The sequence below is a fragment of the Ruegeria sp. AG6 genome (assembly GCF_056541565.1).
Genome location: NZ_JBQFYQ010000005.1, coordinates 1 through 219,437, shown reverse-complemented (window position 1 = coordinate 219,437; position 219,437 = coordinate 1). Strand labels below are relative to the sequence as shown.

Here is a 219,437-nt window from a genome sequence, read left to right as displayed (position 1 = left end):
GTTTGCGGGGCGCGGCGGGCTCCCACCCCTTTGCGTTCTGTTCCGTGCGGCGCCGGGCCCAACCGGAGGAGATGTTTCGCAAGAAATATCGACGACGGGCGGGAGCACCCCACCGTCAGTCGCCCAATTTGGCGTGGATTTCATCCAGATCGATTTCACCGATCGGCATCTTGTTCGCCGGGTTTTCGAAGTCGTATTTGAACAGCTCGAAATCCTGCTTGTAGATCTCGTAGACCAGATGCATTGACAGATCGTCAAAGTAGTCCTCGACCGGATGCGCACGTTTTGGCCCGTGCCCTTCGGATTCATTGAACCGTGGAATCTCGGACAATTTGACCGGGTGCTTCAGCTCGACATTGTCCAGAACATCCTGCATCCCGTCATTGAACGCTTCTGTCCAGAATATCCGGTCATAGTGACCGCCGTTCACGATGAAAGTAGACACGTGGCCTGACATCGCAGACCAGTGAATGTCCGGGTCCATCGGGCGCCGCCACCGGATCGTATCACGCGCAAACAGCAGAAACCGGCGGAAGCTGGCGATCTGGTCAAACTCTCCCTTGCCGTCGTCGCCGCCCACTTCGATCCCGTAGTTATAGATCAGCGTCGGCACCAGATTGCCGCGGTATCTCTTGCCGTTGCGCTGAATGCCGCAGATCTTGTCAAAGAATGAGCTTAGGATGCGGGTGTAGGGATTGCGCACGCAAGTGAAAGAATAGGACGCGTGATTGCGCACATTGTTCGAGATCAGCTTCTGGCTCTGATCAAATGCCCATTTGTGCATGCCGTCCTTGGCATCATGGATATCACCGTCGAAGAACTGACCATGATCCGAGAAATACATGATCTGACCAATGGTCGAGCAAGCACATTTGGGCACCACGCGGTACACCATGCTTTCGCTCTCGGTCATCCAGGTACCGGGAAACCCCATCTGCTGTGCCTCCTGCGCTGGCCAGGTCTCGATGCGATACGCCAGCTTTTGGTAACAAAGAACCAAAATTATTCTGTTTATTCAATCGCTCATCCTCAGTATCACGGGTGAAATCAGGCAGAAACGGATGTTGCGTAATCTCAATGGCAAAAGTCGCCTATATATTGCTGTGTCACAAGGACCCTGAAGCCATCATTGCACAGGCCGAACAACTGACCGCTGTCGGCGATTGCATGGCCATCCATTTTGACGCCAGCGCCAGCGCCATAGCCTATGAGCGCATTCGTTCCGCACTGGATCAGAACCCCAATGTGACCTTTGCAAAAAAACGCGTCAGATGCGGCTGGGGAGAATGGTCGCTGGTCCGGGCCACGCTGAACGCCCTGGAAGCCGCCGTGGAAAATTTCCCCCGCGCCACACATTTCTACATGCTGTCGGGTGACTGCATGGCGATCAAAACCGCTGAATACACGCACCGTTACCTCGACGATAACGACAAGGATTTCATCGAAAGCCACGATTTCTTTGAAAGCAACTGGATCAAGACCGGCATGAAGGAAGACCGGCTGATCTATCGCCACTACTTCAACGAGCGCACGCAGTCCAAGCTGTTCTATGCCGCCTATGAATTGCAAAAGCGCCTCGGTCTGACGCGGGACATCCCCCAGGACATTCAGATGATGATCGGCAGCCAATGGTGGTGCCTGCGTCGCAGAACCGTCGAAATGATACTGGATTTCCTGCATCAGCGCCGGGATGTGATCCGTTTTTTTTCGACCACGTGGATTCCTGATGAAACCTTTTTTCAGACGCTGGTGCGTCACCTGATCCCAAAAAACGAGATTGAAAACCGAACGCCGACATTCTTGATGTTCTCGGACTATGGAATGCCGGTCACGTTCTACAATGACCACTATGACATGTTGCTGGGCCAGGATTATCTGTTCGCACGCAAGATCAGCGCCGAGGCGCATGAGTTGAAGGCCCGGCTCGGCTCGCTCTATGCCAGTGAGGGCGTCGATTTCCCGATCTCGAACGAGGGGCGCAATCTGTACGCGTTTCTCACTGGTCGCGGGCGTATCGGCCGCCGGTTCGGACAACGCTTCTGGGAAGCCGGGAGCGTACTCGGCCCGGAACGGGAACTGTTCGTGATCGTCTGCAAGAAATGGCATGTTGCCAAACGTCTTGTCGATCAGATCGCATCTGAAACGGATATTCCTTGCGTTGAATACCTGTTCAACGAAGAAAATACGTTGCTGCCGGATCTGGGCGGGATCGACTCCACACTGACCAAGCGCTCTCGTCACCGGCGTGCCGTTCTGCGCCTGTTGTTCGACAGTTTCGGGTCGGATCAGCTGGTGCTGTGCCTTGACCCGGCCAATCTTGACGCGCTCGAGGATTTCTGCGGCGGCCAGGCCAAAACCCACGTGCTTGAGATCGAATGCGAATACTCGGACGACTATCTGATCGGCCACGCGCGTCGGGTCGGGCTGGCCGGAGACAACAGCCCAACGGAAACCGTTGCTTCCTTGCTGCCGACCCTTCGCAACGATCTGGGCTATGAATCCGAACGGATCCGCGCTGCCCGGCTGGACAATTACCTGCGCCTGCGGGAAACGGCCACGCGCGCCGACAATGAAGCGGTTATTGCCAAGTTTCTTGGGGTTGGTGAAGACAAAGCCCAAGCCGTCATGCAGTTGGATTACCTTTTCCTCGACTGATCCCCAAAGCCCTTCACAGATTGTCTGCCCGAAGGCTGGCACCCGTGACCCGCGCAATCCAAATCGCGGATGGCAAGTGTTCCGCCATGCAAGGCAGCCGCTGCCGCTGCAACTGCACTCGTGATTTTTATTCAATTATCGGATACTGTGCAGCCAATTGGGCCATTTTGTTCATACTTTTTCCATCAGAAACACGGCCCTTGCCAGAAACAAACACTGAAAACAGGCAGGTCTTTTATTCTGAATGACCGTTGTCCGAGCTTCGAAGAACCAGAGGCGCTGGCGGACCGAAGATTGAAATATTGCAACGCAACTCCGGGGGGACACAGTTGTGACCATAGATCAAATTTCCAAATCCAGACCTTACACCCCAAGCGACGCAGACTGGAAGATGATATATGATGTCCTTCCGGGTAAGGCTCAGATCGCCGACCCAGCCGTCATCAACCCACAATTCGAATGTATCGAGGTGACCGGAAACGCGGTTCTGCCAGCGAACGGCATGTATATCGTGCTGCGTGGCGTGGTTCAGCTGCGCCAGAACGGAAATCCATTGGCCAGCGCGGATGTCGGTGATTACTTCTATGAAGAACACCTTCAGATCTCGGATATCCCTGTCAGCCTAGAAGCGCTTGCGCTGGATGGAACCCGGTTGGCGTATCTGTCCAGCCAGAACTGGCTTCAGATACCAGAGAGCGTCCGGCAACCCTGTTTTGCAACGATGTTTGGTGATCTGGTCAGCGTTCAGTTGCAGAATTTTCAGCAGCCGATCAATTGTTGCAGTGTCACGGCGGCCGCTCTCAGCATGTCGGCGCTGGGGTTCAGCTGCGAAGTAAATGACATCTTCCGCGAATGCGCATTGCCCTCGTCCTTTGTCGTGAACGACGGAATCTCGCTGGGCGAGCTTTTTGACGTCGCCTGCACCTACATTCACACGCAGGGGCTGCGCGAGAGGGTTCAGGTTCAGGCCTATTTCATGGACGCAGACACAACCAGTGTGCCGCTACTGCTTGAGGCGATCGACGAATCGAACCGGCTGGGCGGTGACAACGACATTCTGGTCGCTAATTTCCAGGTCGGTCTTGCCCATGGCAACAAGACTATGCCCGGCGGCCATTTTGCCGTCATCGCCAAGTGCAATCCAAGCACGGGGCTGGTGCATATGATGGATGTGCACCCTGAGAAATACGGCAAGCTTTGGGTGACAACCGTCGAACGGTTGTGGCAAGCCATGTCGGATCGTGACGGAACCTCGATGCGGTCCCGCGGCCTTTTGCGGTTTTCAGCACGGGCCGCGGTCAAGACGCACCTGAAGACCTTCAAGCAGCGGTGCAATTACGTCGACAGCACACGTTATCTGGCGAAAGATCCCAAGAAACGCCGCAACCTGTTCCGCCGGGCAACGCCCAACATGAACTCGATCGGCGTTTTGGTGGAAAGCCTCGCCATTCACGGCGACTACAGGGTGGACGAGGACGAGTTGCTGCGGGCGGCCCAGGTGTCGTTCACGGATACTGTCCGCCGGGTCGCCACCGCCAAAGACATGCACGACATGGTCGAAAAGTATATCAGACAATCCGAGAACCTGCATCTGAGCAGTTCGTTCCAGAGCTTTGAGACCCGCGACGACAAATCAATCCAAACCCCCGAAGACTGGTTCAAGGCGCAGTTGAAAAGCCTGACCCCCGACAGCAACCGTCACCTGATGATCAACATCGACTTCAATCGCGTCACCGGGATCGAGGCGATCCGCCCGCCGGACAACGTGTTCCGGGAAACTGCGTTGCTCGAAGAGTTCTGGTGCCTGTGCATAGACTATGACGAGGATGAAGACGTTGTGACCATAGTCGATATGAGTCCGGCAACCTCGCAGGTCTGGCAAGCGCCGCGGGGCAACATTTTCCGCGGTCTGCGGGATCTCGAAGACCCTGCATTGCTGGTGATCGAAGAGGTCGAACCGCCCGAAAACCCAAGCGATGTTGCCAGCATCATTAAGCACAATACGATGGTTCTGTTCTACGAGGACGAGGACCCGTGGTCCTATATGCTGCGCAGCATTCTTTCGAATATCGGGGCAACGACCGTCAAGCAGATCGACGTGGGCGGGCGCGATCCCAATATGATCAGGATGCGGCGGCAACTGGTGACGCTGGGCGAAAGACCGGACGTGCCGTATTTGTTTTTCAAAGGAAAATGCATCAGCAAAAGTGAAAAGCTGGAAGACATCGTAGACATGATCCAGGCCGGTGAATTGCAAGCCAGAATGCGCAGGGAAGGGCTGCCGGTATCCGAACTGAATGAAACCCCAAGCCTTGAGAAGAATCCGTTCGGCTATCCCAAGGGGGTGATGAATCAAGTAAACGCCGGAAAGCGAAACGTATTGCTCTGCGCCTGCGGGTCATCGGCGGCGGACAAGATCCCCGAGCTTGTCGAACGCATTGTCGACGCGGGGCATAACGTGAAACTGATCCCGTCTGTTTCGGCCGAGAAATTCTTTCGGGATTTCGGCGCCGAACGGATCGACGCCAAGATCACCCACAATGACTATTACCGCGACGATGACGAGTGGAATTTCCGCTATTTGAATTTCGACATGCCGGTGCGCGCCTCGCATCTGGCACTGTGTGACTGGGCAGATTGCGTCATAGTGGCCCCCATCACCTGCAACACGATGGGCAAGGTTGCCAATGGCATCGCCGACAATCTTTTGACCTCGGTCTTCGTGGCATGGCAATACCAGAAGAAACCCGTGATCCTCTGCCCCGCGTGCAATACGAATATGTGGAACAATATCACCACGCAGAACAACGTCGACAAGCTTAAGACGCTTGGGGTCGATTTCGTCGGACCGCGCGAAGGTCGCCTGTCGAACGGCCGGATGGGCATCGGCATGATGGCAACGCCGGACCAGATCATGGAAGCTTTGGCGGATGCGTTCGAGGAATTGGACGACCAGAAGTATCGCGTCTGCAAATGGGCGCGCGAGGCCGCTGCCGCCGATGACATCAACGAATGGAAGCGCGTGTTCCGCGCCATCGACGAAGGGGTTGTCGGGGTCAACATCGTGGACGAGGCCCATGGAGATTCACTGTTGCACTATGCAGCAGGCGGTGAAGGCGAACTGGGCGAAAGCGGCCATGATCTGGGCAAGCCGGATTATGAGGCCGCCCAGAACCTGATCGACAGGGGTATCGACGTCAACATTGTCAACGATCACGGGTTCACCGCATTGCATGTGGCGGTGATGAACAAGGCACCGAAGATGGTGGAAATCCTGCTGCGGGCCGAAGACATGGATGCGACCTCGTGCATCGAATTCGTTCAAAGCATGCAGATCGAACCGGAAATCCGTTCCATGCTGGACGCCTGGGCGCAAGATCACAACCTGAGGATGGCAGACCCCGAACAGGGGCGTGACGAAAGCTTCGTGGCGGTGAACGAACCCTCTTACCTGTATTTCACCTATGGATCACTGAAGCAGGGGTTCCCCAATCATGACGCACACAGCGCGGTTTTGAGTGAATTCGTGGGAACGGCGCGCACCCGGCAACCAATGCCCCTGATCATCCCGAAGGAACCATTCTGCGACAATCCCAACTGTGGGTATCTGCATCGCATGGCAACCCTTGTGGATCAGCAGGGGATGGGCAAGCAAGTGGGTGGAGAGGTCTACCGTGTCACCGAATCCGGCCTCGGCGAACTGGACAGGCTGGAAGGGTATTACGGCCCCGGCTCACCCGAGAATGTCTATGTGCGCAAGAAAATCAACGTCGTCATCGAGGGTGCGATGAAACCCGCATATGCCTATGTGATCGCTGATCCGGAAAAATACCTGAAAAGCTGGCGCGAGGGTACATCCGAAGTGGTGAGCGATTACACGCTGGACATGGCGCAGGGAGAACCCAAACCCGGGTTTGAACCCGTGGCCTAACAATCCCGCGTGCTGATCGGTGGCGGTTCCGAGCTGTCCTTGATGCCGAGGTTATAGGCCGTGATCGCCACCATACACAGCAGCACGAAGGGCCAGAAACTGGCCTTTGGGATCAGGTTGTCCCGATAATGGATGATCCGCAGCGACGGCACCGCCTCTGAGGCGAACAGGTACGTATTGATCGAAACCGCCAACAGCATAAAATACATAAGGAAAAAGAATGACTCCATATAGATCACGGGCGATCCGGCGAATCCTTCGCGCAGTTGCACATGGGCCAGCAGGATCACGAAGAACAGAACCGAACAGGTGCCGATCACGCTGGACGTGCTGAAGTCATGCCGCTCGACCAACCCCTCGCGGCGCGTGACGGTCATGACTGCACCGAACAGCAGCATCACCACGACCAGCAACGGGATCATGTGAACGATGAACGCGTTTGCAAAATTGCGTTTGATGACGAAGTTGTAATGCAACTCGGGCGTGTTGGTCTGGTAAGCGTTCTGCCGGATGCCCAGCGTCGTATCCAGTTTCGACAGCTTGTAGTCGAAATAGGTGTTTTCTCGCTCCCACGTGCCCATCACGATCCGGTTGTCGATCCCGAAAATGTCATCCGATCCGGTCGCCGGATAAGCCTCGAAGTCAGGAACCAGCGCGATATTGACCTCGAAAGAAGCGGGCGAGAACCGCACCCAAACCGTTTTGTGATCGAAGGGATAACTGGTGTAGTCGAAGCTCTGGCGCAGGGTTTGTTCAAAATACCAACCAATCAAGACGCCGTCGGGTTGTGACAAGCGGTATGCCTCTTCAACAAGGCCGCTTGCGGTATCGACCGCTTCGGGCAGAAGAAATCCAACCTCACCTTCGGCGGGAAGGATCGCATCATGTTCCTTTGCCTTGTAGTGCTGCCAGATATAGCCGGTAAGCCGCACGTCGCTGGCGCCCAGAAAGCTGAACGACTTTATGAAAATCCCCGTTCTCAAACGATAGTCCGGCGCCACGTCCATTCTGCACAGATACGCATCTACCGAAGCCTGATCGGGCAGCTGCGTCAGGTCTTCCTCGAAATGGTTCAGTTCGATCCAAAGCTTGAGCAACAAGGCGGCCAACCCAAAGGTCAGCAGGCCAGAGATAAGCCAAACCTTTTTTTCGACGCTCATTCAGCCTCCTGCCTTGCCGCCTAACTGGTCAGAAAATCCGCGCGGCCCAGCAAGGATTGGGTAATGCCCATCGCGGCAAAATGCTCGGTCATACCGGCAAAACCGCTATGCTCTGACGGTGGAATATTCTGCCTTCCGCTCTCGGCCAACAGCCGTGTTTGACGAATGGACAGGTCCACCATCGGCAACGGCTCGTTCCTAGTGAACGCGGCAAGGCCATCCGCATACTCCATTGCGGCATCCCAATCACCACGCGCCAGCATGACGGCGCTGGCATCGGGGAAGAAGTGCAGATGGCTGTGGCCAACACATCCCTCGGCGATGATCTCGGAACCCAGTTTCAAAAGGCGCGTTTGCTCATCCGGGTCCGTTTCGGCCATCGCCAGGGCTGACAGGGCCTTGGGTCCAACAAAGTTCCGGCCATGTTCAAGCGCGATTTCGACTGCTCGCAGACCGGTTTCACGTGCGCGCCCGACCTGGCCGGCATAAACCTGCGTTCTGGCCAAATGTTCCAACGCCTGCGCTTCAAGGCGTTTTGCGCCCACGCGCTCTGCGATTTCGGCCGAAACGCCAAAGGCTTCCAGCGCACGGTCGAGACTGCCCAGAAAGGTCTCGGCCACGCCAAGGCATGTTTGCGCAACACATTCCGGAACGAAAGCGAAATACGTCTGCGAGATTTCAATCGCCTCATTGGCATCTGCTCGGCCCTGCCCGACATCCCCAGTATAGCTGCGCGCCACGCTGAGATTGTGCAGATTGGCTGCAAGGTCCCGAACCAGCCCTTTTTCGCGTGCCCGTTCAGCGGCTTGGGTATAGAACCCCGCCGCCGTCTTCATCGAGGCTTTCATGAAATTGGCGTCGCCAAACCCACTCAGCGCCCCAACCTCAAGGCGCGGGGATTCCAGCTTGCGGGCAAGCGAGAGCGCCCGCTCGTTGGCCTTCAGCGCTTCTTTGTTCCGGCCCAGCGGGAAATAGACGTTGCCGCGCACATAGCTTATCTGGGCCTCATCTTCCTCGGACCCGCAGCGCTGTGCCGCTGCCTCGGCCGTGTCGAGCGCTTCTAGTGCGTCCTGATACAGGCTTGCTTGCCGCGCCGCCTGCGCAAGCCCGATATGGGCCCGGGCGATTTGTTCGTCTGTTTCAGCCAAACCGGCGGCGTCTTTGAACTCGTCCAAAGCTTCGTTTGACAACCCCTGCAACCGATGGGTTTCGCCCCGCGCGCACAGCAGGTCAAATCGGACACCCGCCGGGGACGGCAATTCCAAAGCACGCTCGATCAGCGGGCTGGCATCGTCGAATCGGAAGGCTTGTATCAATTTGTCGGCTGCTTCCAGATAGGCTTGCGCCGCGTTATTGGCCCCGGCCCGGTCCAGATGCTGGGCGCGCAAGGTTGCATCCTTGTCTTCGAACCACTGAGCCGCCTGCCGGTGCAGGCGGGCGCGTTCGGATTTGACCAGTGTTGCATAGGACCCGTCCCGGATCAGCGCGTGGGTAAACATGAAATCGGGCCCTGCCTCTCGGATCAACGCCGAGCGGATAAGGTTGCTGGTATCCAGATGCCCTTCACCCAGAATGAAATTCAGAACTTCGGGCGAGAACCGTTGACCCAGAACCGATGCAGCCTGAATGGCGGTTCGGCTGGCGCGATCCAGTGCGTCCAATCGCGACTGAACGATACCCTGAATACTGCCCGGCACAGTTTCCTGTTTGAGCACATCCGTGTTTCGCAACAGCTGCTCCAGAAACAACGGATTTCCACCGGCGCGCTGGACGCAGGTTTCCAGCAAGTCGCGATCGATGGCCCGGAACTCTTCGACCAGTTGCCTGACGTGCTCTTCTCCCATCGGTGCCAGTTCCAGTTTTGACACCAGCGCGCCATCCGTGGCCATCTGCCAGTTCCTGTCGATCGGATCGCCCTCGGCCCGGCTGGTCATCATCAACACACAGGGCGTGTTCCGCGTCACCGCGGCGATATGAGAACACGCCGCCAGGATGTCGGGCGTCGCCCAGTGGATGTCTTCAATCTGAATAAGCAGGGGCGATTCCCGACTGCTGGCGGAAAGCAGCTCCTCCAGCACCTGACGCCGCCCCCGCAGACGGGTCTTGTTGTCCATCACCGCATAGACCTCGGCCAGGCCCGGATCCTGCTCGAGTTCAAGCAAAGCATTGAGGTGCGCAGCGTTGGAAGGGCTGACCCAGCCCTTGGTAATGGCCTCTTTTGCAACGGCCGCCCCGGTTTCCGCCCCGTCCGACGCCTCAAGCCCCAGAATGCTGCGTGCAACGGTCTGAATGGCTGAATGACCTTCGCGCGCGCCGAAATCCATCACAACGCCGTTGTGGATCGTGTAGGACAGGCTGGTCGCCAATTCCGCCACTTGCTCGGACAGATGGGTTTTTCCAATTCCGGGTTCGCCCAGAACGATGTGCACTTCACCTTTTCCATGGCGTTGGCATCGGTCGAATGTGGCCGAGAAAATCGACATCTCACGCTCGCGCCCGATGAATTTGTGCCGTCTCGTCCGAATGTTCCTGGCCAGCCGGTCCAGACGCCAGACCTCAACCGGCTCGTTCAACCCCTTGATCGCCTTGACCCCGATGGAGTCGCCCACGAACAACGGGCCCAGCGCGCGTTGAATGTCATGTGAGACCAGAGTCTCGCCGCCCCCTGAGATATCTGTCAGCCGAGACGCCAGATTCACCCCATCCCCTGTCACCGTATATTCCGTATGCGACTCGCTGCCTGTCGTACTGGCGATGACCTGACCCGAAGAGATACCGATATGACAGGACAGCGGCGGTGATAACGTCGGAAGAACCGCATGAATTTCAGCTGCCGCCCGTGCTGCCCTTTCCGTGTCATTGGTATGTGAGATCGGCGCTCCGAAAACGGCCATGACCGCATCACCGATATGCTTGTCGATGCGGCCGCCGTATTTTTCGACCACATTGTCCACTTTGCTGAAGAACTGGTTGAGCAGCGCGTGCAGGTCCTCGGCATCCAGCTTGCTGGACATTTTCGTGAACCCGGTCAGGTCCGCAAACATCACCGTGACCTGCCGCCGCGCAGGTTCGTGCGGCGCTGCGGGTTCAGGCTCTGCGGCGATCTGCGCGGAATCAAGTTGCTCGATGGCACGCAAAAGCCGCCGACGATCGCCGACAGCGGTCACACCGATTTCGATCAGATCCTCGGCCGTCAAATCAGGCAGAATGGAAAAGTCGATCTTATTATCAATGAAGGCCTGCGCGTACTCGTTTAATCCATTTGCGCTCAACCAGCCCCTCAGATCTTGAGACATATCGCCCCTCTGAAGTCCCCCACTTCAAGCGAGAACCTAGCATGGCATCGGGCGTGAGTCTGCAAAAACCAAATTAATTTGTGATTTTGAGCAGGGTTAATCCCCTTTTGATGCATTCACAGGCTTGAATTTCCAAACCCACTCGACAGGACAAATGAACGACAGGCCTCCGAGATTTCTCGGAATCGCGACCTTTCCCGCACATAAAGATACACCTCGCGCCTGTCCGGCAAATCCGAAATCGGACGAAAGGCGACTGCGTCCGGGATGAACTGCGCGACGGTCTGCGGCAGGACCGTGATCCACTGGCCTGCCCTGACAGTCGTGATCAGGGAATGCGTGTTGTGGATGGTAACCTCGGCCCTGTCCAGAATTTCTCGGAAAGGCGCGGACTCGATAAAGTCACACAGGGCGTTTCGCACGAAAGGCTGAGCCACCAGATCGCAAATGGCTGGCGGTTCCGCCCGTGTCATCAGCGGATGATCGGACGCTGCAACCAAGCCGAAACGGTCCTGAAACAGCGGCTCTGCACTGACCCCGTTCAGCGGAAAATGGCCGGATGCTATGCCGATATCAGACGTATCCCCGGCGACCGCATCCAGAACCTGCTGCGAATCTCCGTCTCGCAGCTCGATCTTCAGGCCGGGAAAACGAGACGTCATATGGCCCAGCAGGGCAGGAAAGACCAGCGCCCCCACGGACGGCACGGATACGATCCGGATCAACCCGTGCTCGGCCTGTGCCGCCAGTTCAATATTCTGAACAGCTTGATCGAAATCCCGCACCTGTTTGAGCGCAAGGTCGAGAACTTGCTGACCGAGCGGAGTAAGGTGGTTTTTCCGTTCGCCTTCAAACAGTTTCTTGCTAAGATGCTCTTCGAATTGTTTCAACATCATTGAGACCGCGGATTGCGTGCGGCCCAAACGGCTGGCTGCCTCGGCAAGATTTCCGGTTTGGGCCACGGTGCAAAAGCACCGCAGCATCTCTATTTTCACGGCCATGCTTCAATCTTTCTGAAGTTTTCTAAAGTTATTTGAGTTTGACTGATGTCGTCAGCAAGTTCCATTCTTTCGCAAACTGAAATTTGCGAATTTGGGGCCTGACGTGACCAAACTGAATCTGATTGCCGGCGAATGGCTGGCTGGCGAAAGCGAAATCGAAAACCGCAACCCATCGGATCTGAGCGATCTGGTCGGCATGTTCACACAAGCCAGCGCCGACCAGCTTGAGGCGACCCTGGATCAGGCGCGCGTCGCGCAGGCCGAATGGGCCGCCTACGGGCTCGAGCGCAAACAGGCCGTCCTGAACGCCATCGGCAACGAGTTGATGGCCCGCGCCGAAGAGCTGGGTACTTTGCTGAGCCGTGAAGAAGGCAAGCCGCTGGCCGAGGGCAAGGGCGAGGTTTACCGCGCCGGTCAGTTCTTCACTTACTATGCGGCCGAATGCCTGCGACAGATCGGTGAGAACGCCGATTCCGTGCGCCCCGATATCGAGGTGGACGTGCGCCGCGAAGCTGTTGGCGTGGTTGCCATCATCAGCCCGTGGAACTTCCCCACTGCAACCGCCTCGTGGAAGATTGCCCCGGCGCTGTGCTATGGCAACGCGGTTGTGTGGAAGCCCGCCAACATCACCCCTGCCTCGGCCGTGGCCCTGACCGAAATCATCGAACGGCAGGACATCCCGAAAGGTCTGTTCAGCCTGGTGATGGGCTCGGGCCGTTCCATCGGTCAGCGGCTGGTGGAAAGCTCCAAGGTCAATGCGATTTCCTTCACCGGGTCTGTGCCCGTGGGCAAAGGCATCGCCGCCGCCGCGATCCAGAACCTGACCAAGGTGCAGATGGAAATGGGGTCCAAAAACGCGCTGGCCGTGATGGACGACGCCGATCTGGATCTGGCGGTAACTCTGGCGCTGGGCGGGGCATTCGGCGGCACCGGTCAGAAGTGCACCGCTTCGTCGCGTCTGGTGGTTCACGCGGGCATCCATGATGCCTTTGTCGAGAAACTGGTTGCCGGTGCGCAGGCAATGAAAGTGGGTCACGCGCTGGAAGCGGGCGTGCAGATGGGCCCCGTCGTCAGCCAGCAGCAGTTGAATGAAAACCTCGCCTATGTCGAACTGGGCAAATCCGAAGGGGCCGAGCTGGCCTGTGGCGGTCAGCGCCTGGAGATGCCCCATGACGGGTTCTACATGTCGCCGGGCGTGTTCCTGAACACCACCAACGACATGCGCATCAACCGCGAAGAAATGTTTGCGCCCCTGACCAGCGTCATCAAGGTCGGCAGCTATGACGAGGCGCTAAGCGTTGTGAACGACACCAATTTCGGCCTGACCTCGGGCATCGTGACCAAATCGCTGGCCCGCGCCACCCATTTCCGCCGCAACGCGCGCACCGGCGTGGTGACGGTGAACCTGCCCACCGCGGGCACCGATTACCACGTGCCTTTCGGTGGCCGCGGCGACAGCTCGTACGGACCCCGCGAACAGGGAAAGGCGGCGGCTGAATTCTACACGACCGTCAAAACCGCCTATATCAGCGCAGGCCCCGTCTGATGCGGATCGATGGCCTGCAATATGCCAACTGGTCGGAAAAGATCTTTCGCCAGTTGCGCGAAGGGGGCGTGGATGCGATCCACGTCACCATCGCGTATCATGAGAATTTCCGCGAAACGGTACTGAATTTCGAGAAATGGAACCGCTGGTTCGAGCAATACCCGGATCTGATCATGAAAGGCCGGTGGGCCAGCGATATCGACACGGCCCGTAATACGGACCGAACCGCCGTGTTTTTCGGGTTTCAGAACCCGTCGCCCATTGAAGACGATATCGGGCTGGTCGAAATCCTGCACGATCTGGGCGCGCGGTTCATGCAACTGACCTACAACAACCAATCCCTGCTGGCGACAGGTTGCTACGAGGCCGAAGACACCGGCATCACCCGCATGGGCAAGCAGGTCATCAAAGAGATGAACCGCGTGGGCCTTGTGGTCGACATGAGCCATTCGGCAGACCGTTCCACGATCGAGGCGGCTGAAATCTCGGACCGGCCCATCGCGATTACACACGCCAATCCGCACGAATGGTCCCCGGCCCTGCGCAACAAGCGGGATGACGTCATCCGTGCGGTAACGGAAAAAGGTGGGATGCTGGGCTTTTCGGTCTACCCTCACCACCTGAAAGACAAGTCCGATTGCACGCTGGAAAGCTTTTGCGAAATGATCGCACGCACTGCTGACAAACACGGGGCCGAACATCTGGGGATTGGCACTGACTTGTGTCAGGATCAGCCCGACAGCGTCGTGGAATGGATGCGTGTGGGGCGTTGGACAAAAGAGATCGACTATGGCGAAGGCTCGGCCTCGGCTCCGGGATTCCCACCGATGCCGGGTTGGTTTCAGGACAACCGAGACTTTGGCAACATCGAAGAAGGGTTACGCGCGACCGGCCTGAACGATGACGAAGTGGCCGGGATCATGGGCGGGAACTGGTATCGGTTCTTTGCCGAGAACTTCGTCCCACAAAGGTAACCAAATGGAACCATACGCGCAGACAGAGATCGCCAGACGTGACCCATCCACGGTCATGCGGCTGTCACGTTTGGGATCGTTGCACCAATGTCGGCTCAGCTTTATGCGGCAGCTGACGCGTCGCATGGCCGAGGAAAACTGGAGCTTTTCGCGCCCCGCGTTCGAAATTGACAACAAGGGTGTGGGCCATGCGGTCTATACTGCGCAAGGCCCCGATCGGGCTTATTCGCTGGTCGCTTTTGCCCATGACCTGCCACCCGATCAACGATCGGACCGGGTGATTGCCGAGGCCTGGGATGCCACCTTTACCTTGTTTGACGGCATTCCAACGTCAGAGGATATCGACCGTCTGTCGCAGAATGTTCCGTTGCAAGAAGCCGGACGCGTCAGCGAAGCCGAATTGTCCCTGTCGCGGGCGAACCGATCCGTGCGGCTTTGGGCTCATGTGGTGGATCAGCTTGCTGCGGGGCGGCAACCCGACCTCGAACAGATCTACAAGGTCGGCTATCTGATGCGAACCACGGCCGTTTATGGTTCGGGCAAATTCGGCGCGGCGGACCGCGAAAAGACAGCCGGCCGGGCCGAAGTCAGCGGTCCGTTCCAGATCGAGATGCTGTCGGTCTATCTGACCCGCGCCTTTGTGCGCGATCTGGTGCAGCACATGGCGCAGGTCAAAGGCCGAGACCAGACCGCAGAGCTTGATCCGGACATCGCGCGCTGGCTGGGTATCGGGAATTCGACCGGCCTGGGTATGGCGCCGTTCATCGTCAATCACCCGGTGCTGTTCAACAACTGGATCATGGTGCGCGAGGAGGCGATCTCGCGCGTTCGGTCCATTGATGCGGCTTCGGAAGATGAAGCACGTGTCTTTTGCGATGTCTTTGCACGCTGCAAACAGTCAATCGCCTGGTGGCGATCTGAACACCCGGTGCAGATGGAAAAGCTGGCGGCGCTGAATTCGGATCTGCAAGAAATCGAGAAATACCTGGCCAAGGATGATCTGACACAGGATCACCCCTGGAACCGACTGATCCTTTGGTCCGAAGCCGCGCTGACCGAAGAAGGTCAGGAGCTGCTGGCCTCTTTGATCCTTGAACCTTATGGCGCGCTTGTTGACGGGCTTGCGAGCTGCATGGCAGACACCGACGCCTCTGCACAGGTGATTGATGGGACCATGCCGGTATCAGCGGTGCGCACTTTGATCCGGAACAGTTTTGACTGGGCTTTGAACCTTGATTGGGCCGCCGCCGAAAACTGCGCGCGGGCCTGGTACGTATCCGAAGAAAAGCTGGAACCCCGGCTGGGCGAGCGGTTCGAGGAGCCGATCTCGGATTATGAACAACCTCTTGCACCGGCGCGGGATGCAACCTTGGCTTTCGAGGCGTTGCAGAACTGGCCTGATGATGCTCCGATAGCAGAGTTTCTGTTGCGCCATCCGGAACACCGCCACAGCGTGCGCCGCGCGCAAATCAGCCGTATCGCTCCCTACGGTGAAATTCGAGACAACACGATCAGCGCGCAGGTGATGCCCATTGATATGCTGCGCGCCAAACTGTCCTTCTTTGGGGCGACGCATTTCGACCCGCGTTCGGATCGGTGGGTGCGTATCTGCATGTATGCGGGCGCGCCCTACCCGGAAGAGCTGAACACCGCGAACGCCGATCTTTGGGTTTATCCGGAGGTTGTGCAATGACCTTCTCGTTGAACGAAGTGGAAGCCACCGCCAAACGCGCAACCCGTGGGGCTGGATATGCCTGGGGTGTGGCGGAGGAGGCCGCGAAAGCAACCCGATGGCTGTGCGTCCAGGGGTTTGACGGGCCTGCGATCCTGTCCCAGTTGCTTGAGCTAGAATTTGCGCCGCACCTGGAACATCACATCCCAGAGGCCCGGGACGGCGTGTGGACCGGCGCCCGGGATCTGTGCCCCCTTATGACCGGATCGGCATTATCAGATTTCCCGGACGCCCTGTCGCAAGGCAAAGTTCTGATTTCCAATGTTGCCGCACCTCTTCTGTTGCTGCCCTTTGTCGCCACCATGGCAAAAAAGCGGAAATCGACTGTGGAAATCACATTGGACGGGGTTTCCGCGACCACTGATGGTGTTCATCTCAGCTGTGAAGATTTCGGAATGGACAGGGCAAACCGCGTCGGGATAACCGAAGCCGGCAACATCAGACCCACCCGCTCCTTGCACAGCCGCGCTGACCCGGATCCGGGGGCGTGGCAATTCCTCAACACTGTGGCGCATCGCACCTATGCCCCCGCAACAGAAGAATCCCGGCTGCTTGGCGCTGGTGCAGGCTTGTCAGACAACGATTGAAGGACCACCCGATGACCGAAACCAGAACCCTCTCGCTTGCCGAAATCGAAGAGCTGTCATTCAATGCGCTGGTTGCCGCCGGCACAAGCGAAGAAAACGCACGCCCTCTGGCTGTTGCCACAGCCGCGACCGAGGCGGACGGCGTGGCCAGCCATGGGCTGGCGTATATCCCGATCTATTGCGAGCATGTTCAATGCGGCAAGGTGGACGGTCACGCAAAACCGGCCCTTGAAACCCCGCGTCCGGGCCTCATCCGCGTCGATGCCAAAACCGGGTTTGCACATTCGGCCATTGATCTGGGTTTCGAGGCGCTGATCCCTGCGGCACGGGAACAGGGCATCGCCGCATTGGCGATTACAAACAGCTACAATTGCGGTGTGCTGGGCTATCACACGTATCGGCTGGCCCAGGCAGGGCTGGTCGGATTGGGGTTCACCAATGCGCCAGCATCCATCGCACCCTCGGGCGGATCGAAACCTGTTGTTGGGACCAATCCGTTCTCGATCGCTGCACCGGGTACGGATGGTCAACCCGCGCTGCTGATAGATCAAAGCGCCAGCACCATCGCCAAAAGCGAAGTGATGAAGCATGCAAGAGAAGGCAAGGCCATTCCTGTCGGATGGGCGCTGGACGCTGACGGCAACCCGACAACCGACCCTGACGTTGGTTTGAAAGGCAGCATGGCCCCCTCGGGCGGCTACAAGGGCGTGGGTGTTGCTTTGCTGACCGAAGTCATGGCCGCTGCCCTTACCGGATCGACACTTGGGTTGAACGCATCGCCTTTTTCCGGAACGGCCGGTGGCCCCCCGAAGACAGGGCAGTTCTTCATTGCGATTGATCCCGTGGCGTCCTCTGCAGGTTTGTTTTCAAATGCCATGGCAACTCTGGTTGAGTCGATCAGAGCTCAGGACGGCGCGCATCTGCCCGGTGATGGCCGCCGCAAGAGCCGGCTTTCGTCAAGCGAAGCGGGTGTCGCAGTGAACTCCGCAACCCTGTCAAAGATTGAAGCGATTTTGGGCTCCGGCTAGGCGACGGCCTCACCTTCCATTCGGTGCAGTGACCAATTGGCGGCAATCCCCAAAATTGCGCTGGACAATTCAGTCAAAGGATTTGCCTGTCTCTGATTTACAGGCGCGTTGATAGGCAACGGGATATGCGCCTGTATCCCGGGCCGCAAAAAGCGCAAGTCGCGTGTGAAATCCGATATGCGGCGATCCGTGCCGCGCGAAAACGTTCGGCAGACAAAAAGACTGGCAGCGCGTTGAAACCCGACAAGACCGATGTCTCACGGTCTTTCTATCGGCTGTCGTGACGTGTTGGCGTTGAAACACAACTGGGCCAGACCCAAATCGCCGCTCGCTGCACGACCCAAGAACCTGTGATTCTCGCTGCCATTCGCTGCGCATGCTGCCAAGGACAGCCAAAGCAGCGATTTAGCGGAGTATCCGGCACTTGGCGGTCGTTGCGCAAAAAAGTTGCAAAACGGTCCGTTTGATTGCCTGCAGCAAGCCACATTGCGGCTCTACTGCAGGCTCTGCCTCTCAACTTTCCAGGAAATCGGATATGACTGTAGCGGCCTGTTTCAGTCTCGGAGCAAAAAGGGGCGCACTCCAAAACCCGGTCAGTATTGAATGCTCATTGACAGGCTTTGCGACGAGAGTTCCTTCTCAACGACCCTGGTCTCGTCGATCACGCAAGTAGCAGTTTTTTCACCAGATACATCCAGTCTCACATAGTAAGTTCATGGCCATCCCATTTTGTTGTTTAAGTCGCTGCAATCATTGCAGCGTCCCAGCCGATGACCGCATCTCAATTGCTCAAAACGCTACATCTGTCCGATGAGCTCTGGCTTCAGACCCCAGGTTCAACAGTCAAGGTTATTCTGCCGCGATCGCCTTCTCTTGCCGTCTCTCGACGTCTTCGATCAGCAGCGTGCGGGTTGGGAACGGAATATTGATATCGGCTTCGTCCAGCGCCTCTTTGACTTTGCGCTTCATGTCCGCCTGGTATTGGAAGTAGTCCGAAGACTTGCACCACACGCGGACAAGAAAATCGACGCTGCTGCTGCCAAGATTGTTCACCTGGATGAACGGTTCGGGATCAGCCAGCGAACGGGCGTCCGACATGATCGTCTCGCGAATGACGCGCTCGGCCTCCGCCAAGTTGACGCCGTATCCAACGCCGAACGTCCACTCGGCACGACGGGTCTCGTAGACGGAATAGTTCTTGATGGTGTTTCCCCACACCTCGGCGTTGGGAACGATAACCTTGACGTTCCCCATATCCGCAATTTCGGTGTAGTTCAGGGTGATATCTTTTACGGTTCCGAGCACGCCATTCACGTCAACGAAATCGCCGATCTTGAGCGGTCGGAACAGGATGATCATCACGCCGGCTGCAACGTTGGACAATGTGCCTTGCAGGGCAAGACCAATGGCCAATCCCGCGGCACCGATCAGCGCGATGATCGACGTCGTCTGCACCCCAAACGTGTTCAGAATGAACAGCCCCGTAAACGCCAGGATCGTATAGCGCGCCAGATTGCCAAGAAAGTTGAAAAGCGTGTCGTCCAGACGTTCCGAGTTTTCACCGACGCCCCGGATCTTCCGGCCGACATATCTTGAAATCACAATCCCAAGAACCAATAGAATCAGCGCCGCGATCGCGTTCGCGACGAGGCCAAGAAGGGCCTCGAGCGTCAGCAGGTCGCTCAGCGATTTCCCGTCATACAGCTCGGTATTCAGAACTTGTGACAGTTTGGCCCAAACGGTGTTCGTCACGGTCTCTGCGGTCTGTGCAATCTCGTTTTCCATGATGTTCCTCGTGTTTCATCGCCTGAGTTTTTTTCTTGCAGCGCGGTCCTGCCGCGTCAGACCTCGATCACGGCGCTAGAGGCAAAGAACATGGCCTGGCTGACGGCCGATTTGACCTGTTCTTCGGTGTAGGGTTTGGAAATCAAAAAGGCCGGTTCGGGCCCTTTGCCCGTCAGTAGGCGCTCGGGGAAGGCGGTGATGAAAATGACGGGGCAATCGCCGTGCTGGGCAATGATGCGGTTCACGGCATCGATTCCGCTGGACTTGTCCGCCAGTTGAATGTCCGACAGGATCAGGTCGAACGGCTCGCGCTCGGCCAAGTCAATGGCGGCCGTCTCGGTGCGTGCGACCCCTGTGACCCGGTGGCCTAGGTCGGTCACCATCGTTTCAAGATCCATCGCGATGATTGCTTCGTCTTCGATGATCAAAATGCGCCCAGAAGTGTGGCGGGCCATTTCCTCGTAGGCGATATCGATCAGCTTCTGAGCCTCGGCGGGTTCTATCTGCATGATTGCGGCGATATCGCTGACCGAGAACTCTTCGACCGTGCGCAGCAGCAAGGCCTCGCGCGTATTGGGCGTCAGGCGTGCCAACTGGGCGTGAGCGCGCGATTGAATGTCAGAACTGCCGCCATCGGCGTCAACGGGCATTCCCGACGTTGACCAAATACCGTGAAAAACACGAAACAGCGCGACCCGCGGCGCGAGATCGGCATCGAACTGGGCGGGATCTGCAAGGATCGCTTCAAGCGATGCAGCGGCGTAGGCGTCGCCACTGTCCTGTGAGCCGGTGAGGGCACGGGCATAACGGCGCAGAAACGGCAAGAGCGGGCCAATTTTATCTGCGACGGAAACTCCGGTCAGCTCGGTCATCTATGTTTTCCTCATTTTTTTCTCTAAACTCGGGAACCAAACGCATACTGGGGCGTTATGGTTCCAGCAAAAGTAAAAATTTTTGATGATGCCATGACAAAACCACAGCCAAGCCGAAGCCATCGGCAAGAAATAGAGCAAAGGATCGACGAGAACCTCAAGCGGGCTTTCGATGAGGTAGCCAACGAACCGGTTCCGGATCGATTCGTCGATCTTCTTGAAAAACTTCGCAATCAGACCAGTGTTCCCAAAAGCGGTGACACGGGAGGCTCGGATGGTTGATCCGCGAGAAGAGCTTGTCGAACATATTGGTGCGATGCGTGCCTTTGCGATCAGCCTGTGCCGAAACGGCGCCACTGCCGATGACATCGTGCAGGACGCATTGATCAAGGCATGGAGCAATATCGACTCGTTCCAGGAAGGCACCAACATGCGGGCGTGGTTGTTCACCATCGTCCGGAACACCTATTTTTCGTTGCACCGCAAGCGCAAGCGCGAAGTCGAGGATGTGGATGGCGCCATGGCCGAGAGCCTGTCGCAAAAGCCCGACCATGACGGACGGCTGGCGTTGAAGGATTTTGCGGTTGCATTTGACCAACTGACGGATGAACAGCGGGAAGCGTTGGTGCTGGTCGGTGCACAAGGGTTTTCCTATGAGGAAGCTGCCGAGATGTGTGGCGTCGCCCTTGGAACGATCAAAAGCCGGGTGAACCGGGCCCGCGCGCAACTGGCCGAACTGATGGGTTTGGAAGATGACGAACCCATCGAATTGACTGATGCGGTGACGGCGGCGATCGTTCAGACGCAACCGGCGGCCTGACGATCGATGGGTGCGAAACCGCGCAGCCTGACCGTCTATCTTGCCGCGCTGGTCACCCTGGCGCTTTTGCCTTTGGGGCTGATTGCGGTATTGCAGACACGCGCTGTGATTACCGAGGCCGACGAAAGATCTCGGGCCTCGGTTTTGGCGCGCACGATCGAAGCTGCCACCCGCGAACGGGAGCTTCTGCAGAAAGCTGTTGGTGCCAGTTCGGGACTTACAGCCGCGCTTGGGGAGGGAAGCCTGGACAATGCCGCTTGTTCGGACCTCATGCGCCGGTTCGTTGAACGCCAGCCCGAGTTCGTATTTGCCGGATTCATCCAGCCAAATGGGATTATGGCCTGCTCGACCGTCGAGAAGGACATCGATTTGTCGGACGCGCCCGGTTTCGGGCAGATCTCGGAAAATCCGCAGCTTACTTTTTCTGTCAGTCGTGCCGGGGCGGCGACAGGGCAATCAGTGATCATCGTAACCCAGCCGGTCATGAACAGGACCGAGCTTATGGGGTTCGTTTCCATCTCGATACCTCATGCGCTGGCGCGCACGCCCATGGATGTTGGCAACATTGGTAGTGACGTGGTCATCGCCCTGTTCGACGCGACCGGAGAAGTGCTGTCATCAAATGTGGGCTTGGATGAGGTCAAACCATTCCTACCGCCCGCGAAAGAAAACCTGTTGGTTCTGTCCAGTTCCGGCAAAACATTTTCGGCTAAAACGGCCGACGGAGAGGATCGGGTTTTTGCAGTTGCCAGCATCATTCCGGGCGAAGTCGCCGTGATTGGCAGTTGGCCACGCGAGGCGGCGCTGGCCTCTGTCGGTGCAGGCAGCACTGCCCTGACCATTGCTTTTCCGATCCTGATGTGGGTGACCGGTCTGGGAGTTGCCTTGTGGGGCCTGCATCGATTGGTGATCCGGCATCTCGACAGCTTGCGTTCGGCCGTGCGTCGTTTCGCGTTGGGCGAGCGCGACCCGATTGAAAGCCTCGCAGGCGCCCCGCAGGAGTTTCAGCAAATACAGACTGCATTCAACCGCATGGTCTTGTTGATCCGCGAGGCTGAGGCGCAGCACGAACGCGACCTTGTCGAAAAAACGCTCTTGTTGCGCGAGGTACACCATCGCGTCAAAAACAATCTTCAACTGATCGCTTCGATCATGAACATGCATTTGCGCAAGGCCGAAACCACCGAGGCCCGGCGCTTGCTGGAACAGTTGCAGCGTCGGGTTCGCGGCCTGGCCATGGTGCACCAGAGCTTGAACCAGAACTCGCAGATGACGACGATCAACACCGAGGCACTGATCGGACATTTGGTCGCCGAACTGACGCATCGACCGCCAATTCTGGGTCAGGTGGTCGAGGTTGACTGCCGGATCGCGCCTGTCGAACTGGGGCAGGATCAGGCAGTCACGCTGTCGATGCTGGTGGCCGAGGCACTGACGAACGCGGTCAAATACGTAGGCGTTCCGCAGAACGGACCGCCGACAATTTCGGTGGAATTGACCCGACCCGAGGAGAACACCCTGCACCTGAAAATCTCCAACACGCGCGGGCAGACAGACGACGGTGCGGATATGTTCCATAGCGGCGGGATCGGTCAGCGGCTGATGCAGGCCTTCCTCCGCCAATTGGACGGTTCCGAAGACATAACCGAGACGTCATCGCATTATGTGTATGAGGTGACGTTCGAAATCTCCGAAGTAGAAGCGGATAGCGAACCACAGTCCATTGCGGATGAGAGAGGCGGTAATGCCCGTGCCGCAGCAGAATGACTTTGAGGTCCTGATCACGGCCGAGCAAGCCTGGCCCGCCTTGGAAAAAGCGGTTCTTGAGGCCCGGCACCAGATCAAGGCAAGTTTTCGGATATTCGATTTCATGACACGGCTGCGCAGCGACGAGGCGCGCCAGATTGGGGAAACCTGGTTTGACCTGATCGAGCATGTCATTCGCAAGGGTGTAACGTTTCATTTGGTCATCAGCGACTTCGATCCGATCTTCGCGACCGAGTTGCACGAGCTGAGCTGGCGCACGAAACGGCAGGCGGTTGCGCTGGCGGAAATCCTGGGTCCAGAAATCGCCTCGCACTTGACCGTTCGCGTGTCCATGCACCCGGCGCAGGCTGGCGCATTGCCGTGGGCCGCGCTGTTGCCGGCGGTTCTTCGGAAAAAGGCGCAGCGGATTCAGAAGCTGTCCCGCGAACGACGCGAACGGCAGGCAGTACGGCTGGGGTCGGACACGTTACCCCGGCTTCACACCGTGTCGCACCATCAGAAAGTCGCCGTGATCGACAATGAGATCTGCTACCTCGGCGGATTGGACTTGAACGAAAGGCGCTTTGACACACCGGATCACGATCGTCTGGCCAAAAACACCTGGTCAGACGTTCAGTTGCTTGTCCGCGGACCCGAGGCCGCCGAGGCCGCGCGCCATATCGACCGGTTCGAACATGAAATCGCAACCGGACAACCGGACCCTCAGGCAACCCACCTGCGCCGCACCCTGTCCAGCCCGCGCCGGTTTGCGTTCTGGCGGCTGTCGCCAAAGACCATCGCGCATGAGATCGAGGATGAGCACATAGCCGCCTTTCAAGCCGCGCGGCAACTTCTGCACATCGAGACCCAGTATTTCAGATCGACTCGATTGGCCGAGGCTCTGGCTGAGGCGGGCCTTAACAAGCAGGACCTGAAACTGGTGCTTGTTCTGCCAGCTTTACCCGAGGAAGTGGCCTTTGGCGGGCATGACGGACTGGACGCGCAATTCGGGTTGGACCTTCAAGCCAAATGCCTGGAGATCATCCAGCAGGGGTTCCAAGACCGTGTATCGCTTTCGACCCCGGTCCAGCCGATTTCCGCAAGCGGGGCCGATGACCGCGCCGAGGTTCTGAGCGGGTCTCCGATAATTCACGTTCACAACAAAGTTCTGGTGGTGGATGACAATCATGCCTTGGTCGGGTCCGCCAACCTGAACGGACGGTCTTTGCGGTGGGACACAGAAGTCGCCCTTCGGGTCACCGACCGGCAGCGGGTGGCGGTTCTGCGACAAGCCTTGGTGGACCATTGGTGGTTCTCGGATGATCTGAGCAAACAGATCGAGCCCGATGCCATGTTCGCGTGGTGGGGGCGAGAGGTTCAGGCCAACGGTGTGCGGCGCCCCGAAGCGCGCAGCGGCTTCCTCGTCCCGCATGACGCCGACGTTGCGCGCGACATGCGGCAACCGCTGCCCGGGGTAACTGAAAACATCGTCTAGCTGGTTGTGATCGGGCTCATGACCTTGGGGTTCATCAACACGCCGAACCACAGCAAGATCGGCAGCGCGACGATGGCGCCGACCGGCCCCCAAAGCCAAAGCCCAAAGATGATGGCGATGAACACGACCAGCGGATTCACCTGCAGACGTTGGCCAACGAAGGCGGGTGTTACGAATTGTGCTTCAGAAAGATTGATCGCCAGGAAAACCAGGGGAGGCAACAGGGCCGCGGCTCCACCGAACTGGGTTAAACCGGCGATCAGAAGGCCGGTCAGGATCATCAGCGGGCCGAGATACAGCACAAAATTCAGAAGGCCGGCGGCCACCCCCCAGATTACGGCGTCATTGATGCCGATCAGCCCCAAGGCCACAGCCGTAACAGTCCCAAGGCCGATATTGACCAACGTCACGGCAGCGAAATAGCGATAGACCGCGCGGTCAGCCAGATACAGCCGCTCTTTCAGGGGACCGGCTGCGGCATAGAGCTCGGGCCGGGTCAAAACGAAAAAGAACAGCGTGCCGATGAAAATCAGGATCTTTGATCCGAAATTGGGCGCCAGCCACAAGGCATCCATCACTGACGGAAGGGCGGACTCCGTTTCCGCTGCCCCATCGGCGCCGACGGTTTCCTCGATCTCGCGTCCAAGCGTTTCGATGCCCCGAATGAACTCGGACATCGCGGCGACCCAAGAGCGCAACTCGCGTTTGATGGCGGGCAACTGTTCGACCAGCGTGGACAGCAACGGTTCAAGCAGAAGGAACCCCGCGACGATGACGGTGCTGGTCACGAACAGCAGTGCCGAGGCGGATATCACACGCGGGCAACCGACCTTCTCAAGCTTGTCGGCAAGCGGGGCGACCACGACCCCCAAAACCAAAGCGAATGTGATCGGAGCGACGATGGACCGGGTCAGGTACAAAGCGGTGATGCTGGCGATCCCGGTCAGGATCGCCAGCATTGCACGCAAGGCCGATGGAGAGCTGAAAGCAGTTGGCATGGGCGCGCTTCACTGACTGCGCAAAGCGCCAGAGGCCCGATCTGCCGCGTCATCCAGCCGTACATTGGCCGCGGCATGCAGCTTGTCCAGTTCTTCGTTCAAAACCTTTTGGGCGTGACGCATCAGCTGATCGCGCCGATGGCCCAGCAGCTCGTCCTCTTTGCGAGTGTTGGGCAGCAGAGCGCCAGCCAGAATACCTACGCCCAGCGCCAATGCGCCGGCCGCCAGCGGCTGATCATGGACGAAGGTCTGCGAGGCCTTCGCCGCCTTCCGCGCACGCTTCTCGACCGCTTGCTGCGCACCGATTGCGGCCTTGCGCGCTTCGATCACACGGGCACGGGCTTGGGGTGAGAGCTTGTCCAGACCACGTTCCAAGGCGGCGGACAACACGCTGGCAGATTGGCTGTTTTCAGTCATTCCTGTCATCTCCTGTTTCATGCGGCTGTCAGCGTCGGCGACACGCCGGTCAAACCCGTCGAAGGCCTGCTGCGGAGGTACGGCCTGGGGCGGGGATTGAGTTCTTTTTGCGCCAGACCCGGGACCCGCAACCAAAAGGGCTGCTCCTGCACCGAGCAGAGCAAAGGCGGCCGGATTTTTTTGAGCCGCGGACCAGAGTTGCGCACCGATCTGCCCGCCAAAGGCTTCGAGCGTCGATTTCGCCTCGTCTGCCAGGCGTGGCGGTGCCAGCGTATCCGACAGAGCATTCAGCGAGCGTGCAAGAGCGCTGCGTTCGTATGCGATCTGCGTTTCAAGAGGTGTCAGGTCAGACATGGGTCGACTCCTTCATCGCTTCGATGTCGCGCTGCAGGTTTTTCATGGTTTGCTCGGGGACCAGCGCGGTGGCGGACAGGCGGGACCGGCCAAAAAACGCCAGGCACGCAGCAACCAGAACGAAACCCGCGCCAACGAGCAACGAGGCCATACCCACCGACAGTCCATTGGCGGCGACATACGCGACCAGGGCTGTGGCCATGAGGTTCAGCGCGATCATCAACAGGATCAGAGCAATGCCAATGCAGGCCAGCCCTAAGCCCGCTCGCGTCAGGTTTCGGGACAACTCCTCCTTGGCAAGCTTTACCTCAGCCTGAAGCAAACCCGACAGATGTTTGAGCGCGTTTGCCACAAGCCCCGGTGCAGATCGCAGATCGTTGGGGTTATGCATCGCGGCCACCATTCATCCGCGCCAGCGCGCTGGTGTGGCCCGACGTATCGACCGAGGTCCCATGCAGCAGCGACGGATCAATATCCCAAGGATCTGCCCCAAAAGATGCGGACTGGGCCGCGCCCGTATTGCGCGCGCTCAGGAAACGGGCTGCAGCAAACCCGGCCAAGGCAGCCGATCCGACGAACAACAGCGGGTTTTCGCGGGCGAAATCAGACACCTTTCGGCTCATACTGGACAAGTCGGCAGAGCGGACTTGCCCAGCCACAGCTTCCATGTTGTCCGCAATCCTCGACAAGACCTGATGCTGCACCGATTGGTCGGGAAATGCATCGGCAGCGGCGTCGGCTGCATGAGCGGCGCTCTCAACCTCCTGCGCTGCGCTGTCCTTCAGTGATTCGGCCCGGGCCGAGGCCTCGGCGGTCACGGTGTCCTTGACCTTGCCGGCCAGATCCTGGGCATGGGCTTTCGCTTTCTCCGTGGTCTCGGTTCGACGTGGCATGGTTCGATCTCCTGTGTTGAGGTCTCGGTCCCCCAACGCATGGAAGGCGAGATTGTTCCCAAGACCAGTTCGAACACCACTGAAGACACAGTTCGGTATCTGCCCGAACCCCCATTTTTCGGGCCAACGCAGAAATATCGCCGGTGCCCGGAACCAGTTCGAGTTTGGTGCGTTTCACTGGCAGCGACGAAGCAATCGAAAGGAATTTACGATGAACTGGGACCAAATTCTTGGACGCTGGACCGAATTCAAAGGCAAGCTGATCGAGCGTTTCGGCGATTTGACCGATGATGAGATCGAGCAAGCCCGCGGCGATCGCGAGCAACTGGAAGGCATCATCCAAAAGAAATACGGAGATTCGAAAGAAGACGTTCGGGAAATCGTGGATCGCCTGATCAAGGACATGTAGCCCAAAGGTGGATGCCCATATTGTGTGGGGTGGCGTCAAATCGGTGGCGCCCCACGCACTCCCAAGATAGACCCCAAAGGTAATCACCACCGCTATGAAACTGTCTGACCTCATCAATAAGCCCGTTGTCCCAGCTGGGACCGACCACGCGATTGGTCGCGTTTCCGATATCGCTATTAGCGCTGGGCAGACCGAGTTGGAGTACGTCTTGGTCAATTTGAGCGTGGCCGGAGGGAATGACCCGGTGGCTTTCACCGCCGATACGCTCGAACTTGGTGCAAGCGTGATAGAGTGCGCGTTTTCCCATCAGCAATTGCATCACCTTCGCCAGCGCAAAGAAGACGAAGATCCCCTTGCAGTGGACATCAAAGGCCTGCCGCCCCTGGTCGTAGGGCCGTTCGGCAACGCGATTGCGCCGGTTGTGATGGGGGCGGTCCTGAATGACGCTCTCCGCCAACGCCCGCAACCCACGCCACCTGGTAGCAACTTCCGATGGTTTACGAAGTTGCGGGGCAACCCCGTGTTTGACGCTACTGGTGAGTTGGGCAAATTAAAGGATATTGAGTTCGACCCTGACACCAAGGTTCTGCGGTTTCTCTTGATCGACGGGCGACCAGATATCCTGAGTTTTCCGTTCGCTGAGTTACGCAATATTCCCGACGACGAACACTACATGGTTCTGTCCACATCTTCCGATCCGCTGCACCCGGTCTGAAGGTCTGACCACGGCTTGTCAAACCGCGCAGTTGCGCGGTTTTTTTCTTTTTAAAACAAATATTTTTGCACTTTTCTGGGAACAAGTCGCGGCGTCATTCGTTTGTTCAACAAGACCGCGGGAAATGCGGTCAGAACAGACCAAAGGAGTGAGCTATGAAACGTTTTCTGACCACAACTTCGATCGTTCTGGTGATGTCGGCATCGGCCTATGCAGAAAGCTCGAATGTCGAAGAAGTCGGCAAGAACCTGGAAGAGGCAGCCGAGGCAGCCGGTGATGCGCTGTCCAATACCGCGCAGGACATCAAGAACGCCGCCCGGAACACGGCGGAAGACGTCGACCAGGCAGCCGAAGCAACTGGTGAGTACATCAGCGAAAAAGCCGGACAGATGGCCGATGCAGTTGATCCAACCTCCATCGACATCACGGGCTATGTCCCCGTTGCCCAAGGCACCATCCCGGCCAAAGATCTGACCGGCATGCGCGTCTATGACGTCTCGCAAGAGTGGATCGGTGAGATCGAAGAGGTTGTCGTCGACATGGACGGATCGGTTGATGGGGCCGTGATTGGCGTCGGCGGGTTCCTCGGCTTGGGGGAAAAGGATGTTCTGATCGATTTCTCGCGCGTGTCGCTGATGCGTGAAATCGATGGTGACACCACCTATGCCTTCGTTCATGCCGACAAGGAGATGCTGAAGGATATGCCGGCCTACGAAGGGTCGTAAACCGGCTCTTCAGTCGCAAAACTCGTGATCAAGCCGCCGGCCGATTTTTCGGTCGGCGGTTTTTCAATTCCTGTCCATCCGCCACGTTTAGATCAGCGGGCGCGGAACGGCTTCGGTGATTTCGACCAAGCCAAGCTCGGCCAGACCCTCAAGGTCGTTAATCTGCAGCACATTGTTGGACCACTCGGCCAAGCCGAGATCCTTCAGTCGGCGCAGGGTCTTGTTCGTGTGAACCAGAGACAAGCCCAACGCATCCGCAAGATCCTGCTGCCGGTAGGGCAGCGGACACCGCAAGCCTTTTGCCAATCCGACGGCCTGCGACCGTGTGTAAAACCGGTGCAGGCTCCACGCGATCTTCTCGATCGCGCCGCGCTGGCCAACGGTTGTCAGGGCGTCGCCCAGAAAATGCTCTTCGACGGCGGCCAGGAATGTCAGGTCAAAGGCGCGATCAGGCTGGTTCTGATATAATTCGAACAGCCGCGAGCGATTGAACACGCACAGCCGCATCGCGGTTGTCGCTTCGACGGAGTGCCGCATCTCGCCCATGACCCCAGCCTGCAGCCCGACGAGATCGCCTGGAAGCACAAAGCCTATGACCTGCCTGCGACCATTTTCCAGCGTTTTATAACGAACGCCCATCCCGCTCAGAACCGTGAACAGATGCGCGGATTTCGCACCCTCGATGAACAGTTGCGTTCCGGGTTCGGCCTGCATCTCGCCGGTTTTGAACCTCTGCATGAATCGCAGGTCGTCTTCCGAGAACGGCAGGAAGACGTCCATCTGCCTCAGCGGACAGTCCGCACATGCGATTAGAGAATTTTTTCGTTGCTGTGTCATAGTTTATTGCGGCGCTGTGGGATTGCCCTAGGGTGGCATCGAACAGATTTCAGGATGGTATTTATGGAAGCCTCTTCCCGCAGCGTAGCAGATGTTTTGATTGTTACGGAAAACTTTATCGAAGCAGCGGACATCAGTGACGCCATCCCCGGAGTTCCAACCGATCGCATTGTCCATATCCGCGAGCTGCACGCGGGCAGGCATTTCTGGCAGGAGCCCAAATTCGCCCCGGCCTTGAGCGTTCTGAGCTATCGCAGAAGTGAGACGTCATTTGACGCCGTCGCGCGGCTGTTGGCCGAGCGCGGCAGTGCGCTGTTGCTGTTGGACCCGTCCCCCGAGGTGCAAGCGCAATTTGAATGTGCGGCACTGATACGGCCTTTTACTGCCGCAGATCTTGCCCGCAAGATCGCAGCCATTGATTTTAGTGGGAACGGCTTGAAGATCGGTTCTGATCCTGGGTGAGACGGCGAAGGGTGCATTGTGCCCCCCAGATCCTTGAACCAAAAAAAGCGCGGCCGATGCCGCGCTTTTTTGTACCGACAATCTCCGCGCTGATCAGATCGCGCTGCGCGCTGCCTTCGGGCCAAAGATCAGCCAGCAGATGAAGCCGACGACCGGAAGCAACAGAACGAAAAGGACCCACAGGATTTTTGCACCGGTCGTCGCAGACGAGCCGATGATCGAGATAATGGCCCAGATCGACAAAACCAGGACGATCAGACCGCCAATGCCATACACTTCCACCATACCGAAGTTCCTTTCGAGTTACTTGTCGTTGTTCCTACAAGGACACAACGCGATAGGTGGCCAAAAGTTCCCGACAAAGATCTGGGTGTGATCCCAGCTCTCGCACGAGGCTTGAGGATTTTTGCGCCTAATGGAACAAAAACGACCGGCAGAACGTTGGGTTTGAAGGTCGATACAAGGGGTCAAAATGTCCAATACACACAACGCGCCGCGAAAAGATCTTGTCGAGAAAGAGAGCGAGCGCGAAGCGGTCGAAGAAGCGTCCGGCCTGTCTCCGCGCCTGATTTTCGAGACCATCCGCCAAAACGGCGAGGAGGAACTGGACCGCCCGACCAAAGCGTTGTTCTGGTCCGGGATTGCCGCTGGAGTGCTGATCAGCTTTTCGGTGCTGGGTGAAGCGATTTTGCGGGCACATCTGCCCGAAACCAGCGGGCGCTTCCTGGTCGAGAACCTGGGCTATTCCCTCGGCTTTGTCCTGGTCATTTTGGGGCGGATGCAATTGTTCACAGAGAACACGATAACGACCGTCGTTCCAGCCATGATAAATCCGTCCGTCGCGTGCTTCACCAAAACCGCCAGGCTGTGGGCAATCGTTCTGGGTTCCAATGTGCTGGGGGCGTTTGCGATATCTGCCTTCCTGATCCATACGCCGGCGTTGTCGCCCCAACTCGTCGCGGTCATCAACGACCTGAGCCACCACGCCACCGGCATGGGCGCCTGGGTTGGCTTTCTGCGCGGAATACCGGCGGGGATCCTGATTGCGGCGATCGTTTGGATGCTGCCTTCGGCACAGAACAACGAGGTGCTGGTCATCGTAATCTTCACTTGGATGATTGCGGCCGGTGACTTTACCCACGTCGTTGCCGGATCGGTGGAAATGGCGGTTCTGATGCTTCAGGGGCAGTTGCCACCAGGCGCAGCCGTTTTCAGCTTTTTCCTGCCCGTTCTGGCCGGCAACATCATCGGAGGAACCGCTGTCTTCACGATGCTGGCCTACGCCCAGATCAAACCCGAAATAGAAGAAGACCCAAAGCGCGGCTGAGGCGCTTTGGGCCTTTGGGATGGCGGGTTGGTTGGCGTGGCAGTGACGAATAGCGCTGTCAGCGATTCCTGATGAAGAACCAGATCAGTAGACCGGCCAAACCCAAGCCGAGCATGGCCGGCAATACGTACTCGATGCCCATATCGGTCGCGAAGTATCGCGTGTTCTAACCGCGGTCCGCCTTGCGAAACGCGAGGCCCAGCAGGACACCCACGCCCAACGCTCCGACCATAGCCAGACCCGGGTTCTCGCGCACGAATGCGGCACTTTTCTCGGATGTCAGTGTCAGCTGCTTTTGCGCCTCGTCGCGCGCCGTCTTCAACGTGTCACGCGTTGCGGTTACGCCATCTTCCAACGCTGATTTGGCCTCCTTGGCCACTTCTTCGATCCGCGCCGCCATCTCCACATGCGGAGTGTCCTGAGGGGCCTTTTTCGCCGTTTTCTGTGTCATGTCAGATCTCCTTTCATCGACCCAACGCGGGCGCTCGTCAAAGGTTCCACCAAAATGACCCGGAACCAATCTGGGGTTCCAAGCGTTAACCCGTCAGTAGCCACAGAAATGAAAGGAAATCCCATGTTGTCCTGGGCGCTGATCTTTTTCGCACTTGCTATCGTTGCTGGCATCTTCGGGTTTGGCGGCATCGCGTCGGCCTCGGCCGGTATTGCGCAGATCCTTTTCGTGATCTTTCTGGTCCTGTTCATCGGTTCGCTGATCTTGCGGCTGATCCGTGGGTGAGCCCCCGCGCATCCCCATTCCCTGAAACAGTACCCCGAGGTTCAAAGCCCTATGAAAGATGCCGTCCATACCCAAACCGCCGCCGAATTGCTGGTTGCCTGCCTGGAAGCCAACGGCGTGGCCTGTGCATTCGGTGTTCCGGGTGAGGAAACAACCGATCTGATCGCCGCAATCGACAAGTCGAGCATCGACTTCGTCCTGTGCCGGCACGAGCAATCGGCGGCGTTCATGGCATCGGTTCACGGGCGTTTGACGGGGAACCCGGCGGTATGCCTCTCGACACTTGGACCTGGGGCGACCAACCTTGTCACCGGTGTGGCTGACGCCACGCTTGACCATGTGCCGCTTATCGCCCTCACGGGACAGGGTGCGCGGTCCAGGCTGGGCCGCGAAAGCCATCAGATCATCGATCTCGAAGCACTCTTCGCGCCAGTCACCAAGTTGAGCCGAACGCTGATGGTCGCGGATGAAATTCCCCAAGTCGTTGCCGAGGCCGTGCGGTTGAGCAAGCTCGACAAGCCCGGTGCCGTCCATCTTTCCCTGCCCGAGGATCTGGCCGAGGTCCCGATTCTGGCCGAACCTTTCGTGGCGCCGCCGACAGCCGAGGTGCGGCCGGCGGCCGATGCGGTCATCCGTGCAGCGCGCCTGCTGGCCGAGGCGAAAAAGCCCTTGATTCTTGCAGGACACGGGGTGATCCGATCCGGCACGGCAAGCGACGTGCGGGCACTTTCAGAAAGCCTTTCCGCCCCGGTCGTCACGACATTCATGGCCAAAGGAGTTTTGCCGCCGGGGCACCCGCTCTCGCTGCATTCGGTCGGTCAACCGGGCAAAGAATTGGTGTCTGAAGCCTTCGACCTGTGCGATCTGATCATTGCCATCGGGTTTGACCCGGTTGAATATCCAACCTCGAACATCTCGATGGGCGGTAAGAAGCCGGTTCTCGAGATCTCGGACGTGGCCTCGGCGGTTGATGTGGACTGGCCGGTAAAGGCCGCTCTGACTGGGGATCTTCCGCACTGCATTGACGTTCTGGCGAAGGCCACCGCCGAACGCCCCGCGCAAAGCTGGTTCAAAAGTCTCCAGCGGAGGATTGACGCCTCGCTGGAAGGTGGAGCAACAGCTTCCGATGCCGCCTGTGTCGCGCCGTCGGACATTTGTCAGGCGATTTCCGAAACGCTTCGCGAAGGCGACGTTCTGTTGTCTGGTGTGGGCTTGCACAAACTTTGGGTCGCCAGCAAGGTTCAAGCGCGCCGGGCAGGGCAAATCATCATTCCGAACGGCCTGGCCGGTATGGGCCTTGCGCTGCCCGGAGCGATCGAGGCTGCCCGCCTGTTGGACGAGGGTCGGGTAATCGCCGTTTGCGGTGATGGGGACTTCCTGATGAACGTTCAGGAGATGGAGACGGCGGCCCGGTTGTGCGTGCCCGTGACTGTTCTGGTCTGGGAAGACAACGGCTATGGTCTGATCGACGAAAAACAACCAGGTGCGCGCGAGTTTTCCTTCGGCAACCCCGATTGGGAGTCACTGGCCCGATCCTTTGGCTGGGTCTATCACGACATCGAAAGCCACAGCAAACTTGCTCCTGCGCTGCAGGCGGCTGCCGACGTCGCCGTTCCGACTTTGCTGCGGGTGTCGGTCGACTATTCGGCTGATGGCGGAATGCCCACTGTCACCTGATTTTTTTCGTCGAAAGTGGAACAACGCCAGGCTTTGGGCGTTTCTTCCCCAGTAGAAAAAAGGAGTTGTCATGACCGACGCATTGAACGTTGTCCCGAACGAAAACCCCGTTTCCACTGGCGTGCGCGACACCGCGCCCTTGGCCAAGGGTCTGGCTGATGTTCTGGCCGACACCTACCGGCTGACCTTCAAGACACATGCGTATCACTGGAACGTGGAAGGCCCGCTGTTCTATTCGATCCACAAGCTGACCGAAGAACAGTACGAAAACATGTTCGCCGCTGCTGATGAGATCGCGGAACGCATCCGCGCGCTGGGTCATCTGGCACCCTCGCGCATGTCCGACATCCTGGATTTCTCGGTCATCAAGGACCGCGAAGGGGACCTGACCGCCGCCGACATGATCGAAGATCTGGCTGCTGATCACGAGCGGGTGGCGCACCGCCTGCACGCCTTGACCGAGCTTGCAGGCAGCCGCAAAGACGTCGTGACTGAAGATCTGGCGACCGAACGTTCGGCATTTCACGAGCAGGCAGCTTGGATGCTGCGGGCGATCTCCAAATCAAGCTGACGCGGTGTCCGGGCGCGTTTGGCATTTCGAGATCCAACTGCGCGCGCTTAAGGTCTTGTGCAGGCTTGCCGAAAAATAGGCTAGCCTGCACATTCTGATCTGGTGACCAGTCCAAAGGGTGGCAATGTCTGATAAAAACACGAAAAGCCAAAACTTGGCCGAAGAGCGGACCGACTGGGCCGAAGACCGCACCATTTTGGCCAATGAGCGCACGTTTGCGGGTTGGATGAGAACCGGGATGGCATGCGTGGCCATCGCCCTTGGCCTCAAGGCCGTATTTTCCGCCGTCGAGCCCGAGTGGTTGGCGAAAGCCGCAGCCACTCTTTTTGGGTTGATCTCGCTGCTGATCTATTGGGGAGCGTGGATGAACGCCCGCCGCGTGTATTCCCGATTGGAAGCGCACAGCGCCCAACCGGCATCTCGCTTCCACTTGCAATTGGTTGTTGGAAGCCTGTCCCTCGGATCAATCGCATGTTGCCTTGTGTTGTGGCTTGTCTAAGTAAGGCACCTGGCGTGCCCCCGTCGGGTGGTCCGGTCTGATTGTTAGTTCATCGTCGGCCTCTGGTCCACCGGCACGATGCATTCTGACGCGGGCGGACGGTAGCCCAGTGCACTGTGTCCTGACGGTATTGTAGTGGACACGCCATTGCTCGATCAGGAATCTGGCTTCCTTTAGGCTATAGAATAGCTCGCCGTTGAGCAGTTCATCGCGGAACCGTGCGATGAAGCTTTCGCAGAAGCCGTTTTCCCAAGGTGACCCCGGCTCGATGTAGGCCGTTTTGGCGCCGACGGCCGCGATCCAGTCCTGCACCTTCTGCGCAATGAACTCGGGGCCGTTGTCGGACCTGATGTATTCCGGCGGTCCCCGCAGAATGAAAAGGTCCGTCAGCGCATCCAGCACGTCGGTCGAGTTGAGCTTGCGATCAACGCGGATCATCAGCGCCTCACTGGTGTATTCGTCGATGATGTTCAGGGTACGGTAGGCCCGCCCATCGGCGGTTCGATCTTGGACGTAATCATAGGACCAGACGTGGTTGGGCCGCTCTGACCGAAGCCGAACGCACGACCCGTCTGCTGCCCGGCAGGGCATTGCGCAGCAATGTCCCGAGAGGGTTCAGCCAGAGTCCCCGCCGCGCGGCTTCGTTTATGGCGAAGTCCCTTAACTGCCCCGTGGTCAGGTCCGGCAGGTCCAGCACAACGCAGCGGCTCTGAAACGGTTCTGGCAGGCCCTGCCGGCTGTTCGCCGTCATCACCCAGTTGACCCAGGACATGTCCATCTTGACCTGGAAGAACGGGCATTCCCAGGTCGCCGCCGTCATCCGCTCCCGCAGCGGCAGCAGGGCGTCAGTCAGCGTGTGCCGCGTGCCTTTGTTGGAGTGGACCTCGTCGGCCTTTTCGATCTCGTCGATGATGACCAGCGGCCCGCCATGCCGGTTGTTCAGGACCGTGTTGACCAGTTTGCCCGCATGGGCGCTGCCCCAGCCGCGCTGGGATCCGGTGAGCGCGAAGGACGCCGGCTTGCCCGTTGCATCAATATTGGTCGCAGGGACCTCCAGATGGTGGGCCAGTCGCCGGGGCCCAGAAGCTCTTGCCGATACCAGGCGGGCCGTTCAGGATCAGCGGGGCGAAGCGGACACCCGGCAGGCCCTCGCGTGTCGAGGCCCGCAACCCGTGCCAGACGGCTTCGGTGGCGGGCGCCATCCAGGGCATCTCAGCATGCAAGGCGGTCGCGATCTCGTCCGCCTCTTGTTCGGTGGTGATGCGGGTGACCGGCAGTCCGCCACGAATGGGCGTCAGCTTCGCGCGGTTCTCCTCGCTGAGGCGAGACAGACCAGACAGGGCGCCCAGCCGTTGCACGTAGCAGTGCGCGCGACGCCGGATCTTCCGCCGCTCGGCCTCATTCAGATAGTCGAAGAACTGGTCCATCTTGTCGCGGGCGCCTTCATCGTCACCGGTCTGCGCCGCCTGGCGTTGCCTGCGGAGGCCGCGCAGGAATGTTTTCAGGCGCCGTTCGACCTCGTGCAGCGTCGGCAGGTCGTCTTCGAAACGCAGCGCATGAAATGGATTCGTGGTGGTGGCACGGGGCATCGCAGAATCCTTTCGAGGCGCGACGGGGCTTGCCGCCCGTTGTCCACACCGCCGGGGCGGGCGGGGCTGATGGGTGTGAAAGGTTCCGGAACCTGTGAAACGATTAGGGAACAACTAACGTGCAGCGTGTCAACGCATCCTGGTTGGTTGCGCCATCGAACCCGGCCGGAATGAACGAACCGATCCACGACACACAAGTTGTTGAAAGAACTGCGCTAAAAGGAAGGTAGATTCGAGGGCAATTCAAAAAAACCGTTTTTTGTCGTAAAAACGGACTTTGGATGTCGAACGTCAATCTGGGAAAACTGGCGACCCCGGCAGGATTCGAACCTGCAACCTGCCCCTTAGGAGGGATGCGTTCATAGCGCTATTCCTTTTGTGATTTCTTACTGTTGGGTGTTTGTACAGTGTCATCCTGTACATGGTTTGTACGAAAACGGGCCCTGATGTCGGCCTCATCGGTCTCTGCGTGAGCATAGATGCGCATGGGCAAATTAGGGTCTGACCAGCGGCCAGCCTTGGCTGCGGTTACCGGGTCTACACCTTGGCGCACGACTAGCTCAGTGAAGAAACCGTGCCGCCCAGCGGGGTGGGCTGAAAGGTAAGGGATGCCCGCGCGCTTGCAGATTGTCTTCCAGCGCGTGTTGTAGCCTGTCGAGCTGCCATAACCGAAGACGCGGGGTTTCATCAGTTTACCGGTCTTACGGTTCTTTGGCCGCTTCGGTGGCAACGCGAGAAGCTCGTCCATCATCTGAGGTGAGACGGTGATCCAACTTTCGGGATGGCCCTTCTGCGCTTTCACGCGGACTTTATTCTCAAGCGGCCGCAGATCATCAGGCTCCAATGACACGGCCTGATCAATCCGCGCGGCCGTCTCGAACATGAAACGGACCAGCGCGGCATTGTACGGATCGGCGGCACGGCAAAAGGCCTCTATCCATTCCTTGTCGGCTGGCGTGCGCTCAACACGACTTAGCTTCCCTCGCCGCTTGTCCTGAGCGATCCGCTCGAACTTGTCGTACGGCTTCACGCGGATCAGCGGCGTCCCCTCCAGTTCGTGCGCATTGTTGATGACCGCACTCGCGGGCGTCACGATTTCGCGCCACCAGGTATCGGTCGACGCTTTCGGTTTCAGCTTCGGCCCACTGGGCGGGCGTTTTCCCAAGCCCCAGGATCTGAGAGCTGTCTGAATAGTTAGTCTCTGCCATTTCAGTCGTCCTTGTCCGCTAAAGTTGAATCAGCGACACGCATGGAATCGCTTGTTCTGCACCTTCTGACGTGGTCAGATGTGATTAACTGCAAATGTTCGTCATTTTGTGCAAAGTTCGCGAATTTCGACGAAGTAGTCAATTGGAAAATTCAGATGCCGCAGAAACATGCTGATCTTTTTGCTGCAATGGGTGCCCGTCTCACCATTGCTCGCAATGAAATCGGCTTCTCACAAGCGGCCATGGCGGAAGCTATCGGTGTCTCACCGCGCGCGTATCACAGCTACGAAAAAGGCCAGCGCGGAATGCCCGTAGAAGCCTTGGTCGCGATGGGTGAGCGGTTCGAGGTGGACGTACCCTGGCTACTTCTGGGCACCAAATCCATTCGGGCAGGGCATGATTTCGAAGCCCTCAAACACATCGAAAGCTCGCTAGATAAGCACCTCACCGACGAGGGCATAAAAGTCAAAAGTGAGAAGCGCGGGGCCATCGTCGCGCGTTGGTATCAATCGCATATCGAAGGCCGTGAAGTGACGGATGATGACGTGCACACATGGATCGAGCTGGTAAGGGAGTAATCTGGTGAACAAGGCAAGCAAACGCTGGAACATGTTGCGGCATTCGGTCTTGGAGCGCACTCGCCGTGAGGTAATCGAACCCTTTGGGCCGCTTTACCTGATCTTCCTGGGAACCAGCGTCTTCTACCTGATTGGCTTGGGTCGACCATCATTGGCACAACAGACCGCCGAATACTCGGTTTTGGCTGCCATCTTGATTTTTGCCATCGCCGCAGCTGGCTTGGCACTTCCATTTTTGACAGGCGCGGTGCTGACCCTACGCGCGGCCGATCGAAAACTGGAACGCCTCCAACGCGGGTGATCCGATGGCCTTCGGTATCTTCATCCATCGCAGCGACTCGATCTACGACGACATTCCCTCGGAGCGGTATCAGTTTCCCAAGCAATACCTTTCACGTGCCCAACAGTGCGAAGGGGATTGGATCGTCTACCTGGAGCCAAGCAAAGTCAAAGAGACCAAAGGGTACTTTGCTGTCGCAAAGGTCCAGGAGATCATTCCGGATCCTCGGAAACCGGACATGTTCTTGGCGGTGATCGAGCCAGGAACGTATCTTGATTTCGGCGACCCTGTTTCATTCCGAGACGAAAACTCAATCGTCGAACTAGGGTTGTTGAACGATCAGGGTAAGATATCTGGACGCGCGCAAGCCGCAGTAAGAACCCTTTCAGCTGCAGACTTTGCCCGAATAGTCGAACGTGGTCTTGGACGAGATGAGGACATCCTGCCTCGCGTGGGCGACACGATGCAGTTGCCAGGGTTTCAGGACGCGCAAACACCTTTCCAGCACATGCCTGCACGGGAACGCGTCAACCAGCTGACTAATCGCGCGGTTCGCGATCGAAATTTCAGAAAGAACGTCCTGCGCGCCTACGGCGAGCGTTGCGCCATCACCGGCCTACGCCTGATCAATGGCGGTGGTCGCGCTGAGGTGGAAGCCGCTCATATCAGACCTGTAGAGCATGACGGACCCGACATCGTCAGCAATGGGCTCGCCCTGTCCGGAACTGCGCATTGGATGTTTGATCGCGGTCTCGTTGGGTTGGCAGACGACCTGACTATTCTGGTTTCACGTCAGAGCAACGACATCGAAGCCGTGACATCGATGATCAACTCGTCCGGCAAGACCTTGGTGCCTGACCGCCTCGCCAACCGGCCAAGGACCGAGTTTGTAACCTGGCACAGAGAGAACTGTTTCAAGCATTAACGATACTCAGTGCGGACCTTGGTGCAAAACGCAGCTAACGGCCGGAAAGAGCCCAAAGTGGGCAAAATGCTGCGCTGAATCTGTGCCCCGGTCTAAGCTCTTGAAAAACTGTCTGTCGATAGTTCAAGTTCATCAACAAAGCCACGCTGATTTAATACAACGGGACCCTAAATGCGGCTAATTAGGATTTTATTGATTGTGGTAGCGTTGATCGCAATCGCCATAGTAGGGTTAAGGTTTGCGTTTCCTCTTCCTGAAGAAAACTTTTCTGAGTTGACACATAGACAAGGTGCCGATTGGGCCGGACCCTTGGGAGCAACTATTCAAAATGCTCTGGATAGGAATCCAGGGCTCGACGGGGTGCGGCCTTTGGGAAATGGACGCGCCGCTTTTGCGGCTAGGGCCATACTTGCGAGGGAAGCGACATCTTCAATCGATGCTCAGTACTACATTTGGCAGGATGACGTTACGGGCCTGATGCTTCTAGACGAGCTTAGGGCAGCAGCCGAGCGAGGCGTACGAGTCAGGTTGCTGGTCGACGATAACGGCATCTCCGGATTGGATAATTTGCTTGCCGAACTGGACGCTCTGCCCAGTGCGAGTGTGCGCATTTTCAATCCGTTTACGCTGAGAAACCCCAAGCTTTTGTCTTACGTATTTGATTTCAGTCGCCTGAACAGACGAATGCACAACAAGTCTATGACAGTAGACGGCGTGGCTACAATTGTCGGCGGACGAAACATCGGTGACATTTATTTCGATTATGGAACTGGAACGCACTACCTGGATGTAGATGCGATAGCCATTGGGCCAATTGTTGAAGAGGTTTCTCAATCATTCGACGCGTACTGGAACAGTGCTTCATCCTATGACGCGGACCTTTTTTTGGAGCCTCCGCTAAAACAAAGCCTTCAAGCCATGGCCGACGCAGCGCGTCAGACTGCTGCTGGCGCCGGCTATCAAAAGGCGATCCAGGAAAACGAACTGGCCGACCGAATAGCCGCACATGATCTGAAATTCGAATGGAGCGAAGTCACCCTTTTTGTAGACGACCCGGCGAAAGGTTTGGGGGAAGTCAAAAGTGGAGACCTGATCGTCGAACAACTGATCGAATTCGCCAATACATCACAAATCTCACTAGACCTTGTATCGGCGTATTTTATTCCCGGCGAAAGAGGCGCTGATGTTCTGCGATCGTTGGCTGAGTCCGGAGTAAAGGTGCGCGTTTTAACCAACTCTTTAGATGCTACGGATGTGATGCCGGTTCATGCGGCGTATATGCGATACAGGGATGATCTTCTGAACAGCGGTGTAGAGCTTTTGGAGCTGCGAGCCTTGCGACAGGAACATCGCGATCGAAGTCTACCAGAGATTCTGGCCGGATCAGCATCTGGGTTGCACGCAAAAGTTTTTGGGTCTGATAGAGAACGGGTTTTTATTGGCTCATATAATCTGGATCCCAGATCCGCACGTCTCAACACTGAAATGGGCCTCATGATAGAAAGTCCAACAATTGCTGCTTCGCTCGCTGAGCAATTGAACAAACCCGAGTTTTCGTATCGCGTCGAGCTTGACGACAACGGCGAGATAATCTGGCTGCAAGTAGAACAAGACGGAACAGTTACCGTTCACACCAACGACCCGGAAACAAACGGCTTCCAGCGCGCATTGACAGTGGTCGTAAGGTGGCTGCCAGTCGAGTGGATGCTCTAACTGCTCGACTTCTAACAGTCAGGTTTTTCTCAGTCGTTCAAATTTTGATATTCGAGCTGAGGGTGTCCGCTGAGAGCCCAAAAGGAGCCCATTAAAACGATTGAGCAAACCGAGACATTACAGAGGGACGAATGAGAATATCCGCCCCTCTCACCGAGGCACTCGCTAAAAAATCTTCGTTTCCAACAGTTTAAAACCAGCTACTGCAGTGCTTTGCTGATGAAGTCCTCAACCACGTTGGACATGTCGAAGGACTCACCCCCTTGAACCGGAGGGTGGTCCGCAAGAGATCCCAAGTGCATGCCCATAAGAGTGCCCATTGGTTGGATCAGCCAGGACACTTTCTGCATGAGATGCCCGTAAGAATCGACTGAATCGAAGCTCTCGAAAGGGTCCATTCGGATATTGAAGACCAAAGGAGCACCGGTGCGGGCCGCAACGGGATCGTAGTAGTTTTCCTTGGTGGCAAAATGGAACTTCCAAGGTCCCATGCGAACCGCCATGAGGCGTGCTTCGTAGTAGTGGAAGATATGAGAACGGTTGGAATGCTCCTGCTCACCCTTCCAATAGCCGAGGTTGTCAACACCGTCGATGAACTGTTGCTCCTGCTCCATAGCTTGTGCGGCGATGTCCTCGATGCCGGCAGCGCTCGCCAGTGATGTAAACATATCCTGATGTCCCTGGATGCCGTTCAGTACCTTTCCTGCTTCCAGAGTGCTTGGCCAACGGATCATTGATGGCACCCGGACTCCACCTTCATAAGTGGTCATTTTTTCACCGCGGAAAGGAGTGGTCGCACCGTGAGGCCATGAAGAATGCTCTGGCCCGTTGTCTGTCGAGTACCAAACGATTGTGTTCTCAGTCAGCCCCTGTTCGTCTAGCCAGTCAAGCACGATGCCAATGTCATGGTCGTGCTGAAGCATGCCGCTGCCGTGCAAGTCCGCTTCTGATGTGTATTTTTCGGCTGCGTAGCGCCATTCGTCATTTAAGCGAGTATAAAGATGCATGCGGCTGGTATTGAGCCAGACAAAGAAAGGTTCGCCGGCCTCTTTGGAAGCGGACATGAAGTCCAGCGCCAAAGGGATCACTTCACCTTCGTCGAAGTTTTTCATCCGGTCTTGGGTTAGCGGCCCCGTGTCCTCAATGGTCTGCGTTCCTACCTTGCCAAATCGCGGATGCTCAGTCGGATCGTCGGTCTCCGAGGCGAAGCTGTGGATTACTCCGCGTGTGCCATACTGTTCTTCATAGGCTTCCAACGAGCCCGCAAACTCCTCTCCAAACCGCTGGTAATCGCGTTGTTCAGCCTCTTCCTGCGTGTTCAGGTGATAGAGATTGCCGAAAAATTCGTCGAAACCATGCATTGTCGGCAAGTGTTCGTTGCGATCACCGAGGTGGTTTTTGCCGAAGTGGCCGGTGCGATAGCCTGCCTGGTTCATGTAGTCTGCAAGTGACGGGGATTCCTGCTGCAAACCTAATGGAGAGCCGGGTTGACCCACGGTCGTCATGCCGGACCGAATTGGATATTGCCCAGTGATGAAAGCGGCACGCCCTGCCGTACAACTTGGCTGGGCATAGTGGTCCGTGAAACGAATGCCTTCGTTTGCGATCCTGTCAATATTGGGCGTGGTGTATCCCATGGTGCCCATACCGTACGAAGACAAGTTCTGCCATCCGATATCGTCACCCCAGATCACCAAAATATTGGGACGTTCATTTTCTTGCGCGATTGCGGTATTGCCAATTGCCGTCAAAGCAAACAAGCAAATCAGTTTTCCGAAATTCATTGGAGTCCCCCTTATTTTGAAAACAAGCTAGGTCACTGATGATAAGGTTCTTGAAAATTTCAATTGCCCCACACGGTGCAATTCTTTTTAATTTTGCGAATGTTACACAGCATATTGCTTGAACGCGGATGGCTTGCTCTACAACCTGAGAGCTTTCAGCAAGCTGTTGTGGCGGCAGGCCAGATTCTGCATTTTGAAGGTGGAGAAACTATATTTTCCGTCGGTGATCCACCCGGCGGTGCTTACGCAATACTCCGAGGCGCCGCCGCCATCGAAATCGCGCCAGCCAGAGACGGGCCGCATTTCGTACACGTTAGTGCACCCGGAGCATGGTTAGGGGAAATATTTTTCTTCACGGGAGAAGAACGGCGGATCACATTCAGAACTGTCGCAGCGGCTGATCTGTTTTTCCTACCGCTCGACGCCATGGAGCGTCTCTCTAAACACGACAGTGAAGCTATGCGCCGATTTGCGCAGATCACCGCTCAGAACGTCGACACAACATTCCGCAAAATCGAGATACTCCTTGATCCCGACCCCATGCGACGCATCGCTGGGACGTTGTTACAATGTCGCGGCGAAATGAAACGAGGCCCCATCTTCTTGTCGCAAGCGGACCTTGGCCGCATGGCTAACGTGTCGCGAAACACTGTTGTCCGTACTTTAAAGGAGTTTTCGCAGCGCGGCTGGCTGCGTCCTGGATACGCCCGAATTGAAATTCTTGAACCAAGCAAGCTGGATCGATTCAATCGGAAAACCTAGGCTCTCATACTATCGTCAGCGCAGTGCTTCGAAAGGCTGTTTTGTCCGCTCAGCGGACCTTCGCCGCACGCCACATCAAGGTCTGCAACGCGGACAAAGCGGTCTGTGGTTCTCCAATCAAATCGGCCGACCTTGGGTTTACAGTACACGGTTGTGGAGAGTGAGAAGGATTAGTTGTCTTCACTTCCGGAAGTATAGTGTCTCAATTGGCACCCTTATTGCATGCTGAGCAGGACGTTATGGCTCACGAGCGTCCAGATACCCTCCGGTTAAGCCCTTTTGAGTGTCAGATGGTATCGTCCCAAAATTAGGTTGTTGGTTGTTCGGGTGCATCACCCAGAGCCAGCAGCAAAAGAATAGCCAAAAGGGGTGATCCAACCAGACCGATCAGGAACCAGATCAAACCAGACCGGTTGCGCCGCCCTGCCATCGTGATCGGCAGGATATAAAGCCAGATCACGACAACCAGCAAGATGAGCATAAAAATCAACTGGATAACTGGTGCGTCCATGAAATTTTGCCTTTCGTATCTTGACGCCATTTTTAAAACGGCTGATTTTTTAAAACGGCTGATCCGGTTAGATAGACAATGGCCCGAAAGCGTTTTCGGGTATTAATTTAGCCCAACATGGGTCCCGGGCGTCCCAACCCTCTCCCTTTGGGTTCCTTGGCTATCAGACAGTGCCGTCCAAATGTTTGGTGTTTTCCGGGTCACAAGGTAGCAAGGTCGGCAAAACGGATAAAGTGGGTGTTTAAGGAACCTTTTAAAGTGCCTTTTCAATGAACTTTGAAAAAAGCTCACCCTGCGAATTGATCCTAAGTTTCGCGTAAATGTTGCGTCTGTGGATGCGGACTGTGCCTGGAGAGATGCCGAGAATTGTGCCGACAGCTTCTGCCGAATGGCCCTTCAACGTGAACTCAACGACTTCGCGTTCTCGTGGTGTCAGAACGCCATCGCCAAATGCCTGGAAAGCAAGATCGACGCGACGACTAACGCCATTCGCTGCGGCGCCGCGGGCCAGTGTTGGAAAGTCACTCCAATGTTTGCAACAGGCTGCCCGAACGAGCGGCCATAGAGCGTGCAAATGACGAATTTCCTTGGCTGAAAAAGGCTTCACTGATCGCATGAGCGAGACCACAACCATCCCAGTGCTCGGGATATCGATAAAGTAGCCAATCTCCTCTGCTAACCCAGTCCTTTTGTAATAGCTGCGATAGTATTCGCCCTGATAGAACCTGTCCGGTGCGATATCGCGCATGCGGTACAGACCCGGTGTTATCGGTTTTGTCGCGGCCAAAAAAAATGGATCAAGTACGTAGGGCCCTGCTTGGTAATCCTCAACAAAAATACGCCGTTTGCTTTTGGGAAAATCGTCGTGAAGGTCTATAGGCGCTTCGGTTCCGACATGGCCAAACACCACCGTAAAATCGAATGGTGCGACCTGCCGCAAGCCATCTGCCAAAGCACATGGAAATTCTGGGGTTCCGATCTTCTCCACGACCCTGCCGGCCTCTTCCATCCAATCGTACACGCGCCGCTCCAGATTTTCGAAAAGCACCTCTATACCCCAATTGTGGTATATACAGTTATTCCGAGTTATTGTTACTTTTTCCTTGTTTGAGTGGTATGCCAACAAGTGCCAAAAAATCAAGCAAAAGGAAAACGGCAGTATATGAGCTTTGACATGAGCGTCACCATGCAGACGATTGCGGAACTCCGAGGAGTGACCAAGACCTTCGGGAATGTGGTCGCCGCCAAAGACCTGAATCTTTCCATTGGGAAAGGAGAGTTCCTGTCGTTCTTAGGCCCATCTGGTTGCGGCAAAACCACTGCGCTTAGAATGTTGGCAGGTTTCGAGAAGCCAACCGAAGGTCAGGTGTTGCTCGATGGAGAAGTCGTCAACGACTTGGATGCGCACCATCGCCCAGTCAACATGGTGTTTCAGCACTATGCTCTTTTTCCTCACCTAAGCGTGTTCGACAACATCGCGTACGGCCTGCGCCAACAACGACCACGCGTAGACAAACAAACAATCGCGACAAAGGTTGAGCAAGCGCTGGAAACTGTCCGTCTTGGTGGGTTTGGCCCACGTCGCATCTGGGAGATGTCTGGTGGTCAGCAGCAACGCGTCGCTTTGGCGCGTGCGATCGTAAACGAGCCCAAGCTTTTGCTGCTTGATGAACCAATGGCTGCTCTGGATCGAAAGCTTCGAAAAGAAATGCAGTTTGAACTGCAGAACCTGCAACGACAACTGGGAATAACTTTTGTCCTCGTCACGCACGACCAAGAAGAAGCGCTTTCAATGTCCGACCGAATTTGTGTGATGGAAGGCGGCAGTATTGTGCAGGTTGGCAGCCCACGCGAACTCTATGACATGCCCCGCAGCCGCTACGTGGCTGGATTTGTAGGCACCTCAAATTTCTTTGATGCAACTGTGACTGACTCAGCAGCCGACCAAATCACTGTGCGTTTAGCGAGTGGCCAAAAGGTGCGCGGAACTCCGGAGATTCCAATAGATGCAGGGCAGGAAGTGTGCGTTAGTATCCGTCCTGAACAGATCACGCTGACCCGCGCGCTACCCACAGCTGAAATCGCTCTGCCAGTTACCATTCAAAATCGGATCTTCCTTGGGGAGCACACAGAATACCTTGCGCGCAACGAAGCACTGGGTGATTTCCACGTACTTGTGCCAAGGCAAGCGGAATTGAACGAGGGGACGTTCAATGCAGGAGAGCAGGCCTTTGTTTCATGGGGCGAAGGCGCACTGCTGATCCTGGAAAAATAACAAATCCCGCAATCCAACAACAGAGAGGTTCACAATGACCAAGGATAATGGGACTATTTCCAAGCAAAAGTTCATGGAAGAGCTTCGCCGGTACCAAAAGGGTTCGGTTACACGGCGACATTTCTTAGGCGTGACAGGTCTTGGGATGGCAATGGCCGTTCTGGGCACGGCCATTCCTGGGTTGCGTCCACGCCCGGCATTTGCTGCCGGGGACATTGGCGACCGAGTGATCCTCGCCACATGGCCGAACTACCATGACGAGATGAACTTCGAAGCCTTCACGGAAGCCACTGGCGCCCATGTTCAGGTCAATGTTTTTGGCTCGAACGAAGAGATGTTGGCAAAACTACAGGCTGGAGGGTCTGGCTGGGACGTTTTCGTTCCAACCAACTACACGATCACTACGTATGTGGGTGAAGATCTGATCATCCCGCTCGATACGTCCAAACTGCCAAACTACGACGCAGGTTCATTCGAACAGCGCTTTTCCGATGCCGGTTCTGTCGATGGCCAGCTTTACGCGGTGCCAAAAAACTGGGGCACGACTGGCTTTGCAGTGAACACCAGCAAGCTTGACGGCGCTCCGACTCCAACCACATGGAAAGAGTTCTGGGACCTTACTATGGAAGGTTACTCAGGCCGGACAATGGTGCATGATTACCAACTCACCACCATCGGTAATGCCCTGAAATACTTCGGCTACTCCTTCAACTCGGTCGATGAGAAGGAACTGGCGGATGCCGAGAAATTGTTGCTGGATGCCAAACCGCATCTGTTTGCAATCTCGTCGGATTATCAGCCACCGATGCGTAACGGTGACGCCTGGATGACGATGTGCTGGACAGGTGACGGCAAGCAGATGAATGTCGACATGCCTGAAATCGCCTACGTTCTGGGAACTGAGGGCGGTGAGCTCTGGTCCGACTACTACGCTATTCCTAAGGGCGCACCCCATATGGATGCCGCTTATGCCTTGATCGACTTCCTGCTGAACCCGGAAGTTAATGCGAAAGAAGTCCTCGCTCACGGCTATCCATCGGCTGATGCTCGCACCAATGCGTTGCTGCCGAAGGAACTACTGGAAGATCCGATCCTTTATCCGGCAGCTGACCTTCTGAATGCACTCGAGTTCGGCGCGGCGGCTACACTAACCGATCCAAACCGTGCCGAGTTGCTCGCCCGCTTCAAGTCGGCCTAAGCGGCAAGGCCGCCAATATCGGAAAAGACGAGGACAAAATGACCGAACGAGGCAGAAAAGCACTGTTGCTGGCTCCAGCAGGAATATGGCTTTTGGTAATGCTAGCCCTTCCTCTGCTGGTCGTCTTCGTCTTTTCCTTTGGCGAACGGGGTGCCGCCGGAGGCTACGTTCCAGCGTTCACGTTGGAACAATATGCCAACCTTCCTGCGCGATGGACGGCGTTTAAGAACACTTTGATCCTTGCACCTCTGGGGACTATCGCTGCGTTGGTAATTGCCTACCCGCTCGCCTACTTTCTTGCGGTGCGTTGTTCACCAAAGTGGAGAACTTCGCTGTTGATCCTAGTGATCGTGCCGTTCTGGACATCGATCCTGATCCGGTCATACGCTTGGATTTTCATCCTTGGGGGGCGTGGCTTGCCCGCTTTACTGGAGTCGATCGGCATCGATGATATCCGCCTGATAAATACGCCGTTCGCTGTGCTTGTCGGGATTGTCTATGGGTATCTACCTCTGATGGTTTTCCCGATTTTTGTAAGCTTAGACAAACTGGATAAACGCCTTCTGGAAGCATCGGCTGATCTCGGCTCTACCCCATGGCGTACGTTCCGTCAGGTGACACTTCCTTTGTCGGTACCTGGTATCGCAACTGGCTGCATGCTGGTCTTCATCTTGCTGATGGGCGAGTTTCTGATCCCAGCGATCTTGGGCGGCGGAAAGGTCTTTTTCGTCGGAAATGCGCTGGTGGACCTGTTCCTGCAGTCTCGGAACTGGGCGTACGGATCGGCGGTCGCAATGACTCTGGTTGTCGTAATGCTTGTCACTGTCTCAATTTACATGAAATTCATCTCGCGCCTGGGTGGCCAGCGCGAAGATGTCTCGCTGATGTGAGGGTCCGATGCGCTTATACGCGATTTGCGTCTACCTTTTTCTCTATATTCCAATCGGCATCATCGCGCTTTTCAGCTTTAATGCCGGACGACACGCAAGCCAGTTCATGGGGTTCTCGACCCAATGGTATGGTAAAGCGCTGAACAACCCATTTGTAATGGACGCGCTCGAGACCAGTCTGCTTGCGGCATTCATAACTGCTTGCCTCGCATCCACTCTCGGAACCATGGCGGCCATCGCTTTACAAGGGGTTAAGGGATGGCTCCGAACTTTGTTTGATGCGATGATTTATATTGCAATAATGATACCCGGTATCGTCATCGGCATCGCGACACTCATTGCCCTGGTCACCGTATTCGGCTGGCTAAACCCGCTTCTTGCAAGCCTATGGCCCGATGGAGCAAATCCCCCGCAACTTTCCATGGGGATGCCCACGCTTGTCGCCGCACACACCATGTTCACAATGGCGCTGGTCATAATCATCGTACGTGCAAGGCTATCGGGTATGGACCGCGCGCTCATGGAAGCTTCGGCTGACCTCTTTGCGACGCCCTGGGGCACCTTTCGACAGGTGACCCTGCCGTTGATAGCACCGGCAATTTTGGCAGGCTTCCTGCTCAGCTTCACTTTCTCATTTGATGATTTCATCATCGCGTTCTTCGTAGCTGGCTCAGAAACAACCCTGCCAATCTACATATTCTCATCCATCCGGCGCGGCGTAACACCCGAGATCAATGCCATCGGCACTATGGTTATGGGCGCGTCGCTCTTGTTGCTCGTAGCAGCGCAGCTGCTTTTGCGCCGAGGCGCCTCAAAATCGAATAATTAAATAAAGGAGCCAAGTGACATGCGGCTTGCAGGTAAGGTCGCGCTCGTGACGGGCGCGGGATCAGGAATTGGTCGGGCGGGTTCAATGGCAATGGCACAAGAGGGTGCGCATGTTGTGGTAACCGATCGCGATGCAACCCTTGCTGAAGCCACTGTGGCCGCGATCGTAGCGCAGGGAAATCAAGCATCTGCCATACAGCTTGATGTGACCGATGACGATGCCCTTACCAGAACCATAGACGAAGCAGTTAAAAACTTCGGTCGGCTTGACGTGTTGCACTCTCACGCTGGGTTGCAGATCGAAGGAACGCTGGAAGAAGTGGAGCCAGATGGAATGGATGCTTCTTGGGCATTGAATGTCCGCGCTCACTTCATTGCCGCGCGTGCAGCCGTCGCCCATATGAAATCACAAGGTGGAGGCAGCGTGATCGTCACGGCCTCCAATTCTGGGGTTCAATATGACCGGGGTATGATCGCCTATGCGACTACAAAGCACGCTGCTGTTGCGATGGTCCGGCAGATGGCAGCCGACTACGCTGTCCATGCAATCCGTTTCAATGCCCTATGTCCAGGATTTGTAGACACCCCTTTCAATGCAGGCTTCGAAAAGCAGATGGGAGGCCGTGCCAAACTGGAAAGCTACATCGAGCAGGCGATCCCCATGAGTCGATGGGCGACAGTTGAAGAGATTGGCCATGGGATCGTCTATTTAGCTTCAGATGAATCCGCTTTTATGACGGGGCAAGCCCTGGTTATCGATGGCGGTGAATGCATTTAGTGATGGGTTAGACCGCTCAAGAGAATGTCTATCGCCGCAATTCATTTTGGCGAGCACATTTAAGTCCGCTTTGGGCTCCCTTTCGAGCTCTTCGCTGCATTCTACATGAAGTTCCGGTTTATCCGCATACGCACCCAGCAAAGAAATCGCAGACGTGTGGTGAATTGCTGCAGAACGAATCTAAGATTCCCACTGCAGACCCTCGAACCACGCCAACATTTGCAGTTAGATCAAAGCGAATGTCCGGCGCTGCGGTGGCTATCTCTCGCGTCTAACTCTCTTTCAGCCGCTTCTCGGCGTCTTTCGCTAGTTTCCAGCTGGTTTCTAATCTCGCCTGAAGCGTGTCGTAATTCTGCTCCTCGCGCAGCAAGGCGGCCAATGTGGTGACGGACGTGAGATGTGATTTCATCAATAGCGCCACGCAATGCGCCAAGCCATTCACCTTGCTTTCGATCCTGCTGGTCGAGCGCTTCTCCAAGGCGTGCAATTCCTTGGCTGAGCTCTCGCAGGCCGCCACCAACCGTTCGACGGATGCGAGTAATTCGCGCTCCAATGCTGTCAGGGGCTGCGTCATTTAAGGCTCCTTTATCTCGATGCAGATGATCGGCGTCTGCGCCAGTGTGCAGGTCTTCAATTCGGTCTGGTCGGGGTCCAGCGTCACCCATGTCTGCCCGGACTGTTCGATCCGTGTCAGGCCAAGTTCCGTCATCTCTGAATGCGCCATCAAACCCGTCCAAAACCAACTCGCCATCAACACTGTCGTGATCCAGGCTGAGACCATGCCCACGATCACCCACGGCGAGATCGTCAACCAGCGCCTGATCGTCTCGCTCCGCCTCTCCAACTCGCTCTTGCTGTCGCTGAGAAAGAACCTGATATCGGTCTCGATTGTATGCAGCGCGCTGGTCGCAATGCTGCTGAAATCGTTCCTGAAGATCTCCAACTGAGATGCCATCAAGGCGGCGTGGTCGCTCCGGACCGTCTCCAGGTCCGCGTTCAATTTCTCGGCGAGGCGGTTCGGCTTGCCAGTCGTCATGGAAAATCTCTCCTTTCAAACGCCAGCGCTCGCCGGTGTCGGGGTCTTTGGCGGTGATGTAATTCTTGCTCGCACGGGGGATCTCGAAACCCGCCTCTGATAGCGCGTCGATCATGCTGGCGCGGTCGGTGTTGCTGCCGACGCTGATCTGATCGAGGATCCATTCGTGCAGCGCTTCGCGACCTTGCGCGCGCGTCGGCGCTTCAATCGTCGCCCTCACTTCGCGGGCGCGATCTGGCTCCAAAGGGTCTGCCCAACCGTGGGTCTTGTTCATCAGATCGCGCAGGCTGGAAAAGGCGCTCTCATGTCCAGGCGGTGCGATGTTCAGCGCCTTGCCCGTGCTGAGCTCAAGGCGTGGCGCGCAGAAGTGTAGCTCGACATTGCCCTCATGCGAGTGGCGCACCCAGAGACAATTGTATTGATCCCTGTCCAGCCCAGCAAAGGCCAGAGCTTCAAATAGCTCAATGGCCTCTTGCTGGGCGTCGGGATTGGGATCATCGCTATCGGCAAAGCTGATGACGCCTGCCGTGTAGCTCCACTTGTTGGGGCTTACGTCGATCAGGTAGCGGGTCTGATCGGGGTTGCCGTGCGGCACCTCGGGCAGCGGGTCGCGGATCTTGGTTTGCGGCTGGCCGGTGTCGTCGCGGATCAGATTGCGGTTCTCGTCATAGGCCAGAACTTCACGCGCTGTCAGGTAGTCTACGGGAGCTGCACCGCCACCAGTGCCGGTGGAGAAGAACGAGATGATCATTCGCCGCCGCCTGTGTGCGCCGCCACGATCTGCGCCATCTGCCGCTCGATGACCACCAGTTGTGTCGCGACCTTGAGCGCATCGATCTGGCTCGCGCGGCCGGATTTAACCGAGCCGTTGATCCAGCGGGAGAGCTGATTGAGGTTGCCGCCGACGCGGGCAATCGCAAAGGTCAGCTTAGGATCAACACGGGGGGCGGGCTTGCGCCGACGTGCCTCGATCAGCCCCAAGGCCTCGCGCATCAACGTGGCATTGAGCAGGCCAGCGGCGTGCGCCTTGGCCACAAGCGCTGCCTTTTCCGACGGGGTGCATCGAAAGATCACACTCTCGGAAAGGCCCTCTTTGACGCCGCTTGCGCGCGTCTGGTTGGGGTTTGAAGGGGGGCTTGCCGCCCCTCACAAGTCCCGCCGATGTAATCGGTGGGTAACCTTGCTCTCTGCTCTTTGTAGGGATCAGTTGCGTTCATGATCGGAGCCCCGCCGCCTCGATTTCAGCAGGGCTGACCAAGTTTGCGGCCAGCAACGCGATCACTTGGCCGGGTGTGATGTGGCGACACAGCGGATGGCGATCCGTGACCCAATCGGCCAAGCCCTTCAGCAATTCCACCTCTTTGGCCTTGCCCGCTTCTCGTGCCTCCTCAACGTCATGAAGGTATTTCAGCCAACGGCCAGAGGTGAACCAGTTGTCGGAGAAGCACACCTTCGAGCGGGTGAATCCTTCGCTTTCGGTCGCATAGGACCGCACGGCGTCCTCGAGGTCTTTTGCATCCACTCCGTCGGCCAGCGCCTGGCGGATTTGCGAGAGGCAAACCGCTTTCCCGCGAATGCGATCCTCCGGATAGGCGGACAAAATCTTCTCAGAAACTTCATCCTCCACCGCCGCCTTCGCGTGCGAAGGGATTGGTTTTTGATATGGTTTATATCTGTTCTTATAGGATTTGCCCTCTGGGGCAGATGGCTTGCCCTCAAGGGCAAATGCATCATTTTCCCGTTCGGTCGGATCGATTTGCCCATTTGGGCAAATGGAGTTGCCCAGGGCATACCAACAGGTCCGGTCATAGCGATCATCGCTGAAATTGCCCTTGATGATCAGCTCTGCGCTGACCAACTTTTCGAGCGCTGTTCGGATCTGCTTTTCGCTCAGATAGGGGAACAACTCACCAAAGGCCGAGATCGAATTGTAAGTCCAATACCGCCCGTCTCGAAGATTGCGGCGATTGGCTTGGTTCTTCTCGATCCAGAAGGTGATGTTTTGGAAAATCACCGCTGCATTGAGACCCACACGCCCGGCGATTTCGGGATCAAAGCTATGGCGGCTCATGATTGGCCCCCGAAATACGCACAAACGTGCGAATTTTGTACAGGTTTTGTACGAGAAATCGATCGTTTCAGCCGATTTCGCCGCGAAAGCGCACGGGACTTTTTGCACGCTTCTGCACAAAGCGCTGTAAATAAGACATATTTTTCAGGTGGTTTTGGCGACCCCGGCAGGATTCGAACCTGCAACCTGCCCCTTAGGAGGGGGCTGCTCTATCCAGTTGAGCCACGGGGCCGCGCCCTGCCTTCTGTAACCGGGATTTTCCGGGTTGTCATCGCCTTTGCACAATTGTTGTACACACCGACCTGTTCACGCTAGCATCGGACAAAACAACAACGCAGGTGCCTCCCGTGAACAGTGAAACCAAACGCCCGCTTACCCTTCGTGATGTGTCCGAGGCTTCCGGTGTCTCAGAGATGACGGTGAGCCGGGTTCTGCGTAACCGGGGGGATGTGTCCGACGCCACCCGCACCCGCGTTCTGGCCGCCGCCAAAGAGCTGGGATATGTCCCCAACAAGATCGCGGGCGCCCTGGCATCCAGCCGGGTCAACCTGGTCGCGGTGATCATCCCCTCACTTTCGAACATGGTATTTCCCGAGGTGATGACCGGCATCAATCAGGTGCTCGAAGATACCGAACTGCAACCCGTGGTTGGCGTGACGGATTATCTGCCCGAAAAAGAGGAAAAAGTGCTGTACGAGATGCTCTCGTGGAGACCCTCGGGCGTGATCATTGCAGGGCTGGAACACACCGACGCGGCGCGCGCCATGCTGGATTCGGCTGGCATTCCGGTGGTCGAGATCATGGATACCGACGGCAAACCTGTCGACGCGATGGTCGGCATCTCGCATCGCCGCGCCGGGCGCGAAATGGCGCAGGCGATTCTGAAGGCCGGGTATCAGCATATCGGCTTCATGGGCACCAAGATGCCGCTGGATCACCGCGCCCGAAAACGCTTTGAAGGGTTTACGGAAGTGCTGGGCAAACACGGGATCGAGATCGAAGATCGCGAGTTCTATTCCGGTGGCTCTGCCCTGGCCAAAGGGCGCGAGATGACACAGGCCATGCTTGATCGGTCACCCGATCTGGATTTCCTGTATTATTCCAACGACATGATCGGAGCTGGTGGTCTGTTGTACCTGCTGGAGCAAGGCGTGGATATCCCGGGGCAGATCGGTCTGGCGGGGTTCAACAACGTGGAACTTTTGCAGGGTCTTCCGCGCAAATTGGCGACGATGGATGCCTGTCGTCTGGACATAGGACGTCAGGCCGCGCAGATCATCGCTGAACGCCTGAAGGACCCGGAGGCCGAAATCGAGACACGGGTCACGCTGACCCCCAAGATCAGCTATGGCGACACTCTGAAACGACGATGAATGCGCCCCTGAAGCGGCTCGACAACCGGACGGCCCGCGCCGTTTTCCTGGATCGCCATGCTTTGGCCGAACAGCCTGCGGGCGCGGCCAAGGGCGCCGGGCTTCTTGACCTTGTCCAGCGGTTGGGGTTCGTGCAGCTCGACAGCATCAACACCGTTGCCCGCGCTCATGACATGATCCTGTTTTCCCGACGGCCTGCGTATCGCAGCGCCAACCTGAAAAGGCTCTATGAAAGGGAAAAAGCGCTGTTCGAACACTGGACACATGATGCGGCCGTAATCCCCATGTCGTTCTATCCGCACTGGCATCTGCGCTTTCAGCGTGATGCGGATCTGTTGAAGGCACGCTGGAAGAACTGGCGGCGGGATGGGTTCGAGCAACAGTTCGAGACTGTCTTGCAACACATCCGCGACCACGGGCCCGTGTGTTCGTCAGACGTTGGCAAGGATGAAAAGAAAGGCTCGGGCGGTTGGTGGGACTGGCACCCGTCAAAAACCGCATTGGAGTTTCTGTGGCGTTCCGGGGCCCTGACCGTTGTGGGCCGCGACGGGTTTCAGAAACGGTATGATCTGACTGAACGTGTGATCGAAACCCGCCTGTGCCCCGGGAACATGGCCTGTGATGCGACGGCGACCGTGGATTGGCTGTGCAACGCAGCGCTGGACCGGTTGGGCTTTGCCACGTCCGGCGAGCTGGCCGCGTTCTGGGGCACGGTTACCACCGCCGAAGCCAAAGACTGGTGTGCCACGGCGTTGGCTCAAGGCAATATCGAAGAGATCGAGGTCACTTGCGCCGATGGACGCCTGCGCAAAACTTTTGCCCGCTCTGAATTGATGGATCGGGCAACCGACTTGCCGCAACCGCCCGGTCGGATCCGAGTGCTCAGCCCGTTTGACCCCATGCTTCGGGACAGAAACCGGGCCGAGCGGCTGTTTGGCTTTCACTATCGCATCGAAATTTTCGTGCCCGAAGACAGGCGCACATATGGGTATTACGTCTTCCCCTTGCTTGAAGGCGATCGATTGATCGGCCGGATCGACATGAAGGCGCATCGCGATCGCGACCTGATGCATGTCAAAGCGCTCTGGCCCGAACGCGGAGTGCGCTGGTCTGACGCCCGCACCCGCCGCCTGAACGCTGAGCTGGACAGGGTGCGTAGGCTGGCAGGCGTCACGCATGTAGAGTTCGCAATTGACTGGCTGAAAGACCCTAAATAGGGTCTATTCGACGTCAGACAGCGTGAGCTGAATCGGCTCCAGCCCATCGATTTCACCAGTCAGAACATCTCCTGCTACAACCGGGCCCACGCCAGCGGGCGTGCCGGTCAGGATCAGATCGCCGGGGCGCAGATGGTAAAAACCGGACAAGTGCACAACGATTTCGTCTATCTTCCAAATCAGCTCTTCCAGTGTCGCGTTCTGGCGCAGTTCGCCGTTTACACTGAGGCGGATGTGTTTGTTTTCGTCCGGTGACCAGGCAGCGGCGGGCGTCAGCGGTGCGAATACCGCTCCGTTTTCGACGTCTTTGCCCAGATCCCAGGGTCGCTGCTTGTTTCGCTCGCGGATTTGCAGGTCGCGGCGGGTCATATCAAGCGCACAGCCATAGGCGTAGACAGCATCCCATGCCTGCGCACGGGTGGTCCGAAACACAGGCTTTCCAATCGCCAATGCCAATTCCATCTCATGATGGTAATTCTCGGTCCCGGCTGGATACGGGACGGTCGAACCAGTCAGAATCGCGTTTGGCGCAGATTTGGTGAAATAGAAAGGTGCTTCGCGATCCACTTCATTCCCCATCTCGGCAGCATGGGCCGCGTAGTTTCGACCGACGCAGAAAATGCGCCCAACAGGATACCCTGCGGTCTCGCCAACAATGGGGATGGTGATTGGATCGGGAAGGGAAAACACACTGTTCGACATGTTGGTTCCTGAATATTGCTTTGCCGTCATCTTACGCCTGCCAGAACAGTCAGCAAGCCGGGAAAGCGCGCTGGATTTCGCCGCTATCCAAGAGTTGTTTCAGCGCGAACCTGCTCAATTCTGACCTGAAAGAAAACCGCCGTATCAAAACAAGTGCATATCCGTCTTTATGGACGCATCAAGGTACAAACAAATCGGGTTAACACTTGGCTCAGACGAAAGTCGGGCTAGGTACTGAGGAAGACTGGTTTGACGCATCCAACTTATGAGATGCGAAGACAGCAACACCGCGCCCTTGGCACCATAAGCGACCAAAGTGACGCGAGGAAACCACTTGCGGACCCACGTAACGATCGGCAATTGCCTAAGTCTGTTTCGGAGAGCATAGGTGCATGGCCCTTCCCCCAAGGGCCGAAAGACCCTAGTCAGAGCCACATTTCCGGCTCTTCAATACTCCGATGCGCAGGCCGGACCGTCAGGCAAGGCGTGACGCAACCGGCCTCAGGCCAGGCCTAACCCAAATCCAAGTCTGGCCACCCCGTCGGAGATCGCCCCTAAAATCTCCGGCGGGGTCCTTGCAGATGACACCCATGTTCTGCGACCGGCATCAGGTATCCAGGTCGTTCAACTCGTTCAGAAGGTCCAGCAACAGTTCGTGTTTTTCCGGCCCCAAGCGGGACCGAATGCGTTCCGCCTGCGCCATGCTGGCGGGCTGATTGGCGTGAATGATCTGAACGCCACGCTCGCCGATCTCGACAATCTGGCGACGCCGGTCCGCTGGATGGCATCGTCGGGAGATCAGGCCGCGATGCTCCAACTTCTGCAATATCCGTGTCAGGCTTGGCAACAATAGACAGGCGCGTTCGGCAATATGCGTGGGCTCCTGCGGGCCTTCTTCATTCAAAACCCGCAACACGCGCCACTGCTGTTCGGTGACACCGGCGTCGGCCAGCATTGCTCGGATGGGTCCCATAACCTTTTCCCGCGCCCGCAAAAGCGCAATAGGCAAAGATCGCGACGTCAGTGGGAGGTCGTCGGTCATGCCAAAATTATCGCCGAAATCCGTGCTTTACGCAAGGGAACCCTCAGTTTTCGGTTTGAAGCACAAGAACCGCCGGAATGTCGCCACCCTTGCGTGACACGCCCTTCCCGCCGTGAATCCGATGACACATAATTGCATTAAAACTGGACAATTTCGTGCCACGGAAGAAGATGAGGAAACGGCCACTTTCGCGACCACGTCGCGCCGAAGGTTTTGCAACAAAAGGAAACAATATGGCTGCGCAGCAGAACGCGTTCAAACAGGCTCTGAAAAAGGGAAAAACGCAGATCGGGTGCTGGATGAGCTTTGCGGAGCCCGTAGCGGCCGAGATGATGGGAACCGCGGGTTTTGATTGGCTGGTAATCGATGGAGAGCATGCCCCTAACGATATCCGGTCGATCCGGGACCAGCTTGTGGCGCTTGCGGCAAGCGCATCTCATGCCGTTGTGAGGGTCCCCGTGGGTGAGACCTGGCTGATCAAGATGGTTCTGGATGCGGGTGCTCAAACCATTCTGGTTCCGATCGTGGAAAGCGCCGCGCAGGCGCAAGAGCTGGTTCGGGCCTGCCGCTATCCCCCTGCCGGTGTCCGCGGCGTGGGCGCGATGGCATCGCGGGCGACGATGTACGGATCGGTCGGAGATTATATTCAGACCGCAGATCAGGAGATTTGCCTGTTGTTGCAGGTTGAAACCCGCGCCGGAATGGCTGCTCTGGACGACATTCTGGAGGTTGAAGGCGTGGATGGCGTATTCATTGGCCCTGCCGATCTGTCGACCGATATGGGCCATCAGGGCAACAGTGCGGCGCCCGAGGTGCGAGAGGTTATCGGCGATGCACTGACCCGGATCAAGGCCGCAGGCAAAGCGCCGGGCATTCTGGCCACAAATGACGAGGCCCGGCAGGCATATCTGGATATGGGCGCACAGTTCTTGGCGGTTGGCATTGATGTGATGCTGCTGACGCAAACGGCACGTGATCTCGCCGCACGATGGAAAGCCGACTGAACGTTCAACGGACCATGGCCGCTGCGGCCTGGGCGTATCCGCCCGAGGCACCATCGACGAAATGCACATGATCGTCCCGCGTAGCCGACGGGACGAAACAGGTCATCATCGCCTCGTCCTGCACGTGCAGACCGTATCGGATTTTGCCGCGCCCGCGCGCTTCTTTCAGCAAGTGTTCGATCTGTCGCAAAGTGGCCGGGTCACAATCCAACGTCATCTTCAGGCCGTCATCAAACTTGCGGAAATCGGCATTGCTGCTGACCATATTCCTGTAATGTTCGGGTTCGAACTGTCCCAGCTTTTTACCGGTCTTGAAGAGTATCGCAATCAGCAGGTTCTGAATCAGAAGAACGAGCTTGTGCAAAAACAAATTTCTCCCGTTGCGCGAAACATGCGCGTCAATGTCGAGGCCGGGGGGCGGCCACGTCATGGGTGGGCCATTTTCCGGCACCGGATGACCTGCGCGCTCCAGCTCTTCTGACGCGGACAGAACCGATTGCGCAAGGTCGGCAAAATCGCGTTCAGTTGCTGACGCGGTGGGTTCAACAACCAGTGACACGATCTGACCATGCCGTGCCGGGCTGTTGGACCATCTGCATGACAAGCCAGTCAGGTTCGGCTGCGCACCCGGTTCGGCAGGCGCGATCATATGACGACCCGCCTTCATCTCTGCCTCGGCCCAGGCCAATCCTCCGCCAGAAAACATGGCATAATCCACGCCGGAGGACGGAGCAAAACGGGCGACACGCAAGTCCCTGCCCGCTTTTCGGATATCCGCCACCGATACCAGCGCCGCACGCAACGGCATGGAAAACTCCTCTTCCGCCCAGCGCCGCAAAGCTGAAAGAGTATCCCGCGCTGCTTCAACTTCGCTGGGGGGGACCGCAAACGCCGCCCCGTCGCCGCCAAAGACATAGGGAAACAACTTGCCGTCCATCGCGTTTATCATCGCCGAGATTACGGCAGCCCCAACGGTGTTGACGGTTTTGTATCGCCCCCGCGCGATCTCGCCGGTTGAATCGACGATGTCGGCAACCCCCAGAAACCAGTCGTCGGGCACCGGCGAAAACTGCGCCGGGTCTGCCAGGCGGGTGAAATCCCGCAACAGGGGCAGGTTTTCATAAAATGCAGAATGGAGGTCTTTCATTTTCCCCCTCGAAATCAGACTTCTGACAATGATAGCCGGAATGCGGCCCAAGTCCTGCTACTGAAACATAGTACACATGCTTGTGCGTTGCATCATTGCGTGCCAAGCATTCCCTTCGGATGAGCGGAAAAGAGGCGGGATATGCAGGCGGGTTTGGTGGTTTTGTGCCTGGGCTATGTGCTCAGCCAGTTTTTCCGTGCATTTCTGGCTGTGCTCAGCCTGGATCTTGAACGCGATATCGGCGCTACACCCGAAGATCTGGCCTTTGCGTCGGGCCTTTGGTTTCTGGTGTTCGCTGCAATGCAAATCCCGGTCGGCTGGGCGCTGGACAAGGTTGGGCCCAGGCTGACCGCAGCCGCGCTTCTTCTGGTTGGCGGTGCAGGAGGATCCGCAATTTTTGCGGTCGCGACCTCACCGTTGCATGTCAGCGTTGCCATGGGCCTGATCGGGGTTGGGTGCTCTCCGGTTCTGATGGCTTCCTATTTCATCTTTGCCCGCGAATACCCGCCTGCGAAATTCGCGACACTGGCTGCCGTCATGCTGGGTGTTGGCTCGGTGGGCAATCTCGTGGCCTCCTATCCGACTGCGCTGGCTGTCGAATGGATGGGATGGCGCGCCACCATGGTTGGGCTGGCCGTGATATCTGCTGCGATCGCTTTGGGTATTTGGCTGAGCCTGCGCGATCCAGCGAAGGTTGATACGGAACACAAAGGTTCACTTCTGGACCTGCTGAAAGAGCCTGCACTGTGGCTGATCATGCCCTTGATGCTGGTGGCCTATGCGCCCTCTGCCGCGCTGCGCGGGCTATGGGCCGGGCCGTATCTGAACGATGTCTTCGGGCTCAGCACCACCCAGATCGGCACTGCGACACTGGTCATGGGGTCTGCGATGATCGCCGGTACCTTTGTCTACGGACCGCTGGATCGTGTCTTCCGCACTCGGAAATGGGTTATCTTCACGGGCAACGCGCTGGGTGTCGTGGCGCTGACCCTGCTTTGTGTTTGGATCGACCATGCCACATGGCTGTCCGTTCTGCTGTTGGCCATCATAGGGTTCACCGGGGCCAGTTTTCCGGTCATCATGGCCCATGGTCGGGCCTTCGTTCCCGCCCATCTGGTGGGCCGAGGCGTAACCCTGTTGAACCTTTTCGGAATCGGAGGGGTCGGCATCGCCCAATTTGTCACCGGACGCATTCATGCCGCCACGGCCCAGGCCGGAACGACCGCGCCCTACACCGCGATTTTCGGGTTTTTTGCGGTAACCCTTGCCATCGGTTGCGTGATTTATCTATTCAGCCAGGATAATGTGGATTGAAGCAATTGCGGAGCAAGCCGTGCAGGATATCGAGGTTATAGCGCCGAACCTGAAACACAGCCTCTCCGGCGTCACCACAACCGTCATCCGCCTGTTGCCGATTCAAAAGCATATGATCAGGATCGTCGCCACGGGACCCGGCCTGCCGGGTGATCTGCCCCATATCCGGTTGATCAAAGTTCCGTTCCTTTCGAACAGAACGCTCCGGGTGTGGCATGCACGGCGCAACACCGAAATGCTGATGGGTTTGTTTCTGAAACATGTGCTGCGACGCAATCTGAAACTTCTGTTCACCTCGGCTGCGCAACGAAATCATTCGGGGTTCACCAAGTGGCTGATTTCGAAGATGGATGCGCTGATCGCCACAACGCCGCAAGCGGCGTCGTTTCTGGAACATCCCGCAACCGTCATCATGCACGGTGTGAACACCGAACTGTTTCACCCGGCCGAAGACAAAACCGCCCTGCGGCAGAAGCTGGGGCTGCCGGAAGGGACCTTGATCGGGTGTTTCGGGCGTATTCGACCTCAGAAAGGTGTCGATCTGCTGGTGGATGCGGCGATCGAGATTCTGCCGAACCATCCCGACGCCAGCATCGTGTTCACCGGGCGCGCCACCAAAGAATTTGAAACCTTCCAACAGGAGCAGGAAGCCAAACTCAAAGCTGCCGGGCTGTCGGAACGGGTGCACTTCCTGGGCGAGCGCCCTTGGGAGGAGATCGTTGAAACCTACCGCGCCCTTGACCTGTTCGTGGCCCCGGCCCGTCACGAAGGGTTCGGCCTTACACCGCTTGAGGCGATGGCCTCCGGCGTGCCTGCAATCGCCTGCCACGGGGTCGGAGCGTTCAGCGCCCAGATCGAGGACGGGAAAACCGGCCGCTTGATCGAAAAGGACAACGCCGGGGCGCTGGCTGAAGCACTGGAACAGATGTTGAGCGATCTGGACAAGCTGGTGCAATCCGGTCAGGCCGCAAGACAGCGTGTCGAGCAGCATTTTCGAATCGAAGGTGAGGCCGAGGCCATCGTGCGGGTCTATCGGTCTTTGCTGAACACGGGTGAAAAAGCGCATTCGGGTTAAAATCGACGTCAATTCGGCCAATTCACCCGTGATAGCCCTTTTTTCTTTGCTGCAACGCGGCTATGAACGCGCGTCCTTAACTTTGGAGACATGAAATGGGCTATCGCGTCGTTGTCGCCGGCGCCACGGGTAACGTGGGCCGCGAAATGCTGAACATTCTGGCGGAACGCCAGTTCCCGGTCGGTGAACTTGCCGTGCTGGCGAGCCGTCGTTCGCTGGGTACGGAAGTAAGCTTTGGCGACAAGACACTGACCACCCAGGACATCGACACCTTCGATTTCACCGGCTGGGACATGGCCCTGTTCGCCATCGGCTCGGACGCAACCAAGACCTATGCCCCCAAAGCGGCTGCGGCTGGCTGTGTGGTGATCGACAACTCGTCGCTGTATCGCTATGACCCCGAGATCCCTCTGATCGTGCCGGAATGTAACCCGCAGGCGATCCACGACTACAAGAACAAGAACATCATCGCCAACCCGAACTGTTCGACCGCGCAGATGGTTGTCGCGCTGAAACCGCTGCATGACCGTGCGAAGATCAAGCGCGTTGTGGTGTCGACTTATCAGTCGGTTTCCGGTGCCGGTAAGGAAGGCATGGATGAGCTTTGGGATCAGACCAAGGCCATCTACAACCCGACTACCGAAGTTGAGCCGAAGAAATTCCAGAAGCAGATCGCCTTCAACGTCATCCCGCAGATCGACGTCTTCATGGAAGACGGCTCGACCAAGGAAGAGTGGAAGATGGTTGTCGAGACCAAGAAGATCGTCGATCCGTCGATCAAGGTCACAGCCACCTGCGTGCGCGTTCCCGTGTTTGTCGGCCATTCTGAGGCCGTGAACATCGAGTTCGAGGAATTCCTGGACGAAGACGAAGCCCGCGACATCCTGCGTGAAGCACCGGGCATCATGGTGATCGACAAGCGCGAAGCCGGTGGCTACGTCTCGCCCATCGAATGCGCAGGCGATTTCGCCACGTTCATCAGCCGTATCCGCCAGGACTCGACCATCGAGAACGGTCTGAACCTGTGGTGCGTATCCGACAATCTGCGCAAAGGTGCGGCATTGAACGCGGTACAGATCGCCGAACTGCTGGGCCGTGAGGTTCTAAAAAAGGGCTGACATCCCGATTTTGGTCAAAGCTTGAGAACCAGGAAACCCGCTGATTGTTCGGCGGGTTTTTTGCGTTTCCCAATAGCTGGTTTACAGACGACGTGACGGTTCGGTCAGGTTGCTGATGCCAACGGAAATACTGCATGGTAGGTGTTAAAGATGGGCCGACCAACATCAACCAAGCACGATCCAATACCCTACGCCCTTGCCGGGGCGGGAGTGTTCTTTGCATCCATCTGTTTTGGCTTTGTACCCTATTTCAGCCGGGGTCTCACTGACCACGGACTCGCGCCCTACGCAGTTGCGTTTTATCGGTACATTTTGACGGCGATCCTATTGTTGCCAACCCTTCTGAAGCATCGTTCAAACCGGCGGGAAATAGTCTGGGGTATGGCTGCGGGGGCAGTCATGGGGCTTGGGTGGGTCGGATATGTTACCGCACTTGAAACAGTGCCGGCATCAACGGTGGGTGTTCTTTACATGACCTACCCGGTGTTTACGATCATCATCGCTTGGGCGATATTCGCCGATCCGCCGACGCGGCGCAGCCTTGTTGCGGCCGGTTTGATTGTTCTTGCGGCAGGCATTGCAGGGTCTCCGGCATCCGTACCGATTGACCAAATTCCAACGCTGCTTGTCTCTTTGGCTGCACCTTTCGGATTTGGCTTCGGCATATGCGTGCTTGTACACCGTCTTTCGCGAATTGCTCCTTTGGCCAGGATAGCGTCGGTTTCGTTGGGGTCGGTCGTCGGGCTAACCCCTTTGATTATCTCTTCGGAAATTGGCGAAGTCCTGCCAGCAGGCGGCAGTGACTGGTTTCTGATCGTCGGGATCGGTCTTATGACGGCACTGGTTCCCCAGCTGATTTACACCGTCTGTTCCCCTGTCATCGGGGCATCGCGCACGGCCGTTATCGGCAGCATTGAACTGCCGACAATGTTTGCCGTGGGCGTTTTTGCCTTCGGTGAAACAATCACAGGTGCGCAAGCAGTGGCCTGTGCCTTGGTTTTGAGCGCCATTGCACTTGCACAAAGTCGCGCAACACGAACCTTTACCACCGTGATCAGCAGTCAACGTCACAGGTGAGTCCGCGCCCGAGGTGGCCCGTCAATGCGCTCAGCAGAACCGGCTCGGATCACCTCTTCCACCAAATCGGCACCTTCCGGTCCATCACCCGCATCCATCATGGCTGCGCTATGAACCTCGGTTAGGGTACAGTCTTGCGCGCGGTGAAAATCGCCAACCTGTTGACAAAACCAGACACGCTTGCCACCTAAAACTGAACCTTGTTCGTGGCGGATGTCGGAAGTCCGGAAAAAACCGCCCGGCGCAAGGCAAAAGAGGCAGGGCATGCACATTTCGACCAGACGCAGGATTGCCAGAACCCTGACCATCGGATGCACATGCGTTCTGATAATACTGGTCGTCATTGGCTTTACGGGGCAGGTTTTTGCCGTGGGAGATTCAATCGCTCTGCTCCGGCCTCAGGCTGGTGTTTTGCTTCTCCCCTGCGCGGTAATTCTTCTTTTCATGCGCGCCAGACATCTTGCATTGGCCACCTTGGTCTTTTCCGGGATTGCCATCGGGTCCATCGCGGCCAGCGTTGCCGCGCCCTCGGACGATTGCGACGACACCTGCCTGACGCTGTACCAGAAGAACCTGATGAGCAAAGCCTGGCCCCGGTATTCGCTGGCCGATGATATCCTTGAATCAGACGCACAGATCGTGACCTTGCAGGAAGTCTCCAGCCACAACCGCAAGTACATGAGCAACCTGTTCGAGCATTACCCCGAACAGGTGATCTGTGAATTCCGCCCCGAACAAAACGTCGCCATCCTGACGACCTTGCCGATTGTCGAGAATTCCGAGTTCTGTCTGCAAGGTTATGGGCTTGTGGGGTTACAGGTCAAAGCGCCCGGCGGTGACTGGGTCTGGGTTGTTTCAGTTCATCTGAACTGGCCATTTCCTTACGACCAGTCCAGACAAAGCCAGGTGATTGCCGACCGCATCAGCCAACTTGAAGGACCGGTTCTGATTGCCGGGGATTTCAATATGGTGCCCTGGGGCGAAAGCGTCAGACGGATCGGAGCAGCCGCAAACAACCAAAGCTTTGGAACCGTCCTGAACACCCACAACCTCGGCAGTTGGAAAATCCCATTGCCGATAGACAACCTGTTGTTCCCCAAAGGCACAACCGGAACAGTTGAGCTGCGCCCCTTCATGGGATCCGATCACCTGGGAAAGCTTGCCCGGTTTCGACTGGGCTAGGGCTTCGGTCAAGCACACCTCCGCATGCTTTCCCACAAACAAGCAGCCTAGCTTTGGTTTTCAACCAGTGCTTTCAGATTGGTCAGACCACGGTCATAGTCCTCGCCCACCCACGTATCCATCATCAAACCCATCCAGCGGGACATGGGATTCAGACCCAGATCCGAGTCAAACCCCCAGGTCACTCTGGTTCCCGCCCCGTCAGGCTCAAGGATGAAGGACGCTGTGGCAGTACCCATCGGGCCAAAATCCAGCGCCGTTTTGACCCGTTGGTTTTCCACGCTTTCGACGATTTCCTGTGATCCCGTACCGACCTGCGGGTGATCCGACGCCCAGTTCAGAGTGTTCCCGACTCCGGCGGCAGGGCCGGAATAGGTCAGTTTGGTTTCGGGGTCCCGGTGCAGCCACGGAGACCACTTTTCGGTTTCCTGCATCGAATTCACGTACGGAAAGATGGCGCTTGCCGGCGCGTCGATCGCGATGCTACGCGAAACTTCCGCCTTTCCCGGCAACAGATAGGAAACCGCGACCAGAACCAGAATACAAACGACCAATCCTGCGAAGATGCGCTTGATGACTTTCATGGCAGGCTCCAATCTTCAGGTGTAATGGGTGGAGTATACCAAAAACGGCCCTGAATCAGAGCCGCCATTGTTGTTTCGGATTTCCAGCTCTGTCACTGTCAGACCGGGACGAACTTTTTTTGGTAAGGGTCATAGCTTTCAAGCCCGCCTGCGCCGATATCCGTCCACAAGCCGTGCAAGCTCAGCGCGCCTTGATCAACGGCTGACGAGACGAAGGGGAAGGTCATCAAGTTTTCCAGCGAAGCGACAACCGATTGACGTTCGAACTGCCGGGCCTGTTCGACACCGTCCTCGATATCCGCGACCAGTTCGAATTTCGGCTTCAGAATATCCATCCAGCGGCCAACAAAGCTGTCCTTCGCATCCAGTTGCGGCGCCTGCCCCTTGCACATGTCGATGCAGCCCTGCACGCCGCCGCATTGCGAATGCCCCAGCACGATCAAATGAGCGACCTTGAGCGCCGTTACAGCGTATTCGATCGCGGCGCTGGTGCCGTGGTGGTCCCCGTCCGGTGCATAGGGCGGCACCAGGTTGGCGATATTGCGGTGAATAAAGAAATCGCCCTGGTCAGCGCCGAACATGGACGTGACGTGAACCCGGCTGTCGCAGCAGGATATGACCATGGCGCGGGGGCGTTGCCCTTCATCGGCGAGACGGCGATACCAGACCTGGTTTTCCGAATATGTTGTGGCCTTCCAACCGTGATACCGTTTTACAAGGTAGCTCGGCAGAGGTTTGGCAAATTCCATTTCAATGTCCCCGTTCTTGTCGCTGAAGGATGATCTAAACCGAATTCAACGAAAATTCGAGCCATTATCCAGTTTCCCCGCAAGGTTTTGCAAAGGAATTTTCTGCCAGGATCAACACCGCGCCGTGGGGGCGTTCGAACTAGGGTGAATGTGGTGGAAAAGATTATCACGCTTGAACATAAGGAATCCGTCCGTCTGGACTCGGATCAACTGAGCGGGCTGCACCGGCAACTTGGCGACAAGAATGCGCTGGATGTTCTGTGTCGCACGGTCGAAGAGCTTGCCGTGCGCCTGTCAAACTGCGAACGCTACTGGCGTCAGCGCGAATGGGCGGACCTGCGCAAATGCGCCAGGTCACTGGTCGCTATATCCGAACAGATCGGGATGACGGCCCTGGCCCGGGTGGCGGGTGACGTGGCCCACACCGTCGATGCCGGTGACGCCGTTGCGGCAGGCGCGACGCTTGGGCGTTTGATCCGCGTGGGCGAACGATCGCTGACCGCCGTCTGGGACCAGCAGGACCTTTCCGTCTGACAGGGGTTGCGGGCAGATCATGCGCGGCTAGTCTGTGCGCAGAAACCATCAGCCGAGACGCCCATGACCCTGTCCTTCGCCCCATCCTCTGACCCGTCCATACCGCTTCATGTGATTGCGCAGCCGGATTTGGACAGTTGGTTGCAGGACCAGCCGGATACCGTCCGGACCTGGGTTGCCGCAAGCGGGTTTACAGGTGCGATGGGGCAGACCCTGCTGGTGCCAGGCGCGCATGGCGCGGTTGATTTTGTGCTGGCCGGGTATGGAACAGAAGACAAGCGCGAGCGAAAAAGGTTCCCATTGGCCGCCGCAGCCATGGCATTGCCCGAAGGAACCTATCATATCGCGTCCGGCATTCCCGCTGATCGTCTGGAAATGGAGTGCTTTGGCTGGTTGATGACAGGTTACACCTTCGATCGCTACGCGTCTCAATCTGCTGGAACCGCGGCGCTGGTTGCGCCCGAAGGTGTCGACGCCAACCGTATCGAAGCGATGGCCAATGCCGAAGTTCTGACCCGCGATCTGGTGAATACGCCAGCCTCGGATATGGGTCCTGAGCAGTTGCAGCAGGCGGCCGAGGCTCTGGCCGGTGAATTCGGTGCCGCGTGCAGCGTGATCAGCGGCGCGGCCTTGCTGGAACAGAATTTTCCTATGATCCACACCGTAGGGCGCGCCGCCGAACAAGCCCCCCGGTTGATCGAGCTGAATTGGGGCAGCAGCGGCCCCAAACTGACTCTGGTCGGCAAGGGGGTGTGTTTCGATACGGGTGGATTGAACCTGAAACCGGGCGCATCCATGGGTCTGATGAAGAAAGACATGGGTGGCGCGGCCAATGTGTTGGGGTTGGCGCGGATGATCATGCAGCTGGGTTTTCCCCTGCAATTGAGGGTCTTGATACCGGCAGTCGAAAACGCGCTTGCCGGAAATGCCTTCCGCCCAGGGGACATCCTGACCTCTCGCAAGGGACTGACGGTCGAGATCAACAATACGGATGCCGAAGGGCGTCTGGTGCTTGCTGACGCGTTGGCGCTTGCTGAGGAAGGTGAACCCGATCTGGTGATCTCGATGGCGACGCTGACCGGGGCCGCCCGTGTGGCTGTGGGCCCCGATCTGGCACCTTTCTATACCGATGATCAGCGCTGCGCGTCTGCTCTGTCGCATGCCGCTGAGGCTTCGGCTGATCCGGTCTGGCGCATGCCGTTCCACACGCCCTATGAAGCGATGATTGAACCCGGCATCGCCGATCTGGACAACGCGCCGTCGGGCGGGTTTGCAGGGTCGATCACAGCCGCTCTGTTTCTGCGCAGGTTCGTGGGCACACGCCGCTACATCCATTTCGACATCTATTCCTGGCAGCCCAGCAAAGAGCCGGGGCGCACCAAGGGCGGTCTGGGTCAGGGACCTCGTGCCGTGCTGACGGCGTTGCCGGAGATATTGGGACTGTGACACGCCATCGAGTTTCCGCACCCGTTGTCGATTTGCTGCGCAGCCCAGACGGGCCACGCGACCGGCAATTGTTGTTCGGTGATACGGTTCAGATCGAGGAAACAAAGAGCGGGTGGAACAGGGTCATCGCAGACAAAGATGGGTATACCGGCTGGTTGCGAACAGATCAGCTGACGGCGGATGCGCCTGCGACGCATTGGATCACGGCGCCTGCAACGCATGCCTACCAGGAAGCGGATTTCAAAAGCCGCGATCTGGTGTCGCTGAGTTTCGGAAGCAAAATCCAAGCCAGGACCGAGACGGACCGGTTTGTTGAAACCGAACTGGGATATATCCCAAAGTTACACACGGCGCCGATGACCGCGAAGCCTGACGACCCGGTCGAAGTGGCCCAGCTGTTTCTGGGCACACCCTATTTGTGGGGCGGCAACAGCCGGTTCGGCATCGATTGTTCCGGGTTGGTTCAAGCGGCGCTTTTGGCTTGTGGCCTGCCGTGCCCCGGCGACAGCGGCGATCAGGAACGCGCTTTGGGCAAAACCGTGATCGAAGGGGCCCCTGCGCAACGGGGTGATCTGTTGTTCTGGAAAGGGCACGTGGCCTGGGTTTCGGGCCAAAACATGCTTTTGCATGCGAACGCCAGCCATATGGCGGTGGTATTCGAACCAATGGATCAAGCAATCCGCCGCATCATGGATCAGGGTGACGGGCCCGTCACGGCCCACAAAAGGCTCTAATCCGGGTTTACGGCCCGGATCAGCTTGCGTTCCAGCACCCGCAGTACTGCCCGCAGATCGTGGCCGCGTTTCAGGATGCGGCCATCCATACCTATGACGGAATACATTCCCTGCCGGGACCTCAGGCGCGGGTGTTTTTCGACGCGGTAGATCGGATGTTCTGCGGTGCGCCGAAAGATCGAGAACACCGCCATGTCGCGCAGGTTGGAAATACCGTAGTCACGCCATTCTCCGGCGGCGACCATCCGACCATAAACGGATAGGATTTGAGACATCTCATGCCGGTCGAAAGCTACGGGCATCTGCGCTGCGCTTGCCGAGAACCGGCTGGGAGGCTGCATATTCATACCTCCAGCCTTGCCGGAAATCGTGTTTGAATCAAGCCTGATGCGCAGTTGTCCTACAATTGCGACACAAGTGTTACCGTCGGCCGACCTGACGGCAGATCAGGATTACAGGTAACAGACCCACCGCCAGAATGACCAGCGAAGGCACGGCGGCGCCCTCCAGCCTCTCGTCCGAGGCCAGCCGATACGCCTGCACCGCCAATGTGTCGAAATTGAACGGGCGCATGATCAGCGTGGCGGGAAGTTCTTTCATCACGTCCACGAACACGATCAGCAGGGCCGTCAGCAGAGAGGGGGTCAGAATCGGCAGGTGCACCCGTCGCAATGTTCCCAACGGCGTCTGACCCAGTGAACGGGCTGCGGCATCCATATTCGCATGTACAGTGCTTTGGCCCCCCTCATACGCGCTAAGCGCGGCAGCCAGGAAGCGCACCATGTAGGCAGCGACCAGCAGCCAGATCGAACCTGTCACCAACAGCCCCGTGGATACGTCGAAGGTCTGTCGCATCCAGACGTCCAGCGCGTTGTCAAAACTCGCAAAGGGGACGATCAATCCAACCGCAATGACGCCACCGGGAACGGCATATCCCAGACGCGCCATATATGCGGTCGCAGACGAGGCGCGACCGGGCCTCAGACGTTGAAAGAACCCGACACTGATCGCCGCAAAGACGGTGATGACCGCCGCCGTACCAGCAAGTATCAACGAATTCTGGATGAAACTGATATAACGCTGCGACAGCAGGTTCTGTTCGGAGTCCAGGCCCATCTCGACCAGAATGATGACAGGCAGCAAAAAACCGAAAAGAACGGGTATTGCACACAGCAGAAATGCCCCGCAGGCGCGCAGACCCGTCAGATTTGCCGCCGGTTGCGCCACATGCTGTTTCCCCGCCTGATAGTATTTTGCCTTGCCACGCTGGGTGCGCTCGGCCACGGCCATGATCAGGGCAAAGACCAGCAGGCACAGGGCCAGTTGCGCCGCTGCCGCACGATCGGCCATGGAAAACCAGCTTGTGTAGATCCCGGTGGCAAAGGTCTGCACACCGAAATACGACACGGTTCCGAAATCTGCGATGGTCTCCATGACGGCCAGCAGAACGCCGCCTGCAATGGCGGGTCGCGCCATCGGCAGTGACACGCGCCGAAAAGCCAGCCATGGATTGTTGCCCAGCGCCCGCGCCGCCAGAAACGCTGTTGCGCTTTGTTGCAGGAACGCAGCCCGCGCAAGCAGATAGACATAAGGGTAAAGCACAAGGATCAACATGACCGCCGCACCCTCGGTCGAGCGGATTTCCGGGAACCAATAGTCGCGCGGGCCCCACCCCGTTACATCACGCAGCGTGCTTTGAACGATGCCCGGGTGATCCAGAATGAAGGTGTAGGCATAGGCCAGAACATACGCCGGAAAGGCCAGCGGAAGGACCAGTGCGATCTCCAGAAACCGCACGCCGGGAAAACGGGTCATCGTTACCAGCCAAGCCGCCCCGGTGCCGATGCTGAACGTGCCGGCCGCAACCAGGACCACAAGAATCAGGGTCGTCGCGATATAGCCGGGCAGCACCGTCTCCATCAGGTGCGAGATCGTGTCCGTTCCCCCGGTTACAGCCGCTAGGACCACGGCGATCATCGGCAAAAGGCACGCGGCAGCCACGACATAGGCGATCCCCGCCAGCAGTCGGGTACCGCGTACACCGCGATTGCGCGATCCGTTCTGTGAAAACTCGATTTCGGCCATCATCCCGGCTTGTGATTGGCAAAGGCGAAGCGTTCGCCTTTAATCGACCAAAAAGCTCGGAAACACCAGTGCATCGGTCAACAAATCTGCGGCACAAACTGCCGCAGACCTGTTATTCACCGCTATTCGTAGACGCGCTGATCCTCGATCACCACCCCGTCCTTGGGAAGGGATCCGGGGGCCACGACCTCGATCGCACCTTTCAGTTTCAACACTTCGGCCACTGACTTGGCATATGCCGGGTCGTCACCGCGCGGACTTTCGATCCGGACCGTCATCGTGTCCATCTCACCCTGGCGGGCTGCAATAACGCGGGCTTTGACAATTTCCTCATGCTTGTCGACCAGGGCCGCAACCTGTTCCGGGCGTACAAACATACCCTTGATCTTGGTGGTCTGATCGGCGCGACCCATCCAGCCTTTGATCCGGGTGTTGGTCCGGCCACAGGGCGAAACACCCGGCATGACGGCAGAAAGATCCCCGGTCGCAAAGCGGATCAGAGGGTAATCCGGGTTGAGAGAGGTTACAACAACCTCGCCCACCTCGCCCGGCTCTACCGGGGTTCCGGTTCCGGGCGTCACGATTTCGACGATCACATGTTCGTCGATGATCATCCCTTCCATCGCGGCGCTTTCATAGGCGATATTACCCAAATCCGCCGTCGCATAGCATTGCAGGCACGAAATACCGCGATCCGCATATTCCTGACGCAAAGACGGGAACAGCGCGCCACCACCAACAGCGGCCTTGGAGAAATTCAGCGAAACGCCCATCTCGTCAGCCTTGTCCAGGATGACTTTCAGATAATCAGGCGTGCCCGCATAGGCGGTGCAGCCAACGTCACGCGCGGCTGTCACCTGCAATTCGGTCTGCCCGGTTCCCGCCGGCAGAACGGCAGCACCAACAGCGCGGGCGCCGTTTTCAAAGATCATGCCAGCCGGTGTCAGGTGATAGCCAAAGCAGTTCTGAACAATATCGCCAGCTGCAACACCAGCGGCATGCAGGAACCGGCCCATGCGCCACCAGTCGTGATCGGTGCTGCCCGGTTCATAGATCGGCCCGGGGGACTGGAACACGTGATGAAAGTGGCGCGCGGGCTTCACGGTGAACCCACCAAAAGGGGGGCGTTCCGCCTGCGCCCGGATCAGGTCCGATTTGCGCAGCACCGGCAACATCGGCAAATCATCTGCCGAGACCACCTTGTTAGTGTCTGATTCAAAAAAATGTGCAGCAAACCCGGGGGCGGATGCAGCACGTTTGATTTGCTCTACCAGCGCCGCGGCCTGATCCGAAGCGCGTTCGTCCGCCGAGCGTGTTTCGAGTGCGTCGAAATACATCATCGCCATATCCTCCATCCGCTCACAGCCACCTCTTGCGGCGACGATAGGACCGCACATCGCGAAAACTTTTGCGGCCTTCATCCGACATGCCAAGGTAAAATTCCTTGACATCCGGGTTCTCGCGCAGTTCGGCGGCCGGGCCATCCATCACAACGCGCCCGGATTCCAGAATGTATCCGTAATGCGCGAACCGAAGGGCAACATTTGTGTTCTGCTCGGCCAACAGGAAGGAAACGCCCTCTTTCTCGTTGAGATCCTTCACGATGCCGAAAATCTCTTCGACCAACTGCGGCGCAAGTCCCATCGAAGGTTCGTCCAGCAGGATCGTCTCGGGGCGCGACATCAAAGCCCGGCCCATGGCAACCATCTGCTGTTCACCACCCGACGTATAGCCTGCCTGCGAGCGGCGGCGCTCTTTCAGGCGGGGGAAATAATTGTAGACCAGCTCCAGATCCTGCTGGATCGCTGCGCTGCCGTCCTTGCGGGTATACGCGCCCGTCAGCAGGTTTTCTTCAACCGTCAGGTGTTCGAAACAGTGACGGCCTTCCATCACCTGAATCACGCCTTTTTCAACCAATACGGCGGGGTCGCTTTCGTGTACGTTCTGGCCACGATACTTGATCGTGCCTTTCGTGACTTCGCCGCGTTCTGAATGCAGCAGGTTCGACACTGCCTTGAGCGTGGTCGTCTTGCCCGCGCCATTGCCCCCCAGCAAGGCCGTAATACCGCCCTTGGGCACAGTCAGGCTTACGCCCTTCAGCACGAGGATCACGTGGTTGTAGATCACCTCGATATTGTTGACCTCAAGCAGGTTTTCCGCCTGCACGTCAGTGGTTTGTGCCGCATCAAGCATCAGCGCGTGTCCTCATGCCTGTCCCCTTCGGGACTGTTCGTGAGGAGCGGCGGCAAACCGCCGCTCCGGAGTTTTGAGAGCCGGCCTCAGCCGGGAAGAAACCGACATTATTCGCAGCGCGGTTCGATGTTGTTTTCGGCCGCGTACGCTGCCGAGTCTTCCGCGATAAGCTGGCCGATCACTTCCTGATCAGTTGGCATAAAGTCCTGAAGCTTGTTCCAGGTACCGGTCGAGGCATCCCATTGAACAACACCCACCAGACCCGGGCCGCCATGGTTTTCACAAGTCACGCTGAATTCGGGACCAAATCCACTCATGCCCAGAGATTCCATCTTGGCATTGGTGATCTCCAGCGCCTCCATACCGTCGCGCATCATCGCTGGGGTGATATCGGTCACGCCATGGATTTCTTGTGCAGTCTTGATGGCTTCAGCCGCCAACATCGCTGCATAGAGACCACGGTTGTATTGCACCGCGCCCAGTTGATCACCGGCGCCCGCAGCTTTACCCGAATCGACGACGTATTTCTTTAGGTCGTCGTAAACCGGGTAGTCATCGCCCAGACCGGTGAATGTAAGCGCCTTGTAACCGGTTGCTTTATCACCAGCAGGCTCAACGTCGAATTCTGCACCCGACCACCAGACACCGATGAAGTTTTCCATTGGGAAACGGATGTTCGCAGCTTCCTGAATTGCGACCTGGTTCATCACGCCCCAGCCCCACATGACCACGTAATCCGGCTTTTCACGACGGATTTGCAACCACTGCGACTTCTGCTCCTGACCCGGGTGGTCCACTGGCAGCAGCGTCAGCTCATACCCATGCTTTTCAGCCAGCATTTCCAATGTGCGGATCGGCTCCTTGCCATAGGCAGAGTTGTGATAGACCAGCGCGATTTTTTTACCGTTCAGGTCACCATCGTTTTCGCTCAGCAGATAGTTGATCGCGCCCGAAGCTCCGTTCCAATAGTTGGCCGGATAGTTGAACACGTTGCTGAACACCTTCCCGTTTGCAGCCGAAGTGCGGCCATACCCCATCGTGTGCAGCGGAATTCCGTCTGCCGTCACTTTGGGGATCAACTGATAGGTGATACCAGTCGACAAAGGCTGATAAACCAATGCACCTTCGCCTTTGGTCGATTCATAGCATTCCACACCCTTTTCGGTATTATAGCCGGTTTCACATTCAACCACCCGGATCGGTTCTCCTCCGATACCGCCATCCCGCTCATTGAGCAGAGTGAAATAGTCGTTGTAGCCGTCCGAGAACGGGATACCGCCTGCAGCATATGGCCCGGTGCGATAGCTGAGATCAGGGATCACAAGATCCGCCATCGCTGGCCCAGCGGCCATAAGGGCGCTCAGCGCCACGGTTGCCAGTTTCTTGTTCATCGGGTGTATCCTCCCTTGATTGATCCGATGGTGTATTCGGGTTTTCGCACCCGTCTTTTTGATTGGGCCTACCCTTAGTGCGGGAACGGCCAGAGTCTGAGTTTCTCTTTCGCGACGCGCCACAGCTGTGCCAGCCCATGGGGTTCGAGGATCAGGAACATGATGATCAGGGCGCCGACAATCACCAGCTGAAGATGGGCAACGATATCTGTGGGCCAGCCCAGCACATCGACGCCGACCACTTTCAGGACCACCGGCAAAAGCACAAGGAATGCAGCGCCCGCAAAGGATCCGAAAATAGAGCCTAACCCGCCGATAATGACCATGAACAGAACCAGGAACGATTTTTGGATGCCAAAGACTTCACCGACCTCAACCGCGCCCAGATAGACCGCAAAGAACAGTGCGCCCGCGATGCCCACGAAGAACGAGCTTACGGCAAAGGCGGTCAGTTTCGCCTTGAGCGGGTTCACCCCGATGATCTCGGCGGCGATGTCCATATCGCGGATCGCCATCCATGTCCGCCCTGTCGTACCGCGTGTCAGGTTGCGCGCAACGAGGGCGCAGACGGTCAGGAAAATCAGACAGAACAGATAGGTGGCCCAGGCCGATGCATTCGGACCGGTGATGATGATGCCGAAAACATCCCGTTCCGGCGCGTTGATCTGCCCCGAAGCCGAGTAATTGTAGAACCACGGCACTCGGTTGAACAGCCAGACCAGAAAGAACTGCGCCGCCAGCGTCGCCACCGCAAGGTAAAACCCCTTGATCCGCAATGACGGCAAGCCGAACAGCACGCCCACGATGGCGGTGATGCCACCGGCCAGGATCACATGGATGAACATCGACACGTCTGGAAAGGCGGTCATCAACTTGTAGCAGGCATAGGCCCCAACGGCCATGAAGCCCCCGGTACCCAGGCTGACCTGCCCGCAATACCCCACAAGAATGTTCAGCCCAATGGCCGCGATCGCATAGATCAGGAAGGGCAGCAGAAGTGCGTTGGCCCAATAGTCGTTGATGATGAACGGGATGATCCCGAAGGCCACCGCCAGCACCACATAGTACCGATACCGATCGAACTTGATCGGGAAAGTCTGGCTGTCATCCACGTAGGAGGTTTTGAAATCTCCGGCCTCACGATAGAACATGTCTTACTTTCCCCATTCTTCCTGCGCCCGATTCCGGGCTTCGGCGTCCAGTTGATTGGACCCTTTGGCATATCCGCTCGCCTCCGAGGCGCGCACCAGCTTCAAGTAGGCCAGAACCCCCATGATCAGCCCTGCAAAGGCCAGGATCGCTGCAATCGTCAGTTGGCCTTCGGTCAGATCGTCTGATGTGAGGGCGATGTAGCCAAAAGCCCAGAACCCCGCCCATGCGACCACGTTGATGATGGCGATCAGCTTGGTCATGCCCTATACCCTCTCGATGATCTTCTCTCCGAACAGGCCTTGCGGCCTGAACACTAGGAAGATCAGCGCCAGCACATAGGCAAACCAGTTCTCGGTTGCGCCACCGACCATCGGTCCGATTGCGAATTCGAACAGCTTTTCACCCACGCCTATGATCAGGCCGCCCACGATGGCGCCTGGGATCGAGGTGAACCCGCCCAGCATCAGCACCGGCAACGCCTTGAGCGCGATCAGCGACAGCGAGAACTGGACGCCTGATTTGGTGCCCCACATGATGCCCGCGACCAGAGCGACGAACCCGGCCACCGACCAGACCATGACCCAGATGAAGTTCAGCGATATGCCCACCGATAGCGCCGCCTGATGGTCATCCGCCACTGCGCGCATGGCCCGGCCCTGCTTGGTGTACTGGCTGAACGCCACCAGAGCGGCTACCAACAGCGCCGCGATGACCGTCGCCACGATGTCCAGATTGTCGATGAAGAAGCCGTAGTCGAAGATGTTATAGGTGGTCTCGTCAATCCACAGATTGATGCCCTGCGGCAGACCCACATCCAGCGTCTTGATTTCAGACCCCCACATCAGGTCGGCCACGCCTTCAAGGAAGTACGCCAGACCGATGGTCGCCATAAACAGAATGATCGGTTCCTGCCCCACCAGATGGCGCATGACGAACCGCTGCACGGCCCAGGCCAGCAATACCATCACACCCATCGTCAGAATGATCGCGAACAGCGCTGGCACATTCCACCCGAAATAATGGATATGGGTGCCGAAAGTCGCGTTGATCAGATGGGCAAACGGCACCTGCCCATTCATAATCCCGACCAGCGTCATCGCCGCGAACAGGGCCATAACCCCTTGGGCATAGTTGAAAATACCGGACGCCTTGTAGATCAGCACAAAGCCCAGCGCGACCAGCGCATAAAGCACCCCGGCCATCAGACCGTTGAGGATGACCTCCATCGCGAAGATAAGTTGTTCAGGCATGCCAGCCCCTCCCCAATTCTGCCCAGAGCTTAATCATGGCTGACCCCCAGATAGGCGTCGATGACTTCCTGGTTGTTGCGCACCTCATCCGGTGTGCCGTCGCCGATCTTCTTGCCGTAATCCATCACGACCACCCGGTCGCTCAGATCCATCACAACGCCCATATCGTGCTCGATCAGGGCGATGGTGGTGCCGAATTCGTCATTCACGTCGAGGATAAAGCGGCTCATGTCCTCTTTCTCTTCGACGTTCATGCCCGCCATCGGCTCGTCCAGCAGCAGCAGCTTGGGCTCTGCCGCCAGCGCGCGGGCCAGTTCGACGCGTTTCTTCAGACCGTAGGGCAAGCGCGATACCGGCGTCTTGCGGATGTGCTGAATTTCAAGGAAGTCGATGATCTTCTCGACAGCTTCACGGTTTTCTGTCTCTTCCTTCTCGGCCTTGCCCTTCCACAGTGCCTGCTGAAGGATATTGGTCTTCATGTACCCCAGCCGCCCGGTCATGACGTTGTCCAGAACGCTCATCCCTTCGAACAAAGCAATATTCTGGAACGTCCGGGCAATGCCCTGCTGCGCCACCTCAAAGGGCCGCATCGGCGGGCGTTTTGACCCATGAAACCAGACCTCGCCTTCCTGCGGAACATAGAAGCCCGAGATCACGTTCAGCATCGAGGATTTACCGGCGCCATTGGGCCCGATGATCGCACGAATCTCACCCTCGCGGATATCGAACGAGATATCCTTGATCGCCACCACACCACCAAAGCGCAGGGTGATGTTCTTCATTTCCATCACCACACCGCCGATCTTGCGACCGTCTTCGGTGACATATCCTTCGGAATTATCCAGCATCGGTCACTCCCTGACTTGCGCGAAAACGGGACGGCGGGCGGGGCGATGACCGCAGGTCGAGCGGCGCTCGTACGGCCCTCATTCTGCGGCAACCTTGTGTTGGGCGACGGGAACAACCGGCGCATCGACGATTTCCAGCGTCGCCGAAATCGATCCTTTGCGACCATCCTCATAGGTCACCTCGGTCGTGGTCGAAACCGTCTTGGACCCGTCATAAAGCGCGGCAATGATGTCGCTGAATTTGTCCTCGACAAATCCGCGCCGCACCTTGCGGGTCCGGGTCATCTCGCCATCGTCGGCATCCAGTTCCTTGTGCAGAACCACAAAGCGGTGCACCTGACAGCCCGACAGCATCTCGTCAGCGGCGACCGACTTGTTCACCTCTTCCACATGGGCCTTGATCGTCTCTAACACACGCGGATGTCCCGCCAGTTCCTGATACGAGGCATAGGCCACGTTGTTGCGCTCGGCCCAGTTGCCGACCGCGGTCAGATCGATATTGATGAAGGCGACGCAGCGATCCTTGCCATTGCCGAACAGCACCGCCTCCAGAATATCCGGATAGAACTTCAGCTTGTTCTCGACATATTTCGGCGCGAACATCGACCCGTCGGCCATCTTGCCCACGTCCTTGGCGCGGTCGATGATCCGCAGATGACCCGAGCTTTCCTCGATGAACCCTGCGTCGCCCGTGGCCACCCAGCCTTCAGGGTCCTTGGTCGATGCGGTCGAGTCCGGGTTCTTGAAATATTCGACGAAAACGCCGGGCGAGCGGTAGTGGATCTCGCCCTTGTCGTCGATCCTGATCTCGACATCGGGGGCCGGGACGCCAACGGTGTCGGCGCGCACCTCGCCGTCGGGCTGGACGGTGATGAACACGGTCGCCTCGGTTTGGCCGTACAACTGTTTCAGGTTGATGCCTAAAGAGCGATAGAAATCAAAGATCTCCGGCCCGATCGCCTCACCCGCCGTATAGCCCACCCGAAAGCGCCCATATCCCAGCGTGTCTTTGAGCGGCCCGTAAACCAACAGATTGCCCAGCGCATATTTCACCTTGTCACCCAAGCTCACCGGCTTGCCATCCAGCAACCGACCGCCGACCTTCTTGGCATGCGCCATGAAGTAGTGGAACATGCGCTGCTTGAGCTTGCTGGCATCCTCCATTCGGATCATCACATTGGTCAGCTGGCTTTCAAATACGCGCGGCGGCGCGAAGAAATAGGTCGGCCCGATCTCGCGCAGGTCGGTCATCATCGTGTCGGCGCTTTCGGGGCAGTTCACGCAGAACCCGCACCAGTAGGCCTGACCAATGGAAAAGATGAAATCCCCCACCCAGGCCATCGGCAGATAGGACAGGATGTCTTCGTTGCGGGTCAGGTGGTCGAATTCGGCTGAGTTCTTTGCACTTTCGATCACGTTGCGGTTCGACAGCACCACGCCCTTGGGCTTGCCCGTGGTACCCGAAGTATAGAGCATCACGCAGGTGTCGTCATAGGTGATCTCGCCGATGCGCCTGTCCAGTTCGGCGTCGAAACGCGCATGACCGGCGCTGCCCTCGGCCTTGATGTCGTCAAGGGCATTCATCTGGCTGTGGTCGTATTTCCGCATACCGCGCTTGTCGGTATAGAGGATGTGTTTGACCTGATGCAGGTTTTCCTGAATCTCGATGACCTTGTCGACCTGCTCCTGATCGCCGCAGACGACATATTTCGCCCCGCAATGCTCCAGCACATAGGCCATCTCTTCGGCAACCGCGTCTTGATAGAGAGGAACCGGAATGGCACCGACCATCTGCGCCGCAACCATTGACCAGTAATGTGCCGGACGGTTGCGCCCGATTACGGCGATGTGGTCACCCTTTTCAACGCCAAGTTCAAGAAATCCAAGCGCCAGCGCGCGGATCTCGGCGGCCGTTTCCGCCCAGGTCCAGCATTGCCAGATCCCGAACTCCTTTTCGCGGTAAGCCGGGGCATCCCCGAACTGCGTCGCATTGCGATGTAGCAGCGCCGGAAGGGAGTGCATCCCCTCGGCGCCCGACTGCGTCTGAGCCAATTCTATCTCTCCTCCCCATCCGGCCCCGGGTCGGGCCGGAACGGCGTCGCCGGGTCAGACCGGAACGCTGCTGCCCCGATTAAGGACAAGGAGGACGATCAGCGTCAACTTTTTCGTGATGTTTTCTCAATTCTTACGAATTGTTACAGCCAATCCCGCAAAATCGGAAGCAGCGGCACATCCGCCGCCGGCATCGGAAAGTTCCGCAGGTCATTCGCGCGCACCCATTTCAGCGCCTGGCCCTCTTTCGACTGCGGAATACCCTCCCATTTGCGGCAGGCGAACAGCGGCATCAGCAGGTGGAAATCATCATAGCTGTGGCTGGCAAAGGTCAGCGGTGCTAGGCACGAGGCCCAGGTGTCGATGCCCAGTTCCTCGTGCAATTCCCGGATCAGGGCGGCCTCGGGGGTTTCGCCGGGCTCGATCTTGCCACCGGGGAATTCCCACAGTCCGGCCATGGATTTGCCTTCGGGACGTTGGGCAAGCAGCACGCGGCCCTCGATGTCGATCAGGGCGACAGCAGAGACTAACACGGTTTTCACGAGCGATAATCCGCGTTGATCTCGATATAGCCGTGGGTCAGATCACAGGTCCAGACGGTGGATTTCCCTTCGCCCAGCCCCAGATCGACCGCAATCACGAGGTCCTGACCTTTCATATAGGCGGCGGCGGCGTCTTCGCGATAATCCGGGCTGACCCAGCCGTTCTCGGCCACAAGAATATCACCGAAGGAAATGCTGAGCTTGTCGCGATCCGCCGCCGCGCCCGACTTGCCGATGGCCATGACGATGCGGCCCCAGTTCGGGTCTTCACCGGCGATGGCGGTTTTCACCAGAGGGGAGTTGCCGATGGCCAGACCGTGGGTCTTGGCGTCAGCGTCCGAGGCGGCTCCGGTCACGCGGATTTCCACGAATTTCGTGGCGCCCTCCCCGTCACGCACCACTTGTTGCGCGAGGTCCAGCATCACTGTTTCCAAAGCCCGCGCAAAAGCGGCATCGCCGGTGGCATCAACGCCCGAAGATCCGGTCGCACACAGCAGCAGACTGTCCGAGGTCGAGGTGTCGCTGTCCACAGTGATGCAGTTGAAGGTGCGATCTGTCTGGGCGCTCAGCATTTCCTGCAACGCCGATTGCTCAACCTGTGCGTCGGTGAAGATATAGACCAGCATCGTCGCCATGTCTGGCGCGATCATTCCAGAACCCTTCGCAATCCCTGCAATAGAGACTGTTTTGCCACCGATTTCGACCTGTGCGCTCGCCCCTTTGGGAAACGTGTCCGTCGTCATGATCGCCCGCGCGGCATCTTCGATGGCATGGCGGCTGAGGCCGGATTTCAACGCTTCAAGCTGCGATATGATGCGATCATGTGGCAGCGGTTCACCGATGACACCGGTGGATGAGGTAAAGACCCGTTCGACGGGGACACCGGTCGATTTGGAAACGGCCTGCGTCACCTCGGCAACCGATGTCTGGCCATAGTGGCCGGTGAACGCGTTCGCATTGCCCGAGTTCACAAGGATCGCCGCAGGTCCATCACTGGGGCCTCCTATTTTCTTCTGACAATTCAGAACCGGTGCCGCGCGGGTGGCCGAGCGGGTGAAGACACCCGCCACCGACGTGCCCGGATCAAGAACAGCCAGCATGACATCCGTGCGACCCTGATAGCGCACACCCGCTTCGACGGTGGCAAAACGCACACCGTCAATCGCAGGCAGTTCAGGGAAAGACGCCGGCGCCAGCGGCGATACCTTCGTGATCGTGGCCACTGGTCTTTACTCCTGAATCAGGTCCAGCTGGCGCATGATCTCGGGGCCTGCGCCTTCCAGCGCGGGGCGTTCGATCTGTGCCTGCTGCGTCAACTCGTCGATCCGCGCCTGAATGGCATCTTGCTGGATCGTTTGGGCCAGCTCATCGCGCACCGCGTCCAGTTCGGGGGCTTCGGTTTTGCGCTTGTCGTTCAGCTTGACCAGATGCCAGCCAAACTGAGTTTGCACCGGATCCGACACCTGCCCTTTTTCCAGCGCGATCACGGCTGCCTCGAATTCAGGTACCATCTGGCCTTTTCCGAACCATCCCAACGCGCCACCATTCGGACCGGACGGACCGGTCGAGTTCTCGCGGGCAAGTTCCGCAAAATCTGCACCATCATCAAGCTGAGTCTTGAGCGCTTTGGCTTCTTCTTCCGATTCCACCAGAATATGGCTGGCGTCGAATTCGTCTTCACCCGCAAAATCATTGAAACGCGCATCGTAAGCGGCCTGAATGGCTTCCTCTGTGACGAGATCGTTGGTCAGAGCCGCGACCGTCTGAACCGCCTGAAGCGACCGCTTTTCATTGTCGAGTGTCAGCGCGTTCCGCATGTTCAGGCCATCCTGTTGCTGTCCCAGCAATTGCTGCTGGATCAGCTGTTCCAGAATGAAATCGAACAGCACGTCGTCTTCCGCCTGCTGATATTGCGGTGGCAGAGAAGCGACGGTGGCGATCACGTGACCCAATGTGATCTCATCCCCGTTTACCCGAGCGACCACGGTCGACGCATCCGGCTGGGTTTCGGCGGCCAGCGGCAGGGCCATCACGGCGGCCAGGGCCAGCGATGGCAGAAAAGTGAGACCTTTGGGCATTGAATCATCCTATTTTCTTGCCGCGACAGGGCGCGGCGTTGACACTCTGGAACCTGCCGCTTACATCGCTTTGAAGCCTTGGACAGGGCCGCCTTTCACCCCCCGTATCTATGGGTTGCGCGCAAGGTGGGCAAGCCTGTCGCAACCACGAAAAGAACAGATCCTCTGGAGTGAACATGCTGGGACTCGGAACGCTCGCCAAAAAGGTGTTCGGAACACCGAACGACCGCAAGATCAAGGCGACCCGCCCTCTGGTCGAAAAGATCAATGCGCTGGAACCAGAGTTTGAAACGCTTTCAGATCAAGGTCTGATCGACAAGACCGAAGACCTGCGCAAGCGCGCACTGGATGGCGAAAGCCTGGACGACCTGCTGCCCGAGGCCTTTGCCAACGTACGCGAGGGCGCCAAGCGCGCACTTGGCCTGCGGGCCTTTGACGTGCAGCTGATGGGCGGCATTTTCCTGCATCAGGGTAACATCTCGGAAATGAAGACGGGCGAAGGCAAGACTCTGGTCGCCACCTTCCCGGCCTATTTGAACGCGCTGACCGGCAAGGGCGTGCATGTTGTCACGGTGAACGAATACCTGGCCAAACGTGACGCGGAATGGATGGGTAAGGTGTTTGCGGCCGTAGGCATGACAACTGGTGTGATCTGGTCCGGCCAGCCCGACGCGGAAAAACTGGCCGCGTATTCCTGTGACATCACGTATGCCACCAACAACGAGCTGGGTTTTGACTATCTGCGCGACAACATGAAGGCGGATCTAGAGCAGGTTTACCAGAAACACCACAACTTTGCGATTGTGGACGAGGTCGACTCGATCCTGATCGATGAAGCGCGGACACCGCTGATCATCTCGGGTCCCGCGCAGGACCGGTCGGATCTGTACACCGCCATTGATGGCCTGATCCCGACGCTGAGCGACGATCATTACACCCTGGATGAAAAATCGCGCAATGTGACCTTTACCGATGAAGGCAACGAATTTCTTGAGGCACAGCTGCTTCAGGCCGGCCTGATTCCCGAAGGCCATTCCCTGTATGATCCGGAAAGCACCACCGTTGTGCATCACGTCAACCAGGCGCTGCGTGCCCACAAGCTGTTCCAGCGCGACAAGGATTACATCGTGCGCGACGGCGATGTCGTTCTGATCGATGAGTTCACCGGCCGCATGATGCCGGGCCGTCGCCTGTCCGAAGGTCTGCATCAGGCGATCGAAGCCAAGGAAAAGGTTCAGATCCAGCCGGAAAACGTCACATTGGCCAGCGTGACATTCCAGAACTATTTTCGCCTGTACGACAAACTGAGCGGCATGACCGGCACCGCGTTGACCGAGGCCGAAGAATTTGCCGAGATCTACGGTCTGGGCGTGGTCGAAGTTCCGACCAACCTGCCGATTGCCCGTATCGACGAAGATGATCAGGTCTATCGTACGGCCGCCGAAAAATACGATGCGATGATCGCCGAGACGAAAAAGGCGCAGGAAAAGGGCCAGCCGGTTCTGCTGGGGACCACGTCGATCGAAAAATCCGAACTGCTCAGCCAGATGCTGACCAAGGAAGGCATCAAGCACAACGTTCTGAACGCCCGCCAGCACGAACAAGAGGCACAGATCGTTGCCGATGCCGGTCGTCTGGGTGCGGTAACCATCGCCACCAACATGGCCGGTCGCGGCACCGACATTCAGCTTGGCGGCAATGTCGAGATGAAGGTCCTGAAAGCGATTGCCGAGAATCCAGACGCGGATCCGTCCGAGCTGCGGGCCGCCGAAGAAGCACGCCACGCCGAAGAAAAAGAAAAGGTTCTGGCTGCTGGCGGCCTTTACGTCATGGCGTCGGAACGCCACGAAAGCCGCCGCATCGACAACCAGCTGCGCGGCCGTTCCGGCCGTCAGGGCGACCCGGGCCGAACGGTATTTTACCTGAGCCTCGAGGATGACCTGATGCGTATCTTCGGCTCGGAACGGCTGGACAAGGTTCTGACCACGCTGGGCATGAAAGAAGGCGAGGCGATCATTCACCCCTGGGTGAACAAGTCGCTGGAACGCGCGCAGTCCAAGGTCGAAGGCCGCAACTTTGACATGCGTAAGAACGTTCTGAAGTTCGACGACGTGATGAATGACCAGCGGAAGGTGATCTTCAGCCAGCGCCGCGAAATCATGTCTGCAAACGACCTGTCCGAGATCGTCTCGGATATGCGCGAACAGGTGATTGACGACCTGATTGACGAATACATGCCGCCGAAATCCTATGCTGATCAGTGGGATACTGAGGGTCTGCACGAGGCGATAAAGGACAAGTTGAACATGGACGTCCCGGTTCAGGACTGGGCCGCCGAAGAAGGCGTGGATGACGAGCAGGTGCGCGAACGTCTGATCAAGGCCGCGGATGAGATGATGGCCCAGAAGGCCGTCGCCTTTGGCCCTGAAAACATGCGCAACATCGAAAAACAGGTTCTGCTTCAGACCATTGACAGCAAATGGCGCGAGCATCTGCTGACCCTGGAACACCTGCGCTCGGTCGTTGGGTTCCGCGGTTATGCCCAGCGCGATCCTCTGAACGAATACAAGAACGAAAGCTTCCAGCTGTTCGAAAGCATGCTGGATTCGCTGCGCGAGACCGTGACACAGCAATTGTCGCGCGTACGTCCGCTGACCGAAGAAGAACAGAAAGAAATGCTGGCGCAGATGGCCGGGCAGCAGGCTCAGGCGCAGGAGGCCGTGGACAAGGCCGCGAAACAGGCCGAAGCCAAGGCCGAGGCTGCGGCCTCGGGTGATGCGCTTCCGGGGTTCGACGAAAGCGATCCATCGACCTGGGGCAACCCGTCGCGAAATGATCCGTGCCCGTGTGGCTCAGGCAAGAAGTTCAAACACTGCCATGGCCGACTGACCTAACGTTACCCGCCGAATCCACAATGTGTTCGTCTTGCGGCCACAAATTGGCCGCGATTCGTGGCGAATGTGCGATTTGCTCCTTCAACTGGGGAGGGTGTCTTGTTTGTAGTTCGAAACTACGTGACCATGTGCGGCACGGTCGCTTGTGCTTTGGGCATAGGCTACCTGATGCAGAACGGACCAACCGCGCAGCCTGCGAACGCGGGGGGTAGTGTTGATGTTGCCTCGGCATCTCAGCAATCCTCGGTTCTGTCGGGGTTGGATGCTATCGTACTGACTTCGGCTCCGGCGTCTGACGCAGATTTCGGGGCGGCAGCGCCCGAACCTCGCGCAGTTCCGTCAGCACCGAAAACAACGGATTGCAACATCAGCGCGCGCGCCGTCGCCGTCCCCGGCGCCATGGCACACCTGTCGCTGCGGGCACCCTGCCACCGAAACGAACGCGTTGAAATTCATCACAGCGGCCTGACGGTCAGCCAGAACACCGACGATTCCGGTGCCTTGAACATGTCCATCCCGGCACTGTCGGAATACGCGATTTTCCTGATTTCATTCGAAGATGAAACAGGCACGGTCGCCACCACTCACGTGACCGACATTGCCGAATATGACCGCGTCGTCCTGCAATGGCAGGGTGATACCGAGTTGCAGATTCACGCGCTGGAATTCGGGGCAAGCTATGGCAACAGCGGCCATGTGTGGAATGATTCCTCGGCAAATGGCGCAGGAGAGGTTCTGCGCCTGGGCCAGACGGGTCTGGGTCGTGCCAAGAATATCGAAGTATATTCCTTTCCGACGGGCGCGTCGGATCGGTCCGGCAGCATCGACCTGACGGTCGAAGCCGAAGTGACCGAATCCAACTGCGGGCAAACGCTGAATGTGCAGGCGCTGGAACTTCTGTCAGATAGCCGCCTGCGGTCGCGCGACATGTCCCTGACCCTGCCGGATTGTTCACAGGCCGGTGAGTTTCTGGTGTTGAATAATCTGCTCTCAGACCTGACAATCGCGGCAAAGTAATCCGCAGGCAGGCTCGACTCTCTTATGACTTTCTTTCGTGCGGCTGTGACCGCGCTGTTTACCGTTGCAGGTGCGACCTGTGCAATGGCGCAAGACATCACACTGACGTCTCATGACGGCAAGGTCGAAGTAACAGGCAACCTGCTGGGCTTCGACGGCGAATTTTACCGCGTTGATACGCAGTTCGGTGAGTTGACCGTTGATGGCTCGGGCGTCACCTGCGACGGACCTGCGTGCCCCAGCCTGACGGATTTCGTAGCCGAGTTGCGGTTTTCCGGATCGTCTGTCATGGCCGAAACGGTCCTGCCCGCCCTGATCATCGGGTTTGCGCAGCAGGAAGGCTTGACCGCAACGCCTGCCCGCGTGGATTCTGACACCTTCGTCTATGAGCTTTTTCAGTCAGGCCGTGACGCCCCGTTGGCGCGGTTCTACTTTGACGTCGGGACCACGGATCGCGGCTTCGCCAAGTTGATCGGGAATCAGACAGATATCGTGATGGCCCTGCGCGAAGTACGCGAGGCAGAGCGGGATGCAGCCGATGCCGCGGGGCTGGGTGATTTGAAACGGGCCCGGCGATCCAGGGTTGTTGCATTGGACGCCATGGTTCCGGTGGTGGCATCCGATAGTGTGATGCGTCAGATTTCGCTGGCCGACTTGGCCCGCATTCTGTCAGGTGAAGTGAAGAACTGGGTGGACCTGGGCGGGCCGGATGCTCCGATCGCATTGCATGTGCCGGATCCGGGATCGGGGCTGGCGCAGGCTGTCGAGGATCAGGTATTGAAGACCGCTGGCGTGGAACTGACCGATACCGCAATCCGTCATATTCGAACGAGCGATCTGGCCAAGGCCGTGGCAAAGGACCCGTTTTCCATCGGAATCGCCAGCAAAGCGACAGTCGACAATACCCGAGCCCTGCCGTTGACCGGAGGGTGTGGGCATCCGCTGGCCGCCACCCGTCAATCGATCAAGACCGAAGATTATCCGTTGAACATGCCGATGTTTCTGTATCTGCCCGAACGCCGCCTGCCGCGGATTGCACGGCAATTTCTGGCCTTTAGCCTAAGCCCCGGGGCCCAGATGGCCATTCGTGACGCAGGTTATGTGGATCAATCGCCTGAAACCTTGCCGGTTGGCGTACAGGGCGACCGGCTTGCCAATGCCATCGCCACCGGAGGGCCCGAAGTTGGGCTGGATGAGCTTCAGCGCATGATCGAAACCCTGCGTCCGCTGTCACGGCTGTCCCTGTCGGTTCGGTTCGAGCCCGGATCATCCCGTCCGGATGCGCAGTCACGTTCCAATATTCAGCAACTGGCACATATGCTTGACGCCGGCACATTGAAGGCGCGCAAGCTGGTGTTTGCCGGTTTCAGCGACGGGGATGGCGGGGCCGCCGCCAACGCCCGCATTGCCCTGCGACGTGCACAGACGGTACGAAACGCGGTTCTGGCCGCAGCCGAGACATCGATATCAGACAGTATCGAGGTGGTCGCGGAAGGGTTTGGCGAAGCAATGCCGATGGCCTGTGACGACACCGAATGGGGCCGCAAGGTCAACCGCCGGGTTGAAATCTGGGTGCAGTGAAGCTCACAGATACCCTTCGGACCGAAAGCTCAACTCGGTCGATTTTCCAATGATCAGGTGGTCGTGCAGGGTCAGGCCCAAGGCCGCACAGGCATCCTGAATACGGTTGGTCATGTCGATATCCGACTGCGAGGGCGTCGGATCACCCGACGGGTGGTTGTGCACCAGAATCAGGGCCGAGGCATTCAGTTCCAGCGCTCGTTTGGCAACCTCGCGCGGGTAAACCGGCACGTGATCCACGGTGCCTTTGGCCTGTTCCTCATCCGCGATCATTACGTTCTTGCGATCCAGATAGAACACGCGAAACTGTTCGATCTCACGATGCGCCATGGTGGTGTGGCAATAATCCAGTAGCGCATCCCATCCCGAGATCACATGCCGCTGCATCACCCGGGCGCGGGCCATCCTGTGGGCGCAGGCCTCAAGAATTTTCAGGTCGGTAACCACGGTATCGCCAACGCCCTTGATCTGGCGCAGCCGTTCCTCGGGCGCGGTCAGGACACGATTGAAATCACCAAAAGTGTCCATCAATGCCCGTGCCAGTGGCTTCACATCCTGACGGGGAATGGATCGGAACAGGACCAGTTCAAGCAGTTCGTAATCCGGCATCGCCGCCGATCCACCGGTCATGAACCGTTCGCGCAGCCGCTTGCGGTGGTCTTTTATGTAGGAGGGTAACCGGCCAGAGGGCAGCGGCTGCGCCGGCGCTTCGTCCGTATCAAACAGCATCGGGGCTTCGGCAAAGGCGTCCTGTGTCATGGGCGCACCCTGACCCAGAATCGGTTTCTGATTGGTTAACGCACCTCACCCGCCATGCGTGCCGTGGCCCGGCGGACAATCATGTGCAGAAGGATCGAGAATACGCCCAGGGTCAGCATCGCGGCAAACATGAGATCGGTCTTGGCACGTCCATTGGCCAGCAGCATCAGATAGCCCAGCCCCTGCGACGAGCCGACCCATTCGCCGATCACCGCTCCGATCGGGGCATAGACCGCCGCCAGCCGCATCCCCGACGCCAGCGACGGCAGAGCGGCCGGAATACGGATATGCCACAATACGGCGCGCTTGCTGGCCTGCATCGTTCGGGCCAGATCCAGATACCCCGACGGGGTGCGCATAAGCCCGTCAAAAAAGGATGAGGTGATCGGGAAATAGATGATCAACACCGCCATGGCGACCTTGGACCACAGCCCATAGCCCAGCCATAGCGTTAGCAACGGCGCCAATGCGAATACCGGCAGAGCCTGCGTGAACACGAGCATCGGCTGCACCAGGACCCGCGCCGCCCGCGAATTCGCCAGTTGCAACGCAGTGACGACACCCAGCAGCGTTCCGCATGCCAGACCGATCACCACTTCGATCGCTGTGATCCAGGTATGCTCGGCGATCACCCAGCGGTTCTGCCACCAGGTTTCGGCCACGACGGCGGGTCCGGGCAGGATGAACTTCGGCAACCCGGTCAGGGTCACGATGCCCTGCCAGATCAGCAAGGCAAACAAAGTTGCGGCCAGTGCATAAAAATACTTCACGCCACGCCCTCGCAGAGAAGACGCAGCAAGGCACCCTGGGTTTCCAATGTCTCCAAATCATCCACGCGGCGCGGGGCCTGGGCCCGGGGCGGTTCGCACTGCGTCAATCCGTGTTCGGTCATCACCACGATGGATTGCCCCAGACGCGCGGCCTCTGCGGGATCATGGGTCACAAGAAGGACGGTGCGACCGTGCAATGCTTCGGCGGCCAGATCCTGCATGTCAGCGCGGGTGCGGGCATCAAGGGCCGAAAAGGGCTCGTCCAGCAAAACAACGGGGCGATCTTCCATCAGTGTCCGGGCCAGGGCGACACGCTGACGTTGCCCGCCGGACAACGCATTGGGCTTCTTGTTCATGTGATCCTGCAACCGCATACGCTTGATCAGGCGGTCACGTCGATCAAGATCAACGTTTTCCCCGCGCAGACGCGCACCCAGCGAGACATTCTGCGCGACAGTTGCCCAAGGCAAAAGAAGATCATCCTGCGCCATGTATGCGACACGCTCAGCCACAGGCAAGCCATCACTGGCCGTGATCCGCCCGGCGAAGACAGCCCCGGTCTCGAGCCCCGCAATCAACCTCAGAACCGTGGTTTTTCCCACGCCCGAACTGCCCAGCAGGCATGTCCACGCCCCGGCCCCTAGGGTCAGGGACAACGGCGCAAACAGGGTCGCGCCGTCGATCGTGGCAGTGCCGTTGATGGTCAGTTCGGGCGCAGGTGTCATGGCGTCAAACCCATCTGCCAGAAGTCGACTTCAAGCTCTGTCGCCTTGCGGAAGGTCTGGCACAGTCGATCCCAGCGTGGCGAACCTTGGAAATCAGCCCCAATACGTTTTGTTAGAGCCTGATCCAGCAACTCGCCAACCGCCACACATGCGGCTTGATAATCTTCGCCGGCATAAGTGTCGATCCAGCCGCGATATGTCTCGGACGTTGCCTCGGCGGACAGGCGCGTACCGATCTCACCATACCCCATGACGCAAGGAACAAGGGCCGCCAGCAGGTCCAGAAAATCTCCGCTGTAGCCTGCTTCCAGGACAAACCGGGTATAGGCCAGATTCTCGTGCCGCTCTGGCGTGGCAAACAACTCTGCCTGCGAGATACCTTCTGCCGCGCAGATACCGATATGCAGTTTCATCTCTTCGCTGATCAAACCGTTCACAGTTCGCGATGCGGCAAGCATTTCTTCATGCGTTTCTGATTTCACCACGGCCAACGCCCAGGCACGTGAGAAGTGGATCAGAAACACATAATCCTGCCGCAGATAGTGCAGAAACGCATCGCGTGGCAGCGTTCCGTCTTTCATACCCTCTACGAAGGCGTGGCGGGTATAATCCCGCCACGGATCCGCCGCAGCATCGCGCATCAGCGCAAAGGCTTTGCCATAATTGCTCATTGCGCGGTCACGTCGATGGTGATGTCACTGACCGGAAGGACGCTGTCGATCATCCCGCTTTCGTTCAGGAAGGTTTCGAACCGGGCATAACGACCGGCATCAAAACCCGCCGGACGCAGCGCAAAGCGCGGCAGTGTATCGACCCAGGCGCGGGCATTCAGCTCGTCCTGAAGTTCAGGCGAGGTCGCCGCGAAGATTTCCCAGCTTTTTTCCGGATTGTTGACGATATATTGGGTCGCTTTTTCAGTCGCGGCGAGGAACCGGGCGATCTTGTCCTTGTCCATCGTTTCCGGATTGGCGACATAGATCAGTTCATCATAAGACGGAACGCCCTCTTCCTCGATATAGAAGCAGGTGCCGGGACGACCTTCGATATCCATCTGGTTCAGTTCGAAGTTGCGATAAGCGCCAATCACCGCGTCCACCTGACCGGTCATCAGCGACGGCGAGAGGGAAAAGTTGACATTGATCAGCTCGACATCGCCCAGCGCAACATCGTATTTGCCCAGAACGGTGCCAAGGATGGCTTCTTCGACCCCCGCGACCGAGAAGCCGATTTTTTTACCCTTGAGGTCAGCAGGCGACTTGATCGGCCCGTCTTCCAGCACCAGAAGACAGTTCAGCGGCGTTGCAACCAATGTGCCGACACGCTTCAGAGGCAGGCCCTCGTGAATCTGCAAGTGCAATTGCGGCTGGTAAGACACCGCCAGGTCGGCTTGGCCGGCAGCCACCAAACGGGGCGGGGCGGACGGGTCGGCGGGCGGAACGATCTCGACCTCAAGCCCTTGTTCAGCAAAATAGCCGTTTTCCTGCGCCACGATGATAGGACCATGGTCAGGGTTGATGAACCAGTCCAGCAGGACGGTCATTTTGTCTTCGGCCCATGCCGGCGCGGCGGCCAGAAGGGCGATGGCTGTCATCAGCTTTTTCATATCTCGCGTTTCCCTTTTCTTCACGAGGTTGAGGCCGCGACGAGGACAATCTCGCCCGGCCAATCTGGTTGAATTTGTTCTGCGGCACGCCATGCCCGCAAACCGGTGGCACAGCAAAGAGCCAGCCTTTTTCCGCCATTAGGGTCTATTTCGCGCAAATTATCCGGCGAAATGCGCGTCGCGTTCGAATGGATGGGAACAGGGGCTTCCTGCGAACTGCGCAGCTCGATGATCTGATCCGTGCCCTTCAGCTGGCTTGCGGACAGAAAGCGAAAGCAGTTGCCGGGCTCGGGTGCGTCATCAAAGCGAAACCGGGTGCTGCGCAGGGTTCTTGCGTCATATTGAACCAACTGCCCAAGGGGTGAGGGATCAAGTCCAAGGATCAAGCTGAGCGCCATCTGCGCCTGCATCGCCCCGATCACGCCAACCACGGGGCCCAGAACCCCCGCAGTGGCGCAGCTGGCGCCACTGTCCGGTGCATCGGGAAATACAGCGCGCAGCGATGGGCCCCCGCCGCAGAAACCGCCCACATAACCCGAAAGCCCCAGCACCGAGGCGCTGATCAAAGGTTTGCCCTGCGCCAGACACGTGTCCGACAGGATGTAGCTGGCTGCGTAGCTGTCGGCACAATCCAGAATGATATCGGCTTGCGACACCGAACCGGGCGCATTTTCACTGGTCAGAGCCTGATTCAGACCGATGACATCGGTGTCATCATTCAGCGCGCGGCAACGGGCGGCGGCGGTTTCCGCCTTGGGTTGCCCGCAATCGGCCTCGGAGAAAAACGTTTGACGGTGCAGGTTCGACAGATCGACGGTATCCCCGTCCATGACCGTGATCCGCCCCACCCCGGCCCCTGTCAAAAGTGGCAGAACCGGTGCAGCCAGACCGCCCGCACCAACGACCAGAACACGGGCCGCCGACAAGCGTACCTGCCCCTGTGCCCCGACTTCGGGCAAAAGCGTCTGGCGGGCATATCGACTCATCGTGTGACCTCGATCCACGCGCGCACCCGTTCTTCGGGGTCGGGGTTCAGGGTGATATCCGTGACTGCCGAGACAATGTCCGCCCCGGCCTTCAGCACACCGGCTGCGCGCTCGACACTCATGCCCCCAATACCGACCAAGGGAATATCACCAACCCGCGCCTTCCATTCCGTTACGCGGGGCAGGCCCTGCTGGTGCCATTTCATCTTTTTCAGAATGGTGGGGTAGACCGGGCCCAGTGCCACGTAATCGGGATCCATGGCCAGCACACGCTCAAGCTCATCGTCGTCATGGGTGGAAACGCCCAGTTTCAGACCCGCTTTTCGGATGGCTTTCAGGTCGGCGTCGTCCAGATCTTCCTGCCCCAGATGGATCCAGTCGCAGCCCAGATCGATCGCGTGTTGCCAATAGTCATTGATCACCAGAACCGCCCCATGGTCGCGGCACAACTCGCGTGAGACTGCGATCTGGTCACGCACCGCATCGCCTGGCTGATCCTTGATGCGCAGCTGCACCAGCTTGACGCCCAGCGGCAACATCCGCCGCAGCCAGTCCGAGTGATCAAAGATCGGATAGAAACGGTCCAGCGTCATGACAGGAAGGCCTTTCCAACAACAGGAGTAGAGGGTTCCGCCATATCGCGCGGCTCGATCGGGTCGGCCTGATGGGCCAATTGCCCGGCAAGGGTAGCCTGCGCCATCGCCTTGGCCATCAGAACCGGATCTCCGGCACGGGCCACAGCGGTGTTCAGCAGAACCGCGTCAAAGCCCAGCTCCATCGCGCGGGCCGCGTGGCTGGGCAAGCCGATACCGGCATCCACCACCAGGGGAATGTCAGGAAATTCGGCCCGCATCGCGCGCAGGGCGTATTCGTTGTTCAGCCCGCGTCCTGACCCGATCGGTGCGCCCCAGGGCATCAGCACCTCGCATCCCGCTTCCAACAGGCGTTCGCCCACGATCAGATCATCGGTGGTGTAGGGAAACACCTCGAACCCATCCTCGGTCAGAATGCGGGCGGCTTCTACCAGTTGGAAAACGTCCGGTTGCAGACTGTCCGTATGTCCGATGAGTTCCAGCTTGATCCATCGGGTCTCGAACACTTCGCGGGCCATATGGGCGGTCGTCACGGCCTCTTTCACCGTATGGCAACCGGCCGTATTGGGCAGGATCAGAACTCCCAATTCGCGGATCATGTTCCAAAAGGTCTGGCCTGCACCCGCTTCACGCCGCAAGGATACAGTGGCAACGCCTGCACCGCTTTCGCGAAACGCCTGTTCCAGAATGGCCGGGCTTGGATATTGCGCCGTGCCCAGCATAAGTGAGTTGGGCAGTTCAGTGCCGTAAAACGTCTTCATCTTCAGCCCCCCTGCATCGGTGCGACGACCTCGACCCGGTCACCTTCAGCCAGCTTGTGAGCGACGCGCAGGCTTGAGGGCACGAATTCTTCATTCACAGCGGTGGCCACACGGCCCGAGAAACCGCATTCGTCCAACAATTCCGACAGGGTTTCGGCGCGCACCTCGCGCGTCTCGCCGTTAAGCACGATCTTCATCTACCATCTCCGAATGTGTGTTGTTCAGCGCCAGATCCGCAACACCCCACGCCAGCGCCGGTGCCAACAGATATCCGTGGCGATAAAGCCCGTTGGCATAGATCGTGCGGCCCAAACGCCGGATGCGCGGTAAGTTGTCGGGAAAGGCGGGGCGCAGATCGACGCCTATCTCCAACACTTCGGCTTCACCAAAAGCCGGGTTCACGGCATAGGCCGCGCTGAGCAATTCCAGCATCGAACGGGCGGTAATGCGGCTGCTATCCTCGGATTCGATCATGGTCGCACCCAACATGTAGACGCCGCCGCCGCGCGGAACGATATAAAGCGGCATCCGCGGGTGCAGCAAACGAACCGGGCGCGTCAGCTCCACGTCAGGGCATCGTATGACCAGCATCTCACCCTTCACGCCGCGCAGATCATGTAGGTATTCGCGGGCGTGAAGGCCACGGCAGTCAATTGCATTCTCCAACTGGGCGGGCGCCAACTTCCGGTGGAACACGACGCCCTGGCTTTGCAGTTGACGACACAGATCTTGCAGCGCCTGACGCGGATCAACATGGGCTTCGCGTTCGAAGAACAGGCCTTGGCCAAACCCCGTCAGATCAGGCTCTAATTCAGATATTTCTGCCCGTTCAACCTTGGTGAACTCTTTTGTTCGACGCGCAAATCGGCGCAGGTCCGGCACATCACGGGCACTTGCGACAACAAGCGTTCCCCGCCGGGTCACTTTGGTGCGTTGGGCCCACCATTCCATCGCGGACTGCCCCAGACGCAACACCGGTTCTTCCGCGTTTTCATATTCGCACCAAGGTGCCAGCATTCCTCCGGCCCACCATGAACACCCATGCGGGCCCGGTGGCCCGCCGGGGTCGAATATCTGCACTTTTGCACCGCGCGACACCAGTTCGCTGGCAACGGCAAGACCGGCAACCCCTGCCCCTATGACAGACCAAAGCGTCACGAGGGCCAAACCCGGTGGAAATGATGCACCGGCCCGTGCCCAGCGCCGACATTCAACTCATCCGCGCGCGCGATGGCCCCTTGCAGATAGTCATGCGCCTGCGCAACTGCGTCCCTAAGGGTCAGCCCCTTGGCCAAACCGGCGGTGATGGATGACGACAGGGTGCATCCTGTTCCATGGGTGTTTTTCGTATCCTGACGTGGGGCCCGAAACTCGGCCATGACACCCGACGGATCGATCAGCAAATCGTGGCAGATATCACCTGACCCGTGTCCGCCTTTCATCACGACTGCACCCGCACCCAAGGCGCACAATGCCCGGCCCTGTTCAGCCATCAGCTCACGCGTTTCTGCCGCTGGCATGTTCAGCAGGCACGCCGCCTCAGGCAGATTCGGCGTAAGAACAGTCGCCGTTGGCAACAACACATCGCGCAGCGTCCGGACCGCCTCTTGCTCCAACAGAGCGTCGCCGGATTTTGCAATCATAACCGGATCAAGAACCACGGGACCGTCGAACGCCGCCAGGCCCCTGGCGACCGTATGAATGATCTCAGGTGTCCCAAGCATGCCGATTTTAACGGCCCTGACGTCAAGATCGTTCAGAACCGCGTCGATTTGGGCGGAAATCACATCCAGCGGAATTCCATGCACAGCGGTGACAGCTTGCGTGTTCTGCGCGGTAACGGCGGTGATGACACTTGCGCCAAAAACACCCAGCGCCGACATTGCCTTCAGGTCAGCCTGAATGCCCGCGCCGCCGCCACTGTCGGATCCTGCTATGGTCAGGGCAATTGCCACCATGTCGTTGCTCCATCTTCTATGGGCAACGGAGTAGAGAAAACGTCTGTGTTCAAGAGACCGTTCCCTACGCCGGAATTGCCCGGATCAGGTTCGATGGGTTAACGCGGTTGCGTCTCTCAGCCCTGTCAAAGGGCACCCCAACGGTTGAAGCGGACAATCTCAGGGTCGAGGGCCGGAATCAAGACTCAATTTTCCAGATGTATTGCCACTTTCAGCTTTCTGCTAAGGCCAAAACTGCATGTTTAGGACAGTGACATGCGAGGCTCTGCCTCGCGCTCCGGGATATTTTTCGCCAGATGAATACAGGGTCCCTTGCTTCATCTGGCTGAAAATATCCCGGGGGAGTCGCCCAAAGGGCGGCGGGGGCAGAGCCCCCGTTCCTGGTCGTTCAGCCTTTCATGCCATCCCAGAAAGACTTGACGGACGAAAAAAAGCTTTTTGATTCCGGATGGTTGTCTTCACCCAGATCATCAAACTCGCGCAGAAGTTCTTTCTGGCGGCTGGTCAGGTTGACCGGGGTTTCCACGGCCAGTTCAATGAACATGTCACCAACACCACCGCCGCGCAACGCAGGCATGCCTTTGCCGCGCAGGCGCATTTGCCGACCCGACTGGCTTCCGGCCGGAATCTGAACACGGCCGCGACCGCCATCAATGGTCGGAACCTCGATCGATCCGCCCAGCGCCGCCTTGGCCATGCTGACCGGCACACGGCAGTAGAGGTTTACGCTGTCGCGTTCGAACAGTTTGTGCTCGGCCACTTCGACGAAAATATACAGATCGCCCGGAGGGCCGCCGCGCATTCCCGCCTCACCTTCGCCTGCCAGACGAATTCGCGTACCGGTTTCGACACCGGCAGGAATGTTCACCGACAAAGCGCGGTCTTTTTCGACCCTGCCGGCCCCCTGACAAGATTTACAGGGGTTCTTGATGATCTGACCCAATCCCGAACAGGTCGGGCAAGTCCGTTCTACCGTAAAGAAGCCCTGTTGTGCCCGCACTTTCCCCATGCCCGAACAGGTGGGGCAGGATGTGGGTTCAACGCCACCTTCAGCCCCGGTACCTTCGCAGGACGAACACGCCACGGCCGTTGGCACGTTGATGGTTTTTTGCAGGCCCGAGTAGGCTTGTTCCAGCGTCACACGCAGGTTGTAGCGCAGGTCCGAGCCGCGCGCGGCGCGACGTCCGCCGCCGCCCCTTTGACCACCCATGAAATCACCGAACAGGTCGTCAAATACATCCGAAAATGCACTGGAGAAGTCGCCTTGACCGCCAAAGCCGCCACCGGGGCGGCCACCGCCGCCCATGCCGTTTTCAAATGCAGCATGGCCAAAGCGATCGTAAGCCGCCTTCTTTTCGGCATCGCGCAGCACGTCGTAAGCCTCGTTGGCTTCCTTGAACTGCGCCTCGGCATCCGGGTTGTCCTTGTTGCGGTCTGGGTGCAGCTCTTTGGCTTTCCTACGAAAACCCTTCTTGATCTCATCCGCCGAAGCGCCCTTGGACACGCCGAGCACTTCGTAGTAGTCGCGTTTTGACATCAGTGTTTCCTTCCGCCTCAACGTAAATAGGCCGGCCCGGCATCCGGACCGGCCCATACTGGCCCGGTTACCCGTTACTTACGCTTGTCGTCGTCGAGGTCTTCGAACTCGGCGTCAACGATGTCATCGTCGCCTGGTGCAGCGTCTGCGGCAGCAGGTTCCTCTTCGCCTTCTTCGGCTTGCGCCTTATAGATGGCTTCGCCCAACTTCATCGCGGCTTCGGTGACGTTCTGGATGCCCGACTTGATCTTGTCGGCATTTTCGGTTTCCAGCTCGTCCTTCAGCGCGGCGATCGCTAACTCGATGGCTTCGATCGTGGTCGGGTCGACCTTGTCGGAATGCTCTTCCATCGACTTTTCGGTCGAATGAATGAGGCTTTCCGCCTGGTTCTTCGCCTCGATCAGCTCGCGGCGTTCCTTATCGGCTTCCGCGTTCTCTTCGGCGTCCTTGACCATCTTTTCGATATCCTCATCGGACAGCCCGCCCGATGCCTGGATGGTGATCTTCTGTTCTTTGCCAGTGCCTTTGTCTTTGGCCGAAACCGAGACGATGCCGTTGGCGTCGATGTCAAAAGTCACCTCGATCTGAGGCATGCCGCGCGGTGCCGGCGGGATGTCTTCAAGGTTGAACTGACCGAGGATCTTGTTGTCCGCAGCCATTTCACGCTCACCCTGGAACACGCGGATGGTCACGGCGTTCTGGTTGTCCTCGGCGGTCGAGAAGACCTGAGACTTCTTGGTCGGGATCGTGGTGTTGCGGTCGATCAGGCGGGTGAACACGCCACCCAGCGTTTCGATACCCAGCGACAGCGGGGTCACGTCCAGCAGAACCACGTCTTTGACGTCGCCCTGAAGAACACCGGCCTGAATGGCGGCGCCCATGGCAACCACTTCGTCCGGGTTCACGCCCTTGTGCGGCTCTTTGCCGAAGAATTTAGTGACCTCTTCGATCACTTTCGGCATCCGGGTCATACCACCGACCAGAACAACTTCGTCCACGTCAGCAGCCGACAGACCCGCGTCTTTCAGAGCGGCCTGGCACGGTTTCAGCGACTTCTTGATCAGGTCCGACACCAGCGATTCCAGCTTGGCACGGGTCAGTTTCATGACCATGTGCAACGGCTGACCGTTGGCGCCCATCGAGATGAAGGGCTGGTTGATCTCGGTCTGCGAGGTCGAGGACAGTTCGATCTTGGCTTTTTCAGCGGCTTCTTTCAGACGCTGCAGGGCCATCTTGTCCTGAGACAGATCGACACCGTGTTCCTTTTTGAACTCATCCGCCAAGTAGTTGACGATGCGCATGTCAAAGTCTTCACCACCCAGGAAGGTGTCGCCGTTGGTCGACTTAACCTCGAACAGGCCGTCGTCGATTTCCAAAATGGTCACGTCGAAGGTACCACCACCAAGGTCATAAACCGCGATGGTTTGGGTTTCTTCTTTGTCCAGACCATAGGCCAGCGCAGCCGCTGTCGGTTCGTTGATGATCCGCAGCACTTCCAGACCGGCGATTTTACCGGCGTCTTTGGTGGCCTGACGCTGGGCGTCGTTGAAATATGCCGGAACGGTGATAACCGCCTGCGTGACATCTTCACCCAGATAGCTTTCGGCGGTTTCCTTCATCTTGCCCAGAGTGAAGGCCGAGATCTGGCTCGGGGAATACTTTTCACCGCGGGCTTCAACCCACGCATCACCATTGCCGCCATTCACGATGGAATACGGCACCATTTTCTTGTCTTTTTCGACTTCTGCATCATCCACGCGACGACCGATCAGACGTTTGACACCAAAAATCGTGTTGTCGGGGTTGGTGACCGCCTGACGTTTTGCAGGCTGACCGACCAGTCGCTCATCTTCGGTGAAGGCGACGATCGAAGGCGTGGTCCGCGCCCCTTCGGCGTTTTCGATGACCTTCGGCTGCGAGCCTTCCATGATGGCCACGCAGGAGTTCGTGGTTCCCAGGTCAATCCCGATTACTTTTCCCATTTTTGCAATCCCTTTCTCTTCAAGGCGATGTCCCGAGGGTCGGACCCTTTATGGCATCCCACCCCCGATCTGATGTGCGCGACAGCACTACCATCGCGCGTCCCGGCGTATATAAGGGCGAGGCAAGAGGCCTGCAAGCACCGTAGAGTGCAGGTTTTCGGGAATTTGAGGTCTTTTTTGGCAAGAAATTGGAAAGGTTTGGGGTTTCCGGAATGACGCGAGTTGTCTTGCGAGGGTTCGAAATCAGGAAAGGCTATATTGACCCTGCTGCCCAGGCACGGCTGATCGCGGCCCTTCGACCGATTCTGAAAGCGGCACCCTTGTTTCGACCCGTCACGCCTTCGGGCAAAGAGATGTCGGTAAGAATGACCTCGGCCGGGGATCTGGGATGGGTGACCGACAAGGCAGGCTATCGCTATCAGGACAAGCACCCGAAAGGCGGGGTCTGGCCTGAAATCCCCCCGGTCATTCTTGGTATCTGGCACGATCTGGTCAGCACCGAGCGCGCACCGGATTGCTGTTTGATCAACTACTACGGGGAAGGCGCCAAAATGGGCCTGCATCAGGACAAGGACGAGGCAGATTTTTCCTGGCCCGTTCTGTCGGTTTCCCTAGGCGATGACGCCCTGTTCCGGATTGGGAACACGACCCGTGGCGGCAAGACCGAGTCGATCTGGCTCGGCTCGGGCGACGTGGTAGTGATGGGCGGCCCGGCACGATTGGCCTATCACGGAGTCGACCGGATCAGATACGGATCATCCCGGCTGTTGCCAAAAGGCGGACGGATCAACTTGACGCTGCGGGTCGCATGTTAGCGGCGCGCGTTCCAGCTTTGTGAAACATGCTGGCGCGTGAAAAACTCAGCCATCAAACCGATCATCAACAAAGCTATCCCGACCCATAGCGCGTATTCCCAACTTGTGTTTCGCGGAAAGTAGTTTCGGAAGATGAAGCCCCGGCACTGGTCGATAATATGAAACAGCGGGTTCCAGGCGAACATCATCAGCAATCCGCCGCCCAGCGTGTTTGCGACGAACATCTTTCCCGAAAACACCATGTTCAGGCGACGGTAGATATTGGTGAGCATTCCCACAGTCGTCGGAAACCAGGGTTTCATCGCCATGAACACCAAACCCACGGCGCATCCGGTAAACCAGGCCAATATCAGCATCGCGAAAGCACCGCCGGGATCCTGCACCTCGATCGGGGCGACCGCGACGCTGTAGATGAACAGGATCACGAACATAGCCAGCAGTTGCTTGTAAAGAATACCGAGCGCCGCAGACAGGATCGTCACCATCACATTCATCGGCGAATGGAGCATCATCGGATTGTTCGCGGACCCAACCCCTGAAATCGCGCCTATTGACTGGATGTGCAGCATGAAGGGGAACACGCCGGACAGAACATACAGCAGAAATTCGCCCCTGATCTTTGGAATTCCGCCCCGGCCCATCAGTGACATGAGCAGGTAGAAAGTGGTTCCCATCACCACAAGCTGCAAAACATTGATCAGGATGGCGACTATTGCATTCGGATGTTGCGAGCGCACCTTTCGCACGGTGGCATGGAATACCAGCTCAGCCGTCGTGAAAGCGCCGCCCAGCAGCGTTTGGTTGCGCTTGAAATAGAACATTCAAAGGGTCTTTTCTGCTTCGTCGCCTCTAAACTGGCATGAATATCTTGCCGTTCCGTAACCGCCGCATCATAAGTCGATCGCGATTTTGGATCAACAAACCACAGGAACGGAGCTTTTTTGTGACCTACGATGCGCTTATTCCCGTCATCCGGCGACTGGCTCTGGAGGCAGGCGACAAGATCATGGAAATCTACGAGGCGGATGATTTCGATGTCAAAGTCAAATCCGACTCCAGCCCTGTGACCGAGGCAGACGAAGCCGCTGACGCATTGATTTCGGCAGGCTTGCGTGCGGCATTCCCGGATATTCTTCTGATCACCGAAGAACAGGCCGCTTCGCATTCGGAAAAAGGCGATACTTTCCTCATTGTTGATCCGCTGGACGGCACCAAGGAATTCATCAACCGTCGCGGCGACTTTACCGTCAACATCGCGCTTGTCGAAAACGGAGTGCCAACCCGGGGAGTGGTCTATGCCCCGGCGCGGGGTCGGATGTTCTTCACGTTGGCTGATGGCCGCGCGGTCGAGGAAACGGGCGCTTTCGACAAAAACGAGACCGGTCCTTTGACGCCCATATCAGTCTCTGAACCGGATAATTCCGGGCTTTTGGTCGTGGCGTCGAAGTCCCACAGGGATCAGGCCACTGAGGACTACATCAACAAATATCATGTGAAGGACAGCAAAAGCGCGGGTTCGTCGCTCAAGTTCTGTCTGGTTGCCACGGGCGAAGCGGATATCTATCCGCGCGTCGGGCGCACGATGGAATGGGATACGGCGGCAGGCCACGCGGTACTGGCCGGAGCCGGTGGCCAGGTTGTGCGTTTTGACGACCATACTCCGTTGGTTTATGGCAAGGATGGCTATGCAAATCCGTTCTTTATTGCTTACGCTCCGGGTGTTGAACTGAAGGAAGCCTGATGTCTGTTCTGATTGCCATTCCCGCCCGTTACGCCTCGACCCGCTATCCCGGCAAGCCACTGGTTCCCCTGACCGGCGCAAAAGGCGCATCCATGACACTGATTGAACGGTCCTGGCGTGCAGCCATGTCAGTCTCGGGTGTCGATCGCGTTGTTGTTGCGACGGATGATGAGCGCATTCGCGACGTGTCCGAGGGTTTTGGGGCCGAGGTCGTGATGACCTCGGAAAACTGTCAGAACGGCACCGAACGATGCGCCGAGGCGCATGAGGTTCTGGGTGGCGGGTATGAAATCATCGTCAACCTGCAAGGCGACGCTCCGCTGACCCCGCATTGGTTTGTCGAAGATCTGGTTTCCGGCCTGCGCGCCGCCCCGGATGCCGGTGTTGCGACCCCTGTCCTGCGCTGTGACGGCAGTGCGTTGAACAGTCTGCTGAACGACCGCAAGCATGGCCGTGTAGGTGGCACGACGGCAGTGTTCGGACGCGATCACAGTGCGATGTACTTCTCGAAAGAGGTCGTCCCCTTCACGTCGCAGACATACGCCGGCGATGAAGCGACACCCGTGTTTCACCATGTCGGCGTTTACGCCTATCGGCCCGACGCCCTTGCGGCGTATCCGGGCTGGCCAACCGGGCCTCTGGAACAGCTGGAAGGCCTGGAACAGCTCAGGTTCATGGAAAACGGGCGCAAGGTTCTGTGCGTCGAGGTCGAGGCAAGGGGCCGTCAGTTCTGGGAACTGAACAACCCGCAGGACGTGCCCAAGATCGAAGAGATGATGGCAGCCATGGGGCTGGAGTGACGTCTTTTCCCCATGACTCTGACGGCGCCCCTGTAGAAACTGTGCCTCAACCAGCCCCAATGGATATGCCATGAAGACAATTCTTGTCACCGGTGGTGCCGGGTATATCGGCTCACATGCCTGCAAGGCGCTTGCGCAGGCAGGTTACCTTCCTGTGACCTACGACAACCTGATCACGGGTTGGCAGGATGCGGTGCAATTTGGCCCTTTTGAACAGGGCGACCTTTTGGACCGGGACCGCCTGGATGAGGTGTTCGCGAAACACAAGCCAGATGCGGTGATGCATTTCGCGGCGCTCAGCCAGGTTGGCGATGCCATGCGCCAGCCCGGCGTGTATTGGTCGAACAATGTCACGGGCTCGCTGACTCTGATTGAAGCAGCCGTCGAGGCCGGCTGTCTGGATTTCGTATTTTCGTCCACATGTGCAACGTATGGCGAGCACGACAATGTGGTTCTTGATGAATCCACGGCGCAGTATCCTCTGAACGCCTACGGGGCATCAAAACGCGCGATCGAAGATATCCTCAAGGATTTCGAGGCGGCTCATGGGCTGCGCCATGTCATCTTCCGGTATTTCAACGTTGCAGGTGCAGACCCCGAAGGAGACGTGGGCGAGTTTCACCGCCCCGAAACCCATCTGATCCCGCTGATGTTGGACGCGATTGACGGCAAGCGGGACGGTCTGACCGTCTTTGGCACAGATTATGATACGCCCGACGGCACCTGTATCCGCGATTATGTACATGTTTGCGATCTGGTAGATGCGCATATTCTGGGGCTGGGCTGGCTGGAACAGGGCAAAGGCAGCCGTGTCTTCAATCTGGGCACCGGGTCCGGGTTTTCCGTTCTTGAGGTGATCGAGCAATCCAGGTCCGTCACCAACCGTCCCGTGCCGTATACAGTGGGCCCTCGTCGGGCAGGAGATTGCACCAAGCTGGTATCTGGTTCTGTGCGGGCTGAAAATGAACTGGGATGGAAGCCAAAAAGATCTACGTTAGAGACGATGATCGCAGACGCCTGGCGCTGGCACCAGAACGGCCACTACGAAAAATGAGGACCCGGTGACATCCAGCTCTGCTTTGACACTTCCCCGGATCGGATGGGCACGGAAGTACAGGTTGCGCTGGAAACGCCGGCGGCTGCTCTGGAGGTCGCTGCGCAGCCGACATCAGTTGTCCTGCCAGAAGGATCAGACATCCCGAATCCAACGGGGTGACTTATTGGCCTTCGTCACCTTGCGCAATGAAATCATCCGCCTGCCCTGGTTCTTTCGTCACTATCGCGCCTTGGGCGTCGATCATTTTCTGATCGTCGACAACGGCAGCGACGATGGATCATCCGAGTATCTGCAAGATCAACCGGATGTCTCGGTGTGGAGAACCCATTCCAGCTATCGTGGATCGCGGTTTGGCCTGGACTGGCTGACCTGGTTGCAGATGCGCTATGGCCACCGCCACTGGTGCCTGATGGTGGATGCGGATGAACTGCTGGTCTATGCCCACTGCGACACCCGGTCCCTGCATGACCTGACAACCTGGCTGGACCGGCACGGGAAGATCGGGTTCGGGACGCTGATGCTGGACCTCTATCCCAAGGGCCCCTTGGGGGATGCGGCTTATGACCCGGACACCGACCCCACAAATCTGCTGTGCTGGTTTGATGCAGGACCGTATCGCGCGCAGCGGCAAAGCCCGATGGGCAATCTGTGGGTGCAGGGTGGCGCGCGGGAACGTATTTTCTTTACGCAAACCCGGCAAAGATCACCCACGCTGAACAAGATCCCGCTGATGCGCTGGTCGCGGCGCTATGCCTATGTGAACTCATGCCATTCTGCCCTGCCGCGCCGCCTGAACGAAACCTATGATGGCCCGGGCGGCGATACCCCGTCGGGCGTGTTGCTGCACACGAAGTTCCTGCCGGACGTTATCGAGAAATCCAATACCGAAAAGCAGCGACGCCAACATTTTCATGATCCGGACCAATTCGGGCCATACTACGATGGGATAATCAACCAGCCGGACATGTGGACCCCACAATCGGTGCGCTACACCGGGTGGAGCCAGCTGGAACAGTTGGGTCTGATGAACGGCGAAGGCTGGGATTGAAAACGAAAACAAGGGCATCAACCGCACGTTTACAGTTTGCGGGTTTTAAAGACGTTGCGTCAGAAGATGCAAAGATGGCATAAACCGGTAATGCCATGTCGTGCCAACTGTCACGGCTGGTTCGGGGAAAGCTCGCGTTATAAAAAGGTTGGGCAGTCACGTGAGCCTGTTTGAGTCCTACAAAATGAGATTGCGGCGCAAGCGCCGTATTCTGCGCTGCCTCAAACGACGCCGCGAGCTCAAGCCAGTCAGCAACAACACACAGGCCATACGGCGTGATGATATCCTGCTGATGAGCGTTGTGCGGAACGAGAAAATTCGCCTGCCCTTCTTTCTTGAATATTATCGCAAACTGGGCATCAACCATTTTCTGTTTGTCGACAACAACAGCGATGATGGCAGTTTTGAATTTTTGAAAGAACAGGCTGACGTTTCGGTCTGGCGGACGACGACCAGCTACAAACGGGCAAGCTATGGTCTGGACTGGTCGAACTATCTGCTGCGCAAATACGCGCACGATCACTGGGTGCTGAGCGTCGATCCGGACGAATTCTTCATCTATCCGTTCTGCGACACCCGTCCAATCCGAGCCTTGACGGACTGGCTGGATGGCAGTGCCGTGCGCAGTTTTGGCACGATGCTGATCGACATGTACCCCGAAGGTCCGGTGGACGCCGACCCCTATGCCGAAGGTCAGAACCCGTTCGAAATCGCGCGCTGGTTCGATCCCGGGAATTACATGATCACCAAGAACCCCGAGTACAAGAACCTTTGGATTCAAGGGGGTCCACGGGCGCGCGTGTTCTTTCAGGACAACCCCTCCAAAGCACCGGCGCTGAACAAGATTCCGCTGGTAAAATGGAACCGGCGCTATGTTTATGTCAGCTCGACCCATTCGCTTTTGCCGCGCGGGCTCAACCAGGTTTACGACGAATGGGGCGGCGAAAAGGCCAGCGGGTCACTGCTTCATGCCAAGTTGATCAATACTCTTGGGGAAAAAGCCCGCGAAGAATTGCAGCGTGGCCAGCATTACCGGGGCTCGGGCGAATACAAGGCATATGCAACCCGGCTTGAGGAAAAGCCTGTTTTCTGGTGCGAATGGTCCGAGGCCTACATCAACTGGCGACAGCTTGAGATCCTGGGCCTCATGTCGAAAGGAAACTGGGCATGAGCGGTCTGGGTATTGTCATGTTGGTTCATACTTCGCTGGACCGCGCCGAGCAGGTCGCACGCCACTGGACAGCAGCAGGGTGCCCGGTGGTCATCCATGTGGATCGCAAGGTGGCAGACACTGTTTTTTCCCGGTTTGTTGCGTCCTGTTCGAACAATCCATCGATCGTGTTTTCTGACCGACATCGCTGCGATTGGGGTGGCTGGGGTATCGTTGCCGCCTCGCAAAGCGCGTCCGAGTTGATGCTGGAGCGTTTCCCCGAAGTTCGGCATGTATTTCTTGCCTCGGGGGCCTGCCTGCCCTTGCGACCGGTTCAGGAACTGATCGATTACCTGTCAGACCGGCCGCGTGTCGATTTCATCGAAAGCGCGACGACATCCGATGTCAGCTGGACCATCGGCGGGCTGGATCATGAACGGTTCACCCTGCGGTTTCCGTTTTCGTGGCGCAAGCATCGCAAACTATTCGACGCACATGTAAAACTTCAGCGTCTGATGGGCTTTCGCAGGAAAATCCCCGACGGACTGGTTCCGCATATGGGAAGCCAGTGGTGGTGCCTGACCCGCCAAACGCTGTCGGCAATCCTTCAAGACCCCAGGCGCAAGCTGTATGACAAGTATTTCCGTCATGTCTGGATTCCGGATGAAAGCTATTTCCAGACGCTGGCGCGCTTGTATTCCACGCATATTGAAAGCAGGTCCCTGACGCTGTCCAAATTCGATTACCAGGGCCGCCCGCACATCTTCTATGACGATCATCTGCAATTGCTGCGCCGATCGGATTGTTTTGTCGCCCGTAAAATCTGGCCCCGCGCAGAGCGATTGTACCAGGCATTCCTGACAGATCAGGCCGGGGCGATGAAACCGGCAGAGCCCAATCCGGGCAAGATCGATCGCGTGTTTTCCAAAGCGGTGGAACGGCGAACTCGTGGGCGCGACGGGCTGTATATGCAAAGCCGGTTTCCCCGCCATGGCAGTGAAAACGGTCTGACATCGTCACAATATTCCGTATTCCAAGGCTTTTCGGAACTGTTCGAGGATTTCGAACCTTGGTTGGCCGCAACCACCGGGGCCAGAGTCCACGGGCATCTATTCGGGCCGGAACGCGCCGAATTTTCGCAAGGAGAAGCCATAACAAATGGCGCCCTCAGCGACAGTGCGGCGCTGCGGGACTATAACCCGACCGCCTTTTTGTCGAACCTGATCTGGAATACGCGCGGTGAACGCCAGTGTTTCCAGTTCAGCCCGCGGGACACTCAGGAAATCAACTGGTTTCTGGCACGGGACAAGAACGCTCAGATTTCGGTCATCACCGGCGCTTGGGCGATCCCATTGTTCCGGTCCAATATGAATTTCTCGGAAATCCGAAGTGAGGCGGCGCGCCTGCAACAAATTGAAACCAAGCAGCTGGAGGTGCTGACATCGGTCTGGACCAAGGCGCGGATGCGCAGTTGGACGCTGGCCGACTTCATTGAATCTCCGATGGATGCCTTGCTGGGCATTCTAGAAGAAATCGGCATGCAGCAGACCAGCCATCTGACCGAAGTGCCAACCATGGTCGAACTGTCCGGATTCGGGAAGTTCCTGCAAAACCTCAAGAATCAGGGAATGCACCCATATCTGATGGGTGATTTCCCGGCGGACGATGTGTTCGGTCGCCAGGAAAAGCCATACCGAAAACCGTATCTGGTGCAGTGATTGCCCATGTCAGCCCATTTTGATTACTTCGTGATTCTGGCCGCCATGCGCACAGGTTCGAACCTGCTTGAGGCCAACCTGAACGCGCTGGAAGGGGTCACCTGTCACGGAGAGGCGTTCAATCCGCATTTTGCGGGCAGCCTGAAATCCGATCGTCTGCTTGGCCTGTCGCTGGAAGACCGGGATGCGGACCCCGTACGAATGCTCAAGGCGATCAAATCAGCACCGGGTGACATCAATGGCTTTCGATATTTCGAAGACCATGACCCACGTATCCTGAAACCCATGCTGAACGATCCGCGCTGCGCCAAGATCATTCTGACCCGCAACCCATTGGACAGCTACCTGTCGCTGAAAATAGCACAGAAAACGCAGCAGTGGCTGCTGAAGAATGTGAAACGCCGCGTCGACGCGCAGGTTGACTTCGACGCCGACGAATTTTCGGATTACCTGAACCAGCTGCAAGACCATCAGCTTATGGTGCAACGGCACCTGCAAAAGACAGGCCAAACCGGGTTCTTCATTCACTATGACGACCTGACCGAGCTGGAGGTCATAAACGGGCTGGCTGCATGGCTGGGGGTTGAGGGGCGGCTGACCCGACTGGATGATACCCTGAAACCGCAAAACCCGGCGCCGGCTTTGTCGAAGGTCACCAATCCTGATGAACTGAAACAAGCCCTGTGCGATCAGGATCGGTTCGGATTGCATCGGTCAACAAGCTTTGAGCCGCAGCGCGGCGCGTCGGTACCGCTTTATGTTGCCGCTGCAAGGTCTCCTTTGATGTATTTGCCCATTCGGGGCGGGATAGAGCCTGTTATCGTGCAATGGCTGGCTGATCTGGATGGATGTCAGACCGACAAGCTGATCACGGATCGAAATCGCAAACAGGTCCGGTCATGGAAGCAGGGCCATCCCGGTCATCGGCAATTTACCGTCCTGCGTCACCCTCTGGCCCGGGCACATACGGCGTTTTGCAGTCATATTCTGAATACGGGGCCGGGCAGCTATAAGATGGTGCGGAATTATCTTCGCAACCGGCTCAAGCTGCCGATTCCGGGGCAAGTGAGGGACAACAATTATTCTGTCGAACAGCACCGCGAAGCGTTTTCGGGCTTTCTGAACTTTCTGCGCCTCAACCTCAACGGGCAGACACCGGTCCGTGTGGACGGCACGTGGTGCAGCCAGTCCAGGACGTTGGAAGGGATCGCATCCTTCACTCTGCCGGATCTGATTCTGAGAGAGGAGGATCTGATGACCGATCTGCCGAATCTGGCGCGCAGCATGGGGCATTCAAACCCGCCTCAGCCTGGCTCCTGCGCACCGGATGAACCCTACGCTTTGCAGCTGATCTACGACAAAAACCTCGAAGCGCTGGCGGTTGACGCCTATCAGCGCGACTATGAGGCATTCGGGTTCAGTGACTGGGCGCCAAAAACGGCCTAAGGGCGCAGGGTTATCAGCGTACCTTTGTTAACCATCGCGTAAATCTCTTCGATTTCGTCATTCTTGACCGCGATGCATCCAGCTGTCCAATCCCGCTTCTTTTTTGCGCGTCTCCGCTCAGAACGCAGATTGGGTTCACCGTGGATGAAGATATCCCCACCCGGATCAACGCCCGCAGCCTTGGCTTTGGCGACATCCTGCGAGTTGGGATAAGAAATGCCCAGCGATAGGTGATACCGGCTTCTGGGGTTGCGACGGTCGATCAGATAGGTGCCCTCGGGCGTTCTACCGTCACCGCGCTGGTTCTTCGTTCCATTCGGGGCAAACCCCAAATCGACGTCATATTCCTTAAGGATCTTTTCGTTGTGCAACAAGTAAAGTTTGCGCGTGCCCTTGTTGACCACCAAAGAGGTCACCTCGGGTCCGTTGTAAGTCAGAAATCTTGGGCCGCTAGAGGCACAAGCCGAAAGGCTCAGCGTTGCCAACGCGCCTAAACCGAATACTCGACGATCCATGTTTCACTGCCTGCTCTGCTTTTTTTCGATCATTATGCCAAAAATTGGAAAAACTGAAATCACATTTTGATGTTCGACTGCTCGGCCAGTCGACGTTCAATGCTTTCCAGCCGTTCCAGAACCTCGTCGCGATAGGCATCGGTTTTAACCTCATCCTCGGCATGATGGGCATCCTGCATCGAATTGACGATCAGACCCACCAACAGGTTCACCACCGCAAAGGTCGTGACCATGATGAAGGGAACAAAGAAGACCCAGGCATAGGGATAGACCTCCATCACCGGGCGCACGATGCCCATCGACCAGCTTTCCAACGTCATGATCTGGAACAGCGTATAAGCAGACAGGCCCAGATCGCCGAACCAATCCGGGAACGTTTCCGAAAACAGCTTGGTCGAGATTACCGAACCGATATAAAACAGAATTGCCATCAGCAGAAACACGCTGGCCATGCCCGGAAGGGCCGAGATGAACCCTTCGACCACGCGACGCAGACGAGGCGCCACGGAAATCACGCGCAACACCCGCAGAATTCGCAGGGCGCGCAGCACCGACAGCCCCCCGGCGCTGGGAACCAGGGCAATTCCAACGATCAGGAAATCGAATATGTTCCAGCCATTTGTGAAGAACCTGCGCCCGGTGGCAATCAGCTTCATGGAAATTTCAGCCACAAAGATCGCCAGGCAAAGCCTGTCCAGCGCCACGATCAAAGGACCTGCCAGTTCCATCAGGGTCGGCGATGTCTCCATCCCCAAAAGAATGGCATTGAAAATGATCACGGCCGTTATGAACCGCCCGAAAACGGGCGCTTCGATAATGTTCAGCAAACGCTGTTTGGACCCCATGTGTCAGCTTCCCCAGTAAGATCAAGATGCGGCGTTCAGAACAAACCGCGCAGCGAGTTCCGTATGTGACGACCACCGAAATTGGTCAACGACCTGTACCCATTCAAGGGTGTAACCCGCGTTAACCAGCGTTTTTGCATCGCGCGCAAAGGTGACGGGATTGCACGAGACATAAGCGATCACCGGGCGTTGCGCCTGTGCTATCTCGTTTACCTGCGCTTCGGCACCGGCGCGAGGCGGGTCCAGAACAATGGCGTCGAAAGATTTCAGCTCGTCCGGCATCAGCGGGCGGCGAAACAGGTCGCGGGCCTCGGTCGTGACGCGTTTCAGCCCCTGTGCCCTGCGCCAGCCCTGATCCAACGCCTCGATCATGGCGGCCTCGCCTTCAACCGCGTGAACTTCGGCGCTTTCCGCCAACGACAAAGAGAACGTTCCGCTGCCTGCAAACAGGTCAGCGATACGTTTCGCACCCCGTGTAGCCTCGGAAACTGCCTTTGACAGAGCCTTTTCTCCGTCCTTTGTTGCTTGCAAGAAAGCTCCGGAGGGTGGCGTGACTCCGGCTGCTCCAAAGCGCTGAACCGGCGCATGCCGCATGGCAATAACCTCATCATCCCAACTGAGCCGGGCCAGCCCATGTTTCTCGGTCGCCTGCGCCAACGCCAGTTCCAAGGGGCCGTCCAGCGGCTTGCCACCTGTTACGGCCACATCCAGACCAGCTTCGGACAGTGTGAGCGTGACAGCCAGAACGCCCTTGCGGCTTGCGCCCAGGGTGGCCAGCGCCTCGGCCACGGGAATGGCCACGATCAAGGCCGGGTCAAGCAAGCGGCAATCGGGTATCTCGGTGATCGTGCCGGATGCACGACCGTGAAACCCCGCCAATGTGCCCTTTTTCGTGCGCCTTACGGCAATCGTAGCCCGCCGACGTGACCGTTCGGGCGATGTGTGTATCGGGCGCAGGGGTGCTTCGAGATCCTGCGCCGTCAGCGCCTTGCGGACGACTTGCAGTTTCCAGTCGGCCACAAATGCATCGGATGCGTGCTGCAACTGGCAGCCACCACACGCTTTGTAGTGGCGGCAAGGGGCTTTGACACGGTGTTCGGACGGTGTCTCGACCCGGATATCGGTCAATTGCTGGCCAACAAGGGTGCCGCTGACGATCTCGCCGGGAAGGGTACGAGGGGCGTAAACAGGGCCATCGGCAATACCGTCGCCCTGATGTCCAAGCCGTGTGATTATGAATTGCTGCGTCATAAGAGGCCTGATAGCCGGGCTTTCGCAGCAAAAAAACCCTTATTCCGCAGCTTCTGCCTGAATGAACCCGCCCGACTGGCGGTGCCAGAACCGCGCATACAGCCCACCCAGGTCCAGCAGCGCCTCATGCGTTCCGGTTTCGGCGATCCTGCCCTCGTCCAAAACAACAATCCGGTCCATTTCGCTGAGTGTCGACAACCGGTGCGCAATGGCCAGCACCGTTTTACCCTGCATCACCCGATGCAGCGCGGTCTGAATCGAAGCTTCAACCTCGGAATCCAGCGCCGATGTCGCCTCGTCGAGAACCAGAATTGGAGCATCTTTCAGAATGGCGCGCGCCAGAGCGATCCGTTGTCGCTGCCCGCCGCTGAGTTTCACGCCCCGTTCACCCAGATGAGCATCATAGCCTTTTCGACCATGAGCATCTTCAAGACTCAGGATGAAATCATGCGCTTCGGCCTTTTTTGCGGCCTCAATCATCTCGGCCTCTGAGGCGTCCGGCCGGCCATACAGAATGTTCTCACGAGCAGACCGGTTGAACATCGCCGTTTCCTGCGTGACCATACCTATCTGTCGGCGCAGGCTGTCCTGCGTCACCTGTGACACGTCCTGGCCGTCGATACGAATGGCGCCACTTTCCCTGTCATAGAGCCTGAGCAACAGTGAGACGAGCGTGGATTTCCCCGCCCCGGATGCACCGACGATGCCCAGCTTTTCGCTCGGGTTGACGGTCAGGCTCAAGTCCGTGACGCCACCGATATCGCGCCCGTAAGCAAAGCTGACGCCTTCGAAGGAAATCGACCCTTCGGTCACGTCTAGGTCCTTCGCCCCGCAAATATCTTCGACCCGGTCACGCTTGGCCAGCGTTTTCATCCCGTTTTCGATTTCACCGACATTGGCATACAGCCCCATCAAGGTGAAACTGACCCAACCGGTCATCTGAGCAATACGGATCGAAACCGCCCCGGCAGCCACGATATCCCCGGCGGTCGCCATACCGCCCTGCCACAGCCACAAAGTCGCGCCCAGCAGCAAGACAGGCAGGACACCGGCCAGTGTCATGAGGATGAACCGGAAACTCGCCGACAACTTGCCGAAATCCAGCGATTTTTCACGCAGATCCACCATCGATTCACGCGCCGCCTGATCTTCGAATTTCGAGTGGGCGAACAGCTTCACGGTTTTGATGTTGGTGATCGTATCGACCACCTGCCCGGACACCATCGCCCGCGCCCCGGCCCGCGCGGCGGAACGTTTGCGGATGCGCGGCAGATACCAGCGCACCAGCATGAAATACACAGCCAGCCATGCCGCGAAGGGCAGCATCACCAAAGGATGAATAGACCCTAACAAAAGCAAAGACCCCACCAGAGACGCCAGGGCAAACACAATCGCGCTGATCGTTTCCGACACGACCGAAGCCATGGCGTTCGATGTCTGCATCTGCTTTTGCGCGATCCGACCGGCAAAATCATCGTCGAAATAGGTCACCGACTGACCCAAGGTCCAACGGTTCAACTTGGCCAGAACCAAAGGTGTGATGTTTGGCATGACAATATAATTGTTCGACAAGGATGACAGGCCAAACAGGATCGGGCGAAGCAACATGAAGAAGGCGACCGCACCGAGGATCATCCACATATTAGCAGCGGTCAGAAAATTCTCGGGTCCGCTGGCGGTCGCCACATCAATCACGCGGCCCAGTATCCATGCCGTGACCGCCTCCATCGCGCCTGCAATGGCCGAGAAGAACGCCGCAACAAACAGCATCGGCCACGCCCCGGAAAGGCTCCAGCGGATGAACGCCCCCAACGTCTGCGGTGGGGGCGTTTCGGTGTTCCTGAACGGATAGATGAGGTCGGCAATCCTCATTCAGCGGCCTCCGGGTTCATGAAGCCACCAGATTGCCGCGCCCAGAATTGGGCGTAAAGGCCACCTTGCGCCAGAAGATCAGAATGCGTGCCTTCCTCGACGATACGGCCTGCATCCATCACCAGAATGCGATCCATCTGCGCGATGGTACTAAGCCTGTGGGCGATGGCGATCACGGTTTTTCCTTGCATCATGCCGTAGAGAGTTTCCTGAATTGACGCTTCGACCTCGGAATCTAGGGCGGATGTCGCCTCATCCAACAACAAGATCGGTGCATCCTTCAGGATCACCCGCGCCAGCGTCACACGCTGCCGCTGGCCACCTGACAGCTTCACCCCCCGTTCACCGACATGCGCGTCGTACCCGGTGCGACCCTGCGGATCCTGCAAATCGAGGATGAACTCATGTGCTTCGGCCTGTTTGGCGGCGGCGATCATCTGTGCCTCGGACGCATCCGGACGGCCATAGAGGATGTTGTCGCGCACCGACCGGTGCAGCAACGCGCTATCTTGCTGAACCATGCCGATATGGCTCCGCAGACTGTCCTGCGTGACATCCGCAATGTTTTGATCGTCAATCAGAATTGCGCCACGCTCAACGTCGTAAAATCGCAAAAGCAGCTTTACTAGGGTCGATTTTCCCGCGCCAGACCGCCCGATCAAACCAATCTTTTCGCCGGGCCGGACGGTCAGGTCGATATGGTCCAAACCGCCGGCCTCGCGACCATAGTGATGCGAGAGGTCGCGGATCTGGATCTCACCCTTGCTGAGTTGCAGTGGCTTCGCAGTCGGTGCATCAAGCAAATCGATGGGCTGGGCAATGGTCTCCATCCCCTCGGACACGATACCAAGTTGGCGGAAAAAGCTGGTCAGGGCCCACATGATCCATCCGGTCATGGCATTCAGGCGCAGGGTCAAGGCCGTAGCCGCCGCAACAACACCGACCGAAGCGCTGCCTTGCATCCACAAGGCAATCGCCCAGCCCACAACACCCACGATCAGCATACCGTTCAAAGTGACCAGAACGGCATCCATAATAGTGAAAATCCGCATTTCAATCTGAAATGTCCGACGGGTTTCCTCGATCGCCTCGCGGGCATAGTCCAGCTCTTGCGGGCCATGGGCAAACATTTTGACCGAATGGATGTTGGTATAGCTGTCCACCACCCGCCCCGTGACCGTCGAACGCGCATCCGAGGCCGCTTTTGACGCCGGACCAACACGCTGAACGGTCCAGCGCACCAGCATGGCGTAGAATCCGAACCAGATCAGCAGCGGGATCAACAAACGCGGATCCGCCGCATACAGCAGGATCGCCGCACCGATCAAATAGGCCAGCGAAAAGGAAATCGCGTCAAAAACCTGAAAGACCACTTCACCCGCCGCCGGAGGTGTCTGCATGATCCGGTTTGCAATCCGCCCGGCAAAGTCGTTTTCGAACCAGCCAACCGACTGACGCAACACGTGTTTGTGCGCACGCCAACGGATCAGCGTACCGAAGTTCGGCAAAATCGTATTGTTCAGCAGAAGTACGTCGACCAAATGCAGAAGCGGACGCAACAGCAACACAAAGGCTGCCATCAGCAGCAATTCCGTTCCGTGATTTTGCCAGACCTCTGCCGGCGTGCCGCCCAACAGATCCACGACGCGACCCATGTAGTAGATCAGCCCGATTTCAACACCCGCGACGATTATGGAAACCAGCGCCGCCCAGAAAAATACCCGAATAAAGGGCCGCGAATAATCCAGCATGAAGGGCCACAACCGCGTCGGCGGAGTGTCAGCCTCACGGTAGGCAACAAAAGGGTCAACAAGGTTTTCGAAATAGCGAAACATGGATAGTGCTCCGATTGAGCAGGAAAATAGACGTGCGAAGAAAGATGGCGCCTGAACACCACCCTTTACGGGGCAGGTGTCCCGGCTTTAGCCGAACCAGATCCCGTAATACATTCGCATTCCTCCATCCATGTGACAGGCGCACCTAAGCACAAAGGATCCGAGATGTCATCCCCTTTTGAGACTTCGCTCTAATGTGCCAGCAACTCTTCGCGTGACAGCGCAAAACCGGATGCGATCCAGCGTTTTTCCAGCTCGGCCAGCTTCTTGCCCAGCGCCGGGCCGGTGAAGTTGGGGATCAGATCCCTGGCCTGGACAGGGAAACGCGCTGCTGCGCCTGCATGCAGATCGCGCCGCAAATCTTCGGACCAGGGTTGTTCCAGAAAGGCGCAGCGCAAAAGCGTCTCGTGCAATCCCCCTTCATCGCCATAGCGGTATCCCAGTTCAGCAATACTGGTTGTGGACTGTGCTTCTTCACGCATCCTGATCAGGCGTTGCAACTGCGAACGGCTCAACCGCAATGTCGCGGCTTCATCGGGCGAGGCAATGGCTGCCAGGCGACGCACCGGATCGGGATCGGCGCCAGCCGCCTGTTCCAACGCGATCAAAGGGGCCAAAGACCGATCGTCCGCCCCCGGCAGCACACGGGCCAAAACACCGGTACTGCGCATGGTCGCAACGGCAGGGGCCGGATCAGGTGACGCCAGCAATTTCAGCAGCTCTGCCCCGATCCGCTCGCGCGACAATGACTCCAGCCCGTCAAGATTGGCGCCGATGGCGGCCAGGGCATCGGGGTCGAAACCGCCATCCGGATCCCCGTACCAGGCGTGAAAACGGAAGTAGCGAAGCGAGCGGAGATAGTCTTCGCGAATGCGGTTCTCGGCGGTTCCGATGAACCGCACCAACCGGGCCTCGAGGTCGGGAAGACCACCCAGAGGGTCCAGCACGGTGCCATCAGGTTGGGCGTAGAGCGCGTTCATAGTGAAATCCCGTCGCGCCGCGTCTTCTTCGACATGATCGGAAAAAGCTACGACCGCGCGGCGGCCATCGGTTTCCACGTCACGGCGGAAGGTGGTGACCTCGTGCGGGATGCCCGCGCTGACCACTGTGATCGTACCATGCTCGATGCCGGTCGGAATGGCCCTGAGCCCGGCAGCCTGCGCCAGTTCGACGATCTGCCCGGGCTTTGCATCGGTGGCAATGTCGATATCCGACACTGGTGCGCCAAGCAGCGCGTTGCGCACGCATCCACCCACGAAAAGCGCCTGAGCCCCGGATGAGGTCAGCGCCGAACAGACCTTTTGGGTCGCTGGTTCACTGATCCAGGCTTCGTCAATCAGCATCATTCATTCACCCGTGCAGCAAGCCCGCGCAATATGCGGGCGGTCGCGCCCCAAATGTAATAAGGGCCGTACGGAACTGCGTAGTATCTGCGTCTTTGGCCGCGCCATCGGCGCGACTCGACCAGATAATTCTCAGGATTCAAAAGATGGGCAAGGGGGGTCGAGAAAACTTCGTCCACTTCGCCGGGTTCAGGCACGGGTTGGAACCTGTCCCGCAAAACTGCGACAACCGGTGTCACAGTGAACGAGGTCACGGTCTCATGCGTCGACAGAAATCCCAGGATCTCGGGCATTTCCGGGGGCAGGCCGATCTCTTCCTCAGTTTCCCGCAGCGCCGCAGCCGTAACATCAGCATCGGTTTCGTCCTGTTTGCCACCGGGAAAGGCGATCTGGCCCGGGTGATGCTTCAACGCGGATGAGCGTTTGGTCAGGATAACCTGCGGTGTGGCATCAGCCAGCGAAATGGCCACCAGAACACCGGCGGGTCGCAACCGTCGTCCGGGCGGCAGAACGGTATCCGGGTTCAGGTCAAAGTCGCTGGACCCGTGACCGGGGCGGCGCAGGGCCGCCCGGATCTTTTCAACCAGGTCATGCACCTTTGGGGTCTTCGGCATCGAACCCGACAGTTGCCGGGTCCAACACATAATGAGCCCCGCAGAACTGACAATCCGCGGTGACTTCGCCCTCGGGCGTGGTCATCTTTTCGATATCCTTGGCCGAATAGATCGACAGGCTCTGTCGCACACGATCCTCGGAACAGGTACAGCCAAATTGCACAGATTGCGCATCATAGACACGCGGCTGTTCCTCGTGAAACAGGCGAACCAGAAGGTCGGTCGGCGCAACAGAGGGGCCGATCATCTCCAATTCCTCGACGGTATCCAGCAGGATATTGACGCGACCCCAGTTTTCACCTTCTTCGCCGTCGACCAGATCGGCAGCGGTCAGAATGTCACCGGTTCCTTCGCCCGACGCGGCAAAGGGCGACGCTTTGGGCATGTGTTGCAGCATGATGCCGCCTGCACGCCAATGCTCGCCCACGCCCGGCTCGGTCGATTTGCCGAAGCTCAGCGAAAACCGCGTCGGCAGCTGTTCGGATTGTGCAAAATACGCCTCGGCGCACGCACTCAGTGATCCACCGGCCAGCGGGGTAATGCCCTGATACGGCTGCGTGCCCTCACCCTGATCGATCATGATCGCAAAATACCCTTCGCCCACCTGATCGAACGGTGCGGAATTGGAAAGCCGGTCCCGGTCAAAACTGGCATAAGCCCGAATCTGGGCGGGCTGGCCCTCTTTCTGCGGCGCATAATAGTCGGTTGCGATCATGCGCACCGCCCCTTTGGACTGTACCTGCAACGACAGTTTCCAGCGCAACGCAACCGTTTGGCCGATCAACGCGGTCAGCAAGGCCATCTCGGCAACAAGCGCCTCGACCTGCTCGGGATAGTCATGCTGTTTCAGGATACCTTCCAGCACGCCATCCAGACGGGCCACGCGGCCGCGCATGTCGGATGCATCAAGTTGAAAGGGCAGGACAGTATCGTCCCACGCGATTTTTGTTCCAAGAGACATGGGGTTTCCTTACACGCCACGGGTTGGCATACCGGCACCATATAGGTCGTACAGATCGGGTTGAAAGGGGCCATACATGATCAGGCGGTTCGGTGAAACCCCCGAGACGGGGCGGAAATACACCCGAAGGGTTGGCGTATATGCCCTTTTGCCACGTGGCGGCCAATTGCTGTTGACCTGTCAGACCGAACCGGCCCCGGATCTGCAATTGCCGGGTGGAGGCATCGATCCGGGCGAATCACCGATTTCGGCCTTGCATCGCGAAGTCTATGAAGAAACCGGGTGGCACGTTGCCAACCCGCGTCGCATCGGCGCTTTTCGTCGGTTCACCTTTATGCCCGAATACGATCTGTGGGCCGAAAAGGTCTGCCTGATCTACCGCGCCCGTCCCGTACGCCGCAAAGGCCCGCCGAGCGAGGCATTCCACGAAGCACTGTGGATGAAAGTCGCCGATGCCGTTGAATTGCTGGGCAATGACGGTGACCGGCACTTTGCGGAAATGCATCTCAGTTCGCTTTAAGGCCCGTTATATTCAAAGAAAACGGCGGATACGTCATCCCCAATGCCATCTTTGGGCGAAATCTCCTGGGTCAATCGCCAGAACATGTCGTCCAGAAACTCCGACCCGCCCTTTTCAGAAATGCACTGCTGGGCCATCTGTCGCAAACCGTCTTCCTCTAGCAAACCGCCTTCGGCAAGCTGACATTCGGTAAACCCGTCCGAATACACCAACAGTTTGTCGCCGGGTTTCATGTGAATCTCGATTTGCTGAAAACTCGCATCTTCGATCAGCCCGATCGGCAACCCGCCATCACCCAGAAATTCAGTGCTGCCATCCTGCCGCAGCAGAAGCGGATGCGGATGCCCGGCCTGCACCATCTTGAGATGCCCGTTTCGAAGATCCACAATGGCGTAGACCATCGTGAAATATTCCTCGATCCCCTCATCCGCCATCAATCGGGAATTGAGCATGCTTGCGACGTCTTCCGGAGGCAGCAGTGCATAGAATTTGTTGAACCTCTTTTCCATTGCGACATTTTGATCGAAATGCTTGCTGGAAAGATAACCGCCCAGACGCGCCGTCATCATGGCCGAGGTGATGCCATGCCCGGATACATCTATGCTGTAGAACCCCAGCCGATTGACCCCGGGCGAGAACATGCCAACAAGGTCTCCTCCGATATGGCCGCAGGGTTTCAACAACAGGCTGACCCGGGATTTTCCAAAGCTCCGCGTAAATTCCGGAACCAGCGATTCCTGGATTTTTCGGGCCTGCATGAGGTCCTTGTCGATCGCGTCATGCGCCAGCCTGAGTTCTTCCAGCGCGGATTCGATCAGGCGGTTTTTCTGTGAAAGCTCGCGCTGCATGTCCAGAATGCGCGCGCCTGCGGATATGCGCGCCCGCAACTCATCCGCCTCCAGGGGTTTGATCAGAAAGTCGTCTGCCCCGGCATCCAGTCCGCGCGCAACCTCCTGCTTTTCACTTTTGGAAGTCAGAAGGATGAAATAACAATATTGATCGGTATCCAGGGCGCGAAACGCATTGCAGAACTCAAGCCCGCTCATCCCCGGCATGACCCAATCGCTGAGAACAAGATCAGGCGGATCGTCCAGACAATGCGCCAGGGCCGCATCGCCCGTATCGGCCTCGACCACCTCAAAGCCCCACTTTCTGAGCGATGCAACCAGGATGCGCCGCTGCAAACGGCTGTCATCAACAACCAGCACCTTACGGATCGCGCCGAAATCCAGATCTGATCTGGTTTCCTCAAGACTCGCCCTTGGCACCATTTACCCTCTGACCTGATGCGTTCATTCACACAGGGCGATCCTAGTGGCGACGGTTTTAACATCCGGTGAAGACCGAAGGCCGCAATCCCGCTTGGCTGTTAACCCGGTTTTTACTGGTGTTGCCTATTCCTGAAACCGCATGTTCAACAGCAGGTGACGCAGTATGATCCACTGGGGCAGAGTCCGACAATTGCGGGACGAGGTTGGCCCGGATGAGTTTGATGAGGTGGTCGACATCTTTCTGGAGGAAGTGCAGGAGGTCATCGCCCGCCTGCATCAGGATACAAGCCGGTCCGAGCTGGAACAGAACCTGCATTTCCTGAAGGGCAGCGCGCTCAGTCTTGGATTCGACCAGTTCTCGAAACTCTGTCAGGACGGCGAACGGCAGGCGGCCGCGGGTCAGGGCGAGGATGTCGATCTGCCCGCTATTCTGGCCGTATTTGACAGCTCGAAACAGAAATTCGAGGCTGAGCTGCGCCAGAATCTGGATTAAATCACGAACTGCGCCAGCGTTTCGTCTTCGGTTATATCCGTGTAGGTGAACCCTGCCTCATCCAGATGCGCGAACAGACGCATGAAGTTTTCAGGCTTGCGGGTTTCAATCCCGATCAGAACCGAACCGAAATTGCGCGCCGATTTTTTCATGTATTCAAAGCGGGCGATATCGTCCTCGGGGCCGAGAATACCCAGAAACTCCTTCAACGCGCCGGGGCGCTGCGGCAGGCGCAGGATGAAATACTTCTTCACCCCGGAATAGCGTTGGGCGCGTTCTTTGACCTCGGGCAGGCGTTCGAAATCGAAATTGCCTCCGGATGTCACGCAGACCACGGTCTTGCCCCGTACAAAGCTTTGAATATCGCCCACCGCTTCGATCGCCAGCGCGCCGGCGGGCTCCAGAACAATGCCTTCGACATTCAGCATCTCGATCATGGTGGTGCAGATTCGGTCCTCGGACAGAACCAGCACATCCGACAGATGGCGTGATTTCAACAATTCGAACGGTTTCTCGCCAATTCGGCCGACCGCAGCGCCATCGACAAAGGTATCCACATGATCCAGCGAAACAGGGTGCCCTGCAGCCAAAGCAGCGCGCAAACAGGCACCTCCGGCCGGTTCGACAAACAGACAATGGCTGCGATCCCCGAACCATGTGGCCACGCCAGAGGACATGCCACCGCCGCCAACCGGCAGAACGATATGATCCGGCACACCGCCCAATTGCTCTTCGATCTCGACCGCCAGTGAGGCCTGGCCTTCGATGACATCAGCGTCGTCAAAAGGAGACAGGAAATATCCGCCCTGTTGCGTGCACCAGGCTTGAGCGGCCGCCAGAGTATCATCGAAATAGTCGCCGGTCAGATGGATCTCGATATTGTCGCCGCCGAAAATGCGGGTCTTTTGAATTTTCTGCTGGGGTGTCGTTACCGGCATGAAGATCACGCCGCGCACGTCCAGATGCTTACACATGAACGCCACGCCCTGCGCGTGGTTGCCAGCACTGGCACAGACAAACAGGTCCTGCCCCTGCTGCTTGCGCATGGCATTGAACGCACCACGGATCTTGTAAGACCGCACCGGGCTGAGGTCTTCGCGCTTGAGCCAGATATCGGCGCCGTAGCGGTCAGACAGATGGGCATTCCGCTGCAATGGCGTCGCCGGAAACACAGAGCGCATCGCCTGTTCGGCTGCGCGGGCGCGGGTCATGAAATCAGTCATGCCCGTTTCCCTGCCCCATCATCGCGATAAGGGCAAGGAATACATATGTGTACGCCGCTCAGGACAGTTCGCGCTTTTCGATGAAGACGCCGTACATTGTGGTAAAGATACTGACGTTGATCATCGGAAGGATGAGCGTGCCGAAGAACACGGTCAGTAAAACGCCCAGCACCGGTATTATTGCCAAGGCGGCGAAAGCCAGCTGCACCAACACCTGGAACAGGAATGCAATGAGGAGCAGCAACAAGATTGCACCACTGACCCCGGATGTGTTGTTCCATGCCTCACCGAGCGATATGGGATTTCCTATCGCCGCCGCGGGCAGAATAATTGACAGGCGATAGAAGCATACGACCAGAAAAACGGAGTATGCAATCATCAGAATGATCGAAAGCCCTGCAAAACCTTCGCCTAATGCAGCAGCGACCAGACCCATGGGGATATACGCGATCACCATCAAAATCCCCAACATCAGGAAGCGACCGAAATAGGCAAGAATCCTGTCGAAACGGAATGTCGGAAGTATTCCCGTGGGGTACTCTTCCATCAGGATGAAGCGGTGCCATGACACCGCGATCCAGAACATGGTGACGAACATTACCGCCAGCAAAACAACCACAAAAACAAAGGCTGAACCTGCGGTTACACCCGGTGGCAGATCGACTGCGTTTTCATCCAGCGCCTCAAGCGGAATACCAAGCGCCATGAACACGCCCACGATGATGATTGTCGCAATCAGGGCAGGGCCAACCGTAATCTGCAGCACCTGCTTGATGTTTCCAAATACCATCCGCACCGAATGCACAAATATTTGCCATCCCAACATTTGAAACCGCCCCTTCAACCAATGCTTGTTATTCTCTGCACCCGTTTCACCTCAATTCAGGTACTGCGTCAATCCTCACAACTTGCCCCCACGTCGAAAACCCGCTAGGGGCCAATCGTCTTACGCATAAGGGGAAGTCAGATGTCCGCGCCCAAGAAAGTTGTTCTGGCCTATTCCGGTGGCCTTGATACCTCGATCATCCTGAAATGGTTGCAGACCGAATATGGCTGTGAGGTCGTCACCTTCACCGCCGATCTGGGACAGGGCGAAGAGCTGGAGCCCGCTCGCAAAAAGGCCGAGCTGCTCGGGATCAAGCCCGAGAACATCTATATCGAGGATATCCGCGAGGAATTCGTGCGCGACTTCGTCTTCCCGATGTTCCGCGCCAATGCGCAGTACGAAGGTCTGTACCTGCTGGGCACGTCCATCGCGCGCCCCCTGATTTCGAAACGTCTGGTCGAAATCGCCGAAGCCACCGGTGCCGATGCGGTCGCCCACGGTGCCACCGGCAAGGGCAATGACCAGGTACGGTTCGAACTGGCGGCCTATGCGCTGAACCCCGATATCAAAGTGATCGCACCCTGGCGCGAGTGGGACCTGACCAGCCGCACCAAGTTGCTGGAATTTGCGGAACAGAACCAGATCCCGATCGCCAAGGACAAGCGCGGCGAGGCCCCCTTCTCGGTCGATGCCAACCTGCTGCACACCTCGTCCGAAGGAAAGGTTCTGGAAGACCCAGCCGATATGGCGCCCGACTATGTCTATCAGCGCACCGTCCACCCCGAGGATGCGCCCGATCAGCCGGAATTCATCGAGATCGGCTTTGAAAAAGGCGACGCGGTCAGTATCAATGGCGAGGCGATGAGCCCCGCGACCATCCTGACCAAGCTGAACGAATATGGCGGCAAGCACGGCATTGGCCGACTGGACCTTGTTGAAGGTCGCTTTGTTGGCATGAAGTCGCGCGGCATCTATGAAACACCCGGCGGCACCATCCTGCTTGAGGCGCATCGCGGCATCGAATCCATCACCATGGACCGGGGCGCGATGCATCTGAAGGATCAGTTGATGCCGCAATATGCGGAACTGATCTACAACGGCTTCTGGTACTCGCCTGAACGTGAAATGCTGCAAGCAGCCATCGACAAGAGCCAGGAACACGTCACCGGCACCGTGCGGGTGAAGCTGTACAAAGGTCTGGCCTCGACCGTGGGCCGCTGGTCGGATCATTCGCTGTATTCCGAGGCGCATGTGACCTTCGAAGAAGACGCGGGTGCCTATGATCAGAAAGACGCCGCGGGCTTCATCCAACTGAACGCGCTGCGGTTGAAACTGCTGGCCGCGCGCGACAAGCGGTTGTCCAAGTGACCGAAGATGACGGTCTGAACGACGAACTGGAAATGTTCATCGAAGCGCAGGATACGGTCTGGGCCGATGTCCTGCGCGAACTGGAACAGGGGCAGAAGACCAGCCATTGGATGTGGTTCGTTTTTCCGCAACTGGCCGAGCTGGGCCAATCGCATATGGCGCAGCTTTACGGCATCGAAGATCTGGATGAAGCCAAGCGCTATCTGAACCACCCGGTACTGCGCCACCGTCTGACGCAAGCGGCCTCGTTGATGTTGCTGCATCAGGGGCGCGACGCCAGCGACATACTGGGCGGGGTTGACGCGAAAAAGCTTCGCTCTTCGATGACATTGTTTTCCTCGGTGGCAGATGCTCCGGCCGAGTTCCAGGCCGTTCTTGACGCTTTCTACGATGGCGAGCCGTGCGCGCGAACCGTTCAGAGCCTTGGCGCATCGTGATCGGAAGTTCCAGTCGGGTCAGCCTTGCCTGTTCGATACCTGACGTTTTACGCATTCGGTAACTGCGAAAGGAACCCGGATGCTTCAGCATATCGCCGACGAAATTCAAAAAGGCCTGAACGGCAAAACCTTTGACGGCTCATTGAAATTCGATTGTGGCGAGGACGGCGTGATTGTTCTGGCCGACAGTCAGGCATCGACACAGGACCAGGAAACGGATTGCACGATCCGCATCTCGCAGGACAACCTGACCAAGCTTCTGACCGGAAAACTGAACCCCATGACAGGTGTCGCTTTGGGCAAGCTCAAAATCTCGGGCAATATGGGCGTTGCGATGAAACTGGGGCAGCTGCTGGGTTAAGCCGAAGGCAGGTTCACCGCGGAATTCCACCTCGCCGGGGCGCCCTGTCCCTCCGCCAAGACGGCCTGCGCAAGCTGTTCCACTGACATCCGCCGCCGATAAACTTGCCTCACCAGACCGTGACATCAGATGTCATGCAATTGAATGTCATTCGGGTTCGGGTCACCTTGGTGCCGAAAGGAGACCCGACATGTCACGAACCGCTTTTCTGGAAGCCTTCAAGCCGGCCATTCTTTTCACCCTGATCACGTTGGCTGCGATGTTGCGCGCTCTGCCCGCCCCCGCGGCAGGGGCCGAAACGCTGACAGTTGCAGGGGGCTGTTTCTGGTGTGTTGAGTCCGATTTTGAATCGGTACCGGGCGTTGTCGGGGCTGTGTCGGGCTATACCGGCGGCAATTCGGCCAACCCCACCTATGATCAGGTCTCCAAAGGTGGCACTGGCCATTATGAAGCGGTTCAGATCACTTTCGATCCGGCCCGGGTGTCACGTGAAACGCTGCTGAACATGTTCTTCCGCTCGGTTGACCCAACGGATGCCGGTGGTCAGTTCTGCGACCGGGGCGACAGCTATCGAACCGCAATTTTCGTCTCTAACCCGGGCGAAAAGGCGTTGGCGGAACAGGCGAAGAAAGACGCAGAGCGGGCATTGGGCCAAAAGGTGGTCACCCCGATCCTGAACGCGGGCACGTTTTACCCTGCCGAGGCCTATCATCAGGATTACTACAAAGGGAACAAGCTGATCTTTACCCGCTTTGGGCCGAAACGTCAGCAAAACGCCTATAAAGCATATCGCAAAGCCTGTGGCCGTGACGCGCGTGTCAAACAGCTTTGGGGTTCAGATGCGCCTTTCTCCGGCTCTTAATCGAAGGACGCGCCGCGCACTTCTCTCAGATCGGGAATGACATCCGCAGTCCCGTGCCGCGTGACCATCAGGGCAGCGGCGCGGTTCGCTTGCAGAATGGCCTGTTCCATCGGCATTCCCCGATCCATTCCAGCCAGCACGTAGCCGGTAAAAGTATCACCTGCCCCGGTGGTATCCACGGCCTGCACCTTGTGGGCCGAAAATTCCACCGGGTCATTGCCCTGCTGCAAATACCGGGCACCTTTTGAGCCCAGCGTGACAATGACATGCCGCACGGGCAGGTCAGCCGCACCCACCCCGGTTTCCTGCCGCAATTGTTCGGCCTCGATCTCGTTCAGGATCAGGAAATCCAGATAGGGCAGAACCGCCTGAACCGCCTGTGCCTGAAACGGTGCAGCGGCATAACACACGGTCAATCCAAGTTTGCGCCCGAATTGCGCAGCTTCGACCTGTGCGTTGGTTTCATTCTGCAAGATCAGCAGATCACCGGTGCTTGCCGATGACAGCGCCTGCCCCAGATGGCTGATATCCAAAGCATGGTTGGCCCCCGGATAGAGGATGATCAGGTTCTCACCCTCGGCGTCCACCGCAATGATCGCGTGCCCGGTCGGCAGATCCACCTCAGAGATATAGCGTGTGTCCACACCATATTCCGTCAGTCGATCCTTCGCCCAGCGCCCATCATGCCCGACGGCACCGATATGGCTGACGCGTGATCCGGCCCGCGCAGCCGCCACTGACATATTGGCACCTTTCCCGCCAAGAAACCGGTCCAGCCCGCGGGCGGCCAGAGTTTCCCCTGGCGCAGGCAGATGCGGCAAGTCATAGACCATATCCGCGTTGATCGAGCCGAGGTTCCAGATTGTCATGGGTTACCCGATGTCGCACGAGGCCAGAATGGCCATGTTCAGAATATCGTTCGCGGTCGAGACGGTCGAGCAAATCTGAATCGGCTTGTCGACGCCCGACAGGATCGGCCCGATCACGGTGGCACCGCCCATTTCCTGCATCAGCTTGGTCGAGATGCTGGCCGAGTGCCGTGCGGGAACGATCAGGATATTCGCCGGACCGGTCAGACGCGAGAACGGATAGGCCGCTTGCTGTTCGACGTTCAGGGCGACATCCACCGTCATTTCACCCTCGTATTCAAAGTCGACGCCGCGCTGATCCAGAACAGCCGGGGCGCGGTGCATCTTTTCAGCACGTTCTGACACCGGATAGCCAAAGGTTGAGAAGCTGACAAAAGCCACGCGCGGCTCCAGCCCCATATGCCGGGCAACTGCGGCCGAACGTTCGGCAATATTCGCCAGATCGTTTTCGTCGGGCCATTCATGTACCAAAGTGTCGCCAATCAGGACAATCCGACCTTTATGCAGCAAAGCTGTCACTCCGGCGGCACCGTTGGCGGCATCGGCATCAAACACATGGTTGATCCGGTCGAGCACATGCGCGGACTTGCGGGTTGCGCCAGTGACCAGACCATCACCATGCCCATGGGCCAGCATCAGCGAGGAAAACACGTGCCGGTCCCGTGCGGCCAGACGGTGAATATCTTTACGGTCAAAGCCCTTACGCTGCAAACGCTCATAAAGGAAATTCGAATAGGTCTCGAGATGCGCGGTGTTGGCCGCATTCACGACCTCGATTTCACGCACAGCGTCGCCCAGGCCCGTGGCTTCTAGTTTGGTCTTAACATCGTCTGGCCGACCAACCACAAGCGCCTTGCCGAAACCTGACCGCTGATACATGACCGCTGCACGCAGCACGCGGGGATCATCGCCCTCAGCAAAAATCATGCGGCTTTGCGCCTGTCGCGCCCGGGCGTTCAGCCCGCGCAGGATGCTGGCGGTCGGGTCCATCCGGGATTTCAGACTCAGCTCATACGCGTCCATGTCGATGATCGGACGGCGCGCGGCACCGGTGTCCATCCCCGCCCTGGCAACAGCGGGCGGGATACGGTGGATCAGGCGCGGGTCAAACGGCGTGGGGATGATATAGTCCCGCCCAAAGGTCAGCGACTTGCCATAGGCCATGGCGACCTCATCCGGCACATCCTCGCGCGCCAGATTTGCAAGTGCGTGGGCACAGGCGATCTTCATCTCATCATTGATGGCACGGGCATGAATGTCCAACGCACCGCGGAACAGGTAGGGGAAGCCTAGAACATTATTCACCTGGTTTGGATAATCGCTGCGCCCGGTCGCCACGATGGCGTCCACACGGACCTCGTGCGCTTCTTCCGGGGTGATTTCCGGATCGGGATTGGCCATCGCAAAGATGACAGGATTGTCAGCCATGCTGGCAACCATATCCTGCGTGACCGCGCCTTTCACCGAAACGCCCAGGAACACATCCGCGCCCTTCATCGCGTCTTCCAATGTGCGCAGGTCGGTTGTGATCGCATGCGCCGACTTCCACTGGTTCATTCCCTCAGTCCGGCCCTGATAGATCACGCCCTTGGTGTCGCAGACGATGCAGTTTTCATGGCGGGCGCCCATCGCCTTGAGCAATTCGATACAGGCGATTCCTGCCGCCCCGGCCCCGTTCAGAACGATCTTCACATCCTCGATCTTCTTGCCCGAGATATGCAGAGCGTTCAGCAGACCCGCCGCGCAGATCACCGCTGTTCCATGCTGGTCATCATGGAAGACCGGGATGTCCATCTCTTCCTTCAGGCGCTGTTCGATGATGAAACATTCGGGCGCCTTGATGTCTTCCAGGTTGATGCCGCCGAAGGTCGGCCCCATCAGTCGAACCGCTCGGCAGAACTCATCCGGGTCTTCGGTGTCCAGCTCGATATCGATCGAGTTCACGTCGGCGAACCGTTTGAACAAAACGGATTTCCCCTCCATCACCGGTTTCGAGCCCAGTGCACCAAGGTTGCCAAGACCTAGCACCGCCGTCCCGTTCGAGATCACAGCGACCAGATTGCCCTTGTTGGTATAGTCATACGCGGTTTCCGGCGCCTCGGCGATGGCTTCACATGGGACAGCCACACCGGGGCTGTAGGCCAATGACAGATCCCGCTGCGTGGTCATCGGGACGGTGGCCTGCACCTCCCACTTGCCGGGGGTCGGGTCGAGGTGAAAGGCCAGCGCCTCTTCTTTGGTGATCTTCGCTTTGGGCATCGGATATGTCGTTTCTTTACATCTGTTGGGCTTTTGCCTCATAGCGCAGGCAAAGGCGCGTCTCAACGACAATACGTTTTCACCTTTCGTCGCAGGGGCCGGGTTTGTAAGGTCGCGCCGGAATACGCCAGAGGGGAGCAGCCTTGTCCAACGTCACGCCGATGATGGCGCAATACCTGGAAATCAAAGAGGCCCACGCGGATGCCCTGCTGTTCTATCGCATGGGCGATTTCTACGAGATGTTCTTTGAGGATGCCGTGAACGCCGCCGAGGCGCTGGACATCGCCCTGACCAAACGCGGCAAACACTACGGAACTGACATTCCAATGTGTGGCGTGCCGGTTCACGCCGCCGAAGGGTATTTGCTGACACTGATCCGCAAAGGGTTCCGCGTCGCTGTCTGCGAACAGATGGAAAGCCCCGCTGAAGCGAAGAAAAGAGGCTCTAAATCAGTCGTAAAGCGCGATGTCGTGCGACTGGTGACACCCGGTACGCTGACCGAGGATGCCCTGCTGGAAGCCCGTCGTCACAATTTTCTGGCTACCTATTCCGAGGTGCGCGACGAGGCCGCGCTGGCTTGGGCAGATATCTCAACCGGGGCGTTTCACGTGATGCCATTGACCTCGGTCCGGCTGAGCCCCGAGCTGGCCCGGCTGGCCCCATCCGAGCTGATCGTGGCCGACGGAATGGAACAGCCTTTGCAGGAAACGGTACGAGATCTGGGAATTTCGCTGACACCAATTGGACGAGCCAGCTTCGACAGCACTGCGGCGGAAAAACGCATCTGCGGATTGTTTCATGTGAATGCTCTGGACGCGTTCGGGTCCTTCGGGCGCGCAGAAGTATCGGCGATGGGTGCCTTGATTGACTATTTGGAGATTACTCAAAAAGGCAAACTGCCCCTGCTGCAAACACCACTCAAGGAATCCGAGGACCGTGTTGTGCAAATCGACGCCGCCACGCGTCGCAATCTGGAACTGACTCGATCCCTGTCCGGCGGGCGCGCCGGATCGCTGTTATCCGTGGTGGATCGTACTGTCACGCCCGGCGGCGCACGGTTGCTGGAGCAGCGCCTGTCCAGCCCTTCGCGTACCCTCGATGTTATTCACGGACGGTTGGACGCGGTCAGTTTTGCCGCTGAAGACAGCCTGATCGCATCGGACCTGCGCGAGGCTCTGCGCAAAACTCCCGATCTGGACCGCGCCCTGTCGCGCCTGTCGCTGGACCGAGGCGGCCCGCGCGACTTGGCCGCCATCCGCAACGGGCTGGCGCAGGCGCAGGCAATTTCCGAAATCTGCGAAGGTCAGGACCTGCCGGTGCTGCTGGCGACTGCGGTGCAGAACCTTGTGGGCTTTGACGATCTGCTCGACCTGCTGGATCAGGCGCTGGTCGCCGACCCGCCGCTGCTGGCGCGCGATGGCGGCTTCATCGCGCCGGGTTTCGACCCCGAACTGGACGAGGCACGCACCCTGCGGGACGAAGGCCGCTCGGTCATTGCCGGGTTTCAGCGGAAATATGCCGAACATACCGGCATCGCCTCGTTGAAGATCAAGCACAACAACGTGCTGGGCTATTTCATCGAAACCACGGCCACCCATGCCGAGAAGATGCTGAACCCGCCATTTTCCGAGACCTATATCCATCGTCAGACCACCGCCAACCAGGTGCGGTTCACCACGGTTGAACTCAGCGAGATCGAAACCCGCATCCTGAACGCCGGCAATTTGGCATTGGAGATCGAGAAGCGGCTCTATCAAAGGCTTTCTGACAAAATTTTGGCGCAGGCTGCCCGCATCAATCAGGCCGCGCGCGGGCTGGCCGAGCTGGACCTAACCACCGCGCTGGCCGATCTGGCGCGGGGCGAGAACTGGTGCCGCCCGCTGGTGGACGGATCGCGCGCCTTCGACATCGTCGCGGGCCGCCACCCTGTGGTCGAGCACGCGCTGCGCCAGCAATCGGGCGATGCCTTCATCGCCAATGACTGCAACCTCAGCGCCGAGGACGGCGCCGCCATCTGGTTACTTACCGGTCCGAACATGGCCGGTAAGTCGACCTTTCTGCGCCAGAATGCGCTGATCGCCCTGTTGGCCCAGATGGGCAGCTACGTCCCGGCCGAGCAGGCGCATATCGGCGTGGTCAGCCAGCTTTTCAGCCGCGTAGGCGCGTCCGACGATCTGGCGCGGGGCCGGTCGACCTTCATGGTCGAGATGGTGGAAACCGCCGCCATCCTCAACCAGGCTGATGACCGGGCGCTAGTGATCCTGGACGAAATCGGGCGTGGCACCGCCACCTATGACGGCCTGTCCATCGCCTGGGCCACGCTGGAACATCTGCACGCCGCCAACCGCTGCCGCGCGCTTTTCGCCACGCATTACCACGAGCTGACCGCGCTGGCCGGTAAACTGGAAGGCGTCGAAAACGCCACCGTCGCGGTCAAGGAATGGGACGGCGAGGTGATATTCCTGCACGAGGTCCACAAGGGCGCCGCCGACCGCTCCTATGGCGTGCAGGTCGCGCAATTGGCCGGGCTTCCCGCATCCGTGGTCGAACGCGCCCGCGTGGTTCTGGACCAGTTGGAGAAAACGGAACGCGAGGGCGGCAAGCAGAAGGCGCTGATCGACGATCTGCCGCTGTTTTCCGCCTCACCGCCCCCGCCGCAGCCGGTCCCGAAAGCGTCGCCAGTCACCGATATGCTGGACCAGATCCTGCCGGACGAACTGACCCCGCGCGAGGCCCTCGATCTGATCTACAAACTGAAAGAGGCGGCCAGATCCTGACCGCCCCTTCATCTTTTCCCAAATACTCTCGCCGAAGGCACGCGCCCTTGGGCGCGTTTCAGCTTGCCGGGGTTGACGACACGCCCACCTGTGCCGGGCGCAGCAGACGATCGTGCAACATGAACCCTTCGGCGGACACCTGAATGATGTCTCCTGCCTTGGTTCCGGGGACAGGCGCCTCGAACATGGCCTCATGCACGTTCGGATCAAACCGGTCGCCCACTTCGGGTGTGATCACTTCGATTCCGTGCTTCTGGAACACGTCCTTCAAGGCGCGCATGGTCAATTCGACGCCTTCCAGCAAACCAGCAGCCACTTCTTTCTGCTCATCCGTCGCAGCTTCCAGGGCGCGCTTCATGTTGTCATAGACGGGTAGCATATCGCGGGCCAGCTTGGATCCGCCATACTGTTCCGCATCGCGGCGCGCCTTGTCGCTGCGCTTGCGCATGTTTTCGGCATCCGCCAGCGCGCGCATGAACTTGTCTTTATAGTCATCCCGTTCGGCCCGCAGCGCGTCCAGTTCCAGTTCTTCTTCACTGATATCCATCAGCTCTTCGGCCAGCTCTTCGGCCTCGGCGGTTGCGATATCGTCCAGAAAATCTTCATTCTTCGGCTCTGCCATCTTTTACCCTCTAGCTCCGGTCGGATATCAGCTTGCCGACCAGTTGCGCCGTATAATCCACGATCGGTACGATCCGCCCATAATTCAGACGTGTGGGTCCGATGACCCCCACCGCACCGATTATCTTTCGATCAGCGTTCATATAAGGAGACACCACCAAAGAGGAACCCGAAAGTGAGAAAAGTTTGTTCTCAGACCCGATAAAAATGCGCACACCCTCGCCTTCCTCGGTCAATTCAAGGAATTCGGCGATGTCTCGCTTGCGTTCAAGGTCATCGAACAGGGTGCGGATGCGGTCAAGTTCCTCGGCCTGACCGGGTTCGTTCAAAAGATTCGCGCGCCCGCGCACGATCAAACGGGCCGAGTCGCTTCCGTCTCCGTCCCAAACGGCCATTCCGCTTTCGACCATCTCACGGGCCAGAGTGTCGATTTCCTGCTTGCGCGCATCGATCTGCGTCTGCATTTGCCGCCGCACTTCGCTGAGTGTCCGTCCCTCGATAAGTGCGTTCAGGAAGTTCGCGGCCTCGCGCATGGAACTGGGTGTTTGCCCAGGCGGCGGCGTGAACAGCCGGTTTTCCACATGTCCGTCCGAGAAAACCAAAACCACCAAAGCCCGATCATGGCCCAGAGAAACAAATTCGATATGTTTGATTTCCGATTCATGCTTGGGCGTCAGAACCAGCGAGGCCCCTTGTGTCACGTTAGACAAGGCAGAGCCGACACGGTCCAGCATTCCACCAACATCACCCGTGTTAGAGCCTAATGTCTGCTCCAGTTTCTGCCGGTCATCGGCACCCAGGTCACCGACCTCAAGCAATCCGTCCACAAACATTCGCAGGCCTTGCTGCGTCGGGATTCGGCCGGCGCTGACATGGGGGCTATCCAGAAGGCCCAGAAACTCCAGATCCTGCATCACATTGCGGACAGTTGCAGCGCTGACTTTTTCTGACAACGTACGCGTCAAAGTACGGCTGCCGACGGGCTCTCCGCTTTCCAGATAGCTCTCGACAATCAGCCGGAACACTTCGCGTGACCGGTCGTTCATCTCGTCCAGAATCTTGCTCGCTTCGCTCATCCGTGTTCCCCTGCTCGTTCGTCATTAAATAGCAGGCAAATGAAAGGTCAATCGGGGTTGCATCGTAACGCTGCGGGGCGTTATCCCCAACCCAGCAAACAAAGGAATTCCGATGCGACCCTCTGGAAGAGATTTAAGTGAAATGCGTGCCGTTTCAATCGAGACGGGAGTCACGAAACATGCCGAAGGTTCCTGCCTGATCAAAATGGGCGACACCCATGTTCTGTGCACCGCTACGATCGAAGATCGCGTGCCGCCGTTTATCAAGGGCTCGGGCCTGGGATGGGTCACAGCCGAATACGGCATGCTACCCCGTGCCACCAATACGCGGATGCGGCGCGAGGCGGCCGCGGGCAAACAAGGGGGCCGCACGGTCGAAATCCAACGCCTGATCGGCCGCGCCCTGCGCGCCGGTGTGGATCGAGTTGCATTGGGCGAACGTCAGATCACCGTGGACTGCGATGTGATTCAGGCCGATGGCGGCACTCGCTGCGCCTCGATCACCGGCGGTTGGGTTGCGCTGCGTCTGGCGGTGAACAAGCTGATGAAAGCGGGCGATGTAATCTCGGACCCCCTAGTGGACCCTGTAGCAGCTGTGTCCTGCGGAATTTACGCCGGTCAACCGGTTCTGGATCTGGATTACCCGGAAGACAGCGAAGCCGGCGTCGACGGCAACTTCATCATGACCGGATCCGGCAAACTGATCGAAGTGCAGATGAGCGCCGAAGGCTCGGTCTTCAGCCGCACCCAAATGGATCAACTGATGGATCTGGCGGAAAAAGGCGTTTCCGAACTGGCGGCCGCGCAAAAGGCCGCCACCGCATGACCCGCAAGTTCGACGGCGACAGATTGCTGGTCGCCACCCACAACAAAGGCAAGCTTGAGGAGATGACCCATCTGCTCGAGCCCTTTGGCGTGACGGTCGTGGGCGCGGCCGAGATGGACCTGCCTGAGCCGGAAGAGACTGAAGACACATTTGTCGGCAACGCCCGGATCAAGGCCCACGCCGCCGCACAGGCCACCGGACTTCCCGCCCTGTCGGACGATTCCGGGATCACGATCGACGCGCTGAACGGCGCGCCGGGTGTATACACGGCCGACTGGGCCGAAACCGGAAATGGCCGCGATTTTCTGATGGCCATGACTCGCGCCCATGATGAGCTCGAAGCAAAAAACGCGCCGCACCCTCGCACGGCCCAATTCCGCTGCACTCTGGTTCTGGCCTGGCCCGACGGGCACGACGAAGTGTTCGAAGGCGTCGCGCCCGGTCATCTGGTCTGGCCGATCCGCGGCAAGGATGGGTTCGGCTATGACCCGATGTTTGTCCCCGACGGCTACGACATTACCTTTGCTGAGATGGATCGCTGGGAAAAGAACAAGATCAGCCATCGCGGTCGCGCGGTGGAAATGTTCGTGAAAGGCTGCTTTGGCGGATGATTGGCGCAACGGGGGCTTTGGCCTGTATGTGCATTGGCCCTTTTGCGAGGCCAAATGCCCCTATTGCGACTTCAACAGCCATGTTTCAAAAAATATCGACCAAAAACAATGGCTTAGATCATATCTGTCCGAACTCAAGCGATCTGCTGCCGAAACGCCCGACCGGGTTCTGAACACGATCTTCTTTGGCGGCGGCACCCCGTCACTGATGGCGCCCGAGACCGTGGCCGCCGTGATCGACACCGCCCGCGCCCTGTGGCGGCCCGCCAATGACATGGAAATCACGCTCGAGGCCAATCCCGGTTCGGTCGAGGCCGGGCGGTTCGCCGCCTATCGCGATGCGGGCGTGAACCGGGTTTCGATGGGCATTCAGGCAATGAATGACGAAGACCTGAGGCGGCTGGGTCGCATCCACACCGCGGCAGAGGCCCGCGCCGCCTTTGACATCGCCCGCAACTGTTTCAACCGGGTCAGCTTTGACCTGATCTATGCGCGCCAACACCAGACACTGGACGCCTGGCAAGAGGAACTGACCCAAGCGCTATCGATGGCCATCGACCACCTGTCGCTCTATCAATTGACGATCGAAGACGGGACGGCCTTTGGCGATCGATACGCCGTCGGTAAGTTACGCGGCTTGCCCGAAGATGACAGTGCCGCCGACATGTATCTGGCCACACAGGAAATCTGCGAAGCACATGGCTTGCCGGCCTATGAAGTTTCGAACCATGCCCGACCGGGCGCAGAATCGCAGCACAACCTGATTTACTGGCGGTATGGCGACTATGTGGGCATCGGCCCCGGCGCCCATGGGAGGATTACCCTGAATGGTCGGAAATACGCGACCGAAACCTATCTGAACCCCCAGCGTTGGCTTGATGCCGCGAATCAATGCAATGGTGAAAAGAACCGCAGCGCATTGCCCCTTGAAGATCAGGCAAATGAATACCTTATGATGGGTATGAGAATTACTGAGGGACTAGATATGGACAGGTGGCAAGCCTTGTCTGGCCGCTCTCTTCCTTCTGAAGCCATAGATCATTTGACCGACATCAACATGGTTCGGCGCAGCAACGGGCGCCTCATCGCCACATCAGACGGGCGCGCCGTATTGAACGCAGTCATCCGGGAGCTGTTGGACTGAGCATGCAGTATCTTTGGGCCGGACTGGGATTGCTTTGTGTTGCTATGGCGGCTGTTGGAGTTGTCCTGCCCCTTCTTCCAACGGTGCCTTTTCTTCTGCTTGCCGCGTTTTTCTTCGCCCGCTCATCCTCGCAGCTGCACAATTGGCTTGTGACCCATAACCTTTTTGGGCCACTGATTCTTGATTGGCAAAGTTCCGGTGCCATTCGACCAGCCGCAAAAAAGGCGGCAACCGTCTCGATCGCCGCCGTTTTTGGACTCTCTGTTTTGTTGTCAGCACCGCCTTTTGTGTTGATCATTCAGGCGGTTGTGCTGGGCGGTGTCATGATCTTTATCTGGTCACGGCCTAACGGCTGAGCTTGGCGCACAAGTCGTCCAGCTGATCCAGGTTTTCGTAGGTCAGAACAACTTGTCCCGTTTCCGTTCCGGCCTTGTGATTGATTGAAACTTTCATCGCCAGGATCGCGGACAGGTCTTTTTCCAACGCACGTGTGTCTGCATCCTTTCCAGCATCCAGATTTCTGGAGCGCGGCGCAGAACGCTCGGCAGTGCCTTGCTGCTGTTTTTTGACCAGAGCCTCGGTTGCGCGTACCGACAAGCCATCCTTGACGATCTGTTTCGCAAGTTCCGACGGATTTTCCGCCGTAATCAGCGCCCTGGCGTGGCCCGCAGATAATTTTCCTTCAATAACAAGGGTTTGAACATCCAACGGCAAGGACAGAAGCCGCAAAAGATTTGCGATGTGGCTGCGGCTTTTACCCAGGGCCTCGGCGAGCTTTTCCTGTGTGTGACCAAACCGGTCCATCAACTGCTTGTAGCCGGCGGCCTCTTCCACCGCGTTCAGATCCGCGCGTTGGATGTTTTCGATAATCGCAACTTCCAACACTTCCGTATCATCGAATTCACGCACAATCACCGGGATATCATGCAGCTGCGCCATCTGTGCCGCGCGCCAACGGCGTTCCCCCGCGACGATTTCGTATTCATCGGACCCCGTCGAGCGAACGATCAACGGCTGAATAATACCTTTTTCCTTAACCGACGCTGCCAGCTCGTCCAACTGCTCGGGCATGAATGTCCTGCGCGGCTGGTTGGGGTTGGCTTTCAGCTTTTCAATCGGGACTTTCAGATCCGGTCTGCGTGCATCCGTTGAAATCCGGCCTTCTGATTCAGGATTCACATCCGCCATAAGGGCAGACAACCCCCGCCCCAAACCTCTGGACTTTGCTTTCTTGGCGCTCATGTCGCCCTCCTCGTTCCCGCTCAGGCAGCGGTCTTATTGTTCTTGTGCAAGATCTCACGAGCAAGATGCCGATAGGCCATGGCCCCAAGCGATCCCGAGTCATATTGCAAAACAGGCAGCGCATATGACGGCGCTTCGCTGACCCGCACATTTCTGGGTATCTTCGTTTTAAAGACCATCTCACCCAGATTGTCACGCGCGTCCTTTTCAACCTGACGGGACAAGTTGTTGCGGTTGTCATACATGGTCAACACAATACCTTCGATTCTCAGATCTGGATTCGCCGTTTGGCGGACCTCTCGAATCGTCAGCATCAGCTGTGAAAGCCCTTCAAGAGCAAAGAACTCGCTCTGCAGCGGAACAAGCACCGAATGCGAAGCAACCATTGCATTCACGGTCAACAAGTTTAAGGATGGCGGGCAGTCAATAAGCACGAAATCCAGTTCAAACGCATCTATGGCTGGCTGCCTCAAAGCATCATGCAAAAGATAGCTGCGTTTTTCGTTGGAGATCAGTTCAATATCGGCGGAACTCAGATCAACGGTCGCCGGAACAACGAAAAGACCTTCGATTTCAGTCTCCTGAACGACGGCTTCCAATGGCGCGTCGTCGAGGATCAAATCATAAGTTGTCCAGTCTCGATCTTCGACACCCAAACCTGTCGAAGCGTTCCCCTGCGGGTCAAGGTCAACCACCAGCACCCGACACCCGGATTCGGCCAATCCTGCTGCAAGGTTGATCGCTGTGGTTGTTTTTCCGACCCCGCCCTTCTGATTGGCAACAGCAATTATCCGAGGCCCTGAAGGTCGAGACAAATCAACCACGTGATACTCCATTTATCTTAAGGATAACGGCTTGAGGTTCAGTTAAACTTGTAATCGCCTCAGCCTCGAAATTCCATTCCTCACGTGCGTCTTCCAGCTCTTTTTTCCAATTTGCGCCTTTGGGCAACAACGCTGTCCCGTTGGTGTGTAAATGCCTGTCACAAAAGGACAACAGGGTGCGCAAGTCAGCCAATGCTCGAGCAGAAATTATGCTTGCAGCCAAAGGATCAACCGATTCAATCCTTTTTGAGATCACCGTGCATTTTATGCCGCATTCCCGCGCAACACTGCGCAAGAAAGCTGATTTCCGCTGGTCGCTCTCGATCATATTGAATGCGGCGCCTGGGTTTTCTTCCGCAGCGATGATGGCGCAGACCATACCAGGGAATCCGCCTCCGCTGCCCAGGTCTGCCCAGGTGTCAAAACTGTCAGCGCACCGATAGACTTGCACCGAATCAAGTATATGCCGATCCCAGATATGCTCCAAACTGTTCTTAGACACGAGGTTGATCTTAGAATTCCAACGCTTCACCAGATCAACATAGGTCACGAGGCGATCGAATGTTTCACGTGAAACATTCAGGTCTTCAAACTTCGAATAATCAACCATCATGCCTGACGAGCTCTTTGATCCCGGCGCAGTTTTGCCAGAACGAGCGTCAGCGCTGCCGGAGTAACGCCCTCGACACGGCTTGCCTGAGCGATATTGGCGGGTTTCGCCTGCGACAGCTTCTGTTTCATCTCCGAAGACAGGCCGTCCAAGGCAAAATAGTCGAACTCATTCGGGATAACATAGGATTCATCCCGCTTCATTGCTTCGACATCCCGCTTTTGTCTGGCAATGTAGTTGGCATACAAGGCGTCCCTCTCGATTTGAAGCCTGATCTTTGGGTCAACGTCCTGCAAATCAGGAACGAGAGGCAACAAATCTTCAAATGAGGTATCGGGAAACGCCAGAATTGCCATCCCATCCCTTCGGTTTCCGTCCTGATTAACGTTTATACCGGCAGCGAGAACTTCCTTAGGCGTATAAGTGCGTTCCGTCAGCTTTGACTTCACACTCTCAAGTTGGTTCATTTTATCTTCGAACTGAACCTTGCGCCCTTCTCCGACGCACCCCAATTCCAAACCAAGCGGAGTCAGCCGTTGATCAGCATTGTCGGCACGCAGAGATAGCCGGAACTCCGCGCGTGACGTGAACATGCGGTAAGGTTCGGCAACTCCTCGAGTTGTTAAATCGTCGATCATTACGCCAATATAACTGTCGGATCGTGTAAAATGGATAGGCTCCCGCCCTTGGGTCTCTAACGCCGCGTTGAGTCCGGCCACCATGCCCTGAGCCGCAGCTTCCTCATATCCTGTGGTCCCATTTATCTGGCCCGCTAGATATAGTCCGGGAACAGCCGGCAAGGATAAAGAAGCACTCAGGACGCGCGGATCAACATAGTCGTATTCGATTGCATATCCCGGTTGCAGAATCTCTGCATTTTCCAAGCCTTTGATCGACCGCACGTAGTCCAGCTGAACATCCTGGGGCAGAGATGTCGATATGCCGTTCGGATAGATTGTGTGGTCGTTGACCCCTTCGGGTTCAAGGAAGATTTGATGCGATTCCTTGTCGGCGAAGCGTACGATCTTGTCTTCGATCGAAGGGCAGTAACGCGGGCCTACCCCATCGATGTGACCGCCATACATGGCAGATTTCGAAAGATTCGCCGCAATGATCTCATGAGTTCGCGCATTTGTATGCGTAATTCCACAAGAAATCTGGGGCGCGACAACGGATTTCGACATGAAAGAAAACAGGGTTGGTTCATCGTCGCCGTCCTGCCTTTCAAGATCGGACCAATCAATGCTCCGCCCGTCCAGACGCGGTGGTGTTCCGGTTTTCAATCGCCCCATGGGAAGATCGTATCCATCCAACCGCTCAGCCAGTTTGATGGAAGGCCGATCCCCCATTCTCCCTCCTGGGCGAGACACGTCACCGATATGGATGACGCCCCTTAGAAACGTACCGGACGTCAAAATAACGGCACGCGCGGAAAGTTCTGATCCATCGGAAAGAACAACACCTGCAACCTTTTCGCCGTTCATCAGGAAATCGACAACCTCGCCGACAACGACGGACAGGTTATCCTGCTTCTCCGTTACCTGTTGCATGGCAAGACGATAAAGGGCGCGATCCGCCTGCGCTCTCGGCCCCTGAACGGCGGGCCCCTTTCGACGGTTCAATAATCGAAACTGAATGCCCGCCTGATCCGCCACCCGACCCATGACGCCATCCAAAGCGTCAATCTCACGCACAAGATGGCCTTTCCCCAAACCGCCAATCGCTGGATTGCAGGACATGACGCCAATGTCCGTTGCGGACAGCGTCACCAGCGCAGTTGTAGCACCCATTCTGGCAGATGCATGAGCGGCCTCGGTTCCGGCGTGACCTGCGCCGATGACGATGACATCAAACTTCGAATGTTTCACGTGAAACACTCCTTATTTTCCCAAACAGAAGCTGGAGAAGATTTCATCCAGCAGAGTTTCCACGTCAATTCTGCCCACCAAGGATTCAAGGGCGCGTATGGCGGTTCTCAGCTCCTCTGCCGCTATATCATACAGGTCTGGGCCTGATTCCAGAACCGAGATTGCAGATGTGAGTGAATCCAATGCTCTGGTAATTGCAATGCGGTGACGTTCCCGAGTTGCAATACCATGGGTAGTGGTTCGTTGGCGCAAAACACACGATATCTGGTCTACTAACGCATCTATTCCCTGGCCAGATTTCCCTGAAACACCCTTTTCCCCGATCCCTCTAAGATCTGCTTTGGGCAAAACATGTATATCATCTTCCCGCATCTCCACCCCCAGGTCCTTCGGTGTTTCAGACAGGAAAACGCGAAGGTCGGCGGCCTCTGCTCTGCTGCGCGCAAGCTCGATACCCAGGTTTTCGACATGATCTTCGGTCTCTCGCAGGCCTGCCGTATCCAGCAAGGTCACCGGTAAACCAGCCAGATCCATTCGAACTTCGATCACATCGCGCGTGGTCCCGGCATATTCCGAAGTAATGGCCGCCTCACGGCCTGCCAAAGCATTCAAAAGAGTGGATTTTCCCGCATTTGGAAGGCCGACGATCGCAACCTCGAACCCTGTACGAATTCGCTCGGCAATCTTGACGCCATCTGCTTCGCGATGAAGGTCCGACATGACGCCTTGGATCAGCTCGCGCACTTCCGGCGTCACATCGGTTGGAACTTCTTCATCAGCAAAATCGATGACGGCCTCCAACAGGGACGCAGCCCGTATCAAATCCCGACGCCACCGTTCAGCCAACGTGCCCAGCTCGCCCGCCAGAATGGTCTGAGCCTGCTTACGTTGTGCTTCCGTTTCTGCATCGATTAGATCGGCCAGGCCTTCGACCTGAGTCAGGTCCATCTTGCCGTTTTCCAGCGCCCGTCGTGTGAACTCACCCGGTTCAGCGATGCGCAATCCTTCCGTATCCGACAGGCAACGCAGAACGGCGTTAACAGAGGCGGTGCTTCCATGAATCTGAAGCTCGGCCACGTCCTCACCGGTAAAACTGGCCGGGGCCTGGAAGGTCAAGACCAATCCGTCGTCCAAACGTGCTCCGCCATGATCGGTCAGAGTGCGCAGGACCATGCCACGCTTTGGCAGCGCACCACCCGTCAGGCGCGCCGCAGCTGAATGAGAGTCCGGACCCGAGAGGCGGATGACCGCCACCCCGGCTTTGCCCTGCGCGCTGGCCAAGGCGAATATCGTATCCATTCGAAGGCCTCGCTAGAGTTAAAGACCAGTGTCAGGTGTTCATGGAATCGAAGAATTCGCTGTTTGTCTTTGTCTGCTTTAACTTGGACAACAAGAACTCGATTGCGTCGGTCGTGCCCATCGGGTTGAGGATACGCCGCAGAACGAAGGTCTTGGCCAGATCGCCCTTGTCGACCAAAAGATCCTCTTTCCGCGTGCCGGATTTGAGGATGTCGATGGCCGGGAACACACGCTTGTCCGCGATCTTGCGATCCAGAACGATTTCCGAGTTACCAGTACCTTTGAATTCTTCAAAGATGACCTCGTCCATCCGGCTGCCGGTATCAATCAGTGCGGTTGCGATGATCGTCAGCGAGCCACCCTCTTCAATATTCCGCGCCGCGCCAAAGAAACGCTTGGGCCGTTGCAGGGCGTTTGCGTCCACACCACCGGTCAGAACTTTACCCGAGGATGGGACCACTGTGTTAAATGCCCTACCAAGTCTTGTGATCGAATCAAGAAGAATGACAACATCTCGTTTATGTTCGACCAAACGCTTGGCTTTTTCGATGACCATTTCCGACACAGCCACGTGGCGCGTCGCGGGTTCATCAAAGGTCGAGGATACCACCTCGCCCTTCACTGAACGCTGCATGTCGGTGACTTCTTCCGGGCGTTCGTCGATCAGCAGGACGATCAGGTAGCATTCCGGGTGGTTGCGCTCGATCGAGTGCGCGATGTTTTGCAGGATCACCGTCTTACCGGTGCGCGGCGGCGCCACGATCAACGACCGCTGGCCCTTGCCGATCGGCGCGACCAGGTCGATCACCCGTGCAGACTTGTCCTTTATGGTCGGATCCTCGATCTCCATCTTCAGCCGCTCATCCGGATAAAGCGGCGTCAGGTTGTCGAACAGGATCTTGTGCCTGGCCTTTTCCGGGTCTTCGAAGTTGATCTTGGTCACCTTTGTCAGCGCGAAATAGCGCTCATTCTCATCCGGGGCTTTGATCTCGCCTTCCACGGTATCCCCTGTCCGCAATGAGTGCTGGCGGATCATCTCGGGTGAGACGTAGATGTCATCCGGGCCGGGCAGATAGTTCGCCTCGGGCGAGCGCAGGAAGCCGAATCCGTCCTGAAGCACTTCAAGCACGCCATCGCCACCAACGGTCCAGCCTTCATCGGCGCGTTCACGCAGGATCTGGAACATCATCTCGCCCTTGCGCATGGTCGAGGCGTTTTCGATCTCCAGCTCTTCGGCCATCGCCAGAAGGTCTTTGGGGCTTTTGGCTTTCAGGTCAGCAAGATTCAGGGATTCGGTTGTCATGATATATACCTTCACCGCTGACAGCGCGGCACGAAGTGGAATTTCAGTATGGAAGATACGCCGCCCGGACGGGCGTGTTGACCCCTACATAAGCGCAGTGCGGGGCGGAGTCAAACATGCCCTCAGAACTTCAGAACAACCGCCAGAACGATGGCAACCATCAAAACGGTCGGGACCTCGTTCATCATGCGAAACTGCCGCCCACTGAGCGTGTTTCGCCCTTCCAGAAAATCCTTGCGTCGCGCCATCAGCCAGTGATGAAACCAGGTCATGCCGATCACGGCAGCGCCCTTGACCCAAGGCCAGCTCCAGTCCCATCCCACGATGCCGGGCGTGAACACCATGATCAAACCACAAACCCACGCAACGATCATCGCGGGTCTCATGATCACACGCAGCAGCTTTTCTTCCATTTCAAAGAAAATGTCCTGTGCGCCTTCGACGGCCTGCGCCTTTTCGACGTGATAGACGAACAACCTGGGCAGGTAGAACAGGCCGGCCATCCACGAAATCACCGCCATGATATGGAGTGACTTCACCCATGGGTACAAAGTGAACAGAAGATCGGTCATTTCGGCTCCGGGCGTTGTTCGGGACCCTCCCTAATAAAAAAATAAGAAAAGAAAAAGGATGATGGTTTTGTAGGGTGAGTAAAATCCGTGGATTACTTTTTTACACAAGTGTTTTCCCCAGGTGGACAGAGCACGGAATTTTTCAGGTGATTCTGTTGGTGGATATTTCTATCATTTAAAATCAATAGTTTAATAACAGTATTCCTCGTTCCGCTTGGGGATAACTGGTAGGAGAATTTGGGATATCGGGGTTTTCCAGAGAAACCGACTTATCCTTGTCCGGACGGGATGAGATTTGAGCGACTCTGGGATCTCTGGCGCGAAATCCCCGGGGTTGCGTGTCAACCGGAAAACCATACAAAGCACCCCTGAACTCTCAATGATTTGCGCACGGGGTTTTCCACATGTCTGTCCCCATTCTTCTTGCTTCCGGGTCCGCCATTCGCGCGCAGCTGCTTGAAAATGCAGGCGTACCGTTTGTGGTTCAAACCGCGCGTGTGGATGAAGAGACGGCCAAACGCGCCCTGCTGGCTGAAAACGCATCACCACGGGACATTGCCGATACACTCGCAGAAATGAAGGCGCGGAAGGTCAGTGACAAAAATCCCGGTGCCATGGTTCTGGGATGTGATCAGGTTCTGGATTTTGACGGTCAACTGATGTCAAAGCCGGAAACCCCCGAACAGGCGTTGGCCCAGCTGAAAGCCATGCGAGGCAAGCGTCACATGCTTTTGTCCGCAGCGGTGATCTATCAGAATGCTCAGCCGGTCTGGCGGCATGTGGGGCAGGTACGATTGCGGATGCGGGCCAGTTCCGACGCCTATCTGAAAGATTACGTCGCGCGAAACTGGGACAGTATCCGCCACGCCGTCGGAGCTTACAAGCTGGAGGAAGAAGGTGTCCGCCTGTTCGCCACCATTGACGGCGACTATTTTAACGTTTTGGGTATGCCCCTGTTGGAGCTGCTCAACTTTCTGGCTGTCAAAGGGGTAATCGATCAATGACGGACTATCGGGTTCCTTTGGCCGGTGTGATTGGACATCCCATTGGTCACTCACGATCCCCCAAACTGCATGGTCATTGGCTTAAGACATACGGTCTTGCCGGTCATTACATCCCGATGGATGTGGCACCCGCCGACCTGGAAACTGTGCTGCGCACCCTGCCCAGGGCGGGTTTTGTCGGCGCCAATGTGACCGTTCCCCACAAGGAAGCCGCCTTGAAGATCGCGGATCATGCGTCTGACCGCGCAACAGTGATAGGTGCGGCGAACACTCTGGTGTTTCGTGAAGATGGCTCGATCCACGCGGATAACACTGACGGGTACGGGTTCATGGAGAATCTTCGCACTGGTGCTCCGGACTGGAATGCAAAGGACGGACCGGCTGTTGTCTTCGGGGCCGGAGGGGCCGCGCGCGCCGTGTTGCAGGCATTATCTGACGCGGGTGTTCCGGAAATCCTGCTGACCAACCGAACCCGCGCCCGTGCGGATCATCTGAAAGAGGAATTCGGTCAACGTATCCGCGTGGTGGATTGGGTTCAGGCCGGAAATGTCATCGAAAACGCAGAACTCGTGGTGAACACCACCTCGTTGGGCATGCAGGGCCAACCGGAATTGCGGGTTCCGCTTGATGGGTTGCAGCCCGGTGCCGTGGTGACAGATCTGGTTTATGCGCCATTGAAAACCCGCCTGTTGCAAACCGCTGAACAGGCAGGATGCACCGCAGTCGATGGGCTGGGCATGTTGCTGCATCAGGCAGTGCCTGGTTTCGAACGCTGGTTCGGCGTGCGCCCCGAAGTTGATGCTGATGCGCGTGCGGCGGCCTTGGCATGAGTTTTGCGCTTGGCCTGACCGGTTCTATCGGCATGGGGAAAAGCACAACGGCGCAGATGTTCGTCGAAAAAGGTTGTGCCTTGTGGGATGCGGACGCGGCGGTGCATCGCCTGTATTCTAGGGGGGGCGCGGCCGTTGGCCCCATGGAACGATTGTTTCCGTCGGCCATTCAGGACGGTGCGGTCAACCGGGAGTCGCTAAAACAGATAATTGCCGCCGATCCTGCTGCGCTGAAGGCCATCGAAGCCATCGTCCACCCTCTGGTCGCTGCTGACCGCGCGGCATTTCGTGAAAGCGCGACACGTGACATCCTGGTGTTCGATATTCCGCTTCTGTTTGAAACGGGCGGTGACGCGGCAATGGACGCGGTGGCGTGTGTTTCGATCCCGGCCGACGAGCAAAAGCGGCGTGTCATGGAACGGGGCACAATGACCGAGGCGCAGTTCGAGCAAATCCGCGCCAAGCAGATGCCGAATGAAGAAAAATGCGCGCGGTCGGATTACGTCATCGTGACCGACACTCTGGACCACGCCCGCGCGCAGGTGCAGGATGTGGTCAGGCAGATACGGGCGGGGATGGCAGATGCGTGAAATTGTACTCGACACCGAAACCACGGGTTTCGATCCCGAAAGCGGTGATCGGATCGTGGAAATCGGCGCCGTTGAACTGTGGAACCACGTCGCAACGGGTGAGACGTATCACGTCTACATCAACCCCGAACGTTCGATGCCGGAAGAGGCATTTGGCGTGCATGGCATCGGCCCGGACCTGTTGGAAAACCCACGCCCGCCCGAAAAGGGTGAAGTGACGCTGAAAGACAAACCGGTTTTTGCCAAGATCGGTCACGCTTTTCGCGAATTCGTCGGCGATGCGCGGCTGGTGATCCACAATGCATCTTTCGACATGAAGTTCCTGAATGCCGAACTGAAATGGATGGGTGCCCCGCTCATCCCGATGGAACAGGCGCTGGATACGCTGGCAATTGCGCGCAAACGGTTTCCCGGCTCTCCGGCCTCACTGGATGCGCTTTGCCGTCGCTTCAATATCGACAACTCGAACCGTGTACTGCACGGCGCGTTGCTCGACTCTGAAATCCTGGCCGAGGTTTATCTTGAGCTGATCGGAGGACGACAGCCCGATTTTGGACTGTCAACATCTGCATCATCCGTGGCAGGCGGCAGCGATGATTGGCGACCGGCACCACGAGCAACGCCACTGCCGTCTCGTATTACCGAGGATGAACGCGCGGCACATGATGCATTCATAGAAAAACTGGGCGACAATGCCCTGTGGACCCGCACCTGAACCCGTCAGGCACGGGCCGAACCCTCAGGCGTCTGTCTTCTGGGACTGTTCGGCCTGACGACGCATCAATTCGTTGCGGTACAGGGCGACGAAATCGATATTGTCCAGATTCACCGGTGGGAAACCGCCGTCGCGAGTGATGTCGCTGACGATGCGGCGCAGGAACGGGAACAGCATCCGCGGGCATTCGATCATCAGGAACGGGTGCAGCTGGTCTTCCGGCACACCTTCCACGTGGAACAGGCCGCAATAGTCCAGTTCACACAGGAACAGAACGTCTTCCAGGCCCTTGGCTTTGGATGTCAGGTTCAGCTTGATCGACACTTCGAACTGGTGGTCAGCCGGGCGCTTCTTGGCGTCCAGATTCACCTGAACCGCGATTTCGGGCTGTACGTCACCGGAAACACCCTTCTGGGCCATCACGTTCTCAAAGGACATGTCGCGGATGAACTGCCCCAGAACGCGCATCTGAACTTGCGGGGCGGCTTTGGCCGCAGTGTTTTCTGCAGCTTTTTCTTCGGCCATGGATCTACTCCAAAAATGAAATTCGCCACTGCTTATCAAGTTGGACGCGGCACCTCAATGCCGGTGGGGGCCTTCCACCCATTTAGACGGCTTTGACGGATCATTTTTCGGGCGGACCTCGGTAAAGTCACCATCTATGATGTCACCCTGATCGAACGGGTTTCCGCGAGATTGAAAACCGGGGCCTTGACCCATCTGAAACTGGGTAACGGTGACTTTCGATCTGAGATACCTGAAAACCGCGACCCGCACGCCGGGAACAAGCAACGCAAATCCAATGGCATCAGTAAAGAATCCAGGTGTAAGCAACAAAGCGCCCGACAACAGGATCATCGCACCATGGGCCAGCGGCTCGGTCGGGTCGTCCAGTTCGGCAAACGACCGTTGCAGGTTTCCCAACGCCATGCGACCTTGTGTCCGCACCAAAACAGTGCCCAAAACCGCCGTTAGCACTACGATGGCAAGGGTTGGCCACAAGCCGATCAACCCGCCAACCTGAATAAACAGCGCGATCTCGATGATGGGCACCAACAAAAATGCCAAGAACAGATACATTTGCGTTATCCTTTCCCTTAGGCCGGGCTGTGGACTTGCCACCTACGGTCACCTACATAGTGGCATGAGGCCGCGTATACAAAGCCGCGGTTCTGAAAAGAGGATGAAATGAACGAACCCATGATCCAGTTGCTGGTCCTGGCCGGAATTGCCGTTTTCCTGATCCTGCGCCTCAAGAGCGTGTTGGGCACGCGTGAAGGTTTTGAGAAACCGCCTGTGCAGCAGCAGCCCGAAGCGCATAAGTCGCGCCGCGATTTCGAAGTGATCGAAGGCGGCCCGGATCATGACATCACAGACCATGTCCCGGAAGACAGCGAGCTGGCACAGACGCTGGCGGCGATGAAACGCGTTGAACCCGGTTTTTCCGTCACCGAGTTTGTTCAGGGTGCCCGCGGTGCCTATGAAATGATCGTGATGGGGTTTGAGAAGGGCAACCTGGACGAAATCCAGCCATTCCTGTCGGAAGAAGTTTTTGAATCCTTCGTTGCGGGCGTCGCCGCACGAGAAGATCAGGGCCTGACGATCGAGGCCGAGTTCATCGGTGTCCGAGAGACGACCCTGACGGATGTGAAATTCGACAAGGATACCAATCAGGCCGAGATCACCATGAAATTCGTGGGTGAACTGACTTCGGTCGTGCGGGATCGCGGTGGCGATATCGTCGAAGGCAGCCCCAACACCGTGAAACGCCAAAAGGACAGCTGGACCTTTGCCCGTGTGATGGGCAAGGACGATCCGAACTGGCTGCTTGTTGCCACGGACGCATGATTGCCACGCTCCGGTCGCTTTTACTGGTGGGTGCAATGACCACTGCCAGCGCTGCCGGGGCCGAGGCAACGCGATCCATTCTGTCGTTCGATGATCTGCGTGGCTGGGCCGAGGATGACCACGGTGCAGCCCTGTCCGTTTTTCTGAACACCTGCGGGGATCTGAAGGATCCCGATTGGCGGGCCCTGTGCGGTCTGGCAAGAACCTATGATGCCGAAGCGGCACGGTCGTTTTTTGAGCTCTTTTTTCGCCCTGTTCTGGTCGAGGATGGTGAGGATGCCCTGTTCACGGGGTATTTCGAACCCGAACTTGATGGTGCGCGTACCCGGACGGATCGTTTCAAATACCCCATCTACAAGATGCCGCCCGAGGCCCGCGCTGAGGGGCCCTGGCTGAGCCGACGAGAAATCCTGACCAGTGATGTCATGCAGAGCCGCGGGCTTGAGATTGCCTGGGTCGATGACCCCGTAGAGTTGTTTTTTCTGCAAATCCAGGGTTCGGGCCGCGTTCGATTGCCGGATGGCGGCGCTTTGCGCGTCGGGTATGGCGGTGCGAACGGGCATCCCTACAGGTCAATTGGCGTGGAACTGGTGCGGCGCGGCATTCTTGGCGCGCATGAGGTCAGCGCGCAGATGATCCGCGCCTGGGTGCGCAAAAACCCCGAGGCCGGCGCGGAACTGCTTCTCCACAACCCATCATACGTGTTTTTCCGCGAAGTTTCACGTGTCGCGCCCGAGCTTGGGCCGTTGGGCGCCATGAACCGATCTGTCACGACGATGCGCAGCATTGCGGTCGACCCGGCCTATACCCCGTTGGGCGCGCCGGTTTGGGTGGAAAAAGACGGCAAGAAACCGATCCGCCGCCTGATGATCGCGCAGGATACAGGTGCGGCCATCAAAGGCGCGCAGCGGGCCGATATCTTTTTCGGAACGGGGGACGAAGCCGGTCATGCCGCGGGTAAGCTGAAGGATCCGGGTCGGATGGTGCTGTTGCTGCCCATCCAGCGTGCCTATGCCCTGTTGCCGGATGAATTCTGATGACCCGGCGCAAACTGACAAGCGAAGAGATCGAGCTGTGGCGCAAGGTCGCCAAACAGGCCGAGAGGCTGCACCCCGAGATTCCGCAGGCGATCCATCCGACCTCTTTGCCGAAACCCAAGCCCAAGAAAACGCCGAAACCCCGTTTTCAGGCATTCGAACTTGGACAGGCCCATCAGTCGAAACCGAAACCGAACGACCTGAAGCCTTCGGTGACGGATGCGTTGCGCAATGCACCGGTTCAGATGGACAACAAGGCCTTTGGCCGGATGAAGCGCGGCAAGCTGAAACCCGAAGGCAAGCTGGATCTGCACGGTATGCGGGTGGCTTCGGCCCATCCGGCGCTGATCCGATTCATCCTGAGCGCGCAAGCACAGGGTAAGCGTCTGGTTCTGGTCGTGACCGGCAAAGGCAAGGATCGGGACGAGCCCGGTCCGATTCCGACGCCGCGCGGTGTTCTGCGAAATCAGGTTCCTCATTGGTTGTCGATCCCACCGCTGGCGCAGGCGGTGATGCAGGTCACGCCGGCTCATATAAGCCACGGCGGAGACGGGGCGTATTACGTGTATCTCAGGCGCGTGCGCTAAAGGTCGTGACGGGCGCGGGAAATACCGACCCAAACAAGGCTGCATACCAGCACGAAGAACAGGCCAATCCAGAAAAACTGAACGCTCAGCGGGATACCAAGGTCAATCAGAACGCCGGTCAGACCGGGACCGATGGCTGACCCCAGTACCATGACAGCCGCAGCCAACGCCTTGATGGCCCCGATATGCCGGGTCCCATAGAATTCTGCCCAGAACGCGCTGGGCAACGTGCTGTTCGCTCCGACCGTCAGGCCAAGAAACACCAACCCGATCGTCGCGCCGCTGATTGATTCAGTCATGCTCAGAACCACAAACCCAACCGCCATCGGAAGCTGATAGAATGGCATGATGCGCGCAGTGCCCCACTTGTCCAATGCCCAGCCCGCAGCAAACATCGACAGCAGTGATACTCCGGTAAAGACCGGGAACAGAGCGACCAGTTGGATATGCTGCCAGCCTTTGACCTCGGCGAAATAGACCTGATGGAAGAAAAACGCGGTGATGAATGCCGATGGCGCAAGCACGGCGGGCACTATGAACCAGAACAAGGGGTCAAACAGCGCGTCGCGACGGCTCCAGTGGCGACCCTGCATCCCAATGGCAGAGGATCCGCTGGCAAGGCTTTGCGGTGTTCGTTCCTCGCGCAACAGCCGCATCAGAACGGGAATTCCCAAGGCGGTCATCCCCGCCGCGACGACCCACAGCCAACGCCAGTCCAGGTAAACCATGGCCGCAACAAAGATCAGGGGCAGCAGGGCCTCACCGATGGCATAGCCGATGGATGCAATGGAAAGCGCCTTGCCCCGCGTGACCGTAAACCACCGCGCCATGGCGACCACGGCCAGATGTGTGCTCATCCCCTGACCCAGCAGGCGCAGCAGAAAAATCACCACTGGCAACAGGAGCAGCCAGGTATTCAGCGCCATGGCAAGGGCGGCTAGGGCCAACCCAGCCAGAACCGCCGGACCCAGCACCCGGACGCGAAGGATATCCGTCAGCCCTCCGGCCCAGATCATCACGATGGCCGACAGGGTTGTGCCCAATGTGTATAGCCCACCCCACGCACCGTGGCCGAGGCCGAATTCCGCGCGGATTTCACCGGCAAAGATCGAGATGAAGAATGTTTGCCCGAAGCTGGATAAAAACGTCAGAAGAACGCCAGCGCCAAGCCAGGTGGCATTGTCCAGAAGATACCGACGCAGCTTGAACCGCGTCACGGAGTGGTAACCTGTGCCTGCCCGGTTTCCGTCAGAACAATTTCAGTGGCTCCGTCTGGATTGCGCTCGCTAGGTGGTACCAGAATATCAATGGCTGGTCGGTCTTCCCGCCCGAAGGTATTGTTGACCCGCCGCAATGAGTTGAGGATCGACAACAAAGCCGGAGAGGTCGCGGCAACGAAATGCGAGGATGCGGCATCACTGTTGAAAGCAGTCGTGTCGATCACGCTGATCGGGAATTCCTCGAGCGAGTCAACCGAACTGATGTTCCCCAACCGCTGGCCCTCATCCGTGCCACGCAAGCGGCCCGAGATGTTCAGAATCTTGTCCTTTTGGGACACCATTACGATGAACGGATCGGGGGGGGTGTCGATACGTTTCATCTGCGATCGAAACAGATCAAGATCAAGATCAGGCGAGATCAGAACGACCCCTTCGATGTTTCGCTTGGCCCAGCCGGGTTCCTGCAATTCGGTTTGCCGTATCATCTCCATCGTCAACGCACCGCCCATGGAATGTGCGACCAGAATAACGCGTTTGACACCCATGGTTTTCAGTTCGCGGATGGTCTGTTCCAACCCGTCGCGGGCGAACAGCATACTGTCCAGATCATAGGCATATCCATAGCCCGTCGCGCGGCTGGGCCAGGAATACACCAGCGTTGATCCGGGGAGGCCGATGTCATGTGTCAGCTGCGCCGCGCGGAAGATCGTTTCGGTCTGGGTCGAATTGTAGCCGTGCACAAAGATAGTGACATCATCCTGTCCTCGCAGGTGTTTGCGCAGCCCCTGCGGTCCATCCAACTCGGTCACGTCCGCCAGAACGAATTCTTTCCGCGGATTCGGGTTCGCGTAGGAGAAGCGGAGCGTACCCGGCGTATGCGTGGGTGGGATAGAAACCGTCGTTTCCAGAAACCTGAGCGTTTCACCGCGTCGGAATCCATAGGAGCCATCGGCCTCACGCGCGCGGGTCGTGCTTGCGAAGATGGTTTCAGGTGTTCCGATGTTCACGGCACCGGGCACGACCTCGGACACCGTCCGGTCGACACAGGCGCTGAGCGAAAGGCATATGAACAGAATGACGAAATATCGCAGCACGGGCCAGACCTCGGGGTGACTTGTGCACACGCTATCCTATTCCTGCGCGACGTCCAGCATGGCAAGACCAAAACAACGGCAAAAAACGGCTGGCCGTGTTACAAAACGTAACGGCTCAGATCAGAGGACTTGGTCAATTCACCAAGATTGTCGCTGACGAACTGTGCATCAACGGTGATCTCCGAACCGGCTTTGTCCGGTGCAGCGAAGGACAATTCTTCGAAAACCCGCTCCATGACCGTGTAAAGCCGCCGCGCGCCGATGTTTTCGATGCTCTGGTTCACGTCAGCTGCAATCTTCGCCAATGCCGCGATGCCGTCCTCGGTAAAACTGACGGTCACGTCTTCGGTGCCCATCAACGCCGTGTATTGCAAGGTCAGGGCATTGTCGGTTTCGGTCAGGATGCGCACGAAGTCTTCTTCGGTCAGGGCGCGCAGTTCGACACGGATCGGCAGGCGCCCCTGCAATTCCGGCAACAGATCCGACGGTTTGGCGATGTGAAACGCACCCGAGGCGATGAACAGGATATGGTCGGTTTTGACCGGACCGTGCTTGGTGCTGACGGTGGTTCCCTCGATCAAGGGCAGAAGGTCGCGCTGCACGCCTTCCCGGCTGACATCGCCGCCGCGTGCGTCAGAGCGGGCGCAAACCTTGTCGATCTCATCCAGAAATACGATGCCATTCTGTTCGACGGAGTCCAGCGCGGTGCGGGTGACGGTTTCATCATCCAGCAGCTTGTCGGCCTCTTCCCCGATCAGCGCATCATAGCTTTCGGCGACGGTCATGCGTTTCTTGACGGTCCGTCCGCCAAAGGCCTTGCCGAAGATGTCGCCCAGATTCATCATGCCCATCTGACCACCCGGCTGCCCCGGAATGTCGAACATCGGCATCGGGTTCGTGGTGTCGGACAGTTCCAGCTCGATCACCGTGTCGTCCAGTTCGCCGGCTTTCAGCTTTTTGCGGAACATCTCGCGCGTGCCTTCGCGCGCATCCGCGCCAGCAATGGCTTCGATCACGCGGTCTTCGGCGGCCTGATGCGCTTTGGCCTTGACGTCTTCGCGCATGAACTCGCGGGTTTGCAGGATGGCCGCATCCGCCAGATCGCGCACGATCTGTTCTACGTCTCGGCCGACATATCCGACTTCGGTGAACTTGGTGGCCTCGACCTTGATAAACGGCGCGCGGGCCAGTTTGGCCAGACGGCGGCTGATTTCGGTCTTGCCGACGCCGGTGGGGCCGATCATCAGGATGTTCTTGGGATATACTTCCTCCCGGATGTCGTCCGGCAATTGCTTGCGGCGCCAGCGATTGCGCAGGGCGACGGCAACGGCACGCTTGGCGTCCTTCTGCCCGATGATGAAGCGATCCAGTTCCGAGACAATCTCGCGCGGGGTCAGGTCGGTCATGTTTAATTCTATCCGTTTGTTTCGCAACGGAACCTAATCATAAGACACGAAAACACAAGCTGATCACGGAAAACTCACACCAACTCACACGTAGCACACGGAAATTGGCGGCGATGTGAATCGTCACGGAACGGTGTGTGCCCCATAGTCTTGCGTGACGGGCAGGTCGCCCGCGACATTCATATGGAGATACCTTATCATGATGACTCGTCGTTCGCTTTTTGCGAAAGCTGCCGCCACGGGCGCTGCTCTTGCTTTGGTTGGCACCCGGGCTGCTTTGGCCGGAGGTGCCAAAAAGAAAGGCACGTTTGAAGGCAGGTCGAACCACATCACCAGCGGATCGGTGAAGCTGGTCAAGGACGGCGAGCGTTACATCGTCGAGTTGGGCGATGATTTCTCGCTGGACGGCGGCCCTGACCCACGGGTGGCCTTCGGGAAAGATGGGACCTATGCGCCCGACACCAAGCTGGGCGCGCTGTTGAACTTAACCGGCAGCCAATCCTATGCTGTTCCGCCGACCATGGATGTTTCTGGCTACAATGAGGTGTACATCTGGTGCGAGGTCGCGGGTGTGCCGCTGGGTGTTGCGTCGCTGAAGTAATTCTTTCGGTCAGCGGCCGGGTCCTCCGGTTGCTGACGCACCGTTAGGTAACAAAGTCGTCGTCTGTTACACTTGTCCCAAGGCATTGGAGCCGGGGACGAATTTAATGACGAGAATTGCCAAGATTACCCTTCTGTTTGTGGTGTTTGTGGATCTGATCGGACAGGGGCTGGTCTTTCCCATCATCAACTCGCTGATCATGGAAACGAAATCCGGGTTTCTGCCCGAAAACACGCCCGAGGGGCGCAGGCATTTCTATTACGGCCTCGTGATCGGGTGCTTTTTCCTGTCGTGGTTTTTGGGCGTTGTCTATGTCTCGAAAGTATCGGATTCGATCGGGCGCAAGAACGCTTTGCTGGTGTGCCTGGGCGGTGCTCTGGCCGGCTATGCCCTGACCATTGCCGCGCTTTATCTCAACAACCTTCTTCTGCTGATCGTCGGGCGTTCGATCACCGGATTCACTGCGGGCAACCAACCCATTGCGCAAGCGGCGATGATCGACGGCAGTACCGACGCGACAGACCGGGACCGGAACATGGGCTATATCGTGACGGGCGTCAGCTTTGGTCTTGTGGGCGGGCCGATCATCGGCGCGGTCTTGTCTGACGCCGCCCTGCTGGGCGGCTTCGCCACGCTGAGAACGCCCTTTTACGGCGCATTTGTCCTTGTGCTGATTGCAATTTTTCTGGTCCTGTTTTTCTTCCAGGATACCCGAACGGATCGCGCGCCCTTTGTTTTCCGTCCCCGTGACATAACAGACAGCCTGATGGCGGTGCGTGGTCATCCGATGGTGTTGAAGATCCTGCCGGTCTATTCGTTCTTCATGATCGCCAATGTCACCTTCTACGTCTTTGTCGACAATTTCCTGACCAGCGCCTTCGGATACGGAGTCATCGGCGGCAGCGTGGCGATGGTCGTCATCGGTGTGGCGCTGGCCTTCTCCAGCACGTTTTTGGTGAAACCCGCGCAGGAGAAATTCAGCAAACATGCGATAATCCGCACATCGCTCATCGTCATGGTGATTTGCGGCTTCGCGTTCGCCTTCAGCCCAAGCGGCGTGTTCAGTTATGTGCCGGTCTTTTTCTTCTATTTTCTGTTCGGAATCGCCTACCCCACCATGCTTGGGCTGTTCTCTTCCAGCGTCAGCGAAGCGGATCAGGGCTGGGTCATGGGTGTGACCACTGCCGTGTTCTGCCTTGCGGGCGGGATCATGTCGCTGATCGGGGGCGGATTGATGAGCATCGATATCCGCGTGCCCTATTACATCGTCATCATCGCAGCGATCATTGGCCTGATCGGCATGCATCGCCGCTGGAAAGGCAAGGAGATCTCGGCGCTGTTAGCCTGAGATCGTCTCAACCGTCAGCTTGCCATTGGTATAGACACAGATATCGGCCGCGATGGCCATTGCCTGACGCGCGACCTCTTCCGCCGACTTGTCACTGTCCATCATCGCGCGGGCAGCGGCCAGGGCAAAATTGCCCCCGGATCCGATGGCAGCCACGTTGTGTTCAGGTTCCAGTACGTCACCCGCCCCGGTGATCACGAACATGTCCTTGCCGTCCGTGACGATCAGCATCGCTTCGAGCTTTTGCAGGTATTTGTCGGTGCGCCAGTCTTTGGCCAATTCCACAGAAGCACGGGCAAGTTGGCCCGGTGTCGCCTCGAGCTTGGCCTCCAGCCGTTCCAGCAACGTGAAGGCGTCGGCCGTCGACCCGGCAAAGCCGGCGACAACTTCGGACCCTCCGGGAGACAGGCGACGCACCTTGCGGGCCGTGCCCTTGATCACGGTTTGACCAAGGCTGACCTGCCCATCACCGGCTATGACGATCTGACCGTCTTTCTTGACGCCAATGATCGTTGTGCCGTGCCAACCGGGAAAGTCGTTGTCTGCCATGATCGTCTCCGTTTTCGCTGGCGGTATATATGGGCTGGGTCGCAGGTTGGCGCAACCCGTTCTTCAGTTGCTTAAAAGATATGCAAAAAACGCATTCCGGGGTTACCGGACCAGCAATTGTGAGTCCGGGCATGCAGGACTACATGAGGCTCACAACCGACAACGGGTCGGCTGTTTCTTCACAAAGGACCGCGCACATGGCAACCACAGCTAACATTCATGCGCCGCTCGGAGCAGCTACCATCCTGCACGTAGTGGACGCGTTCACCAATGTCGTCAACACCGTTGTCGAATGGAAAGAATCCCGTAAAACCCGCAAACTCCTGTCGGAACTCAGCGACGCCCAGCTTGACGATATCGGCCTGAGCCGCGCAGACATCGCCGATTTCTGATGTTCCCGCAGATCGCCAATTCATGACAGCCGCACGGATTTCCGAGCGGCTTTTTCTTTTTTAGCCCTGAACGTATTTTCCGGAAAGATCAGGCAGAAACGCCTCGATCGCCGCAGTTGCAACCACGTGCCGCGTTCCCGCTTCTTCGTCGACAACGTCAAGCCCACCTTTGACTGCGCGAACCTCGGCCCTGCCCCGCGGCAGATCCGCGGCAACCAGATCGCAATCCACCTGTTCAGGATCCTGCACGCCGATCGTGACGCTGACGCGCATTTCGGAATGGTCGATCCCCAGTTTTGAAAACAACGTGATAGATGAATGGTGCAAAGCGTCCTGCACCGCGCGGCGGGCTGCCTTGGTATAGTCCCGGCCATACAGGTCGTTACCTGTTCCCATCTCCAGAATGATGCGTTTTTCACTCATTGTGTGGGCTCTATGTCGAAGGAAACGATCAGGGCAGCGTTGGCGATGACCGTGTGCCCGTCACTGTGGGGCTTTGCGATGTCCAGCCCGCCTTTGGTGACAGTGATATTCGGATGACCATAGGGAAAGACAGCTTTCAACGCTTCGGTGTCCACCTGATCCGGCTGCTGAACCCCAATTTCGGCATCAATGATCATCGCCTCTTTCGGAAACCCGAACAGTTCCGCCATGTTGACCGAGTTGTGCCAAAGCGCATCCTTGATCGCCCGCAGTGACGCCTGGGTATAGTCCATCCGGCGCAGGGATGTGCCCATCCCGAATTCCACAAGGACGCGCGTTTTTGCCATTGGTGTCTCCGATGTCTTCAATAGAAAAGGCGCCCCGATCAGAGGCGCCTTCGAGATAATCTGTTAGGACCAGATCAGATGGATTCGTCGATCCAGCTTTGCAGGGCGGCTTTGGGCGCCGCGCCCGCGCGGTTGGAAACGACCTGACCGTCCTTGAAGATGAACAGTGCGGGGATGCCACGCACGCCCATGGCGGCGGCTGAGTTCGGGTTGCTGTCCACATCGACCTTGGCGATTTTGACCTTGTCGCCATACTCGGCCGCCAGCTCTTCCAGCGCAGGGCCGATTTGCTTGCAGGGGCCGCACCATTCGGCCCAGAAATCCACGACCACGGGAACGGTCGAATTCTTGACTTCGGCGTCAAAGGTGTCGTCGGTTACGGCTACGGTCGACATATTCTGTCTCCTGAATGGGGTAAACTTGGGAACAGAACGTATGTGCCGCATCGGGTAAGGTCAAGATATCCGGGTGCGGGCCAAAGCATCTGTCACAAGATCGTGTGGCAACCACATCAGGCGCGCCGTGCGGGTCCACAGAATGGCGGTACGAATGCTGCGATCCGGATAGATCTGCGCCAGCGCCTGCGCGTATGCCCCCATCTGTCGCAACAGGCCTTCGGGGCAGTCTTCCGCGCGGTCTGGAACGGTGGCATTTGATTTGAAATCAATCACATGCACTTCCGATTCCGATAGGATTAGACGGTCAACAACCCCATGCATCCGCTGCCCGTTCAGAGCGGCTGTAATGGGCACTTCGGCCAACGTGTCAGACGCGAAGACGGGCTGCAAACCTTCCGCTGTCAGCACAGTTACGGCTTCGCTCAATATCTCTTGCCGGTCCGTTTCGTGCATATCGGGCAGCAACCGCGTGCAAAGCTCTGGCCAAAGGCCTTTCTCGGCGACGGGAAGGTGTTCCAGCAACAGGTGCAGGCGGGTTCCGCGCAGTTTGGCCGCATCTTCATCCAGGCCGGCATCGCCGGGCAACGCTTTAGGGCCACCCAGATCCGAAGGGCTGAGCGTGACGGCAGGCGCAACCGGATCCGGTGCCGGATGTTGGAACATGTCCGGCAATTCGACCTGCTGAACGACAGTGTTCGGTTGATCGATCAAGGGCAGCGCGTCCCAATCCCCGTGGGACAGACGGCGGATATCGGTACCCGGCACCTGAGCGGCCCCGGCCCGATCCATCGCCGCCTCGACCATCTGATACCAGCTGTTGCCGTCTTTCCCCAAATCACCTGCCGCCGCCACGATCAGCCACTTTTCCGCTCGTGTCAGAGCCACATATAGCAGCCGAAGCCGTTCGTTTTCCTCACGGCCGCGCGCCTCTTCCCGCGCCTGCGAGATCAGGTTTGGTGATGCGTCCGCCGACACTTTCCACAAGGGTGTTCCGCCGGCCAGCATGATCTCTGCGTCACGCGGAGGCTGGCGCTTGCCGGTATCCGGCAGGATGACGATCGGCGCCTCCAACCCTTTTGAACCATGAACGGTCATCACCCGGATTCTGTTGCCGACGCCGCTCATCTGTCGTTTGATCTCCAGATCGTCGGTCTGCATCCAGACCAGAAATCCCGTTAGGCTTGGGATATCCGTTCGCTCATAGGCCAGCGCCTGCGACAACAGCGCGTTGATACCGTCTTCGGCTTCCGCCCCCAACCGCCCCAACAGCTTGCGCCGTCCGTCATGGCGGGTCAGGATACGTTCGATCAGATCATAGGGGCGCAGAAAGTCGATCTGGCTGCGCAGATCATTCAGCACAGACAGTGTTTCCGGAAACTCTTCCGCGCGGTTGCGCAGTGCGGCCCAAAGGAACTGTTCCTTCCGACGGTGCGCCAGATCGAAAAGCTGCTGTTCGGACCATCCGAACAAGGGGGACTTGAGAACCGTCGCCAGAGACAGGCTGTCTTCGGGCGTGGCCAGAAAGCTGAGCAGGGCCGCAAGATCCTTGACCGCCAGTTCAGCGCCCACTTTCAGTCGATCTGCTCCGGCGATGGGCAGGTGCAGCGCCTTGCAGGCACGGATGATCTCAGCAAACAGGTCCGAGCGGCGTTGCACGAGGATCAGAAAATCCCCCGGCTGCACTTTTCGACGAACGAATTGGCCGGATTTGCCATCTTCCGGGATCGTCTCGCCCCGTTCGATCATGTCTTTGATCGACTGTGCAACTTTCTCGGCCAGAATGACGGTGTGATGCCGTGCGCCCGGACGATCGACCGGATCGGTCCAATCCCCGTCTTCGGCATCCGCAACTTTTTCGACAACGGGCCAAAGATCAACACGACCCGGCAGATCGGCCTTGAAAGCACGGTGCTGACTGTCCTTGTGAAACCCCGCATCAGAGCGGTTATCAAACAGGATATCGACCACGGTCAGGATCGCGCTGGAGGATCGGAACGAGTATTCCAACGTCGAATCCCACAGTTTAGAGCCTGATTCAGCCAGTTTCCGGCCAAACTCTTCCTGCATTCTGTCAAAGGCCTGTGGATCGGCGCCCTGAAAGGAATAGATCGATTGTTTCTTGTCGCCGACGACGAAGATCGTGCGCTCGACCCCGGATCGGGCCCCTTCCCCGCTGGTGAATTCCTGTGCCAGTTTCTCGATCACGTCCCATTGATCGGGGCTGGTGTCCTGCGCTTCGTCCACAAGAATATGATCGATGCCACCGTCCAGTCGGTACAGCACCCATTCGGCCACTGCCGGATCGTTCAACACCTGTCGCGCGCGCAGGATCAGGTCGTCGAAATCCAGCCAGCCGCGCAACTGCTTGCGTCGTTCATATTCCGGCAGGAAGGCTGCGGCAAAGCGGTGCAGATCCGCGGTTTTCTGCGCCGCGACCAGCGCCAGACGTTGTTCACGCGCGGTTTCGATCCGCTGCATGAAGGCCTCGATCTGCGGCATCCGGTCGGCCAACACACCTTCGCGCAGGGGTTTGGTGGGAAAAGCGTTGAGTTTGGCCGTGAAGGGTTCCTTTGCGCCCTTCCCTGTCAGAAACACGCTTTCCAACATGGGTAGATGTATCAATCTGGCTTCGTTGAATGCGGCCAGTTTTGCAGCGGCCTTGGCATTGTTGCCTCCGCTTTCGGTCAAAGCGGGCAGTATGGACTGGATGAGTTCGACTTCGCCACCAAGAAAAACCCGGGCAAGCAGCGCTGTTTCGTCAAAACCGGCGGGCAGACCGAAGCGTTGCAGCAGATCGGACCATTCGAGCGGCTGCGCAAAAAGACTGCGTTTTTGCGTGATCGCAGCGGTCAGTTTATCAAACCCCGTGTCCGTGACGAACCGGGCCACATCTTCAATCAACCCGGCCTGCGGGCCCGCGGCGAAATCCTCGACAATTTCCTCTTGCAGCAAGGCTGCTGCGCGGTCTTCCATTTCGGTGAACTGCGGGTTAACGCCAGCCTCCAGCGGAAAGCGTCGCAACAATGACGCGCAGAACGAGTGGATGGTCTGGATTTTCAGACCACCCGGCGTTTCGATGGCGCGGGCAAACAGGGTGCGTGCTTGCGCCAACCGGTCCGAGCCGATTTCGCCGGGTACACCAAGGTCGGTCAGCTCCACCAACAAGGGGGTATCATCCAGCATGGCCCATTTGCCAAGGCGCTTGAACAACCTGTTCTGCATCTCGCTGGCGGCGGCCTTGGTGTAGGTCAGGCACAGAATGTGCTGAGGCTGGACCCCGCCCAGCAGCAGACGCGCCACACGGTCGGTCAGAACCCGGGTTTTGCCGGACCCGGCGTTGGCCGCCAGCCAGGTCGAGGCATCGGGGCGCGCGGCCTGTACCTGCCGTTCGGTTGCGTCGTTGCGCGGGCTCATGTCAGATCCTCGGGGTATGTTTCCGATGTCCGGTCCCATTCGCCGAACCGCGCCAGGTGATCATAATCACCCATATCCGTATCCTTGTGCAGCATGCGCCGGGACGAAAACCCCTGATCAGGCTCTAAATAGGCGGAAATCAACTCTTTCAGTTCGGCAAGAACCTTGTCGGTCGGTTCTTTCGCCAGGGGCGCCGCAACCTCCTTATAGCTGCCACCCATACCGATGAAGATGGCTTCGGCCACGCTTGTCGGGTCAAGGCCCTCAATCCCGCCCTGCTCGGCCATGGCCGCCTCGATCAGCAACTGCTTGTCAAATTTGGATTGCTGGCTTTCCGTCGGTGGTGCGCCGGTTTTATAGTCGATGATGCGCAACGCGCCCCGGCTGTTGCAATCGATTCTGTCCGCGCGCCCGACAATGGTGAAATCCAGGGGGCGCAGCGCCAGTTTCATCACCGCCTCAAACGCCACGGGGCCACCATCCTTCCGGCGCGCGAGCTCTGCCCCGAGGAAATCATCCGCGATCCGCTCAAGCCGGGCCAACCACAGTTTACGGGCCGTCGGCCAGGCGACGTGTTGATCCAACAGAGCATGCGCCCGTTTCAGGAAATTGTCCCGCGTCAGCAAAGCGCTGTCGAGGACGCTGCCCTTGATGAAATGCTCGAGGATTTCGTGAATCACAATGCCTCTCAGCAAGGCATCGGGGGCCTGTACAAGCGGATCTAGCGGTTTCAGCCGAAGCACATGTTTGGCGTATATCGCGTATGGATCGCGGATCAGCCTCTTTATCTCGGTCACAGACAGACGGCGCGGACGTGCGGCGGCCGGTGGGCGCGGAGAAGGACGCGGTGCGGGGTCGATCGGCGGCGCATCTTCCAGTGCCTCGGACCAGTTCAACCATTTTTCGCCGTGAGCGCGCATTTTGGCCAGAGCTTCGGGGCCACCCTGACCCGGCAAACCCTGCAAAAGGTTGGTCAGTCGGTTCAGCCAGCGCGACGGAACCGTCTCGGCATCATCCGAGCGGATCGCGCGGGTCAACCATACTTCGGGTGCGCCGATGGCCTGCTGGAAGTCATGCGCAGACAGGCCGATCCGGCGTTCGGGCAGCAACAAGCCGGCTTTGTCACGCATCTGCCGGTTCAACCAGGGATCGGGCGTTGGCGCCTCTGGCCAACTTCCTTCATTCAACCCGCCAAGGATCAGCAGGTCGGCGCCCTGCACCCGTGCCTCGAGCGTGCCCCAGATCATGATGTGCGGATGCGGCGCATCCCGGTCACGAACCTCTTCACCCGCAAGCAGAGCACCCAGCAGATCGGCAAAGTCATGGGCCGTCATCAGGCCGCCATGCTGCGCCTCTGCACTGAGAGAACTCAGCACCTCCAGCGCCTTTTGGCCTGCGTTTTTGTCCCACAGAGTGCCCGTTTCACCCGTGCTGCCGGCCGAGATCGCCTCGGCCAGTGTCATCAAACGCTCCACCCAGTCTGCGAGGTGTAGTTCACTGGTGATCTGCTGTTCGCAGAAATGCTGCACGACCCATTTCACCCAGCTTTCCTGGGCCTCTTTACGCACCGCAAAAGCCGCAAGGCTTGCACTGTCAGGAAAGGGCGGGCCGTGACGGCGCAGGTCAAGTTCCAGGTCACGCGTGTGTAACAAATGAATTCCGCGGTCACCGCCGTCATGACATAGCGGGTGCTTCAAAAGGGTCAGCAGCGCCTCGCCTTCCAGACGGCGTGTGAACAGGTTGGCCACATGGCGCAGAAAACGTCCCGGCGGGGAAAGTTGTAGCGGCAGGCCCGCACTGTCGTCCGGCACGATGTTCCACCGATCCAGCGCGGCGCTGACCTGGCGGGTCAACATGCGATCCGGCGTGATCAGAGCGGCGGTCTGTCCTGTTTCCGCCGCTTGCCGCAGGCGCAGGGCGATGGCCAATGCCTCGGCGCGAGGCGATTGAGCCTCGACCAGCGTCAGGCCGTCGGTTGCGCCTTTTATATCGGACAGTCCGGGGCCTTCGGTCATCCAGGCGTCAGTGACCGGCGCCGGACGTAAAGATAGTGATATCAAGCGGTTACGCGAGGGTGAGGGGGCCGATAAGTCCGTCCATGGGGTGATCTGACCCGGTGCAAGTTCCAGCGCGCGCATCAACTTGCGGAAACGGTATTGTGGGTGATCTTCAGACGTCAACGCATCATCCAACCCCTGCCAAACGTGATCCGGCTGGTCGAAATCAAATCCGGGCAGCACCAATGCCCCTTGCGGCAGGCGCGCGATGGCTTCCATCAACATCAGGGTGGTGCCACGGGACCCGGTAGAGCCCGCCAGAATGACCGGGTGTTGCGGGGGGGCAATCTGCCATCGCGTGATCAGGTTTTCGACCACGCGGCGCTGGCGGGCCTGTGCATCCATCGTCTGCCTGCCGGTGTCGATGAATTTATCCGCGATGCCGATAAAGGCTTGTGCCCGCGACCAGTGTCCGGACATGTCGCTGACGTCCAGCTGCCGGATCGCTTCGGGCGATACGCCTTCGCCCTGCATTTCGTCAATCAGCGCGGCCAGACTGTCGGACAGGTCAAAGATCGATGACCGGGCGGCAAGGTCCGGCTGTTGCTCCAACAGTTTGGACACAAGCTGAGTCAACTCAAGACGCCGCCGCAGAGGCGGGATAGCAGGCGGGATCCGCGCCAGATCAACCCTTTCACCCAAGTCCGTCACCAACGAGAGACGGGGCAGAAGGCAAGGTGGCCCCTGATTGAACAGATCGCGGACGCGCCGTTCCATGCGTCGTGTGTTCAGCACCAACTCTACCCGCGCCAAAGCGTCGGGCGGGCCCGAACAGCGCTGCCGCAGGCCATCGACCAATGCCTTGGGGAAATCCGTGCCGGGAGGCACGGCAAATACACGGGGCAAGGTGCCGGATTCAAACATCAGCCAGCAAACCCTCGGCCAGCGCGATGCCTTCCGGACGACCTACATCGCACCAGCGTCCCGGGTATTCGACCGCAAAAAGCCGACCCTGATCAAGCATCTGGTTCCAGAGCAGGTTGAGTGAAAACGCAGTTTGCGAGAACGAATGCAAACCCTGGGCCCTGAGGATCTGGGCCCCGCCGTAAACCAGACCAGGACCGCGCGTAATCCGTCCATCTTTTCCAGCGGTGAAATCACCCGATCCAATATGACCAACGGTTCGCGCAACTGGAACACACATCAGCAGCGCATCCATACGACCCGGGTCCCAGGCGTGCTGCAACAGGGTCAAAGGGTTTGGTCCGGACCAGATCGCGTCCGTGTTCAACGTGAATACGGGGTCGGTGCCCAGCATCGGCAAAGCTGCCCGCAATCCGCCACCTGTTTCCAGAATTTCAGGGTCTTCCCGAGACAGCAGAACGCCCTTGGGGCCGAGATGCGCCGCGAGTTGATCAGCGTGATAATGCAGGTTGGCAACGGTACGGACGGGATCAAGATCTACAACAAGACCCAGCGCATGATCAATCAGTGGTCGCCCCGCCACTTCGATCAATGGCTTGGGCCGGTCTTTGGTCAGCGCGCCCATACGGGTGCCGAACCCGGCTGCGAACAGCATTACGGCAAATGGCGATCCGGTCATTGCGTTCTCAACTTGGCCAGGTTTTCCGGTGTGGGTCTGGGCAAAGCTTCGTGCAGCAGGGACGCCACCGAAACCAGGGCAGGGTGATCCAGATCGCGCATCAGATGTGCCCAGACGGCCGGGATCATGTCCACATAGTGAGGCTTGCCATATTCCGTCGCCAGACGTGCGAAGACGCCAAGGATACGCAGGTTTCTCTGGGCCCCCAAAACACTGTAGGCCGTGCGGAATTCATGGTCGTCCATACCTGACGCAGAGATATAGTGGTTGATCATCTGCATTTCGATCCCGGCCGAGACATCTCGGCGTACATCCTGTAGCAGAGACACCAGATCGTAGGCCGGGTGCCCCAGCATGGCCAACTGAAAGTCCAGCAACCCGACGCGCTTCACGCCTTCGCGCTGCGGCAGCCACAACAGGTTTTCTGCGTGATAATCCCTGAGAATGACCACTTTCGAACCGGATGTTTCACGATGCAGGATATCCGCGAACCGGTGCTCGAACCGGGACAGGGCGTCTTCATCACATATTCCCAGGATACCGGCCGCATACTTGGTGAAAGCCAATGCCGCCAGTTCCGTCATCAGGGACGGATCATAAGACGGCAATGCAAGAGAAGGCGCCCGATGCAGGTGGAGCAGCACGTCGGTGGCGGCGCGGTACAATTCGCGCTCTTTGCCCGGGTCTTTTTTCAGGACGCGCGCAAAAAGGTCATCACCCAGATCTTCCAGCAACAGAAAACCGTACTGGGCATCTTCGGCGTAGATTTCCGGCGCGCTCAGACCAACCGATCGGAGGTATTCGGCGACCCGCACAAAGGATTCAACATTATCACTTTTTTCAGGTGGCGCGTCCATCAAAACCGCAGTGCGCCCGTCGGTTGGATCAATCAACCGTTCGTATCGGCGGTTCGAGGCATCGCCTGCCAGCGGCGTACGTGTTGCTCCGGCCCAGGGTGTTTGTGCAATCAGGGCCTCGGCCAGTACCGTCCTGTTGGTCATGCAGTTCTCTCCAGTTTTTCCGCCCATTTCGGAGCAGTCCAAGACAGGGTCACACAGCGGTAATCGATATTGTTAGGGTCTGTTTCAAAGGCCAACGTCAACGCGCCTTGGGGCGCCAACGGGCCCAGCTTGTCCGGCCATTCCACAAGGCAGATTGCCGTATCGAAAGCGTCCGTCAGGCCCAGTTCGTCAACTTCTTCGGCCGCGCTCAGACGATACAGGTCGCAATGCCATATTTCCCCTGATGGCGTGTCGTAAGCCTGGACCAAAGTGAAAGTTGGCGAGGGCACATCTTCGGGTTCTGCCATCAATGACTGAATGAGGTTGCGCGCGAAATGCGTCTTGCCGCTGCCGATCGGGCCCTCCAGCAGAACAACATCGCCCGGGCGCAGTGATGTTCCCAGTTGGCGTGCGAAAACCGCGGTTTCTTCGGGCGATTTGAAAGTCAGAGATCGGGCGGTCTGTGTCATGCCGCCACAATGGCCTTGCGCCTGACCGGCTGCAACCCGGTTCAGGCGCTGATCTGTTCCATCGCGGTGGATTTCGAGGGAAACTCGGATTGCGTAAACCGCACGATTGTCGCGCCGTTATGAACCGGTGTGACGGTGCAATCCACGGTTATGCCGGTTCTCATCTGGATTTCAGCTGTCCATTCGGCGCGGTTTTCCCGCATTTCGACAAAATCCCGCACCTCACCCAAAACCGGCGTCGCAATACAAAGGTCTTGCCAGCGTCGCGTGACATCGGTGACCGTTTCGCTTTGGAACCCGACCTCGTGCGCGTCTCCCCACAGCTTTTGATACGCATAGTTGGTGAAGGCCAGCGTACCGTCATCTGCAAAGACGGCAATCGCGTCCGCCAGTTTGTCCAGGATGGACTGCATCAGATCCATTTCTGATCGAAAGCGCCGCGTCAGGGTGATTTCGGCGGTGATATCCTCGAATAGAAACGCCACTGCGCCGTCCGGGTGAGGGCGGCCGCTGACGGAATAGACCGATCCGGATGGCAGCGACCACGTCTCGTGGTAGTTTCCATCTTCAGCCGCTTCGAGAAGGTCGTTCATCTGACGCCGCCAGCTGCGGTAATTCTTCGGTTCGGGCATCATGTGTTGATCCCGCAAGCGGTCGAAGAAACTGCTCAGGCTGGGGCGGCAACTGAGGAAATCGGGCGGCAACGTGGTCAGATCGATCAGGGCCGGGTTGAACAGGGCCAGTTGCCGATTGCGGTCAAAAATGGCGAGACCAATGGACAATTGGGCAAAGGTCTTGGTCATGGTCTGCACGAATTTGCGCTGGGCGGTTTCCGCCTCGACAATCGCGTTGACGTCAACGGCATAGCATAGATGACCGTTCTCGTGTTCGATCCGAGTCAAATCGAACCAAAGCTTGCGATCAGTATCTGCAACATCCACCGACACGCGGGTTTTTCCGGTAGGTCTTGTGGCATCCTCCGGGCTTTCAAAAAGCGGCGCAGTCAGATCGGCGTCCTGATCACGCGCCTTTTGAACAAGTGCGACATAGGCGGCATTGCACCATTGCACCCGATTGTCGTTATCCGCCAACCATACAGGGTAAGGGGCCAGATCCATTGCCAGACGAGTCGGTTCGCCTGGGGAAACCGATCCGGCCGAGGAGGTCCTGGCGCATTCGCAAAGTCGAACGCGGACGATACCGTCGATCCACTCACACACGACTTCTCGTTCAACCGTGCAGTCAATGGCCGATACCAAGATTTTGCCCTGATCGCGCACTTTGTCGGAAGTTTCGGGAAAGGTGGGGAAATCCCTTTGCAACAAGCGCCGCAGGTCCAGCCAGTTTTCAATATGCTCAAACCCGGCCAGTGCGAAATCAGAATGGCTGATCAGTTGGTTGCCATCGAAAAGGAATACGGCATCAAACAGCGAGGTGTTCGAAAACAAACCAAAAGCCTTGTCGCGCTGAGCCCGGCGTGGCAACAGCCACAGAACGGCGAAACAGCACGAAACAAGACTGATCGCGGCCAGAATAATCCAATCGGCCATCAAATTCCCCAAGCCTGAACGATACAAGGACAGACTATGCGTGGGATTGGTTAACGGTCTCTTAATTCACACCTGGATGCGCGTGTTGGATCCCGACGGGACCGGGGTGTCACCCTTCTGTGCATCGATCAGTTTGCGTGGCCAGGTCACCTTGACGATTGCCCCGCGCCGTTCAGGATTGTCGGTCAGATGCTGGTAGGGGTCCGAACCATTGGCGAATTCCAGTTCGGCGCCGCTGCGTTCCAGCAGGGTTTTGGCGATGAACAATCCCAGGCCCATCCCTTCGTATTCCGGGCGTGCTCTCTGATCGGATTCTGCCCGTCTTCGGCGCATAAACGGATCCCCGATGCGTCCGATCATGTGGGGCGGATATCCCCGCCCGTCATCCATGATGCTGACGGTGATCCTGCTGTCGGTCCATTCAGCCTCGACCCAGACATTTGCGCGGGCGAAATCCACGGCATTCTGAATCAGGTTGCGCAAACCGTGAATGATCTCGGGTTTGCGCAGGATCGAGGGCTGCTGAACATCCCCGTCCTGCGCGGGGCCTTCAGAGAAATGAACCTCTTTGCCGCGACCGACATGTGGTTCGGCCGCTTCGTTCACCACTGTCGAAAGCGGTGCCTGCCGCAGGTGCAGATCATCTTTGCCCGCCCGCCCCATGTCGCGCAGAATGTCACGGCAACGGTCTGCCTGCTCGCGGATCAAAGCGGCGTCATCTTTCAGGTCCGGACGGTCGTCCAGTTCTTCGATCAGTTCCGCGCTGGTCAGTTTTATCGTCGCCAGAGGCGTGCCCAGTTCATGCGCGGCAGCGGCGACGACGCCGCCCAGATCGGTCAGCTTCTGTTCGCGCGCCAGCGCCATATGCGTGGCGGCCAGCGCTTCGGACATGGATTGGACTTCGGAACTGACGCGGTGGGAATAGGCGCCGATGAAGACGATGGCGATGATGATCGCGGCCCAGTTTCCAAACAGAAGGATATCGGGGATATCCAGAACAAGCCCCAGACTTGTCCGCAACGGAAGGTGAAATTCCGCCAGCACAGTTGTCAGAACGATTGCGACGGCGCCGACAATCAGGGTTGATCGTGTGCTCATGACATTGGCTGAAATCGTAACCGGGCCCAGCAGAAGCAGCGCAAACGGATTGTTCAGCCCGCCGGTCAAATAGAGCAGAATTGACAATTGCAGCAGGTCGAACAGAACCATCAGGAAGTTTTCAAACTCGGTCAGGCGCTTGTTTTGCGGAAACAGCAATATGGCAGTCAGGTTGCCCATGACCGAGATTCCGATGGCCAGGTAGCACAGGCCCAGTTCCAGCTGCACGTCATAATATCGCTGGGCCACCGTGATTGCGGTGAGCTGGCCAATGATGGCCACCCATCGCAAAAGGATCAGGGTTCGCAGGCGAATCCAGCTGCTGCGTTCCTGGCCGCGCCAAAAAGTCTGATTGGATTCTGCCATCGGTCGCTTATGTCCTGTTGCATCGGCTGGTCATCTTGATAGGTGTCCCGGCCGGAACGATCAACAACCCCCTGAGACCGGATAATCGAAATGACCCGCCTTCTCGCAATTCTCGCAACTCTTGTTCTGGCTATCGGACTTGGGGCCATGTGGATTCTGACACGGGGTGGCGGGTCCGATGACAAGTTCGCACAATGTCGGTCCAGCCAGATCGCCGGGGGTGCCGCCGCAATTGGTGGACCATTTGAACTGGTGAACGGTAAAGGCGAGACGGTTACGGACAAAGATGTGATTACCGAACCGACGCTGGTTTACTTCGGATACACGTTCTGCCCGGACGTTTGCCCGTTCGACATGTCCCGCAACGCCGAGGCTGTCGATATTCTGGCTGAACGCGGGCTGTCGGTGACACCTTTGTTCATCTCGATTGACCCGGATCGCGATACGCCCGAAGTCATGGCCGACTATGCTTTCAATCTCGGGGGCAAGACGATCGCCCTGACCGGCTCGCCCGAACAGGTCAAGGCGGCCAGCAAGGCCTACAAGACCTATTACAAAGCGCATGACAAAGGCGATGAATTCTATCTGGTTGACCATTCCACCTTTACGTATCTGGTTACACCCGAAAATGGATTTCTGGAGTTCTTCAAGCGCGAAGACACGGCCGAACAGATGGCGGACAAGGTTGAATGCTTCCTGGAACAGGCCGCGTCGTAACAAGGTTGTTTGACCTTTGTTCCCGCGCTGCTATTACTCATGTTCGAGCCAAAGGCATGAAATAGCGAAAGACCTAACATATGGCAGACACTTCTCAGCTTGACATCGGCCCTGACAAATCCCTGCTTTTGGTTGATGATGACGAGCCGTTTCTGAGACGTTTGGCCAAGGCCATGGAAAAGCGTGGCTTCGAGGTTGAGACAGCAGGATCCGTCGCGGCAGGGCGCGCGATATCCACCGCCCGGCCCCCGGCTTATGCCGTCGTCGATCTGCGGTTGGAGGATGGCAACGGATTGGACGTTGTCGAGGTATTGCGGGAAAAACGCCCCGACAGCCGAGTTGTTGTTCTGACCGGATATGGTGCGATCGCGACCGCCGTCGCGGCAGTCAAGATCGGCGCGACCGACTATTTGTCAAAGCCTGCGGATGCCACCGACATCACGAACGCATTGCTGGCAAAGGGTGACGAGATGCCCCCGCCGCCGGAAAACCCCATGAGCGCGGACCGTGTGCGCTGGGAACATATCCAGCGCGTCTATGAGCTGTGTGACCGGAATGTTTCCGAAACCGCGCGACGGTTGAATATGCATCGGCGGACGTTGCAGCGGATACTGGCGAAACGCAGCCCGCGTTAGGTCTGCCGGCCGCTCGATGACGGTTTAGTGACTTGTAACCTTGGACCCTGTCGAGGACTGTTCGGCACATCTGGAATCTTTTGTCAGAACAGGACCACTTTATGATCGGATATGTAACCGTTGGCGTTTCGGACATGGCGCGCGCCAAGGACTTCTATACCAAGCTTTTCGCGGACAAGGGCGCGAAAGTGGTTATAGACGCAGGCCGGATCGCGTTCATCGGCAACAAACCCGACGCGCCGATGCTGGCGGTGTGCGAGCCCTATGACGGCAATGTCTGCGCCGCCGGAAATGGCAACATGGTCGCCTTTGCAGCCGACTCCAAGGATGAGGTCAAGGAACTGTATGACAAGGCAATCAGCCTGGGTGCGGTGGACGAAGGCGAACCTGGTCAACGAGTGCCCGACAGGTTCTATGGTGCCTATGTGCGTGACCCGGATGGCAACAAACTGTGCTTCTACGTCTTTGGCTGAAACAGGGCGAACACAAACCCTGCCTAAGTTTCAGACAGGTCTGCGGGCAGCGGAGCTGACCGTACCCATTCAGTAGCTTCAGGGTGAGCAGGAGATTTCTGCACAGAGCTGCCGCGCCAGCTGACGATATCCGGTTGCGTTGGGATGCAACCCGTCCGATGTCCAGTCGGCGGTTTTTTCGGCGAACCCGTCCGGCGGGGTCAGAAACGTGCAGTTCGCCATATCCTGACAGGCCTGTTGTGCAGCCGAATTGAAGGCCGTTCGAAACGCCTCTTGTTCCGCGGTCCAGTTTGCACCGGTGACGGGCAACACAGCACGCCAGATCAACCTGTCGGCGGGCATGAACAGGGCCTTCAACTGTGCGACATAGCCTGCAATCTTCTCTGGCGGTGTGGCCGTCAGAGCGTCATTGACCCCGATTCCCAGATACCATGTCGGGACATGGGCAATCAGTTCCGGTTTTGCTCTTGCGATCAGGCCCGGGGTGGTGTCGCGGCTGATCCCAAGGTTCAGCGCGTTGGGCAGGACGTTGCTGGTCAACCACCCTTCGATTATGGAATCGCCGATGAAAGCGATCTGAATATCCGGTGAGGCGAGCGCTTGAGAAATCGGCCGCTCGTGCAGCCAGACCATGAGCTTGTAGTGATCGGTTTCCGTGACCGGGACATATGTGCCCGAGATTTTTCTGAGCGCCTTCGAGACACACCCGGTTTCGACCAACGCCGCCGCAAGACCAAAAGTCAGCACGACGTTGACGACAAGCAAAACTCGGGTTCCGGTCTTTGTTTTCATCTTTCTTCCACCAGTTCCCCCGTACCACTCACCGCATTCGGAAAGCGCCTCTCAGATCTGAGCGATCAATTCTGCGTGCCGCGCCGTAAAGGCGTGCCGCACCTCGACCGGGGGGCGCAGCCTGATCTGTAAACCCGCCATGATCCCCCTCTCCGGGCGACCAAAGAATTTCGTGGCTTCGGCCTCGGAAAACCCGGCAATCTGTGTCGCCTCCATCCAGGCGCTGATCTTGTCGGCCTTCTTGATCTGGCGTTTCACCGTTTTCGGCACCTCAGCCGGAAGTCCAAACCGTATATGGATTGCTGCCGCCAGCCGGTCGTCCAACGCGCCATAATCTGGGCCGACGGCGGATTTCACGGGCGAGATCATATCGCCGATCACATATTCGGGCGCGTCATGTAACAGGGCCGCCAAACGCCATTTCATGGGTGTTTTTGGGGCAATACGGCCAAAAATCTCTTCAACCAGCAGGGAATGTTCGGCCACGGAATAAGCGAAATCGCCGTTTGTCTGACCGTTCCAACGAGCGACAAAGGCAAGGCCGTGTGCGATGTCTTCAATCTCGATATCGACCGGTGTCGGGTCCAGCAGGTCCAGCCTGCGACCCGACAGCATCCTTTGCCACGCTCTGGGTTGTGTTGCCATTCTGCCATGCCTTGTGAAGTTGGACACGTTCAATTCGCGTTTTTATGGTATGATGTACCTGTCTGGATCACACGCTGCCAACATTTTCTTGAGCGTTCGTGCTTTGAAACGGCGCGGTATGATCCCGACATTAAAGACTGAGGGGGGTGCATTCTCCTCCCAGTGTGCCCCTCTCGAACTGAAACACGTATCGAAAGGAGCACCCTATGTTCAAACGTTTATTCGCAATCGCACTGACCTTCGGAATGGCCGCCACCGCGCCGCCTGCCTTTGCCCAGAATTGTGCGGCACGGGATCACATCATATCCAGATTGCAGGAGAATTATGCCGAGGAATTGGCCTTTGGCGGCCTGCAAAAAACACGCGGCGCGCAATCGGTGATGGAGGTTTGGACCTCGAAAGAAACGGGAAGTTATACCGTTTTGGTAACCAATGCGAACGGTATCAGCTGTATTGTTGCCGTTGGCACCGATTTTTTTGAAGCGATACCAAAGATCGAAATTGAAGGCACACCAAGCTGATATTGGCCATATCGTTTCCGATCACAGTCTTCAAAGTTGCCACCTGCCCCAAGGAATGCTAGGGGCAGCCGGGACTGTGATTTACCGGAAAATGGAGCACCTGATGGCCGGGGACTATATCGTTAAAGACATTTCATTGGCTGGCTTTGGCCGCAAAGAGCTGGACATAGCCGAAACCGAGATGCCGGGCCTGATGTCCCTGCGCGCGGAATACGGCGACAGCAAGCCGTTGAAAGGGGCGCGTATCGTCGGGTCGTTGCACATGACCATCCAGACGGGCGTTCTGATAGAAACGCTGGTGGCGCTGGGTGCGGATGTGCGCTGGGCGTCGTGCAACATCTTCTCGACCCAGGACCACGCCGCCGCCGCGATTGCCGAGGCGGGTATTCCCGTCTTCGCCGTCAAGGGCCAGACACTGGAAGAGCACTGGGATTATCTGGACAAATCCTTCCTGTTCGAGGAAGGCCCGAACATGATCCTGGATGATGGCGGCGACGCGACGCTGTACATCCTGCTGGGTGCCCGTGCCGAAGCGGGTGAGGACATCATCCCTGTTCCGGGTTCGGAAGAGGAAGAGGTGATCAAGAAGCAGATCGCCAAGCGTATGGCGGCAAGCCCGGGCTGGTTCACAAAGATGCGGGATCAGATCAAGGGTGTTTCCGAGGAAACCACCACTGGTGTGAACCGCCTGTATCAGCTGGTCAAGGAAGGGCATCTGCCGTTCCCGGCGATCAACGTGAATGACAGCGTCACCAAGTCGAAATTCGACAACAAGTACGGCTGCAAGGAATCGCTGGTCGACGGTATCCGCCGCGCCACCGACACGATGATGGCCGGCAAGGTTGCAGTGGTCTGCGGTTACGGTGATGTGGGCAAAGGCTCGGCCGCGTCGTTGCGCGGTGCTGGTGCCCGTGTGAAAGTCACCGAAGTCGACCCGATCTGCGCCCTGCAAGCCGCGATGGACGGGTTCGAAGTGACCCTGCTGGAAGACGAAGTTGCCACCGCGGATATCTTCATCACAACCACCGGCAACAAAGACGTGATCCGCATCGAGCATATGCGCGAGATGAAGGACATGGCCATCGTCGGCAACATCGGCCACTTCGACAACGAAATTCAGGTGGCCAGCCTGAAAAACCACAAATGGACCAACATCAAGGAACAGGTGGACATGATCGAGATGCCCTCGGGCAACCGCATCATCCTTTTGTCCGAAGGCCGTCTGCTGAACCTGGGCAATGCCACCGGGCACCCGTCCTTCGTGATGTCGGCCTCGTTCACCAACCAGGTTCTGGCCCAGATCGAGCTGTTCACCAAGGGTGACCAGTACGAGAACAAGGTCTACATCCTGCCCAAGCATCTGGATGAGAAAGTGGCCCGCCTGCATCTGGATCGCATCGGCGTGAAGCTGACGCAGATGGATGCGGATCAGGCCGCGTACATCGGTGTCAAACCGGAAGGTCCGTACAAGCCGGAACACTACCGCTACTGATCGCAGTCTGGGTATGACGCAGAAATCTGGGCGCCGCCGGTATTTGTACCTGGCGGCGTCTTTCTTTTTCAGGCTGGCGGTTGTTGTGATCCTTTTGGGCGGTGGTGTCTGGAGGGTGTTGGCGCATCCCGAAACGCCGATACCGTCACATTGGAACCCGTTGCGTGATCTGAAGGTAACCGCCCCGATCACACCCGTCACCAAGCTCCAACTGAACCGCGCATTGGCGAGCGAAGCACAGTGCCGGGCCGCTCTGGAAGACGCAGGTGTTCGGTTTGAGGCGATGGCGGACCTGGTTGTCGATCAGAATTGCGGCATCGCTGGTCGGGGTCGTCTGACCAAATTGGTGACATCAGGGATCGAGGATGTTGAAACCAGTTGCGCCACGGCTTTGCGCCTGACCATGTGGGAATACCACGTCGTGCAGCCCGCCGTACGCGATCTGCTTGGGTCCAACGTTTCCCGATTGCGCCACATCGGCAGTTACAATTGCCGCCCCATGCGCACCGCGCAGGGTGAAAACGGTGGGTGGAGCAGCCATGCCCGCGCGGATTCGATAGATATCGTCGGTGTGGATACCGTTGACGGTCGGACGCTGACCTTGTTGTCAAACTGGCAGGGCTCCGGACCGGAAGGCGCCTTTTTTCGACGGATCTGGCGCGGGGCCTGCGGTTGGTTTCGCGTGGTTCTTGGACCCGATTTCAATCGTTTGCACGCGGATCATTTCCACTTGCAAGGCCCGGGGTGGGGTTATTGCCGCTAGGCTTTTCAGCAAGAAACGTGCAGGCTGCGACCAAGGGGGAGAAATCGCAAATTTTTTTCCTTTTGGAAAAGCCTGCGACGCGGCTAGTCTTTCGATCATCGGTAAAAGGTGCCGGGTAAACGGATCAAGGAGACTAGGATATGGGCAAGCGCGACGAGCTGATCGCCAAATACGCAGAAGACCTGAAAACCAAATGCGGGATGGACCCCGATATGGACCTGCTGACCAAGGTCACCATCGGTTGTGGTCCGGCGATCTATGACGCAGATGCGGCAACTGTCGCGGCCAGCCAGGACTCGGAACTGGAAACCGTCAAGAACAACTTCCTGATCAAAAAGCTGGGTCTGGCAGATGGCCCCGAGCTGATGGAAGGGATCAACAAAGCCATGGAAACCTATGGCATGTCCGAGCGCAACAAGTACCGTGCCGTTGTCTATTATATTTTGACCAAGCATTTCGGAAAAGAATCCGTTTACAGCTGACCCGGTCGATTCTGCCAAGCGCCCGCCGAGATTCTGGCGGGCGTACTTAATTTGAGTTTCAATTTAAAGACTTGGCATTTGAAACCAAGGGTGCGGTTGCGCTAAGTTCAACCTGTGACCAGGACGGTCAGAACCAAATATTTCCATACGCGTGTGGTGAGTAGGGAGCACGCGGGGGTAGGGAAGGTTCTGTATCGTCAGAGCCTTCCCTCGTTTCTTATCTGAGTTCGCCAAGAATACGCGCAATGAAATTGTCGAATGCCGTGGGCCTTGGGTCCGAATTCCTGGATGACGCGCCACCGCTGCCTGCCAAGTAGACTTCTATCCGCCCCGGACGGGTCTTGCTGCCCGAATTCGTGAAGTCCCTCAATATTCCGCCAAGAGCATCAGCTGCCAGCGCCGCGTTTTCAGCGTCGCTTGGATGGTAGAAACGCACCTGTGTTTCTCTGACCCGAAAACCCACGCGGTCTGTTGACACAACCGTCGCGCGGCCCTGTGTAAGCAGTTCCAAAGCCCGGCTGCTGGCGTCTTGTGACACTCTCAAGGGAACAAAAAGCGAGACTTCCAGATCAATGGGGGATTGTGAGGGCGAAAGCGGTTTAACCTCTGCATAAGACGGGGCTGCAGAAAAAGTGATCTCTTGCTGGACAGGGTCCAAAACCATCAAGGACGTCTGCGAAAAGCTGTCTTTGTTCGACCGGTTGGTGTGGCGCCACGGAGGTTCGGCAGAAGCTGGAAACAGGGTTTGAATATCCGCAGAAGAAGCGGTGGCCAAGATGGGTTCGAGCTGTGGCGGAATGAATATGGCTGGCGGGGACAAAGACACGACCGGTTCCGCTTCTGGGGTTGGGGGTCTTGGTTCCACCCTGTCTTGGTCATCCGCAGCCGAAATGCCTTCGGCAGGAACGGGTGGCGTCACGAGCGCCTCAACCGAGACGCTCTGGTCGAGAGATGCGCCTGTGATCGCACCCTCGGCCTCTTCGATGATTGCGGGGGTGGAAACGGGCGCGACTTCGGAAGACGCTGAATCGGCGAGGTCCTCGGCTGCTTGTGTGTCTCGTGGGGCCGGTGACTCAGCGATTCTGACGGTGGGCGCTCTGTCTGAAAGCAGCTCCTCGATTTCAGGAAGAGTTTCAGTCGCCGCATCCAGGCTGGCTGGTGGCCTTCCACCGGTGGAGCGCCAAGTTCCGGCAATATGTGTGACCGCCCATTGCAGGATCGCGCCGCAAACCAAGGCGGCCAGAATAATACCTGCTCTGACCAAGGGTTTTTTCCTGGTTTTTGGTTCTTCCAAATGCAGGGAACGGACCCGGTCTGATACGATCTCTTCGATTTTGGTTTCGTCTGGCCGGGGCAGGTGCTCTGTCTCGGAAGGTTTCAGGGTGGGCTTTTCCTGCGCTTCACCCTGCGCCCCGCTGAGCAGTCTGGCACGCTTTTCACGCGCCTCTTTCAGGCGCGCTTCCCAGTTTTTTGAATTCTTCGCAGCAACGGCGTCTTCGAATATCCCATTGCCGCCTTCGTCGTCAGACATGGGTTTTTGCTTTCAAGAAAGACCGATCTTTATTCGAACACCGCCCGGCAATTTCGATCGCACAAAACCGCGACCGACATGATCTCACCCGGCAAAGCCCAAGGAAAGATAGCATCTTGCCAGAGCTTTGAGAAGTTCTGCGCCCGGTGCCACTTTCCCGTTCAATCAGGCTGGGTTTCACCCAGCATGCAAATCACCCGCCATTCATCCTCAGTCACGGGTTGCACCGACAAGCGAGAGTTCTTCACCAGCACCATGTTGGCCAGACGCTCGTCCGCCTTGATTTGGTCCAGCGTTACGGGTTTGGAAAAGGGCCGCACGGCTTTGATGTCGACACACTCCCACCGTTCGTCATCGGTGGTGCTGTCGGGATGGGCCTCGGCACAGACTTCGACAATGCCAACAACGGACTTGTCCTTTTGCGAATGGTAGAAGAACCCCCGGTCCCCAACTTTCATCTGACGCATGAAATTGCGCGCCTGATAATTGCGCACTCCGTCCCATTCCTCGCCCGCGTCGCCCTTTGCGACTTGCTGATCCCAACTCCAGGTCGACGGTTCTGACTTGAACAACCAATAGGCCATCAACCGATCACCTTTTTCCACGGGATCAGCTCAACCGATTGGAACAATCCTGCCTTTGCGTAAGGGTCGCCGTCGGCCCATGATTGTGCTGCGGCCAGGTCCTCCACATCGAGGATTATCAATGAACCGAACATGGCGTCACCGTTCAGCAACGGTCCGGCCTGTGACACGACGCCGGTTTCTTCGATATAGGCCAGGTGGGCCGAGCGGTTGTCCAATCGGGTTTGCAACGCGTCTGGTTTGTCACGAGCGATGAGGGCGATCAGCATGTTATTCCTCCTTGAGGGGTCGATTTAGCAGGTTTTGAATGGCCTCGGTGACACTGTAGGCGCCATGGCTCAGGTCCGCCACCGTGGCGCTGATGGGCATATCCAGCCCTTCCTTGGCGGCAATGTCCGACATGGCACGAGCGGTGGCGACGCCTTCGACCGTTGTTTGGCTGTCAAAGGGTCGATTCAGACCCAAACTAAGGCCAAAACGATAGTTTCGGGACAGTTCGGAAGAGCAGGTCAGCACAAGATCCCCCAGTCCGGACAAACCCATCAGGGTGTCTGGGCGCGCGCCGCGCATCGCGGCAAAGCGCTGCATCTCAGCAAACCCGCGGGTCATCAAGGCCGCCCGGGCGCTGTCTCCCAGACCTGCGCCGATGGCGGCACCGCAGCCAATGGCCATGACATTCTTCAGTGCGCCGCCAAGTTCAGCGCCGATCGTGTCTGTGGTGCGATAGAGGCGCAGGTTCGCTGTCGTCAGTTCGGCCTGAAGCGCCTGGCCTAGTTCCGTATCCTCGCAAGCCAACGTCAAAGCGGTGGGCAGGCCATGTGCAATGTCATCTGCAAAACTGGGCCCGGTCAGCAGCGCGACGCGGGCGTCCGGCACGCCCTCTTTGATGACCGCGACAGGTCCAAGCCCCGAGGTCAGTTCAATTCCCTTGCAGCAGGCCACCAGAGTCTTGCCGCGCAGGGCCGGGGCGTGATCCTGCAAAGCGCTGCGCAATTTCTGCATTGGGACGGCTAACAAAAGCGTGTCAGCCCTGAGCGCCTCGGCGATATCCGCGGTCACGGTGATGCCCTTGGGCAAGGTTATGTTGGGCAGCCGGGTTGCATTTTCGCGCGTCTCGCGTATCTGCTGCGCCTGATCGGCGTTTCTTGACCACAGTGTCACTGGCCCGTTGCCTGCCAGTGAGATAGCCAGAGCAGTGCCAAACGCACCGGAGCCCAGAATGGATACACTCATGCCTTGGCCCCTTTCTTGCCGCCGCCCAGCATGGCCGGGCTGTGCTGATCCAGAGGCCAGCGAGGGCGGGCGGTCAGGTCCAGCCCGTCCCGCGCGCCGGTACGAAAGCGTTCCAGGCCAGCATAGGCTATCATCGCCGCGTTGTCCGTGCACAACGCCAACGGGGGGGCGGTGAATCTGGTGTTCTTTTCAGCACAAACAGACTCTAATGCAGACCGAATGGCCGAATTCGCGGCAACCCCTCCGGCAACGGCAATCACGGGTTCAGACGGAGAGGTTTCCAGATACAGATCAATCGCTCGCCGGGTCTTTTCGGCCAACGTGTCCACAATCGCCTGCTGGAATCCAGCGCACAGATCTGCGCGGTCCTGGCGCGTCAAGCCACCCTTTTCGTTCACGATCTGGTCGCGCATCCGCATCAAGGCCGTTTTCAATCCCGAAAAGGACAGATCGCAACCGGGTCGGTCCAGAAGCGGCCTGGGAAATCGAAAGCGTTTGGGATCACCGGCGCGCGCCTCGGCTTCGACGGAAGGGCCACCAGGTTGCGGCAGGCCCAGAAGGCGGGCGGTTTTGTCGAAGGCCTCGCCTGGTGCATCGTCGATGGTGCCGCCAAGGCGGGTAAAATGTTCGGGCTCGTGGGCGATCAGGAATTGGCAGTGGCCGCCAGACACCAGAAGCATCAGGTAGGGGAAGGCAATGTTGTCCGTCAGTCGTGGTGTCAACGCGTGACCGGCAAGGTGATTGACACCCACCAGCGGCAGACCGGTTGCCGCACTGATCCCCTTGGCGCACATGACGCCTGACATGACCCCTCCGATCAGACCCGGCCCGGCGGTGACCGCAACGGCGTCCACGTCCTTCAGGGAAAGACCAGCGGTGTCCAGCGCTTGCAGAACGCAGACATCCAGCTTTTCCGCATGCGCCCGGGCCGCGATCTCGGGCACGACGCCACCAAAAGGACTGTGCAGTTCGGTTTGGCCATGCACCACGGATGACAGGATTTCGGCCTTGGCGCCCGTCGTTTGGCGCACGATGGCCGCGGCGGTATCGTCGCAGCTGCTTTCCAATCCCAGTACGGTAAGTGTTTGCACCATCACCCTGATCCGTTGCATCATGATCTAACGGCGGGGTATCACCCTGCGCGGATGCAAACAATCCTGAAGGGCCAAGGGGCCGCACGTTGTATTTGTTGATGACCCGCCCGCGCGCTGCCTCTGAACGGTTCGTCGCGCAGCTGCCGACCCGCACCAAATCCCGGGTTCAGGTCATCTATTCTCCGATCATGGAAATCCGGCCGCTGCCGGTCGAGGTTGAGACCGAGGGTGTGCAGGGATTGATTTTCACGTCGGCCAATGCGGTGAACGCGGCGGCCCTGAAAGGTGTGGACCGCAACCTGCCCGCCTTCTGCGTCGGACCGACAACGACCAGCACAGCGAAGGGTTGCGGCTGGCAGGCCGAAATGGTCGGGGCCACGGCGGAAGAACTGGTGGGACATCTGCTGAAGCGGAGGCCCAAAAGCCCGCTGTTGCATTTGAGGGGTGAGAACACGCGCGGCAATGTTGCCGGTCGACTGACCGAATCCGGCTTGACCGTGGGGGAACTGCCAGTCTACCAGCAATTGCTGTTGCCGCTAACATCCGAAGCGACCCGGGTGGCAGCTCTGGATTCGCCGGTAATCGCACCGCTTTTTTCACCAAGAACGGCGCGACATTTTGCCGATATTTGGACCGGATCCGCGCCTTTGTGGTTGGCCGCAATCAGTCAGGCCACGGCGGATCCCCTTTATTCATTGGACTATGCGCGCCTGAAGATCGCAAAGAAGCCGACACCAAAGAAAATGCGTAAGGCTGTCAAAAAGCTTGTGAAACATGCGTTGCGGGTTGAGGGCGGCGCGGTCCCCGATTAACTTGAGTGGGGCTGTTATTCATCTGAATTTGGATTCGATAAGGGGAATATTGCGGTGGCTGGTAAGAAAAAGTCCGAAGAAAAGCCGGTGGAAACCCCCAAGGCAGATGACGTCGTCGAACCCGAACTGCAACAGGAAGATACACCTGTTGACCCGACTGAGGCCGTAGAAGAAGAACTTTCCGAAGCCGAAGCCGAAGCCGAAGCCGAAGCCGAAGCCGAAGCCGAAGCCGAAGCCGAAGCCGAAGCCGAAGCCGAAGCCGAAGCCGAAGCCGAAGCGTCGACTGAAGATACTGCCCTGGTCGAAGAAAAAGTGGTCGAGCGTGTCGTTGAAAAGCGTGGCGGATTTGTTCCCGCTTTGCTGGGCGGTGCCATCGCTGCCGCCGTCGGGTTTGCGCTGGGCAATGGCGGGTTGTTGTCAACTGGCTCGGACAGCTCGGATACCTTGGCAGCGTTGGAATCCAAACTGGCAGACCAGTCCGACCAGATTGCCAAGCTGTCTCAGGCGCTTGCAAACAGTCCGGATGTTGCTGGTTTGACGGATCAGGTCAAAGCGCTGTCCGACAAATTGACACCCGTGGAAAGTGACCTGAGCGCGATCAAATCCACAGTGGATACGCTGTCAGGCCAAATCGGACCATTGTCAGAGCGCATTGCGACGCTTGAGAAAACCCCGATCGAATCCAGCGTGTCGCCCGAATCCATGGCCGCCTTCGAAGCTGAGCTGAAGAAGCTTCAGGACTCGCTGGCCTCGCAACGGGCCGAGGTTGAAAAAATGGTTTCCGACGCTCAGGCGCTGGAGGCGAAAGCAACAGCCGATGCGCAGGCTGCGGCCAATGCCGCTGTTCTGTCCCGCTTGCATGGGCAACTGGATGCGGGTCAACCCTATTCCGATCTGGTTGCAGAACTGAAAGCAGGCGGTGTGGATGTACCGGATGCCCTGTCCGGGCCGGCTGAGAAGGGTGTTGAAACACTCTCTTCTCTGCGCGATAGTTTCGCGCCTGCGGCCCGAACCGCGCTGGCCCAAGCCCGTGAAGCCGACAAGGGCACCGGCCTGATCGCATTCCTGCAACGTCAAACGGGTGCACGCTCGGTCACGCCACAGGAAGGGGATGGACCAGATGCCATCCTGTCACGGGCACAGGCTGCGCTTGCGGACGGAGACCTGGCCAAAGCCTTGAGCGAACTGAAATCACTTCCCGAAGCGGCACAGGCTGCAATGTCCGATTGGGAACAGGCGGCCAAAACACGGGTCGCCGCCGTCGATGCGGCGAATACACTGGCTTCCAGCCTGAACTCGAACTGAAGGACCTGCCATGCTGTGGTCACTGTTTAAGATCCTCGTTTTTGTTGCGATTATCGGCCTGCTGGCGTTGGGCGGTCACTTCCTGATGCAAACCAGTGGCGGGGTTCAGATCACCGTCGCGGGCACGGAATTCACGCTGGGGCCGCTTCAGTCAGTGATCGCGCTGGCTGTGTTGGTTTTTGCGGTCTGGCTGTTTTTCAAGTTGCTCAGCCTGCTGATCGCAACGCTGAAATTCCTGAACGGTGACGAAACTGCCTTGTCCCGGTATTTTGACCGCAATCGCCAGCAAAAGGGATACCAGGCGCTGGCTGATGGTCTATTGGCGCTGGCCTCGGGCGAAGGGCGCGTGGCGATGACCAAAGCCAGCAAGGCCGAAAAACTGCTGAACAAGCCCCAGCTTACCGACCTGCTGGTGGCACAGGCCGCCGAGATGACCGGGGATACGAAAAAGGCATCGGATACTTATAAAAAACTGGTGACCAACAGCGCCACCCGTTTCGTCGGCGTGCGCGGGATCATGAAGCAGAAGCTGGCCGAAGGTGATGATGAAACGGCCCGCAAACTGGCCGAGAAGGCCCTGGCGATCAAACCACGTCATGAAGAAACGCAGGACGTGCTGCTGAACCTGCAAACCAAGGCGCAGGATTGGGCCGGTGCACGTTCGACTCTGACGGCCAAGTTGAAGGCCGGGTACTTGCCGCGCGATGTCTTCAAACGGCGTGACGCGGTTTTGGCCTTGTCCGAAGCCAAGGGAATTCTGGACGAAGGTGCGACGGTCGAACAGCAGGAGCGCGCGATTGAAGCCAATCGCCTGTCGCCTGATCTGGTGCCAGCCGCTGCCATGGCGGCCCGCGCGTATATCGCCAAAGGCAAACCCCGGGCCGCAACCAAGATTCTGAAAAAAGCATGGGAGGCTCAGCCGCATCCGGATCTGGCCCATGCCTTTGCCGACATCGTGCCGGATGAAACCCCTGATCAACGGATCAAGCGGTTCACCGCGTTGACCCGGATTCACCCCGAAAACATGGAAACGCGTCTGATATTGGCCGAACTGAACATCGTGGCCGAAGACTTCCCAGAAGCCCGCCGTGCGCTGGGCGATGTGGTCGAAACGCAGGGAGATGCGCGCGCCTATACGTTGATGGCCGCTATCGAACGGGGCGAGGGGGCCTCGGACGCCATTGTGCAAGGCTGGTTGGCCAAAGCGCTGAATGCGCCGCGTGGTCCGCAATGGGTGTGCACCAATTGCCATGATATCCAACCTGAATGGGGACCGGTCTGCCAGAACTGTGGCAGCTTCGACACGCTCAGCTGGCAGACACCACGAACACCCGAAATCGCAAGCGCGACCGGCGTACATATGTTGCCTTTGATCGTTGGTGCGCTCGAAGATCAATCCGAAGAGCCAGAAGTCATGGAGCCCGCGGACGAGGATGATGTGGTCGAAGTGACACCAGAGTCGGCAGAGGTGGCAGACGAAGGCGAGGTTCAAAAGCAGGCCTGAGCCCTGCAACGCCTTTTTTGCAGCCGGCCTGATCCTCCGCATTCCAAGGGGCAGGATGTTGGTGACGGCGTCGGGCCGTCAGGCATTTCTGGGCAAAACACATGATCCGCCACAGCGGTGCCATTGACAGTGTTGGTGCCTCTTCGCCGGTCTTTCGCGGTTTTCGGCCCAGATCCTGACGGTACGTGCATTTGTTCGTAGTCAGCGCCTCTGGCTGCGCTGATTGCGCGCCCTCTTTCGCCGCGTCGTCCCTGCGTAGGGTTGATACAGCTCTTCCCAAAAATGGGTTTCCGCCGTGACAACCACCCACTTGTCCGTTGGCGGGACGTCCACGACTCCGAACATGATCACATCTCTTACCAACCCGCCGTGATTTCGCTGATTGTATGCTGACTTCGTCAATTCCAGCCCAAGCAGGTCAAGTGAGAGAAGGCCGCGTGTCGGGCCGAAGCTTTGTATCCGCGTCAGTTCGATTGCTTCCTTCAAGCATGTTTTTGCCTGGTTCCATTCATTGAGATTAATGTGGTGCCGCGCTTTTTGGTGAAGCCAAACCGGACGCCAGCGGTCCGAAGGGTCAAGCTCTTTCGTCTCACTCAGCAGTTTGTCGACGCGTGCCTTGTCGCCCTTCTGACGAGTCGCTTCAAGCGCGTCCCGGAACCAAACGCCCTCCAGCGCAGTTCCCTTTGCGATTGCCGCGAGTCGGTTCGTCGAGGCGGCCCGGATCACGTCAGGAACGTTCGCATCCTGCGCAAGATTGTTCAGAAACCAAAGGCGCGTTTCCCTTTCTATTTCTTCCACGGCAGCCTGACGATCCAGTCTTTCACAATGCCACTGGTGATCCTGAAATTCGGTCACGACGTTTTTTAATGACTGGTTTTCGCGTTCAAAGATTTTTCTGAACGCGTCGCGATCCCCGGAACCGGGGATGTAAGCCTGTAGTCGATCACCGTCTTGTATCTCGGAAAAGCGTCGGCTCAGGCGTTCACAGATACCTGCGCGTGTTGCATCCGGATACCGGAAATTCGAGGGCAAGATTGTCGCAAGCGCACTCACCATCCAAGGAACGCAAGCCTTCAGTTTGGCCTCGAAATGTTGGTCCTGAGCCCATATTCCCTCCCCAGCCGTGTTGCGATGGGCTTCCAGCGTCAGGTTGTAGACCAGCTTGAAGATGTGGGTAAGTTCCAGAATGCGGTTTTCACGGGGATCGGCGCATGTGGGCTGAACATCCGGGCAAAGCAGTTTGAGAAGGCGCAGGTAACCGTCCTGCATCGCGCGCGCGAACAACAACATTTGGCGAATGGTCTTCATGCTGCGCCGCGCGAAGCGCCGACTTACAAGAAAGGTAAATCTTGCCTTTTCGTCCTCCGGCGGATGCCCATTCAGGGCGCGGCTCAGGGCGTCTTCTGAAATGTTTAGGTCAAAACGCAACCGTGGGATGGTAAGATTCCGGGCCTGAATGAAATTCCGGGCCGACTGGTAGTTGTATTCCAGATCTTGGCCCGTGTCGTATTCCCAGCATCCGGAAAACGGTAGTCGGGATCCCAAGTTTGGTCCTGTATCCCCGGACTTAGTCAACCTGTCGGGAAATGTGCGTGCGATACTGTCCTGGTCAGGAAGAGCCATGCCTTGTTGCCAGCGATAAAGGGCCCGCGCGATTTTTGCTTTGGGGTCTTTGTCCGGGTTGCAGATTCCATTTTCGATATGATCTTCCGCCAAACGAACAGCGTAGCCCTCAACTGACAGACCGATCAGATCGAAGGCCCAATCCAGAACCTGTTGAACCGGAAGCCGAAGCCTTGATGGGTCTGCGGGATCCGGTTCCGGCAAAAACCAAAACCGCCCGTCCGGCAAACCGTCATCCGAACGGTCGTCGATCATCCAGAATGCGGCCCGTCGGGCAGCGCCCGGCACGTACAGGTGAATCAAAAGCTCCCAGACTATATGTTGGATCGGCGCATCGAATGCCCAAAGCTCCTGCTCGATCCGCCAAAAGAACATTACCACTTCCCAGATATTTTGTTCGGCATCCCGGACCGCGCTCTCATCAAACTCAAGAGCAACAAAGAGCTCCCTACAACTTCTACGATGCTCTTTTTCGATCTGCTTCATCGAAAGCTCTCGCCGAAGAAGGCGCGTCTTTTCGCGCTTGCCCATTACTGAGCCAAAGAAAGACCGGGACAGTTCGACAAAGATGGCTTCTGGTGGAGGTACAAGTGCCAAGAGAACCCTCGTAATCAGCGTAAATATTTGGCAATAAATGTTATTATTTAGTAGTGCAATTCCGGGAAATTGGTTTGCACGCTTCATGTCAGATATTTTGAAGCGCGCCGATGGCAGGTTCGAATCATGTAATGAACATGGAGAACCTAACGTGGAAACTTCCCTGAAACACAGCATCGACCAAATGGTCATCAATTGGCACGTCAACGAAACTTGCAACTACCGGTGCGTGTATTGCTATGCCAAGTGGGAACGACCGCCTTCAGTGCGCGACGTGTTCCGCCAGCCGGAAAACACAGCCAATTTGCTGAGATCGCTCTGGGCTTTTTTTGATCCTGCAAATTTGAAGAACCCTTTGAAGGACACTTTGACTTGGCGGCGTGTCCGTCTCAATTTTGCAGGGGGTGAGCCATTGTTGTGTCGCGCTGACCTGATCCGTGCCGTTGAGATGGCCGCCCAAATCGGGTTTGATGTTTCGATCATTACCAACGGCAGCAGGCTTGATGCGGAAACCATGTCTGCCCTGGCGCCGCATCTCGATTGGCTGGGAGTAAGCCTGGACGCGGCTGACATGCAAACGAACAAGGCGATTGGCCGCGAAGACCGTCGCGCTCGGCAGTTGGATCTAGAGGCTTTGAGGGACAGCGTCGCAATGGCACGCTCAGACAACCCTGACCTGAAGCTGAAGATCAATACGGTCGTGAATTCTCAGAACCATGAGGCGGACTTGGCTCGAGTCATTGCGCAATTGGCACCCCACAAGTGGAAGATCCTCCGGGCGCTTCCGATGACAACCACGGCCGGCATGGTGACGGATAAGCAGTTCCGGGCCTTTGTGCACAGGCACCGCTCGTTGACGGACATCATACGCGTTGAAGACAACGCAGACATGCTGGGGTCGTACCTGATGATCGATCCGAAGGGCCGTTTTTTTCAGAACCACAATGATAGCCTGAAGGAAGGGTACCGATACAGCAGACCCATACTGGATGTTGGGCCGGGTGCGGCCTTGGAGTCCGCCGGATTCTCGGCGTTCGGTTTCGCCAACCGTTATCGATGAGCTTTTCGATGCAGAAGTATTGCAGCGTTAAGGACGTAAACAAGGTGATCGGGAAGCTTCCGGAGGCTGACAGGGCCGTCAAACGCGGCCGGGTTCATGGGCGGCAATATGCGCGTTCTGCTTGAGCAATTAACCCGACAGATAACGGCAGATGTGATGCGTTCCTTATCTTCTCAGTCCGTCAGCGGCGACCAAGCTGCTGAATCTGCGCGCAAATGATGGGTTGGCATTGCCGCCTCAGCAAAGGTGGGTTTGTCCGGTTTCACCGTTTTTCGAACCGGATCAACCTGCCAAAACCGTCAGATGAATGCTTCGAGCCCATGACGGAGGTGCTGTGGCGCCACTTTTGGCCAACACAGAACTCTATCCACTGAAGTCCCGCACCGTCGTGCTGACCACAAAGCGGTTGATCTTTCGGCTCAGGCATTCAACGTGCACCCGCTCGCGCCAAGAGTCTTGGCAAGACCTGGCCCGTCGACTGAAGGCCAGAAACTCAATCAATTGTAATCGCGCATTTCGTATCGTATTCAAAGGGCATCATTCCAGATGCAGGGCAGCCGGTATGAGAGACTTGCATGAAAGCTTCAACGAACTGACCGATGCCGATTGGCTTCAGCTATGGCTGGCTAAAGCTGAAAACAAAGGAGGCGAGCTTGCAAGCGCTCTGCCCGACTTTCCTCCAAATGATATTCAAGTCGAATATGTCGGAAGCGCGCTTTCCAGTGCAATCAGAGAAGCGTATGGTTTTTACGTGCACGCAAAGCAGATGTTTTCAACGCACGGCGAAAACCCGAGCAAGAACGATTGCTTTTTGGATTTCGGATGTGGTTGGGGACGGTATATTCGCCTGTTTTCTAAAGATTATCCAAGTCGATCAGTATTCGCGGCGGATGTAAATGCCAACATCATTGATGAGTGCCGGAAAAGAGATCTGCCAGGCGAGTTCATGCAAATTTCGCCATTGGGCGCGTTTTCGCTGCCCGACGGCAAGATTTCGTCTGCAATGGCGTATTCAGTTTTCACGCATCTGCCAGAGGATGTTCATTTGCATTGGCGTAACGAGCTGGCGCGCGTTACCAAACCCGGCGCTGTACTGGTGATCACGGTCCAGCCGAGGCGGTTCCTGAGATACATTGAAAATCGCGGACGCGAAATATTGGGCCCGAGAATACTTGGAAACAGAATAGGTTTGCTTCGTCACTTCCAACTTGGAAAACGAAGAGGTTCGAACGCTTGGCACAAGCTACTCGCAGAGTCCGCAGACAGGGTGCCCGAGTTTGCCGCGCGTTATGACAGCGGCGAACTGGTCTTCATGGAAGGTACCGATGGCAACAAGACTTACGGCGATGCGATCGTGCCCGTTTCCTATATCGAGGAGAACTGGGCCCCGGACTTCAAAGTTGTTGACGTCATAGATGACAAATCCAGGTTTGCTCAATCGGTCATCACGCTCAAACGGATTTGAACGCCAAGCAATTCACACAGGTTTTCGATCCGGACAAAGCAGTCAGATCCCGGGTTGCAGCGTTCAACGCGTGCGCAAAAGCAATTGCCGAGAAAACAATCTTCGGCGTTGTCCCGCGTTGCAGGCATTCGCCCAGGCCTCCTGACCGGTAAACCGGCTGCTGGTGCGGCAGGACGTTGCCATGCGTTCGACAAATCCCCAGATGACGATAATTCCATTCCCATAGTCCTGAGCCACTTGGTTTCGCCAATGCGAACAAGCCGCCAGCATCAGCCAATTTGAATGGCTTTGGACTTCGCCATGCCGTTCGAATCTAAAGATCGGAAAGTGCCATTGGGGGCATCAAGCTCGTGTTTTTGAGGTAAAGGCCCAACCAAACCCTCACATGTCGTGTTTTCTGCGGGTATCGAGCGTTCCACCACGTTCCGGGCGATAACCGAGAATCGGTAAAACACTCAATGAAATTGAGCGTTTACGGCCATCTATGTTCGGAAGAGATGGTGCCCAGGAGAGGACTCGAACCTCCACGTCCATACGGACACTAGCACCTGAAGCTAGCGCGTCTACCAATTCCGCCACCTGGGCAGGTGTCGTGGAGGGGCGTTTAAGCCTAGTCGCGGGGGGCGTCAACCAGATTCGGCGAGATTTTTTAAAGTTTTTTGAGTTCGGTTCCCGGCCGGTGTTTTTCGCGCATGGTTTTCAACGCCGTCGCGGCGAATTAGCGCCTTGTTTGACTGGCCTGCGGGCGCTAGTTCTAGGGCGCAATTTCTCAGCAGGAGCCCTCTCATGTCGAAACTGGTGACGATTTTTGGCGGATCGGGATTTGTCGGTCGCTACATCGCGCGGCGCATGGCGAAAGAGGGGTGGCGTGTCCGGGTGGCTGTACGTCGTCCGAACGAGGCCATGTTCGTCAAACCCTATGGTGCCGTGGGTCAGGTCGAACCGGTGCTGTGCAATATTCGGGATGACGCCTCGGTGGCGCTGGCGATGCAGAGCGCCGATGCGGTTGTGAACTGCGTGGGTGTGCTGAACGAACTTGGCAAGAACGGGTTTGATACCGTGCAGGCCGAAGGAGCTGAACGCATCGCGCGTTTAGCGGCCGAGCAGGGCATCAAGCGGATGGTTCATATCTCGGCCATCGGTGCGGATGCGAATTCAGCCAGCGCGTATTCCCGGACCAAAGCACATGGTGAAGCGAGCGTGTTGAAACATATGCCAGACGCCGTGATCCTGCGTCCTTCGGTGATCATTGGCACCGAAGACCAGTTCTTCAACCGTTTCGCCGGAATGACCCGCATGGGACCGTTCCTGCCTCTGGTCGGGGCCGACACAAAATTCCAGCCGGTTTACGTAGACGATGTGGCGCAAGCTGCCGTCAAAGGCGTTCTGGGGCAGGCAGAGCCGGGTATTTACGAGCTTGGTGGCCCCGAGGTTAAGACCTTTCGTGCCTTGATGCAGCAGATGCTTGAAGTGATTCACCGTCGCCGCGTCATCATCGGCCTGCCGTTCTTTGCCGCGCGGATTATGGCGGGTGTGCTGGATATCGTTAAATTTGTCAGCTTCCAGCTGTTCCCCAACAACATTCTGACGCGCGATCAGCTTAAGAACCTGCGTCACGACAATGTTGTCGCCGAGGGCGCAAAGTCTTTTGCAGACCTTGGGATCGTGCCGACCACGCTGGAATCGGTGTTGCCGGAATACCTGTGGAAATTCCGCCCCTCGGGTCAGTATGACGACATTCAGAACTCGGCCAAAAACCTGCGTATCTGATCAGCTGTAGGCCATGATCAAAAGTATCACGCCAAGAATGACGCGGTAGATGACGTAGGGTGTGAAACTGACGCTGCGCAGAAGCCGCATCATCAGGCTGAGCGCCAGCAGGGCCGAAAGAAAGGCAAACAGCGCTGCAACGGCCCCATCCCGGGCCAGTTGCATATCGGCGTCGCGCACCACATCCAGTGCCAGCAGTGTGCCCGACGCCAGGATTGTCGGGATCGACATCAACATCGCGATCCGCGCGCCGTCTTCACGGGTATATCCCAATTGCCGCGCGCCGGTTATGGTTATCCCGGAACGGGACGTGCCTGGGATCAGGGCAAGAACCTGCCACAGACCCATGATGAGCGCGTCGCGTATTCCCCAGTTTTCGGCCCCTTTGGTTTCAGGAGCCCTCTGATCCACCCAATACAGCAGCAGACCGAAACCCAGCATTGTCCATCCGATGACCGTGATCGAGCGCATGGCCTGGCTCAACCCGGTGGCATGCAGAATGAGGCCCGCGATCACGGTAGGAACAGTTGCAACGATCAGGCCCAGAGCAAGCCGGGCCTGCGGTGTGTCGCCCCGCCCGGTCAACGCGCGCGGCAACCCGGCAAGGGCCTGTTTTACATCCGACCAGAAATACAGCACCACGGCGCCCAGGGTTCCCACATGCACCGCGACATCAATGGCTTGTCCCTGATCTTGCAAGCCCGACAGGTTGGGCAGCAGGATCAGGTGACCAGATGAGGATATGGGCAAAAACTCAGTGATTCCCTGAATGATTGCTACGAGAATCAGGTGAAACAAACTCATCTGCCCTGCCGTGCTGCTGCCACGTGTTCTTTGTGGATTATGGGTATAAGGGCGATGAAAAAAAGGAAAGCGCGCATATAGGTCCGAATCGGATCTAAAACTTCCAATTATTTTCCACTTTTCTTGAAGGCACGCTGCATTTTTTCAATTTAGGTCAGTATAATTGACTTTTCATCCAAAAGCGCATCCCGTAAAGAAGCGGAACCTAGCCAATTCATGGAGTCTGACCCGTGGCCAAGCAACCGATGCTGAAATTTGTGCAGATCGACCGCGTCATGCCGGAAAAGCGTGCTGCCAATGACCGCAAGGACGACTTTGACGAGATCTATTCCGAGTTCGCCGCTGAAAAAGCAGCCGAGCAGGCGAGTCGGTGCAGCCAATGCGGTGTTCCTTACTGCCAGTCGCATTGCCCGTTGCACAACAATATTCCCGACTGGTTGCGCCTGACTGCGACCGGACGCCTGGAAGAAGCCTATCAGGTAAGTCAGGCCACCAATACTTTCCCTGAGATCTGCGGGCGCATCTGTCCGCAGGACCGCCTGTGCGAGGGCAACTGCGTGATCGAACAGTCGGGCCATGGAACGGTCACGATTGGTTCGATCGAGAAATACATAACGGATACCGCATGGGAAAAAGGCTGGGTCCAGCCGGTTGCTCCATCGGCCGAACGCGCTGAAAGCGTAGGTATCATTGGTGCAGGCCCTGGTGGATTGGCCGCTGCGGACATGCTGCGCCAGGCTGGTATCCAGGTCACGGTATACGACCGCTATGACCGGGCCGGTGGCCTGCTGATGTATGGCATTCCGGGGTTCAAACTGGAAAAAGACGTTGTTCAGCGCCGCAATGACCTGTTGGCTGATGGTGGGGTCGAGTTTGTTCTGAATTGCGACGTGGATGCGGCCAAGTTCGAAGAAATCCGGGCCAAGCATGATGCCGTTATCATTGCGACCGGTGTCTACAAGTCGCGCGACCTGGCAATGCCGGGCAGCGGTCTGGCCGGGATCGAAAAGGCGATCGACTTCCTGACAGCCTCGAACCGGAAAAGCTTTGGCGACGAGGTCGAAGAATTCGACAACGGTCGCTTGAACGCCGACGGCAAAAAAGTCGTCGTGATTGGCGGCGGTGACACTGCGATGGATTGCGTGCGCACTTCGATCCGTCAGGGCGCGACTTCTGTCAAATGTCTGTATCGCCGGGACCGGGCCAACATGCCGGGGTCACAGCGTGAAACGCAGAATGCCGAAGAAGAAGGCGTGATCTTCGAATGGCTCAGCGCACCCAAAGGGTTCACGGGTGAAGACACGGTCAAAGGTGTTATCGTTCAGAAGATGCGCTTGGGACAGCCAGACGCATCCGGTCGTCAGGCCCCCGAAGTAATTGAAGGCGCGGACTATGTCGAAGACGCCGATCTTGTGATCAAGGCGCTTGGATTCGAACCTGAAGACCTGCCGACGCTGTTCGGACAACCTGATCTGCCAGTCACCCGCTGGGGTACGATCAAGGCGGCGTTCCAAACCGGCGAGACCGAAATGGACGGAGTCTATGCAATCGGTGACATCGTGCGCGGTGCCTCGCTGGTGGTCTGGGCGATCCGGGACGGTCGTGACTGCGCTGATGCGATCATCGAACGCTTCAATGCTAAATCTGCCGTTGCGGCCGAATAATCCCGGCGATCAGGAGGCTTCGAAATGCCTGAATTGCAAGGCCAATGCATTTGTGGCGCAGTTACGGTGACGGCAACTCCGGCGCGGGATGCGCTGGGGGCCTGCCATTGCGACCAGTGCCGGCGCTGGACCAGTTCCATGCTGGTGACGTTTCAGGCCGAAGAAGGCTATGCCGCGCTTGGACCGGTCAAAACTTTCACTTCCTCTGACTGGGCCGAGCGCGCCTTTTGCGCCGATTGCGGCTCGGCGCTTTGGTATCGGATCACGCTCCCGGGCGAGATGCACGGCCAGACGCAAATGGCGGCAGGTCTGTTTGACAACGCCGCAGGCAACCCGCTGAAACTTGAACTTTACATCGACAAAAAGCCCCAGGGCTACGCGTTCGCAGGCGAACGCCGGCAGATGACCAAAGCCGAGGTCGAAGCCATGTACGCCCCCTCTGACGAAGGAGACAGCCAATGACCAAATATGATGCCGATTGGGTGCGGGCCGAAGAAGCCAAGCGCAAATGGATGGCTGAAAATGGTCTCTATTCCGAGGAAGAAGAGCATTCTTCCTGCGGTGTGGGTCTTGTTGTGTCCGTGGATGGGAAAGCGTCGCGCAAGGTCGTTGATGCCGGTATCGACGCGCTCAAGGCGATCTGGCACCGCGGCGCGGTTGATGCTGACGGCAAGACCGGTGATGGCGCGGGCATTCACGTGCAGATTCCGGTCTCGTTTTTCTACGATCAGATCCGGCGCACGGGCCACGAGCCCAAATTGGACGAACTGATCGCTGTTGGTCAGGTTTTCCTGCCGCGCACCGACTTTGGCGCACAGGAACAGTGCCGGACCATCGTGGAAAGCGAAGTTCTGCGCATGGGCTATTACATCTATGGCTGGCGTCACGTGCCGGTCGATGTCACCTGTCTGGGTGAAAAAGCCAACGCCACCCGGCCCGAGATCGAGCAGATCCTGATCTCGAATTCCAAAGGTGTGGACGAAGAGACCTTCGAGCGCGAGCTCTATGTCATTCGTCGCCGTATTGAAAAGGCCGCCTCGGCTGCGGGTATTTCCGGGCTGTACCTGGCGTCGCTGTCGTGCCGTTCAATCATCTACAAGGGCATGATGCTGGCCGAGCAGGTTGCCGTCTTCTATCCTGACCTGATGGACGAACGGTTTGAATCCGCCTTCGCAATCTACCACCAGCGCTATTCTACCAACACTTTCCCGCAATGGTGGCTGGCGCAGCCTTTCCGCATGTTGGCCCATAACGGCGAGATCAACACGCTGAAAGGCAACATCAACTGGATGAAAAGCCACGAGATCCGCATGGCGTCCTCGACGTTTGGGGATTATGCCGAGGATATCAAGCCGATCATCGCCGGAGGATCGTCGGATTCGGCCGCATTGGACTCGGTTTTCGAAGTTCTGGTGCGCGCGGGCCGCTCGGCGCCCATGGCGAAAACCATGCTGGTTCCGGAAAGCTGGTCGAAACAGGCGGTGGAACTGCCGCAGGCCTGGCGCGACATGTATTCCTACTGCAACTCGGTGATGGAGCCGTGGGACGGCCCCGCCGCGCTGGCCATGACGGATGGCCGCTGGGTCTGTGCTGGACTGGACCGCAACGGCCTGCGTCCGATGCGTTACGTCGTGACTGGCGATGGTCTTGTCATTGCGGGATCCGAGGCCGGTATGGTGCCGATTGATGAGTCCACAGTGACCGAAAAAGGCGCGCTGGGCCCCGGTCAGATGCTGGCTGTCGACATGAAAAAGGGCAAGCTGTATCGCGACACCCAGATCAAGAACAAGCTGGCGAGCGCATTGCCGTTTGGCGAGTGGGTCGGCAAGATCAACGATCTGGACGAGGCGCTGGCAGGTGTGACCGAAAAGCCGATATTCTCGGGCGAAGATCTGCGCAAACGCCAGATCGCGGCAGGCTATTCGGTCGAAGAGCTGGAGCAGATTCTTGCGCCCATGGCCGAAGACGGCAAAGAGGCGCTGGCGTCCATGGGTGACGATACGCCCTCGGCGGTTCTGTCCAAGCAATACCGCCCGCTCAGCCATTTCTTCCGGCAGAACTTCAGTCAGGTCACAAACCCGCCGATCGACAGTTTGCGCGAATACCGCGTCATGTCCTTGAAAACCCGGTTCGGAAACCTGAAGAACGTGCTGGATGAGGACAGCAGCCAGACCGAGATCATCGTTCTGGAAAGCCCCTTTGTCGGAAACGCACAATGGAATGAACTGGTTGGGCACCTCAACGCTCCGCTGGCCGAGATCGATTGCAGCTTTGAGCCCGGTCAAGGTGCGCTGAGCGCTGCTTTGGCACGTGTCAGAGCCGAAGCTGAAGAGGCGGTACGGTCTGGCGCCGGGCATCTGGTGCTGACCGACATGAACTCGGGTGAAGATCGGGTGGCAATGCCGATGATCCTTGCCACCAGCGCAGTGCACTCACACCTGACCCGTCAGGGCCTGCGGACGTTCTGTTCCTTGAACGTACGCTCGGCTGAATGTGTCGATCCGCATTACTTTGCGGTTCTGATCGGCTGTGGCGCGACCGTTGTGAACGCCTATCTGGCCGAAGACTCGCTGGCCGATCGTATCGATCGTGGGCTGCTGGACGGTACCCTGACCGAAAATGTCGCGCGCTATCGCGAAGCCATCGACCAGGGCCTGTTGAAGATCATGGCCAAGATGGGGATCTCGGTGATCTCGTCCTATCGCGGCGGTCTGAATTTCGAGGCTGTTGGCCTGAGCCGCGCGATGGTGGCCGAGTATTTCCCGGGTATGACCAGCCGTATTTCCGGCATCGGCGTCAAGGGTATCCAGGCAAAGGCCGAAGAAATCCACGCCAAGGGCTGGAACAGTGGTCTGGACGTGTTGCCGATCGGTGGTTTCTACAAGGCACGGAAATCGGGTGAAACCCACGCGTGGGAAGCGACCTCGATGCATATGATGCAGATGGCGTGCAACAAGGCGTCCTATGAGCTGTGGAAACAGTATTCTGCCAAGATGCAATCGAACCCGCCGATCCATCTGCGCGACCTGATGGATTTCAAACCATTGGGTAAACCGGTGCCGATCGAAGAGGTTGAATCGATCACCTCGATCCGCAAGCGCTTTGTCACGCCGGGCATGTCGCTGGGCGCGCTGTCGCCTGAGGCGCACAAGACGCTGAACGTGGCGATGAACCGGATCGGTGCGAAATCCGACAGTGGTGAAGGGGGTGAAGACCCGGCGCATTTCGTGCCGGAGCCGAATGGTGACAACCCCTCGGCCAAAATCAAGCAGGTGGCCTCGGGCCGGTTTGGTGTGACCGCCGAATATCTGAACCAGTGCGAAGAGCTGGAAATCAAGGTTGCCCAAGGGGCGAAACCGGGCGAGGGCGGTCAGCTGCCGGGCATGAAGGTCACTGACCTGATCGCGCGTCTGCGGCACTCGACCAAGGGCGTTACGCTGATCTCGCCGCCGCCGCATCATGACATCTACTCGATCGAGGATCTGGCTCAGCTGATCTATGACCTGAAACAGATCAACCCGCGCTGCAAGGTGACGGTGAAACTGGTGGCGTCTTCCGGCGTTGGCACGATCGCTGCCGGTGTGGCCAAGGCGAAGGCCGATATCATCCTGATCTCGGGGCACAATGGCGGTACGGGTGCCTCACCCGCGACCAGCATCAAATATGCCGGTCTGCCATGGGAGATGGGCCTGACCGAGGCGCATCAGGTTCTGGCGATGAACAACCTGCGCGACCGGGTGACTCTGCGCACTGATGGCGGCCTGCGTACCGGGCGCGACATCGTCATGGCGGCGATGATGGGGGCCGAGGAATACGGCATCGGCACCGCCGCCCTGATCGCGATGGGCTGTATCATGGTGCGTCAGTGCCAGTCGAACACCTGCCCGGTTGGTGTCTGTACGCAGGACGAATCCCTGCGCGCCAAGTTCACCGGCAACGCCGACAAGGTGGTGAACCTGATCACCTTCTACGCGCAGGAAGTGCGCGAGCTGCTGGCCAGCCTTGGCGCGCGTTCCGTGGATGAAATCATCGGTCGGGCCGATCTGCTGGCGCAGGTTAGCCGGGGTTCGGCGCATTTGGACGATCTGGATCTCAACCCGCTGCTGATCACCGTCGATGGTGCGCATAACATCGTGTACAATCGCGACAAGGATCGGAACGCCGTGCCCGACACGCTGGATGCCGAGATCGTGCGCGATGCGGCGCGGTTCCTGAAGGATGGCGAGAAGATGCAGTTGTCATATGCCATCCAGAACACGCACCGCACCGTCGGAACCCGCATTTCCAGCCACATTGTGCAGAATTTTGGCATGCGGAACACGTTCCAGGATGACCACCTGCACGTGAAACTTCAGGGTTCGGCCGGTCAGTCCTTGGGGGCTTTCGCGGCTCCGGGTCTGAAGCTGGAAGTGTCGGGGGATGCCAATGACTATGTTGGCAAGGGCCTGTCTGGCGGCACGATCGTTGTGCGCCCGCCGCAGGTCAGCCCGCTGAAGGCGGACGACAACACGATCATCGGCAACACGGTTCTCTACGGTGCAACTGACGGCCATCTGTTCGCGGCTGGCCGCGCGGGTGAACGATTTGCCGTGCGCAACTCGGGTGCCAAAGTTGTGGTTGAAGGATGTGGCTCGAACGGGTGTGAGTACATGACCGGCGGCGTGGCCGTGATACTTGGTGACATCGGGGCCAATTTCGGTGCCGGGATGACCGGTGGCATGGCATATCTGTATGATCCCGAAGGCAAGGCCGAAGCGTTGATGAACAAGGAAACGCTTGTGACCTGCCCGGTCACCGTGGACCATTGGGTGGATCAATTGAAAGCCCTGATCACGCGTCACGCCGAGGAGACCTACAGCCGCAAGGCCGCGGATATTCTCCAGCATTGGGACGTGGAAAAGGGCAACTTCCTACAGGTTTGTCCCAAAGAAATGCTCAACAAACTCAGCCACCCGCTGAGCGAAGAAGTCACGGCAGTTCCGGCCGAGTAAGCCTAAATTCCATCAAAATACTGGACCCGCGTGCCATCTACAGCACGCGGGGCCCTGATTATTGTGAGGTTTCAGTGGAATTCTTGCCTGCTCTCCTGAATTTCGCCATGCTTTTTTCACCTTGTAGTGTTAGCCATGGCCTGTTTCGGTTTCTAATGGTGACAGAGTAGGGGCAACAGGATGCCAACGACATATCGCGATCAGTTCTTCACCTTTGATCCTGCAAGCCCGCCACCAGCGGGGACGGCCGTCGCGGTCAGCAATTTCACCCTGACTGATGCGAATGATGACAATCTTATTGACGCACCCAGTGGTGACACGGTCAACGGGCAAGACGTTACAAATTCCTGGCCAGGCGATACTGTAACGATCAACGTGTCAGGCGTTGGGAACGTGACCTATACAGGAACCACTTTCTACCTGGCCGATGGGTCTCGGGCTTTCACCCCCACAGACGGCCAGGTGCTGCAGCCCGGAACGCTGGTGTCGACCACTTTTGTTAACACGTCAGGCCCGCTGAATGTCGGTAACCTTGGGCCGCCGTGCTTTACGGCCGGGACCATGATCGCCACACCGGAAGGTGAGCGCGCGGTTGAGGATTTGAAGGTTGGTGATCTGGTCATCACGGTGGATCACGGACCACAACCCTTGATCTGGGTTGGGTGTACAACCGTCGCAGCCGAAGGCAAACTGGCTCCAATCCGTTTCGATGCCGGGGTGTTCGGTCTGGATCGCCCCTTGCTGGTTTCACCGCAGCACCGGATGCTGATCGAAGACTGGCAGGCGTCCTATCTGTTCGGCCATACCGAAGCGCTGGTTCCGGCGCATACTTTGGTCAACGATGACACCGTGACACGGGTCGAGGGCGGTGAGGTTGAATATTTCCATCTGTTGTTCAAACAGCATGAGATCGTTTTCGCCAACGGAGCGAAAAGCGAAAGCTATTATCCCGGGCACGCGTTGTCGGCTTCGGATCGCGAAACACAAAGCGAAGTGCTGCACTTGTTTCCCGAGTTGACCGGGCTTGATCCGATGTCGCTGAAAACCGCGCGCCCGATCGTTCATCCGCGCGAGGCGCGCGCTTTCGCGATTTAGGCCGTTTCAAACCGGAACCTTGCGTCGTATAGCTGAGACATGGCGAAGAAAGCAGCCCGCAAATCCGGCGGAAAAAAACGCAAGGCATCCAGAAAGAAGGAACCAGTGGCGCGGCAGATTCGCCGCTGGGCAACGCGAGCGGTCATGGCGGTTCTGGGCCTCGTGGTTGCTCTGGTCCTGATTTATTCGGTGGTGAACCCTCCTGTCACCCACACCATCTGGACGGAATGGCGCCGGCTGGGAAAGGTTGAACGCGAATGGGTTCCGATCGAAGACATGGCACCGATCATGGCAAGATCAGTTGTTGCAGCCGAGGACGCAAATTTCTGCCTGCATTGGGGCTTTGACGTCGAAGCCATCCGCGATGCGCTTGAGGATGGCGGCAATCGTGGTGCATCGACCATCACGCAACAGGTGGTGAAGAATGTGTTCCTCTGGCAGGGTCGCAGCTGGGTGCGCAAGGCTTTGGAAACCTCGATCACGCCGGTGGTTGAAATATTCTGGAGCAAACAGCGTATTCTTGAGGTGTATCTGAATGTCGCCGAAACCGGAAATGGCGTATTCGGGGTCGAAGCTGCGGCGCAACGCTATTTCAACACCAGCGCGGCAAAGCTGACTTCGGTTCAAGCGGCGCGGATTGCGGCAATCCTGCCGTCCCCGCGCAACCGATCGGTCACGGATCCGACTGCGCGCACCCGCAGACGGGCGGCTTCGATCCTCGATGGGGCGGCCACCATCCGCGCAGATGGTCGCGCAGATTGTTTCGAGGATTGAAACCCGCTATCTGCCAAGGCTAAATCTGTCGGGTATTCACTGGTTCGAATGGAAGTTCATGGCGCGTCTGTTTCACGTTCCCCTCTCTCCGTATTGTCGTAAGGTCCGTCTGTCGCTGGCGGAGAAGAAGATCGAGGTTGAGCTGGTAGAAGAGCGATACTGGGAACAAGATCCTGATTTTCTGCGGCGCAACCCGGCGGGAAAAGTGCCCGTATTGCGTCTGGACGGGCAGATCATGTCGGAAAGCGCGGCTATCTGCGAATACATCGAAGAAACCCGCCCAGAGCCACCTTTGATGCCGAAAACCCCCGAAGCCAGATTCGAAGTAAGACGCCTTGTCGGGTGGTTCGACGACAAATTTCACCACGAGGTGACATCGAAGCTGTTGTATGAGCGAGTGAACAAAAAGGTGACAGGACAGGGGTATCCGGACAGCAAGAATGTCAAACAGGGTGCCAAGGCGATCAAATACCATCTGGATTACATGGCGTGGCTGCTGGATCACCGCCGTTGGTTGGCGGGGGATCAGATGACATTGGCGGATTTTGCGGCCGCGGCACATCTGTCTTCGCTGGATTACATCTCGGACGTGGACTGGAACCGCAGCCAGGTGGTCAAGGACTGGTATGCCAAGATCAAGTCTCGACCGGCATTTCGGTCAATACTGGCGGATCAGGTGCCAGGGTTCCGACCGCCGCCCCATTACGCTGATCTGGATTTCTGATAGGGTGCGCAAGGGGGGCTGTCTGCCCCCCATCGCGCCATGGGCGCGATTCCCCCCGAGGATATTTTTGGCCAGATGAAGAGCGGATCGGATCTTAAGGAAAAGCTGGTGCAACAAGCCCAGGCAGAGGGGTTTGTTGCCTGTCGCGTGTGCCGCCCTTGGGATGTTCCACAGGTGCCGAAACGCTTGCGGGCCTATCTGGACGCCGGGTACCACGGGCAAATGGGATGGATGGCCGAGCGCACGCATTGGCGTGGCGATCCTGCCGCCCTTTGGCCCGCGGCGCAATCGGTGGTCATGTTGGCCGAAAGCTATACGCCGGAACATGACCCGACGGAGATCTTGAATCACCCGGATCGTGGTGCAATTTCCGTCTATGCGCAGAACAAGGACTATCATGATCTTGTCAAGAAGCGGCTGAAGCGGTTGGCGCGATGGCTGATTGCCGAAGCCGGAGGCGAGGTGAAAGTATTTGTCGATACCGCGCCAGTTCCCGAGAAGGCGCTGGGATATGCCGCCGGATTGGGGTGGCAGGGCAAGCACACCAATCTTGTAAGCCGCGAATGGGGAAATTGGGCCTTTATAGGGTCTGTTTTCACTACTCTGGACCTGCCGACAGACAATTCAGAGATCGATCATTGCGGGTCGTGCCGCGCCTGTCTGGACAGCTGCCCGACCGATGCGTTTCCGGCCCCGTATCAACTGGATGCACGACGGTGCATTTCATATCTGACCATTGAACATAAGGGCCCGGTGGACCATGAGCTGCGCGGTAAGTTGGGCAATCGGATCTATGGCTGCGACGATTGTCTGGCGGCCTGTCCATGGAACAAGTTTGCCGTCGCAGCGAGCGATATGCGCTATGCCGCCCGTGACGATCTGAAAGCGCCCGGCTTGGAAGAACTGGCGGCGCTGGACGATGCCGCTTTTCGCGCAAAGTTCTCGGGCTCGCCGATCAAACGTATCGGCCGGGACCGGTTCGTGCGCAATGTTCTGTATGCCATTGGAAACTCGGGACAGCCAAAACTGAAAACAGTGGCTCAGCGTCTGTTGGAGGACCCGGATGAGACCGTGGCAGAGGCGGCGCGCTGGGCGGTGGAACAACTGTCATAATTGCCGCAAACAGGCTGGACGTGTCGTGCATAACCGCTAAACCCATCCACAGCGAACAGACAGGAGGACCCGATGACGTTGTCTTTGGGGGTAGATACGGGTGGGACCTATACCGACGCGGTGTTGATCAGGGATGAGAAAGAGGTCATCGCCTCGGCCAAGTCGCTGACCACCCGGGCGGATCTGGCGATTGGTGTGGGCAAGGCGATCTCGTCTGTGTTGGCAGAGGCGCAGGTCACACCGGATCAGATCTCGATGGCGTCATTGTCGACGACGCTGGCCACGAATGCTCTGGTCGAGGGGCAGGGTGGCCGTGTCGCGTTGATCTATATCGGGTTCAAGGACAGTGATCTTGAAAAACACGGGCTGAAAGAGGCGCTGAAGGGCGATCCCGCCCTGGTGATTGCCGGTGGGCATACCCATTCCGGCGGCCAGGCTGCCGCCTTGGATGTCGCAGCGCTTGAGGCCTTTTTGGATTCGCATAAGGGAATTTCCGGCTTTGCGGTTGCTGCTCAGTTCGCCACCCGCAACCCGGCGCATGAGTTGGAAGCGGCGCGCATAATCTCGGAAAGGACCGGGGCGCCGGTAACCTGTTCGCATCACTTGTCCGCCAAGCTCAATGGTCCGAAACGCGCGGTGACGGCTGTGCTGAATGCGCGGCTGATCGGGATGATCGACCGATTGATCGGGCGTGCACAGGATCAACTGCATGCGCTGGGAATTTCGGCGCCGATGATGGTGGTGCGCGGCGATGGCGCCCTGATGAGCGCGGAACAGGCCCGGGAACGGCCGATCGAGACTATTCTGAGCGGGCCTGCGGCTTCTATCGTCGGGGCGCGATGGCTTACCGGAGCGGACAATGCGCTGGTCTCGGACATCGGGGGAACGACCACTGATGTGGCGCTTATCCGGGACGGAAAGCCCGCGATCGATCCGGCCGGGGCGCAGGTAGGTGGGTTTCGCACCATGGTCGAAGCCGTGGCGATGCGAACCCACGGTCTGGGCGGTGACAGCCAGGTGCATGTTGTGGCCGAAGGGTTGCGGGGCGGTGTGTTCCTGGGCCCGCGTCGCGTGTTGCCCGTTTCGCTGATCGCGTCAGAAGCGCCCGACGTTGTGCATTCAGTACTGGATGAACAATTGCGGGCCACGACTGTGGGTGAGCATGATACGCGTTTTGCCCGCCGCGTGCCCGGCATCCATGCCGAAGGAGTCGGTGCGCGGGAAGAAAGCCTGCTGGAGAGGCTGGGAGATCGCGTTCTGCCCCTGAGCGCCTTGCTGCGGTCGCGGATGGAGAACGGGGCGCTGATGCGCCTGGTCGATCGCGGAATCATCCAGGTGTCTGGGGTTACGCCATCTGATGCCAGCCACGTGTTGGGGCGGGTTCGTGCCTGGGATGTCGATGCGGCGCGCAAGGCATTGGAACTGATGGCACGCAAACGGGTCGGGTCAGGGGATATGTTGGCAAACTCTCCCGAAGCGTTGGCACAGATGATCGTGGATCAATTGACGGAACAGACCAGTTTGACCTTGTTAGAGGCTGCTTTTGACGAAGAGCAGGTTGGTTTTGGTCTGCCTTCGCAAGACTTGGCGCGTCATGTGCTGACACAGCGCGGGTTGGCACAACACCGTGGGTTGCTGTCGCTGAGCGCTGCTTTGAATGTGGATGTGGTTGGCCTTGGGGCGTCGGCCCCCAGCTATTACCCTGCGGTGGGTGAACGGCTGCACTGCCGAATGATCCTGCCGGAACATGCGGGCGTGGCCAATGCGATTGGTGCTGTCGTGGGGCGGCTGACCCTGCGTCGCTCGGGCACGGTCACATCCCCGGCGGAAGGGCGATATCGTGTGCATCTGGAGGATGGCCCGAAGGACTTCGCCGCGTCAGAGGACGCCTTGGCCCTGTTGGAAAAGGTTTTGATGTCCGAAGCAGAGGGCGCAGTACGAGAAGCCGGCGCAGAAGACATTCGCGTGATCGTGGATCGTGACATCAAAACCGCGCGAGTCGAGGCAAAGGACGTTTTTGTCGAGGCCCTGATCACGGTCGAGGCAAGCGGGCGCCCGAGGGTGGCCGCAGGCTAGCCCCCCTGAAAGCTTCAGAGGGGCCGGGCAGGTGGTGCTTTATTCTGCTGCGCTTGAGCGTTTGGGCAGGACCCAATCCTGACGCGGGAAGTGGCAGGTATAGCCGTTCGGAATCCGCTCCAGATAATCCTGATGCTCTGGCTCGGCTTCCCAGAAGTCTCCGACAGGTTCGACCTCGGTCACGACTTTTCCGGGCCACAAGCCGCTGGCATTTACGTCGGCGATGGTGTCCAAGGCCACCTGTTTCTGGGTGTCATCCACGTAGTAGATCGCGGATCGATAGCTCATGCCGATATCGTTGCCCTGACGGTTGACCGTGGTCGGGTCATGGATCTGAAAGAAGAATTCCAGCAGGTCGCGATAGCTGATCCGAGACGGATCGAACCAGATCTCGATCCCTTCCGCGTGGGTGCCGTGATTGCGATAGGTCGCGTTGGGCACGTCACCGCCGGTATAGCCGACACGCGTACGCGACACGCCCGGCAGTTTGCGGATAAGGTCCTGCATCCCCCAGAAGCAGCCCCCGGCCAGTACAGCGCGTTGCTCGGTCATCAGATATCCTCCACATGAATCAGGTATTCGCCATAACCTTCGGCTTCCATCTCATCCCGATGAATGAACCGAAGCGAGGCAGAGTTGATGCAGTACCGCAAACCGCCATGTTCACGCGGACCGTCCGGGAAGACATGCCCCAGGTGGCTGTCGCCGTGTTTCGAACGAACCTCGGTCCGGATCATGCCATGCGTGGTATCGCGGAACTCTTCGACATGTTCGTGCGCGATCGGCTTGGTGAAACTGGGCCAGCCGCACCCGGATTCGTATTTGTGGGTCGAGGCAAACAGCGGTTCACCCGATACGATATCCACATAAATGCCGGGTTCCTTGTTGTTCAGGTATTTCCCGGTGCCCGGACGTTCCGTACCACTGCGCTGGGTGACGTGAAACTCTTCGGGCGAAAGCGCAGCAATGGCCGTGGGGTCTTTGGTATAGCGAGTCATGGATCCTCCGGCTGAAATAGTGTTTGCGCCATTATCTGGGGGCTGCGGGGTGGAAAGCAAAGCGATATTTCAAACCGCTCTCGCAGTCGTGCAAGTGATCTGAACAACAAAGTCACGCGTATCTGAATAAAAGGGAGGACAAGACATGATGAGATTGCTGCTTTTGACTGCCCTGATCTTGCTGGGCCGCGCCGTTCAGGCGGCGCCGCTGACCGGTGAGTTCGACTCGATCGACGGAGGCACATTGGCCATCGAAGAGTGGCGCGGCCAACCCATCCTGGTGGTCAACACCGCGTCCCAGTGTGGGTTTACCGGGCAATACAAGGCTCTGCAAAGGGTGCATGAGGACTATTCCGGCAAAGGGCTGGTCGTTCTTGCGGTTCCGTCGGATTCGTTCAATCAGGAACTTGGGTCCGCGGAAGAGGTGAAACAGTTCTGCGAGATGAACTATGGGCTGACCCTGCCGATGACGGATATCACTCCGGTCAAAGGGGCTGACGCTCACCCGTTCTACAAGGCCGTTGCCGCGCAGACCGGGTTCACGCCCAAGTGGAACTTCAACAAGATCCTGATCAATTCTGAGGGTGAGGTCGCAGCGACCTTCGGGTCAAATGTCAAACCCGATTCCCGCAAACTGCTGTCTCAGGTCGAGGCTTTGCTGCCTTGAACGGGTTGGCGTGAAAGCTGAACCGCAAGAATGCCAAGGGTTGTAACGGTGACGCCAACCGCATCCATGGCGCCGAGTTTCTCGCCCAGCAGGATCGCCGCGATGGTGACCCCGAACACGGGGTTCAAAAAGTGGAAGGTGGCGGCTCGTACGGCTCCGATCCGGTCCAACAGCAGGAACCAGATCAATGTCGCCAGCAAACCGGGGAAAAGGGTTGTGTAGGTAAAGGCCAGCGCCAGTGGCAACGTCGGGTGGATGTAAATGGTTTCAAAGACCGGAGCAGCCGCAAACAGCGCGGCTGAACCAACCAGCATCTGCAGGCCAACGACCATCATGAAATTCCCGCCGGATGTTGCACCGCGAACGGCCAACGTTGCGAAGGTCAAGGCAAGAGCACCCACACCGCAAAGCGCGACGCCGAACATATCAACGCCCGCGCTGATCCGGCTGCTCATGATAAGGGCGACTCCGGCGAAACCGGCGAACAGACCCAAAACACCCAGTGGCCGCAGCTTTTCGCCGAAAATCAACCACCCCGCCAGCGCCACCAACAAGGGCATGGTGGATGCGATTATGGCCGCGACCGAAGCCTCGACCGTTTGCATCGCATAAAAATTTAGACCCAAATACAGGGCATTTTGGCAGATCCCGAATAATATCGTTGCGCGCCACTGGTTTCGGGTCAGGTGCCAGCTTTGCCCCATCGCGCGGGCAATCATGACCCCCAGAACACCAGAGATCAGAAACCTCAAGGCCAGCGAAAACAGAGGGGACGCATCCGCCACGATAATACGCGCCGAGGTAAAGGCAGATGACCAGATCAGGGCAAATGTCAGCCCCATGGTTATGGCGCGCAGATCCATGGAGACCCCCTGTCACTTTGCGCGGACTGTTCCTGATTTTGGGATCGGTCGCAAGCGGTGCGCGTCAAAAAAGACACATGCGTGATGCAAGAAAAGTCTTGCGCATGTTTATATTGATTGACCAGCCAATTAAAGATATCGGCGGCAGGACCTGACATATCAAGGGAGGTTTGTCGGTGCTTCTGGAGTACATTCTATCGTTCGGCGTCCTGCTGGCATTGGGGCTGGTCGCTTTCTTCGTCGTGAAATGGTGGAACCTGCGCTGTGTCGGCGTGACACCGGTTCATCTGTTCACGTTCATCGCGATTCTGTTCACATCCGGCCTGGATGTCGGCCTGATCATGTTTCCACTGACCGAATTCGGAGGATACGCCGATGACCCGGCCTATGCCTTTGCCAACCCGCTGGCGATCGAGTTCGGATTCTGGGGTTTTCTGATCTGGGCCTTCTATTTCCTGACGGCCTTCTACTTCTGCGTGATCGAACCCCGCGTGAAGTTCTTTGAGATCCCGCTGGTCAAGCTGATCAACAACGTGGTGATCATTGGCACCTGTGCCTTCACCGCCAGCCTGTTCCTGATCTACCTGCCCGGCTATCTGCCCGAGGTCGGCGATGGTGAATCCGTCGTTACCACCTTCTACATCATCGTGTTTGTCGTCATTCTGGCGGCGGCCTATTCCTCGACCGATCTGAAATACGTTCGCATCCTGTCCGTAGGTTCGACCTTTTTGTTCCTTGCCCTGATTCTGGGCATGTGGGCAGCCGCAGGTATGGGCGTGACCGGGTTTGTGGAAACCGGCAGAAATATCGGCGCCTATTTCGCCAACCTGCACAAGTTCGTCCTGCCATTGACCGACTATCACGCGTTCTACCTGTTCTGGTGGTTTGCATGGTCGATCATGATCGGACAGTTTACGTCGCGCTTTGTGGGTGGCCTGACCACGTGGCAGTTGCTGGCGGCGCTGTTGATCTTCCCGTCGATCCCGCTGGGGATCTGGTTCACCGTTCTTTACTATTACCACCTGAACGACATCAGTACCGCTGGCATCACCAACATTGCGATGGTGATCGTGGGTGTGACGTTCGTGATCAACTCATTGGACTCGCTGATCCGTCTGTACACAGACAACCTGAACCTGACCGTCGAGCGGTTCGGAAAGGCGATCTACGTGGCGGGCAACGTCGCACTGCTGTTTGTCCTGACCCTGTTGTTCCAAAGCCAATGGCTGCAAATCCAGTGGATTGGAGCAGTCGTGGTTGGACTGTATCTGGCTTGCGTCGTCTATATCCTGATCACCAAACGCCAAGAGGTATTGAGCATCGACTCGATGCCAGAAGATCGTGATCTGGACTTCCACAAGGTTGAAACGGTCCACTGACCGGACCAGAGACACGGAACAGAAACGGGCACCTCTGGTGCCCGTTTCTATTTTTACCGACAATATCGCGGCTTTGGACAATCTGCGGGCTTTTCAACCGCGCGACATCCCAACCCGGGCGGCGGCTGCCTTTACGGTACGATCAAAAGGAATGTTGCCCGCGCTGCGATCAACTCGCCCGTGAAATGAAGTTGGGCAAGGCTATTCGTCAACCGCCGGATAGATGAACCCGTTTACCGGGTAGGGATTGCCGTAGTGGCCCGGTTGGCTTTCAACCCGAACCAACGTCCAGTCATTGTTTTTGGAGACGTCCCTGACGCCCATCTTCAACGACACCTTGTTTCGGTGCCAGTTGGCATGATTCACGATGACTTCCCGGTCGGTGACGATATCGGATACGACAGCCACATGGCCCAGGGGCATTCCTCGGGTCGCCCGAAACGACATAACCGCACCAACAACCGGTTCCTTGCCGCGCTCAAACACTTGCTGCGCCCGTCCCCACCAGTCTTTCGCATTGCCGCGAATTTCAATACCGCTGAGGTCTCGGGCGTAGGGCACGCACCATACTCTTTGACCTCTGGCCCGCTTTTTCGAGACCTCTTGCAGCGCCATCAACTGGCGTTCAGGGTCGAGATTCGCATTGGTGGTGTTTTGCGCGCAGGCAGAGACAAGAGTGATAAGACCCACCGCAATCGCGGAACGGGCGCTGCCGGACAAGCACGGCCAAGTTGTTTTCTTTTTACAGACGCAGTTTTGCAAGATATTTCATTGCCGGTTCGAAGACTGACGAAGTTGTAAGGTGATCAGACAAGTCTTGAAAAGAGGCCCGCAAACACCATGGCAAGATTTTGCCAGTTCTCTGACCCAGGTTCAGGTCAATGGCTGCCCTTGAAGGCGCATTCTCACCTTGGTGGCGAATACCGGACCGAAATATGTTGTGCGAAACGGGTTCAAAACCCGCAGGCACAGAATATTCAAGACGATAGAAAAAAGAGCCCCCCAAAGGCGGCCCTTTATCGTTGGCTAAAAAGTTGAAATCAGCCGTTTACGCTGTCTTTCAGTGCCTTGGCGATGGTCATTTTCACAACCTTGTCGGCTTCCTTGGTGAAGGTTTCACCAGTGGCCGGGTTGCGGACCTGACGCTCGGGCCGCTCGCGGCAGTAGATTTTGCCGACGCCGGGCAGGGTCACTGCGCCACCGGCCGAAACTTCGCGGGTAATCAGGCCGGTGATGGCCTCCAGCGCAGAGTTTGCGGATTTCTTGTCGGTTCCCATTTCCTCAGCGAGAGCAGCAACCAGCTGAGTCTTTGTCATAGGCTTTGCCATTTCTTGGTCTCCTTAACGTGCCCGATCTATAGGGCCTCACCGCGTAACTGTAACGGGATATTGTGGCCAAACACAACGAATAGTAGCGCTGAAACCCCTAAAAATATGGGGAAAACGTTGCTTTTTTGCGTCAGAGGAAGGCCGTTTCGTCGAAGGAGCGCAGTTTCCGGCTGTGCAAACGCTCCAACGGCATGCCGCGCAGATGCTCCATCGCTTTGATGCCGATGGCCAGATGTCGGCTGACCTGAGTGGTATAGAACGAAGACGCCATGCCCGGCAGCTTCAATTCTCCGTGCAGGGGTTTGTCCGACACGCACAGCAAAGTGCCATACGGAACGCGGAACCGATAGCCGTTCGCGGCAATGGTGGCACTTTCCATATCCAGCGCGATTGCCCGGGATTGGCTGAGTCGCTGGACCGGGCCGGACTGATCACGCAATTCCCAGTTTCGGTTGTCGACCGAGGCCACAGTGCCCGTCCGCATGATCCGTTTAAGCTCATACCCTTCCAGTTCCGTCACCTCGGCCACGGCGTGTTCCAGCGCCACCTGAACTTCGGCCAGAGGCGGGATCGGCACCCAGACGGGCAGATCGTCATCCAGGACCTTGTCTTCGCGCAGATAGGCGTGGGCCAGAACGAAATCGCCCAATGCCTGCGTATTGCGCAACCCGGCGCAATGGCCAACCATCAGCCACGCGTGCGGGCGCAGAACGGCGATATGGTCGGTGGCGGTTTTTGCATTGGATGGGCCAACACCGATGTTCACCAAAGTAATCCCCGAACCATCTTTGCGCTTCAGGTGATAGGTCGGCATTTGCGGCAGTTTCAGCGGTTGTTCGATAGGTGCTTTGGGGTCTGTGATTTCGGCATTGCCGGTTGAAACAAAGCTGGTATAGCCGCTGGCAGGGTCCGCCAATTGTTCTCGGGCGTAGTTTTCGAATTCCGAGACATAGAACTGGTAGTTCGTAAACAACACGTGATTCTGAAAGTGACCTGCATCGGTGGCGGTGTAGTGCGCCAATCTGGCAAGCGAATAATCCACGCGCTGGGCGGTGAAAAGGGACAAGGGCCCAACAGCATCCTCATGGACATGCACGCCATTGACGATGTCATCATTGGTGGTTGTCAGGTCCGGAACATCAAACACATCGCGCAGGGTGAAGTCGGCTGCGCCCTGATGAGGCACGACCAGATCGGGATTGTTTGCCACGGCAAAATGCACCGGAATCGGTGTGTCCGACGCCGCAATTGTCACAGGCTGACCATGGTTCTTGATTAACAGGGCAATCTGTTGGGTCAGGTAGGATCTGAACAGATCCGGGCGCGTCACCGTCGTGGCATGAACACCAGGTTCAGACACATGGCCAAAGCTCAGGCGGCTGTCGACTTGGGAATAGGTCGAGGTTCTGATGCGAATTTCCGGATAATAGGCTCTGAATCGTGCGGCAGGTGCCCCATTTTCCATGGCGTCCGCAAAGCTGTCGCACAGGAAATTGGTCGCCTGCACGTACAGCTCTTCCAACCGGGCGACAGCGGCGGCGGGATCGGTAAACTGTTCTGGCGCAGGTGCTTGTGGTGTCAGGAGTGTCGTCATGCCAATGGTTCCAGAAGTTCTATTTTTTCGAATGTGCGTACGTCGACCAACCCGAGATCCGATATTCGAAGCTCGGGAATCACGACCAGCGCCAGCAAAGAATGCTGCATGTACGCGTTGTTCAGATGGCAGCCGCAGTCCTGCATCGCCTGCACCATCCTGTCGGCCTTGGCCGCGACTTCGGCGGCGGGACTGTCGGACATCAGGCCTGCGATCGGCAGTTCGACCAGCGCCAGTTCCTGCCCGTCCCGGAACAAGGTGATGCCACCGCCCACTTCGGCCAGACGGTTGGCGGCCAGCGCCATCTGATCGCGGTCCGTACCGACGACGATCATGTGATGACTGTCATGCGCCACGGTCGAGGCCATGGCCATTTTTCCCTGATAGCCAAAGCCCGAAACAAAAGCGTTGGTGACGCCCCCGGTGGCCCGGTGCCGCTCGACCAGCGCGATCTGGCACACCTCGCCTTCGCCCTCGACCAGCCCGCCAATGATCGGCAATTCGGCCTTCAACGCCTTGGTCGGGGCCTGGTTTTCCACCACGCCGATGACGTTGGCCTGAACTTTGTTGGCCCCTTCCGGTGCCTTGATCTCAAAATCGGCCGACGTCAGCGCATGCCCCAGATGAACGGTATGGCGCGATTTTTCGGGCCAGTTCAGATGTGGACAATCCACTTTGATTGCACCGTTTTCCGCGACAACCTGCCCGCGGGCTATCACCATCTCAACCGGCAGTTCGGCTAGATCCGAGCTGAGGATGATATCCGCCCGCCGCCCCGGAGTAACGGAACCGATCTCGCGTTCCAGCCCGAAATGCGTTGCCGTGTTGATCGTGGCCATTTGCAGCGCGACCAGGGGGTCGCATCCGCAAGCAATGGCATGGCGCACGACGCGGTTCATATGCCCGTCATTCACCAATGTGCCGGAATGACAGTCATCTGTACAAAGAATGAAGTTGCGCGGATCCAGCCCTTTTTCTGTCACGGCCGTAATCTGGCTTTCCACATCATACCAGGCCGATCCCAGACGCATCATCGAGCGCATCCCCTGCCGAACCCGTGCAATGGCGTCGGCCTCGCATGTGCCTTCGTGATCATCCGCCGGGCCACCCGCCACGTAAGCCGCAAAATCAGGCCCTAAATCAGACGAAGCATAGTGCCCTCCGACCGTTTTCCCGGCCCGTTGAGTGGCTGCAATCTCGGCCAGTATCTTGGGATCACCATGGATCACGCCCGGGAAATTCATCATCTCGCCCAGCCCGATGATACCCGGCCAGTTCATCGCCTTGGCCACGTCTTCGGGCGTGATCTCATAGCCCGTCGTCTCCAACCCCGGTGCGGAAGGCGCGCAGGATGGCATCTGAGTGAAAATATTGACCGGTTGCATCATGGCTTCGTCATGCATCATGCGCACGCCGTCCAGACCCAGCACATTGGCGATCTCATGCGGATCGGTGAACATGCTGGTCGTTCCATGCGGGATGACGGCACGGGCGAATTCGGCTGGGGTGAGCATCCCGGATTCGATATGCATATGCGCATCACACAAGCCGGGCAGAATGTAGCGCCCTTGTGCTTCGATGATTTCCGTATCCGGCCCCACGCAATGCGAGGCATCCGGTCCGACGAATGCTATGCGCCCGGCAACAATCGCCACAGAATGATCCGGCAGCAATTCGCGGCTGTGTACGTTCACCCAGGTTCCGCCCTGAATGACCATGTCCGCCGCCTCGCGTCCGGCTGCAACTGCGATCAATTTGGGGGCGACATCGGGCCAGCTTGGGAAAGGTGTGTATTCCATGGCTCAACTTTCACGAATGCGTCAGCGGGTGCAACCCCGGTTCTTCGATGTTGGGGATTCCTCATACATGTTGGGCACGTCTTTTGGTTCTGGCGCGCGCGTTTCCCATTACACCTCAGACCCGATCTCACGCCGCACCCAGTTGGCAAAGGCCACGGCGCCGGGTGTGTCCTCGGCCTGCGGGGACAACAGCAGATAGTAGGACTCGGGCATTCGCGCACGGTGCTTGAACGGCGCGACCAGCTGACCGCGCTTAATCAGATGACTGGCGATTGTGTCATGTGCCAGGCAAAGACCACCGCCAGCCATGACCGCTGACAGGCAAACCAGATAGGTCGTCGCGTAGGTTATCGACGGATTTTCCCAATTCAGACCCTGATCTTCCGCCCAGCTTGGCCAGTTGGACAGCAAGTTGGAGCAGTCGAAAAGTGGCTGTTCCTGGAGGTTTTCCAAGCATACCGGATAGTCTGGTGCGCAGACCGGATAATAGTGTTCGGTGCGCAGAATTTCGGTTCGGACCGTGTCGGACGGACGAAGCGAGAACCGAATCTCGACCGCTGCGCCTTCGGCCATTTCGCGCGGTTCCCAAAGCTCGGTGAAGACGTTCAATTGAACATGCGGATGTTCCGCCCGAAATGCCGGCAGGCGCGGGGCCAGCCAGTTGACGGCAAAGCTGATGTTGCATTGCACTTGAACCGCGTTTGGTTGCGCACCGGTAACCGCCCGGGTTCCGCGCATCAGTGTCCGGAAAGCCTCTCGCACGACTGGCAGATAGGTGATTCCGGCCTCGGTCAGTTCCAGAGCTTTGGGGCGGCGCAGAAACAGTGGCTGCCCCAGATGCCCTTCCAGAGATTTAATCTGCTGGCTGACGGCGCTTTGCGTCATGTTCAGGTCTCGTGCCGCGCCGGTAAACGAGAGATGGCGCGCGGCGGCTTCGAAAGTGCGCAACCAGCCCAGCGGAGGAAGCGAGTTCTGCATCTACATAACCTCGGCATAAGTTCAGCTAATGGGATAGTTGCGTTTTTTTCGTTGGTCAAACTGCCAGGCCCCATGCAGGTTTGGCCGCGACCAGCCGCGAAAGGAGCCAAGCATGAGCCTCACCAGTCTTCGTCCCAATATCGACCATTGGTCCGAGCGCGTGGATATGGCCGCCACCTTCCGCTGGACTGCCCGGCTGAACATGCATGAGGCGGTTGCCAACCATTTCAGCCTGGCGGTCAACGATGACGGCACGCAATTTCTGATGAACCCCAATCAGGTGCACTTTGAGCGCATTCGTGCTTCGGATCTATTGTTGCTGGATGCCAATGACCCGAATGTGATGGAACAACCTGGCGCGCCGGACCCGACGGCCTGGGGGCTGCACGGCTCAATCCACCGCCAGTGCCCGCATGCGCGTTGCGTCATGCATGTGCATTCGATCTTTGCGACTGTTCTGGCCTCTTTGGCCGACAGTTCATTGCCGCCGATCGATCAGAACACGGCGACCTTTTACAACCGTTACGTGGTAGATGAAGAATTCGGAGGTCTGGCCTTTGAAAGCGAGGGTGAGCGCTGCGCCGGGATGCTGTCCGATCCCAGGAAGAAGGTCATGATCATGGGCAATCACGGTGTTCTGGTCATCGGCAGCGACCCTGCGGATGCCTTCAACAGGCTGTATTATTTCGAACGCGCGGCCGAAACCTACATTCGTGCCTTGCAGACCGGGCTGCCCCTGCGCGTCTTGTCGGATGAGATTGCCGAAAAAACAGCGCAAGAGCTGGACGACTATCCCGATCAGGCCGAAGCGCACCTGCGTGAGATCAAAGCGATCCTTGATTCTGAAAGTTCGGACTACGCGACCTGAGGCAAAGCGATGCGCATGGTCGAGGCGGGTGGCCTGATTGTATCCGAATAACCGGTTTCAAACCCGTTCAAACAAAGCGATCAAAGCGGTGTCATCCTTGTTGGGGCCAGCCGCGAGATCTCCGTATATGCGGACTTCGGGCAGGGTCAGGTTGCGAATCTGATCCTGTTCCAATTCACGGAAAGCGTCGGCAAAACCCAGTTCCTTGAAATGGCGCGCATTGATCGAAAGGGCAAACTGCGCCCCGTGCCGGGCCACGCGTAACAGCGCGGGCAACACCTCGGGGCCCAAATGACCATGTGTGAACGTACCGGATGAAACTATGCCGGAATAGCTGTGGCGCGGAACGGGGATGCCCTGTGTCAGATCACCCTCGATCGCGTCCCGGTAAATATCCTTGCGCATCGCCTGATCCAGCATCTCTGCGCTGATGTCGGTTGCATCAATGGGTCCGACGCCAAGCGCCGACAGCACCGCGCCGCACAGGCCGGTTCCTGCTCCGACATCCAGAACGGGCCCCTGACCACCCGCGCCGACAAATGCCCGCGCCGTGTGTGTGTGAAGCTGATAATCTTCGCGCGCGGCGAAACCGTCATCATAATCTCCTGCCCATTCCGCATAGAGCTGCCTGTTCTCGTCCGGAGAACTCAGCGCATAGGCCGAATGCAGGTCAGGTGTCTTTTTGCTCATGGCCAACAGAAAGGCGCAATCGAAGATTCGATTCAAGTGCGTCCATGCGGCGCTTGCATCCCGGTACGACGCAGATCATCAAAGGGGCATGACCAAGACGCTCTTTTCATTCGGCCATGGCTATTCTGCCCAAGCCCTGTCCCGAAACCTTGCCCCGAAGGGCTGGAAAATTTTTGGCACGACGCGAGACCGTGAAGGGACGGATGCAATCCGGGCCTCTGGCGCCGAGTCGCTGATCTGGCCGGGTGAGGCACCGAACCTTGATGGGGTGACCCATTTGCTGATCTCGACGGCGCCAGATGAAGCGGGTGATCCAGTGTTGGCGGTGCTGGGCGATGAAATCGCCAAGCGGTCCGGTCAGTTCGATTGGGTGGGCTACTTGTCGACAACGGCCGTCTATGGCGACCATCAGGGTGGCTGGGTGGATGAGGACACGCCGCCCACACCGACCGCCAAGCGCGGAAGATGGCGTATGCTGGCCGAGGAGCAATGGTCGGCCATTCCGGGCCTGCCTGTTCATATCTTCCGTCTGGCGGGTATCTATGGGCCGGGGCGCGGTCCGTTTTCCAAGCTCAAGCGTGGTGGATTGCGGCGCATTATCAAACCGGGGCAGGTGTTTTCGCGCATTCATGTGGAAGACATCGCGCAGATCCTGGAAGCCTCGATGATGAAGCCGAAGCCGGGAAGCATCTACAATGTATGTGACGATGAACCGGTCCCGCCGCAGGATGTCATAGGATACGCAGCCGAGTTGCAGGGTTTGCCCCTGCCTCCTGCGGTCCGGTTCGACGACGCCGATCTGACGCCGATGGCGCGCAGTTTCTACAACGAAAACAAGCGGGTTCGAAACGACCGGATCAAGGAAGAACTGGGTATTGATCTGATCTATCCCAATTACCGTGTCGGGCTGGAAGCCCTGATGAAAGGCAAGTAGCGTCTTTACATCGCCGCCGCTTTGATCATGTCCGCCGCTTTTTCGGCAATCATGATGGTGGGTGCGTTTGTATTGCCCGACACCAATGTCGGCATCACCGAGGCATCGACGACCCGCAGGCCTTCAAGCCCGCGGACGCGAAGCTGGGGGTCGACGACCGCCATTTCGTCCACGCCCATTTTGCAGGTGCCCACGGGGTGATAGATCGTGTCGGCGCGGGCGCGGATGTGCTCCTCCCAATCCTGATCGGTCTGGGCGGTATCAGTGCCGAACAGTTCTTTTTGCCGGTACTTGGCCAAAGCCGGCGCGTTGAGGATATCCCGCGCCATTCGCGCTCCTTTGATCATGGTTTCCAGATCGCGTTTGTCCGACAGAAACGCCGGATCGATGGCGGGCGCCGCCGTGGGGTCTGCGCTGTTCAGGCCTACGGCCCCCCGACTTTCCGGCCGCAGTTTGCATACATGGCAACTATACCCGTACCCGTAATGCAGTTTGCGGGCATGGTCATCGACCATAGCGATGGTGAAATGCAGCTGAATGTCGGGACGCTCCAGATCGGGGGTGGTTTTCAGAAACGCTGCGCCTTCGGCAAATGGCGTCGCCGCCATCGAGACGCCCGTCTTGCTCCACCGTTGAATATGTCGCAACAACCGCGCTGCCCCTGCCGGGCCGATACCAAAATTGTCGGTGTCTGTGGTTTTGAAGATCAACGCGAAATCCAGATGATCCTGCAAGTTTCGTCCCACGCCAGGCAGTTCGTGGTGAACCGCGATTCCGTGCGGATCAAGGTCGCTTTTTGCGCCAACACCTGAAACCTGAAGCAGTTGCGGCGTTTTCAAGGCCCCTGCGCACAGCAGGACTTCGCGTTTCGCCCGAATGGTGATGTCTGCGCCCTTGCCTCTCACCCGGTATACAACGCCCGTTGCGCGCTTGCCCTCAAAGCACAGCCTTCTTGCATGTGCATGCGTGATGACCGTCAGGTTCGGTCGGTCGGAAACCGGGAAAAGAAAACCAGCTGCCGCGGAACACCGTTCCCCATTCTTTGCCGGGTCGTGAAACTGGGTAACCTGATATAGACCGACGCCTTCGTTGTCGCCCCGGTTGAAGTCTTCGGTATGGCGGTGTTGCAACTGCTGTGCGGCTTGAATGAACGCATGGGTGATTGGACGAGGCTCTTTTTGCCGTGAAACCTGCAACGGCCCGCTGTCACCATGCACGCTGTCGGCGCCAAGCTCATTGTTCTCGGCCCGTTTGAAGTAAGGCAATACACTGTCCCAGTCCCAGCCGTCGCAGCCCAGATCGGCCCAGCCATCATAGTCCTGCCGCTGACCTCTTACATACAACATGGCGTTGATCGCGCTCGAGCCGCCGAGTGCCTTGCCGCGCGGTTGATATCCTCTGCGCCCCTTCAGACCGGGCTGCGGGACCGTTTCAAAGGCCCAGTTGTTGATTCTGGGACGCCCCGGAAGTGCGGTAACAACAGCCGCAGGCATTCTGACGAAAAGGCTTTTCCCACCGCCACCTGCTTCAAGCAGGCAAACACTTGTGGATGGATCTTCGCTCAGGCGGTTGGCCAGAACCGATCCGGCCGAACCGCCGCCTACGATGATATAATCGAAATCCATGCTGTCTTGCGCACCTCTTGCGGCGTTTTCGTTTCTTTGACTGGTCGGGCAGGGTTACCACCTTCCCGGTGAGAGTGCGTTAATGGAGCAAAAAAACAACTGTGACCCAAAGTCAGTATTTGCGTAACCCAGCCTTTTCTTGATGGTCAGATCCGGGCTGTACGCAAGGTGCAGAAAGGTTTTGCAGATCGTTTCTGTCTGCCGAACCCCTCGATTCCCCCGCAAGGGCAAGTTTTGGGGTTCCTTCCTGGGATATCCGCACGTTCCAGGCGGTCTGAAGATCTTGATTTGTTAATGTAACTTACTGTTTTAATTAACAAACACAAGAAATCGATGCGAAATGCAAAGTTTTTTGAAAATGGGGGTTGCAGGTCTCAGGCCTAATCCGTAAATACCCCTTCACCGGCGCTGCTGAGGCGCTGGGACGCGGCGGAAGCGGCGGTTACGCTCGGGAGAGACCGGGGGCATCTGAGGTTAGGATTTAG

At 57.8% G+C, this 219,437-nt stretch carries 209 protein-coding genes, 2 tRNA genes, 2 pseudogenes and 1 riboswitch; of the genes and pseudogenes, 99 read left to right on the top strand and 114 right to left on the bottom strand.

Annotated features, from left to right (window positions below; genetic code table 11):
- Window positions 1–115: 115 nt before the first annotated feature.
- Window positions 116–934 carry a sulfotransferase family protein gene (locus ACR0I0_RS13245; protein WP_171724083.1) on the bottom strand — a complete coding sequence of 273 codons (819 nt, stop codon included), beginning with the start codon at window positions 932–934 and terminating at the stop codon, window positions 116–118.
- 143 nt (window positions 935–1,077) lie between these two features.
- Here ACR0I0_RS13245 and ACR0I0_RS13240 point away from each other — a divergent pair, with 143 nt between their 5' ends.
- Window positions 1,078–2,655, top strand: a complete 1,578-nt coding sequence (locus ACR0I0_RS13240; RefSeq protein ID WP_480491784.1) for a DUF5928 domain-containing protein — start codon at window positions 1,078–1,080, stop codon at window positions 2,653–2,655.
- Between the two features lie 331 nt (window positions 2,656–2,986).
- Window positions 2,987–6,586 (top strand): flavoprotein, encoded by a 3,600-nt coding sequence (locus ACR0I0_RS13235; RefSeq protein WP_480491782.1) that lies wholly within the window; start codon window positions 2,987–2,989, stop codon window positions 6,584–6,586.
- Here ACR0I0_RS13235 and ACR0I0_RS13230 read toward each other — a convergent pair.
- From ACR0I0_RS13230 to ACR0I0_RS13220, 3 genes are all read right to left on the bottom strand, one after another.
- Entirely contained in the window at window positions 6,583–7,746 is a 1,164-nt protein-coding gene (locus tag ACR0I0_RS13230; protein WP_171635544.1) for a hypothetical protein, read from the bottom strand. The genes ACR0I0_RS13235 and ACR0I0_RS13230 overlap by 4 nt on opposite strands.
- A gap of 20 nt (window positions 7,747–7,766) precedes the next feature.
- Window positions 7,767–11,042 (bottom strand): adenylate/guanylate cyclase domain-containing protein, encoded by a 3,276-nt coding sequence (locus tag ACR0I0_RS13225; RefSeq protein ID WP_480491780.1) that lies wholly within the window; start codon window positions 11,040–11,042, stop codon window positions 7,767–7,769.
- 116 nt (window positions 11,043–11,158) lie between these two features.
- The gene (locus tag ACR0I0_RS13220) at window positions 11,159–12,043 is read right to left on the bottom strand and encodes a LysR family transcriptional regulator (RefSeq protein ID WP_480491778.1); all 885 of its coding nucleotides are present in this window, start codon (window positions 12,041–12,043) and stop codon (window positions 11,159–11,161) included.
- A 103-nt stretch (window positions 12,044–12,146) separates the two neighbouring features.
- Here ACR0I0_RS13220 and ACR0I0_RS13215 point away from each other — a divergent pair, with 103 nt between their 5' ends.
- The 6 genes and pseudogenes from ACR0I0_RS13215 to ACR0I0_RS13190 form a co-directional block, all read left to right on the top strand.
- Window positions 12,147–13,589, top strand: a complete 1,443-nt coding sequence (locus tag ACR0I0_RS13215) for an aldehyde dehydrogenase family protein (RefSeq protein WP_480491776.1) — start codon at window positions 12,147–12,149, stop codon at window positions 13,587–13,589.
- Complete coding sequence (locus tag ACR0I0_RS13210; RefSeq protein ID WP_480491774.1) at window positions 13,589–14,563, top strand: membrane dipeptidase; 975 nt, start codon at window positions 13,589–13,591, stop codon at window positions 14,561–14,563. Before ACR0I0_RS13215 ends, ACR0I0_RS13210 begins: the two co-directional genes overlap by 1 nt.
- 4 nt (window positions 14,564–14,567) lie before the next feature.
- Entirely contained in the window at window positions 14,568–16,256 is a 1,689-nt protein-coding gene (locus ACR0I0_RS13205; RefSeq protein WP_480491772.1) for a hypothetical protein, read from the top strand.
- The gene (locus ACR0I0_RS13200) at window positions 16,253–16,882 is read left to right on the top strand and encodes a DUF3726 domain-containing protein (RefSeq protein ID WP_480491770.1); all 630 of its coding nucleotides are present in this window, start codon (window positions 16,253–16,255) and stop codon (window positions 16,880–16,882) included. The genes ACR0I0_RS13205 and ACR0I0_RS13200 overlap by 4 nt, the downstream gene beginning before the upstream one ends.
- Before the next feature lie 11 nt (window positions 16,883–16,893).
- Window positions 16,894–17,910, top strand: a complete 1,017-nt coding sequence (locus ACR0I0_RS13195) for an Ldh family oxidoreductase (RefSeq protein WP_480491768.1) — start codon at window positions 16,894–16,896, stop codon at window positions 17,908–17,910.
- A gap of 96 nt (window positions 17,911–18,006) precedes the next feature.
- Window positions 18,007–18,208, top strand: a pseudogene (locus tag ACR0I0_RS13190) (IS5/IS1182 family transposase); the annotation flags it as partial.
- Between the two features lie 551 nt (window positions 18,209–18,759).
- Here ACR0I0_RS13190 and ACR0I0_RS13185 read toward each other — a convergent pair.
- Together ACR0I0_RS13185 and ACR0I0_RS13180 are read right to left on the bottom strand one after the other, a co-directional pair.
- Entirely contained in the window at window positions 18,760–19,695 is a 936-nt protein-coding gene (locus tag ACR0I0_RS13185) for a mechanosensitive ion channel family protein (protein ID WP_171635528.1), read from the bottom strand.
- A 56-nt stretch (window positions 19,696–19,751) separates the two neighbouring features.
- Complete coding sequence (locus tag ACR0I0_RS13180; protein ID WP_171635526.1) at window positions 19,752–20,567, bottom strand: response regulator; 816 nt, start codon at window positions 20,565–20,567, stop codon at window positions 19,752–19,754.
- A gap of 57 nt (window positions 20,568–20,624) precedes the next feature.
- Between ACR0I0_RS13180 and ACR0I0_RS13175 the strand changes: the two genes are divergently transcribed.
- The 4 genes from ACR0I0_RS13175 to ACR0I0_RS13160 are packed head-to-tail and all read left to right on the top strand — an operon-like array spanning window position 20,625 to window position 24,628.
- Complete coding sequence (locus ACR0I0_RS13175; protein WP_245218085.1) at window positions 20,625–20,849, top strand: NepR family anti-sigma factor; 225 nt, start codon at window positions 20,625–20,627, stop codon at window positions 20,847–20,849.
- Window positions 20,842–21,387: an RNA polymerase sigma factor gene (locus tag ACR0I0_RS13170; protein ID WP_171635524.1), complete on the top strand. Its 546-nt coding sequence runs from the start codon at window positions 20,842–20,844 to the stop codon at window positions 21,385–21,387. Before ACR0I0_RS13175 ends, ACR0I0_RS13170 begins: the two co-directional genes overlap by 8 nt.
- Before the next feature lie 6 nt (window positions 21,388–21,393).
- Window positions 21,394–23,154, top strand: coding sequence for a sensor histidine kinase (locus tag ACR0I0_RS13165; protein ID WP_480491766.1), 1,761 nt, complete (start codon window positions 21,394–21,396; stop codon window positions 23,152–23,154).
- Window positions 23,132–24,628, top strand: a complete 1,497-nt coding sequence (locus tag ACR0I0_RS13160; RefSeq protein WP_480491764.1) for a phospholipase D family protein — start codon at window positions 23,132–23,134, stop codon at window positions 24,626–24,628. Before ACR0I0_RS13165 ends, ACR0I0_RS13160 begins: the two co-directional genes overlap by 23 nt.
- Here the strand turns inward: ACR0I0_RS13160 and ACR0I0_RS13155 are convergent.
- From ACR0I0_RS13155 to ACR0I0_RS13140, 4 genes are read right to left on the bottom strand one after another with little or no spacing between them, the layout of a single operon-like run.
- Window positions 24,625–25,626: an AI-2E family transporter gene (locus ACR0I0_RS13155; RefSeq protein WP_480491762.1), complete on the bottom strand. Its 1,002-nt coding sequence runs from the start codon at window positions 25,624–25,626 to the stop codon at window positions 24,625–24,627. The two genes, ACR0I0_RS13160 and ACR0I0_RS13155, sit on opposite strands and share 4 nt — an antisense overlap.
- A 9-nt stretch (window positions 25,627–25,635) precedes the next feature.
- Window positions 25,636–26,397, bottom strand: a complete 762-nt coding sequence (locus ACR0I0_RS13150) for a DUF3618 domain-containing protein (protein WP_480491761.1) — start codon at window positions 26,395–26,397, stop codon at window positions 25,636–25,638.
- Window positions 26,390–26,788, bottom strand: a complete 399-nt coding sequence (locus tag ACR0I0_RS13145) for a phage holin family protein (protein ID WP_480491759.1) — start codon at window positions 26,786–26,788, stop codon at window positions 26,390–26,392. The genes ACR0I0_RS13150 and ACR0I0_RS13145 overlap by 8 nt, the downstream gene beginning before the upstream one ends.
- Window positions 26,781–27,290, bottom strand: coding sequence for a hypothetical protein (locus tag ACR0I0_RS13140; RefSeq protein ID WP_480491757.1), 510 nt, complete (start codon window positions 27,288–27,290; stop codon window positions 26,781–26,783). Before ACR0I0_RS13140 ends, ACR0I0_RS13145 begins: the two co-directional genes overlap by 8 nt.
- Before the next feature lie 211 nt (window positions 27,291–27,501).
- On the opposite strand from ACR0I0_RS13140, the gene ACR0I0_RS13135 reads away from it, so the two are divergent.
- The 3 genes from ACR0I0_RS13135 to ACR0I0_RS13125 all read left to right on the top strand — a co-directional run bounded on the left by ACR0I0_RS13135 (window position 27,502) and on the right by ACR0I0_RS13125 (window position 29,139).
- Window positions 27,502–27,699, top strand: coding sequence for a CsbD family protein (locus ACR0I0_RS13135; protein ID WP_171116905.1), 198 nt, complete (start codon window positions 27,502–27,504; stop codon window positions 27,697–27,699).
- A gap of 94 nt (window positions 27,700–27,793) precedes the next feature.
- A complete protein-coding gene (locus tag ACR0I0_RS13130) occupies window positions 27,794–28,414 on the top strand; it encodes a PRC-barrel domain-containing protein (protein ID WP_171635508.1) in 621 nt (206 codons plus the stop codon).
- A gap of 155 nt (window positions 28,415–28,569) precedes the next feature.
- Entirely contained in the window at window positions 28,570–29,139 is a 570-nt protein-coding gene (locus ACR0I0_RS13125; protein WP_480491755.1) for a PRC-barrel domain-containing protein, read from the top strand.
- An 87-nt stretch (window positions 29,140–29,226) separates the two neighbouring features.
- Here the strand turns inward: ACR0I0_RS13125 and ACR0I0_RS13120 are convergent, their stop codons facing one another.
- Entirely contained in the window at window positions 29,227–29,976 is a 750-nt protein-coding gene (locus ACR0I0_RS13120; RefSeq protein WP_171635504.1) for a Crp/Fnr family transcriptional regulator, read from the bottom strand.
- Between the two features lie 63 nt (window positions 29,977–30,039).
- Between ACR0I0_RS13120 and ACR0I0_RS13115 the strand changes: the two genes are divergently transcribed.
- Window positions 30,040–30,438 (top strand): hypothetical protein, encoded by a 399-nt coding sequence (locus tag ACR0I0_RS13115; protein WP_171724069.1) that lies wholly within the window; start codon window positions 30,040–30,042, stop codon window positions 30,436–30,438.
- A gap of 93 nt (window positions 30,439–30,531) precedes the next feature.
- On the opposite strand, the gene ACR0I0_RS13110 is transcribed toward ACR0I0_RS13115, so the two are convergent.
- Window positions 30,532–30,723, bottom strand: coding sequence for a PLDc N-terminal domain-containing protein (locus tag ACR0I0_RS13110; RefSeq protein ID WP_171172676.1), 192 nt, complete (start codon window positions 30,721–30,723; stop codon window positions 30,532–30,534).
- Between the two features lie 187 nt (window positions 30,724–30,910).
- On the opposite strand from ACR0I0_RS13110, the gene ACR0I0_RS13105 reads away from it, so the two are divergent.
- A complete protein-coding gene (locus ACR0I0_RS13105) occupies window positions 30,911–31,765 on the top strand; it encodes a formate/nitrite transporter family protein (RefSeq protein WP_480491753.1) in 855 nt (284 codons plus the stop codon).
- A 166-nt stretch (window positions 31,766–31,931) separates the two neighbouring features.
- Here ACR0I0_RS13105 and ACR0I0_RS13100 read toward each other — a convergent pair whose 3' ends face one another.
- Window positions 31,932–32,216 carry a hypothetical protein gene (locus tag ACR0I0_RS13100; protein ID WP_480491751.1) on the bottom strand — a complete coding sequence of 95 codons (285 nt, stop codon included), beginning with the start codon at window positions 32,214–32,216 and terminating at the stop codon, window positions 31,932–31,934.
- 123 nt (window positions 32,217–32,339) lie between these two features.
- Between ACR0I0_RS13100 and ACR0I0_RS13095 the strand changes: the two genes are divergently transcribed.
- The 4 genes from ACR0I0_RS13095 (at window position 32,340) to ACR0I0_RS13080 (ending at window position 35,248) form a co-directional block, all read left to right on the top strand.
- Window positions 32,340–32,501 (top strand): DUF1328 domain-containing protein, encoded by a 162-nt coding sequence (locus ACR0I0_RS13095; protein WP_093961673.1) that lies wholly within the window; start codon window positions 32,340–32,342, stop codon window positions 32,499–32,501.
- Window positions 32,502–32,552: 51 nt separating this feature from the next.
- Window positions 32,553–34,178, top strand: coding sequence for an acetolactate synthase large subunit (locus ACR0I0_RS13090; protein WP_480491749.1), 1,626 nt, complete (start codon window positions 32,553–32,555; stop codon window positions 34,176–34,178).
- A 70-nt stretch (window positions 34,179–34,248) separates the two neighbouring features.
- Window positions 34,249–34,749, top strand: coding sequence for a Dps family protein (locus tag ACR0I0_RS13085; RefSeq protein WP_171635495.1), 501 nt, complete (start codon window positions 34,249–34,251; stop codon window positions 34,747–34,749).
- A 124-nt stretch (window positions 34,750–34,873) separates the two neighbouring features.
- Window positions 34,874–35,248 (top strand): YidH family protein, encoded by a 375-nt coding sequence (locus ACR0I0_RS13080; protein WP_171635494.1) that lies wholly within the window; start codon window positions 34,874–34,876, stop codon window positions 35,246–35,248.
- 44 nt (window positions 35,249–35,292) lie between these two features.
- Here the strand turns inward: ACR0I0_RS13080 and ACR0I0_RS13075 are convergent.
- From ACR0I0_RS13075 to ACR0I0_RS13060, 4 genes and pseudogenes are all read right to left on the bottom strand, one after another.
- Window positions 35,293–35,821 (bottom strand): annotated as a pseudogene (locus tag ACR0I0_RS13075) (integrase core domain-containing protein); the annotation flags it as partial.
- The gene (locus ACR0I0_RS13070) at window positions 35,766–36,068 is read right to left on the bottom strand and encodes a hypothetical protein (protein ID WP_480491747.1); all 303 of its coding nucleotides are present in this window, start codon (window positions 36,066–36,068) and stop codon (window positions 35,766–35,768) included. The pseudogene ACR0I0_RS13075 and the gene ACR0I0_RS13070, both read right to left, overlap by 56 nt.
- Window positions 36,069–36,279: 211 nt before the next feature.
- Window positions 36,280–36,837, bottom strand: a complete 558-nt coding sequence (locus ACR0I0_RS13065; RefSeq protein ID WP_480491745.1) for a hypothetical protein — start codon at window positions 36,835–36,837, stop codon at window positions 36,280–36,282.
- 367 nt (window positions 36,838–37,204) lie between these two features.
- Entirely contained in the window at window positions 37,205–38,002 is a 798-nt protein-coding gene (locus tag ACR0I0_RS13060) for a tyrosine-type recombinase/integrase (protein ID WP_480491744.1), read from the bottom strand.
- Between the two features lie 84 nt (window positions 38,003–38,086).
- Here ACR0I0_RS13060 and ACR0I0_RS13055 point away from each other — a divergent pair, with 84 nt between their 5' ends.
- From ACR0I0_RS13055 to ACR0I0_RS13040, 4 genes are all read left to right on the top strand, one after another.
- Window positions 38,087–38,623, top strand: a complete 537-nt coding sequence (locus tag ACR0I0_RS13055; RefSeq protein WP_253283290.1) for a helix-turn-helix domain-containing protein — start codon at window positions 38,087–38,089, stop codon at window positions 38,621–38,623.
- A 4-nt stretch (window positions 38,624–38,627) separates the two neighbouring features.
- Window positions 38,628–38,924: a hypothetical protein gene (locus tag ACR0I0_RS13050; RefSeq protein ID WP_480491742.1), complete on the top strand. Its 297-nt coding sequence runs from the start codon at window positions 38,628–38,630 to the stop codon at window positions 38,922–38,924.
- A 4-nt stretch (window positions 38,925–38,928) separates the two neighbouring features.
- A complete protein-coding gene (locus ACR0I0_RS13045; RefSeq protein ID WP_171724062.1) occupies window positions 38,929–39,828 on the top strand; it encodes an HNH endonuclease in 900 nt (299 codons plus the stop codon).
- 198 nt (window positions 39,829–40,026) lie between these two features.
- Complete coding sequence (locus tag ACR0I0_RS13040; RefSeq protein ID WP_480491740.1) at window positions 40,027–41,541, top strand: phospholipase D family protein; 1,515 nt, start codon at window positions 40,027–40,029, stop codon at window positions 41,539–41,541.
- A gap of 200 nt (window positions 41,542–41,741) precedes the next feature.
- Here ACR0I0_RS13040 and ACR0I0_RS13035 read toward each other — a convergent pair whose 3' ends face one another.
- Window positions 41,742–43,325: an arylsulfatase gene (locus ACR0I0_RS13035; RefSeq protein ID WP_171638478.1), complete on the bottom strand. Its 1,584-nt coding sequence runs from the start codon at window positions 43,323–43,325 to the stop codon at window positions 41,742–41,744.
- 63 nt (window positions 43,326–43,388) lie between these two features.
- Between ACR0I0_RS13035 and ACR0I0_RS13030 the strand changes: the two genes are divergently transcribed.
- Entirely contained in the window at window positions 43,389–44,087 is a 699-nt protein-coding gene (locus ACR0I0_RS13030; protein ID WP_480491738.1) for a Crp/Fnr family transcriptional regulator, read from the top strand.
- A gap of 307 nt (window positions 44,088–44,394) precedes the next feature.
- Here the strand turns inward: ACR0I0_RS13030 and ACR0I0_RS13025 are convergent, their stop codons facing one another.
- Complete coding sequence (locus ACR0I0_RS13025; RefSeq protein ID WP_058283652.1) at window positions 44,395–44,598, bottom strand: hypothetical protein; 204 nt, start codon at window positions 44,596–44,598, stop codon at window positions 44,395–44,397.
- Between the two features lie 253 nt (window positions 44,599–44,851).
- Window positions 44,852–45,619, bottom strand: coding sequence for a helix-turn-helix transcriptional regulator (locus ACR0I0_RS13020; RefSeq protein ID WP_348539544.1), 768 nt, complete (start codon window positions 45,617–45,619; stop codon window positions 44,852–44,854).
- Between the two features lie 153 nt (window positions 45,620–45,772).
- Between ACR0I0_RS13020 and ACR0I0_RS13015 the strand changes: the two genes are divergently transcribed.
- Genes ACR0I0_RS13015 through ACR0I0_RS12995 form a run of 5 tightly spaced genes read left to right on the top strand, consistent with a single transcriptional unit; the run spans window position 45,773 to window position 50,567 of the window.
- Window positions 45,773–46,873, top strand: a complete 1,101-nt coding sequence (locus ACR0I0_RS13015) for an ABC transporter ATP-binding protein (protein ID WP_245218179.1) — start codon at window positions 45,773–45,775, stop codon at window positions 46,871–46,873.
- Between the two features lie 34 nt (window positions 46,874–46,907).
- Entirely contained in the window at window positions 46,908–48,071 is a 1,164-nt protein-coding gene (locus tag ACR0I0_RS13010) for an ABC transporter substrate-binding protein (RefSeq protein ID WP_480491736.1), read from the top strand.
- Window positions 48,072–48,109: 38 nt separating this feature from the next.
- Window positions 48,110–48,961, top strand: coding sequence for an ABC transporter permease (locus tag ACR0I0_RS13005; RefSeq protein WP_093962199.1), 852 nt, complete (start codon window positions 48,110–48,112; stop codon window positions 48,959–48,961).
- A 7-nt stretch (window positions 48,962–48,968) separates the two neighbouring features.
- Complete coding sequence (locus tag ACR0I0_RS13000) at window positions 48,969–49,790, top strand: ABC transporter permease (RefSeq protein ID WP_010442232.1); 822 nt, start codon at window positions 48,969–48,971, stop codon at window positions 49,788–49,790.
- A gap of 18 nt (window positions 49,791–49,808) precedes the next feature.
- Window positions 49,809–50,567, top strand: a complete 759-nt coding sequence (locus ACR0I0_RS12995) for an SDR family NAD(P)-dependent oxidoreductase (protein WP_170343551.1) — start codon at window positions 49,809–49,811, stop codon at window positions 50,565–50,567.
- Window positions 50,568–50,797: 230 nt separating this feature from the next.
- Here the strand turns inward: ACR0I0_RS12995 and ACR0I0_RS12990 are convergent, their stop codons facing one another.
- From ACR0I0_RS12990 to ACR0I0_RS12975, 4 genes are all read right to left on the bottom strand, one after another.
- Window positions 50,798–52,354, bottom strand: coding sequence for a relaxase family protein (locus ACR0I0_RS12990; RefSeq protein ID WP_480491734.1), 1,557 nt, complete (start codon window positions 52,352–52,354; stop codon window positions 50,798–50,800).
- Window positions 52,351–52,677, bottom strand: coding sequence for a plasmid mobilization protein (locus ACR0I0_RS12985; RefSeq protein WP_480491732.1), 327 nt, complete (start codon window positions 52,675–52,677; stop codon window positions 52,351–52,353). The genes ACR0I0_RS12990 and ACR0I0_RS12985 overlap by 4 nt, the downstream gene beginning before the upstream one ends.
- A gap of 139 nt (window positions 52,678–52,816) precedes the next feature.
- On the bottom strand, window positions 52,817–53,674 hold the full coding sequence (locus ACR0I0_RS12980; RefSeq protein WP_480491730.1) for a hypothetical protein: 858 nt from the start codon (window positions 53,672–53,674) through the stop codon (window positions 52,817–52,819).
- Window positions 53,675–53,829: 155 nt separating this feature from the next.
- Window positions 53,830–53,906 (bottom strand) — tRNA-Arg (locus tag ACR0I0_RS12975).
- 115 nt (window positions 53,907–54,021) lie between these two features.
- Here ACR0I0_RS12975 and ACR0I0_RS12970 point away from each other — a divergent pair.
- Together ACR0I0_RS12970 and ACR0I0_RS12965 are read left to right on the top strand one after the other, a co-directional pair.
- Window positions 54,022–55,047 carry a LacI family DNA-binding transcriptional regulator gene (locus ACR0I0_RS12970; RefSeq protein ID WP_171635491.1) on the top strand — a complete coding sequence of 342 codons (1,026 nt, stop codon included), beginning with the start codon at window positions 54,022–54,024 and terminating at the stop codon, window positions 55,045–55,047.
- Window positions 55,044–56,264 (top strand): winged helix-turn-helix domain-containing protein, encoded by a 1,221-nt coding sequence (locus ACR0I0_RS12965; RefSeq protein ID WP_480491729.1) that lies wholly within the window; start codon window positions 55,044–55,046, stop codon window positions 56,262–56,264. Before ACR0I0_RS12970 ends, ACR0I0_RS12965 begins: the two co-directional genes overlap by 4 nt.
- A gap of 3 nt (window positions 56,265–56,267) precedes the next feature.
- Here the strand turns inward: ACR0I0_RS12965 and ACR0I0_RS12960 are convergent, their stop codons facing one another.
- Together ACR0I0_RS12960 and hpaR are read right to left on the bottom strand one after the other, a co-directional pair.
- Entirely contained in the window at window positions 56,268–56,966 is a 699-nt protein-coding gene (locus ACR0I0_RS12960; protein WP_171635793.1) for a fumarylacetoacetate hydrolase family protein, read from the bottom strand.
- A gap of 607 nt (window positions 56,967–57,573) precedes the next feature.
- Window positions 57,574–58,008 carry a homoprotocatechuate degradation operon regulator HpaR gene (hpaR, locus tag ACR0I0_RS12955; RefSeq protein ID WP_170345758.1) on the bottom strand — a complete coding sequence of 145 codons (435 nt, stop codon included), beginning with the start codon at window positions 58,006–58,008 and terminating at the stop codon, window positions 57,574–57,576.
- 233 nt (window positions 58,009–58,241) lie between these two features.
- Between hpaR and ACR0I0_RS12950 the strand changes: the two genes are divergently transcribed.
- A complete protein-coding gene (locus tag ACR0I0_RS12950) occupies window positions 58,242–59,012 on the top strand; it encodes an aldolase/citrate lyase family protein (RefSeq protein ID WP_480491727.1) in 771 nt (256 codons plus the stop codon).
- Between the two features lie 4 nt (window positions 59,013–59,016).
- On the opposite strand, the gene ACR0I0_RS12945 is transcribed toward ACR0I0_RS12950, so the two are convergent.
- On the bottom strand, window positions 59,017–60,159 hold the full coding sequence (locus tag ACR0I0_RS12945) for a DUF3095 domain-containing protein (RefSeq protein ID WP_480491725.1): 1,143 nt from the start codon (window positions 60,157–60,159) through the stop codon (window positions 59,017–59,019).
- Between the two features lie 141 nt (window positions 60,160–60,300).
- On the opposite strand from ACR0I0_RS12945, the gene ACR0I0_RS12940 reads away from it, so the two are divergent.
- The 5 genes from ACR0I0_RS12940 (at window position 60,301) to ACR0I0_RS12920 (ending at window position 65,925) form a co-directional block, all read left to right on the top strand.
- Window positions 60,301–61,473 carry an MFS transporter gene (locus ACR0I0_RS12940; RefSeq protein WP_480491723.1) on the top strand — a complete coding sequence of 391 codons (1,173 nt, stop codon included), beginning with the start codon at window positions 60,301–60,303 and terminating at the stop codon, window positions 61,471–61,473.
- Window positions 61,463–62,548 (top strand): glycosyltransferase family 4 protein, encoded by a 1,086-nt coding sequence (locus ACR0I0_RS12935; RefSeq protein WP_480491722.1) that lies wholly within the window; start codon window positions 61,463–61,465, stop codon window positions 62,546–62,548. The genes ACR0I0_RS12940 and ACR0I0_RS12935 overlap by 11 nt, the downstream gene beginning before the upstream one ends.
- Before the next feature lie 95 nt (window positions 62,549–62,643).
- Window positions 62,644–63,666: an aspartate-semialdehyde dehydrogenase gene (locus ACR0I0_RS12930; RefSeq protein ID WP_480491720.1), complete on the top strand. Its 1,023-nt coding sequence runs from the start codon at window positions 62,644–62,646 to the stop codon at window positions 63,664–63,666.
- 150 nt (window positions 63,667–63,816) lie between these two features.
- Window positions 63,817–64,743, top strand: a complete 927-nt coding sequence (locus ACR0I0_RS12925) for a DMT family transporter (protein WP_209834328.1) — start codon at window positions 63,817–63,819, stop codon at window positions 64,741–64,743.
- Between the two features lie 264 nt (window positions 64,744–65,007).
- Window positions 65,008–65,925: an endonuclease/exonuclease/phosphatase family protein gene (locus ACR0I0_RS12920; RefSeq protein WP_480491718.1), complete on the top strand. Its 918-nt coding sequence runs from the start codon at window positions 65,008–65,010 to the stop codon at window positions 65,923–65,925.
- Window positions 65,926–65,972: 47 nt separating this feature from the next.
- Here ACR0I0_RS12920 and ACR0I0_RS12915 read toward each other — a convergent pair whose 3' ends face one another.
- Both ACR0I0_RS12915 and ACR0I0_RS12910 read right to left on the bottom strand, forming a co-directional pair.
- Window positions 65,973–66,509, bottom strand: a complete 537-nt coding sequence (locus ACR0I0_RS12915) for an SRPBCC family protein (RefSeq protein ID WP_210093163.1) — start codon at window positions 66,507–66,509, stop codon at window positions 65,973–65,975.
- A 98-nt stretch (window positions 66,510–66,607) separates the two neighbouring features.
- Complete coding sequence (locus tag ACR0I0_RS12910; RefSeq protein ID WP_152459543.1) at window positions 66,608–67,258, bottom strand: carbonic anhydrase; 651 nt, start codon at window positions 67,256–67,258, stop codon at window positions 66,608–66,610.
- Window positions 67,259–67,402: 144 nt separating this feature from the next.
- Between ACR0I0_RS12910 and ACR0I0_RS12905 the strand changes: the two genes are divergently transcribed.
- The 3 genes from ACR0I0_RS12905 to ACR0I0_RS12895 all read left to right on the top strand — a co-directional run bounded on the left by ACR0I0_RS12905 (window position 67,403) and on the right by ACR0I0_RS12895 (window position 69,972).
- Entirely contained in the window at window positions 67,403–67,792 is a 390-nt protein-coding gene (locus ACR0I0_RS12905) for a hypothetical protein (protein ID WP_480491715.1), read from the top strand.
- 63 nt (window positions 67,793–67,855) lie between these two features.
- On the top strand, window positions 67,856–69,238 hold the full coding sequence (locus ACR0I0_RS12900; RefSeq protein ID WP_480491714.1) for a leucyl aminopeptidase family protein: 1,383 nt from the start codon (window positions 67,856–67,858) through the stop codon (window positions 69,236–69,238).
- Complete coding sequence (locus tag ACR0I0_RS12895; protein ID WP_480491712.1) at window positions 69,235–69,972, top strand: C40 family peptidase; 738 nt, start codon at window positions 69,235–69,237, stop codon at window positions 69,970–69,972. The genes ACR0I0_RS12900 and ACR0I0_RS12895 overlap by 4 nt, the downstream gene beginning before the upstream one ends.
- On the opposite strand, the gene ACR0I0_RS12890 is transcribed toward ACR0I0_RS12895, so the two are convergent.
- The 13 genes from ACR0I0_RS12890 to ACR0I0_RS12830 all read right to left on the bottom strand — a co-directional run bounded on the left by ACR0I0_RS12890 (window position 69,969) and on the right by ACR0I0_RS12830 (window position 83,563).
- Window positions 69,969–70,319 carry a DUF2794 domain-containing protein gene (locus ACR0I0_RS12890; protein WP_117871396.1) on the bottom strand — a complete coding sequence of 117 codons (351 nt, stop codon included), beginning with the start codon at window positions 70,317–70,319 and terminating at the stop codon, window positions 69,969–69,971. The genes ACR0I0_RS12895 and ACR0I0_RS12890 overlap by 4 nt on opposite strands.
- 73 nt (window positions 70,320–70,392) lie before the next feature.
- Window positions 70,393–72,057: an ABC transporter permease gene (locus tag ACR0I0_RS12885; RefSeq protein ID WP_171635788.1), complete on the bottom strand. Its 1,665-nt coding sequence runs from the start codon at window positions 72,055–72,057 to the stop codon at window positions 70,393–70,395.
- 122 nt (window positions 72,058–72,179) lie between these two features.
- On the bottom strand, window positions 72,180–73,397 hold the full coding sequence (locus tag ACR0I0_RS12880; RefSeq protein WP_480491709.1) for a phenylacetate--CoA ligase family protein: 1,218 nt from the start codon (window positions 73,395–73,397) through the stop codon (window positions 72,180–72,182).
- Window positions 73,398–73,416: 19 nt separating this feature from the next.
- Entirely contained in the window at window positions 73,417–74,250 is an 834-nt protein-coding gene (locus ACR0I0_RS12875; RefSeq protein WP_171724042.1) for an ABC transporter ATP-binding protein, read from the bottom strand.
- 107 nt (window positions 74,251–74,357) lie between these two features.
- A complete protein-coding gene (locus ACR0I0_RS12870) occupies window positions 74,358–75,641 on the bottom strand; it encodes an ABC transporter substrate-binding protein (protein ID WP_171635465.1) in 1,284 nt (427 codons plus the stop codon).
- A 74-nt stretch (window positions 75,642–75,715) separates the two neighbouring features.
- Window positions 75,716–76,792 carry a branched-chain amino acid ABC transporter permease gene (locus tag ACR0I0_RS12865; RefSeq protein WP_171635463.1) on the bottom strand — a complete coding sequence of 359 codons (1,077 nt, stop codon included), beginning with the start codon at window positions 76,790–76,792 and terminating at the stop codon, window positions 75,716–75,718.
- 3 nt (window positions 76,793–76,795) lie between these two features.
- A complete protein-coding gene (locus ACR0I0_RS12860; RefSeq protein ID WP_171635461.1) occupies window positions 76,796–77,053 on the bottom strand; it encodes a hypothetical protein in 258 nt (85 codons plus the stop codon).
- A gap of 3 nt (window positions 77,054–77,056) precedes the next feature.
- Window positions 77,057–78,043, bottom strand: a complete 987-nt coding sequence (locus ACR0I0_RS12855; protein WP_171635458.1) for a branched-chain amino acid ABC transporter permease — start codon at window positions 78,041–78,043, stop codon at window positions 77,057–77,059.
- Between the two features lie 29 nt (window positions 78,044–78,072).
- Window positions 78,073–78,891 (bottom strand): ABC transporter ATP-binding protein, encoded by an 819-nt coding sequence (locus ACR0I0_RS12850; RefSeq protein ID WP_171635456.1) that lies wholly within the window; start codon window positions 78,889–78,891, stop codon window positions 78,073–78,075.
- 78 nt (window positions 78,892–78,969) lie between these two features.
- The gene (locus ACR0I0_RS12845) at window positions 78,970–80,913 is read right to left on the bottom strand and encodes an AMP-binding protein (protein ID WP_171724166.1); all 1,944 of its coding nucleotides are present in this window, start codon (window positions 80,911–80,913) and stop codon (window positions 78,970–78,972) included.
- Between the two features lie 173 nt (window positions 80,914–81,086).
- Window positions 81,087–81,485, bottom strand: a complete 399-nt coding sequence (locus ACR0I0_RS12840) for a (deoxy)nucleoside triphosphate pyrophosphohydrolase (RefSeq protein ID WP_480486143.1) — start codon at window positions 81,483–81,485, stop codon at window positions 81,087–81,089.
- On the bottom strand, window positions 81,482–82,708 hold the full coding sequence (gene argJ / locus ACR0I0_RS12835) for a bifunctional glutamate N-acetyltransferase/amino-acid acetyltransferase ArgJ (protein ID WP_480491705.1): 1,227 nt from the start codon (window positions 82,706–82,708) through the stop codon (window positions 81,482–81,484). The genes ACR0I0_RS12840 and argJ overlap by 4 nt, the downstream gene beginning before the upstream one ends.
- 6 nt (window positions 82,709–82,714) lie before the next feature.
- Window positions 82,715–83,563 carry a peptidylprolyl isomerase gene (locus tag ACR0I0_RS12830; protein WP_171635453.1) on the bottom strand — a complete coding sequence of 283 codons (849 nt, stop codon included), beginning with the start codon at window positions 83,561–83,563 and terminating at the stop codon, window positions 82,715–82,717.
- 176 nt (window positions 83,564–83,739) lie between these two features.
- Here ACR0I0_RS12830 and secA point away from each other — a divergent pair, with 176 nt between their 5' ends.
- The 3 genes from secA to ACR0I0_RS12815 all read left to right on the top strand — a co-directional run bounded on the left by secA (window position 83,740) and on the right by ACR0I0_RS12815 (window position 89,055).
- Window positions 83,740–86,457, top strand: coding sequence for a preprotein translocase subunit SecA (gene secA, locus ACR0I0_RS12825; RefSeq protein WP_210093159.1), 2,718 nt, complete (start codon window positions 83,740–83,742; stop codon window positions 86,455–86,457).
- 99 nt (window positions 86,458–86,556) lie between these two features.
- Window positions 86,557–87,474: a hypothetical protein gene (locus tag ACR0I0_RS12820; RefSeq protein WP_171724036.1), complete on the top strand. Its 918-nt coding sequence runs from the start codon at window positions 86,557–86,559 to the stop codon at window positions 87,472–87,474.
- 24 nt (window positions 87,475–87,498) lie between these two features.
- On the top strand, window positions 87,499–89,055 hold the full coding sequence (locus ACR0I0_RS12815) for a phosphate ABC transporter substrate-binding/OmpA family protein (protein WP_480491702.1): 1,557 nt from the start codon (window positions 87,499–87,501) through the stop codon (window positions 89,053–89,055).
- A 3-nt stretch (window positions 89,056–89,058) separates the two neighbouring features.
- Here ACR0I0_RS12815 and radC read toward each other — a convergent pair whose 3' ends face one another.
- From radC to dnaK, 13 genes are all read right to left on the bottom strand, one after another.
- The gene (gene radC, locus ACR0I0_RS12810; protein ID WP_210093156.1) at window positions 89,059–89,814 is read right to left on the bottom strand and encodes a RadC family protein; all 756 of its coding nucleotides are present in this window, start codon (window positions 89,812–89,814) and stop codon (window positions 89,059–89,061) included.
- Window positions 89,815–89,849: 35 nt separating this feature from the next.
- On the bottom strand, window positions 89,850–90,584 hold the full coding sequence (locus ACR0I0_RS12805) for an ABC transporter permease (protein ID WP_480491700.1): 735 nt from the start codon (window positions 90,582–90,584) through the stop codon (window positions 89,850–89,852).
- The gene (locus tag ACR0I0_RS12800; protein ID WP_480491698.1) at window positions 90,581–91,309 is read right to left on the bottom strand and encodes an ABC transporter ATP-binding protein; all 729 of its coding nucleotides are present in this window, start codon (window positions 91,307–91,309) and stop codon (window positions 90,581–90,583) included. Before ACR0I0_RS12800 ends, ACR0I0_RS12805 begins: the two co-directional genes overlap by 4 nt.
- Window positions 91,306–91,980, bottom strand: a complete 675-nt coding sequence (tenA, locus tag ACR0I0_RS12795) for a thiaminase II (protein WP_480491696.1) — start codon at window positions 91,978–91,980, stop codon at window positions 91,306–91,308. Before tenA ends, ACR0I0_RS12800 begins: the two co-directional genes overlap by 4 nt.
- Window positions 91,977–92,912 carry an ABC transporter substrate-binding protein gene (locus ACR0I0_RS12790; protein WP_152459567.1) on the bottom strand — a complete coding sequence of 312 codons (936 nt, stop codon included), beginning with the start codon at window positions 92,910–92,912 and terminating at the stop codon, window positions 91,977–91,979. Before ACR0I0_RS12790 ends, tenA begins: the two co-directional genes overlap by 4 nt.
- 20 nt (window positions 92,913–92,932) lie before the next feature.
- The gene (locus tag ACR0I0_RS12785; RefSeq protein ID WP_480491695.1) at window positions 92,933–93,898 is read right to left on the bottom strand and encodes a HesA/MoeB/ThiF family protein; all 966 of its coding nucleotides are present in this window, start codon (window positions 93,896–93,898) and stop codon (window positions 92,933–92,935) included.
- Window positions 93,895–94,491: a thiamine phosphate synthase gene (locus ACR0I0_RS12780; protein ID WP_171724029.1), complete on the bottom strand. Its 597-nt coding sequence runs from the start codon at window positions 94,489–94,491 to the stop codon at window positions 93,895–93,897. The genes ACR0I0_RS12785 and ACR0I0_RS12780 overlap by 4 nt, the downstream gene beginning before the upstream one ends.
- Window positions 94,488–95,252, bottom strand: coding sequence for a thiazole synthase (locus ACR0I0_RS12775; RefSeq protein ID WP_171635428.1), 765 nt, complete (start codon window positions 95,250–95,252; stop codon window positions 94,488–94,490). Before ACR0I0_RS12775 ends, ACR0I0_RS12780 begins: the two co-directional genes overlap by 4 nt.
- Window positions 95,253–95,254: 2 nt before the next feature.
- Window positions 95,255–95,449 carry a sulfur carrier protein ThiS gene (gene thiS, locus ACR0I0_RS12770; RefSeq protein ID WP_171635425.1) on the bottom strand — a complete coding sequence of 65 codons (195 nt, stop codon included), beginning with the start codon at window positions 95,447–95,449 and terminating at the stop codon, window positions 95,255–95,257.
- Complete coding sequence (locus ACR0I0_RS12765) at window positions 95,433–96,410, bottom strand: FAD-dependent oxidoreductase (protein ID WP_480491692.1); 978 nt, start codon at window positions 96,408–96,410, stop codon at window positions 95,433–95,435. The genes thiS and ACR0I0_RS12765 overlap by 17 nt, the downstream gene beginning before the upstream one ends.
- Window positions 96,407–97,210 (bottom strand): bifunctional hydroxymethylpyrimidine kinase/phosphomethylpyrimidine kinase, encoded by an 804-nt coding sequence (gene thiD / locus ACR0I0_RS12760; protein ID WP_480491690.1) that lies wholly within the window; start codon window positions 97,208–97,210, stop codon window positions 96,407–96,409. The genes ACR0I0_RS12765 and thiD overlap by 4 nt, the downstream gene beginning before the upstream one ends.
- Window positions 97,211–97,254: 44 nt before the next feature.
- Window positions 97,255–97,360: riboswitch (TPP riboswitch) on the bottom strand.
- A gap of 238 nt (window positions 97,361–97,598) precedes the next feature.
- Entirely contained in the window at window positions 97,599–98,747 is a 1,149-nt protein-coding gene (gene dnaJ / locus ACR0I0_RS12755) for a molecular chaperone DnaJ (RefSeq protein WP_171635418.1), read from the bottom strand.
- Window positions 98,748–98,821: 74 nt separating this feature from the next.
- Complete coding sequence (gene dnaK / locus ACR0I0_RS12750) at window positions 98,822–100,729, bottom strand: molecular chaperone DnaK (RefSeq protein ID WP_209834348.1); 1,908 nt, start codon at window positions 100,727–100,729, stop codon at window positions 98,822–98,824.
- Window positions 100,730–100,941: 212 nt separating this feature from the next.
- Between dnaK and ACR0I0_RS12745 the strand changes: the two genes are divergently transcribed.
- On the top strand, window positions 100,942–101,544 hold the full coding sequence (locus tag ACR0I0_RS12745; protein ID WP_480486160.1) for an alpha-ketoglutarate-dependent dioxygenase AlkB family protein: 603 nt from the start codon (window positions 100,942–100,944) through the stop codon (window positions 101,542–101,544).
- Here ACR0I0_RS12745 and ACR0I0_RS12740 read toward each other — a convergent pair.
- Window positions 101,541–102,365 carry an ABC transporter permease gene (locus ACR0I0_RS12740; protein WP_171616598.1) on the bottom strand — a complete coding sequence of 275 codons (825 nt, stop codon included), beginning with the start codon at window positions 102,363–102,365 and terminating at the stop codon, window positions 101,541–101,543. The genes ACR0I0_RS12745 and ACR0I0_RS12740 overlap by 4 nt on opposite strands.
- Before the next feature lie 122 nt (window positions 102,366–102,487).
- On the opposite strand from ACR0I0_RS12740, the gene cysQ reads away from it, so the two are divergent.
- From cysQ to ACR0I0_RS12705, 7 genes are all read left to right on the top strand, one after another.
- Window positions 102,488–103,285, top strand: coding sequence for a 3'(2'),5'-bisphosphate nucleotidase CysQ (cysQ, locus tag ACR0I0_RS12735; protein ID WP_480491687.1), 798 nt, complete (start codon window positions 102,488–102,490; stop codon window positions 103,283–103,285).
- Window positions 103,285–104,085 carry a 3-deoxy-manno-octulosonate cytidylyltransferase family protein gene (locus tag ACR0I0_RS12730; protein WP_171724024.1) on the top strand — a complete coding sequence of 267 codons (801 nt, stop codon included), beginning with the start codon at window positions 103,285–103,287 and terminating at the stop codon, window positions 104,083–104,085. Before cysQ ends, ACR0I0_RS12730 begins: the two co-directional genes overlap by 1 nt.
- Before the next feature lie 70 nt (window positions 104,086–104,155).
- Window positions 104,156–105,139, top strand: a complete 984-nt coding sequence (gene galE, locus ACR0I0_RS12725; protein ID WP_171724023.1) for a UDP-glucose 4-epimerase GalE — start codon at window positions 104,156–104,158, stop codon at window positions 105,137–105,139.
- Window positions 105,140–105,146: 7 nt separating this feature from the next.
- Window positions 105,147–106,190, top strand: a complete 1,044-nt coding sequence (locus ACR0I0_RS12720) for a glycosyltransferase family 2 protein (RefSeq protein WP_480491685.1) — start codon at window positions 105,147–105,149, stop codon at window positions 106,188–106,190.
- A gap of 184 nt (window positions 106,191–106,374) precedes the next feature.
- Window positions 106,375–107,361 (top strand): glycosyltransferase family 2 protein, encoded by a 987-nt coding sequence (locus ACR0I0_RS12715; RefSeq protein ID WP_480491792.1) that lies wholly within the window; start codon window positions 106,375–106,377, stop codon window positions 107,359–107,361.
- On the top strand, window positions 107,358–109,058 hold the full coding sequence (locus ACR0I0_RS12710; protein WP_480491683.1) for a DUF5927 domain-containing protein: 1,701 nt from the start codon (window positions 107,358–107,360) through the stop codon (window positions 109,056–109,058). The genes ACR0I0_RS12715 and ACR0I0_RS12710 overlap by 4 nt, the downstream gene beginning before the upstream one ends.
- Window positions 109,059–109,064: 6 nt before the next feature.
- On the top strand, window positions 109,065–110,504 hold the full coding sequence (locus ACR0I0_RS12705; RefSeq protein ID WP_480491682.1) for a nodulation protein NodH: 1,440 nt from the start codon (window positions 109,065–109,067) through the stop codon (window positions 110,502–110,504).
- Here the strand turns inward: ACR0I0_RS12705 and ACR0I0_RS12700 are convergent.
- From ACR0I0_RS12700 to hslO, 8 genes are all read right to left on the bottom strand, one after another.
- Complete coding sequence (locus ACR0I0_RS12700) at window positions 110,501–111,019, bottom strand: L,D-transpeptidase family protein (protein WP_171230125.1); 519 nt, start codon at window positions 111,017–111,019, stop codon at window positions 110,501–110,503. The two genes, ACR0I0_RS12705 and ACR0I0_RS12700, sit on opposite strands and share 4 nt — an antisense overlap.
- 59 nt (window positions 111,020–111,078) lie before the next feature.
- Window positions 111,079–111,864: an ion transporter gene (locus ACR0I0_RS12695; protein ID WP_480491680.1), complete on the bottom strand. Its 786-nt coding sequence runs from the start codon at window positions 111,862–111,864 to the stop codon at window positions 111,079–111,081.
- Between the two features lie 21 nt (window positions 111,865–111,885).
- On the bottom strand, window positions 111,886–113,115 hold the full coding sequence (locus ACR0I0_RS12690) for a class I SAM-dependent RNA methyltransferase (protein WP_480491678.1): 1,230 nt from the start codon (window positions 113,113–113,115) through the stop codon (window positions 111,886–111,888).
- A 39-nt stretch (window positions 113,116–113,154) separates the two neighbouring features.
- Window positions 113,155–114,987, bottom strand: a complete 1,833-nt coding sequence (locus ACR0I0_RS12685; protein WP_480491676.1) for an ABC transporter ATP-binding protein — start codon at window positions 114,985–114,987, stop codon at window positions 113,155–113,157.
- Window positions 114,984–116,822, bottom strand: coding sequence for an ABC transporter ATP-binding protein (locus tag ACR0I0_RS12680; RefSeq protein WP_171724017.1), 1,839 nt, complete (start codon window positions 116,820–116,822; stop codon window positions 114,984–114,986). The genes ACR0I0_RS12685 and ACR0I0_RS12680 overlap by 4 nt, the downstream gene beginning before the upstream one ends.
- 191 nt (window positions 116,823–117,013) lie before the next feature.
- The gene (locus ACR0I0_RS12675; RefSeq protein WP_480491674.1) at window positions 117,014–118,168 is read right to left on the bottom strand and encodes a CCA tRNA nucleotidyltransferase; all 1,155 of its coding nucleotides are present in this window, start codon (window positions 118,166–118,168) and stop codon (window positions 117,014–117,016) included.
- Window positions 118,165–118,779, bottom strand: a complete 615-nt coding sequence (locus tag ACR0I0_RS12670; protein WP_480491672.1) for a CoA pyrophosphatase — start codon at window positions 118,777–118,779, stop codon at window positions 118,165–118,167. The genes ACR0I0_RS12675 and ACR0I0_RS12670 overlap by 4 nt, the downstream gene beginning before the upstream one ends.
- The gene (hslO, locus tag ACR0I0_RS12665; RefSeq protein ID WP_171635385.1) at window positions 118,754–119,740 is read right to left on the bottom strand and encodes an Hsp33 family molecular chaperone HslO; all 987 of its coding nucleotides are present in this window, start codon (window positions 119,738–119,740) and stop codon (window positions 118,754–118,756) included. The genes ACR0I0_RS12670 and hslO overlap by 26 nt, the downstream gene beginning before the upstream one ends.
- 76 nt (window positions 119,741–119,816) lie before the next feature.
- Here hslO and ACR0I0_RS12660 point away from each other — a divergent pair, with 76 nt between their 5' ends.
- The gene (locus ACR0I0_RS12660; protein WP_480491670.1) at window positions 119,817–120,260 is read left to right on the top strand and encodes an NUDIX hydrolase; all 444 of its coding nucleotides are present in this window, start codon (window positions 119,817–119,819) and stop codon (window positions 120,258–120,260) included.
- Here the strand turns inward: ACR0I0_RS12660 and ACR0I0_RS12655 are convergent.
- Entirely contained in the window at window positions 120,257–121,531 is a 1,275-nt protein-coding gene (locus tag ACR0I0_RS12655) for a PP2C family protein-serine/threonine phosphatase (RefSeq protein ID WP_171635382.1), read from the bottom strand. The genes ACR0I0_RS12660 and ACR0I0_RS12655 overlap by 4 nt on opposite strands.
- A gap of 163 nt (window positions 121,532–121,694) precedes the next feature.
- Between ACR0I0_RS12655 and ACR0I0_RS12650 the strand changes: the two genes are divergently transcribed.
- Window positions 121,695–122,024, top strand: coding sequence for an Hpt domain-containing protein (locus tag ACR0I0_RS12650; protein WP_170345824.1), 330 nt, complete (start codon window positions 121,695–121,697; stop codon window positions 122,022–122,024).
- On the opposite strand, the gene ilvA is transcribed toward ACR0I0_RS12650, so the two are convergent.
- The gene (gene ilvA / locus ACR0I0_RS12645) at window positions 122,021–123,247 is read right to left on the bottom strand and encodes a threonine ammonia-lyase IlvA (RefSeq protein WP_171724015.1); all 1,227 of its coding nucleotides are present in this window, start codon (window positions 123,245–123,247) and stop codon (window positions 122,021–122,023) included. The genes ACR0I0_RS12650 and ilvA overlap by 4 nt on opposite strands.
- Window positions 123,248–123,305: 58 nt before the next feature.
- On the bottom strand, window positions 123,306–124,073 hold the full coding sequence (locus ACR0I0_RS12640) for a hypothetical protein (RefSeq protein WP_480491668.1): 768 nt from the start codon (window positions 124,071–124,073) through the stop codon (window positions 123,306–123,308).
- 141 nt (window positions 124,074–124,214) lie between these two features.
- On the opposite strand from ACR0I0_RS12640, the gene ACR0I0_RS12635 reads away from it, so the two are divergent.
- The 4 genes from ACR0I0_RS12635 (at window position 124,215) to msrA (ACR0I0_RS12620) (ending at window position 127,101) form a co-directional block, all read left to right on the top strand.
- Window positions 124,215–125,441, top strand: coding sequence for an argininosuccinate synthase (locus ACR0I0_RS12635; protein ID WP_152459598.1), 1,227 nt, complete (start codon window positions 124,215–124,217; stop codon window positions 125,439–125,441).
- Window positions 125,442–125,473: 32 nt separating this feature from the next.
- Entirely contained in the window at window positions 125,474–125,878 is a 405-nt protein-coding gene (locus tag ACR0I0_RS12630) for a DUF1810 domain-containing protein (protein ID WP_171724165.1), read from the top strand.
- A gap of 79 nt (window positions 125,879–125,957) precedes the next feature.
- Window positions 125,958–126,239 carry an SCP2 sterol-binding domain-containing protein gene (locus ACR0I0_RS12625; protein WP_152459599.1) on the top strand — a complete coding sequence of 94 codons (282 nt, stop codon included), beginning with the start codon at window positions 125,958–125,960 and terminating at the stop codon, window positions 126,237–126,239.
- A gap of 259 nt (window positions 126,240–126,498) precedes the next feature.
- Entirely contained in the window at window positions 126,499–127,101 is a 603-nt protein-coding gene (gene msrA / locus ACR0I0_RS12620; RefSeq protein WP_480491790.1) for a peptide-methionine (S)-S-oxide reductase MsrA, read from the top strand.
- Here the strand turns inward: msrA (ACR0I0_RS12620) and ACR0I0_RS12615 are convergent.
- Window positions 127,098–127,970 (bottom strand): ribokinase, encoded by an 873-nt coding sequence (locus tag ACR0I0_RS12615; RefSeq protein ID WP_480491666.1) that lies wholly within the window; start codon window positions 127,968–127,970, stop codon window positions 127,098–127,100. The genes msrA (ACR0I0_RS12620) and ACR0I0_RS12615 overlap by 4 nt on opposite strands.
- A 3-nt stretch (window positions 127,971–127,973) precedes the next feature.
- On the bottom strand, window positions 127,974–130,229 hold the full coding sequence (locus ACR0I0_RS12610; RefSeq protein ID WP_171724010.1) for an NADP-dependent malic enzyme: 2,256 nt from the start codon (window positions 130,227–130,229) through the stop codon (window positions 127,974–127,976).
- Between the two features lie 161 nt (window positions 130,230–130,390).
- Here ACR0I0_RS12610 and mutS point away from each other — a divergent pair, with 161 nt between their 5' ends.
- The gene (gene mutS / locus ACR0I0_RS12605; RefSeq protein ID WP_480491788.1) at window positions 130,391–133,006 is read left to right on the top strand and encodes a DNA mismatch repair protein MutS; all 2,616 of its coding nucleotides are present in this window, start codon (window positions 130,391–130,393) and stop codon (window positions 133,004–133,006) included.
- A gap of 58 nt (window positions 133,007–133,064) precedes the next feature.
- Here mutS and ACR0I0_RS12600 read toward each other — a convergent pair whose 3' ends face one another.
- Window positions 133,065–133,628 carry a nucleotide exchange factor GrpE gene (locus tag ACR0I0_RS12600; RefSeq protein WP_171116719.1) on the bottom strand — a complete coding sequence of 188 codons (564 nt, stop codon included), beginning with the start codon at window positions 133,626–133,628 and terminating at the stop codon, window positions 133,065–133,067.
- A gap of 10 nt (window positions 133,629–133,638) precedes the next feature.
- Entirely contained in the window at window positions 133,639–134,703 is a 1,065-nt protein-coding gene (gene hrcA, locus ACR0I0_RS12595; RefSeq protein ID WP_152459604.1) for a heat-inducible transcriptional repressor HrcA, read from the bottom strand.
- A gap of 112 nt (window positions 134,704–134,815) precedes the next feature.
- Here hrcA and rph point away from each other — a divergent pair, with 112 nt between their 5' ends.
- Genes rph through ACR0I0_RS12575 form a run of 4 tightly spaced genes read left to right on the top strand, consistent with a single transcriptional unit; the run spans window position 134,816 to window position 137,640 of the window.
- A complete protein-coding gene (gene rph, locus ACR0I0_RS12590; protein ID WP_171635367.1) occupies window positions 134,816–135,529 on the top strand; it encodes a ribonuclease PH in 714 nt (237 codons plus the stop codon).
- Entirely contained in the window at window positions 135,526–136,140 is a 615-nt protein-coding gene (rdgB, locus tag ACR0I0_RS12585; RefSeq protein ID WP_171635366.1) for an RdgB/HAM1 family non-canonical purine NTP pyrophosphatase, read from the top strand. The genes rph and rdgB overlap by 4 nt, the downstream gene beginning before the upstream one ends.
- Window positions 136,130–137,284, top strand: a complete 1,155-nt coding sequence (hemW, locus tag ACR0I0_RS12580) for a radical SAM family heme chaperone HemW (protein WP_480491664.1) — start codon at window positions 136,130–136,132, stop codon at window positions 137,282–137,284. The genes rdgB and hemW overlap by 11 nt, the downstream gene beginning before the upstream one ends.
- Before the next feature lie 2 nt (window positions 137,285–137,286).
- Window positions 137,287–137,640 carry a YbaN family protein gene (locus tag ACR0I0_RS12575; protein WP_480486181.1) on the top strand — a complete coding sequence of 118 codons (354 nt, stop codon included), beginning with the start codon at window positions 137,287–137,289 and terminating at the stop codon, window positions 137,638–137,640.
- Here the strand turns inward: ACR0I0_RS12575 and ACR0I0_RS12570 are convergent.
- The 7 genes from ACR0I0_RS12570 to ACR0I0_RS12540 form a co-directional block, all read right to left on the bottom strand.
- Window positions 137,630–138,526, bottom strand: coding sequence for a ParB/RepB/Spo0J family partition protein (locus tag ACR0I0_RS12570; protein ID WP_171635364.1), 897 nt, complete (start codon window positions 138,524–138,526; stop codon window positions 137,630–137,632). The genes ACR0I0_RS12575 and ACR0I0_RS12570 overlap by 11 nt on opposite strands.
- Before the next feature lie 20 nt (window positions 138,527–138,546).
- On the bottom strand, window positions 138,547–139,350 hold the full coding sequence (locus ACR0I0_RS12565) for a ParA family protein (protein WP_152459610.1): 804 nt from the start codon (window positions 139,348–139,350) through the stop codon (window positions 138,547–138,549).
- On the bottom strand, window positions 139,343–139,960 hold the full coding sequence (gene rsmG / locus ACR0I0_RS12560) for a 16S rRNA (guanine(527)-N(7))-methyltransferase RsmG (RefSeq protein ID WP_480491786.1): 618 nt from the start codon (window positions 139,958–139,960) through the stop codon (window positions 139,343–139,345). Before rsmG ends, ACR0I0_RS12565 begins: the two co-directional genes overlap by 8 nt.
- Entirely contained in the window at window positions 139,960–141,828 is a 1,869-nt protein-coding gene (gene mnmG / locus ACR0I0_RS12555; protein ID WP_480486184.1) for a tRNA uridine-5-carboxymethylaminomethyl(34) synthesis enzyme MnmG, read from the bottom strand. Before mnmG ends, rsmG begins: the two co-directional genes overlap by 1 nt.
- 12 nt (window positions 141,829–141,840) lie before the next feature.
- Window positions 141,841–143,127: a tRNA uridine-5-carboxymethylaminomethyl(34) synthesis GTPase MnmE gene (mnmE, locus tag ACR0I0_RS12550; protein WP_171724003.1), complete on the bottom strand. Its 1,287-nt coding sequence runs from the start codon at window positions 143,125–143,127 to the stop codon at window positions 141,841–141,843.
- A 31-nt stretch (window positions 143,128–143,158) separates the two neighbouring features.
- Window positions 143,159–144,430: a transcription termination factor Rho gene (gene rho, locus ACR0I0_RS12545; RefSeq protein WP_171635359.1), complete on the bottom strand. Its 1,272-nt coding sequence runs from the start codon at window positions 144,428–144,430 to the stop codon at window positions 143,159–143,161.
- 122 nt (window positions 144,431–144,552) lie between these two features.
- Window positions 144,553–145,002 carry a CopD family protein gene (locus ACR0I0_RS12540; protein ID WP_171171524.1) on the bottom strand — a complete coding sequence of 150 codons (450 nt, stop codon included), beginning with the start codon at window positions 145,000–145,002 and terminating at the stop codon, window positions 144,553–144,555.
- A 404-nt stretch (window positions 145,003–145,406) separates the two neighbouring features.
- Here ACR0I0_RS12540 and ACR0I0_RS12535 point away from each other — a divergent pair, with 404 nt between their 5' ends.
- From ACR0I0_RS12535 to dnaQ, 4 genes are read left to right on the top strand one after another with little or no spacing between them, the layout of a single operon-like run.
- Window positions 145,407–146,006: a Maf family protein gene (locus ACR0I0_RS12535; RefSeq protein WP_152459616.1), complete on the top strand. Its 600-nt coding sequence runs from the start codon at window positions 145,407–145,409 to the stop codon at window positions 146,004–146,006.
- Window positions 146,003–146,836: a shikimate dehydrogenase gene (locus ACR0I0_RS12530; RefSeq protein ID WP_171635358.1), complete on the top strand. Its 834-nt coding sequence runs from the start codon at window positions 146,003–146,005 to the stop codon at window positions 146,834–146,836. The genes ACR0I0_RS12535 and ACR0I0_RS12530 overlap by 4 nt, the downstream gene beginning before the upstream one ends.
- Entirely contained in the window at window positions 146,833–147,426 is a 594-nt protein-coding gene (gene coaE / locus ACR0I0_RS12525) for a dephospho-CoA kinase (RefSeq protein ID WP_480491661.1), read from the top strand. Before ACR0I0_RS12530 ends, coaE begins: the two co-directional genes overlap by 4 nt.
- Entirely contained in the window at window positions 147,419–148,141 is a 723-nt protein-coding gene (gene dnaQ / locus ACR0I0_RS12520) for a DNA polymerase III subunit epsilon (RefSeq protein WP_171724000.1), read from the top strand. The genes coaE and dnaQ overlap by 8 nt, the downstream gene beginning before the upstream one ends.
- Before the next feature lie 24 nt (window positions 148,142–148,165).
- Here the strand turns inward: dnaQ and secB are convergent, their stop codons facing one another.
- Complete coding sequence (gene secB, locus ACR0I0_RS12515; RefSeq protein WP_152459620.1) at window positions 148,166–148,666, bottom strand: protein-export chaperone SecB; 501 nt, start codon at window positions 148,664–148,666, stop codon at window positions 148,166–148,168.
- A 54-nt stretch (window positions 148,667–148,720) separates the two neighbouring features.
- Window positions 148,721–149,221, bottom strand: coding sequence for an FxsA family protein (locus tag ACR0I0_RS12510; RefSeq protein WP_152459621.1), 501 nt, complete (start codon window positions 149,219–149,221; stop codon window positions 148,721–148,723).
- Window positions 149,222–149,329: 108 nt separating this feature from the next.
- On the opposite strand from ACR0I0_RS12510, the gene ACR0I0_RS12505 reads away from it, so the two are divergent.
- The 3 genes from ACR0I0_RS12505 to ACR0I0_RS12495 are packed head-to-tail and all read left to right on the top strand — an operon-like array spanning window position 149,330 to window position 151,613.
- Window positions 149,330–149,989, top strand: a complete 660-nt coding sequence (locus ACR0I0_RS12505) for a Tim44/TimA family putative adaptor protein (protein WP_152459622.1) — start codon at window positions 149,330–149,332, stop codon at window positions 149,987–149,989.
- Entirely contained in the window at window positions 149,986–151,026 is a 1,041-nt protein-coding gene (mltA, locus tag ACR0I0_RS12500) for a murein transglycosylase A (RefSeq protein ID WP_480491659.1), read from the top strand. The genes ACR0I0_RS12505 and mltA overlap by 4 nt, the downstream gene beginning before the upstream one ends.
- Complete coding sequence (locus ACR0I0_RS12495; protein ID WP_480491657.1) at window positions 151,026–151,613, top strand: Smr/MutS family protein; 588 nt, start codon at window positions 151,026–151,028, stop codon at window positions 151,611–151,613. The genes mltA and ACR0I0_RS12495 overlap by 1 nt, the downstream gene beginning before the upstream one ends.
- Here ACR0I0_RS12495 and ACR0I0_RS12490 read toward each other — a convergent pair.
- The 3 genes from ACR0I0_RS12490 to hslU form a co-directional block, all read right to left on the bottom strand.
- Complete coding sequence (locus ACR0I0_RS12490; RefSeq protein WP_480486194.1) at window positions 151,610–152,830, bottom strand: MFS transporter; 1,221 nt, start codon at window positions 152,828–152,830, stop codon at window positions 151,610–151,612. The two genes, ACR0I0_RS12495 and ACR0I0_RS12490, sit on opposite strands and share 4 nt — an antisense overlap.
- Window positions 152,827–153,927 (bottom strand): alpha/beta hydrolase, encoded by a 1,101-nt coding sequence (locus ACR0I0_RS12485; protein ID WP_480491655.1) that lies wholly within the window; start codon window positions 153,925–153,927, stop codon window positions 152,827–152,829. Before ACR0I0_RS12485 ends, ACR0I0_RS12490 begins: the two co-directional genes overlap by 4 nt.
- A gap of 98 nt (window positions 153,928–154,025) precedes the next feature.
- Window positions 154,026–155,333 (bottom strand): ATP-dependent protease ATPase subunit HslU, encoded by a 1,308-nt coding sequence (gene hslU / locus ACR0I0_RS12480; protein WP_171723995.1) that lies wholly within the window; start codon window positions 155,331–155,333, stop codon window positions 154,026–154,028.
- Between the two features lie 199 nt (window positions 155,334–155,532).
- Between hslU and ACR0I0_RS12475 the strand changes: the two genes are divergently transcribed.
- Both ACR0I0_RS12475 and ACR0I0_RS12470 read left to right on the top strand, forming a co-directional pair.
- Window positions 155,533–155,934, top strand: a complete 402-nt coding sequence (locus ACR0I0_RS12475) for a DM13 domain-containing protein (protein ID WP_209834389.1) — start codon at window positions 155,533–155,535, stop codon at window positions 155,932–155,934.
- 106 nt (window positions 155,935–156,040) lie between these two features.
- Entirely contained in the window at window positions 156,041–157,282 is a 1,242-nt protein-coding gene (locus ACR0I0_RS12470) for an MFS transporter (protein ID WP_480486197.1), read from the top strand.
- Here the strand turns inward: ACR0I0_RS12470 and hslV are convergent.
- A complete protein-coding gene (gene hslV, locus ACR0I0_RS12465) occupies window positions 157,274–157,831 on the bottom strand; it encodes an ATP-dependent protease subunit HslV (protein WP_171635337.1) in 558 nt (185 codons plus the stop codon). The two genes, ACR0I0_RS12470 and hslV, sit on opposite strands and share 9 nt — an antisense overlap.
- A 197-nt stretch (window positions 157,832–158,028) precedes the next feature.
- On the opposite strand from hslV, the gene ACR0I0_RS12460 reads away from it, so the two are divergent.
- The gene (locus ACR0I0_RS12460; protein WP_171635335.1) at window positions 158,029–158,223 is read left to right on the top strand and encodes a DUF1127 domain-containing protein; all 195 of its coding nucleotides are present in this window, start codon (window positions 158,029–158,031) and stop codon (window positions 158,221–158,223) included.
- A 60-nt stretch (window positions 158,224–158,283) separates the two neighbouring features.
- On the opposite strand, the gene ACR0I0_RS12455 is transcribed toward ACR0I0_RS12460, so the two are convergent.
- The 10 genes from ACR0I0_RS12455 to regB all read right to left on the bottom strand — a co-directional run bounded on the left by ACR0I0_RS12455 (window position 158,284) and on the right by regB (window position 170,890).
- A complete protein-coding gene (locus ACR0I0_RS12455; RefSeq protein WP_171723992.1) occupies window positions 158,284–158,646 on the bottom strand; it encodes a Lin0512 family protein in 363 nt (120 codons plus the stop codon).
- Window positions 158,643–158,993 (bottom strand): Lin0512 family protein, encoded by a 351-nt coding sequence (locus ACR0I0_RS12450; protein WP_480491653.1) that lies wholly within the window; start codon window positions 158,991–158,993, stop codon window positions 158,643–158,645. Before ACR0I0_RS12450 ends, ACR0I0_RS12455 begins: the two co-directional genes overlap by 4 nt.
- A gap of 74 nt (window positions 158,994–159,067) precedes the next feature.
- On the bottom strand, window positions 159,068–159,439 hold the full coding sequence (gene trxA / locus ACR0I0_RS12445; RefSeq protein ID WP_348539528.1) for a thioredoxin: 372 nt from the start codon (window positions 159,437–159,439) through the stop codon (window positions 159,068–159,070).
- A 9-nt stretch (window positions 159,440–159,448) separates the two neighbouring features.
- Window positions 159,449–162,805, bottom strand: coding sequence for a double-strand break repair helicase AddA (gene addA / locus ACR0I0_RS12440; protein ID WP_480491651.1), 3,357 nt, complete (start codon window positions 162,803–162,805; stop codon window positions 159,449–159,451).
- Entirely contained in the window at window positions 162,802–165,726 is a 2,925-nt protein-coding gene (gene addB / locus ACR0I0_RS12435) for a double-strand break repair protein AddB (RefSeq protein ID WP_480491649.1), read from the bottom strand. Before addB ends, addA begins: the two co-directional genes overlap by 4 nt.
- Window positions 165,719–166,405, bottom strand: a complete 687-nt coding sequence (locus ACR0I0_RS12430) for a nucleotidyltransferase family protein (RefSeq protein ID WP_480491647.1) — start codon at window positions 166,403–166,405, stop codon at window positions 165,719–165,721. The genes addB and ACR0I0_RS12430 overlap by 8 nt, the downstream gene beginning before the upstream one ends.
- Window positions 166,402–167,406: an aminoglycoside phosphotransferase family protein gene (locus ACR0I0_RS12425; protein WP_480491645.1), complete on the bottom strand. Its 1,005-nt coding sequence runs from the start codon at window positions 167,404–167,406 to the stop codon at window positions 166,402–166,404. The genes ACR0I0_RS12430 and ACR0I0_RS12425 overlap by 4 nt, the downstream gene beginning before the upstream one ends.
- A complete protein-coding gene (gene tsaE, locus ACR0I0_RS12420; RefSeq protein ID WP_480491643.1) occupies window positions 167,403–167,876 on the bottom strand; it encodes a tRNA (adenosine(37)-N6)-threonylcarbamoyltransferase complex ATPase subunit type 1 TsaE in 474 nt (157 codons plus the stop codon). The genes ACR0I0_RS12425 and tsaE overlap by 4 nt, the downstream gene beginning before the upstream one ends.
- A gap of 41 nt (window positions 167,877–167,917) precedes the next feature.
- Window positions 167,918–169,426 carry a PAS-domain containing protein gene (locus ACR0I0_RS12415; protein WP_209834398.1) on the bottom strand — a complete coding sequence of 503 codons (1,509 nt, stop codon included), beginning with the start codon at window positions 169,424–169,426 and terminating at the stop codon, window positions 167,918–167,920.
- A gap of 66 nt (window positions 169,427–169,492) precedes the next feature.
- A complete protein-coding gene (regB, locus tag ACR0I0_RS12410; RefSeq protein WP_171635312.1) occupies window positions 169,493–170,890 on the bottom strand; it encodes a sensor histidine kinase RegB in 1,398 nt (465 codons plus the stop codon).
- A gap of 90 nt (window positions 170,891–170,980) precedes the next feature.
- Here regB and ACR0I0_RS12405 point away from each other — a divergent pair, with 90 nt between their 5' ends.
- The 3 genes from ACR0I0_RS12405 to ACR0I0_RS12395 all read left to right on the top strand — a co-directional run bounded on the left by ACR0I0_RS12405 (window position 170,981) and on the right by ACR0I0_RS12395 (window position 172,715).
- Window positions 170,981–171,607, top strand: a complete 627-nt coding sequence (locus ACR0I0_RS12405) for an SCO family protein (RefSeq protein ID WP_480491641.1) — start codon at window positions 170,981–170,983, stop codon at window positions 171,605–171,607.
- 80 nt (window positions 171,608–171,687) lie between these two features.
- Window positions 171,688–172,242 (top strand): ActR/PrrA/RegA family redox response regulator transcription factor, encoded by a 555-nt coding sequence (locus ACR0I0_RS12400; protein ID WP_152459641.1) that lies wholly within the window; start codon window positions 171,688–171,690, stop codon window positions 172,240–172,242.
- 101 nt (window positions 172,243–172,343) lie between these two features.
- The gene (locus ACR0I0_RS12395) at window positions 172,344–172,715 is read left to right on the top strand and encodes a VOC family protein (RefSeq protein ID WP_171635307.1); all 372 of its coding nucleotides are present in this window, start codon (window positions 172,344–172,346) and stop codon (window positions 172,713–172,715) included.
- A gap of 78 nt (window positions 172,716–172,793) precedes the next feature.
- On the opposite strand, the gene ACR0I0_RS12390 is transcribed toward ACR0I0_RS12395, so the two are convergent.
- Entirely contained in the window at window positions 172,794–173,507 is a 714-nt protein-coding gene (locus ACR0I0_RS12390; protein ID WP_480486212.1) for an SGNH/GDSL hydrolase family protein, read from the bottom strand.
- Window positions 173,508–173,558: 51 nt separating this feature from the next.
- The gene (locus ACR0I0_RS12385) at window positions 173,559–174,152 is read right to left on the bottom strand and encodes an HD domain-containing protein (protein ID WP_171635303.1); all 594 of its coding nucleotides are present in this window, start codon (window positions 174,150–174,152) and stop codon (window positions 173,559–173,561) included.
- A 206-nt stretch (window positions 174,153–174,358) separates the two neighbouring features.
- Here ACR0I0_RS12385 and ACR0I0_RS12380 point away from each other — a divergent pair, with 206 nt between their 5' ends.
- The 4 genes from ACR0I0_RS12380 to ACR0I0_RS12365 all read left to right on the top strand — a co-directional run bounded on the left by ACR0I0_RS12380 (window position 174,359) and on the right by ACR0I0_RS12365 (window position 177,410).
- Window positions 174,359–174,673 carry a hypothetical protein gene (locus tag ACR0I0_RS12380; RefSeq protein ID WP_171635301.1) on the top strand — a complete coding sequence of 105 codons (315 nt, stop codon included), beginning with the start codon at window positions 174,359–174,361 and terminating at the stop codon, window positions 174,671–174,673.
- A 103-nt stretch (window positions 174,674–174,776) separates the two neighbouring features.
- Complete coding sequence (gene ahcY / locus ACR0I0_RS12375; RefSeq protein WP_171116646.1) at window positions 174,777–176,165, top strand: adenosylhomocysteinase; 1,389 nt, start codon at window positions 174,777–174,779, stop codon at window positions 176,163–176,165.
- Window positions 176,166–176,178: 13 nt separating this feature from the next.
- Window positions 176,179–176,928 (top strand): extensin-like domain-containing protein, encoded by a 750-nt coding sequence (locus tag ACR0I0_RS12370; protein WP_480491639.1) that lies wholly within the window; start codon window positions 176,179–176,181, stop codon window positions 176,926–176,928.
- A 140-nt stretch (window positions 176,929–177,068) separates the two neighbouring features.
- Complete coding sequence (locus tag ACR0I0_RS12365; protein ID WP_171171577.1) at window positions 177,069–177,410, top strand: DUF2853 family protein; 342 nt, start codon at window positions 177,069–177,071, stop codon at window positions 177,408–177,410.
- Between the two features lie 217 nt (window positions 177,411–177,627).
- On the opposite strand, the gene ACR0I0_RS12360 is transcribed toward ACR0I0_RS12365, so the two are convergent.
- The 5 genes from ACR0I0_RS12360 to tsaD all read right to left on the bottom strand — a co-directional run bounded on the left by ACR0I0_RS12360 (window position 177,628) and on the right by tsaD (window position 181,852).
- Window positions 177,628–178,941: a hypothetical protein gene (locus tag ACR0I0_RS12360; protein ID WP_480491638.1), complete on the bottom strand. Its 1,314-nt coding sequence runs from the start codon at window positions 178,939–178,941 to the stop codon at window positions 177,628–177,630.
- A 161-nt stretch (window positions 178,942–179,102) separates the two neighbouring features.
- The gene (locus tag ACR0I0_RS12355; protein WP_152459650.1) at window positions 179,103–179,525 is read right to left on the bottom strand and encodes an EVE domain-containing protein; all 423 of its coding nucleotides are present in this window, start codon (window positions 179,523–179,525) and stop codon (window positions 179,103–179,105) included.
- Window positions 179,525–179,794 carry a YciI family protein gene (locus ACR0I0_RS12350; protein ID WP_480491636.1) on the bottom strand — a complete coding sequence of 90 codons (270 nt, stop codon included), beginning with the start codon at window positions 179,792–179,794 and terminating at the stop codon, window positions 179,525–179,527. The genes ACR0I0_RS12355 and ACR0I0_RS12350 overlap by 1 nt, the downstream gene beginning before the upstream one ends.
- Window position 179,795: 1 nt before the next feature.
- Entirely contained in the window at window positions 179,796–180,758 is a 963-nt protein-coding gene (locus ACR0I0_RS12345; protein WP_480491634.1) for an NAD(P)H-dependent glycerol-3-phosphate dehydrogenase, read from the bottom strand.
- Entirely contained in the window at window positions 180,755–181,852 is a 1,098-nt protein-coding gene (gene tsaD / locus ACR0I0_RS12340) for a tRNA (adenosine(37)-N6)-threonylcarbamoyltransferase complex transferase subunit TsaD (RefSeq protein ID WP_210093109.1), read from the bottom strand. The genes ACR0I0_RS12345 and tsaD overlap by 4 nt, the downstream gene beginning before the upstream one ends.
- A gap of 86 nt (window positions 181,853–181,938) precedes the next feature.
- Between tsaD and ACR0I0_RS12335 the strand changes: the two genes are divergently transcribed.
- From ACR0I0_RS12335 to ACR0I0_RS12325, 3 genes are read left to right on the top strand one after another with little or no spacing between them, the layout of a single operon-like run.
- Complete coding sequence (locus tag ACR0I0_RS12335) at window positions 181,939–182,664, top strand: uroporphyrinogen-III synthase (RefSeq protein ID WP_480491632.1); 726 nt, start codon at window positions 181,939–181,941, stop codon at window positions 182,662–182,664.
- A gap of 54 nt (window positions 182,665–182,718) precedes the next feature.
- A complete protein-coding gene (locus tag ACR0I0_RS12330; RefSeq protein ID WP_480491630.1) occupies window positions 182,719–183,969 on the top strand; it encodes a COG4223 family protein in 1,251 nt (416 codons plus the stop codon).
- 10 nt (window positions 183,970–183,979) lie between these two features.
- Window positions 183,980–185,473 (top strand): heme biosynthesis HemY N-terminal domain-containing protein, encoded by a 1,494-nt coding sequence (locus ACR0I0_RS12325; RefSeq protein WP_480491628.1) that lies wholly within the window; start codon window positions 183,980–183,982, stop codon window positions 185,471–185,473.
- A gap of 201 nt (window positions 185,474–185,674) precedes the next feature.
- Here ACR0I0_RS12325 and ACR0I0_RS12320 read toward each other — a convergent pair whose 3' ends face one another.
- Complete coding sequence (locus ACR0I0_RS12320; protein WP_480491627.1) at window positions 185,675–187,885, bottom strand: hypothetical protein; 2,211 nt, start codon at window positions 187,883–187,885, stop codon at window positions 185,675–185,677.
- Between ACR0I0_RS12320 and ACR0I0_RS12315 the strand changes: the two genes are divergently transcribed.
- Together ACR0I0_RS12315 and ACR0I0_RS12310 are read left to right on the top strand one after the other, a co-directional pair.
- Entirely contained in the window at window positions 187,779–188,753 is a 975-nt protein-coding gene (locus tag ACR0I0_RS12315) for a viperin family antiviral radical SAM protein (RefSeq protein WP_480491626.1), read from the top strand. The two genes, ACR0I0_RS12320 and ACR0I0_RS12315, sit on opposite strands and share 107 nt — an antisense overlap.
- Window positions 188,754–189,315: 562 nt before the next feature.
- The gene (locus ACR0I0_RS12310) at window positions 189,316–190,218 is read left to right on the top strand and encodes a class I SAM-dependent methyltransferase (protein ID WP_480491624.1); all 903 of its coding nucleotides are present in this window, start codon (window positions 189,316–189,318) and stop codon (window positions 190,216–190,218) included.
- Window positions 190,219–190,716: 498 nt separating this feature from the next.
- Here ACR0I0_RS12310 and ACR0I0_RS12305 read toward each other — a convergent pair.
- Window positions 190,717–190,803: transfer RNA gene (locus ACR0I0_RS12305), tRNA-Leu, on the bottom strand.
- Window positions 190,804–191,004: 201 nt separating this feature from the next.
- Here ACR0I0_RS12305 and ACR0I0_RS12300 point away from each other — a divergent pair.
- Entirely contained in the window at window positions 191,005–191,988 is a 984-nt protein-coding gene (locus tag ACR0I0_RS12300) for a complex I NDUFA9 subunit family protein (protein ID WP_480491623.1), read from the top strand.
- Here ACR0I0_RS12300 and ACR0I0_RS12295 read toward each other — a convergent pair whose 3' ends face one another.
- Window positions 191,989–192,792, bottom strand: a complete 804-nt coding sequence (locus ACR0I0_RS12295) for an undecaprenyl-diphosphate phosphatase (protein ID WP_171723970.1) — start codon at window positions 192,790–192,792, stop codon at window positions 191,989–191,991.
- 230 nt (window positions 192,793–193,022) lie between these two features.
- On the opposite strand from ACR0I0_RS12295, the gene ACR0I0_RS12290 reads away from it, so the two are divergent.
- The 8 genes from ACR0I0_RS12290 (at window position 193,023) to ACR0I0_RS12255 (ending at window position 205,229) form a co-directional block, all read left to right on the top strand.
- Complete coding sequence (locus tag ACR0I0_RS12290) at window positions 193,023–194,456, top strand: NAD(P)-dependent oxidoreductase (RefSeq protein WP_171635269.1); 1,434 nt, start codon at window positions 193,023–193,025, stop codon at window positions 194,454–194,456.
- A gap of 24 nt (window positions 194,457–194,480) precedes the next feature.
- Complete coding sequence (locus ACR0I0_RS12285) at window positions 194,481–194,918, top strand: GFA family protein (protein WP_480491620.1); 438 nt, start codon at window positions 194,481–194,483, stop codon at window positions 194,916–194,918.
- Window positions 194,915–199,447: a glutamate synthase large subunit gene (gene gltB, locus ACR0I0_RS12280; protein WP_171635267.1), complete on the top strand. Its 4,533-nt coding sequence runs from the start codon at window positions 194,915–194,917 to the stop codon at window positions 199,445–199,447. Before ACR0I0_RS12285 ends, gltB begins: the two co-directional genes overlap by 4 nt.
- Window positions 199,448–199,627: 180 nt before the next feature.
- Window positions 199,628–200,542, top strand: a complete 915-nt coding sequence (locus ACR0I0_RS12275; protein ID WP_171723967.1) for a Hint domain-containing protein — start codon at window positions 199,628–199,630, stop codon at window positions 200,540–200,542.
- A gap of 39 nt (window positions 200,543–200,581) precedes the next feature.
- A complete protein-coding gene (mtgA, locus tag ACR0I0_RS12270) occupies window positions 200,582–201,316 on the top strand; it encodes a monofunctional biosynthetic peptidoglycan transglycosylase (RefSeq protein ID WP_480486240.1) in 735 nt (244 codons plus the stop codon).
- A gap of 58 nt (window positions 201,317–201,374) precedes the next feature.
- Window positions 201,375–202,040, top strand: a complete 666-nt coding sequence (gene fzlA, locus ACR0I0_RS12265; protein WP_171635778.1) for an FtsZ-binding protein FzlA — start codon at window positions 201,375–201,377, stop codon at window positions 202,038–202,040.
- Window positions 202,041–202,115: 75 nt separating this feature from the next.
- A complete protein-coding gene (queG, locus tag ACR0I0_RS12260; protein WP_171635259.1) occupies window positions 202,116–203,153 on the top strand; it encodes a tRNA epoxyqueuosine(34) reductase QueG in 1,038 nt (345 codons plus the stop codon).
- Window positions 203,154–203,225: 72 nt separating this feature from the next.
- Window positions 203,226–205,229: a hydantoinase/oxoprolinase family protein gene (locus ACR0I0_RS12255; RefSeq protein WP_480491617.1), complete on the top strand. Its 2,004-nt coding sequence runs from the start codon at window positions 203,226–203,228 to the stop codon at window positions 205,227–205,229.
- A 39-nt stretch (window positions 205,230–205,268) separates the two neighbouring features.
- Here ACR0I0_RS12255 and msrA (ACR0I0_RS12250) read toward each other — a convergent pair whose 3' ends face one another.
- Window positions 205,269–205,781, bottom strand: coding sequence for a peptide-methionine (S)-S-oxide reductase MsrA (gene msrA / locus ACR0I0_RS12250; RefSeq protein ID WP_171635256.1), 513 nt, complete (start codon window positions 205,779–205,781; stop codon window positions 205,269–205,271).
- A complete protein-coding gene (msrB, locus tag ACR0I0_RS12245) occupies window positions 205,781–206,227 on the bottom strand; it encodes a peptide-methionine (R)-S-oxide reductase MsrB (RefSeq protein ID WP_209835600.1) in 447 nt (148 codons plus the stop codon). The genes msrA (ACR0I0_RS12250) and msrB overlap by 1 nt, the downstream gene beginning before the upstream one ends.
- 145 nt (window positions 206,228–206,372) lie before the next feature.
- Here msrB and ACR0I0_RS12240 point away from each other — a divergent pair, with 145 nt between their 5' ends.
- On the top strand, window positions 206,373–206,894 hold the full coding sequence (locus tag ACR0I0_RS12240; RefSeq protein WP_171635255.1) for a glutathione peroxidase: 522 nt from the start codon (window positions 206,373–206,375) through the stop codon (window positions 206,892–206,894).
- Here ACR0I0_RS12240 and ACR0I0_RS12235 read toward each other — a convergent pair.
- Window positions 206,870–207,757, bottom strand: a complete 888-nt coding sequence (locus ACR0I0_RS12235) for a DMT family transporter (RefSeq protein WP_171635254.1) — start codon at window positions 207,755–207,757, stop codon at window positions 206,870–206,872. The genes ACR0I0_RS12240 and ACR0I0_RS12235 overlap by 25 nt on opposite strands.
- A 182-nt stretch (window positions 207,758–207,939) precedes the next feature.
- Here ACR0I0_RS12235 and ACR0I0_RS12230 point away from each other — a divergent pair, with 182 nt between their 5' ends.
- The gene (locus tag ACR0I0_RS12230) at window positions 207,940–209,136 is read left to right on the top strand and encodes a BCCT family transporter (protein WP_171635777.1); all 1,197 of its coding nucleotides are present in this window, start codon (window positions 207,940–207,942) and stop codon (window positions 209,134–209,136) included.
- Between the two features lie 201 nt (window positions 209,137–209,337).
- Here the strand turns inward: ACR0I0_RS12230 and ACR0I0_RS12225 are convergent, their stop codons facing one another.
- The 5 genes from ACR0I0_RS12225 to ACR0I0_RS12205 all read right to left on the bottom strand — a co-directional run bounded on the left by ACR0I0_RS12225 (window position 209,338) and on the right by ACR0I0_RS12205 (window position 214,835).
- Entirely contained in the window at window positions 209,338–209,697 is a 360-nt protein-coding gene (locus tag ACR0I0_RS12225; RefSeq protein ID WP_348539561.1) for a CHAP domain-containing protein, read from the bottom strand.
- 479 nt (window positions 209,698–210,176) lie between these two features.
- Window positions 210,177–210,464: an HU family DNA-binding protein gene (locus tag ACR0I0_RS12220; protein WP_117871130.1), complete on the bottom strand. Its 288-nt coding sequence runs from the start codon at window positions 210,462–210,464 to the stop codon at window positions 210,177–210,179.
- 130 nt (window positions 210,465–210,594) lie between these two features.
- Entirely contained in the window at window positions 210,595–212,058 is a 1,464-nt protein-coding gene (locus ACR0I0_RS12215) for an AMP nucleosidase (protein ID WP_171635253.1), read from the bottom strand.
- Complete coding sequence (gene ade, locus ACR0I0_RS12210; protein WP_480491614.1) at window positions 212,055–213,857, bottom strand: adenine deaminase; 1,803 nt, start codon at window positions 213,855–213,857, stop codon at window positions 212,055–212,057. The genes ACR0I0_RS12215 and ade overlap by 4 nt, the downstream gene beginning before the upstream one ends.
- A gap of 108 nt (window positions 213,858–213,965) precedes the next feature.
- A complete protein-coding gene (locus tag ACR0I0_RS12205) occupies window positions 213,966–214,835 on the bottom strand; it encodes a LysR substrate-binding domain-containing protein (RefSeq protein ID WP_209835603.1) in 870 nt (289 codons plus the stop codon).
- Between the two features lie 112 nt (window positions 214,836–214,947).
- Here ACR0I0_RS12205 and ACR0I0_RS12200 point away from each other — a divergent pair, with 112 nt between their 5' ends.
- Complete coding sequence (locus tag ACR0I0_RS12200; RefSeq protein ID WP_480491613.1) at window positions 214,948–215,703, top strand: class II aldolase and adducin N-terminal domain-containing protein; 756 nt, start codon at window positions 214,948–214,950, stop codon at window positions 215,701–215,703.
- A gap of 57 nt (window positions 215,704–215,760) precedes the next feature.
- Here ACR0I0_RS12200 and ACR0I0_RS12195 read toward each other — a convergent pair whose 3' ends face one another.
- Window positions 215,761–216,393, bottom strand: a complete 633-nt coding sequence (locus tag ACR0I0_RS12195) for a class I SAM-dependent DNA methyltransferase (RefSeq protein WP_480491611.1) — start codon at window positions 216,391–216,393, stop codon at window positions 215,761–215,763.
- 88 nt (window positions 216,394–216,481) lie between these two features.
- On the opposite strand from ACR0I0_RS12195, the gene ACR0I0_RS12190 reads away from it, so the two are divergent.
- On the top strand, window positions 216,482–217,327 hold the full coding sequence (locus ACR0I0_RS12190) for an SDR family oxidoreductase (protein ID WP_480491609.1): 846 nt from the start codon (window positions 216,482–216,484) through the stop codon (window positions 217,325–217,327).
- 5 nt (window positions 217,328–217,332) lie between these two features.
- Here the strand turns inward: ACR0I0_RS12190 and ACR0I0_RS12185 are convergent, their stop codons facing one another.
- Complete coding sequence (locus ACR0I0_RS12185) at window positions 217,333–218,952, bottom strand: GMC family oxidoreductase (protein WP_480491607.1); 1,620 nt, start codon at window positions 218,950–218,952, stop codon at window positions 217,333–217,335.
- Window positions 218,953–219,437 lie beyond the last annotated feature (485 nt).

What these genes read in the sequence shown, in the direction of transcription:
- ACR0I0_RS13245 (WP_171724083.1), bottom strand. Translation starts at nt 934, where the DNA reads ATGGGGTTTCCCGGTACCTGGATGACCGAGAGCGAAAGCATGGTGTAC.
- ACR0I0_RS13240 (WP_480491784.1), top strand. Translation starts at nt 1,078, where the DNA reads ATGGCAAAAGTCGCCTATATATTGCTGTGTCACAAGGACCCTGAAGCC.
- ACR0I0_RS13230 (WP_171635544.1), bottom strand. Translation starts at nt 7,746, where the DNA reads ATGAGCGTCGAAAAAAAGGTTTGGCTTATCTCTGGCCTGCTGACCTTT.
- ACR0I0_RS13225 (WP_480491780.1), bottom strand. Translation starts at nt 11,042, where the DNA reads ATGTCTCAAGATCTGAGGGGCTGGTTGAGCGCAAATGGATTAAACGAG.
- ACR0I0_RS13220 (WP_480491778.1), bottom strand. Translation starts at nt 12,043, where the DNA reads ATGGCCGTGAAAATAGAGATGCTGCGGTGCTTTTGCACCGTGGCCCAA.
- ACR0I0_RS13210 (WP_480491774.1), top strand. Translation starts at nt 13,589, where the DNA reads ATGCGGATCGATGGCCTGCAATATGCCAACTGGTCGGAAAAGATCTTT.
- ACR0I0_RS13205 (WP_480491772.1), top strand. Translation starts at nt 14,568, where the DNA reads ATGGAACCATACGCGCAGACAGAGATCGCCAGACGTGACCCATCCACG.
- ACR0I0_RS13200 (WP_480491770.1), top strand. Translation starts at nt 16,253, where the DNA reads ATGACCTTCTCGTTGAACGAAGTGGAAGCCACCGCCAAACGCGCAACC.
- ACR0I0_RS13195 (WP_480491768.1), top strand. Translation starts at nt 16,894, where the DNA reads ATGACCGAAACCAGAACCCTCTCGCTTGCCGAAATCGAAGAGCTGTCA.
- ACR0I0_RS13185 (WP_171635528.1), bottom strand. Translation starts at nt 19,695, where the DNA reads ATGGAAAACGAGATTGCACAGACCGCAGAGACCGTGACGAACACCGTT.
- ACR0I0_RS13180 (WP_171635526.1), bottom strand. Translation starts at nt 20,567, where the DNA reads ATGACCGAGCTGACCGGAGTTTCCGTCGCAGATAAAATTGGCCCGCTC.
- ACR0I0_RS13175 (WP_245218085.1), top strand. Translation starts at nt 20,625, where the DNA reads ATGGTTCCAGCAAAAGTAAAAATTTTTGATGATGCCATGACAAAACCA.
- ACR0I0_RS13170 (WP_171635524.1), top strand. Translation starts at nt 20,842, where the DNA reads ATGGTTGATCCGCGAGAAGAGCTTGTCGAACATATTGGTGCGATGCGT.
- ACR0I0_RS13165 (WP_480491766.1), top strand. Translation starts at nt 21,394, where the DNA reads ATGGGTGCGAAACCGCGCAGCCTGACCGTCTATCTTGCCGCGCTGGTC.
- ACR0I0_RS13160 (WP_480491764.1), top strand. Translation starts at nt 23,132, where the DNA reads ATGCCCGTGCCGCAGCAGAATGACTTTGAGGTCCTGATCACGGCCGAG.
- ACR0I0_RS13155 (WP_480491762.1), bottom strand. Translation starts at nt 25,626, where the DNA reads ATGCCAACTGCTTTCAGCTCTCCATCGGCCTTGCGTGCAATGCTGGCG.
- ACR0I0_RS13150 (WP_480491761.1), bottom strand. Translation starts at nt 26,397, where the DNA reads ATGTCTGACCTGACACCTCTTGAAACGCAGATCGCATACGAACGCAGC.
- ACR0I0_RS13145 (WP_480491759.1), bottom strand. Translation starts at nt 26,788, where the DNA reads ATGCATAACCCCAACGATCTGCGATCTGCACCGGGGCTTGTGGCAAAC.
- ACR0I0_RS13140 (WP_480491757.1), bottom strand. Translation starts at nt 27,290, where the DNA reads ATGCCACGTCGAACCGAGACCACGGAGAAAGCGAAAGCCCATGCCCAG.
- ACR0I0_RS13135 (WP_171116905.1), top strand. Translation starts at nt 27,502, where the DNA reads ATGAACTGGGACCAAATTCTTGGACGCTGGACCGAATTCAAAGGCAAG.
- ACR0I0_RS13130 (WP_171635508.1), top strand. Translation starts at nt 27,794, where the DNA reads ATGAAACTGTCTGACCTCATCAATAAGCCCGTTGTCCCAGCTGGGACC.
- ACR0I0_RS13125 (WP_480491755.1), top strand. Translation starts at nt 28,570, where the DNA reads ATGAAACGTTTTCTGACCACAACTTCGATCGTTCTGGTGATGTCGGCA.
- ACR0I0_RS13120 (WP_171635504.1), bottom strand. Translation starts at nt 29,976, where the DNA reads ATGACACAGCAACGAAAAAATTCTCTAATCGCATGTGCGGACTGTCCG.
- ACR0I0_RS13115 (WP_171724069.1), top strand. Translation starts at nt 30,040, where the DNA reads ATGGAAGCCTCTTCCCGCAGCGTAGCAGATGTTTTGATTGTTACGGAA.
- ACR0I0_RS13110 (WP_171172676.1), bottom strand. Translation starts at nt 30,723, where the DNA reads ATGGTGGAAGTGTATGGCATTGGCGGTCTGATCGTCCTGGTTTTGTCG.
- ACR0I0_RS13105 (WP_480491753.1), top strand. Translation starts at nt 30,911, where the DNA reads ATGTCCAATACACACAACGCGCCGCGAAAAGATCTTGTCGAGAAAGAG.
- ACR0I0_RS13100 (WP_480491751.1), bottom strand. Translation starts at nt 32,216, where the DNA reads ATGACACAGAAAACGGCGAAAAAGGCCCCTCAGGACACTCCGCATGTG.
- ACR0I0_RS13095 (WP_093961673.1), top strand. Translation starts at nt 32,340, where the DNA reads ATGTTGTCCTGGGCGCTGATCTTTTTCGCACTTGCTATCGTTGCTGGC.
- ACR0I0_RS13090 (WP_480491749.1), top strand. Translation starts at nt 32,553, where the DNA reads ATGAAAGATGCCGTCCATACCCAAACCGCCGCCGAATTGCTGGTTGCC.
- ACR0I0_RS13085 (WP_171635495.1), top strand. Translation starts at nt 34,249, where the DNA reads ATGACCGACGCATTGAACGTTGTCCCGAACGAAAACCCCGTTTCCACT.
- ACR0I0_RS13080 (WP_171635494.1), top strand. Translation starts at nt 34,874, where the DNA reads ATGTCTGATAAAAACACGAAAAGCCAAAACTTGGCCGAAGAGCGGACC.
- ACR0I0_RS13070 (WP_480491747.1), bottom strand. Translation starts at nt 36,068, where the DNA reads ATGACGGCGGCGACCTGGGAATGCCCGTTCTTCCAGGTCAAGATGGAC.
- ACR0I0_RS13065 (WP_480491745.1), bottom strand. Translation starts at nt 36,837, where the DNA reads ATGCCCCGTGCCACCACCACGAATCCATTTCATGCGCTGCGTTTCGAA.
- ACR0I0_RS13055 (WP_253283290.1), top strand. Translation starts at nt 38,087, where the DNA reads ATGGAATCGCTTGTTCTGCACCTTCTGACGTGGTCAGATGTGATTAAC.
- ACR0I0_RS13045 (WP_171724062.1), top strand. Translation starts at nt 38,929, where the DNA reads ATGGCCTTCGGTATCTTCATCCATCGCAGCGACTCGATCTACGACGAC.
- ACR0I0_RS13035 (WP_171638478.1), bottom strand. Translation starts at nt 43,325, where the DNA reads ATGAATTTCGGAAAACTGATTTGCTTGTTTGCTTTGACGGCAATTGGC.
- ACR0I0_RS13025 (WP_058283652.1), bottom strand. Translation starts at nt 44,598, where the DNA reads ATGGACGCACCAGTTATCCAGTTGATTTTTATGCTCATCTTGCTGGTT.
- ACR0I0_RS13015 (WP_245218179.1), top strand. Translation starts at nt 45,773, where the DNA reads ATGAGCGTCACCATGCAGACGATTGCGGAACTCCGAGGAGTGACCAAG.
- ACR0I0_RS13010 (WP_480491736.1), top strand. Translation starts at nt 46,908, where the DNA reads ATGACCAAGGATAATGGGACTATTTCCAAGCAAAAGTTCATGGAAGAG.
- ACR0I0_RS13005 (WP_093962199.1), top strand. Translation starts at nt 48,110, where the DNA reads ATGACCGAACGAGGCAGAAAAGCACTGTTGCTGGCTCCAGCAGGAATA.
- ACR0I0_RS13000 (WP_010442232.1), top strand. Translation starts at nt 48,969, where the DNA reads ATGCGCTTATACGCGATTTGCGTCTACCTTTTTCTCTATATTCCAATC.
- ACR0I0_RS12995 (WP_170343551.1), top strand. Translation starts at nt 49,809, where the DNA reads ATGCGGCTTGCAGGTAAGGTCGCGCTCGTGACGGGCGCGGGATCAGGA.
- ACR0I0_RS12990 (WP_480491734.1), bottom strand. Translation starts at nt 52,354, where the DNA reads ATGATCATCTCGTTCTTCTCCACCGGCACTGGTGGCGGTGCAGCTCCC.
- ACR0I0_RS12980 (WP_480491730.1), bottom strand. Translation starts at nt 53,674, where the DNA reads ATGAGCCGCCATAGCTTTGATCCCGAAATCGCCGGGCGTGTGGGTCTC.
- ACR0I0_RS12965 (WP_480491729.1), top strand. Translation starts at nt 55,044, where the DNA reads ATGAATGCGCCCCTGAAGCGGCTCGACAACCGGACGGCCCGCGCCGTT.
- ACR0I0_RS12960 (WP_171635793.1), bottom strand. Translation starts at nt 56,966, where the DNA reads ATGTCGAACAGTGTGTTTTCCCTTCCCGATCCAATCACCATCCCCATT.
- hpaR (WP_170345758.1), bottom strand. Translation starts at nt 58,008, where the DNA reads ATGACCGACGACCTCCCACTGACGTCGCGATCTTTGCCTATTGCGCTT.
- ACR0I0_RS12950 (WP_480491727.1), top strand. Translation starts at nt 58,242, where the DNA reads ATGGCTGCGCAGCAGAACGCGTTCAAACAGGCTCTGAAAAAGGGAAAA.
- ACR0I0_RS12945 (WP_480491725.1), bottom strand. Translation starts at nt 60,159, where the DNA reads ATGAAAGACCTCCATTCTGCATTTTATGAAAACCTGCCCCTGTTGCGG.
- ACR0I0_RS12940 (WP_480491723.1), top strand. Translation starts at nt 60,301, where the DNA reads ATGCAGGCGGGTTTGGTGGTTTTGTGCCTGGGCTATGTGCTCAGCCAG.
- ACR0I0_RS12935 (WP_480491722.1), top strand. Translation starts at nt 61,463, where the DNA reads ATGTGGATTGAAGCAATTGCGGAGCAAGCCGTGCAGGATATCGAGGTT.
- ACR0I0_RS12930 (WP_480491720.1), top strand. Translation starts at nt 62,644, where the DNA reads ATGGGCTATCGCGTCGTTGTCGCCGGCGCCACGGGTAACGTGGGCCGC.
- ACR0I0_RS12925 (WP_209834328.1), top strand. Translation starts at nt 63,817, where the DNA reads ATGGGCCGACCAACATCAACCAAGCACGATCCAATACCCTACGCCCTT.
- ACR0I0_RS12920 (WP_480491718.1), top strand. Translation starts at nt 65,008, where the DNA reads ATGCACATTTCGACCAGACGCAGGATTGCCAGAACCCTGACCATCGGA.
- ACR0I0_RS12915 (WP_210093163.1), bottom strand. Translation starts at nt 66,509, where the DNA reads ATGAAAGTCATCAAGCGCATCTTCGCAGGATTGGTCGTTTGTATTCTG.
- ACR0I0_RS12910 (WP_152459543.1), bottom strand. Translation starts at nt 67,258, where the DNA reads ATGGAATTTGCCAAACCTCTGCCGAGCTACCTTGTAAAACGGTATCAC.
- ACR0I0_RS12900 (WP_480491714.1), top strand. Translation starts at nt 67,856, where the DNA reads ATGACCCTGTCCTTCGCCCCATCCTCTGACCCGTCCATACCGCTTCAT.
- ACR0I0_RS12890 (WP_117871396.1), bottom strand. Translation starts at nt 70,319, where the DNA reads ATGAATATGCAGCCTCCCAGCCGGTTCTCGGCAAGCGCAGCGCAGATG.
- ACR0I0_RS12885 (WP_171635788.1), bottom strand. Translation starts at nt 72,057, where the DNA reads ATGGCCGAAATCGAGTTTTCACAGAACGGATCGCGCAATCGCGGTGTA.
- ACR0I0_RS12880 (WP_480491709.1), bottom strand. Translation starts at nt 73,397, where the DNA reads ATGATGTATTTCGACGCACTCGAAACACGCTCGGCGGACGAACGCGCT.
- ACR0I0_RS12875 (WP_171724042.1), bottom strand. Translation starts at nt 74,250, where the DNA reads ATGCTTGATGCGGCACAAACCACTGACGTGCAGGCGGAAAACCTGCTT.
- ACR0I0_RS12870 (WP_171635465.1), bottom strand. Translation starts at nt 75,641, where the DNA reads ATGAACAAGAAACTGGCAACCGTGGCGCTGAGCGCCCTTATGGCCGCT.
- ACR0I0_RS12865 (WP_171635463.1), bottom strand. Translation starts at nt 76,792, where the DNA reads ATGTTCTATCGTGAGGCCGGAGATTTCAAAACCTCCTACGTGGATGAC.
- ACR0I0_RS12860 (WP_171635461.1), bottom strand. Translation starts at nt 77,053, where the DNA reads ATGACCAAGCTGATCGCCATCATCAACGTGGTCGCATGGGCGGGGTTC.
- ACR0I0_RS12855 (WP_171635458.1), bottom strand. Translation starts at nt 78,043, where the DNA reads ATGCCTGAACAACTTATCTTCGCGATGGAGGTCATCCTCAACGGTCTG.
- ACR0I0_RS12850 (WP_171635456.1), bottom strand. Translation starts at nt 78,891, where the DNA reads ATGCTGGATAATTCCGAAGGATATGTCACCGAAGACGGTCGCAAGATC.
- ACR0I0_RS12845 (WP_171724166.1), bottom strand. Translation starts at nt 80,913, where the DNA reads ATGCACTCCCTTCCGGCGCTGCTACATCGCAATGCGACGCAGTTCGGG.
- ACR0I0_RS12830 (WP_171635453.1), bottom strand. Translation starts at nt 83,563, where the DNA reads ATGCCCAAAGGTCTCACTTTTCTGCCATCGCTGGCCCTGGCCGCCGTG.
- secA (WP_210093159.1), top strand. Translation starts at nt 83,740, where the DNA reads ATGCTGGGACTCGGAACGCTCGCCAAAAAGGTGTTCGGAACACCGAAC.
- ACR0I0_RS12815 (WP_480491702.1), top strand. Translation starts at nt 87,499, where the DNA reads ATGACTTTCTTTCGTGCGGCTGTGACCGCGCTGTTTACCGTTGCAGGT.
- radC (WP_210093156.1), bottom strand. Translation starts at nt 89,814, where the DNA reads ATGACACAGGACGCCTTTGCCGAAGCCCCGATGCTGTTTGATACGGAC.
- ACR0I0_RS12800 (WP_480491698.1), bottom strand. Translation starts at nt 91,309, where the DNA reads ATGACACCTGCGCCCGAACTGACCATCAACGGCACTGCCACGATCGAC.
- tenA (WP_480491696.1), bottom strand. Translation starts at nt 91,980, where the DNA reads ATGAGCAATTATGGCAAAGCCTTTGCGCTGATGCGCGATGCTGCGGCG.
- ACR0I0_RS12790 (WP_152459567.1), bottom strand. Translation starts at nt 92,912, where the DNA reads ATGAAAAAGCTGATGACAGCCATCGCCCTTCTGGCCGCCGCGCCGGCA.
- ACR0I0_RS12785 (WP_480491695.1), bottom strand. Translation starts at nt 93,898, where the DNA reads ATGAGTCGATATGCCCGCCAGACGCTTTTGCCCGAAGTCGGGGCACAG.
- ACR0I0_RS12780 (WP_171724029.1), bottom strand. Translation starts at nt 94,491, where the DNA reads ATGACGCTGGACCGTTTCTATCCGATCTTTGATCACTCGGACTGGCTG.
- ACR0I0_RS12775 (WP_171635428.1), bottom strand. Translation starts at nt 95,252, where the DNA reads ATGAAGACGTTTTACGGCACTGAACTGCCCAACTCACTTATGCTGGGC.
- thiS (WP_171635425.1), bottom strand. Translation starts at nt 95,449, where the DNA reads ATGAAGATCGTGCTTAACGGCGAGACGCGCGAGGTGCGCGCCGAAACC.
- thiD (WP_480491690.1), bottom strand. Translation starts at nt 97,210, where the DNA reads ATGGTGGCAATTGCCCTGACCATAGCAGGATCCGACAGTGGCGGCGGC.
- dnaJ (WP_171635418.1), bottom strand. Translation starts at nt 98,747, where the DNA reads ATGTCAAAACGCGACTACTACGAAGTGCTCGGCGTGTCCAAGGGCGCT.
- dnaK (WP_209834348.1), bottom strand. Translation starts at nt 100,729, where the DNA reads ATGGGAAAAGTAATCGGGATTGACCTGGGAACCACGAACTCCTGCGTG.
- ACR0I0_RS12745 (WP_480486160.1), top strand. Translation starts at nt 100,942, where the DNA reads ATGACGCGAGTTGTCTTGCGAGGGTTCGAAATCAGGAAAGGCTATATT.
- ACR0I0_RS12740 (WP_171616598.1), bottom strand. Translation starts at nt 102,365, where the DNA reads ATGTTCTATTTCAAGCGCAACCAAACGCTGCTGGGCGGCGCTTTCACG.
- ACR0I0_RS12730 (WP_171724024.1), top strand. Translation starts at nt 103,285, where the DNA reads ATGTCTGTTCTGATTGCCATTCCCGCCCGTTACGCCTCGACCCGCTAT.
- galE (WP_171724023.1), top strand. Translation starts at nt 104,156, where the DNA reads ATGAAGACAATTCTTGTCACCGGTGGTGCCGGGTATATCGGCTCACAT.
- ACR0I0_RS12715 (WP_480491792.1), top strand. Translation starts at nt 106,375, where the DNA reads ATGAGATTGCGGCGCAAGCGCCGTATTCTGCGCTGCCTCAAACGACGC.
- ACR0I0_RS12710 (WP_480491683.1), top strand. Translation starts at nt 107,358, where the DNA reads ATGAGCGGTCTGGGTATTGTCATGTTGGTTCATACTTCGCTGGACCGC.
- ACR0I0_RS12705 (WP_480491682.1), top strand. Translation starts at nt 109,065, where the DNA reads ATGTCAGCCCATTTTGATTACTTCGTGATTCTGGCCGCCATGCGCACA.
- ACR0I0_RS12700 (WP_171230125.1), bottom strand. Translation starts at nt 111,019, where the DNA reads ATGGATCGTCGAGTATTCGGTTTAGGCGCGTTGGCAACGCTGAGCCTT.
- ACR0I0_RS12695 (WP_480491680.1), bottom strand. Translation starts at nt 111,864, where the DNA reads ATGGGGTCCAAACAGCGTTTGCTGAACATTATCGAAGCGCCCGTTTTC.
- ACR0I0_RS12690 (WP_480491678.1), bottom strand. Translation starts at nt 113,115, where the DNA reads ATGACGCAGCAATTCATAATCACACGGCTTGGACATCAGGGCGACGGT.
- ACR0I0_RS12685 (WP_480491676.1), bottom strand. Translation starts at nt 114,987, where the DNA reads ATGAGGATTGCCGACCTCATCTATCCGTTCAGGAACACCGAAACGCCC.
- ACR0I0_RS12680 (WP_171724017.1), bottom strand. Translation starts at nt 116,822, where the DNA reads ATGTTTCGCTATTTCGAAAACCTTGTTGACCCTTTTGTTGCCTACCGT.
- ACR0I0_RS12675 (WP_480491674.1), bottom strand. Translation starts at nt 118,168, where the DNA reads ATGATGCTGATTGACGAAGCCTGGATCAGTGAACCAGCGACCCAAAAG.
- ACR0I0_RS12670 (WP_480491672.1), bottom strand. Translation starts at nt 118,779, where the DNA reads ATGCCGAAGACCCCAAAGGTGCATGACCTGGTTGAAAAGATCCGGGCG.
- hslO (WP_171635385.1), bottom strand. Translation starts at nt 119,740, where the DNA reads ATGTCTCTTGGAACAAAAATCGCGTGGGACGATACTGTCCTGCCCTTT.
- ACR0I0_RS12660 (WP_480491670.1), top strand. Translation starts at nt 119,817, where the DNA reads ATGATCAGGCGGTTCGGTGAAACCCCCGAGACGGGGCGGAAATACACC.
- ACR0I0_RS12655 (WP_171635382.1), bottom strand. Translation starts at nt 121,531, where the DNA reads ATGGTGCCAAGGGCGAGTCTTGAGGAAACCAGATCAGATCTGGATTTC.
- ACR0I0_RS12650 (WP_170345824.1), top strand. Translation starts at nt 121,695, where the DNA reads ATGATCCACTGGGGCAGAGTCCGACAATTGCGGGACGAGGTTGGCCCG.
- ilvA (WP_171724015.1), bottom strand. Translation starts at nt 123,247, where the DNA reads ATGACTGATTTCATGACCCGCGCCCGCGCAGCCGAACAGGCGATGCGC.
- ACR0I0_RS12640 (WP_480491668.1), bottom strand. Translation starts at nt 124,073, where the DNA reads ATGTTGGGATGGCAAATATTTGTGCATTCGGTGCGGATGGTATTTGGA.
- ACR0I0_RS12635 (WP_152459598.1), top strand. Translation starts at nt 124,215, where the DNA reads ATGTCCGCGCCCAAGAAAGTTGTTCTGGCCTATTCCGGTGGCCTTGAT.
- ACR0I0_RS12630 (WP_171724165.1), top strand. Translation starts at nt 125,474, where the DNA reads ATGTTCATCGAAGCGCAGGATACGGTCTGGGCCGATGTCCTGCGCGAA.
- ACR0I0_RS12625 (WP_152459599.1), top strand. Translation starts at nt 125,958, where the DNA reads ATGCTTCAGCATATCGCCGACGAAATTCAAAAAGGCCTGAACGGCAAA.
- msrA (WP_480491790.1), top strand. Translation starts at nt 126,499, where the DNA reads ATGTTGCGCGCTCTGCCCGCCCCCGCGGCAGGGGCCGAAACGCTGACA.
- ACR0I0_RS12615 (WP_480491666.1), bottom strand. Translation starts at nt 127,970, where the DNA reads ATGACAATCTGGAACCTCGGCTCGATCAACGCGGATATGGTCTATGAC.
- ACR0I0_RS12610 (WP_171724010.1), bottom strand. Translation starts at nt 130,229, where the DNA reads ATGCCCAAAGCGAAGATCACCAAAGAAGAGGCGCTGGCCTTTCACCTC.
- mutS (WP_480491788.1), top strand. Translation starts at nt 130,391, where the DNA reads ATGATGGCGCAATACCTGGAAATCAAAGAGGCCCACGCGGATGCCCTG.
- ACR0I0_RS12600 (WP_171116719.1), bottom strand. Translation starts at nt 133,628, where the DNA reads ATGGCAGAGCCGAAGAATGAAGATTTTCTGGACGATATCGCAACCGCC.
- hrcA (WP_152459604.1), bottom strand. Translation starts at nt 134,703, where the DNA reads ATGAGCGAAGCGAGCAAGATTCTGGACGAGATGAACGACCGGTCACGC.
- rph (WP_171635367.1), top strand. Translation starts at nt 134,816, where the DNA reads ATGCGACCCTCTGGAAGAGATTTAAGTGAAATGCGTGCCGTTTCAATC.
- rdgB (WP_171635366.1), top strand. Translation starts at nt 135,526, where the DNA reads ATGACCCGCAAGTTCGACGGCGACAGATTGCTGGTCGCCACCCACAAC.
- ACR0I0_RS12575 (WP_480486181.1), top strand. Translation starts at nt 137,287, where the DNA reads ATGCAGTATCTTTGGGCCGGACTGGGATTGCTTTGTGTTGCTATGGCG.
- ACR0I0_RS12570 (WP_171635364.1), bottom strand. Translation starts at nt 138,526, where the DNA reads ATGAGCGCCAAGAAAGCAAAGTCCAGAGGTTTGGGGCGGGGGTTGTCT.
- rsmG (WP_480491786.1), bottom strand. Translation starts at nt 139,960, where the DNA reads ATGGTTGATTATTCGAAGTTTGAAGACCTGAATGTTTCACGTGAAACA.
- mnmE (WP_171724003.1), bottom strand. Translation starts at nt 143,127, where the DNA reads ATGGATACGATATTCGCCTTGGCCAGCGCGCAGGGCAAAGCCGGGGTG.
- rho (WP_171635359.1), bottom strand. Translation starts at nt 144,430, where the DNA reads ATGACAACCGAATCCCTGAATCTTGCTGACCTGAAAGCCAAAAGCCCC.
- ACR0I0_RS12540 (WP_171171524.1), bottom strand. Translation starts at nt 145,002, where the DNA reads ATGACCGATCTTCTGTTCACTTTGTACCCATGGGTGAAGTCACTCCAT.
- ACR0I0_RS12535 (WP_152459616.1), top strand. Translation starts at nt 145,407, where the DNA reads ATGTCTGTCCCCATTCTTCTTGCTTCCGGGTCCGCCATTCGCGCGCAG.
- ACR0I0_RS12530 (WP_171635358.1), top strand. Translation starts at nt 146,003, where the DNA reads ATGACGGACTATCGGGTTCCTTTGGCCGGTGTGATTGGACATCCCATT.
- coaE (WP_480491661.1), top strand. Translation starts at nt 146,833, where the DNA reads ATGAGTTTTGCGCTTGGCCTGACCGGTTCTATCGGCATGGGGAAAAGC.
- dnaQ (WP_171724000.1), top strand. Translation starts at nt 147,419, where the DNA reads ATGCGTGAAATTGTACTCGACACCGAAACCACGGGTTTCGATCCCGAA.
- secB (WP_152459620.1), bottom strand. Translation starts at nt 148,666, where the DNA reads ATGGCCGAAGAAAAAGCTGCAGAAAACACTGCGGCCAAAGCCGCCCCG.
- ACR0I0_RS12510 (WP_152459621.1), bottom strand. Translation starts at nt 149,221, where the DNA reads ATGTATCTGTTCTTGGCATTTTTGTTGGTGCCCATCATCGAGATCGCG.
- ACR0I0_RS12505 (WP_152459622.1), top strand. Translation starts at nt 149,330, where the DNA reads ATGAACGAACCCATGATCCAGTTGCTGGTCCTGGCCGGAATTGCCGTT.
- mltA (WP_480491659.1), top strand. Translation starts at nt 149,986, where the DNA reads ATGATTGCCACGCTCCGGTCGCTTTTACTGGTGGGTGCAATGACCACT.
- ACR0I0_RS12495 (WP_480491657.1), top strand. Translation starts at nt 151,026, where the DNA reads ATGACCCGGCGCAAACTGACAAGCGAAGAGATCGAGCTGTGGCGCAAG.
- hslU (WP_171723995.1), bottom strand. Translation starts at nt 155,333, where the DNA reads ATGACCGACCTGACCCCGCGCGAGATTGTCTCGGAACTGGATCGCTTC.
- ACR0I0_RS12475 (WP_209834389.1), top strand. Translation starts at nt 155,533, where the DNA reads ATGATGACTCGTCGTTCGCTTTTTGCGAAAGCTGCCGCCACGGGCGCT.
- ACR0I0_RS12470 (WP_480486197.1), top strand. Translation starts at nt 156,041, where the DNA reads ATGACGAGAATTGCCAAGATTACCCTTCTGTTTGTGGTGTTTGTGGAT.
- hslV (WP_171635337.1), bottom strand. Translation starts at nt 157,831, where the DNA reads ATGGCAGACAACGACTTTCCCGGTTGGCACGGCACAACGATCATTGGC.
- ACR0I0_RS12460 (WP_171635335.1), top strand. Translation starts at nt 158,029, where the DNA reads ATGGCAACCACAGCTAACATTCATGCGCCGCTCGGAGCAGCTACCATC.
- ACR0I0_RS12455 (WP_171723992.1), bottom strand. Translation starts at nt 158,646, where the DNA reads ATGAGTGAAAAACGCATCATTCTGGAGATGGGAACAGGTAACGACCTG.
- ACR0I0_RS12450 (WP_480491653.1), bottom strand. Translation starts at nt 158,993, where the DNA reads ATGGCAAAAACGCGCGTCCTTGTGGAATTCGGGATGGGCACATCCCTG.
- trxA (WP_348539528.1), bottom strand. Translation starts at nt 159,439, where the DNA reads ATGCGGCACATACGTTCTGTTCCCAAGTTTACCCCATTCAGGAGACAG.
- addA (WP_480491651.1), bottom strand. Translation starts at nt 162,805, where the DNA reads ATGAGCCCGCGCAACGACGCAACCGAACGGCAGGTACAGGCCGCGCGC.
- addB (WP_480491649.1), bottom strand. Translation starts at nt 165,726, where the DNA reads ATGTTTGAATCCGGCACCTTGCCCCGTGTATTTGCCGTGCCTCCCGGC.
- ACR0I0_RS12430 (WP_480491647.1), bottom strand. Translation starts at nt 166,405, where the DNA reads ATGACCGGATCGCCATTTGCCGTAATGCTGTTCGCAGCCGGGTTCGGC.
- ACR0I0_RS12425 (WP_480491645.1), bottom strand. Translation starts at nt 167,406, where the DNA reads ATGACCAACAGGACGGTACTGGCCGAGGCCCTGATTGCACAAACACCC.
- tsaE (WP_480491643.1), bottom strand. Translation starts at nt 167,876, where the DNA reads ATGACACAGACCGCCCGATCTCTGACTTTCAAATCGCCCGAAGAAACC.
- ACR0I0_RS12415 (WP_209834398.1), bottom strand. Translation starts at nt 169,426, where the DNA reads ATGGCCGATTGGATTATTCTGGCCGCGATCAGTCTTGTTTCGTGCTGT.
- regB (WP_171635312.1), bottom strand. Translation starts at nt 170,890, where the DNA reads ATGGCAGAATCCAATCAGACTTTTTGGCGCGGCCAGGAACGCAGCAGC.
- ACR0I0_RS12405 (WP_480491641.1), top strand. Translation starts at nt 170,981, where the DNA reads ATGACCCGCCTTCTCGCAATTCTCGCAACTCTTGTTCTGGCTATCGGA.
- ACR0I0_RS12400 (WP_152459641.1), top strand. Translation starts at nt 171,688, where the DNA reads ATGGCAGACACTTCTCAGCTTGACATCGGCCCTGACAAATCCCTGCTT.
- ACR0I0_RS12395 (WP_171635307.1), top strand. Translation starts at nt 172,344, where the DNA reads ATGATCGGATATGTAACCGTTGGCGTTTCGGACATGGCGCGCGCCAAG.
- ACR0I0_RS12390 (WP_480486212.1), bottom strand. Translation starts at nt 173,507, where the DNA reads ATGAAAACAAAGACCGGAACCCGAGTTTTGCTTGTCGTCAACGTCGTG.
- ACR0I0_RS12385 (WP_171635303.1), bottom strand. Translation starts at nt 174,152, where the DNA reads ATGGCAACACAACCCAGAGCGTGGCAAAGGATGCTGTCGGGTCGCAGG.
- ACR0I0_RS12380 (WP_171635301.1), top strand. Translation starts at nt 174,359, where the DNA reads ATGTTCAAACGTTTATTCGCAATCGCACTGACCTTCGGAATGGCCGCC.
- ahcY (WP_171116646.1), top strand. Translation starts at nt 174,777, where the DNA reads ATGGCCGGGGACTATATCGTTAAAGACATTTCATTGGCTGGCTTTGGC.
- ACR0I0_RS12370 (WP_480491639.1), top strand. Translation starts at nt 176,179, where the DNA reads ATGACGCAGAAATCTGGGCGCCGCCGGTATTTGTACCTGGCGGCGTCT.
- ACR0I0_RS12365 (WP_171171577.1), top strand. Translation starts at nt 177,069, where the DNA reads ATGGGCAAGCGCGACGAGCTGATCGCCAAATACGCAGAAGACCTGAAA.
- ACR0I0_RS12360 (WP_480491638.1), bottom strand. Translation starts at nt 178,941, where the DNA reads ATGTCTGACGACGAAGGCGGCAATGGGATATTCGAAGACGCCGTTGCT.
- ACR0I0_RS12355 (WP_152459650.1), bottom strand. Translation starts at nt 179,525, where the DNA reads ATGGCCTATTGGTTGTTCAAGTCAGAACCGTCGACCTGGAGTTGGGAT.
- ACR0I0_RS12350 (WP_480491636.1), bottom strand. Translation starts at nt 179,794, where the DNA reads ATGCTGATCGCCCTCATCGCTCGTGACAAACCAGACGCGTTGCAAACC.
- ACR0I0_RS12345 (WP_480491634.1), bottom strand. Translation starts at nt 180,758, where the DNA reads ATGAGTGTATCCATTCTGGGCTCCGGTGCGTTTGGCACTGCTCTGGCT.
- tsaD (WP_210093109.1), bottom strand. Translation starts at nt 181,852, where the DNA reads ATGGTGCAAACACTTACCGTACTGGGATTGGAAAGCAGCTGCGACGAT.
- ACR0I0_RS12325 (WP_480491628.1), top strand. Translation starts at nt 183,980, where the DNA reads ATGCTGTGGTCACTGTTTAAGATCCTCGTTTTTGTTGCGATTATCGGC.
- ACR0I0_RS12315 (WP_480491626.1), top strand. Translation starts at nt 187,779, where the DNA reads ATGTCAGATATTTTGAAGCGCGCCGATGGCAGGTTCGAATCATGTAAT.
- ACR0I0_RS12320 (WP_480491627.1), bottom strand. Translation starts at nt 187,885, where the DNA reads ATGACCATTTGGTCGATGCTGTGTTTCAGGGAAGTTTCCACGTTAGGT.
- ACR0I0_RS12310 (WP_480491624.1), top strand. Translation starts at nt 189,316, where the DNA reads ATGAGAGACTTGCATGAAAGCTTCAACGAACTGACCGATGCCGATTGG.
- ACR0I0_RS12300 (WP_480491623.1), top strand. Translation starts at nt 191,005, where the DNA reads ATGTCGAAACTGGTGACGATTTTTGGCGGATCGGGATTTGTCGGTCGC.
- ACR0I0_RS12295 (WP_171723970.1), bottom strand. Translation starts at nt 192,792, where the DNA reads ATGAGTTTGTTTCACCTGATTCTCGTAGCAATCATTCAGGGAATCACT.
- ACR0I0_RS12285 (WP_480491620.1), top strand. Translation starts at nt 194,481, where the DNA reads ATGCCTGAATTGCAAGGCCAATGCATTTGTGGCGCAGTTACGGTGACG.
- gltB (WP_171635267.1), top strand. Translation starts at nt 194,915, where the DNA reads ATGACCAAATATGATGCCGATTGGGTGCGGGCCGAAGAAGCCAAGCGC.
- ACR0I0_RS12275 (WP_171723967.1), top strand. Translation starts at nt 199,628, where the DNA reads ATGCCAACGACATATCGCGATCAGTTCTTCACCTTTGATCCTGCAAGC.
- mtgA (WP_480486240.1), top strand. Translation starts at nt 200,582, where the DNA reads ATGGCGAAGAAAGCAGCCCGCAAATCCGGCGGAAAAAAACGCAAGGCA.
- fzlA (WP_171635778.1), top strand. Translation starts at nt 201,375, where the DNA reads ATGGCGCGTCTGTTTCACGTTCCCCTCTCTCCGTATTGTCGTAAGGTC.
- queG (WP_171635259.1), top strand. Translation starts at nt 202,116, where the DNA reads ATGAAGAGCGGATCGGATCTTAAGGAAAAGCTGGTGCAACAAGCCCAG.
- ACR0I0_RS12255 (WP_480491617.1), top strand. Translation starts at nt 203,226, where the DNA reads ATGACGTTGTCTTTGGGGGTAGATACGGGTGGGACCTATACCGACGCG.
- msrA (WP_171635256.1), bottom strand. Translation starts at nt 205,781, where the DNA reads ATGACCGAGCAACGCGCTGTACTGGCCGGGGGCTGCTTCTGGGGGATG.
- msrB (WP_209835600.1), bottom strand. Translation starts at nt 206,227, where the DNA reads ATGACTCGCTATACCAAAGACCCCACGGCCATTGCTGCGCTTTCGCCC.
- ACR0I0_RS12240 (WP_171635255.1), top strand. Translation starts at nt 206,373, where the DNA reads ATGATGAGATTGCTGCTTTTGACTGCCCTGATCTTGCTGGGCCGCGCC.
- ACR0I0_RS12235 (WP_171635254.1), bottom strand. Translation starts at nt 207,757, where the DNA reads ATGGATCTGCGCGCCATAACCATGGGGCTGACATTTGCCCTGATCTGG.
- ACR0I0_RS12220 (WP_117871130.1), bottom strand. Translation starts at nt 210,464, where the DNA reads ATGGCAAAGCCTATGACAAAGACTCAGCTGGTTGCTGCTCTCGCTGAG.
- ACR0I0_RS12215 (WP_171635253.1), bottom strand. Translation starts at nt 212,058, where the DNA reads ATGACGACACTCCTGACACCACAAGCACCTGCGCCAGAACAGTTTACC.
- ade (WP_480491614.1), bottom strand. Translation starts at nt 213,857, where the DNA reads ATGGAATACACACCTTTCCCAAGCTGGCCCGATGTCGCCCCCAAATTG.
- ACR0I0_RS12205 (WP_209835603.1), bottom strand. Translation starts at nt 214,835, where the DNA reads ATGCAGAACTCGCTTCCTCCGCTGGGCTGGTTGCGCACTTTCGAAGCC.
- ACR0I0_RS12200 (WP_480491613.1), top strand. Translation starts at nt 214,948, where the DNA reads ATGAGCCTCACCAGTCTTCGTCCCAATATCGACCATTGGTCCGAGCGC.
- ACR0I0_RS12195 (WP_480491611.1), bottom strand. Translation starts at nt 216,393, where the DNA reads ATGAGCAAAAAGACACCTGACCTGCATTCGGCCTATGCGCTGAGTTCT.
- ACR0I0_RS12190 (WP_480491609.1), top strand. Translation starts at nt 216,482, where the DNA reads ATGACCAAGACGCTCTTTTCATTCGGCCATGGCTATTCTGCCCAAGCC.
- ACR0I0_RS12185 (WP_480491607.1), bottom strand. Translation starts at nt 218,952, where the DNA reads ATGGATTTCGATTATATCATCGTAGGCGGCGGTTCGGCCGGATCGGTT.